The 166265-nt window shown below is 62.4% G+C and carries 157 protein-coding genes, 1 tRNA gene, 10 pseudogenes and 1 riboswitch; of the genes and pseudogenes, 88 read left to right on the top strand and 80 right to left on the bottom strand.

Annotated elements, in window-relative coordinates:
* The first annotated feature begins 132 nt into the window (after positions 1-132).
* The 3 genes from ABIB06_RS20725 to ABIB06_RS20715 all read left to right on the top strand — a co-directional run bounded on the left by ABIB06_RS20725 (position 133) and on the right by ABIB06_RS20715 (position 3935).
* On the top strand, positions 133-1326 hold the full coding sequence (locus ABIB06_RS20725; protein ID WP_354046090.1) for a M20/M25/M40 family metallo-hydrolase: 1194 nt from the start codon (positions 133-135) through the stop codon (positions 1324-1326).
* Between the two features lie 74 nt (positions 1327-1400).
* On the top strand, positions 1401-2489 hold the full coding sequence (locus ABIB06_RS20720; RefSeq protein WP_247448311.1) for a mandelate racemase/muconate lactonizing enzyme family protein: 1089 nt from the start codon (positions 1401-1403) through the stop codon (positions 2487-2489).
* 276 nt (positions 2490-2765) lie between these two features.
* Positions 2766-3935 (top strand): amidohydrolase, encoded by a 1170-nt coding sequence (locus tag ABIB06_RS20715; protein WP_354046088.1) that lies wholly within the window; start codon positions 2766-2768, stop codon positions 3933-3935.
* 6 nt (positions 3936-3941) lie between these two features.
* Here the strand turns inward: ABIB06_RS20715 and ABIB06_RS20710 are convergent, their stop codons facing one another.
* Positions 3942-4157: a hypothetical protein gene (locus tag ABIB06_RS20710; RefSeq protein ID WP_354046086.1), complete on the bottom strand. Its 216-nt coding sequence runs from the start codon at positions 4155-4157 to the stop codon at positions 3942-3944.
* A gap of 128 nt (positions 4158-4285) precedes the next feature.
* Here ABIB06_RS20710 and ABIB06_RS20705 point away from each other — a divergent pair, with 128 nt between their 5' ends.
* Entirely contained in the window at positions 4286-5008 is a 723-nt protein-coding gene (locus ABIB06_RS20705) for a DUF72 domain-containing protein (protein ID WP_354046084.1), read from the top strand.
* A gap of 28 nt (positions 5009-5036) precedes the next feature.
* On the opposite strand, the gene ABIB06_RS20700 is transcribed toward ABIB06_RS20705, so the two are convergent.
* Complete coding sequence (locus ABIB06_RS20700) at positions 5037-5216, bottom strand: hypothetical protein (RefSeq protein ID WP_247348152.1); 180 nt, start codon at positions 5214-5216, stop codon at positions 5037-5039.
* Positions 5213-5437: a hypothetical protein gene (locus ABIB06_RS20695; protein ID WP_354046082.1), complete on the bottom strand. Its 225-nt coding sequence runs from the start codon at positions 5435-5437 to the stop codon at positions 5213-5215. The genes ABIB06_RS20700 and ABIB06_RS20695 overlap by 4 nt, the downstream gene beginning before the upstream one ends.
* 345 nt (positions 5438-5782) lie before the next feature.
* On the opposite strand from ABIB06_RS20695, the gene ABIB06_RS20690 reads away from it, so the two are divergent.
* The gene (locus ABIB06_RS20690; RefSeq protein ID WP_247448305.1) at positions 5783-6238 is read left to right on the top strand and encodes an Hsp20 family protein; all 456 of its coding nucleotides are present in this window, start codon (positions 5783-5785) and stop codon (positions 6236-6238) included.
* 110 nt (positions 6239-6348) lie between these two features.
* Positions 6349-6717: a hypothetical protein gene (locus tag ABIB06_RS20685; RefSeq protein WP_354046079.1), complete on the top strand. Its 369-nt coding sequence runs from the start codon at positions 6349-6351 to the stop codon at positions 6715-6717.
* A 121-nt stretch (positions 6718-6838) separates the two neighbouring features.
* Here ABIB06_RS20685 and ABIB06_RS20680 read toward each other — a convergent pair whose 3' ends face one another.
* Positions 6839-8026, bottom strand: a complete 1188-nt coding sequence (locus tag ABIB06_RS20680; protein WP_354046077.1) for a CaiB/BaiF CoA transferase family protein — start codon at positions 8024-8026, stop codon at positions 6839-6841.
* Between the two features lie 241 nt (positions 8027-8267).
* On the opposite strand from ABIB06_RS20680, the gene ABIB06_RS20675 reads away from it, so the two are divergent.
* On the top strand, positions 8268-9155 hold the full coding sequence (locus ABIB06_RS20675; RefSeq protein ID WP_354046075.1) for a VOC family protein: 888 nt from the start codon (positions 8268-8270) through the stop codon (positions 9153-9155).
* Positions 9156-9278: 123 nt separating this feature from the next.
* Here the strand turns inward: ABIB06_RS20675 and ABIB06_RS20670 are convergent, their stop codons facing one another.
* Positions 9279-10253, bottom strand: coding sequence for a helix-turn-helix transcriptional regulator (locus tag ABIB06_RS20670; RefSeq protein WP_354046073.1), 975 nt, complete (start codon positions 10251-10253; stop codon positions 9279-9281).
* A 160-nt stretch (positions 10254-10413) separates the two neighbouring features.
* On the opposite strand from ABIB06_RS20670, the gene ABIB06_RS20665 reads away from it, so the two are divergent.
* From ABIB06_RS20665 to ABIB06_RS20635, 7 genes are all read left to right on the top strand, one after another.
* Positions 10414-10599 (top strand): hypothetical protein, encoded by a 186-nt coding sequence (locus ABIB06_RS20665; protein ID WP_247448300.1) that lies wholly within the window; start codon positions 10414-10416, stop codon positions 10597-10599.
* A 281-nt stretch (positions 10600-10880) separates the two neighbouring features.
* Entirely contained in the window at positions 10881-13157 is a 2277-nt protein-coding gene (locus ABIB06_RS20660; protein ID WP_354046071.1) for a sensor histidine kinase, read from the top strand.
* A complete protein-coding gene (locus ABIB06_RS20655; RefSeq protein ID WP_354046069.1) occupies positions 13154-13765 on the top strand; it encodes a response regulator transcription factor in 612 nt (203 codons plus the stop codon). Before ABIB06_RS20660 ends, ABIB06_RS20655 begins: the two co-directional genes overlap by 4 nt.
* A 77-nt stretch (positions 13766-13842) precedes the next feature.
* Positions 13843-14220: a response regulator transcription factor gene (locus tag ABIB06_RS20650; RefSeq protein WP_354046067.1), complete on the top strand. Its 378-nt coding sequence runs from the start codon at positions 13843-13845 to the stop codon at positions 14218-14220.
* A gap of 239 nt (positions 14221-14459) precedes the next feature.
* Positions 14460-15653 (top strand): FIST signal transduction protein, encoded by a 1194-nt coding sequence (locus ABIB06_RS20645; protein ID WP_354046065.1) that lies wholly within the window; start codon positions 14460-14462, stop codon positions 15651-15653.
* Positions 15654-15704: 51 nt separating this feature from the next.
* Complete coding sequence (locus ABIB06_RS38920) at positions 15705-17249, top strand: sensor histidine kinase (protein ID WP_502916515.1); 1545 nt, start codon at positions 15705-15707, stop codon at positions 17247-17249.
* The gene (locus ABIB06_RS20635; RefSeq protein WP_354046063.1) at positions 17246-17635 is read left to right on the top strand and encodes a response regulator; all 390 of its coding nucleotides are present in this window, start codon (positions 17246-17248) and stop codon (positions 17633-17635) included. Before ABIB06_RS38920 ends, ABIB06_RS20635 begins: the two co-directional genes overlap by 4 nt.
* 180 nt (positions 17636-17815) lie before the next feature.
* On the opposite strand, the gene ABIB06_RS20630 is transcribed toward ABIB06_RS20635, so the two are convergent.
* The 11 genes from ABIB06_RS20630 to ABIB06_RS20580 all read right to left on the bottom strand — a co-directional run bounded on the left by ABIB06_RS20630 (position 17816) and on the right by ABIB06_RS20580 (position 27272).
* A complete protein-coding gene (locus tag ABIB06_RS20630) occupies positions 17816-18859 on the bottom strand; it encodes a 5-methyltetrahydropteroyltriglutamate--homocysteine methyltransferase (RefSeq protein ID WP_354046061.1) in 1044 nt (347 codons plus the stop codon).
* Positions 18860-18893: 34 nt separating this feature from the next.
* On the bottom strand, positions 18894-19763 hold the full coding sequence (locus ABIB06_RS20625; protein ID WP_354046059.1) for a fumarylacetoacetate hydrolase family protein: 870 nt from the start codon (positions 19761-19763) through the stop codon (positions 18894-18896).
* Between the two features lie 3 nt (positions 19764-19766).
* Entirely contained in the window at positions 19767-20426 is a 660-nt protein-coding gene (locus ABIB06_RS20620) for a polysaccharide deacetylase family protein (RefSeq protein ID WP_354046057.1), read from the bottom strand.
* Positions 20427-20435: 9 nt separating this feature from the next.
* Positions 20436-21257: an ABC transporter permease gene (locus ABIB06_RS20615; protein WP_354046055.1), complete on the bottom strand. Its 822-nt coding sequence runs from the start codon at positions 21255-21257 to the stop codon at positions 20436-20438.
* 8 nt (positions 21258-21265) lie between these two features.
* Positions 21266-22072 carry an ABC transporter ATP-binding protein gene (locus ABIB06_RS20610; protein ID WP_354046053.1) on the bottom strand — a complete coding sequence of 269 codons (807 nt, stop codon included), beginning with the start codon at positions 22070-22072 and terminating at the stop codon, positions 21266-21268.
* Entirely contained in the window at positions 22051-22806 is a 756-nt protein-coding gene (locus ABIB06_RS20605; RefSeq protein ID WP_354046051.1) for an ABC transporter permease, read from the bottom strand. Before ABIB06_RS20605 ends, ABIB06_RS20610 begins: the two co-directional genes overlap by 22 nt.
* A 2-nt stretch (positions 22807-22808) precedes the next feature.
* Positions 22809-23774 carry an ABC transporter substrate-binding protein gene (locus ABIB06_RS20600; protein ID WP_354046049.1) on the bottom strand — a complete coding sequence of 322 codons (966 nt, stop codon included), beginning with the start codon at positions 23772-23774 and terminating at the stop codon, positions 22809-22811.
* A 52-nt stretch (positions 23775-23826) separates the two neighbouring features.
* Positions 23827-24534 (bottom strand): GntR family transcriptional regulator, encoded by a 708-nt coding sequence (locus tag ABIB06_RS20595; protein WP_354046047.1) that lies wholly within the window; start codon positions 24532-24534, stop codon positions 23827-23829.
* Positions 24535-24619: 85 nt separating this feature from the next.
* Positions 24620-25459, bottom strand: coding sequence for an N-acyl homoserine lactonase family protein (locus ABIB06_RS20590; protein WP_354046045.1), 840 nt, complete (start codon positions 25457-25459; stop codon positions 24620-24622).
* Positions 25460-25480: 21 nt separating this feature from the next.
* A complete protein-coding gene (locus ABIB06_RS20585) occupies positions 25481-25867 on the bottom strand; it encodes a carboxymuconolactone decarboxylase family protein (RefSeq protein ID WP_247348113.1) in 387 nt (128 codons plus the stop codon).
* A gap of 28 nt (positions 25868-25895) precedes the next feature.
* Positions 25896-27272, bottom strand: a complete 1377-nt coding sequence (locus ABIB06_RS20580) for an MmgE/PrpD family protein (protein ID WP_354046043.1) — start codon at positions 27270-27272, stop codon at positions 25896-25898.
* Between the two features lie 226 nt (positions 27273-27498).
* Between ABIB06_RS20580 and ABIB06_RS20575 the strand changes: the two genes are divergently transcribed.
* The 12 genes from ABIB06_RS20575 to ABIB06_RS20520 all read left to right on the top strand — a co-directional run bounded on the left by ABIB06_RS20575 (position 27499) and on the right by ABIB06_RS20520 (position 39568).
* Positions 27499-28392, top strand: coding sequence for an NAD(P)-dependent oxidoreductase (locus ABIB06_RS20575; RefSeq protein WP_354046041.1), 894 nt, complete (start codon positions 27499-27501; stop codon positions 28390-28392).
* Between the two features lie 31 nt (positions 28393-28423).
* On the top strand, positions 28424-29818 hold the full coding sequence (locus ABIB06_RS20570) for an MmgE/PrpD family protein (protein WP_354046039.1): 1395 nt from the start codon (positions 28424-28426) through the stop codon (positions 29816-29818).
* Between the two features lie 112 nt (positions 29819-29930).
* On the top strand, positions 29931-30866 hold the full coding sequence (locus tag ABIB06_RS20565; protein ID WP_354046037.1) for a branched-chain amino acid ABC transporter permease: 936 nt from the start codon (positions 29931-29933) through the stop codon (positions 30864-30866).
* 2 nt (positions 30867-30868) lie between these two features.
* Positions 30869-32641 (top strand): branched-chain amino acid ABC transporter ATP-binding protein/permease, encoded by a 1773-nt coding sequence (locus ABIB06_RS20560; RefSeq protein ID WP_354046035.1) that lies wholly within the window; start codon positions 30869-30871, stop codon positions 32639-32641.
* Positions 32628-33335, top strand: a complete 708-nt coding sequence (locus tag ABIB06_RS20555) for an ABC transporter ATP-binding protein (protein WP_247348104.1) — start codon at positions 32628-32630, stop codon at positions 33333-33335. The genes ABIB06_RS20560 and ABIB06_RS20555 overlap by 14 nt, the downstream gene beginning before the upstream one ends.
* Positions 33336-33367: 32 nt before the next feature.
* A complete protein-coding gene (locus tag ABIB06_RS20550; RefSeq protein ID WP_354046032.1) occupies positions 33368-34618 on the top strand; it encodes an ABC transporter substrate-binding protein in 1251 nt (416 codons plus the stop codon).
* Between the two features lie 34 nt (positions 34619-34652).
* Complete coding sequence (locus ABIB06_RS20545; RefSeq protein ID WP_354046030.1) at positions 34653-35888, top strand: ABC transporter substrate-binding protein; 1236 nt, start codon at positions 34653-34655, stop codon at positions 35886-35888.
* 14 nt (positions 35889-35902) lie between these two features.
* Positions 35903-36283, top strand: coding sequence for a carboxymuconolactone decarboxylase family protein (locus tag ABIB06_RS20540; RefSeq protein ID WP_247348098.1), 381 nt, complete (start codon positions 35903-35905; stop codon positions 36281-36283).
* Positions 36284-36298: 15 nt separating this feature from the next.
* Complete coding sequence (locus ABIB06_RS20535; protein ID WP_354046028.1) at positions 36299-37069, top strand: SDR family oxidoreductase; 771 nt, start codon at positions 36299-36301, stop codon at positions 37067-37069.
* Between the two features lie 24 nt (positions 37070-37093).
* Complete coding sequence (locus tag ABIB06_RS20530; protein ID WP_354046026.1) at positions 37094-37834, top strand: SDR family oxidoreductase; 741 nt, start codon at positions 37094-37096, stop codon at positions 37832-37834.
* Between the two features lie 21 nt (positions 37835-37855).
* Entirely contained in the window at positions 37856-38569 is a 714-nt protein-coding gene (locus ABIB06_RS20525; RefSeq protein ID WP_247348092.1) for a GntR family transcriptional regulator, read from the top strand.
* 24 nt (positions 38570-38593) lie between these two features.
* Positions 38594-39568, top strand: coding sequence for a tripartite tricarboxylate transporter substrate-binding protein (locus ABIB06_RS20520; protein ID WP_354046023.1), 975 nt, complete (start codon positions 38594-38596; stop codon positions 39566-39568).
* 310 nt (positions 39569-39878) lie between these two features.
* Here ABIB06_RS20520 and ABIB06_RS20515 read toward each other — a convergent pair whose 3' ends face one another.
* The gene (locus tag ABIB06_RS20515) at positions 39879-40475 is read right to left on the bottom strand and encodes a LysE family translocator (RefSeq protein WP_354046021.1); all 597 of its coding nucleotides are present in this window, start codon (positions 40473-40475) and stop codon (positions 39879-39881) included.
* 98 nt (positions 40476-40573) lie between these two features.
* Here ABIB06_RS20515 and ABIB06_RS20510 point away from each other — a divergent pair, with 98 nt between their 5' ends.
* A complete protein-coding gene (locus tag ABIB06_RS20510; RefSeq protein ID WP_354046019.1) occupies positions 40574-41440 on the top strand; it encodes a LysR family transcriptional regulator in 867 nt (288 codons plus the stop codon).
* A gap of 632 nt (positions 41441-42072) precedes the next feature.
* Here the strand turns inward: ABIB06_RS20510 and ABIB06_RS20505 are convergent.
* Positions 42073-42147, bottom strand: a tRNA-Gln gene (locus ABIB06_RS20505).
* A gap of 274 nt (positions 42148-42421) precedes the next feature.
* Between ABIB06_RS20505 and ABIB06_RS20500 the strand changes: the two genes are divergently transcribed.
* Positions 42422-44200, top strand: coding sequence for an acyl-CoA dehydrogenase family protein (locus ABIB06_RS20500; RefSeq protein ID WP_354046017.1), 1779 nt, complete (start codon positions 42422-42424; stop codon positions 44198-44200).
* A 15-nt stretch (positions 44201-44215) separates the two neighbouring features.
* On the opposite strand, the gene ABIB06_RS20495 is transcribed toward ABIB06_RS20500, so the two are convergent.
* Entirely contained in the window at positions 44216-45454 is a 1239-nt protein-coding gene (locus ABIB06_RS20495; RefSeq protein WP_354046014.1) for an MFS transporter, read from the bottom strand.
* A gap of 302 nt (positions 45455-45756) precedes the next feature.
* Between ABIB06_RS20495 and ABIB06_RS20490 the strand changes: the two genes are divergently transcribed.
* The 8 genes from ABIB06_RS20490 (at position 45757) to ABIB06_RS20455 (ending at position 54726) form a co-directional block, all read left to right on the top strand.
* A complete protein-coding gene (locus ABIB06_RS20490) occupies positions 45757-46515 on the top strand; it encodes an enoyl-CoA hydratase-related protein (RefSeq protein ID WP_247348081.1) in 759 nt (252 codons plus the stop codon).
* A 51-nt stretch (positions 46516-46566) separates the two neighbouring features.
* The gene (locus ABIB06_RS20485) at positions 46567-48225 is read left to right on the top strand and encodes a bifunctional metallophosphatase/5'-nucleotidase (RefSeq protein WP_354046011.1); all 1659 of its coding nucleotides are present in this window, start codon (positions 46567-46569) and stop codon (positions 48223-48225) included.
* A gap of 136 nt (positions 48226-48361) precedes the next feature.
* Complete coding sequence (locus ABIB06_RS20480) at positions 48362-49291, top strand: histone deacetylase family protein (RefSeq protein ID WP_354046009.1); 930 nt, start codon at positions 48362-48364, stop codon at positions 49289-49291.
* A 73-nt stretch (positions 49292-49364) separates the two neighbouring features.
* Positions 49365-49616: an exodeoxyribonuclease VII small subunit gene (locus tag ABIB06_RS20475; protein WP_247441837.1), complete on the top strand. Its 252-nt coding sequence runs from the start codon at positions 49365-49367 to the stop codon at positions 49614-49616.
* 593 nt (positions 49617-50209) lie between these two features.
* Positions 50210-52138: a 1-deoxy-D-xylulose-5-phosphate synthase gene (gene dxs, locus ABIB06_RS20470; RefSeq protein WP_354046007.1), complete on the top strand. Its 1929-nt coding sequence runs from the start codon at positions 50210-50212 to the stop codon at positions 52136-52138.
* A gap of 33 nt (positions 52139-52171) precedes the next feature.
* On the top strand, positions 52172-52726 hold the full coding sequence (locus ABIB06_RS20465; RefSeq protein ID WP_354046005.1) for a nucleoside 2-deoxyribosyltransferase: 555 nt from the start codon (positions 52172-52174) through the stop codon (positions 52724-52726).
* Between the two features lie 25 nt (positions 52727-52751).
* On the top strand, positions 52752-53486 hold the full coding sequence (locus ABIB06_RS20460) for a TlyA family RNA methyltransferase (protein ID WP_354046003.1): 735 nt from the start codon (positions 52752-52754) through the stop codon (positions 53484-53486).
* Positions 53479-54726 carry a class I SAM-dependent RNA methyltransferase gene (locus tag ABIB06_RS20455; protein WP_354046001.1) on the top strand — a complete coding sequence of 416 codons (1248 nt, stop codon included), beginning with the start codon at positions 53479-53481 and terminating at the stop codon, positions 54724-54726. The genes ABIB06_RS20460 and ABIB06_RS20455 overlap by 8 nt, the downstream gene beginning before the upstream one ends.
* Before the next feature lie 43 nt (positions 54727-54769).
* On the opposite strand, the gene ABIB06_RS20450 is transcribed toward ABIB06_RS20455, so the two are convergent.
* The 3 genes from ABIB06_RS20450 to ABIB06_RS20440 all read right to left on the bottom strand — a co-directional run bounded on the left by ABIB06_RS20450 (position 54770) and on the right by ABIB06_RS20440 (position 57427).
* Complete coding sequence (locus ABIB06_RS20450; protein ID WP_354045999.1) at positions 54770-55372, bottom strand: hypothetical protein; 603 nt, start codon at positions 55370-55372, stop codon at positions 54770-54772.
* Between the two features lie 375 nt (positions 55373-55747).
* The gene (locus tag ABIB06_RS20445; RefSeq protein WP_354045997.1) at positions 55748-56380 is read right to left on the bottom strand and encodes a hypothetical protein; all 633 of its coding nucleotides are present in this window, start codon (positions 56378-56380) and stop codon (positions 55748-55750) included.
* Positions 56381-56557: 177 nt separating this feature from the next.
* Positions 56558-57427, bottom strand: a complete 870-nt coding sequence (locus ABIB06_RS20440; RefSeq protein WP_247348061.1) for a DUF1194 domain-containing protein — start codon at positions 57425-57427, stop codon at positions 56558-56560.
* 274 nt (positions 57428-57701) lie between these two features.
* Positions 57702-57779: riboswitch (Fluoride riboswitch) on the top strand.
* 137 nt (positions 57780-57916) lie between these two features.
* Here ABIB06_RS20440 and ABIB06_RS20435 point away from each other — a divergent pair.
* From ABIB06_RS20435 to clpS, 5 genes are read left to right on the top strand one after another with little or no spacing between them, the layout of a single operon-like run.
* On the top strand, positions 57917-59125 hold the full coding sequence (locus ABIB06_RS20435) for an MFS transporter (protein ID WP_354045995.1): 1209 nt from the start codon (positions 57917-57919) through the stop codon (positions 59123-59125).
* Between the two features lie 19 nt (positions 59126-59144).
* Positions 59145-59534: a fluoride efflux transporter CrcB gene (gene crcB, locus ABIB06_RS20430; protein ID WP_456650910.1), complete on the top strand. Its 390-nt coding sequence runs from the start codon at positions 59145-59147 to the stop codon at positions 59532-59534.
* Between the two features lie 6 nt (positions 59535-59540).
* Positions 59541-59969 carry a fluoride efflux transporter CrcB gene (gene crcB, locus ABIB06_RS20425; RefSeq protein WP_354045993.1) on the top strand — a complete coding sequence of 143 codons (429 nt, stop codon included), beginning with the start codon at positions 59541-59543 and terminating at the stop codon, positions 59967-59969.
* A 2-nt stretch (positions 59970-59971) separates the two neighbouring features.
* Positions 59972-60313 (top strand): DUF190 domain-containing protein, encoded by a 342-nt coding sequence (locus ABIB06_RS20420; RefSeq protein WP_247348056.1) that lies wholly within the window; start codon positions 59972-59974, stop codon positions 60311-60313.
* Between the two features lie 43 nt (positions 60314-60356).
* Positions 60357-60662 (top strand): ATP-dependent Clp protease adapter ClpS, encoded by a 306-nt coding sequence (gene clpS, locus ABIB06_RS20415; protein WP_354045991.1) that lies wholly within the window; start codon positions 60357-60359, stop codon positions 60660-60662.
* 3 nt (positions 60663-60665) lie between these two features.
* Here the strand turns inward: clpS and ABIB06_RS20410 are convergent, their stop codons facing one another.
* From ABIB06_RS20410 to fabI, 4 genes are all read right to left on the bottom strand, one after another.
* The gene (locus tag ABIB06_RS20410; protein WP_354045989.1) at positions 60666-61856 is read right to left on the bottom strand and encodes an adenylate/guanylate cyclase domain-containing protein; all 1191 of its coding nucleotides are present in this window, start codon (positions 61854-61856) and stop codon (positions 60666-60668) included.
* Positions 61857-61936: 80 nt separating this feature from the next.
* Positions 61937-63025: a chorismate synthase gene (gene aroC / locus ABIB06_RS20405; RefSeq protein WP_354045987.1), complete on the bottom strand. Its 1089-nt coding sequence runs from the start codon at positions 63023-63025 to the stop codon at positions 61937-61939.
* 89 nt (positions 63026-63114) lie between these two features.
* A complete protein-coding gene (locus ABIB06_RS20400; protein WP_354045986.1) occupies positions 63115-63714 on the bottom strand; it encodes a histidine phosphatase family protein in 600 nt (199 codons plus the stop codon).
* A 12-nt stretch (positions 63715-63726) separates the two neighbouring features.
* Positions 63727-64554, bottom strand: a complete 828-nt coding sequence (gene fabI, locus ABIB06_RS20395; RefSeq protein WP_247348045.1) for an enoyl-ACP reductase FabI — start codon at positions 64552-64554, stop codon at positions 63727-63729.
* A gap of 172 nt (positions 64555-64726) precedes the next feature.
* Here fabI and ABIB06_RS20390 point away from each other — a divergent pair, with 172 nt between their 5' ends.
* Positions 64727-65215, top strand: coding sequence for a sigma-70 family RNA polymerase sigma factor (locus ABIB06_RS20390; RefSeq protein WP_354045984.1), 489 nt, complete (start codon positions 64727-64729; stop codon positions 65213-65215).
* 106 nt (positions 65216-65321) lie between these two features.
* Positions 65322-66092: an anti-sigma factor family protein gene (locus ABIB06_RS20385; RefSeq protein ID WP_354045982.1), complete on the top strand. Its 771-nt coding sequence runs from the start codon at positions 65322-65324 to the stop codon at positions 66090-66092.
* A 326-nt stretch (positions 66093-66418) separates the two neighbouring features.
* Here ABIB06_RS20385 and ABIB06_RS20380 read toward each other — a convergent pair whose 3' ends face one another.
* Complete coding sequence (locus tag ABIB06_RS20380) at positions 66419-67387, bottom strand: DnaJ C-terminal domain-containing protein (RefSeq protein WP_247441863.1); 969 nt, start codon at positions 67385-67387, stop codon at positions 66419-66421.
* Between the two features lie 108 nt (positions 67388-67495).
* Positions 67496-67903, bottom strand: coding sequence for an RT0821/Lpp0805 family surface protein (locus tag ABIB06_RS20375; RefSeq protein ID WP_345946830.1), 408 nt, complete (start codon positions 67901-67903; stop codon positions 67496-67498).
* Between the two features lie 113 nt (positions 67904-68016).
* Here ABIB06_RS20375 and pdxH point away from each other — a divergent pair, with 113 nt between their 5' ends.
* Together pdxH and ABIB06_RS20365 are read left to right on the top strand one after the other, a co-directional pair.
* A complete protein-coding gene (gene pdxH, locus ABIB06_RS20370) occupies positions 68017-68658 on the top strand; it encodes a pyridoxamine 5'-phosphate oxidase (protein ID WP_354045980.1) in 642 nt (213 codons plus the stop codon).
* 76 nt (positions 68659-68734) lie between these two features.
* Positions 68735-69487 carry an SDR family NAD(P)-dependent oxidoreductase gene (locus ABIB06_RS20365; protein ID WP_247348040.1) on the top strand — a complete coding sequence of 251 codons (753 nt, stop codon included), beginning with the start codon at positions 68735-68737 and terminating at the stop codon, positions 69485-69487.
* Between the two features lie 50 nt (positions 69488-69537).
* On the opposite strand, the gene ABIB06_RS20360 is transcribed toward ABIB06_RS20365, so the two are convergent.
* The 3 genes from ABIB06_RS20360 to ABIB06_RS20350 form a co-directional block, all read right to left on the bottom strand.
* The gene (locus tag ABIB06_RS20360; RefSeq protein ID WP_354045978.1) at positions 69538-70125 is read right to left on the bottom strand and encodes a Uma2 family endonuclease; all 588 of its coding nucleotides are present in this window, start codon (positions 70123-70125) and stop codon (positions 69538-69540) included.
* 235 nt (positions 70126-70360) lie between these two features.
* Positions 70361-70579, bottom strand: coding sequence for a hypothetical protein (locus ABIB06_RS20355; protein ID WP_247348039.1), 219 nt, complete (start codon positions 70577-70579; stop codon positions 70361-70363).
* A gap of 244 nt (positions 70580-70823) precedes the next feature.
* On the bottom strand, positions 70824-71801 hold the full coding sequence (locus ABIB06_RS20350; RefSeq protein WP_247348038.1) for a magnesium transporter CorA family protein: 978 nt from the start codon (positions 71799-71801) through the stop codon (positions 70824-70826).
* Positions 71802-72136: 335 nt separating this feature from the next.
* Here ABIB06_RS20350 and ABIB06_RS20345 point away from each other — a divergent pair, with 335 nt between their 5' ends.
* Positions 72137-72823 (top strand): L,D-transpeptidase, encoded by a 687-nt coding sequence (locus ABIB06_RS20345; protein ID WP_247348037.1) that lies wholly within the window; start codon positions 72137-72139, stop codon positions 72821-72823.
* A 38-nt stretch (positions 72824-72861) separates the two neighbouring features.
* Here the strand turns inward: ABIB06_RS20345 and ABIB06_RS20340 are convergent, their stop codons facing one another.
* The gene (locus tag ABIB06_RS20340; protein WP_354045975.1) at positions 72862-73956 is read right to left on the bottom strand and encodes an extensin family protein; all 1095 of its coding nucleotides are present in this window, start codon (positions 73954-73956) and stop codon (positions 72862-72864) included.
* A 65-nt stretch (positions 73957-74021) separates the two neighbouring features.
* On the opposite strand from ABIB06_RS20340, the gene ABIB06_RS20335 reads away from it, so the two are divergent.
* On the top strand, positions 74022-75650 hold the full coding sequence (locus tag ABIB06_RS20335) for a fatty-acid--CoA ligase (RefSeq protein ID WP_354045973.1): 1629 nt from the start codon (positions 74022-74024) through the stop codon (positions 75648-75650).
* Between the two features lie 173 nt (positions 75651-75823).
* A complete protein-coding gene (locus tag ABIB06_RS20330; protein WP_354045971.1) occupies positions 75824-76678 on the top strand; it encodes a DUF1499 domain-containing protein in 855 nt (284 codons plus the stop codon).
* Between the two features lie 7 nt (positions 76679-76685).
* Here ABIB06_RS20330 and ABIB06_RS20325 read toward each other — a convergent pair whose 3' ends face one another.
* The 4 genes from ABIB06_RS20325 to ABIB06_RS20310 all read right to left on the bottom strand — a co-directional run bounded on the left by ABIB06_RS20325 (position 76686) and on the right by ABIB06_RS20310 (position 82096).
* Positions 76686-77609, bottom strand: a complete 924-nt coding sequence (locus tag ABIB06_RS20325) for an MBL fold metallo-hydrolase (RefSeq protein ID WP_354045970.1) — start codon at positions 77607-77609, stop codon at positions 76686-76688.
* 152 nt (positions 77610-77761) lie between these two features.
* Positions 77762-78976 carry an acyl-CoA dehydrogenase gene (locus ABIB06_RS20320; protein ID WP_247441882.1) on the bottom strand — a complete coding sequence of 405 codons (1215 nt, stop codon included), beginning with the start codon at positions 78974-78976 and terminating at the stop codon, positions 77762-77764.
* A 136-nt stretch (positions 78977-79112) separates the two neighbouring features.
* Positions 79113-80189, bottom strand: a complete 1077-nt coding sequence (gene ribB / locus ABIB06_RS20315) for a 3,4-dihydroxy-2-butanone-4-phosphate synthase (protein ID WP_247348021.1) — start codon at positions 80187-80189, stop codon at positions 79113-79115.
* A 176-nt stretch (positions 80190-80365) separates the two neighbouring features.
* Positions 80366-82096, bottom strand: coding sequence for a cation:proton antiporter domain-containing protein (locus ABIB06_RS20310; RefSeq protein ID WP_354045967.1), 1731 nt, complete (start codon positions 82094-82096; stop codon positions 80366-80368).
* 67 nt (positions 82097-82163) lie between these two features.
* Between ABIB06_RS20310 and ABIB06_RS20305 the strand changes: the two genes are divergently transcribed.
* The 4 genes and pseudogenes from ABIB06_RS20305 (at position 82164) to ABIB06_RS20290 (ending at position 84971) form a co-directional block, all read left to right on the top strand.
* Positions 82164-82691: a DUF3124 domain-containing protein gene (locus ABIB06_RS20305; protein WP_354045966.1), complete on the top strand. Its 528-nt coding sequence runs from the start codon at positions 82164-82166 to the stop codon at positions 82689-82691.
* 64 nt (positions 82692-82755) lie between these two features.
* The gene (locus ABIB06_RS20300; RefSeq protein WP_354045964.1) at positions 82756-83988 is read left to right on the top strand and encodes an aminotransferase-like domain-containing protein; all 1233 of its coding nucleotides are present in this window, start codon (positions 82756-82758) and stop codon (positions 83986-83988) included.
* A 167-nt stretch (positions 83989-84155) separates the two neighbouring features.
* Positions 84156-84606, top strand: a pseudogene (locus ABIB06_RS20295) (hypothetical protein).
* 140 nt (positions 84607-84746) lie between these two features.
* Positions 84747-84971: a hypothetical protein gene (locus ABIB06_RS20290; protein WP_354068475.1), complete on the top strand. Its 225-nt coding sequence runs from the start codon at positions 84747-84749 to the stop codon at positions 84969-84971.
* 69 nt (positions 84972-85040) lie between these two features.
* On the opposite strand, the gene ABIB06_RS20285 is transcribed toward ABIB06_RS20290, so the two are convergent.
* The 8 genes and pseudogenes from ABIB06_RS20285 to ABIB06_RS20250 form a co-directional block, all read right to left on the bottom strand.
* Positions 85041-85859, bottom strand: coding sequence for an aldo/keto reductase (locus ABIB06_RS20285; protein WP_354045961.1), 819 nt, complete (start codon positions 85857-85859; stop codon positions 85041-85043).
* Positions 85860-86127: 268 nt separating this feature from the next.
* Positions 86128-86822 (bottom strand): annotated as a pseudogene (locus ABIB06_RS20280) (alkaline phosphatase D family protein); the annotation flags it as partial.
* Between the two features lie 119 nt (positions 86823-86941).
* Positions 86942-87391 (bottom strand): hypothetical protein, encoded by a 450-nt coding sequence (locus tag ABIB06_RS20275; protein ID WP_354045957.1) that lies wholly within the window; start codon positions 87389-87391, stop codon positions 86942-86944.
* 110 nt (positions 87392-87501) lie between these two features.
* Positions 87502-88501 (bottom strand): annotated as a pseudogene (locus tag ABIB06_RS20270) (NAD(P)H-dependent flavin oxidoreductase).
* 92 nt (positions 88502-88593) lie between these two features.
* Positions 88594-90213: a DHA2 family efflux MFS transporter permease subunit gene (locus ABIB06_RS20265; RefSeq protein ID WP_354045955.1), complete on the bottom strand. Its 1620-nt coding sequence runs from the start codon at positions 90211-90213 to the stop codon at positions 88594-88596.
* Positions 90210-91364, bottom strand: coding sequence for an HlyD family secretion protein (locus ABIB06_RS20260; RefSeq protein WP_354045953.1), 1155 nt, complete (start codon positions 91362-91364; stop codon positions 90210-90212). Before ABIB06_RS20260 ends, ABIB06_RS20265 begins: the two co-directional genes overlap by 4 nt.
* A gap of 183 nt (positions 91365-91547) precedes the next feature.
* Positions 91548-91706, bottom strand: coding sequence for a hypothetical protein (locus tag ABIB06_RS20255; protein WP_247348003.1), 159 nt, complete (start codon positions 91704-91706; stop codon positions 91548-91550).
* Between the two features lie 22 nt (positions 91707-91728).
* Positions 91729-92103 carry a PRC-barrel domain-containing protein gene (locus ABIB06_RS20250; protein ID WP_354068477.1) on the bottom strand — a complete coding sequence of 125 codons (375 nt, stop codon included), beginning with the start codon at positions 92101-92103 and terminating at the stop codon, positions 91729-91731.
* A gap of 155 nt (positions 92104-92258) precedes the next feature.
* Between ABIB06_RS20250 and ABIB06_RS20245 the strand changes: the two genes are divergently transcribed.
* The 7 genes from ABIB06_RS20245 (at position 92259) to ABIB06_RS20215 (ending at position 96866) form a co-directional block, all read left to right on the top strand.
* Positions 92259-94046 (top strand): thiamine pyrophosphate-requiring protein, encoded by a 1788-nt coding sequence (locus tag ABIB06_RS20245; RefSeq protein WP_354045951.1) that lies wholly within the window; start codon positions 92259-92261, stop codon positions 94044-94046.
* 8 nt (positions 94047-94054) lie between these two features.
* The gene (locus ABIB06_RS20240) at positions 94055-94282 is read left to right on the top strand and encodes a hypothetical protein (protein ID WP_211397214.1); all 228 of its coding nucleotides are present in this window, start codon (positions 94055-94057) and stop codon (positions 94280-94282) included.
* A gap of 87 nt (positions 94283-94369) precedes the next feature.
* Positions 94370-94921 carry a DUF4142 domain-containing protein gene (locus ABIB06_RS20235; RefSeq protein ID WP_354045949.1) on the top strand — a complete coding sequence of 184 codons (552 nt, stop codon included), beginning with the start codon at positions 94370-94372 and terminating at the stop codon, positions 94919-94921.
* Between the two features lie 110 nt (positions 94922-95031).
* A complete protein-coding gene (locus ABIB06_RS20230; RefSeq protein ID WP_354045947.1) occupies positions 95032-95616 on the top strand; it encodes a phosphatase PAP2 family protein in 585 nt (194 codons plus the stop codon).
* Positions 95613-95960 carry a DUF3147 family protein gene (locus ABIB06_RS20225; RefSeq protein ID WP_247347993.1) on the top strand — a complete coding sequence of 116 codons (348 nt, stop codon included), beginning with the start codon at positions 95613-95615 and terminating at the stop codon, positions 95958-95960. The genes ABIB06_RS20230 and ABIB06_RS20225 overlap by 4 nt, the downstream gene beginning before the upstream one ends.
* Positions 95960-96448, top strand: coding sequence for a DUF3147 family protein (locus tag ABIB06_RS20220; RefSeq protein WP_247441907.1), 489 nt, complete (start codon positions 95960-95962; stop codon positions 96446-96448). Before ABIB06_RS20225 ends, ABIB06_RS20220 begins: the two co-directional genes overlap by 1 nt.
* Positions 96449-96617: 169 nt before the next feature.
* Positions 96618-96866, top strand: coding sequence for a hypothetical protein (locus ABIB06_RS20215; RefSeq protein ID WP_247347989.1), 249 nt, complete (start codon positions 96618-96620; stop codon positions 96864-96866).
* A 137-nt stretch (positions 96867-97003) separates the two neighbouring features.
* Here the strand turns inward: ABIB06_RS20215 and ABIB06_RS20210 are convergent, their stop codons facing one another.
* The gene (locus ABIB06_RS20210) at positions 97004-97210 is read right to left on the bottom strand and encodes a hypothetical protein (protein WP_247441909.1); all 207 of its coding nucleotides are present in this window, start codon (positions 97208-97210) and stop codon (positions 97004-97006) included.
* Between the two features lie 348 nt (positions 97211-97558).
* Positions 97559-97753, bottom strand: a complete 195-nt coding sequence (locus tag ABIB06_RS20205) for a hypothetical protein (RefSeq protein ID WP_247347985.1) — start codon at positions 97751-97753, stop codon at positions 97559-97561.
* Between the two features lie 96 nt (positions 97754-97849).
* Here ABIB06_RS20205 and ABIB06_RS20200 point away from each other — a divergent pair, with 96 nt between their 5' ends.
* Positions 97850-98362, top strand: coding sequence for a DUF4142 domain-containing protein (locus ABIB06_RS20200; RefSeq protein ID WP_354045942.1), 513 nt, complete (start codon positions 97850-97852; stop codon positions 98360-98362).
* Between the two features lie 5 nt (positions 98363-98367).
* Here ABIB06_RS20200 and ABIB06_RS20195 read toward each other — a convergent pair whose 3' ends face one another.
* The gene (locus ABIB06_RS20195; protein WP_354045941.1) at positions 98368-98664 is read right to left on the bottom strand and encodes a hypothetical protein; all 297 of its coding nucleotides are present in this window, start codon (positions 98662-98664) and stop codon (positions 98368-98370) included.
* Between the two features lie 282 nt (positions 98665-98946).
* On the opposite strand from ABIB06_RS20195, the gene ABIB06_RS20190 reads away from it, so the two are divergent.
* Positions 98947-105237 (top strand): HAMP domain-containing protein, encoded by a 6291-nt coding sequence (locus tag ABIB06_RS20190; RefSeq protein WP_247347979.1) that lies wholly within the window; start codon positions 98947-98949, stop codon positions 105235-105237.
* Positions 105238-105250: 13 nt separating this feature from the next.
* Positions 105251-106741 (top strand): HWE histidine kinase domain-containing protein, encoded by a 1491-nt coding sequence (locus ABIB06_RS20185; RefSeq protein WP_247441916.1) that lies wholly within the window; start codon positions 105251-105253, stop codon positions 106739-106741.
* Here the strand turns inward: ABIB06_RS20185 and ABIB06_RS20180 are convergent.
* On the bottom strand, positions 106738-106959 hold the full coding sequence (locus tag ABIB06_RS20180) for a hypothetical protein (protein WP_354045938.1): 222 nt from the start codon (positions 106957-106959) through the stop codon (positions 106738-106740). The genes ABIB06_RS20185 and ABIB06_RS20180 overlap by 4 nt on opposite strands.
* A gap of 141 nt (positions 106960-107100) precedes the next feature.
* Here ABIB06_RS20180 and ABIB06_RS20175 point away from each other — a divergent pair, with 141 nt between their 5' ends.
* On the top strand, positions 107101-107358 hold the full coding sequence (locus ABIB06_RS20175; protein ID WP_247347974.1) for a hypothetical protein: 258 nt from the start codon (positions 107101-107103) through the stop codon (positions 107356-107358).
* Between the two features lie 93 nt (positions 107359-107451).
* Entirely contained in the window at positions 107452-107697 is a 246-nt protein-coding gene (locus tag ABIB06_RS20170; protein WP_247347973.1) for a hypothetical protein, read from the top strand.
* A 135-nt stretch (positions 107698-107832) separates the two neighbouring features.
* On the opposite strand, the gene ABIB06_RS20165 is transcribed toward ABIB06_RS20170, so the two are convergent.
* Both ABIB06_RS20165 and ABIB06_RS20160 read right to left on the bottom strand, forming a co-directional pair.
* On the bottom strand, positions 107833-108039 hold the full coding sequence (locus tag ABIB06_RS20165) for a hypothetical protein (RefSeq protein ID WP_354045936.1): 207 nt from the start codon (positions 108037-108039) through the stop codon (positions 107833-107835).
* Positions 108040-108057: 18 nt separating this feature from the next.
* Positions 108058-108280: pseudogene (locus tag ABIB06_RS20160) on the bottom strand (hypothetical protein).
* A 116-nt stretch (positions 108281-108396) separates the two neighbouring features.
* Here ABIB06_RS20160 and ABIB06_RS20155 point away from each other — a divergent pair.
* Both ABIB06_RS20155 and ABIB06_RS20150 read left to right on the top strand, forming a co-directional pair.
* A complete protein-coding gene (locus tag ABIB06_RS20155; RefSeq protein ID WP_247327823.1) occupies positions 108397-108591 on the top strand; it encodes a DUF3072 domain-containing protein in 195 nt (64 codons plus the stop codon).
* 87 nt (positions 108592-108678) lie between these two features.
* A complete protein-coding gene (locus ABIB06_RS20150; RefSeq protein WP_354045934.1) occupies positions 108679-108996 on the top strand; it encodes a DUF6496 domain-containing protein in 318 nt (105 codons plus the stop codon).
* A 15-nt stretch (positions 108997-109011) separates the two neighbouring features.
* Here ABIB06_RS20150 and ABIB06_RS20145 read toward each other — a convergent pair whose 3' ends face one another.
* The 12 genes from ABIB06_RS20145 to ABIB06_RS20090 all read right to left on the bottom strand — a co-directional run bounded on the left by ABIB06_RS20145 (position 109012) and on the right by ABIB06_RS20090 (position 122563).
* A complete protein-coding gene (locus ABIB06_RS20145) occupies positions 109012-109374 on the bottom strand; it encodes a hypothetical protein (RefSeq protein WP_247441924.1) in 363 nt (120 codons plus the stop codon).
* 272 nt (positions 109375-109646) lie between these two features.
* The gene (locus ABIB06_RS20140) at positions 109647-111182 is read right to left on the bottom strand and encodes a Do family serine endopeptidase (protein WP_354045932.1); all 1536 of its coding nucleotides are present in this window, start codon (positions 111180-111182) and stop codon (positions 109647-109649) included.
* 117 nt (positions 111183-111299) lie between these two features.
* Positions 111300-111512 carry a hypothetical protein gene (locus ABIB06_RS20135; RefSeq protein WP_354045930.1) on the bottom strand — a complete coding sequence of 71 codons (213 nt, stop codon included), beginning with the start codon at positions 111510-111512 and terminating at the stop codon, positions 111300-111302.
* A gap of 182 nt (positions 111513-111694) precedes the next feature.
* Entirely contained in the window at positions 111695-113551 is a 1857-nt protein-coding gene (locus ABIB06_RS20130) for a putative bifunctional diguanylate cyclase/phosphodiesterase (protein ID WP_354068479.1), read from the bottom strand.
* Between the two features lie 266 nt (positions 113552-113817).
* Complete coding sequence (rpe, locus tag ABIB06_RS20125) at positions 113818-114555, bottom strand: ribulose-phosphate 3-epimerase (protein WP_354045926.1); 738 nt, start codon at positions 114553-114555, stop codon at positions 113818-113820.
* Positions 114552-115487 carry a CbbX protein gene (gene cbbX, locus ABIB06_RS20120; RefSeq protein ID WP_354045924.1) on the bottom strand — a complete coding sequence of 312 codons (936 nt, stop codon included), beginning with the start codon at positions 115485-115487 and terminating at the stop codon, positions 114552-114554. Before cbbX ends, rpe begins: the two co-directional genes overlap by 4 nt.
* 99 nt (positions 115488-115586) lie before the next feature.
* Positions 115587-115994 (bottom strand): ribulose bisphosphate carboxylase small subunit, encoded by a 408-nt coding sequence (locus ABIB06_RS20115; RefSeq protein ID WP_354045922.1) that lies wholly within the window; start codon positions 115992-115994, stop codon positions 115587-115589.
* Positions 115995-116005: 11 nt separating this feature from the next.
* Positions 116006-117466, bottom strand: a complete 1461-nt coding sequence (locus ABIB06_RS20110) for a form I ribulose bisphosphate carboxylase large subunit (protein WP_247347957.1) — start codon at positions 117464-117466, stop codon at positions 116006-116008.
* Between the two features lie 33 nt (positions 117467-117499).
* Positions 117500-118585 (bottom strand): class II fructose-bisphosphate aldolase, encoded by a 1086-nt coding sequence (fba, locus tag ABIB06_RS20105; protein ID WP_354045920.1) that lies wholly within the window; start codon positions 118583-118585, stop codon positions 117500-117502.
* Positions 118586-118599: 14 nt separating this feature from the next.
* On the bottom strand, positions 118600-120621 hold the full coding sequence (tkt, locus tag ABIB06_RS20100; RefSeq protein WP_354045918.1) for a transketolase: 2022 nt from the start codon (positions 120619-120621) through the stop codon (positions 118600-118602).
* A 16-nt stretch (positions 120622-120637) separates the two neighbouring features.
* A complete protein-coding gene (locus tag ABIB06_RS20095; protein WP_354045916.1) occupies positions 120638-121513 on the bottom strand; it encodes a phosphoribulokinase in 876 nt (291 codons plus the stop codon).
* 12 nt (positions 121514-121525) lie between these two features.
* Positions 121526-122563, bottom strand: a complete 1038-nt coding sequence (locus ABIB06_RS20090; RefSeq protein ID WP_354068481.1) for a class 1 fructose-bisphosphatase — start codon at positions 122561-122563, stop codon at positions 121526-121528.
* Between the two features lie 119 nt (positions 122564-122682).
* On the opposite strand from ABIB06_RS20090, the gene ABIB06_RS20085 reads away from it, so the two are divergent.
* A complete protein-coding gene (locus tag ABIB06_RS20085) occupies positions 122683-123654 on the top strand; it encodes a LysR family transcriptional regulator (protein ID WP_354045912.1) in 972 nt (323 codons plus the stop codon).
* Between the two features lie 247 nt (positions 123655-123901).
* Here the strand turns inward: ABIB06_RS20085 and ABIB06_RS20080 are convergent, their stop codons facing one another.
* The 4 genes from ABIB06_RS20080 to ABIB06_RS20065 form a co-directional block, all read right to left on the bottom strand.
* Positions 123902-124111, bottom strand: a complete 210-nt coding sequence (locus ABIB06_RS20080) for a hypothetical protein (protein WP_247347946.1) — start codon at positions 124109-124111, stop codon at positions 123902-123904.
* A gap of 138 nt (positions 124112-124249) precedes the next feature.
* Complete coding sequence (locus ABIB06_RS20075) at positions 124250-124669, bottom strand: DUF4118 domain-containing protein (RefSeq protein WP_247441938.1); 420 nt, start codon at positions 124667-124669, stop codon at positions 124250-124252.
* A 151-nt stretch (positions 124670-124820) separates the two neighbouring features.
* Positions 124821-126014, bottom strand: coding sequence for an MFS transporter (locus ABIB06_RS20070; protein ID WP_354045911.1), 1194 nt, complete (start codon positions 126012-126014; stop codon positions 124821-124823).
* 52 nt (positions 126015-126066) lie between these two features.
* Positions 126067-126621: a TetR/AcrR family transcriptional regulator gene (locus ABIB06_RS20065; RefSeq protein ID WP_247347941.1), complete on the bottom strand. Its 555-nt coding sequence runs from the start codon at positions 126619-126621 to the stop codon at positions 126067-126069.
* Between the two features lie 1240 nt (positions 126622-127861).
* On the opposite strand from ABIB06_RS20065, the gene ABIB06_RS20060 reads away from it, so the two are divergent.
* Both ABIB06_RS20060 and ABIB06_RS20055 read left to right on the top strand, forming a co-directional pair.
* A complete protein-coding gene (locus ABIB06_RS20060) occupies positions 127862-128086 on the top strand; it encodes a hypothetical protein (RefSeq protein WP_247347940.1) in 225 nt (74 codons plus the stop codon).
* Between the two features lie 221 nt (positions 128087-128307).
* Entirely contained in the window at positions 128308-128634 is a 327-nt protein-coding gene (locus ABIB06_RS20055; RefSeq protein ID WP_354045910.1) for a hypothetical protein, read from the top strand.
* Positions 128635-128655: 21 nt separating this feature from the next.
* On the opposite strand, the gene ABIB06_RS20050 is transcribed toward ABIB06_RS20055, so the two are convergent.
* A complete protein-coding gene (locus ABIB06_RS20050; protein WP_354045909.1) occupies positions 128656-129630 on the bottom strand; it encodes a tripartite tricarboxylate transporter substrate binding protein in 975 nt (324 codons plus the stop codon).
* Between the two features lie 198 nt (positions 129631-129828).
* Between ABIB06_RS20050 and ABIB06_RS20045 the strand changes: the two genes are divergently transcribed.
* A complete protein-coding gene (locus ABIB06_RS20045) occupies positions 129829-130170 on the top strand; it encodes a hypothetical protein (RefSeq protein WP_354045907.1) in 342 nt (113 codons plus the stop codon).
* A 243-nt stretch (positions 130171-130413) separates the two neighbouring features.
* Here ABIB06_RS20045 and ABIB06_RS20040 read toward each other — a convergent pair whose 3' ends face one another.
* Genes ABIB06_RS20040 through ABIB06_RS20030 form a run of 3 tightly spaced genes read right to left on the bottom strand, consistent with a single transcriptional unit; the run spans position 130414 to position 132205 of the window.
* Entirely contained in the window at positions 130414-131178 is a 765-nt protein-coding gene (locus ABIB06_RS20040) for an ImmA/IrrE family metallo-endopeptidase (RefSeq protein WP_354125629.1), read from the bottom strand.
* Positions 131175-131606: a hypothetical protein gene (locus ABIB06_RS20035; protein WP_354125628.1), complete on the bottom strand. Its 432-nt coding sequence runs from the start codon at positions 131604-131606 to the stop codon at positions 131175-131177. Before ABIB06_RS20035 ends, ABIB06_RS20040 begins: the two co-directional genes overlap by 4 nt.
* Entirely contained in the window at positions 131603-132205 is a 603-nt protein-coding gene (locus tag ABIB06_RS20030) for a sigma-70 family RNA polymerase sigma factor (RefSeq protein WP_354125627.1), read from the bottom strand. The genes ABIB06_RS20035 and ABIB06_RS20030 overlap by 4 nt, the downstream gene beginning before the upstream one ends.
* Positions 132206-132411: 206 nt before the next feature.
* Between ABIB06_RS20030 and ABIB06_RS20025 the strand changes: the two genes are divergently transcribed.
* The 4 genes from ABIB06_RS20025 (at position 132412) to ABIB06_RS20010 (ending at position 137034) form a co-directional block, all read left to right on the top strand.
* Positions 132412-133953: a T6SS phospholipase effector Tle1-like catalytic domain-containing protein gene (locus ABIB06_RS20025; RefSeq protein WP_354125626.1), complete on the top strand. Its 1542-nt coding sequence runs from the start codon at positions 132412-132414 to the stop codon at positions 133951-133953.
* Complete coding sequence (locus ABIB06_RS20020; protein ID WP_354125625.1) at positions 133950-135395, top strand: SMODS domain-containing nucleotidyltransferase; 1446 nt, start codon at positions 133950-133952, stop codon at positions 135393-135395. The genes ABIB06_RS20025 and ABIB06_RS20020 overlap by 4 nt, the downstream gene beginning before the upstream one ends.
* A 13-nt stretch (positions 135396-135408) precedes the next feature.
* Entirely contained in the window at positions 135409-136293 is an 885-nt protein-coding gene (locus ABIB06_RS20015) for an S-4TM family putative pore-forming effector (protein WP_354125624.1), read from the top strand.
* 465 nt (positions 136294-136758) lie between these two features.
* On the top strand, positions 136759-137034 hold the full coding sequence (locus ABIB06_RS20010) for a hypothetical protein (protein WP_354125623.1): 276 nt from the start codon (positions 136759-136761) through the stop codon (positions 137032-137034).
* Between the two features lie 174 nt (positions 137035-137208).
* Here ABIB06_RS20010 and ABIB06_RS20005 read toward each other — a convergent pair whose 3' ends face one another.
* From ABIB06_RS20005 to ABIB06_RS19995, 3 genes and pseudogenes are all read right to left on the bottom strand, one after another.
* Positions 137209-137340, bottom strand: coding sequence for a hypothetical protein (locus ABIB06_RS20005; RefSeq protein ID WP_502918119.1), 132 nt, complete (start codon positions 137338-137340; stop codon positions 137209-137211).
* A gap of 56 nt (positions 137341-137396) precedes the next feature.
* On the bottom strand, positions 137397-137603 hold the full coding sequence (locus ABIB06_RS20000) for a metallophosphoesterase family protein (protein ID WP_354125622.1): 207 nt from the start codon (positions 137601-137603) through the stop codon (positions 137397-137399).
* Positions 137604-137732: 129 nt separating this feature from the next.
* Positions 137733-138022, bottom strand: a pseudogene (locus tag ABIB06_RS19995) (non-homologous end joining protein Ku); the annotation flags it as partial.
* On the opposite strand from ABIB06_RS19995, the pseudogene ABIB06_RS19990 reads away from it, so the two are divergent.
* From ABIB06_RS19990 to ABIB06_RS19980, 3 genes and pseudogenes are all read left to right on the top strand, one after another.
* Positions 138016-138346 (top strand): annotated as a pseudogene (locus ABIB06_RS19990) (hypothetical protein). The pseudogenes ABIB06_RS19995 and ABIB06_RS19990 overlap by 7 nt on opposite strands.
* Positions 138347-138392: 46 nt before the next feature.
* Positions 138393-138842, top strand: coding sequence for a hypothetical protein (locus ABIB06_RS19985; protein ID WP_354125630.1), 450 nt, complete (start codon positions 138393-138395; stop codon positions 138840-138842).
* 3 nt (positions 138843-138845) lie between these two features.
* A pseudogene (locus ABIB06_RS19980) lies at positions 138846-139089 on the top strand (SOS response-associated peptidase); the annotation flags it as partial.
* A 150-nt stretch (positions 139090-139239) separates the two neighbouring features.
* Here the strand turns inward: ABIB06_RS19980 and ABIB06_RS19975 are convergent.
* Positions 139240-140172, bottom strand: coding sequence for a hypothetical protein (locus tag ABIB06_RS19975; protein WP_354125621.1), 933 nt, complete (start codon positions 140170-140172; stop codon positions 139240-139242).
* Positions 140173-140439: 267 nt separating this feature from the next.
* On the opposite strand from ABIB06_RS19975, the gene ABIB06_RS19970 reads away from it, so the two are divergent.
* The 5 genes and pseudogenes from ABIB06_RS19970 (at position 140440) to ABIB06_RS19950 (ending at position 144031) form a co-directional block, all read left to right on the top strand.
* Positions 140440-140787, top strand: coding sequence for a hypothetical protein (locus ABIB06_RS19970; RefSeq protein ID WP_354125620.1), 348 nt, complete (start codon positions 140440-140442; stop codon positions 140785-140787).
* A gap of 59 nt (positions 140788-140846) precedes the next feature.
* On the top strand, positions 140847-141566 hold the full coding sequence (locus tag ABIB06_RS19965; RefSeq protein WP_354125619.1) for a hypothetical protein: 720 nt from the start codon (positions 140847-140849) through the stop codon (positions 141564-141566).
* 274 nt (positions 141567-141840) lie between these two features.
* Positions 141841-142545, top strand: a pseudogene (locus ABIB06_RS19960) (SOS response-associated peptidase); the annotation flags it as partial.
* Positions 142546-142629: 84 nt separating this feature from the next.
* Positions 142630-143231 (top strand): annotated as a pseudogene (locus ABIB06_RS19955) (DinB/UmuC family translesion DNA polymerase).
* 251 nt (positions 143232-143482) lie between these two features.
* Complete coding sequence (locus ABIB06_RS19950; protein ID WP_502918120.1) at positions 143483-144031, top strand: T4SS efffector SepA family protein; 549 nt, start codon at positions 143483-143485, stop codon at positions 144029-144031.
* Between the two features lie 143 nt (positions 144032-144174).
* Here ABIB06_RS19950 and ABIB06_RS19945 read toward each other — a convergent pair whose 3' ends face one another.
* The 4 genes and pseudogenes from ABIB06_RS19945 to ABIB06_RS19930 all read right to left on the bottom strand — a co-directional run bounded on the left by ABIB06_RS19945 (position 144175) and on the right by ABIB06_RS19930 (position 148591).
* Positions 144175-145245: an IS3 family transposase gene (locus ABIB06_RS19945; RefSeq protein WP_354125617.1), complete on the bottom strand. Its 1071-nt coding sequence runs from the start codon at positions 145243-145245 to the stop codon at positions 144175-144177.
* Positions 145212-145364: pseudogene (locus ABIB06_RS19940) on the bottom strand (transposase); the annotation flags it as partial. The gene ABIB06_RS19945 and the pseudogene ABIB06_RS19940, both read right to left, overlap by 34 nt.
* A 163-nt stretch (positions 145365-145527) precedes the next feature.
* On the bottom strand, positions 145528-147135 hold the full coding sequence (locus ABIB06_RS19935; RefSeq protein ID WP_354125616.1) for a hypothetical protein: 1608 nt from the start codon (positions 147133-147135) through the stop codon (positions 145528-145530).
* Position 147136: 1 nt separating this feature from the next.
* The gene (locus ABIB06_RS19930; protein WP_354125614.1) at positions 147137-148591 is read right to left on the bottom strand and encodes a hypothetical protein; all 1455 of its coding nucleotides are present in this window, start codon (positions 148589-148591) and stop codon (positions 147137-147139) included.
* A 305-nt stretch (positions 148592-148896) separates the two neighbouring features.
* On the opposite strand from ABIB06_RS19930, the gene ABIB06_RS19925 reads away from it, so the two are divergent.
* The 6 genes from ABIB06_RS19925 to brxL are packed head-to-tail and all read left to right on the top strand — an operon-like array spanning position 148897 to position 161406.
* Positions 148897-149700, top strand: a complete 804-nt coding sequence (locus tag ABIB06_RS19925; RefSeq protein ID WP_354125613.1) for a hypothetical protein — start codon at positions 148897-148899, stop codon at positions 149698-149700.
* The gene (locus ABIB06_RS19920; protein WP_354125612.1) at positions 149697-150254 is read left to right on the top strand and encodes a BREX protein BrxB domain-containing protein; all 558 of its coding nucleotides are present in this window, start codon (positions 149697-149699) and stop codon (positions 150252-150254) included. The genes ABIB06_RS19925 and ABIB06_RS19920 overlap by 4 nt, the downstream gene beginning before the upstream one ends.
* Positions 150251-153673, top strand: coding sequence for a BREX system P-loop protein BrxC (gene brxC, locus ABIB06_RS19915; RefSeq protein WP_354125611.1), 3423 nt, complete (start codon positions 150251-150253; stop codon positions 153671-153673). The genes ABIB06_RS19920 and brxC overlap by 4 nt, the downstream gene beginning before the upstream one ends.
* Positions 153670-157032: an Eco57I restriction-modification methylase domain-containing protein gene (locus ABIB06_RS19910; RefSeq protein ID WP_354125610.1), complete on the top strand. Its 3363-nt coding sequence runs from the start codon at positions 153670-153672 to the stop codon at positions 157030-157032. Before brxC ends, ABIB06_RS19910 begins: the two co-directional genes overlap by 4 nt.
* Positions 157029-159350, top strand: coding sequence for a BREX-1 system phosphatase PglZ type B (pglZ, locus tag ABIB06_RS19905; RefSeq protein WP_354125609.1), 2322 nt, complete (start codon positions 157029-157031; stop codon positions 159348-159350). Before ABIB06_RS19910 ends, pglZ begins: the two co-directional genes overlap by 4 nt.
* A gap of 4 nt (positions 159351-159354) precedes the next feature.
* Positions 159355-161406, top strand: coding sequence for a BREX system Lon protease-like protein BrxL (gene brxL / locus ABIB06_RS19900; protein ID WP_354125608.1), 2052 nt, complete (start codon positions 159355-159357; stop codon positions 161404-161406).
* 561 nt (positions 161407-161967) lie between these two features.
* Here the strand turns inward: brxL and ABIB06_RS19895 are convergent.
* Together ABIB06_RS19895 and ABIB06_RS19890 are read right to left on the bottom strand one after the other, a co-directional pair.
* The gene (locus ABIB06_RS19895) at positions 161968-162423 is read right to left on the bottom strand and encodes a hypothetical protein (protein WP_354125607.1); all 456 of its coding nucleotides are present in this window, start codon (positions 162421-162423) and stop codon (positions 161968-161970) included.
* A 127-nt stretch (positions 162424-162550) separates the two neighbouring features.
* Positions 162551-165916, bottom strand: a complete 3366-nt coding sequence (locus tag ABIB06_RS19890; protein ID WP_354125606.1) for a phage tail tape measure protein — start codon at positions 165914-165916, stop codon at positions 162551-162553.
* Between the last annotated feature and the right edge of the window lie 349 nt (positions 165917-166265).

Below are 166265 nucleotides of genomic sequence, written 5' to 3'. Positions count from 1 at the left end.
CCTGATCACAATTCCCAAGAAAATGTAGTGCCAACTTTTCGGCTAAGGCATTGATTTGCTTATAGCCGGGGGTCGATTCTGCGCAAGTTGGGCTAGCCCCCAGCATCGCTGGCGATGACGTAAGGACATCTCATGCCTGTCGACACCAAAGCCGCTACCGACCGTCTCATGCGCTTCCTCGCCGTCGAGGGCGTCACCGGACAGGAGGCGGCGATCGGGCGTGAGCTCACGGCCGCGCTGAAGGAGAGCGGCGTGCCGGCAAAGGCGATCCGGCTCGACGACGCCAATACGCGCATTCCGGTGCCGACCGAGACCGGCAACCTCATCGTCGACCTGCCCGGCCGGGGCGCGCTGCACAACCAGCCGCGCATCATGTTCATGACCCACATGGACACCGTGCCGCTGTGCGCCGGCGCCAAGCCGAAGCTCGCGAAGCGCAAGATCGTAAATGATGCCAAGACCGCGCTCGGCGGCGACAACCGCTGCGGCTGCGGCGTGCTGGTGACGCTGGCTGCCGAGCTCGAAAAGCAGAATCTCGATCATCCGCCGATCACGCTTCTGTTCTGCGTGCGCGAGGAGAGCGGGCTCTATGGCGCGCGCCACGTCAAGCTCGACGAGCTCGGCTCGCCGGTGATGGCGTTCAACTATGACGGCGGCTCGGCCTCCAACGTCGTCATCGGCGCCGTGGGTGCCGATCGCTGGACCGTGGAGATCTTCGGCCGCGCCTCGCATGCCGGCGTCGCGCCGGAGCGCGGCATCTCCTCGACCATGATCCTCGCGCTTGCGCTGGCTGATGTGAAGGCCGGCGGCTGGTTCGGCAGGGTGGTCAAGCGCAAGCAGCAAGGCACCAGCAATGTCGGCCCCGTCACCGGCGGCGAGGGGCGGCCTGCGGGCGATGCCACCAACGTCGTCACCGACTACGTGCATGTGCGCGGCGAAAGCCGCAGCCATGACGGAAAGTTCTTCAAGGAGATCACCAAGGCCTACAAGGCCGCGTTCGAGAAGGCGGCCAAGCGCGTCACCAACGCGCAAGGAAAAGCCGGCAAGGTCAAGTTCAAGGCCGAAACCGACTATCATCCGTTCCGCATGAAGGAGAACCTGCCGGTGGTGAAACGCGCGATCGAGGCGGTGTCTGCGGTGGGCGGAACTCCGAACGTGCGCGCCGCCAATGGCGGCCTGGACGCCAACTGGATGGTCCGCCACGGCGTTCCGACGGTGACCTTTGGCGCCGGCCAGAACGAGGCGCACACGATCGACGAATGGATCAATCTCGACGAATACGACCGCGCCTGCGCGCTGGCATTGCAGCTCGCGACGATGCGGTGAGCTGCCTTGCACGGCGCGCGCTTGCCGGGCCGTGCATGCCAGCCTAGCCTGCAAAGAAAACGCAGGGACAAATCATGCCGCGCATTTCGACCATCGAGACCGGGTTCTACCGGATCCCCCTCCCCGTCACGCTCTCCGACTCGACCCATGGCGAGATCGCGGCGTTCGAGCTGATCACCTGCCGCATCCGCGATGCCGATGGCGCCGAGGGCGTCGGCTACACCTACACGGTCGGGCGCAATGGCGGCGCGGTCGCCGACATTCTCAAGCGCGAGATCCCGCCGCTCGTCGAGGGGCGCGAGGCCGATGATACCGAAGCGATCTGGCATCAGGTCTGGTGGGGCCTGCATTATGGCGGGCGCGGCGGGCCGGCGGTGCTGGCACTCTCCGCGCTCGACATCGCGCTGTGGGACTTGAAGGCGCGGCGCGCGAAATTGCCGCTGTTCCGCCTGCTCGGCGGTTTTGATGCGCGTGTGCCGTGTTACGCAGGGGGCATCGACCTCGATCTCTCCGTCGAGGCGCTGCTGAAGCAGACCGACGGCAATCTCGCCAAGGGCTTTCGCGCCATCAAGATGAAGGTCGGCCGGCCTGATCTCAAAACCGACGTCGCGAAGGTCTCCGCGATGCGACAGCATCTCGGCGACGGCTTTCCGCTGATGGCGGACGCCAACATGAAATGGACGGTCGAGGAAGCGATCCGCGCCGCCCGTGCGTTTGTTCCCCATGACCTCACCTGGCTCGAGGAGCCGATCATCCCCGACGATGTCGCGGGACATGCGCGGATCATGCAGGCCGGCGGCGTGCCGATCGCGGCCGGCGAGAATTTGCGCTCGCTGTGGGAGTTCAAGAACTACATCGTCGCAGGCGCGGTGTCCTATCCCGAGCCTGACGTCACCAATTGCGGCGGCGTGAGTGCGTTTATGAAGATCGCGCGGCTGGCGGAAGCGTTCAACCTGCCCGTCACCAGCCACGGCGCGCACGACATCACCGTGCACCTGCTCGCGGCCTGCCCGAACCGATCGTATCTGGAGGCGCACGGCTTTGGGCTCGACAAATATATCGAGCATCCGCTGGTGCTTCAGGACGGGTTGGCGCTCGCGCCGGACCGTATGGGCCACGGCATCAGCTTCGACTGGAGCGGGCTGGCGAAGCTGGCGGCGTAGCGCGGATCCGCGGCCGCCGGTGCGCGCCCTCTCCCGCTTGCGGGAGAGGGTTGGGGAGAGGGTGTCTCCGCAGTGAGACCCCCAATGACGATCGAGCCCTCTCCCGGCCTCTCCCGCAAGCGGGAGAGGTGAAGTGGAGCGCGCGGCGCGGTCGCTCTCCCCCCAGCAACTGCCGAACACGTTGCTGCACGCGAGGCATTCGCTGACGCTTGATGCAAGCTGCGGCTATTCGGTTATGCTGCCCGCAGCCGACACACAATCCGAGAGATGCCTGTCTTGACACCCGAACTGCACCAGAAACTGACCGCGTGGCGCCAGCATTTGCATGCGCATCCCGAACTGTCCCTCCAGGAGAAAGCCACCGCCGCCTTTGTGCAGGACAAGCTCACCGAGCTCGGCATTCCCTTCGTGTCAGGCATCGGCGGCCACGGCATCGTCGCGACCTTGACGCGTGGCCACGCGCAGAGCCGCGTCGGCCTGCGCGCCGACATGGATGCGCTGCCGATCACCGAAGACACGGCCCTGCCCTACGCCTCGAAAAATCCCGGCGTGATGCATGCCTGCGGCCATGACGGGCATACCGCTTCGCTGCTCGGTGCCGCCGCGCTGCTCGCCGCCGACACCAGCTGGAGCGGCACCGTCGACTTCATCTTCCAGCCGGCGGAAGAAGATTTTGGCGGCTCGCGCGCGATGGTCGCGGCCGGGCTGTTCGACCGCTTTCCGATGGAACAGGTGTTCGGCTTTCACAACTGGCCGGGCCTTGCCGCCGGCACCATCGCGGTCCATGACGGCGTCGTCATGGCCTCCGGCGGCCGCGTCAGCATCACGATCGACGGCCATGCCGGACATGCCGGCATGCCGCATCTGACGCGCGACCCGGTGATGGCGGCGGGCCATTTGATCGTGGCGCTGCAATCGATCGTATCGCGCAGCGTCGATCCGCTCGACACTGCAGTGCTCTCGCTGTGCACGATCGAAGGCGGCACGGCGCGCAATCAGATTGCCGGGCGCGTCATGATCGGCGGAACGCTGCGCTATCATCGCGACGCGGTGAAAGACACCATCGTGGCGCGAATCGAAGCGATCTGCGCCGGCATCGCGACGAGTTTTGGCGTCAAGGTGACGCCCGAGATCGTCATGGGTGTCGGCGTCGTGATCAACACGCCGACGGAGGCGGGTCTCGCGCGCCTCGCCGTGGACAAGGTGCAGGCCGAGCTGCGGCGCGATCTCGCACCCAGCATGGCCGGCGAGGATTTCGCCTTCTACCTCCAGCATCGGCCCGGCGCCTTCGTCTGGATCGGCAACGGGGTTTTACGCGACGGCGCCGAGCTGCACGGCCCGCGCTATGATTTCAACGACGCGATCCTGCCGGTGGCATCGAGCTGGATGGCGGAAGTCGCCAAGTCGGCGCTGGTCTCGAACAAGTCGGCGCTGGCGTCAAACTAGGCCCGCTCAAGAGATATCGCGCGGCAGCTTCCAGCCCGGCTTCGGCTCGAACGTCTCCTCGATGCGCGCGACGTGATAACCGGCAGGCAGAAGCCTGCCGCCCTCCTCGTCCGCGACGGGAACGTCGGTCACCAGCCCTTCGATCAATGCGGCTTCCCACACCTCCTTCTCGGAGGGGAATGGGTCGCCGATCTGCTTGCTACCTTCGAACAGTGCGTACATCGGTTCCGGTCCTGCGTTGGTCAAGCTCACGAGCAACGTATCGGCCGCACGGGCGTTCCCTTTCGGCCGGCGCGGCTCCGGCCAATCGAGCGTGCCGCGTCCGAGGTTGGCAAACGGATGGCAGGGAAATGGCGCGCGTCCTGATCGGAACTTCCGGCTGGCATTACGCCTCCTGGCGTGGGCCGTTCTTTCCGGAGGGCGTGACGTTGAAGGAGCAGCTACGCTATTACGCCGGACAGTTCGACACCACCGAGCTGAACGGGGTGTTCTACCGCACCCCGACGCCGGAGGCCGTCGAGGCTTGGCGGGCGCAGACCGGGCGCGATTTCGTGTTCGCCTGGAAGGCGTCGAAATTCATCACCCACTGGAAGCGCCTGTCGGGCCGCTCCGTCAACAGCCTCGAGCTGCTGGAGGATCGTATCTCGCGGCTCGGCGGCAAGGCCGGCCCGATCCTGTTCCAGCTCCCGCCGCAATTCGAGGTCGACGCGGACCGCCTCGCCGCCTTCTTCAAGCTGTTGTCAAGGAAGCGACGGTACAGCTTCGAATTCCGTCATCCGAGCTGGTATCAGCCGCGCATTCTCAGGATGCTGGCCGACGAGAACATCTCGCTATGTTTGTCCGACCATCACGACGCGCCGGCACCATGGAAGCGCACGGCGGATTTCGTCTATGTGCGCGGACACGGACCAAGCGGGCGCTATCACGGGCATTATACGAAAACCACGCTGGCGCAATGGGCGCGGCGCATCAAGTCCTGGAAGCGGCAGGGCTGCGACGTCTTTGTCTACTTCGACAACGACCAGAAGAGCGCGGCGCCGGCCGATGCACAGGCATTGAAGCAATTGCTGTAACGCACGGACAAGGCTCGGCGAAGCGCGGTCATGCCGCCGATCGATCCGGCAACCCGCCCTGCAGCTCGTCGAGCAGGCGCTGCTCGCGCTGGATTCTGCTACGGTAGAACTCGCGTTCGCTCTCGGTTCTGGCGCCGGCCAGCAGCAGCCGATAGTGCCGGATCACCTTCTCGCTGCCGCGGATGAGGAGGTCGCGGACGTCGCTCATCGTTCCGCTCCCCGCGCGGCGGAAGCCGGCGGCTGGTTCGGAAGGGTGAATGCAATGGGGAAGACATCGGCGGCAAGGGCCTCGAGCGCGGTCTGCTCCTCGGCGAGGCGTCGTTCGACAAACCGGCGTTCGATGTCCGACAGCTTGGTCTTCAGCAAGCGCCGGTAGCGGGAGAGATTGTTTCGGTGCGCACGGAGGCGGGCCAGATCTTGATCGAGCATCGTCGTCACTCCAGACGGTCTTTCACGGTCCTTATCGATTTAGCGGTGTCGGAAGAGCAATCTTCCTAGCCAAAAAATATTCAGGCTGCTTTCCTTGTCAAGGCGATTCCTCGCCGCTTGCCGGCGCTTTTGGAGGGATCGGCGGCCGCCGGCGATGTGAGCCGAAAAAAAATTTGCGCACCTCTTGCAATGTCCTTGCGCCGCTCTATTTCGTTTTTCGCCGCGAGAGCGGTGTGCCGGATGCCCGATCGGGTCCGGCGCGGGCGCCGGTCGGGGTGTTCGGACCTGGTCCGATTCCCTGTCTTGCGCTCCTTCGTATCCATCTTGCTCTTTGGAGGACTTGGTATGAGGACCACCTTTGACTTCGCGCCCCTGTGGCGCTCCACCATTGGCTTCGACCACCTGGCCGACCTCGTCGACAGCACGCTGCGCCAGGCGAGCGAGGACAACTATCCCCCCTACAATATTGAGCGGTCCGGCGAAGACCACTACCGCATCACGCTGGCGGTGGCGGGCTTCAGCGTCAACGACATCACGGTGACCGCCGAACAGAACGCCCTTACCATCGAGGGCAGGAAGCCCGACAGCGCTGCACGCGAATACCTCTACCAGGGTATCGCGGCACGCCCGTTCCGCCGCGTGTTCAATCTCGCCGACTACGTCCAGGTCAAGCAGGCTGCCTTTGAGGACGGCCTGTTGATCATCGACCTGGTGCGCGAGATTCCGGACGCGATGAAGCCACGCCGGATCCAGATCGCGGGCGCTTCGTCACCGCAGATCGAGCAGAGGAAGGCGGCTTAGCCTCGTCCCGCTCGTTCGGCACTGCCGCAACCAGCATGGCGGATGGCGACCGGGTCGCCGTCCGCCGATCAAGAACCATCCCTTCGGAAGGAGTGTAGAGGGAGACAACCATGACCAATGCCAATGCGACCACCGGCGGTCTCAACCCGCTGTTTCACCCCGCCGCACATTATGCATCTCCGAGCGCCGTCCTCGACGACCGCGGCCTCTCGACCCCGGAGAAGCGGATCATCCTGTCGTCGTGGGCGTCCGACATGTACGCGGTCGAATCCCATCCCGCGTTGCGCGAGATTCCCGGCCTGGACCAGACCATCCGGCTCGCGGACATCCTCGCCGCGCTGCGCAGGCTGGATGACGACGACGACCCGCCGCCCCCCGGCGGCGCCTCGATGCGGCTGCGGCGTCCCGCATTTGATGCGGGAGCCGACGGTGACGGCCGACCACCTGATGGTCGCGCTGCCATCGATCTCTGCGCGTAGCGCCTCCGGCGTCCGCCGACGTTGTCCTCCAAACAACCCCTTGACCACACCGCAGCCAAGCTCCCGGCAAACGCACATGGCCGATGAGAGATTGCCGGATGTGCTCGGCCTGCCTCCCTCACTAGACGATGCCGCCTTGCCGAAGCGCCGCGATCGCGGCCTTGTCGTAGCCGAGCTCGGTCAGGATAAGATCGGTATGCTCGCCGAGCGTCGGAGCGCGCGTCGCGATTTCACCGGGCGTTTCCGACAGGCGGACGGCGGCGCGTGTCACCGGTGCGGGCTTCGGCAGACCGGGATAATCGACGTCCTGCATAAAGCCGGCGGCGCGGATGTGCGGATGATCCAGCGCCTGCTGCGGGCTCAGCACCGGGCCGGTCGGAATCATGGCATTGCCCAGGGTGTCGACGGCCTCCTGCGTGGTGCGCTCGGCGCACCAGCGCGCCATCCGCTCGCTGATGACGGGACCGTTGTTGCCGCGGCTGATGTCGTCGGCAAAGCGCGGATCGTTCAGCCACAACTCCTCCTCGCCCATCAGCCTGGCCCAGCGTTTGAACAGGGGATGCCCCGTGACCTGGCACAACACCCAGCCGTCGCTGGTGCGATAGATGTCGGCTGGCGCTGCGGTCTGGCCGAGATTGCCTGTCGGCACGCGATTGACGTTGATAACGGCCTGCTCGATCAGCGTGGCATTGGTGAAGGACAAAGCGGTTGCAAGCAGCGCGCCCTCGACGATCTGCCCGCGCCCGGATTTGCCGCGCTCGATCAGCGCAGCGAGCGTCCCGAACGCGCAATGCAGCGCCGTTCCGAAATCGACCCAGTTGACCGCGGCCCGGTAAGGCGGATCGCCGGCGCCCGTCATGTACACCGAGCCCGACATGACCTGCCCGACGCCGTCGAAGCCGACGCGGTCGGACCAGGGCCCCGGCCCGCCGAACGCGGTTGCCGTCGTCAGGATGATGTCCGGCTTGATCGCCTTGAGCGAGCCGTAGTCGAGCTTCATCGCGCGCAGGGTCTGCGGCGGCAGATTGGCGACGACCACGTCCGCGGTCGCCACCAGGCGGCGCATCACCTCCTGCCCTTCCGGCTTCATCGGATCGAGCGTGAGGCCCTTCTTGTTGCGATTGACCTGAAGAAACAGCGCGCCTTCGCCACCCTCTCCCACCGGCGCCACGAAGCGATCCTCGCTGCCGTCGCGCTTCTCCACGCGAATGACCTCGGCGCCGAATTCGGCCAGCAAGGTCGCGCAATAAGGCCCTGCGATATAGCGCCCGAAATCGAGAACGCGTACGCCCGCCAAAACTCCCCGCATCCGTTCCTTCCCGGTGTTCTTGCCTCAGGTTTTGGTCAGAGTACAGGGACTGGCCGCCACGGCAAGGTCGGAACGGACGTCATGCCCTGCCCTCAAGATGTCATCGGTTCGCCGTTTCGGCTGGCGGAAATTGTGCGCTTTAGATTCTTATTTTGACGCGTTTTCTTTGCGCGAACCGGTGTCCACTTCGCTTGAAAACGCTTTAGTATGACCCGTCCGTCCCCCAGCGAGAGCCCCATCCATGCCGCAACAATTCGATCGATCCGCAGAAGATCTCGGCAACGCAATCCATCTCGAACACGTCAATATCCAGGTCCCGGATCAGCGGCTCGCCACCCTGTTCTACGTCACGGGCCTCGGGCTCACCCGCGATCCCTACCTGATGGTGTCCGACACCAACATGTGGATCAACGCCGGGCGGAGCCAATTCCACTTGCCGAGCGGGAGGCCGCAGGTGCTGCGCGGTCATGTCGGACTGGTCATCGCGGGCCGCGAAGCGCTGCTGGCGCGATTGGCGTCGGTCGCCAAAAAGCTCGAGGGCACGGCGTTCGCCTTCACCGAGCACAACGACCATGTCGAAGCGATTTGTCCGTGGGGCAACCGCCTGCGCTGTTACGAGCCCGACGCCGCGCGCTTCGGCCGCATCGCGCTCGGCATTCCCTATGTCGAGTTCGACGTGCCGGTGGGTTCAGCAGCGCCTATCTGCGCCTTCTACCCTGAAATCATGGGCATGCCATCCGCCTTGTGGAACGGCGACGGCACGGTCGCCGCCGTGAAGACGGGCCGCGACCAGCATCTGTTGTTCCGCGAGACCGATCGGCCGCAAGGCGACTACGACGGCCACCATGTGCAGATGTACATCACCGACTTCTCCGGCCCTTACCGCAGGCTGTTGGCGCGCAATTTGATCTCGCGCGAGGACAATCAATATCAGTACCGGTTCTGCGACATCGTCGATCTCGACGGCGGCAAGCCCCTGTTCACGGTCGAGCACGAGGTGCGCAGCGCCACCCACCCGATGTTCATGCGGCCGATGGTCAATCGCAATCCGGCGCTGAACAATCGCAATTACGCATCCGGTCACGATCAATCGCTCTGGGCGATGGGGCCGGACCAATACGAGGGATAGGCGGGCGCTGGTTGGGTTGGAAGCGGCTGAAGGGTCCGTTCAGGGCCAGACCGGAAGCGGACCGACGGCGTAGCTAGAGCGCTAAGTCTGGTGGATTTGGCCGGCTTCAACCCGGCGCTCGCGCTACATCAGGCCATCCGCAGGTCGGTCGTGCGGCGGTCGGAACAATGTAGCCGAAGGCGTTTCCCCAAACATCGCGCGGTAACTCCCTGAGAAGCGCCCCAGCTCCCAGAATCCGTGCTCCATGGCAATTCTCGTCACGGTTGTGGTGGAAGAATCGGCTTGCGAGAGCGCCCGGCGAACAAGGTGCATTCTCCTCAGCGCAAGATAGCGGATAGGACCCATGCCGAGATGTGTTTCGCAGGCGGCGCGAAGGCTGCGTTCCGCCGCTCCGATCGCTCCGCATATGTCTTCCAAATAAAGCGGCACGTTCGGGTTAGCTTCAAGATATTCATGGAATTTTGCGATTATCCGAGCCTGCCGCAGGCCGCAGTTAATGGATCGACTAGATGCGCTCTCCGTCAGACACCTGACCAGTAGATGGATGAACTGGTTCTCCAAGGAGCGCGCTGCCTCGTTCACGACAAGAATCTCAGGCGCGTTTGCTGCGATTTGGCCCACTATCTCATGCAGGTTCAACAGCCGCGACATCATAGCAGCATCCGGCCGAATAAGTTGCTTCTGCGCTGAGTTCGAAAAAAACTCGCAACCGGCTATGGCTTGGCAAGCGGCATCGAGTTGGGCGATCGCGAGAGATATCGATCCCAGACGAAACTCGGCCTCGGTCTGCTGGTGTATCTCGTCGCCGTCATTGGCGATGATGTCTCCAGACAAAACGTCCATTCCGCAGTGCCGCATACTAGCTGGCGACGATGACGTCAGGAACGTAAATACGCTGCGTCCGGGCTTGATAACGCCGGTGTTGAGCGTGGGTAGATTATGGAAGAAGCGTTGCAGCAATAGCTCACCCAAGCGGACCTTGGTCAATTCCGCCTTGAACGAACAGCCTGACGTCGGTAGCACCTCAAGATCCGCAGTGGTGATCGCCGCCTGGTAGCAAAGTGGGTCTTCAAAGCTGAGCGTCGCACTCCGATCCATCTTCTCCTCCGCAGTTTTCGGCACACGTGTTGTGTGTTTCCATCGGACGGTTGGCGGTTGGGGCTCGGCGGCGGGCTCCGAATTAAGTGAATCCGGCCGGGGGCGACGAATAGATTTGCCAGCCCCTGTCGCTTAAGGTCCGAAAGTTCGAGGATGATCGATGGGCACCGAGCCAGAGCAGCCGATCAACATGACAGCGGACGAGTGCGACGAACTCGCCGACGCACTGACCGAAGCGGCTGTCGCTCTGCCGGCCGGACAAAAACGACTTGAGATAACACACTTGGCGCATTGCTATCGCAGGCTCGCAAGGATGAAGCGTTTGGTCGCGCGGAACGTGAATTGATGGGGCTGAGAGTGGGGTTCTGATCTTCGCCCCCGCTCCAGAACGGCTCTGCAGCCGCGCCGCAGCGAAGGTATCCAGCTGAGGAAGGTATTCGGCGAAACCGCCCCGCTAAATTGGACCAAGGTCCCACGTGGCCGTGCGGCGGAGGACGTGGGCGCGCATGAAAACCGATCTGTGGTCCGATGCGGCTTAGTCCCACCACCGCCCAAAGCCGAGTTCACCACTCGACAGCTCCCGAATGAATGCTCTATTCTCGTCCGGGTTTCGAATGGACGAGCTTCGTGAAAGCCTGCGATCGTGTTGGTTGGCCGGCTGCTAGGTACGCGCGTCTTTTGCGTGGTGCATTTCTGCTGATTCTTTTCACGCCTTGGGTTTTCATCGCCCAATCTCACGCTGAAGATGCGTCGCGACGGGTTTTAGTTCTCCACGCATACAATTATACGTTCCCGGCTACCGCCCTGGTTTCGGATGCGGTTCGAAAGCGCTGGCTGGAGCGATCTCCCGAGGGGCTTGAAATCGACGCCGAATATCTGGATCTGGCCCGACGTCCGGATGAGGCGCACGCCTCACGAATGGCCAATTTCCTTCGCGAGAAATACGCCGGCGTCCATTTCGACCTTCTGTTCGTAATCGGCGTCTCGGCGATACCTTTTATCCTCAAGTATCGTGACGTAATCGGCCCGGGTGTTCCCGTCGTATTTTCCGATGTCACCCGGTCGACCTACGAAGCGCTGCAGTTGCCGCCGGACATCACCGGCGTGATCAATAACTCCTACCCTGAAAAGACACTCGAGCTTGCAGAACGGCTTCAGCCCAACGCACGCCGCTTGGTTGTGATTAGCGGGACCGATGTCGTCGATCTCCGCTGGCGTGAAATCGCACGCACTGCGATTGAAAGGCAGAATGCCGGGCTTGAGGTGGTCTACTGGTCTAACCTCACTCATGCGGAATTGCTGCGCGACGTTTCACGGCTGCCAAGTGACAGCATTGTCATGATGCTTACCTTTTTTGCAGATCGCGAAGGCAAACGCTTCATCCCAAGAGACGTGGCTGCGGCGGTGGCGAAAGCTTCCGCCGCCCCAGTCTACGGGATCTTCGATACCTATATCGGCGCCGGCATCGTTGGAGGATACACAGACACATTTGAGTCTCTGGGCATAACTGCCGCTGACATGGCCCTTGAGATACTTTCAGGTACCGAGGTCACGAAGGTTCCTCCCAAATCCAATCCGAAGCCCGCATTCCGGACTGATGCGCGGGCTATGACGCAGTGGGGCCTCAAAGAAAGTGACCTTCCGCTTGGCAGCGTTGTACTCTTCAAGCAGCCGACGCTCTGGAGTGAGCATCGCTACCTCGTACTGAGCACGATCTTGATTGTCGGACTGCAGGCATCCTTCGTCACCGCATTGCTGTTCCAGCGACGCCGGCGCTATCAAGCGGAGATATCGCTCAAGGAAAGCGAGGAGCGAATGAGCTTCACCGCGGCTTCGGTAAATGTCGGTCTATGGCAGTTTGACCGAACAACGAACGGAATGTGGGCCACTGAGCATTGCCGAGCAATGTTCGGGCTCGCGGGTGACCGGCCGCTTACCCGCGATACGTTTTTGGAAATCATACACCCTGACGACCGCGATGTCGCACTCGCCGCGATCCGGCAAATCAGGAATGCCGGCGAACCTGCCGTAACGCAAGTTCGGATACTAATGGAAGGTCAGGTGCGCTGGATCAGCATCCGGACGCGTGTGCGCCCCGACGATCACGGAGCTCCGAACCGATTTAGCGGAATCTTCGTTGATGTCACCGAACAGAAGGCCGTCGAGTCCGAAGCGGAGTTGCAGCGACAGGAAGTTACGCATTTGATGAGGGTTTCCGTTCTGGGTGAGCTCTCCGGTGCGATAGCCCACGAGGTCAACCAGCCACTCACTGCGATCTTGTCGAACGCGCAGGCTGCGCTCTATCTGCTGGCTGACGATCCCCCCAACATCGCGGAGGTTCGAGACGCGCTGCAGGATATTGTGCAAGATGTTAACCGGGCTGGCGAAGTCATTCATCGCCTGCGCAGTCTGCTGAAAAAAGGCGAGACGGTGCTGGAGTCGGTCAGTATGAACGCACTGATCGATCAGACGGTCGCGTTGCTTCGGAGCGAAATGATCGACCGCCGCATTATGGTCAACATGGATCTTGCGGCAGCTTTGCCGCAGCTCTTCGGCGATGCCGTCCAATTGCAACAGGTTCTGCTAAACCTCCTCGTGAACGCGATGGACGCGATGGCTTCGACCGCGGGGACGCGGATGATCACGATCTCCAGCCGAGCAACGCAGGGATGCATTGAGGTTTTTGTCAGAGATCGAGGACCAGGGATCGAGGTTGCCCAGGCAGACCGATTGTTCGAACCGTTCTTCACGACAAAGACCCATGGCCTTGGACTTGGACTGACGATCTGCTCCACCATCATTGAAGCGCATGGAGGCAAGATTGCCGTGGCCAACGACCGTACTGGTGGCGTCGTCGCGACCATATTGTTGCCAACGCAAGAAGTCCTTGCGGAGGCCCAATGAAAGATCCGACGTTCACAATTTTCGTTGTTGATGATGACACGAGGGTGCTGAATGCGTTGTCGCGGCTGTTACGGGCGCGAAACTTCGACGTCAAGGCATTCACGTCTGCGCCGATGTTTCTAGCCGAACACGATGGATCGGTGCCTGGTTGTGCCATACTCGATGTGTCGATGCCGGGGTTGAATGGGCTAGAGTTGCAGCAGACCTTGACTGCTGCAGGTTCGCAAAGGCCAATCATCTTCCTGACTGGAAAGGGTGACATCCCGACCAGCGTCCGCGCCATGCGTGCCGGTGCGATCGACTTCCTGACCAAGCCTGTCAAGGAAACAGAACTGTTGGCTGCGATTGCACGAGCTGAGAAAGAGGATGCGGCGACCCGCGTCGCTATTGCTGAGATCGGCGAGATCAAGGTACGGCTCGCGATGCTGACACCACGGGAGCGCGAAGTTCTGACCCAGGTGGTCGCCGGCCGCCTCAACAAGCAGATCGCGGGGAACCTGGGTACTGCGGAGAAGACGATCAAGGTGCACCGCGGGCGGGTGATGATGAAACTCGGGGTGCGCTCGGTGGCGGACCTCGTAAGGTTGGCGGAAAAAGCGCGGATCTAGTGCCGAGTGGAATTCCAGGCAATGTTGGTCCAAGGGCCAACTCGACAGGCCACAACCCTGACGCCGATAGTGCCACCATGGGAGACAACTCGGGCTGCATCGCGATTGTGGATGACGACCCCTTCGTTCTGAGGGCTCTCGAGCGCTTGTTGAGGGCACGCGCGCTCGAGGTCAGGACATACACCTCGGCCCGGGGCTTTCTGGCCGGGCTGCCGCTCGGACTGCCAGTGTGCCTGATCGTCGACCTGCAGATGCCCGAAATGAGCGGCCTCGAGCTTCAGCACCAACTCACTCGCTCAGGGATCCGGATTCCCACCATCGTCATCACGGCTCACAACGAGACCAGTGCTCGTGAACGCTGCGAAGCGGCCGGCTGCGCGGCCTTCCTTACCAAGCCGCTGCAACCTGCATCGCTGCTGGACGCCATCGAAACTGCGACGAACACCAAGAGGTAAGCTTCTGTCCGGAGCCGGTCGGCGACCATGGCAACAAAAGGTGTACGGTGCTACGTTCTCAAATAAGGCAAGGCGTGCGTTTTGCCGGATTAGCATAGGCAGCCGTTGGTTCCCCGACTAGCCTGAGGGTGCCGTGCTCATCGTTCTTTGCCGCTGTTGTCGTCGCCCTATCGGCAATCTCTCATAGAGCTAAGCAAATCTGCTGGGACAGGCGTCCGGTTCGCTCGCGATGAAAGGTCATGCCGATGGGTACGAATGCCGGTGTTGGGATGAGTCATCATCGAAATCCGAAGGTGGCCGGGCGCGAGGCCGCCGAGAGAGCATTGACGGCGGCCGGGATCGACCGGCCCGACTTCGTCTTTATGTTTGCTTCCGTCGGATATGAACAGCGCGCACTCCTGGACGCCGTTCGCGTGGCCACCGGCGGTGCTCCGCTCGCCGGCGGGTCTGGCGGGGGAGTCATCGCAGGTGTCGAAGCCGACGAGTCGAACTTCTCGGTGGCCGTGATGACCATCAGCTCCGATGAATTGAAATTCAAGAACGCAATCGCCTCCGGCCTCAAGGCGGATTCGGAAGCCGCGGGAAGGACCATCGCTCAGAGCCTGGCTTGCGAGATGCAGCCTGACACGCTTGGGTTGATCATGCTTGGCGACGGGCTGACCCTGAATTTTGACCGATTCGCCGCAGGCCTCAAGAGTGAATTGCAGCTTGATCGTCACCTGCCCCTGTTTGGGGGTACGTCGGCCGACAACATGGAATTCAAACAAACCTATCAATATTGCGACGATCAAATCACATCCGATGGCATCGCCTGCATTCTGCTGTCCGGATCAGCTCGGCTTGCCTGGGCGGTTAACCACGGCTGCCTTCCGATCGGCGGCGAACGCAAGGTGACCCGCTGCTCCGGCAACGTCATTTACGAGATCGACGGCATGCCAGTCCTCGATGTGCTCAAGGAATATCTGGTCGGTGACGAAATCGACAATTGGAGCAAGGCGGTCCTCAGTCTCTGCATGGCATTCAAGGCGCCCGAACAGATCAAGGGTTACGACGACTATTTGATCCGCTTCATGCCGACAAAAGATGACAAGGCGGGGTCAATCACAATTCCGACCGAGGTCGAAGAAGGTACGAGCATCTGGATGAGCCGGCGCGACCACGAGAAGATATCGGCCGGCGTCGACCGCATTGGCGAAGAAATCAAGTCAACATTAGGCAATAACGCACCGAAGATGGTGTTTCAGTTCGACTGCATAGGCCGCGGCAAAGCCGTTTTCCGCGACCAGCAAAAAGGCCAAATACTGGAAAAGCTTCAGCAAAAAATTGGGCCCACGGTGCCATGGATAGGCCTCTACACCTATGGAGAAATTGGGCCGATAGGAGGGCGCGACTATTTCCACAACTACACCGCCGTAGTATTAGCAGTTTACTGAGTTAGCCAATGTCAGCACCGCTACTCCGCGTCCTGTGGAAAGATCGGTAGCATGAGCGAGATCGACCGCCTTCGCGTTGAAAACCAGCGCCTCTCGGATGAGGTCAAGCGCCTGGTGACGACTGAGAGTCAGCTCTACGAAGTCCAAGAGCATCTCGACGGCCGGATGAGCGCGTATCGTCAGCTCTACGAACTTGGTAAGAAATTCAATACAACCGTCGACCTCGCCACGATCCTGCAGCTTGCCTCAGAATTCGCTTTATACGAACTCAACTTCGAGCGCTGCCTCATTCTTTTTAAGCAGCCCGGGGCGAACGTGTTCTCCGTCGAGACGATGGATGGATACTATGACGATGCCGAGAGCCCCAGCATTGCCAGGCTGGCTCTCCCCGCCGCCTCGCTGGCGCTCGCGCCACTTTATGACGGTGTGGAGCGGGTACTGTGTTTGCCCGATTGCCGCCGCAGCGAGCTGACTTCGCTGCGGCGTCTCTTCGGTATGGACGAGTACATCGTCTCGCCTTTGGGCGGGGAACCGAACAACCCCATCCGCCTGCTGGTCGCGGGAAATACAGCGGCGCAGGCGCATTACCAGCGCCGGGTTGTCCAAGACGGCGAGGTCCTGCTCGAGCTGGCCAACTTAGTTAGCCAGACTTCTACCGCGATCAACAACGCGAGCTTCTACCAGGCGCTTGATCAGGAGCGGCAGTCTCTCGAAGAAAAAGTCCGTGAACGAACGCGGGAGCTGTCGCACTCGCTAGACGAACTGCGCGCCGCGCAGGATCGGCTAATCCAAACCGAAAAGCTCGCTTCGCTAGGCCAACTCACCGCCGGCATCGCCCACGAAATCAAGAACCCGCTCAATTTTATCAATAATTTTTCCGCACTCTCGCAGGGGTTGGTCGACGAGCTAGGCGAGGTCCTTAAACCAGCGTCATTGAACGATAGCATGCGCCAGGAAACGGATGAAATCGCAAGGCTTCTTAAAAGTAACCTCGAAAAGGTGGTGCGGCACGGCAAGCGCGCAGACTCGATCGTCAAGAATATGCTGATGCACTCGCGCGATGATTCAGGTGAGCGGCGCGCGGTTGATATCAATACCCTGGTTGAGGAGAGTCTCAACCTTGCCTATCACGGTGCCCGGGCCGAGGAGCAGGGGTTTTATATCAGGCTCGACCAGAAATTCGATCCCGGCGCAGGAGAGGCCGAGCTGGTACCCCAGGAGATCACCCGCGTGCTACTGAACCTGATCAACAACGGATTTTATGCTGCGAGGAAACGTAAGGCAGACGATGGCCGCGATGATTACGAGCCTCAGCTTACTGCAGCAACCAGAAATCTGGGGAACCGCGTCGAAATTCGAATTCGCGACAATGGCTCGGGAATTCCGTCCGAAGTGATGGAGAAAATGTTCAACCCATTCTTCACGACCAAGCCGCCCGGAGAAGGCACCGGTCTCGGGCTTTCGCTAAGCTACGATATCGTTGTCAAGCAACACGCCGGCTCGATTGAGGTCGACACTCAAGCCGGCCAGTTCACTGAATTTCGAGTGGTCCTTCCACGCTCCGCCCATGCCAGCAACGCTGAGACTCATTCGTGACTTGTCTTATACTCGTGGTCGATGATGAACCCGACGTCGAAGACCTGTTTCGCCAGCAATTCAGGCGCGACATCCGTTCCGGCCGCTTTACAATGGAATTCGCTACTTCGGGAGATAGCGCGCTTCAGAAAATCAGTGATGCCAATACCGTGCCTTTGATCCTGATTTTGTCGGACGTCAATATGCCCGGAATGAGCGGCCTTGAACTTCTACCCAAAGCGAAAGCGTCAAGGCCGGATGTCCCGGTGATCATGATCACTGCCTACGGTGATGGCGACACCCGACGAAGAGCCATGGCAGCGGGTGCAGAGGCCTTGTTGACGAAACCAATTGATTTTTCTGCGCTCCGCAGCGAAATAGATTGTCGTTTGACCTCTGGGCGGTAGTTTGATTTCGCTCGGTCGCACTTGCTCCGCCAGTTGGTGGATCAATTGAGTCCGCCCCTCGGCTCGAAAGAGGCGCGAACTGAAGTGTCCCTGACGACGCATTCCAACATTCACATCGTTCTGCCGATTTTTCAAAGTCGCTGCGGTTTGGCGCATTAACTAACTCTGACGCGCGCCCTTTCAGCCTAGCTCTCGCCTGACCATCGCTGCTGCATCGCACATGGCCTTGAGCTTCCCGAACGCAGTTGCGCGCGGCATGTATTTCATGCCGCAATCGGGCGCAGGAACCAGGCGATCCGGCGATACGTATTTCAGGCCGTTGCGAATGCGATCGGCCACGGTATCGACGCTCTCGATCGCGGGATCGGCGAGGTCGAGCACGCCGAGCATGATCTTCTTCGACGAGAGGTCCTTGAGCACACCGAGGTCGAGCTTCGGCTGCGCGGCTTCGATCGAGATCTGGTCGGCGATCGTGTCGTCAAGCTCGGCGAGGAAGGAATAGCCGGCCGGCTTGTTCGAGCCGGGCACGACCGCGGCATAGCCGAAGCAGAGATGCACGACGGTCGGCACCGTGATGCCCTTCAGCGCCCGGTTGATCGCCTTGACCGCGTAGCGTTTGGCGAGATCCGGATTGTTGCGCACCCAGGGCTCGTCGAGCTGGATCACGTCAGCGCCTGCTCTTTGCAGATCCAGCGCCTCGGCATTGACGGCCTCGGCCAAGGCCATCGCGAGCTCTTCCTCGTCCTTGTAAAACTCGTTCCTGGCCTGCTGGCTCATGGTGAACGGACCCGGCAGGGTGATCTTCGCTGCACGATCAGTATTCCTGCGCAGGAACTGCATGTCGTGCAGCTCAACCGGTCCCTTGCGTTTCACCGGCCCGACGACGCGCGGCACCGGGGTCTGAGTGTTGCCAGTGCGTGCCGTGATCATCGCGGGATTATCCCCGTCGATACCGTCGAGCGCCGTGGCGAAGCGGTTGGAGTAGCTCTCGCGGCGGATTTCGCCATCGGTCACGATGTCGATGCCGGCGCGCTCCATGTCGCGGATCGCGACGATGGTCGCATCGTCCTGCGCCTCCTCAAGATGTTCCGCCGGTAGCCGCCACATGTCGTGCAGGCGAGTGCGCGGCACCACCTTCGACAGCATGGCGCGGTTCACCAGCCATTCCGGCTGCGGATAGCTGCCGACCACAGTGGTCGGCAAGATGTGCGTTGGCAAGGGCATGGGGTTCTCCTTCTTATGTTGTCGAGCGCGGCTGTCAGGCCGCGCGCGTCGCCGTGGCCGGCACCTCGTCCTTGACGGGATTGCGCAAGATGCCGATGCCAGAAATCTCGATCTCCACGACGTCGCCGCCCTTCATCCACAGCGGCGGGGTGCGATAGGCGCCGACGCCGCCGGTCGTGCCGGTGACAATGACATCGCCCGGCGCGAGTTCGGTGAAGGTCGAGCAGTAGGCGATCAGGGCGGGAACGTCGAAGACGAGATCGGAGATCGGGGCCTTCTGCACCTCGACACCGTTCAGCCGCGTGATCAGTGTCTGCTTGGTGACATCGGCCAATTCGTCGGTTGTGACCATCCAGGGCCCGAAGCCGCCGGTGCCGGCAAAGTTCTTGCCGGGTGCGAATTGAGAGGTGTGGCGCTGCCAGTCGCGGATGCTGCCGTCATTGTAGCAGGCATAGCCGGCGACATGGCCAAGCGCGGCTTCGCGCGAGATGCGGCGACCGGCCTTGCCGATGACGACCGCCATCTCGCCTTCATAATCAAAACGCTCGGATTCCAGCGGCCGGATCATCGGCTGGCCATGCCCGACCTGGCTGTTGGCGAAGCGGGTGAAGATCATCGGGTGTGGCGGGGTAGGATGGCCGCTCTCGGCCAGATGGGTGGCATAGTTGACGCCGATGCAGAAGATCTTGTCGGGATCGGGAATGGTCGGCAGCAGCGCGACATCCTGCAGCGCGTAGTCGGGCGTCTCGCCGGCAAGCTTTTTCAGTTCGCCGAGCGAGCCCTTCGCAAGCAGCGTCTTCAGCGTCGCAAATGCCGTCAGCCGCCTGCCGGCATCGATGACGCCCTTGTCGGTGACAATGCCGTAGCTGGCGGCGCCGGCGATCGTGAAACTTGCGACTTTCATGGGTCAAACACTCTCTTCGATGGAGGAAACATAATCGTTGATCGGAAGTGCAATCTCGCCGCTGCGGATCGGAACGCATTGCGGCGGGAAATCCTGGCGGAAGCGACCGCCGGCCGCTTCGGCGCGGTCAAGAAAGCGCTCGAGATGGTCCATCGCGCCGGTCGGCAGATCGTGCAGCACCATTAGCGTCCACGGCTGCCGGTTGCATTGGTCAAGTGCGCGCTCGGTCCAACGGTCGGGATCGTCCCAGTCGCGCGGGATCGCATTCCACAGCACGCAGCTGTGCTTGTTGCGGGTGAGATAATCGACGACGGACGGCTTCAAAAGCCGCGTGTCCAGATTGCCGCCGCCACCGAAAGGCCGGAACCAGCGCTGCGGATGCGCGAGATCGCCGATCGCTCCTTGCGTGCGGCCGATTTCGTTCTCCCCAGTGTCCCGGTCCGGCTGCTCACCGAGCGGAATGGTGTGCGTAAACGTGTGATTGCCGATCCAGTGCCCCTCCCCGTGTGCTCGCACCGCAAGGCCGTGCCGCGCGGGGTCGGCGAGTTTCTCACCGATGACGAAGAAGGTGGTCTTGATCCCGCGCTCGCCGAGAATGTCGAGCACGCGCGGCGTCACGTCGGGATCGGGGCCGTTGTCGAATGTCAGGGTCAGATCGTACACGCTAAAACCTCAGGTCGCCGGCTGCATCGCGCCCGACGCGATCTCGTCATTGGCCTGACCTGCGCGCGTGCCGGTCTGCCAGATCGCCGCCTTGCGCTCGATCCACCGGATCGCGGCGTTGAAGGCGATCGCCATGAACAGCACGAGCAGCACACCCGCGAACACGTGCGGACTGTCGAGGATCGTGCGGTAGCGCGAGATCAGATAGCCGATGCCGGCCGAGGAGATCAGCATCTCCGAGACCACGACGCCGACGATCACAAGCGCACCGCCGACGCGCAAGCCCGACAGCACGGTCGGGATTGCCGCAGGGATGATGACGCGAACCAGCCGCTGTGTCAGCGTCGCGCCCATGCTGCGCGCCGCGAGCAGGAGCTGCGGATCGATGGTCTGGATGCCGGCCGCGGTCGCGAGCATCGTCGGCAGGAAACCGTAGATCGAGGCGAACGCGATCTTTGACTCCGAGCCGATGCCGAGCCACACGGTGAAGACGGGATAGAGGATCACGAGCGGCACCGCGTAGAGGCTCGATACCATCGGCATGATCAGGACGCGCGGGCGCGGCAGGCTGCCGACGACGGCGCCGAGCAGGATGCCGCCGCCACAGGCGAACGCCATGGAGACCACGACTTCGTAGAGCGTCACCGCCAGCGCATGACCGTATTCGGCAGCGTCGCTCCATCCAGCGACCAGCGTTGACGACAGGGACGGCAGGAACAGCTCGGGAATAAGACCGGTGCGCGGCAGCAGCTCCCAAAGTGCAATCAGGCCGATCACGATCAGATATCGCAGCGTCTTCGCGCTGATCTTCGCGGTCATCTTGGCGCTCATCTCCCGCCTCACGCCGATTTGCGGATGTGCCGCCAGATGCGGTCGCGCAGCGCGCCGAAAGCGTCGCCGCTCAGCATCTCGTAGGTGCGGGGCCGCGGCAGCTGGACCTGGAGATGGTCGACGATGCGGCCGGGCCGCGCCGACATCACGATCACCTCGTCGGCGAGATAGACGGCTTCGGTGAGGCTGTGCGTGACGAACACGACTGTCTTTCCGGTCGCCGCCCAGATACGCAGCAACTCGTCGCCCATGGTCATGCGCGTCTGCTCGTCGAGCGCGGCGAACGGCTCGTCCATCAGCAGCACCGGCGGGTCCTGCACCAGCCCGCGCGCGATCGAGACGCGCTGCTTCATGCCGCCTGAGAGCTCATGCGGATGGCGCTTTCCGAAGCCGTCGAGGCCAACCAGCTTGAGCGCATCCTGCGCCTTGGTGCGCCGTTCCGCCTTGGGCACGCCGCGCAGTGCCAACGGAAACTCGACATTGTCCTCTGCCGTCAGCCAGGGAAACAGGCTCGCCTCCTGGAACACCACGCCGACCCTGTCGGGGTCCGGCTCCGGGATCGGCGCGCCGCTGATGGTGATCGTGCCCGAGGTCTGCTGGCGCAGCCCAGCCATCATCATCAGAAGGGTGGACTTGCCGCAGCCGCTCGGACCGACCAGCACGACGAAGCGGCCGGGCTTGATCTCCAGCGAGACGTCCTCCAGCGCGACGACGTCCTGCGACCTGGTCTTGAACACCTGGCCGACATTCTTCACCTCGATCGCGCCGGCGCGCGCGGGAGGCTTCAACGGGGTCACGTTCGCCAATGGCTGCATCGCGTTTCCACCCATCTGACTAGTTCGTTGAAGGTCATGGCGATCGCGGCGACCATCACGACGCCGGCGAGGAGCTGCTTCATCTGGAAATTCTCACCCCAGGTCGCGATCTGGTGGCCGATGCCGTCGCGCGAGGCGTACATCTCGGCCAAAATCACGCCGGTCAGGTTGAAGATCATGGAGATCCGCAAGGCCTCCAGCAGCACCGGCAGCATGCTCGGCAGATAGACCCGGAACGCGGTCTGGATCGGCGTGGCGCCATAGGAGCGCGCCACCGTGAGATGCTCGACCTTGACCGACTCCACCGCCGTCGTGGTCGACATGATCACGATGAAGATCGTGGAGAAAAAGCCGAAACCGACCTTCTGCGCGAAGCCGACGCCGAACACCAGGATGAACATCGGCAGGAAGATCGACTTCGGAATGCTGAACGCGAAGAACAGCAGCGGCTTGGCCACGTCGGCAAAGTAGCGGTTCTCCGCGACCAGGAAGCCGATCACTGCGCCGAAGGGCACGGCGAGCGCGAACGCGGCCAGCACCTCGGTCGCGGTCACCATCAGATCCTTCTGCACGGCCGCGCGCTGCAGGAGATCGCCGAGCGTCGCGAACGTGTCGGACGCCGACGGCAGCAGGCGCGGATTGACGATGCCGGTGCGCGGCAGCACCTCCCACAGCGCCAGGATCGCGATGATGATCGCGATCCGCACCAGGTTGATGGCGAGCGTGCTCTGCATCGCTATTGCTTGGTCGGGATCGGCTTGAACTTGGTCGAGATCACGTCCTCGACCGGCACGATATCCTTGAGCCCGCCGAGCTTGGCGAGATCCAGCGACAGCTGCACGGCCGCGTTCACATTGACCGCGCCCATGTCGCCGCTGGTCTCGAGCTTCATGATCGTGTTTTCGTACTCGAGGCTCGCGATCTCCGGCGGCATTTCATAGAGCTCGGCGATCAGCTTGACCGTGACATCGCGATTGGCCCGCATGAACGCGACCGCGCCGTAGAGGGCGTTCACCGCCTTCTGCACCAGCTGCGGCTTTGCGTCGGCGAGCTTGTCGAGCACGATCCAGCCGGCGGTCAGGTTCGGCGGTACGGCGGTCGCATAGTCGAGGATGGCCCTGGCCTCGCCAGATTTCGAGATCTGGAAGCTGAGCGGCGAATAGACCACGGCAGCCTCGACGTTGCCCGCGAGGAGGTTCGGCACGAGGCCGCCGCCGCCGACGGGAACGCGGGTGAAATCGATCTTCTTGTCCTGGATGGTCCACAGCGCGAGCAAATCGGAGCCGGATCCGGCCGCGGTGATCGCCACCTTCTTGCCGTTGAGGTCCTTGACGTCGATGGTCGACTTGGTCGGGACCATCAATTGCCAGCCGAAATTGCCCATCGCGGCATTGGCCACGATCCGTGACATCACCCCCTTCTTGCGCCCGGCGGAAACCAGCGAGGGCGGATCGAGGATGATGTCGGCTGCGCCCGCAGCCATTCCTTCGAACGTCTCCGCACCGCTGCGGTAGATGGTCAGCTCGGCCTGGATGCCTTCCTTCTCGAACAGCTTCTGCCGCACAGCGGTCTCGGCGATCGTCGTCGGCCAGTAGGTTTTCGTCGGCAGGCCAACACGAATGGTGTCGGCGGCGCTCGCAGGGCCGGCAAGAATTGCGGCGGCGACGAGCGACATAAGCGCGTGACGGCGATTGATCTTCATTGTTGGTTTCCTCCCGGTCTCTGTTTTTGTTTGCCGGATTTTCTCCGGATCGTCAGGGCGCGCGGCTTACCTCCGCAATGCGCGAGGCAGCGAGCTCGACAAAATCTTTGGTGGTGCCGAAGTGCTTTGACAATGCGCGAACTGCCGCATCCGCATCGCGCTTCACCACTGCAGCGACAATCGTCTTGTGTTCGGCTTCGACGTTGCGCGGTTTGCCACCGACCTCCCTGCGAATCGAAAGCCGGCGATAGCGCTCGCTCTGCTCATGCAGCACGTCGCGGAAGCCGAGCAGCCATGGCGAGCCGCACGCGTTGACCAGCGCGCGATGGAAGATCCGATGACGGATTACCCATTCCTCGTAGTGCACCGTCGGATCGTCGGGATAGTGATAAGGAACGGCCTTCAGATCCGCCCACGCCGATTTCACCGAGGCGAGCCAGGCCTCATCGCCGCGCTCGATCGAGCGGCGGAGCGCAAGCCCCTCGATATCGATCCGGGTCTGCGTCACGTCGGCGAGATCGGCAAGCGACACCGGACTCACGCGGAAGCCACGCTGGTCGGACGCCTGCACGAGCCCGTCGGCGACCAGACGCGATAGCGCCTCGCGCACGGCGGCGAGGCTCACGAAAAACTGCTTGGCGAGCCCGGCGATATGCAGTTTCTGCCCCGGCAGCAGCCGCGTCGCCAAAATATCGGCGCGCAAGCGCTCATGCAGCGCCGACGTCAGACTGCGCGGACCATCCCCGGGGCTTCCGGACATATGGAACTGAAGCGGACCCATGTTGGGATGATTGCAAGGCGGCGCGCGCGGGTCAATAGAAAATCGAAAATCGATTTTTTCTAGCCTAGGTTACGCCGCCGCCCCGCTGAACGCCCTGGGACTGAATGGCTTGGGATGGCGCCACATCGAGACGGACCGCAACGCCATCCAGATCCGGGCTTGGCGCGGGATAGAGCTTCATCACGAGCGGATCATGACCGGGAACGATGTGGGCCGCGTCGGACGCCGCGACCCGCAGCTTGTCAAAACCCACCAGCATGTCGCCGACGTGAAAAGCCGTCGTGAACGGACGCTCGCTCGTCATGTTCTCGTAGAAATGGCTGACGTCGGAGGCGAGCACGACAGGGCCGCGGCGTGTGTTGACGCGGACGAACTGGAGACCGGCGGAATGCCCGCCGGCCGCATGAACCGTCAGTCCGGGCGCAATCTCGGCGTCGCCATTGTAGAACAGCACCCGGCGCGCATAGTTCAGCCGCACGATCCCGCAGACATCCTCGACCTCGAAGGAATGCGACAGCCTCGGATATTGCATATAGCGCCCGGTGGCGAAGGCGAGTTCGCTCTCCTGAAGATGAAACCGCGCGTTCGGAAACCGGTCGAAATTGCCGGCGTGGTCGTAGTGCAGATGCGTGAGGATCACGTCCTTGACGTCGGCGACGTCGACATCGAACGCGCGAAGCGTCTCTACCGGGCAGCGCAGGAATGTTCGCCCGCGCTGCCTCGCAATTTCAGCGTTGAACCCGGTGTCGATGACGAAGGTGCGATCGCCTCCCCTCGCCAACCACATGAAATAGTCCATCGGCATCGGCCCGTCATGCGGGTCGCCGCCGATGAAGTGCTCGCTCCGTTGCGCATCGCGCGTTGCATAGTGGATGGCGAAGAGCTCGTATTCCGGATCAGCCATGACAACTCACATAGTCCGTGCTCAGGGTTTTGCATCGACCTCGTTGAAGGCCTCGCGCGCATTGCGGAAGGCGTCGATGCCGGCGGGAACGCCGCAATAGACGGCGACCTGCAGCAGGATCTCCTTGATCTCCTCCTTGGTCAGCCCGTTCTTTAGGGCGCCCTTCACATGCAGCTTCAGCTCGTGCGGGCGGTTCAGCGCGCCAAGCATTGCCAGATTGACGATCGAGCGCGTGCGCCGGTCGACGCCGGGCCGCGTCCACAACGCGCCCCAGCAGAACTCGGTCGACCATTCCGCCATCGTGCGCGTGAACTCGTCGGCCCCGGCAATCGACTTGTTGACGTAGTCCTCGCCGAGCACTTCCTTGCGAACTTTGAGGCCTTTTTCGAACAGTTCGGTCTTGCTCATGATCGTCCCTTTCAGGTCTTGAGAGATTCTAGTTGGAAGTTGTCTGGCGCGACGCCGACGGCGGTCGCAGCGATTGCAGGAGATTGCCGACGTTATCCGCCTTATCGAGCAGCCAGACTGCGTCGATAACGCGGTCCGCATCCCAGTCGCTCCGACCAGTGCGCACGCCTTCGCGCAGCTTTTCTTCAATGTCGCTATCTGCAAGCGGCGCGGCCTGGCTGCCGCGCGGCGTGATGACAGTCTCGGTGAGGACCTCGCCGGATGACAGACGCAAGATGACCCGCGCCGCGCCATCGGGCATCTCACTGTCGAGCTCCGCCCTCACCTTTTGTCGCAGCTGCGCGATATCGGGCCGGGCCACAGTTTCACGTGCAAATTCGACAACGCCGGCCGTGCCGAGCAGTAATCCGCAGGCAACGCAATGATGGATACTGACGCGCGCATCACGCTCGTTGTTGACAGGGCGATCGCCCCGCGCAAGCAGCAGCGCCGAGCCCTGCACCGTTACCGACTCGATCTGGTCGATCCGTCGGCCCATTTTCCCGCGCATAAGGAGGCATGCATCGATCACCGAATGGAACACGATGCCGGCCGGATAGGGCTTGTAGGTATTCTTCGCGATCTCCCAGGTCTTGCCGAGACCCTCGAGCAGGCGGGCGAGATCGGGCTCATCTCCCATGGTGCGCGCCCAGCCGAGCGGACCTTCGATCGCGCGCGGCGCGGCCTCATAACCCTGCTGCGCAAGCAATGCGGCGAACAATCCGTTGCGTGCCGCGTTGCCGACGCTGACGTTCTTGGCGGCGCTCGGCAGGTTCTCGACATTGCCGGCCGACTGGCTCGCCGCGAGTCCGATGGCGTTCGCAATCCCTTCCGCCGGCAGCCCCAATAGCTTCGCGCAAGCGGCGGCCGCGCCAAAAATCCCGCAGGTTGAGGTGATGTGCCAGCCGCGCGCGTAGTGGCGCGGCGACACCGAATTGCCGATGCGGCACTCGACATCCACGCCGAGGATGAAGGCCGTCAACACCTCCTGGCCCGACACCTTGCGCGTCTCCGCGAGCGCGAGCACGGGAGCGGCAACCGGCGCGGCCGGATGAATGATCGTCTCGGGATGCGTGTCGTCGAAGTCGAGCAGATTGGCCGAGATGGCATTGAGAAACGACGCGCATAACGCGTCAATCGGCTCCGAATGGCCGATCACCGTCGATGTCGCGGCGCCGCTGAACGGCGACAGCGTGCGCATCGCGGCCATCACGACGGGATCGCGTGCGGAGCCGAGCGTGGTCGCAAAGAAATTGAGGATCGATCGCCGCGCTTCGTGGCTTTGCGCCTCGACGTCCGCCCATGACGCGGACGCGACAAAATCGGCGAGCGTCTTGCTCACACTCGAAGTTGGGACTTGCGGCACGCGGGGCGTCTTCCTCGTTTTCCCGGACCTTATGCCGATCATCGGCAAACTGTCGACCCCAAATGTTATGCTTGACAGCTTGTCTGACAAACATAACAATCCGGCCCGCTGGCGCGGGATCCCGCTGCCACGACGACGGCGGCAGAAAAGGCCGACCGGCGAAAACGTTTGACCAGAATATCAAGAAGGCGCGCCCGTCACGGGATCGCGCGACAGGGAGTAGACGATGGCGGGAGAGATTCTCGGCGTGATCGGCACGGGCCGCATGGGCGACCCCATGGCGGGGCGATTGATCGACGCGGGCTATTCGCTCGTCATCTACGACACGCAAGTCGAGGCGACCCAGCCGCTGGTCAAGCGCGGCGCGCTACTCGCAAAGTCGCCAGCCGACGTCGCCTCGCGCGCCGATATCGTGCTCGCCAGTCTGCCGACACCCGACATCGTCAAGGCCGTCACGCTCGGACAGGACGGCATCAGCAGCGGCAATCGTGCGAAGATCGTGATTGATCTCTCGACCTCCGGTCCCGGCACGGCGAAGTTCGTCGCTGAAGGCCTCAAGGCCAAAGGAATGCAACTCGTCGATGCGCCCGTGAGCGGTGGCATCAAGGGCGCCGTCAACGGCACGCTGGCCGTGATGGTGTCGTGCCCGCAGGTAACCTACGAGACTGTGCAGCCAATCCTGAAGAATTTCGGCAAGCTGTTCTACACCGGCGACAAGCCCGGCGTGGCGCAGACGGCCAAGCTCGCCAACAATCTGATGGCGGCCGCGGCGCTGGTGATCACGTCGGAAGCAGTCGCGATGGGCGTCAAAGGCGGCGTCAACGCAAAGGTGCTGATCGACATCATCAATGCCAGCAGCGGCCGCAACAGCGCCTCCGAAGACAAATTCCCCCGCGCGGTGCTGCCCGGCACCTTCGATTTCGGCTTCACCACCGGCCTCTCCTACAAGGATGTCCGGCTGTGCGTGGACGAAGCCGAGGCCATGGGTGTGCCGATGGTCTGCGGCGCGGTGGTGCGGCAGATGCTCGCGATCACCAACGCCAAATACGGCGCGTCGTCCGATTTCACCTCGATCGCCAAGGTGCTCGAGGAGTGGGCCGGCGTCGAGATGCGTGGCTGATCGCGCAAAACCCTCGGGGAGAGCGACTGCGATGACGATCGGCCCGACCGTATCAGGCAAGATATCGCTCGCGCGCCAGATGGCGCGGCGCGTGATTGCGCTCGACCTCGGAGATTTCGGGTCCGAAGTCGTCGCCAAGGCGAAGATTTGTCTGCTCGACTTCTTGTCCTGCGCCTTCGAGGCGGGCCATCATCCCTGGAGCCGTCAGGCTGTTTCAATCGCGAATGCCGGTGGCAGCGCGACGATCGTCGGACGACCGCAACCCTCCTCGCCGGCCGACGCAGCCTTCGCCAATGCCGTGATGGGACATGGTCTCGTCCGTGAAGACATGCATGCGGCCAGCATCGCGCACCACGGCGTCGTGATCTGGCCGACCCTTCTCGCGCTGTCGGAACAGACGCCGCTGCACGGGGGCCGACTGCTGACAGCGGCCATCATCGGGTACGAGACCGGCGCGCGGATCGGCCGCGCGCTCGTCAGCTCAGATCTCGCGCGCTTGTATCGGCCGACCGGGCTGGTTGCACCGATCGGCGCGGCGCTGGCGGGAAGTTTCGCGCTTGGCCTTTCCGAGGACGCCGCGACCAGCGCCATCGCGATTGCGGCCAATACGTCGAGCGGACTGAACGAGTGGCCGCATGCCGGCAGCTCGGACATGTATTTTCATCCGGGCTTCGCCGCCAGTAACGCAATTAAGGCGATTGGTCTTGCCGCGGCGGGCGCTTTCGGCTCGGAAACGATTCTCGAAGGTGAAGCCGGCTTGTTCGCCGCATATCGCCGCCAGGCCGCGCCCGACAGCGTCGCGCTATTCCCGAATGGCGAGAGCGAAATCATGACCGTCTACAACAAGCCGGTCCCGGCCTGCAATTTCGCGCAGACCGCCGCACAGGCGGCGCTTCGCGTGTCGCGCGAGCTCGCCGGCGCCGACGAGATCGACCGCGTCGTCATTCGCGCGCCCGATGCCGCCGTTCGCTATCCCGGCTGCGACTCCACTGGGCCCTACCGCAACGCGCTTCAGGCCAAGATGAGCATTCCGTTCAGCGTCGCCGCGACGCTGGCGCGGGGCGAGATCGCGGAAGAGAATTATGCCGGGCTCGATGATGCCGACATCATCCGCCTGGTTTCGGTCACGGACCTCAAGGCCGATGCCGGCTTCACCGCTGCCTTCCCCGGCAAGCAGGGTGCGGATGTGACCGTGCATCTGCGCGGCGGCCGGACGATCCGGCACGCGTTGCCCGATGTCATTGCCGCCACACCCTCAGATATTCGCGCGCGTTTTCGCGCCGCCGCCAGCCGCGCCCTCGGCGAGGACCGCGCACACCGGCTGGAGCAACTCATCGACGACTGCGAACAGCTCGGCAATGCCAGTGCCATCGCAGCACAGTGCCGTCTGGACGCACCGGAACGGGTTTTACGATCGGCATCATAAGAAGTGCCGGAGAGTACGGGGGAAACATGGTCGACTTGGAGACCAGTCTATTAGCACCATCGACGCATGATCGTCAGCAGGCCGGCGCAGGCGCCGCGCGGAGGCCGGGTTGATGGAGGGATTCTTTCAAGCGCTCGCCGCAGGCCTTCTGATCGGTGCCGTCTACGGCCTGATGTGCGTCGGGCTCGGCCTGATCTTCGGCGTCATGCGCGTCATCAACTTCGCCCACGGCGATTTCATGATGCTCGGCATGTATGTCGCCTTCTATCTCTTCACCGCCGCCGGGATCCAGACGCTGTTCGGCAATACCGTCGGGCCGTTCGTCGCGATCCTGCTCGCCGGGCCCGTGCTTGCCGTATTCGGCTATTTCGTGCATCTGGCCCTGATCTCGCACGTCTCAGGCACGCGCACCGCCTCGCTCGAGGGCGAAGGCCATTACGCCCAGCTCATCCTCACGCTCGGCATCGCGCTGATCCTGCAGAACGGCGGCCTCATCGTGTTCGGATCCGTGCTGGCCTCGATCCGCACGCCGCTGTCGAGCACGGCCTGGGAGCTCGGCCCCTACCTCGACATGAGCATCTTTCTCAACAAGGCGCGCAGCATCGACGCGATCGTTTCGCTGGCGATCATGACGCTGCTCTCGCTATTGATCGCGCGCACGCGGATCGGCAAGTCACTCCGTGCCGCCGCCGACAATCCGACGGCCGCGACCTATATGGGCATCGACGTCGACCGCGCCCACCGCACCGCCTTTGCACTGGGCTGCGGCATCACGGCGATCGCCGGCGGCCTGCTCGCAACCAACTATCCGTTCCACCCCTTCGTCGGCCTCGAATACGTCATCGTCATGTATGCCGGTGTCGTGCTCGGCGGCATGGGCAGCATCATCGGCGCCTTCTGGGGCGGGATGACGATCGGCCTGGTGCAGCAGATGTCGACGCTCATCCTGCCGACGCAATTGCAGAATGCTGCGATCTTCGCCGTCTTTCTCCTTATCATCTTCTTTCGCCCGCAAGGCTTCTTCGGGCGCATGGTCGAGAGGACGTGACCATGCTCCGGATGCGTTCCTTCCTTCCTCCCCTGCTGTTCACGATCGCCTATGCCGTGGTCTCGCTCGGCGTCACGAACTCCTATTACCAGCTCATCCTGACCCTGGTGCCGGTGTGGGCGGTATTCGGGCTGTCCTGGAACCTGCTCAGCGGCTACACTGGACTGATCTCGTTCGGCCACGCCGCCTTCTTCGGGATCGGCGCCTATGCCACCGCGCTCGGGCAGATCTATTTCGATATTTCGCCGTGGCTGCTGATTCCGGTCGCCGCCATGCTCGGCGGCATCGCCGGGCTCCTGATCGGATTTCCGACCTTCCGCCTGCAGGGCCACTACTTCGCCCTGGCGATGCTCGCTTACCCGCTCGCCATTCTCTACGTGTTCGAATGGCTCGGATTCCAGGAGGTGACGCTCCCGATCAAGCGTGACGCTCCGATCGCCTATATGCAGTTCGCCGATCCTCGCCTCTACACGTTGCTGGGGCTCGCGATCATGCTTGCCACGATCGTGCTGACGCAGGTGATCGAGCGCTCGCGCTTCGGCATGGCGCTGCTCGCGATCAAGCAGAACGAGGCTGCGGCCGAAGCGGCCGGAATCAATACGCTAGCCTGGAAGCTCCGCGCGATCACGCTCAGCGGCGCAATCGCCGCTGCCATCGGCGGGTTCTACGCGCAGGTGCTGCTGGTCGTGACCCCGGCCTCGGTGTTCGGCATGCTGGTGTCCGCGCAGGCGCTCACGGTCGTGATGTTCGGCGGCGTCGGCACGGTCTGGGGTCCGGTCATCGGGTCGGTCATTCTGATCCCGCTCGCCGAAATCCTGCACGCGGAGGCCGGTGCGCGCATCCCCGGCATCCAGGGCGTCATCTTCGGCCTTGCCATTGTCTGCGTGATCCTGTTGGCACCGGAAGGCCTCTTTTGGAAACTGCGCGATCTCTTGCGCAAACGGGATGCGTCCAAAGCAACGGTCAACGACGCTCCGGGAGCGACCGCCGCCAACGTGACGACACTGAAGCCCGGCTCGCAACAGCGCGCCGCGACCGGCGAGGTCGTGCTTGAGGTTCGCAACCTCTCGCGCTCCTTCGGTGGCCTCAAGGCCGTGCAGGATGTCAGCTTCAAGCTGCACAAGAACGAGATCCTCGGCATCATCGGCCCCAACGGTGCCGGCAAGACGACGCTGTTCAATCTCCTCAACGGCTTCCTGAAGCCGAACCAGGGCGAGGTTCTGATCGACGGCCGCAACATGTCCGGCCAGCGGCCGCACACAATCTGCGAGGCCGGCGTCGGCCGCACCTTCCAGGTCATGCGGCCGTTCCTGCGCATGTCGATCCTCGACAATGTCGTGGTGGGCGCCTACGTGCGTGCGCGCTCCGACGGGGAGGCACGCAAGCTTGCCGCCGACGCGGTTGCCCGCGTGGGGCTTTCTGCGGTGGCCGATCGTGTCGCCGGTGAACTTTCGACCAAGGAGCTGCGGCTGATGGAGCTTGCGCGCGCGATTGCGGGCCAGCCACGCATCCTGCTGCTCGACGAGACGCTGGCCGGCCTCGGTCACGGCGAGGCGGACGAGGTTGTCGCCGTGATCCAGCAGCTTGCACGCGACGGCATGACCATCGCCATCATCGAGCACACCATGCAGGCCATGGTCCGGCTGGTCGACAGATTTCTCGTGCTCGACCACGGGGCCGTCATCACCGAGGGCCTGCCGGAGGTGGTGACGCGCGACAGCCGCGTGATCGAAGCCTATCTCGGCAAAAAGTGGGCGGCCCATGCTGCGAATTGAGGGATTGAGCGCGGGCTACTCCGCAAAACCCGTCCTGAACGACGTGTCGATCAATGTCGGTGCAGGTCAGTTCGTTGCGATCGTCGGGCCCAACGGCGCCGGCAAGACCACGCTGTTCAAGACAATTTCCGGTATCGTGAAGCCGAGCGGTGGGGCTATCTCATTCGACGGCGTCGATCTGCTCGCGGTGCCGCCGCCGCAGCGCGCCCATCTCGGCATCGCCCATGTCCCCGAGGGCCGCCAGGTCTTCCCGTCGCTGACCGTGATGGAGAATCTGGAAATGGGCGCGATGACAGAGAGCGGCCGGCGCGACTGGCAGGCCAATATCGAGCGCATTTTCGAATGGCTGCCGGTGCTGAAGGAACGCCGCAATCAATTTGCGGGCACGATGTCCGGTGGCCAGCAGCAGATGCTCGCGATCGGCCGCGGTCTCGCCTCCTCGCCAAAACTCCTGATGCTGGACGAGCCCTCAATGGGGCTCGCGCCGTCGACTGCGGACTTCATCTTCGAGCGCCTGATCGAGATCCGGCGTCAGTCCGGGCTGACCATGCTGCTGGTCGAGCAGCGCGTCGCGGAAGCGCTTGAGTCAGCAGATCACGGCTACGTCCTCGAAGCCGGACACGTCGTGCTCGAAGGCAACAACGACACGCTGCGCGCCGACGACCGCGTACGCAAAGCCTATCTCGGTATGTGACGAACAAAAAACAAAGACCAGGGAGAAACAAAATGAACAAGACTTCGAAAGGCAAGACATCGAAGGGATTGACGCGCCGGACCGTACTGTCGGGCGCCGCCGCCGTCGGCCTCGCCGGCGTGGCACGCGCGCAGACGCCGGCCGAGGTCAAGGTCGGACTGATCGTGCCGCTGTCGGGCATCTACACCCGCCCCGGCCAGGTGATGAAGATGGGCGCCGAGATGGGCATCGAGCACATCAACGCGCAGGGCGGCATCAAGGCGCTCGGCGGTGCCAAGCTGAAGCTTGTCGTGATCGATTGCGGCGACACCACCGAGAAGGCCAAGAACGCGGCGCAGCGCATGGTGGCGCAGGAGCCCGATCTCGTCGCCGCCACCGGCGCCTATCTCTCCTCCTTCACGCTCGCCGTAACCGAGGTGACCGAGCGCGCCGAACTGCCGGTGCTGACGCTGTCCTATTCGGACCTGCTGACCGACCGCGGCTTCAAATACATCTTCCAGACCGCCGCGACCGCAAGCCGCCAGTCCGAGCTCGGCCTGCCGACGCTGATCAAGCTTGCCGAGAATGCATCGGGCAAGAAGCCGAAGACCGTGGCGATGCTGATGGACAACACCGCGACCTCCGTCGCCACCGCCAAAGCGCTGAAGGAAAAGCTGTTCGCGCAGGAAGGTCTCCAACTCGTCGTCGAGGAAGTCTGGACGCCGCCATTGTCGGATGCGACCCCGCTGATCCAGAAAGTTCGCTCTGCAAAGCCGGACCTGCTGCTGTTCATGCCGAACGCGGTCTCCGACGCCAAGCTCGGTCTGGAGAAGATCAGCGAGTTCGGCCTCGGCCAGGGCAAAATTCCGACGGTGTCGTTCAGTATCACCATTGCCGAGCCCGACATGCTCCAGAGCGTGAGTCCGGAGACCGTGCAGGGCATCATGACCATCGTCGCCAACTGGGGATCGAAGGGTCACGAGGCGCTGATCGCGGAGCTCAAGGCCAAGTACAAGGAGCCCTGGATGACGCAGAACGTCATCTCGACCTATGGCGACATGTGGCTGATGAAGGAGGCGCTGGAGAAATCCGGCAAGGCCGACCGCAACTCGGTCGCGCAGGCCTTCCGCACCCTGGATGCCGGCCCCTCGAAATACTATCCAGGCGGTCAACTCAAATTCGACGAGAAGGGCCGTCGCGTCGGCGCCGGCGTCGTCATCGTGCAGTGGCAATCGGGCGTGCCTGTCACCGTTTATCCGCCCGAGCTCGCGCAGTCGCAGCCGTTCTGGCCGAAGAAATCCTAACAGCGTCGCGCTTTTTTCAGGGAGGAGAATTGTCATGACCACGAAGAGCAAGATCACGATCACGCGGCGAACGCTGCTGGCGGGCGCATCCGGTACGCTGATCGCATCCCGCGCCTGGGCGCAACAACCCGCGGAAGTGAAGGTCGGCCTGCTGGTGCCGATCTCCGGGCTTTATGCCCGGCCGGGAATGGTGATGCGTGAAGGCGCCGAGATGGCGGTCGATCACATCAACGCGCAAGGCGGCGTCAAGGCACTCGGCGGCGCCAAGCTGAAGCTCGTCGTGCTCGATTCCGGCGACACCACGGAAAAGGCCAAGAACGCCGCCCAGCGCATGGTTGCGCAGGAGACCGATCTGGTCGCGGCCAGCGGCGCGTATTTGTCCTCGTTCACGCTCGCGGTGACCGAGGTGACCGAGCGCGCCAGCTTGCCCGTCCTCACCCTCTCCTACTCTGACCTCATCACCGAGCGCGGATTCAAGTACGTATTCCAGACCGCAGCCACCGCAGGTTCGCAGGCGCGGCAAGCGTTGCCCCAGATCATCAAGCTGGCGGAGACGGCCTCCGGCAAGCGTCCGAAGACGGTCGCGATCCTGACCGACAACACGGGGGCCTCGATCGCCTCCGCAAAGGCGATGCGCGAAGGCCTTCTGGCGGAGAACCAGTTGCAGCTGATCGTCGACGAGACGTTCACGCCGCCGCTGGCGGATGCGACATCGCTGGTGCAGAAGATCCGTTCGGCGAAACCCGATTTGCTGTTCTTCCTGCCGACGGTGATCTCTGACGCGAAGCTGCTGCTCGAGAAGATGAACGAGTTCGGTCTCGGCCAGGGCAAGATTCCGACCATCTCGTTCGGCATCGCGATCGCCGAGCCGGACATGCTGCAAACCGTCAGCCCCGAACTGCTTCAGGGCGTACTGACCTGCGTCGCAAGCTGGGGCGCCAAGGGCCACGAGGCACTGATCGCCGAATTGAAGACCCGCTACAAGGAGCCGTGGATGACGCAGAACGCGATCTCCACCTACGGCGACATGTGGGTGATCAAGGACGCGCTCGAGAAAGCCGGTAAGGCCGATCGCGTCGCCGTCGGCGAGGCATTGCGCACCATGGATGCCGGCCCCTCGAAATACTATCCGTTGGGCGAGATCAAGTTCGACGAGAAGGGCCGCCGCGTCGGCGCCGGCATGACCATCGTGCAGTGGCAGGCAGGCGTGCCGGTGACGGTGTTCCCTCCAGCGCTCGCACTGGCACAGCCGTTCTGGCCGAAAAACTGACAACGGAGAACAACATGGACAAGGCGACTTACGACCGCGGCCTCGAAATCCGCAAGAGCGTGCTCGGCAACGAGTTCGTCGACAAGGCTATCGCATCCGCGGACGATTTCAACCGCCCGATGCAGGATCTCACCACCGAATATTGCTGGGGCTATGTCTGGGGGCGCGAAGGGCTGGAGCGGAAGACCCGCAGCTTTCTCAATCTCGCAATGCTGTGCGCGCTCAACCGGCCGCATGAGCTGAAGACTCACGTGCGCGGCGCGCTCGCCAACGGCGCAACGCGCGAGGAAATCCGCGAGGTCTTCATGCAGGTTGCGATCTATTGCGGAGTGCCGGCCGGCGTGGATGCATTCCGAAACGCGAAGGACGTCTTCGCCGAACTCGACAACAAATAGCGAAGCGTGGCTACGATGAAGGGCAAATGGGCACTCGTGACTGGTGCGACTGCGGGCCTCGGACTGGCCGTCGCGGAAGGCCTGGCCGGCGCGGGTGCCAACATTGTCCTTCACGATCTCGTCGCGCCGAAGCAGGCCGCGGATGACCTTCGCGCCCGCTTCGGTGTCGAAATCATCGCGGCCGGCGTCGATCTCTCCCAACGCGAGGCGATCGAGGCCATGACGGCGGACCTGCTCGACCGCTGCGGCGCCATCGATATCCTCGTCAACAACGCCGTTATCAGGCATTTCTCCGCGATCGAGCAGTTTCCGCCCGATCGATGGGAGCAGGCGCTGGCCGTGAACCTGTCTGCGCCGTTCCATCTGATCCGCCTGGCGCTGCCGGCGATGAAGCAGCGCGGCTGGGGCCGCATCATCAACATGGGCTCGATCTATTCGAGCCGCGCAGTCGAGGACCGCATCGACTACGTCACCACCAAGACGGCGATTTCCGGCATGACCCGCGCCGTCGCCATTGAGACAGCCCGCAGCGGCATTACCTGCAACACGCTCTGCCCCGGCACGCTGCCGACGCCCGCCATCCTGAACAAGATCGCGGCGATCGCATCGGACAGTGACCGATCGGTAGACGACGTGACCCGTGAGTATCTCGGCGAGCGCCAGCCCACGCAGCGCTTCGTCGAAATGGATGCGGTCGCCGCCATGGTCGTCTTTCTCTGTGGACCCGCCGCAAACGACATTACCGGAGCCAGCCTGCCGATCGACGGCGGCTGGTCGGTCGCATGAGAGCATTGGAACGGGAGTGTTGTTATGACTGAACATTCGGGCCAGACCGTCGTGCTGACAGGCGCCGCCGGCGGCATCGGACGCGCCATCACCAAGGCGCTCTTGGAAAGCGGCCGCCGCGTCGTGCTGGTCGATCGCGACGCCAAGGCGCTTCAGGAGTTGGCGGCGACGGCCGGCAATGCGGTGTTTCCGATCCAGCTCGACATCAGCGACGCAAAGGCGGTGGATGGCCTGCCCGATGCCATTCCCGGTCATTTCAAACCGGTCGATGTCCTCATCAACAACGCCGGCCACGATATCGGCGGACGGACACGCTTCGACATTGGTTCCGCGGACGACTGGTCCAACATCATCCAGACCAACCTGATCGGCCTGATGCGCGTCACGCGCGCGATCCTCCCCGGCATGGTCCAGCGCAATGCCGGCCATGTCGTCAATATCAGCTCGATCAACGCGGTCCGGATCGTGCCTGACATGGCCGCCTACAGCACCAGCAAGGCGGGCGTGCACATGTTTACCGAGACCCTCCGGGGCGAGCTGGCGGAAACTGCGATCAGGGTCACCGAGCTCCAGCCCGGCCTGACCCGGACCAACATCATCCTGACCCGCTACCGGGGCGATCAGCAGAAGGAAAAGGACTATTTCGACCAGTTCAGGATGGCGCTCGAGCCGGCCGATATCGCCCGTTCCATCGTCTTTTCCCTCGACCAGCCCCCGCACGTTCAAATTGCCGAAATGATGATTCTGCCTGTAAACCGGTTTTGAGCCCTCAAACCAAGGCCAGTCATGGACAGACGCACGGAACTGCAGTCGCTTCGCATCGAGGACGTCCCGACCGTCCGGGCGATGGTCGCGCAAAAGCTGCGCGAGGCGATCATGTCCGGAACGCTCAAGCCGGGCCAGCGGCTGGTCGAGCGCGAGCTCTGCGAGATGATGGGCGTCAGCCGTCCCTCGATCCGCGAAGCGCTGCGCGCCCTCGAGGCCGACGGGCTCGTCAATACCGTCCCGCATCGCGGCCCCGTGGTCTCGACGATCAGCCTGGAGGAGGCCCGGCAGCTCTACACGGCACGCGCGGTCCTCGAAGGCTTCGCTGGCCGCGAATGCGCCAGGCTTCACGATCCCGAAGTGGCGCGCCGGATCGGGGACGCCCTGACGCGGCTGAAGGCCGCCGCCGCCAAGCAGGATCTGGTCGGGTGCCTCGAAGCCAAGACCGACTTCTACGGCGCGCTGATCGGCGGCTGCCGCAACGCCTTCATCGAGCGCATGCTCAAGCCGCTCCACGACCGGATCCAACTGTTGCGGATCACGTCGATGTCGCAACCGAAACGGATCAACAAGAGCCTGCGCGAGGTGACCGCGATCTGGCGTGCCATCCAGAACGGCGATGCGGACCTCGCCGAACGTTGCTGCGTCGATCACATCAACGCGGCCGCGGTGGCCGCGCTCGACATGATCGAAAAATCGTCGGCGGCCAAGGAGGCGGCGCCTTCCGACGACTAAAAAAATGCCGCCAGGGAGTGTTCGATGACGTATCTCGTACGATCGCTGATCCTGTTTTTCCTGCTCTGCCCGTGTGGCGCGGCGATCGCAGACGACTACCCCACCCGCCCGGTCACGATGATCGTGCCCTTCTCCGCCGGCGGCCCCGGCGACGTCATCGCGCGGATCCTCGGCAACGCCATGAGCGCGACGCTGAAGCAGTCGATGGTCATCGAGAATGTCGTCGGCGCCGGCGGCACGCTCGGCACCAACCGCGTCGCCAAAGCCGCGCCTGACGGCTACACGCTGCTGTTGATGCATGTCGGCCAGGCCACGGCACCCTCCCTCTATGCCAAGCTGCCGTTCGACCCCGTCGGCGACTTCGCCACGATCGGGCTTGTCACCGACGTGCCGATGATCCTGGTGGCCCGGCCGAATTTTCCGGCCAAGGATCTCGGCGAGATGATCGCGCGCATCCGCAGCGAAGGCGACAAGATGACTTTCGGCAATGTCGGTCTCGGCTCGGCCTCGCAGCTCTGCGGCCTGATGTTCATGAACACCACCGACACAAAGCTTACGCCGATCTACTACAAGGGCGGCGGACCGGCGCTGAACGACGTCATCGCTGGCCACATCGACGTCTATTGCGATCCCGCGACCGGTCCGACGCCGTATATCCAGTCGAACACGATCAAGGGCTACGCGATCACAAGCAAGAAACGCGTCGGGACGCTGCCTGACGTGCCGACCTCGGCCGAAGCCGGCGTTCCCGAGTTCGACGTCACGACCTGGTACGGCCTCTACGCGCCGCGCGGCACGCCGAAGCCGGTGATCGACCATCTCGTGAGCGCGCTGCAGACAGCCCTGAAGGATCCTGCCCTGATCAGCCGCTTTGCCGAACTCAGCATGGCTCCGGTCGAGCCCGAGCGCGCGACGCCGGAGGCGCTCGAGGCTTTCCTGAAGGCCGAGATCGGCAAATGGGGACGGATCATCAAGGCCGCGGGAATCGAACCACAGTAGATCCCACCATCAAAGGCTCGAAGCGAGGCCTTCAGGTAACACTCGACTGGCGATGATCCGCGTCGCGTACCGTCCGGATCGACCACTCTCTTGGGATTAAGAGGCAGTACCTCTTGGATGAACAAGGGCTACAACGACCGCATGAAATGCGGGTCCGTGTTGTCCTTGGCGCATCCGAACCGCAGTTTCTGACGCGGGTTGGGATGCCCATCATTGCCATGTGCTTCTCAGGATTATCGCTGAATACCAGCAACTCCTTGGGGAAAGCCCCGTCATTGGGAGAAGGCAGAGCGACCAGCGGCCCCGATCATTAGAGCCACATCGGAACGATCGAAATGACGAGCAAAACCCCTAAAAGGACATTGAGGACGCGCCACTGTATCTCCGTTTCGAGCAGGCGAGCGAGCAGCAATCCGGCGGCGCACCAGAGCGAGAGAGACAGGATTGCGGCGATACCAAATGCGCACCCGAGCAGCGCACCGAGTTGAAACGGGTTGCCCGCAAGCGCAGCAAAGGAAGCTGCGGCCCCCAGCGTCATCGCCCAGCCTTTCGGGTTGTGCCATAGCAACCACACCCCGCCGAGGAAGCTGGTCGGTTTCGCGAGATTAGCTTGGAGATGGGGAGGTCCGCTGCGACCGATCTTCCAGGCAAGCCACAAGAGATAGAGCGAGCCGATCGCCTTCATAGCGAGTTGCAATGACGGTAGCGCCAGCAAAACGCTCGCCAAGCCCGCAGCGGCCGAGGCCGCCATTGAAGCAAGGCCCACCGCGATGCCGGCCATGAGCGGTATGGAGCGACGATAACCGAAATGAGCGCCCGAGGCTGTGGCTAAGGTCGTTGCGCCTCCTGGCGTGATCGTCGAAACGATAACGAAGAGAATAAGCGGTAAGAACTCAGCGGAAGACACTCTCTGCCCCTGTTTATTGAAGCGAGAATTTACCGCGCCGCAGTCCATTATGGAAACGCATGCTGTGCATGGAATGCATTACGATCCATAATACAAGGATGAGTCGTAATCTCGATATGGGGCTTCTGCGGACCTTCGTAGCCGTCGCCGATCATGCCAGCATGACGGCGGCCGGAAATGCGCTGCACCTGTCTCAAAGCGCCGTTAGTCAGCAGATCGCCCGATTAGAGGATTTGTCTGGCGCTCTCTTTACGCGTGATCGCCGACGCATTCGGCTCACTGCCACAGGAGAGCGGTTGCTGGGGAAAGCCCGTCGTCTGCTGGTCCTGAATGACGAGATTTGGTCAGACATGACTACCGAGGCGATGAGCGGGCAAGTTCGCCTGGGCGCTCCCTACGACCTCGCCGGCACGTGGCTCGCTCCAATCTTGAAAACCTACACTGAGAACCATCCGTTGGTGGACATCATGCTCGTTTGCGCCGCGTCTCCTGATCTTCTGGCGAGCACCCTGGATGGGACGATTGATGTTGCCCTTATCGAAGAACCGCTCGGGCCGTCCCGTGGCGAGTGCCTGATCGTCGATCGCTTGGTGTGGGTTGGTGCAAAGTCCGGCTCGGCACATTTGAAAACGCCGTTCCCTGTTTCGATGGTCGCCGAAACATGCGGATTCCGGCCTGCGGTCCTTCAAGCGCTAAGTGAGCACGGCGTGGCATGGCGCACTGTGTTTGAGAGCGGGAGCATCGATGCCAGCACGGCTACCGTTCGCTCAGACTTGGCGATCACGGCTTTGCTCACCTCGACCGTGCCGGCCGACCTCGAGATCGTACCTACAGAAGCGGGCCTGCCTGAGTTGCCTCCGTTTGCGATCAATCTGCATATGCCTAACGGCCACGCGCCGCCAGCCGCCACCGAACTTGCGCGGCACATCCGTGAAAGCTTGATACGACATCTGCCGGGAACGTAAGCGCCGTCTTCAGCCTCGTTTATCATGGGACAGGACGAGATGAGGATCATTATAGTATGGCTGGCAACGCTCGGCTTGAGCTGCGGCGACAATAGGCTGCATCTCGCATCAGTACCGGTTGCGACCAAATTGGAAGCTGCCGTTCGTTAAGGAAGCCTCGGGCTGTTGGAAGACAGTCTGGTCCATAGAAGCAAGATGATGCGAGTTATCTGGCTTCCGGATTATGCAATTGTGGTGCGACCGCGCGCACCAACTCGGCGACAAGTATCACTGCTGGGTCCATGTCGGTGCGATGGTGCCGGACAAGATGGAGCGAGACTAGCGTCCGATCTCAAAGATAGACTTCGCGTTTCGTTGAACAGTGCTTAGGCGGCGGGACTCTGCAGCTGTCGATCCCGCACGCGACATCAACGCGAGCGGTCGGAAGCTTGCAACGCGGACAGCGTTCATAGGCTCAATTCGTATCTTGATAAGTCGAACGAACGTTCAACGCGCGAGCACTTTCATCTGCCTTCGACCAAAAACGAAACCAGCACAGAATTTCCAAATGCGAGGTAAGCGGAATTTCCAAATGCGCCGGAAAATCCTCCTTCAGCAAGGCCATTCCTCTAACAAAATCAGCATGTTGGATCTGGCTGGGGCGGGAGGGATCGAACCTCCGAATGGCGGAATCAAAATCCGCTGCCTTACCACTTGGCTACGCCCCAACAGGATGACCAAGAACGGGGCGGAAGAACTGGCCACCGCAGATTCCCGTTGGTCGCAGCCGGTCTATAGGGAGCGAAGCGGCATTTCAACCGCCTGGAGGGGCAAAATACCACAGCCGCCGGCTGCGGACGTGCCACACCTTATTATCGGCCTTGTTATTATAGGCCCTGGCAACAGCCCGTTCCGGCCCAGCGCGTTCCCTGGATCCCGACAGTTGAGACCTCCCCCGTTTCATGGGAATACGGCGGCAAGACCTGTCCACGGGAGTGAGCCATGACCTACCGCGCGCCGATCTCTGACATGCTGCTGTCGCTCAACCACGGCGCCGGCCTGAAGGCTGCCGTGGAGGCCGGCCATTACGGCGATTTCGACGGCGACATCGTGAGCGCCGTGCTGGAGGAAGCCGGCAAATTCGCAACCGACGTGCTGGCGCCGCTCAACAGGGTCGGCGACGAGCACGGCATCAAGCTCGATGCCGGCAAGGTCACGACCGCGCCGGGCTGGCCGGATGCCTACAAGCGCTGGACCGAGGGGGGCTGGAACGCAGTCTCCGGCCCCGAGGATTTTGGCGGCCAGGGCCTGCCGATCGCGATCAACGCGGCCTGCACCGAGATCTGGAGCGCCTCGAACGTCGCCTTCGGCCTCTGTCCGCTGCTGACGGCGTCGGCGATGGAGGCGCTGGACGCGCATGGCAGCGACGAGCTGAAAAAAATCTATCTCGAAAAGCTCGTCTCCGGCGAATGGACCGGCACGATGCAGCTGACCGAGCCGCAGGCCGGCTCCGACGTCGGCGCGCTGCGCACCCGCGCGGAGAAGACGGCCGACGGCACCTATCGCATCAAGGGGACGAAGATCTTCATCACCTATGGCGAACACGACATGACCGACAACATCGTGCATTTCGTGCTGGCGCGTCTCCCGGACGCGCCCGCCGGCACCAAGGGGATCTCGCTGTTTCTCGTGCCGAAATTCATGGTCAACGAAGACGGCTCGCTGGGGCAGCGCAACGACATTTTTGCCTCTGGCGTCGAGCACAAGCTCGGCATGCATGCCTCCCCGACCTGCACCATGACCATGGGTGATCATGGCGGCGCGATCGGCTTCCTGGTCGGCGAGGAAAACCAGGGCATGCGCTGCATGTTCACGATGATGAACCAGGCCCGCCTCGGCGTCGGCCTCGAAGGCGTCGGTGTTGCCGACCGCGCCTACCAACAGGCCCTCGCCTACGCGCAAGAGCGCAAGCAGGGCCGCGCCCTCGGCAAAAAGGGTGACGGCTCCGATGCGATCTTCGTGCATCCGGACGTCAAGCGCATGTTGATGCGGATGCGGGCGCAGACCGCGGCGGCACGCACCATCTGCTATGCGACCGCCGTCGCGATCGACGTCTCGACGCGCGCCAGGGATCCGAGGGTCCGCGCGGATGCTGCCGCGCGGGCGGCGCTGCTGACGCCGATGGCCAAGGGCTATTCGACCGATGTCGGCAACGAGGTCGCCTATCTCGGCGTGCAGGTGCATGGCGGCATGGGCTTCATCGAGGAGACCGGCGCGGCCCAGCACTATCGCGATGCCCGCATCACCGCGATTTACGAGGGCACCAACGGCATCCAGGCCATCGACCTCGTCACGCGAAAGCTCGCAGCCAACGGCGGCGCGTCGGTGTGGGCGCTGCTCGACGAGCTCTCCGCAACCGTGAAGCAGGTCGAAGCCTCCAACGATCCTGCCTTCGGCACCACGGGCGTGAAACTGCGCGAGGCATTGGAGGCGCTGACGCGCACCAGCAAATGGCTCCTGGAGCGCGTCGGGTCCGCGCCGAACGAGGCGCTGGCGGGCGCGACGCCGTATCTGCAGCAATTCGGCGCCACGCTCGGGGGATGCATGCTCGCCTCCGAAGCGCTCGCCGCGAAAGCCGACGGCAACACGGACGCAGCGCGCTACGTCTCGCTGGCGCGCTTCTTCGCCGAGAACATCACCGTGCAGGCCGGCGCGCTCGAGCGCACGGTGACGGAGAGCGCGGAGTCGGTCGCGGCGGCGGATGCGGTGCTGCTGGGGTAGCTGGGACGCGTAGGACTACGAGGCTGCGAGCTTTGCGCGCCTCCCCGGCCGCCACAGCACAATCCCCGCCGCCACAAGGTCCAGCACGACGCACATCGCAAACGCCGTCGTGTAATCGCCGGTTACGCTGCGCACGAGACCGACGATGCCGGGGCCGAAGGCGCTGACGATGCCGCTGATCGACGTGCCCAGTCCCATCGCGGCGGCGAAGGCGCTGGCGCCGATCTCGCGCTGGATGATCAGGGGCGGGAACGTGATCATGTTGCCGATCGAGAAGCCGTAGACGGCGCAGCACACGAGCAGCACGGTCGGGCTCGTGCTCTGCACCAGAACGAACAGTGCCGCCGCCTGGCTCGTCATCGAGGCCGCGCAGGCGAGCCGCGGATCGAGCCGGTCCACGAACAGACCGAGCGACAGACGCCCGACCACCGCCATCGCCGCCATGAGGGTGACGGCAAGGCCCGCACTGGCGCGGCCGATCAGCGGTTCGAGAAACGTCACCTGGTGGATAATGAATCCCATCTGCGCCAGCAGCGCGATCGCGATCGGCAGCACCATGGTCCAGAACGCCGCGTTGGCGAGCAGCGCCTTGCGGGACTGCGTCGGCGCGGCCGTGCCACCACCAGACGCAGTTCCACCCGATGCCCGCGACGTCCGGTCGGGCCAGCCGATGAAGATCACGACCACCGGCAGCACCAGCACCACCATCGCGATCGTGGCCGCCAGCATGGCGGAACGGAAGCCGATACTGCCGCTTAGCGTCAGCAGCAGCGGAACGAGGACGATGCCGCCGCAGGTCGCGCCGTTGTAGGCGAGACTGAGCGCCAGCCCGCGGCGCCGTTCGAACCAGGAGTTCAGCACGGTCGCGATCACCACGGTGCCCATGCCGGTCCAGCCGACCGACATCAACGCATAGGCGAGATAGAGCTGCCAGGGCGTCTGCAGCAGCGCCAGCAGCACCGTCGACGCGCCGAGCGCCGACAGGCCGCACAGGATCAGCGACCGCAGCCCGATACGGGCGAGCAGATCGTCGGTGAAGATGACGAGGACGGAGGTCAGGAGAAAGGAGAAGGTGCTGGCCGCGGAGACCAGTGTACCCGGCCAGCCATGGGCGCGTTGGAGCTCAGCGAGATAGACGCCCTGGCCGTACAGGCCGAAGCCGAACATGAAGAAGGCCATCAGGAAGCAGGCCAGCACGACGCGCCAGCCGCGGTAGTGGAACGAAGATTCGTCAACACCAGTGGCGGCAGTCATCAATCGAGCAATCGGCCAAATGGAACGCGACGGGCCCATCGTGCCGCACAACCACCGGTTTTTCAAATGAAACATTGTAGCTAATTGTTGCAACGCGCAACGGCGGATAAAGCGTAAAACGGCGCGTGTGATCCGATGTGATGCGGCGCCATGCAGGGAACGCGAGCCAAGGCTGGACGCCAGGCATCCCGGCACAGGGGGATCGTCGAAAAGCTGGCACGTGCGGATTGGCACGCCTGCAAGATGATGTAGGCTGAGGACTACAAGACTCGTCAGCGTCGCGGCGACCGCAGGGGCCCCTTATGCCGAATGGCAATATCGTCGTCACGGAAGAGCGTGGAACGCGCGTGATCACGCTGCGCCGGCCGAGCAAGAAGAACGCCATCACGCAGGACATGTATCGCGAGATGAGCCGCGCCATCGACACGGCGCAGAACAATCCCGACATTCGCTGCATGATCATCACCGGCGGCTCCGGCGTGTTCACCGCCGGCGACGACATCGACGATTTCATGCACGCCGACACGTCTCGCCCCGAGACGCTGACGGACGGAGCGAGATTCCTCTATTCACTCGCCCTGAACGTCAAGCCAATCATCGCTGCCGTGGATGGCGCGTCGATCGGCATTGGCACGGTGATGTTGTTTCACTGCGACTACGTGCTCGCATCCACGGCAGCTACATTTTCCGCGCCTTACATCCGTCTCGGGCTGGTCCCGGTCGGGGCTTCCAGCCTGCTGATGCCGAACACGATGGGGTACCAGCGCGCTTTTGCGATGTTGGTGATGGGGCGGACTTTCACCGCCGCGGAGGCCCATACCGCAGGCTTCGTCAACGCTGTGGTGTCATCGGGACACACCGAGGTCGAGGCCCGCAAAGTGGCGCGCGAGATTTGCAAGCTTCCGGCCGAGGCGGTCGCGATCTCTCGCAAATTGCTGCGCGCCGCGCCGGAAGAGCTCACCCGCCGTATCGACCAGGAAGCCCATCTGTTCGGCGAGCGGCTGAAGTCGGAAGAAGCCACCGCCGCGTTCAACACGTTTGCGGACAGGAAGAAAAAATAGGGTACCGAGAACTTTGGTGAAATCTTCGTGCGCAACGACTAGTCTGGTTCCATGCGACACGTTCTCCGCCTGACCGCCTTCTCGCTCGCGCTCGCCACCCTGCCCGCGTCCGCGCAAACCGCCCCACCCGTTGAGCTGCGCATTCTCGCCCTCAACGATTTCCACGGCAATCTGCGCCCGCCGCCGGGCGGCATTCGGATCAGTGATCCCGAGGATGGGTCCAGGAAGGTGATGGTGGCGGCCGGCGGTGCGGAATACATGGCGACGCTGGTGAAGCAGCTGCGCGAGGGACACAAGAACACGATCTTCGTCGCCGCCGGCGATCTGATTGGCGCGAGCCCGTTCCTGTCGGCGATGTTCCACGACGAGCCTTCGATCGAGGCGCTCTCGATGATGGGGCTCGCGATCACTTCGGTCGGCAATCACGAATTCGACGAGGGCAAGACCGAGCTGTTGCGGATGCAGAACGGCGGCTGTCATCCAGTCGACGGCTGTCAGGGGCCGCATCCCTTCCACGGCGCCAAATTCCACTATCTCGCGGCGTCCACAATCGAGACGGCGACCGGCAAGAGCGTGCTGCCGCCTTACGAGATCAGGGAGTTCGAGGGCATCCCCGTCGCCTTCATCGGGCTGACCTTGAAAGAGACCGCGGGCATCGTCTCGCCATCAGGCATCACCGGCCTTGAATTCCGCGACGAGGCCGAGACGGTGAATGCGCAGGTCGCGCAGCTGAAGGCGCGTGGGGTCGAGGCGATCGTGGTGCTGATCCACCAGGGCGGCGAGCCGGCCGGCGACTACAATGAATGCCCTGCTATTACGGGACCGATCGTCGACATCGTCAAAAAATTCGATCGCGCCGTCGATGTCGTCGTCAGCGGCCACACTCATCGAGCTTATGTTTGCCAGGTCGACGGGCGGCTCGTCACCAGCGGCGACAAATACGGCACGCTGGTCACTGCGATCGACCTCAAGCTCGATCCGGCGACGCGCGACATCGTCGGCGCCAGGGCCGAGAACGTCATCGTCGCCAATGCCTCGTTGCCAAAGGATCCCGAGCAGACCGCGTTGATCGACGCATACGACAGGCTTTCGGCGCCGATCGCCAACCGGCCGGCCGGATCGGTGACGCAGACGCTGTCACGGATTCCGAACGAGGCGGGCGAAAGCGCGCTCGGCGACGTCATCGCGGACGCGCAGCTCGCCGCGACCAGGGACGCCAAGGACGGCAGCGCTGTCATCGCGCTCACCAATCCCGGCGGCATCCGCACCGACATCGTGCCAAAGGAGAACGGCGCGATATCCTTCGGCGACGTTTTCGCGAGCCAGCCGTTCCGCAACCGGCTCGTCACCATGACGCTCACGGGCGGCCAGCTCAAGGACATGCTGGAGCAGCAATGGCTCGATCCGAAGCGGCCGCGGATTCTCCAGGTCTCGAACGGATTCAACTATGCCTGGGATGCGGCGAAGCCGTTCGGCGAGCGCGTCCTCGCCGACAAGATGACGCTCAATGGCAGGCTGATCGAAGCTGCAAGCGGCTACCGCGTCACTCTCAACGATTACCTCGCACTGGGTGGCGACGGCTTTACAACCGCCAAACAGGGCACGGAGCCGCAATATGGCGGCTACGACGCTGACGCGCTGTTCGCGTTCTTCAGGGCGCACGGACCGATCGGGCCGTTGCCGCTGAGCCGCATCCTGCGCGTGAATTGATCCGGATTAAACGGATCGGTCCAGGACCACCCTTTGCCATTCCCGGGGGAACGCATAGATTGGGTTTTGCATTTGCGTTTTGGCGCCGGATGCGCCAAGCGACGTCGAGAGCCCGCATTTCCATGAGGCCGACCTGATGAGTACGCTTCTCCTCTCCCACAAGGCCTGCCTCGACCACGTCACGCCGCCGGGACACCCTGAAAGGCCGGACCGCCTGCGCGCCGTGGAGGAAGCGCTGTCGCATGAGCGCTTCCAGTTCCTGGTGCGCGACCAGGCGCCGGAGGGCGATCTCGATCTCGTTACGCTCTGCCACAACGAGGACTACGTCACGGAGCTGCGCCACATCGCGCCGACCAGCGGCCAGGTCTATATCGACGGCGACACCTCGATGTCGCCGGGCACGTGGGAAGCGGTGATGCGCGGCGTCGGCGGCGCGGTCGCGGCGACCGATGCGGTGATGGCGGGCGAGCATCGCAACGCCTTCGTCGCGGTACGCCCGCCCGGCCACCACGCAGAGATCGGCAAGCCGATGGGCTTTTGCTTCTTCGACAACGTCGCAATCGCCGCGCGCCACGCGCAGCGCAAATACGGCATCCAACGCGCGGCCATCGTCGATTTCGACGTGCATCACGGCAACGGCACGCAGGACATTTTCTGGTCGGACCCGACCGTGATGTACTGCTCGACGCACCAGATGCCGCTGTTTCCGGGCACCGGCGCGAAAGGCGAGCGCGGCGACCACGACACCATCGTCAACGCGCCGCTCGCCTCCGAGGATGGCGGGCCGGAATTCCGCATTGCGTTCGAGAATTTGATCCTGCCGCAGCTCGAAAAATTCAGCCCGGAGTTGCTCGTCATCTCCGCCGGCTTCGACGCGCATTATCGCGATCCATTGGCGTCGCTGAATTTGCGCGCCGAGGATTATGCATGGGTGACGCGCAAGCTGATGGACCTCGCCGACAAGAGCGCCGGGGGCCGCGTTGTTTCTGTGCTCGAAGGCGGCTACGATCTGCAAGGATTGAAAGAATCTGTTACGGCGCATGTCGGCGCCCTGATGGGCGCCTGACGCACTCGCCACATTGCGCCCGCAAAACTCTGCTTTTTCTGATCTGAAGCGAATCGGGCAATCGGAAACTTATATGGCCGAAAATACCCAAATGGACATCTCCAGGCTGACCTTCGAACGCGCCATCGAGGAGCTCGAAACGATCGTGAAGCGGCTCGAGGACGGCAAGGTGCCGCTCGAGGAATCCGTGACAATCTACGAGCGCGGCGAGGCCCTGAAGCGCCGCTGCGAGGAGTTGCTGCGCCAGGCCGAGGCGCGCGTCGACAAGATCACCACCGATGCCAGCGGCCAGGCCACCGGCACCGCGCCGCTCGACGTCCAGTAAGGGCGCCGCACTTCAAAGCCGCCCGTCTCAAGCATCCGCCGCCCCGCAATTTTTCACGATCGCACGCCGATCTCCCGATCATGAGGCCCGGCAGCCAGGCGGGAACCCCAAGAATTTGCCTGCGCGGAAGCGCTCCGGTTCCCTAAATCCGGTCGAAACGACCTCCCTCTCAGCTGAAATCCTGCCGAGGAACCGGGCAAAACTGGAACTCTTCCGCTCCCGCCACGATTAACCACTCTGGCCCGCCAGTTGCACCGGCATGCCCCGTAAGCAGGCCAGCGGGTTGGCTTTGGCCCAAGCTTTGGTGTAAAGCTGCGCGCAGTGTGGCTTTTTGTAAGCCTTGTGTGGGCACCTATCACCGACAACAAGGGCTTCAAACTGCTGATGAAATTGGTTGGGACGGACGAAGCCGACCTACGTGACATGGATCACAGAGACTGAACCGGAGCGCACTTAGGCTCACCTAAGCTTGAAGACAGGGCATTGCCCCATGCAGGTGGCTCCGACGGTTTAAGGACTCGCGCTGCGCCGATATTGTGCAAACCCATCGCGCACCGGAACGATCTTCCGGCGCTGACAAATTGGAAATCGCCGTGAACGCATACAGTAAGACGCCGCTTCTCGACACCATCCGGACGCCGGATGATTTGCGCAAGCTCAAGATCGAGCAGGTTCGTCAGGTCGCCGACGAGCTGCGGCAGGAGACCATCGATGCTGTTTCGGTCACCGGCGGTCACTTCGGCGCGGGCCTCGGCGTGGTCGAACTCACCACCGCGATCCATTACGTCTTCGACACGCCGCGCGACCGGCTGATCTGGGACGTCGGCCACCAGGCCTATCCGCACAAGATCCTCACCGGCCGGCGTGACCGCATCCGCACGCTGCGCACCGGCGGCGGCCTGTCCGGCTTCACCAAGCGCAGCGAGAGCGATTACGATCCGTTCGGCGCGGCCCACTCTTCGACCTCGATCTCTGCCGGCCTCGGCATGGCGGTCGCGCGCGACCTCTCCGGCGGCACGAACAACGTTATCGCCGTGATCGGTGACGGCGCGATGTCAGCCGGCATGGCTTACGAGGCCATGAACAATGCGGGCGCGATGAATTCGCGCCTGATCGTCATCCTCAACGACAACGACATGTCGATCGCGCCGCCGGTCGGCGCGATGAGTGCCTATCTGTCGCGGCTCTACTCGGGCAAGACCTATCGCACGCTGCGCGATGCGGCCAAGCAGATCAACAAGCGCCTGCCGAAGATCCTTGCCAACCGCGCCAACCGCGTCGAGGAATACTCCCGCGGCTTCATGATGGACGGCGGCACTCTGTTCGAGGAGCTCGGTTTCTATTACGTCGGCCCGATCGACGGCCATAACCTCGACCATCTCCTGCCCGTGCTGAAGAACGTCCGCGACATGGAGACCGGCCCGATCCTGGTCCACGTCGTGACCCAGAAGGGCAAGGGCTACGGCCCGGCGGAAGCTTCCGCCGACAAGTACCACGCCGTCGTCAAGTTCGACGTCGCGACCGGCACCCAGGCCAAGTCCAAGCCGAATGCGCCGGCCTATCAGAACGTATTCGGCGCGAGCCTCGTCAAGGAAGCCGAAAAGGACGACAAGATCGTCGCCATCACCGCGGCGATGCCGTCCGGCACCGGCGTCGACATCTTCAACAAGGCGTTTCCGGACCGCACCTTCGACGTCGGTATCGCCGAGCAGCACGCGGTGACCTTCGCCGCAGGTCTTGCGACCGAAGGCTACAAGCCGTTCTGCGCGATCTACTCGACCTTCCTGCAGCGCGGCTACGACCAGATCGTTCATGACGTCGCGATCCAGAACCTGCCCGTCCGCTTCGCCATCGACCGCGCCGGCCTCGTCGGCGCCGACGGCGCGACCCATGCCGGCTCGTTTGACAACGCCTATCTCGGCTGTCTGCCGAACATGGTCATCATGGCACCGTCCGACGAAGCCGAAATGGTCCACATGGTCGCAACCCAGGTCGCGATCAACGACCACCCGAGCGCGCTGCGCTATCCGCGCGGCGAAGGCCGCGGCGTCGAAATGCCCGACGTCGGCGTTCCCCTCGAAATCGGCAAGGGCCGTGTGGTCCGCGAGGGCAGCAAGATCGCCCTGCTCTCCTTCGGCACGCGCCTCGCCGAATGCGAGAAGGCGGCCGACGAGCTCGCCGCTCACGGCCTCTCCACCACGATCGCCGACGCGCGCTTCATGAAGCCGCTCGACACCGAGCTGGTGCTCAAGCTCGCCCGCGACCACGAGATCCTGATCACGATCGAGGAAGGCTCGGTCGGCGGTTTCGGTTCGCATGTCGCCCAATTCCTGACCGATCAGGGCGCGCTCGACGGTGGCATGGTGCGTTTCCGCTCCCTGGTGCTGCCCGACGTGTTCCAGGACCACGATACGCCGGCCGCGATGTATGGCCGTGCCGGTCTCGATGCCAAGGGCATCGTCGCCAAGGTGTTCGAGGCGCTCGGCAAGGACGTCAAGGCCGAGACGGTCAAGCTCGCCTAACAGCGAGCTTCGACCTTCTGGGAAGCAGCTCTCATGAAAATCTATCTGGCGGGCCCCGACGTGTTCCTGCCAGATGCGGTCGAGATCGGCCGGCAGAAAGCCGCGATCTGCGCCGCTCACGGCCTCACCGGCCTCTGTCCCCTCGACAACGAGATCGACCTCGCCGCGCCTGATGCGTCGCGGCAGATCTTTTGCGGCAACGAGGCGATGATGGACGCGGCCGATGCCATCATCGCAAACCTCACGCCGTTCCGCGGCGCCGGCGCCGATCCCGGCACCGTCTACGAGCTCGGCTACATGGCCGGCCGCCGCAAGTTCTGCCTCGCCTATTCCAACGACGGCGCTGCCTATGCCGACCGTGTCGGGCGCTTCGTGGATGTGACGTCCGAAGAGGGGCGGCTGGTCGACGCGCAGGGGCTGACGGTCGAAGACTTTGGACTCGTCGACAATCTCATGATGATCCACGCGTTGGAACTGCATGGCTGCCCGCTGGTGACGCCGGCGCAGATGCCGATCGACGTCTGGCACGACCTAGCCGCCTTCGGGGCTTGCGTCCGGATGGCAGCCGCGCGATTGATCGCTACATAAGCGCCAATCTTCTTTCGGAGAACCGATGTCCCCTGCCCGCAAGCGCGCGGATGTATTGCTGGTCGAGCGTGGCCTGTTCGAGAGCCGGGCGCGGGCGCGCGCAGCGATCGAGGCTGGGCTCGTCACTGCCGATGACAAGCAGGTCGCAAAACCGTCGGAGACCATCGCCGAGGATGCGGTGATCCGGGCCGAGCCCGCACACCCCTATGTCTCCCGCGGCGGCGTCAAGCTCGCCGGCGCGCTTGAGCGCTACAGGATCGAGATCGAGGACCATGTCTGCCTCGACGTCGGCGCTTCCACTGGCGGATTCACCGAGGTGCTGCTGGCGAACGGCGCGAGCCTCGTCTTTGCCGTCGATGTCGGCACCAACCAGTTGCATCCCTCGCTGCGCGGTCACTCCAAAATCGTGACGATGGAGGAGACCGACATCCGCGCCTATGACGGCAAGCGCTTGCCGGCGCGGCCCGATGTCGTCGTCATCGACGTCAGCTTCATCTCGCTCAAGACGGTGCTGCCCGTGGCGCTATCCCTGGCGGCCGCACCGATGAGCCTGCTGGCGCTGATCAAGCCGCAATTCGAGGCGGAGCGGAAGCACAACAAGAAGGGCATCATCCGCGACGCCGCCGTGCATCAGGATATCTGCAACGACATCGCCGCCTTTGCCGCCTCGCTCGGCTGTACCGATATCGAAGTGTTCCCCTCGGCAATCACCGGCGGCGACGGCAACATCGAATTCTTCCTGGGCGCGCGACGTGGTTGAGCGCGTGAAGATCGATCACGTCGGCCATCGTGGCGACGGCGTCTCGCTGGCTGCGGGCGATGCGGTCTATGTGCCCTACACGCTCGGCGGCGAGACCGTCGAGGTCGGCCACGTCGCCGGCAACCATCCTGACCGCCGCAAGCTGCTGGCGGTGGATGTCGCAAGCCCGGAGCGCATCACACCGTTCTGTCCGCATTTCGGCGTCTGTGGCGGCTGCGCGATCCAGCACTGGGCGACTGAACCGTATCACGTCTGGAAGCGCGGCATCGTGGTCGAGACGCTGGCGCAAGCCGGCATCGATTGCGAGGTGGCGCCACTGCTCGACGCCCACGGCGCGGGCCGCAGGCGCGTCACGCTGCACAGCCGGTTCGGCACGCATGACATCCTCAAGGTGGGTTTTTCTGCTGCTAGCTCACACGATGTCATCCCGATCCATCGCTGCCCGATTCTCGATCCCGGGCTCGAGGGTGCGCTCGATGCGGGTTGGGCACTCTCCGAGCTGCTGACGTCGAAGATGTCGGTGACAAAGCCGCTGGACATCCAGGTCACTGCCAGCGCCAACGGTCTCGATGTCGATTTGCGCGGCTCCGGCCCACTGCCAACGCCACTTGTGACGGCCCTGTCGCGCGTCGCCGAGCAGCACCGCCTGGCGCGGCTGACGCGGCATGGCGAGCTGGTCCTGCAACGCCTGGCGCCGACCCTGCAGATGGGCCGCGCCGAGGTGACGCTGCCGCCGGGCTCGTTCCTGCAAGCAACCGTTGCGGGCGAAGAGACGCTGGCGTCTCTCGTCGCGGAACGCATCGGCAAGGCCAAGAACGTGCTCGACCTCTTCTGCGGCGTCGGCCCGTTTGCGTTGCGGCTCGCCGAAAAGGCCCGCGTCACCGCCCATGACAACGACGCCGGCGCCATTGCAGCGCTCGAAAAAGCCGCGCGTACGCCGGGGCTCAAGCCGATCAAGGCCGAGCCGCGCGACCTGTTCCGCCGCCCCCTGGTGCCGCCGGAGCTGCGCGACTTCGACGCCGTCGTGTTCGACCCGCCGCGCCAGGGCGCGCAGGCGCAGGCCTTGAAGCTCGCCGCGAGCAAGGTGCCCGTGGTGGTCGCGGTCTCCTGCAACGTCGCGACCTTTGCCCGCGACGCGCGGCTGCTCATTGACGGTGGTTACAGGATCGAGAGCATTGTGCCGGTGGACCAGTTCCGGCATACGCCGCATGTGGAATTGGTGGCCCGCTTTACGCGCTAGTTCTTATTTCGGGAAACCGCGGCACACCTTCCCGGGTCATGCTCTACCGCCGAAGGACGCCCAATGCCGGCGACTCGCCGGGCAGCATCGACGAGTTGATGTCGCTGTCCATGTTTCCCGATTGCTGCTGAATGAAACCGGCGCCGAACGACAGACTGAGGTTGGAGGTCGGCTTGAACTCGACACCTGCAAATGCGCCGTAGCCGGGCGAGGCGCTGGAGGTGAGCGGCGCAAGCGAGCTGCCAATGCCGCCACTGTATTTCAGCGTGTCGAAACCGGCAAAGAACGTGACGGGCATGCCGCCCGCGGTCTTGGTGTTGTAACCGAACTGCGTGCCATCATAAGAGAGCGCGCTGAAATTGCCGACGGAGGCGCTCTGGCTGAGACCGTTCAAACCGAGACTGCCGCGTTCGCTCCCGACAAAGAACCCGGGACGAAAATCGTAGCTTCCGTCTGCATCGCCGGCCTTGAAGCTTGGAAAATTACCGTAGGCATCGGCTCTTTGGCTGCTAGTTCCGCCAAAGCCGAAAGCACCGCCCGGTATCCAATACCTCAGAGGCGCCACTTGTGCATGAGCCGTTGCTCCGCCGAGGCAAAGCACGGCGAAGACAGTTGCGAGGGCGCGTGGAGCTGCGAGACTGAGCATTCAGGTGACCGTCAAGGAAGTGCGGAAATTATACGCGACGGTTGCCGCGAATGCCAGTGGAGCTGACACGCCCGGGCGTCGTTCCATTCAACTCCCGCATGCGTTCCCGAGCTCTTGCACGGTTCGCACCGCGCCAAGAAGGGCTCCGACGAATCTACCGCGCGGCGCAACAGAAATTCGACGGGCGCGGCATCATGGATATCATCGGCCTGATTGGCTATTGCGACCTGGTCTCGATGACGCTGATCACCATGCAGACGGAAGCGCCGGACAACAGCGTGCTGCCACTGCGACCGCTCGCCGCCAAGTAGCCGGGGCGTTCGATTGCAGTACCGCGGCGCTGAGATCATGCCGCAAGCAAACGACGGTGAGGCGTTAAGCGGTCTTGTCGACCGAAGACGACGTATCGGACGGCGGATATTTCGTCACGGGAACCATGAACGACTTGTTGCCGACCTGGTAGATGATCTTGCCGTTCTGCCCGTCATCGGTCGCAATCTGCGCTTGCCCGAACATGATGACGTTCTTGTAGACGGTGCCGGTGCCCTGCCGGGTGACGCCGTCAGTGGTGACGCTGACCTGGGCCTCGTTGCCGTTGACCCCGAGCACACGGAAGCTCGCGCTCTTGCCATTGTCACTGGAATAGCCGCCCCAGCTTCCCATCAGACGGCTGTCCGAGGCCGGCGGCGCCTGCTTATCCAGCGTCGCGGTCTGCTTGCCAGCGCCCGCGGAGGACAAGAGCACCAAACTCTTGCCGTCCTTGGTGCCGACCGTGATGTTACCGAAGGTGAGAAGCGCGCCACTGACCTCGCCAAAACCGCGCTCGGTGTGTCCGTTATGGGTGTACTCGACCTGCGCCCGGGCACCGCGGATGTTCACGACCTTGAAGCCGACGGGCTGGTTGTTGCCCGCCCAATTGCCCTTCCAGTCACCGAGCAGGGCGCTCTGGTGATAAACCCGCTCGTTGGCGGGCGAAATCTGGCTGGTGCTCGACGTGACGATGGCCATTTGATTGCTCGGCGGATTTGTCTGACAGGTCCGCTTCGTTCGCGCCCCGACAACAAGGTCAGAACTTTATCCGGAAACAATTGGAAACAGCCAATTAGGGCCACGCGACGGTTAACGCATGGTTAAAATTCCATCAGAAGCAAATAGGGCAAAACGTCTCATTCGGCGGTAGCGCGTTTAGCGCCCCCAGCGGTCCGACCAGATCTTTTCGCCGATCATGCAGTTCACACGCGGCTCCTTGTCCTTGCCCGCAACGCGCATCACCGGACGCTCCGGCATACGGCCCGCAACCTCCATCAAGAGCTTTGTACGGATGGCTTCCTTGAACTTGTCGCGGTCCTTGATCGTAATCACGAAGGAACCGGGGCCGCCGATGACGCAGTCCTCATAGTAGAAGTCGAGATTGTCGATATCCATGGTCGAATAGGACGGCTCCTTGACCATGATCGGCAGGCCGTTGATGACGATGCCCTTCTCGATCGCTGCATCGCGCGCCACCGTGACCGGAGTGCCATTGTTGTTGGGACCGTCGCCGGAAATGTCGATCACGCGCCGCAAGCCCCGATAGGGATCTTCATCGAACAGCGGCATCGCGAAAGTGATCGCGCCGGAGATCGAGGTGCGCGAGGCACGACGGATCGGCGTCTTCAGGATTTCGGCGGCGACGGCATCGGCGGTCTCCGGTCCGTCGATCAGCCGCCAGGGAATGATGATCTTCTGGTCGGTCGAGGCGGCCCACTCGAAATAGGTCACGGCGATCCGGCCGTTCGGACCCAGCTTCAGCGCCTGCAAGAATTCCTTCGACTGGATCGCCTGGGCATAGCCTTCGCGCTGGATCGCGAGTTCGTCCATGTCCATGGAGTAGGATACGTCGACCGCGAGGATCAGCTCGACATCGACCGTCTGCGCGTCCCTGTCGGCTGCTTGCCGCTGCGGCTGATTTTTAGGCGACTCGAATTTGGGTCCTGGTGCCGCGATCCCCGCGACGTCCCCTCCGGCAAACATGCCGGTCACCAGCACAACCCCGATCGAGAACAGCAAGCGCATCGCAGCCTCCCGTCGTATGACGCGATGGTGACATGCAAACGCCTTGCCGCAAAGTCCGAAGATCGCTTGCGCTTCACATTCCAGTTAGGGATTTGCGAGTTGGGATTTGCGTCGCTTTACGCAAAGCTGCCGCCATGTTGCCGCGCTCGCGCCGCTGGAACTGCGCGATCGCCGGCACCGTCATGCCCTCGCTCGCGGTGCGCTCCCGGAATGACGGGCCACTGGACAGAGCGCCCCGCCCATTTGTCCGGCGCGATTTCCATGCTAGGCTGGCCGCACAGATGGGGATGGAGTCCCCCGACAACCGCCCGGCGACCTGTGACCGTAGTGGGCTGATGACTCCTGCTTGAGGAGGGGCAACATGAAGCCTCTGCCTTTTGCGGGAGCATGGACAAACCCGCCGCTGGCGGGTTTTTTGTTGGCTGGACGCGAAGGCCAAGGAGCAGGCCCAAGGGGAGGCCAAGGAGAAGGCAAGGAGAAGTCCTGGACGTGACGACGACGACACCGATTGCTGCGCGTGCGGGGCTGCCCAGGGGAATCTGGGTGCTCGGCTTCGTGTCGATGCTGATGGACGTCTCCTCCGAGATGATCCACGCGCTGCTGCCGGTCTATCTCGTCACCGTGCTCGGCGCCTCCACGCTCACCGTCGGCTTCATCGAGGGCATTGCGGAGGCGACCGCCTCGATCACGAAAATCTTCTCCGGCGCATTGTCGGACTGGCTCGGCCGGCGCAAGCTCCTTGCAGCGCTCGGCTACGGGCTAGCAGCGCTGACAAAACCGCTATTCCCGCTTGCCCCCAGCGTCGGATGGCTGGTTGCCGCGCGCTTCATCGACCGCGTCGGCAAGGGCATTCGCGGCGCGCCGCGCGATGCGCTGATCGCCGATATCGCACCCATCGGCCTGCGCGGCGCGAGCTTCGGCCTGCGGCAGTCGCTCGACACCGTTGGCGCGTTCGTCGGGCCGCTCGTGGCGATCGCCCTGATGTGGTGGACGGCGGACAATTTTACGGCGGTGTTCTGGGTGGCGGTGCTGCCGGCATTCCTGTCGTTCGGACTGATCGCGTTCGCGGTGAGTGAACCGGAGTCAGATCCGAGCCGGAAGCTTGCAAAAAACCCGCTCAATCGCGCCGCGATGCGGCAGCTCGGATCCATCTACTGGCGCGTTGTGGCGGTCGGCGTGGTCTTCACGCTCGCGCGTTTCAGCGAGGCCTTTTTGATCCTGCGCGCACAGCACATCGGGCTCAATGTGATGTGGGTGCCGGCCGTGCTGGTGCTGATGAACATCGCCTATGCGTTGTCGGCCTATCCGGCCGGCGTGCTCTCGGACCGGATCAACCGCACCGGCTTGCTCGCGCTCGGCCTCGTCTTGCTCGCCGGCGCCGATCTCGCGCTCGCGCTGCTGCCAAGCCTTGGGGGCCTCGCACTCGGCGTCGTGCTATGGGGGCTGCATATGGGATTGACGCAAGGCCTGCTCTCGGCCCTCGTCGCCGACGCTGCGCCACCGAGCTTGCGCGGCACCGCGTTCGGCTATTTCAACCTGTTCACCGGCCTTGCCTTGCTGGCCGCAAGCGTGATCGCCGGCGCGCTGTGGGATACTTATGGTCCGGCCGGCACGTTCCTGGCCGGGCTCGGCTTCGCGCTGGTCGCGCTTATGGGGCTGTTCGCCGTCGGCAACGGGCTGGCAACGGAGCAAAAATGATGACGGGGGGCTGTTTGTCGTGCTGAGCGGAGTGCTTGCGATCATCATCGGCAGCGTGCTGGGCGGCTGTGCGCGCTATTTCGTCTCCGGCGCGATCGCGCGACGGATGGGCGAGACGTTTCCATGGGGCACCATGACCATCAACGTCACCGGCGCCTTCCTGATCGGGATTTTTGGCGCACTGGCGACCCATCCCGGCTCGGCCTTCGCCACGCCCAATCCATGGCTGTTCGCGGTGACCGGCTTTCTCGGCTGCTACACCACGGTGTCCTCATTCAGCCTGCAAACGCTGACGCTGGCGCGGAACGGCGAGCCGATGCACGCGTTTGGCAATGTCGTGTGCTCGGTCGGACTGTGCCTTGCGGCCGTCAGTTGCGGCTTCCTCCTCGCGGACACTCTGGGAGTCTAGAGGCAGATGAAGTCCCCCTCCTCCGCCGATCGCCGGCGCACCGCGATGCTCTATGCCTGGGTTGCCGCCGGCAGCATCGTCGGCGGGCTCACGCGCTACCTCGTCGGGCTCGCGCTCGACACCGGCCCCCGCTTCCCCGTCGCGACGCTGTTCATCAACGCCACCGGCTCGCTGATCATCGGCTTCTACGCGACGCTGACCGGGCCCGACGGCCGCGTGCTGGCGCGGCCCGAGCATCGGCAGTTTGTCATGACCGGGTTCTGCGGCGGCTACACGACCTTTTCGACCTTCAGCCTGGAGACCTTCCGCCTGTTCCACGACGGCATGAAATATACGGCGCTCGCCTATATCGCGGCGTCCGTCATCTGCTGGCTGGTATCGGTATGGGCAGGCCATATGATGGCCAGCCGCACCAACCGCTTGACAAGGAGCTGACCATGCAAATTCCCAATCAGGCGGTTTCGCTCCGGATCTTCATTGGCGAGAACGACCATTTCGACGGCAAGCCGCTCTATGAAGCGATCGTGATGACGGCGCGCGAGCGGCATCTGGCCGGCGCCACCGTGCTGCGCGGTCCGATGGGCTTCGGAAAGTCGAGCCGGCTGCACACTTCGAAAATCCTGCGGCTGTCGGAAGACCTGCCGCTGCTGATCGAGATCGTCGACAGCGAGGACAACATCAACGCATTCCTGCCCTTCCTGGATGGCATGATGTCGAGCGGCCTGATCACCTTGGAGAAGGTGCACGTCCTGCAATATGGTGAGAAGGCCGCGCGCTGAGCGCGCCGGCAGGAACCCGAGCCCGCCGTATCCGGGAGGCGGAATGAACGACACCGTCATCAAGCCGAAAACCAGGACGAAGACCAAGGTCGAGCGGCCGAAGCTGCATAAGGTCATCCTGATCAACGACGACTTTACGCCGCGCGAATTCGTCACCTTGATCCTCAAGGCCGAATTCCGGATGACCGAGGATCAGGCCTACAAGGTGATGATCACCGCCCACAAGCTCGGCGCTTGCGTGGTCGCGGTGTTCACCAGGGACGTCGCCGAGACCAAGGCCACCCGCGCAACGGATGCCGCCCGCACCAAGGGCTATCCGCTGCTGTTCACGACGGAGCCGGAGGAATAGCACTCAGTCGACCAGCGCCGGCGCTTCATCCGCGAGCCCGTACACGCGCTGCGCCTTGGAAAATCCCGCGATCGGGAATTCTCCGAGCTCGTGCCAGTCGTGTTGGCAGACATTGGCAAAGCCTTCCGAGGCCACGATGGTCCGCCCTAGCCGACCCGTGATCTTCTCGAGCCTGGCGGCAAGGTTGACGGCGGGTCCGATGCAGGTGAAGTCGAGGCGGTTGCCGCCGCCAATATTGCCGTAGAGGATGTTGCCGACATGGAGCGCGACGCCGAAGCGGAAGCGCTCGACGACGTCGCCGACCGGAAAGGCGAGCGCCTCGACGCTGGCGCGGGATTCGCGCGCCGCCTCCAGCACGCGCGAGCAGACATGGGCGGCATCGCCGACATACTCGTCGATCGGGAACACCGCGAGCAAGCCGTCGCCCATGAATTTCAGGACTTCGCCGCCATGGCCCCGGATCGCGGTGACCTGACAGTCGAAATAGTGATTGAGGATCTCGACCACAGTCTCGGCCGGCAGCCGGTCCGACAGCGCGGTGAAGCCGCGCAGGTCGGAGAGCCAGATCGCAGCCTGCATGGTGTCGTTGTGGCCGCGGCGGATCTGGCCGCCGAGGATACGCGCGCCGGCGCGGTTGCCAACATAGGTATCGAGCAGCATCTCGGCGGTGCGGCGCAGGCTGATGATCTCGCTAACGCGCGCAAGCGGTGCCATGAGGGTGCGGATCGCCGCGATGTCGTCATCGCTGAAGCCGCCGGGATCCCGCGTGACCCAACTCGTTGCGTGGATCGAGCCGTCGAGATACGGCATCGGCACCGCGATATAGTCGGTCACCCCTTCGGCGCGCATGTCATCGAGGAACGGAAAGCGCTTGCTGTCGGGGTCGTCCATGCGGCCCCTGACCTCGATCCCCTCTTCGAACACGATACGAAGCGGGCTCCTGGCGAATTCGGGCGTGTCCAGGATATCGAAATCGACGGTCCCGATCTCGACCTTCTGACCTTCCCGCCAGATAAAATTGCGGCCGAAGATTTCCGGATGCAGCGTACGAATGAAGATGCCGAACCGCCACAGCGGCAAGCCGGCTGCGACCAGATGTTCGCAGACGTCGGCGATCATCTCCGACGGGGTCCCCGATGACCTGGCGCCGTCGATCAACCAGTTGGTGATGCGCTGGAGTTGGGCGTTTTGCATGTCCGCATTTGCGGACGAAGTTGTGGGATCGTCAAGCTGCGCGGTGGGCTGGTGGCGCGACACTAGCGACCCACCCAGCGCTAGCGTCCCACCTGCCCGCGGTCGCGCAGGAAATGATCGGCCAGGACGCAGGCCATCATGGCTTCGCCGACGGGGACGGCGCGGATGCCAACGCAGGGGTCGTGGCGGCCCTTGGTGAATATCTCGGTGTCGGCGCCGTTGCGATCGACCGTCAAACGCGGCTGCAGGATCGACGAGGTTGGCTTCACCGCAAAGCGCACCACCACCGGCTGTCCCGTGGAGATGCCGCCCAGCACGCCGCCGGCGTGGTTGGACAGAAAGCGCGTGCCGTCATTGCCGGTACGCATCTCGTCGGCGTTCTCTTCGCCGGTCAATTCCGCCGCGCCAAAGCCGGCGCCGATCTCGACGCCCTTCACCGCGTTGATCGTCATCATCGCGGCTGCCAACTCGGAATCGAGCTTCGCATAGATCGGCGCACCAAGGCCGGCCGGCACGCCTTCGGCGACGACCTCGATCACCGCGCCGATCGAGGAGCCGCTCTTGCGGATGCCGTCGAGATAGGTCTCGAAGAACGCGGCCTTGTCCTTGTCGGGACAGAAGAACGGGTTTTTCGCAATCTCGTCCCAGTCCCACTTGTCGCGGTCGATCTTGTGCGGACCGATCTGCACCAGCGCGCCGCGCACCCTGACGTCGGGCAGCACTTTTCGTGCGATCGCACCGGCAGCAACGCGCGTCGCCGTCTCGCGCGCCGAAGAACGGCCGCCACCGCGGTAATCGCGCAGGCCGTATTTGGCCTCGTAGGTGAAGTCGGCATGACCCGGGCGAAACTTGTCCTTGATCTCGGAATAATCCTTCGAGCGCTGGTCGGTGTTCTCGATCAGCAGCCCGATCGGCGTGCCCGTCGTCACCTGTACGCCGGTCTCCGGATGCACCATCACGCCGGAGAGGATCTTCACCTGATCCGGCTCCTGGCGCTGGGTCGTGAAGCGCGACTGGCCGGGCCGGCGGCGATCGAGATCGCCCTGGATGTCTGCCTCGACGAGCGGGATCATGGGCGGGCAGCCGTCGACCACACAGCCGATCGCTACCCCGTGGCTCTCGCCGAAGGTGGTGACGCGGAACATGTGGCCGAAGGTGTTGAAGGACATCGCGGCTCGCTAGCTTGGTTCCCGCGTGTGGTAACGCGCGGGGGGCCGGGGGTCAAACCCGCAGCCGCCACGGGAGACGGCCAACCGGCTTAACTAAACTTCTCCAGCCGCCCGTCGCGGAACACATAGACTGCGCCCTGCTCGATATAGAGTTCGGCGGCGCTCGACGGCGTCTCCAGGCCGAGTGAAACCATCAGGGCCCGGCAGGTGCCGCCATGGGCAACCGCGACGGTGTCGGTCCGAAGCTGGTCGTACCAGGCGCGCACGCGGACCTGTACTTCGGCGTAGGTCTCCCCGTCCGCGGGGCCCACCGTCCATTTGTCGGCGAGACGCCGGGCGTAGACATCGGGATCGGAGGCCTCGCTCTCAGCCAGCGTCAGTCCCTCCCAGGCGCCGTAGCCGATCTCGCGCAGGCGATCGTCGAGCGTGTAGTCCGCAGGCGGCAGTTCGAGCTTGCCCCGCGCCAGTTCCATGGTCTGCCGCGCGCGGCCAAGCGGGCTCGACACGTAGGGAAATGCAGCCTTGTCGCGGCCGTCGCGCTTGAACAGATCGGCGAGAATGTCCCCGGCCTGCACAGCCTGACCGCGGCCGCGCGCGTTCAGCGGAATGTCCTTGGTACCCTGAAGCCGCCCGAGCGCATTCCACTCGGTCTCGCCGTGGCGAAGGTAATAGATCGTGGGCACGGGCATTCCAGGTAAAGGTTAGTCCTTGCTACCGAACGAAATGTCAGGCGCGTCGGGGCGCTTCATGCCGAGCACGTGATAGCCGGAATCGACGTGGTGCACCTCGCCAGTGACGCCTCGCGACAGGTCGGAGAGGAAATACAGCGCGCTGCCGCCGACATCTTCAGTGGTCACGTTGCGCCGCATCGGTGCGTTGGCCTCGTTCCACTTCAGGATATAGCGGAAATCGCCGATGCCGGACGCCGCGAGCGTCTTGATCGGACCCGCCGAGATCGCGTTGACGCGGATGTTCTTCTCGCCGAGATCGGCCGCGAGATAGCGCACGCTCGCTTCGAGCGCCGCCTTCGCCACGCCCATCACGTTGTAATGCGGCATCCACTTCTCGGCGCCGTAATAGCTGAGCGTGATCAGCGAGCCGCCGTCGGTCATCAGCTTCTCGGCGCGCTGCGCCACGGCCGTGAACGAATAGCAGGAGATCAGCATGGACTTCGAAAAATTTTCCTGCGTGGTGTCGACGTAGCGACCATCCAGCTGCTCGCCATAGGCGATCGCGTGCACCAGGAAATCGATCTTGCCCCACTTCTCCTTCAGCACCGCGAAGGCCGCGTCGATGGTCGCGGCATCGGTGACGTCGCAATGGCCGAGCACGAGCCCGCCGATCTCGGCGGCGAGCGGCTCGACGCGCTTCTTCAGCGCATCGCCCTGGTAGGTGAAGGCGAGCTCGGCGCCGGCCGCGTGGCATGCCTTGGCGATGCCCCAGGCGATCGAACGGTTGTTGGCAACACCGAGGATGACCCCGCGCTTGCCTTGCATCAGTCCCTGCATCAGACCTGAATTCTGCGCCATTTGCTAACGTCCCGTCGAGCTCTCGGTGAGGTCTGGAGGTACACCAGCCCTCCTTTGCGGTACAGTCCTAATACGCGGCGTTAACGCTGTTTCGAGCGCCGGAATAGCTGTTCCGCTCGGGTGTTATGATCGTTGTGGCACTCGCGCCGGACACCAGGACGTCAAGACCGCAATGAGTGCGTTTCGACAAAGTGTGGAAGCAATGATCCCGGCGTTGCGCCGCTACGCCCGCGCGCTCACGCGCGAGGCGGATGCGGCCGACGATCTGGTGCAGGATACATTGGTGCGGGCGCTGCGTTCAGAGCGCCTGTTCCTCGGGGGCGACGTCAGGAGCTGGCTCTACACGATCCTGACCAACCTCAACAAGAACCGGCGGCGCTCGCTGGCAAGGCGCCCGCAATTCATGCAGCTGACGGAGAACAACCCGGATGCCAGCGGGACCGAAGCCGAAGGGCGCGATATCGAGAAGGCACTGGCGACGCTCGTCGAGGAGCAACGCTCGGTGCTGCTCCTGGTGATGCTGGAGGGCATGAGCTATCGCGAGGTCGCCGACATCCAGGGCGTGCCGATCGGCACCGTGATGTCGCGCCTGGCCCGCGCCCGTGCCCACGTTAAAGCCTCGCTGGAGGGTGAGCGCCCGGCGCTCAAGCGGGTGAAGTAATGGCAGGGTGGATGCATTGCGCATGTCGCTTGCCCTGCGTGGAGTGGGAAGCAGCGCAGTTGAACCGCGTAAGATATTTTGGGCCGCAGAGCCAGAGACGACCGATATGAACGACCGCAATATTCCTCTCACAGAAGACGAACTGCACGCCTATGTCGACGGCGAGCTGCCGGCCGAGCGCAGCACCGACGTCGAGGCCTGGCTAGTCGCCCACCCTGACGATGCCGAGCGCGTGCAGTCCTGGCGCGCCGTGGCCGAGATGCTGCACGCCCGCTACGATTCCGTCGCCCAGGAGCAGGTGCCGGCGCGGCTGGAGCTCGAGCGGCTGGAGCGCCGGCCCCGCCAGTGGCTCTATGGCGCCGCCGCGGCGGTGCTTGTTGCCTTCGTCGCCGGCGGCACCGCCGGCTGGGTCGCGCATGGCGCCGCCAATGCCCCCTCGACCTTCCAGAACTTTACGACCGACGCGCTCGACGCACACCGCCTCTACGTCGTCGAGGTTCGCCACCCCGTCGAGGTCGGCGGCAACGAGCGCGACCACCTTCAGGCCTGGCTGACCCGGCGCTGCGGCTGGACCGTGTTTGCACCGAACCTGGAGGCGAGCGGGCTGAAGCTCGTCGGCGGCCGGCTCCTGCCTGGGCCGAACGGTCCGGCGTCGTTCCTGATGTACGAGGGCGCCTCGGGCGAGCGGTACACGATCTACACCGCCAAGACCGAGAACGGCGCGACGCAGATGCGCTACGCCAGAACGGAAAAGGACGGGGCGCTGTTCTGGGCCGAGCACGGCGTCGGCTACGTCGTCAGCGGTGGCGGCGACCGGGACCGGCTGACCAAAGTGGCGCAGGCGGTCTACGACCAGGCAGAGAAAAAAGGCACCTAGACAACCACGCAAACGCGGTGCCTCGATTCCGACATTGAAAATTTGGAATCAAGACATCGGCGCGTCTCATTATCGCACCGGATGATCACGCGAAAATGAGCAGCGTTCGATCCGCCGATCGACGCGGGCGGCCTCGATTGGGGTTTTTGGTACCGCGCTGGTCCCCCTCTCGAGGCCGCACCTTTTTATCGGCTGCCCCGCCGGGCAGCCGACACGTCGAGCACGTGAGCCAACAGGGGCTACCACGCCTCGGCATATGATGAGCATCATCTCCATGGACGACGCTCTCAGTCTTTAGGAGAACCCCTTCAGCTGCCGATCTCGCCCTAACCGAGCCCGCTACGTGGATTGTAGGGGTGTTGGTCCCGCCACTTTTCCATCAATGCTTCAAGCTCGGCGTCGTTCCCGTCCGGTAGCATAATCCTGATGGTGACGAAGAGATCCCCGGTTCCGCCTGCTTTTGGCAATCCTTTGCCCTTAAGGCGGAAGGTCCGGCCGCTGGATGTGTTTTTCGGGACCGACAGTTCCACTGCATTGCCGAGTGTGGGCACGCGGACCTTACCGCCAAGCACCGCCTCATAGAGCGTGACCGGTAGGTCGATCCTGAGGTCGGCACCCTCGACCTTGAAAAACGAATGCGGTGCAATGGTAATCGTGATCAGGAGATCGCCCGGCGGGTGGCCCTGCGCGGTCTCGCCCTGCCCCTTCAGCCGGATCTGCTGGCCGCTGACCACGCCGACCGGAATTTTGACGTTGAGTTCCTTGCCCGTCGGCAGCCGGACGCGCTTCTCCCCGCCCTGCACCGACTCCTCCAGCGAAACGGTCATGGCGACGTTCAGGTCGAGATCGACCCCGATCCCGCCGGTGTCGAATTCGAACTGCCCGGGCCCGCCGGCCCCGGGCCGCGCCCCGCGCACCCCGCCCCCGAACATGCTGTTGAGGATGTCCTCGAACGCGCCGCCGCCCTGACCAGGGCCCGCGCCGCCACTGCGGAACGTGTAGCTTTCGAACCCGCCGGGACCGGCGCGACCGCGCGGCCCGCCGCTGCCGCCGGGAAAGCCCTGGAACCGCGGCTTGCCGTCGGCGCCGATCTCGCCACGATCAAACTGCTTGCGCTTATCCTCGTCGCCGAGGATCTCGTTGGCCGTGTTGATCTCGGCGAAGTGCTCGGCGGCCCGCGGATCGTTCTGGTTGTTGTCGGGATGGTGCTTCTTGGCAAGCTTGCGATAGGCGCTCTTGATCGCGGCAGCGTTGGCGCTCCGCGGCACCCCCAAGACCTCGTAGGGGTCGCGCATCCGTCACGTCTCCTTCAGGAAATCGATATGTTCAAAGGGCTCCCCGCCCCACCTGGGCTTGATGTGGGGGCGAGTGGCATTTTTGCAACTAGCTCGCGGAGCCGATTTCTAACTCCGCCACGGCTTTAGCGTATGAATCTCCCAACGGCCACGGCTGCTTTGGCAGCCGGCGCCCTGGAGCCAGCTTTCGGTGGTGCCGTTGACATAGCTCGCGAGGAAGTCGCGGCACTTGCGGCCGTCCTCGGCGGCATAGGATTGCGCGATCGGCGTCACCGAACCGCGGGCGCCGGTCTCGGGATTCTCCCAGTGTTGGCTGGAATCCTTGTCGCCCTTGCTCAGGATGTCTGAGGCGGCATTGCGGGCGAAGGCGAGATCGGTCTCGGTCGGAGCCGCCTCCTTCGCCGACATCGTGATCGAGCCGGTGAGATCGCTGTCGTCGGCCTTGGCGTAGGCACTCTTGTCATTGCGGGAAAAGCTGCAACCGCCGGTGCCAAGCCCGATCAGAACGATCGTCATGACGACGCCGGACGGCCGGATCGTCGATAGGCCAACGCGTCCCCATGCCCTATATAGGGCGGTAGCGGACAACAACGCGTTTTGGGCCGCAGGACGCAACTCGGACTCCAGACATGACCGACACGACCCCGATGAAACACCAGACACCCTTAACATCCGGTGATTTCACCGCCGCCGACGAACCTTTTGCGCTGTTCGAGGCTTGGCTGAACGAGGCGATCAAGAGCGAGCCGAACGATCCGAACGCCATGGCGCTCTCGACCGTCGACGCCGACGGCCTGCCGGACGTGCGCATGGTGCTGATGAAAGGCTTCGATACCGAGGGTTTCGTCTTCTACAGCCACATCGCCAGCCAGAAGGGCCGCGAACTCGCCGCAAATCCTAAGGCCGCGTTACTTTTTCACTGGAAGTCGCTGCGCCGGCAGGTCCGCATCCGCGGCAACGTGACGCCGGTAAGCGAGGCCGAAGCCGACGCCTATTTCGCCACCCGTCCGAAGCAGGCGCAGATCGGCGCCTGGGCGAGCAAGCAGTCGCAAGAGCTAGAGAGCCGCTTCGCCTTCGAGCAGGCGATCGCCAAGGTCGCCGCCAAGCACATGATCGGCGAGGTGCCGCGACCGCCGGGCTGGAGCGGCTGGCGCATCACGCCGTCGCGTATCGAGTTCTGGCACGATCGCCCATTCCGCCTGCACGACCGCATCGAATTTCGTCGTGACGCGGCCGGCCAACCATGGTCCAAGGCGCGGATGTATCCTTAGTATTTTGTTTGAGCATGATCTTTTCGGAAAACCGCTGCACAATTTTCCGGATCATGCTCCAACCTGAAAGAGCTTCATGTCGCAGTCTTCCAACGCGCCACGCCGTACGCTGCTCCTGACCGGAGCCAGCCGCGGCATCGGCCACGCGACCGTAATCCGATTTTCCTCGGCCGGCTGGCGCGTCATCACCTGTTCGCGGCATCCGTTCCCGGAGGATTGTCCCTGGGATGCGGGCCCTGAGGACCATATCCAGGTCGACCTCGCCACCCCCACCGATACCACGCGCGCGATCTCCGACATCCGCGACCGCCTCGAAGGCGGCATGCTGCATGCGCTGGTCAACAACGCCGCGATCTCGCCAAAGGGTGTCGGCGGCTCCAGGCTCGGCTCGGTCGACACTGACCTCGAGACCTGGACGCACGTGTTCAACGTCAACTTCTTCGCTCCGATCATGATGGCGCGGGGGCTGATCGAGGAATTGAAGGCGGCCAGGGGATCGGTGGTCAACGTCACTTCGATCGCCGGCTCGCGCGTACATCCCTTCGCGGGCGCCGCCTACGCAACCTCGAAGGCCGCGCTCGCATCCCTGACGCGCGAGATGGCCTCCGACTTCGGCCGCGTCGGCGTTCGCGTCAACGCGATCGCGCCAGGCGAGATCGACACCTCGATCCTGTCGCCGGGCACCGAGAAGATCGTCGACCAGCAGATCCCGATGCACCGCCTCGGCACGCCCGACGAGGTCGCCAAGATCATCTACGTGCTGTGCACGGACACCTCGTCCTATGTCAACGGCGCCGAGATCCACATCAACGGCGGTCAGCACGTGTAACCTCTCGTCGTCATTGAATGAAGGTCAGTTGCGGCGAGTCTGACAGCCCTTCAAGCAGGGCGCTTCCGGCGACGTGGCTGCAACGGCGTCCCCTCATAGAGATCAGCGACGGCGCATTGCAGTCCGAATGCAGGCAGCTTTAATTCCTCGGACCCGCCGAGTGTTTGCGAGTTCCAACCACTCGGCGTTCTGGCGTCGAGACGGACCTCCATTCGGTCCTGCTCGATGATGAGCACCGCTTCGCAGGCCGCATGCGCGAGGTAGATGGTTCGTTTGACGTCGATCCACCTCTTCTCGGTGGCGGGCACCCGCGTGTCGTCAGTGGCGGAGACGATCTCTGCCAACAGATAGGCTCGCTCGACGAACCTCTGGTCCGGCTCGTACTCGGCGTCGATGACGGCAACATCCGGGTCGGGGCGGAATTCGCCCGATCCGAGTTCGATGCCGGGACGCTGCATTGCGATGCGACTCTGATCGTGACTCGCCAGCGCGTCATAGAGCAGACGCTCAAGATTTCCCGCGATGCGGTTGTGCGCAATCGTTGGCGGCGTCATCATCATCGGGACACCTCCGACAAGCTCCCAGCGCTCATGGTCCGGCCGACCTTCCTGGAACAGGCGGAAGCGCTCGCCGGACATCCGCCCGGCCGTGGTGGGTTTTTCGATTCCAACACCCATCGGCGTCTCCGACGTCACCGGGCGCGAGCCTAATCGGCTCCGCCGTGAACGCCAATAGAGATAAGAAGGGCTGGCAGGGGACGCCACCGTCCCCGTCAGACGCTGCGAGCCAAATGTGGGGAAGAGCTACGGGAACGGAAGCAAGGCGATCCAGACAACGCCGCCGCAAGACCTGGATCGCCCTTACCTTCCGTTGTCAATCGGCGCGAAACCGACGCGGCTGTTCGCGCAGCCGGGGAGCTGCGGAAGTGATTGCAGTCGAGCAGTCGTCGTCGTTCTCGCCGTCGAGCAGCGGAGCACCACAGTGCCGGCACATGCGTGCCGACATCGACGACGCCTTGCCGCTCGCCAGGACCTGACGATAATTCGCCAGATCGATGACGTTGCGGGGCGACGTTATGTGTTTTTCAACCATGGCTGTTCCTCGCGGCTAACATGCTGCTTATCGCAGACAAGTTTCGCGCAAACGTTCAGCCCACCGCTCAAATTTTATCGGAGGAATTGGGGCGCTGCGCACACATCACCGCACGGCCTCAATCCCGATCTATTCTGCAACACCCAACGCCATCTCTCTGTGACCGGCGTAAGGTCTCGGTAGGTATCTTTGCTTGAGCATGATCTTTTCGGAAAACCGCTGCACACTTTTCCGGATCATGCTCCTACAGCCACTTCTTCCACTTGAAGATCCAGTAAGGAACGATCGCCGCGATCAGCATTAGAACCAGCGCGTACGGATAGCCGTGCGCCCAATCGAGTTCCGGCATCGACTTGAAGTTCATGCCGTAGATCGAGGCGATCAGCGTTGGTGGCATCAGGACAACGGCCATGACCGAAAACAGCTTGATGATGTTGTTCTGCTCGAGATTGACGACGCCGAGCATGGCGTCGAGCACGAAGGTGATCTTGCTGGAGAGATAGGAGGCGTGGTCGGTCAGCGAGGAGACGTCGCGCTGCATGGTCTTGAGCTGCTCGCGCATGTCCTTCGACCATTTCACGCCTTCGACGATCGCCGAGAGGAAGGTGACGACGCGGCCGATCGACACCAGGCTCTCGCGGACCTTGGAGGTCAGGTCGCCCTTGCGGCCGATCGAGATCAGGATTTGCGAGTATTGCTTGGCGTGGCCGTGACGCTCGCTCTCCGGCTCGAAGATGTCATGGGAGACCTGGTCGATGTCGGCGCCGCAGCGTTCCAGAATGTCGGCGCAGCGGTCGATCACCGCGTCCAGCAGTTCCATCAGCACCATCTCGCCGGTGATCGCAGGCGTGCAGGACCGGGCAAGCTTGGCTTCCACCAGCGCAAAGGGCTTCGGCTGGTCGTAGCGCACTGTCACCAGGCGATGGTCGCCGAGAATGAAGGTGACGGCCGTGGTCCGGGGCATGTCGGTATCGGATTGGCACATCAGCGTCGCCGTCATGTAGCGCGCGCCGTTCTCGATATAGAGGCGGCTGGAGATCTCGATCTCCTGCATGTCCTCCCGGGTGGGGATCGCGATCCCCGACAGCTTCTCCACGGCCTTGTCCTCGGCCGCGGTCGGGTTGACCAGGTCGATCCAGACCGCATGCTCCGGTACTGCCGCCAGATCCTCGACGATGGCCTTCTTGAGGGAGGATTCGGAGGGAACAAATACCGAAAACATGAACAACTCCAGAGAACCTGCGACAGAATGACAGCGTTTAGCGCGATTCTGACAAGTTCATGATGACAAGCACATTAACGGAGCGTTTGCATTTGTGGCGGCGCCGTGGCTCAACTGTGGCACGAAAACACACATGCGCGCGCGTTGCCCAGAAACCGTCGCTGGACCGCAAAACTTGCGGCAGAAAAGCCACAGGTAAGGTCTTGCAGCGCGGGAAAAGCTTCGAAACGCTGGAATTGTGGCAGATTTCAACGATAATGGGGCCAACGGAGTCGTGGTCTTTGGGCTTGGTCCAAGCTCCACGCAAGTTTGTTGTTGTCGATTGGAACCAAATCATGTCGTCGCTGAAAGTTATGCTGGGTATTTTGGCCGCTGGCCTGATGCTGTCGGGCTGCATGCAGGCCACACATTTTGAGGCGACCGACACCAAGGCCTTCAAGCCGAAGGACAAGGAACTGCTTGCCAAGGTTCGGTACGAGAACACCCCGGTCGCAGAGCCATTCCGCCGCGCCATCGTCGACTATCACCGCAAGGAATCACCGGGTTCGATCGTGGTCGATTCCGACAACCACTACCTTTACTGGGTGATGGATGGCGGAAAGGCGATCCGCTACGGCATCACGGTCGGCGAAGAGGCCATGGCCTGGTCGGGCATCGCCAAGGTCGGCAGCATGACCGAGTGGCCGGCATGGCATCCGACCCCGGGCGAGATTTCACGTCTGGGCGTACCGACCTTCGTTGCGCCCGGTCCGGACAATCCGATGGGCTCGCGCGCGATGTATCTCTATTCGGGCGGCAAGGACACGCTGTTCCGCATCCACGGTACCAACCAGCCGGAATATATCGGCGCCTCGATTTCGTCGGGCTGTATCCGCATGACCAACGAGGACGCGATCGACCTCTATACCCGCGTCAAGGTCGGTACGATTGTGGTCGTGCTGGAACCCAAGCATGGCGACTCGCCCTATAATTCGCGGCTGGCGCTCGGCGCCGGCGGAACTGGCCAGGCGGGCAGCTACTGATCCCGTCCTGATCTTTCCGAGCTTCAAAAGCGCCGGTTTCACCGGCGCTTTTTTGTTGCCGGCTTGTGCGGCTGGGCTTTGCTGCCGTCGACCGCCGGCTTGTCCGAAGGGGATTTCTGCGCCGCCTCGTTATCAGCTCCCTGCTTTGGCTCGGGCTTGGCCGCGACCTCGCGCGGCGGCGCCTCCTCGGGCCGTTCCGCCGGCAGGAGCGGGGCAACCTGCGGCAGGGGATCCCAGACATTCCACTGGCAGATCCGGTAATCATTGCGCCGCTGCGCCAGATCGAGATGGATATGGTCCTCGTGGTACCAGTCCGAGCCCGGCCCAAGTACGGTGGAAAAGCGCGAACAGACCGAATGCAGCACGCGCTCGCGGACCTCGCGCGGCATGGTGCGGTCGGTCAGGCCGATCGACTGCCCGTTGACCAGCTTGATGGCGCGGACATCGAGCGCGTTGGCCTTGCCGTGCTCGGACAGCGTGGCGCCGACAACGCGATTGCGGCCGCGGCACTCGAAACTGTCGAAATTGTCGAGATCGCTGATGGTCGAGCCAAGGCTCGCGGCCAGCGGCACCATGTCCTTGCGCACCCAATCGGCCATCGCTGACGCCATGGTGCAGCGGAGGATCGCCGCCGGCTTGACCGCTACCTTGCGCTTGTCCGGTAGCACGATGGCTTCGAGCCGAACCAGATCCTCACCGCCGCAAGCGCCCGGACCGCGGATATCCGGAATGGACGGCGCGATAGCGATCTCCTCGGTCAGCGCGAGGCGGCAGGAAGAGGCCTGCTTCTCGGGCGGCGGCGCGGCCTCGGCGGGCTTGCTGGCGCCAGGTTCGTCCGCGGAAGGCTTGTCGGGCGAAGGCTTGCCGTCAGTCTCTGGAGGGACCGCGTCCGATGCTTTGGGGGCCTCCTCAGGGCGGGGTCTCGGGAGCGGGATCCTGCCAGGGACCTTGGCAGAATGAACCGTCGCGCGCGGCCGTGGTGCAGCAATGCCGAAGATATCCAGCGGGGAGGCATATTTTCGCGCCTCTGCCCGATCCGCAAGCACGAGCGCGACGGTAACCATTGCCGCGCCGGCGGACATATAGCCGCGACAAGACCATTTGCGGCGAAGGGCCGGCAGGCTAAAACTCATGACAATTCTTTGGCCCAACGCTGAGAGCGACAATCCGCCCAGCGGCTTCTCGGAGGAACGACGGAATGCTTGGTTTGATGCAAGACTGGCCCCTGCTCTGCCACCGGATCATCGAACACGCCGCCAGGATTCATGGCAAGCAGGAGGTCGTCACGCGCTCGGTCGAAGGACCGATCCATCGCACCAATTATGCCGAGATCCACAAGCGCGCGCTCAAGGTCTCGCAGATGCTGGAGCGCGGCGGCATCAAGCTCGGCGACCGTGTCGCAACGATCGCCTGGAACACCTGGCGCCATATCGAGGTCTGGTACGGCATCATGGGGATCGGCGCCATCTGCCATACCGTCAATCCCCGGCTTTTCCCCGAGCAGATCGCCTGGATCATCAACCATGCGCAGGACCGCATCGTGATGACCGACATCACTTTCGTTCCGGTCCTGGAGAAGATCGCCGACAAGCTGACAAGCGTGGAACGCTACGTCGTGCTCACCGACAAGGCGCACATGCCACAGACGACGCTGAAGAATGTGGTCGCCTACGAGGACTGGATTGCGGAGGCCGACGGCGAATTTAAATGGAAGGACTTTGACGAGAACACGGCGGCTGCGATGTGCTACACGTCAGGCACCACCGGCGACCCCAAGGGCGTGCTGTATTCGCATCGCTCCAACGTGCTGCATGCGCTGATGGCGAACAATGTCGACGCGCTCGGCACCAGCGCCTCCGAGACCATGCTCCCCGTGGTGCCGCTCTTCCACGCCAACAGCTGGGGCATCGCCTTCTCCGCGCCCTCGCAGGGCACCAAGCTGGTCATGCCCGGCGCCAAGCTCGACGGCGCCTCGGTCTACGAGCTGCTCTCGACCGAGAGAGTGACGCATACCGCCGGCGTGCCCACGGTGTGGCTGATGCTGCTCCAGCACATGGCCGCCAACAATCTCAAGCTGCCGGATCTGAAGATGGTGATCTGCGGCGGCTCGGCGATGCCGCGCTCGATGATCAAGGCCTTCCTCGACATGGGCTCGAACGTCCGCCACGCCTGGGGCATGACCGAGATGAGCCCGATCGGCAGCGTCGCGGCGCTGAAGCCGCCGTTCCAGAATGCGACGGGCGATGCGCGGCTCGACGTGCTCCAGATGCAAGGCTACGCGCCGTTCGCCGTCGAGATGAAGATCACCGACGATGCCGGCAAGGAACTGCCATGGGACGGCACGACCTTCGGCCGTTTGAAAGTCTCCGGCCCCGCCGTCGCCAAAGCCTATTTCCGCATCGACGCCAACATCCTCGACGAGGACGGCTTCTTCGACACAGGCGACGTCGCGACCATCGACGAGGCCGGCTACATGCGGATCACCGACCGCTCCAAGGACGTGATCAAATCCGGCGGCGAGTGGATCTCCTCGATCGACCTGGAAAACCTCGCAATCGGCCATCCCGCGGTGGCGGAAGCCGCCGTGATCGGCGTGTTCCATCCCAAATGGGACGAGCGTCCGCTGCTGATCGTGCAGCTCAAGCAGGGCCAGCAGGCCAGCCGCGAGGACATCCTGAAGTTCATGGACGGCAAGATCGCCAAATGGTGGATGCCCGACGACGTCGCTTTCGTCGACGGCATCCCGCACACGGCGACGGGCAAGATCCTGAAGACCGCGCTGCGTGACCAGTTCAAGGACTATCGCTTCCCGAACGCGGCGGCGTAGGCGGCCGAACCAAACACTGTCATTCCGGGGCGATGCCAACGGCATCGAATCCGGAATGACAGGCCGTAACATCCCGGGAACCCTTGAATTTGCCTCCGGGCCGTGATCTCAACGGCTCATAGTCGCGCCAAATCGGCCGATACCGCCCCAAGACTCCCGGCAGAGCTCACCCGATGGCCCGCAGGTTTTCCGCTCCCTATCAGTCGGAGCCCGTGTCCAGCCTCGCGAGCTGGGCGCGCAATTTGGCCGTGTTCGCAGTGGTGGCGGTGGTGGTCTCGATCATCATCCTCCGGTTCGGCTTCCTGGAGATGAAGCCGGCACTCGCGACTTTCTTCGGCGGGCTCGGGATCGCCGCGCTCTCGATCCTGTTCGGGCTCGCCGGCTTTGCCGCGATCTGGCAGAACGGCTCGCGCGGCATGGCGCGCATCCTGCTTGCCTTCCTGATCGCCGGCGCGATCCTCGCCTATCCCGCTTATCTCGGCCTGCAATACCGCAAGCTGCCGGCGATCCACGACATCACCACCGACCCGATCGATCCGCCGCGCTTCGACGCACTGGCCCGCCTGCGCACCGGCGATGGCGCCAATACCGCTGTTTATGCCGGCCTCTATTCGGCCGAGCAGCAGCGTCAGTTCTATCCTGATATCGAGCCGATCGAGCTTGAGATTTCGGTCGACCGCGCCTATGCGATCGCGCTTCAGCTCGTCAACAAGCGCAAATGGCTGGTCATCGACGAGCGCGCGCCGCAGCCGCCGCGCCGCATCGGCCGCATCGAGGCTGTGGCACGCTCGCCGATCATGGGATTCCGCGAGGACATCGCGATCCGCGTCGTACCCGACGGCGACGATTCCCGCGTCGATATCCGGTCCGCCTCGCGCTATTTCGAGAGCGATCTCGGCAGCAACGCCGCGCGCGTGAAAAAATTCATCGACGACCTCAACACCGCCGCCGATGCCGACGCACTCAAGCCGGTGAAGAAGACCCCGGTGATGCCGCCGAAGGCGCCGGCGAAGACGGTGAAGAAGTGACGGAACGCTAAGCGTTCGCCATCCGATACGTCCCGCCAATCACGGGATCACCGTCCGTCGCCACCACGCCGCGGGCGACCAGATCTTCCAGATGCGCCAGCACGGAATAGCCGGCAGCTGTCGTCAGCCTGGGATCGATGCCGATATAGATCGCGCGGACCATGGTCGGGATGTCGGTCTCACCCTTGGTGAGCCGATGCAGGATCGAGGACTCGCGCGCCTTGCGGTGACGGATCAGGAAGCGCACGAAACGCGGGCCGTCCGGGATCTCGGGACCGTGGCCGGAGAAATACAGATCCTCCTCGCGTGCGGCCAGGCGGTCGAGTGACTCCATGTAGTCGATCATCGAGCCGTCGGGCGGCGCCACGATCGAGGTCGACCAGCCCATCACATGATCGCCGACGAAGTTGAATTTTCGCTCGGGCCAGGCGAACGCGAGATGATTAGCGGTGTGGCCGGGCGTCGCCACCGCCTCGAGCCGCCAGCCGTCGCCTTCGACGACGTCGCCATGGGCGATCCTGATATCGGGCGCGAAGTCGCGGTCCGCGCCGGATTCCGGATTGTGCTTCTCGCTCTCGAAACGCGGGCGCGAGGCGCGGTGCGGGCCTTCGGCATAGACCGGCGCGCCGGTCGCCTGCTTGATCCGCGCGGTGTTCGGCGAATGGTCGCGGTGGGTGTGGGTGACGAAGATATGGCTCACCGTCTCGCCGCTGACAGCATCGAGCAGCGCCGCCGCGTGCGCCTCGTGGTCCGGACCGGGATCGATGATCGCGACGTTGCCTTGGCCGACGATGTAACTGACCGTGCCGGTGAAAGTGAACGGGCTCGGATTGTTACAGAGCACGCGCCGCACACCGGGGCGGACTTCCTCGACGACGCCGGGCTTCAGCGGAAAGTTGCGGTTGAACGGGACGTCGTCGTTGTCGGACATGGCTCATACCTTGCTGACTTCGTCTTGCCCGGGCTTGTGCCGGGCATCCACGTTCTTCGTGCGGCTAGAACGGGATGGCCGGGAGGTCTAGCGCGAAGACGCACTTCGCGCTTCTGCCCGGCCATGACGCAATTCCACGCCGAGACCTCTGCTCAGAAAAACGCCTGAATGCCCGTGATCGCGCGGCCCAGGATCAGGGCGTGGACGTCGTGGGTGCCCTCGTAGGTGTTGACCGTCTCGAGGTTATGGACATGACGCATCACGTGGTACTCGGCTGAGATGCCGTTGCCGCCGTGCATGTCGCGCGCGACGCGGGCGATGTCGAGCGCCTTGCCGCAATTGTTGCGCTTCATGATCGAGATCATCTCGGGGGCGAACTTGCCCTCGTCCATCAGACGGCCGACGCGAAGCGAGCCCTGGAGGCCCAGCGCGATCTCGGTCTCCATGTCGGCGAGCTTCTTCTGCACGAGCTGGGTCGCGGCGAGCGGCTTGCCGAACTGCTTGCGGTCGAGCGTGTACTGGCGGGCGCGGTGCATGCAATCCTCGGCCGCGCCGAGCGCGCCCCAGGAAATGCCGTAGCGGGCGCGGTTGAGGCAGCCGAACGGGCCCTTCAGGCCGGAGACGTTGGGCAGCAGCGCGTCTTCCGGCACCACGACGCCATCCATCACGACCTCGCCGGTGATGGAGGCGCGAAGCGACAGCTTGCCGCCGATTTTCGGTGCGGAGAGGCCTTTCATGCCCTTCTCCAGCACGAAGCCGCGGATCTGGTTGTCGTGCGCGGCCGACTTGGCCCAGACCACGAACACGTCGGCGATCGGCGCGTTCGAGATCCACATCTTGCTGCCGGTGAGGCGATAGCCGTCCGAGACCTTCTCCGCCCGGGTCTTCATGCCGGCCGGATCGGAGCCGGCGTCGGGCTCGGTCAGGCCGAAGCAGCCGACCCACTCGCCGCTGGCGAGCTTCGGCAGGTATTTCTTGCGCTGGTTCTCGTCGCCATAGGCGTAGATCGGGTACATCACCAGCGAGGACTGCACCGAGTTCATCGAGCGGTAGCCGGAATCGACCCGCTCGATCTCGCGGGCGACGAGGCCGTAGGCGACATAGCCTGCATTGGCGCAGCCATATTCCTCCGGCAGCGTGATGCCGATCAGACCGAGCTCGCCCATCTCGTTGAAGATCTCGCGGTCGGTCGTCTCTTCGAGATAGGCTTTGGTGACACGCGGCAGCAGCTTGTCCTGGGCGTAGGCGCGCGCGGTGTCGCGCACCATGCGCTCGTCTTCGGTAAGCTGCTCGTCGAGCAGGAACGGATCGTCCCACTGGAAAGAAGCCGAGATCGGCTTGTCCTTGGCCTGAGGGCGCGCGGTCATGAAACGTCCTTTCGTCTGGTTCCGTCAAAATTTGCCCGACAAAGTAAAGCGCCGCGGCAACAAGTGCAATTGCGTTGCAGATGTATGGGTCTGCGTGGATCCCGGGGACGCGCGTCGCGCGCCCGGAATGACAGCGCTAGCTTTCGAGCTGCTCGTTGGCGACGATCTCGATACCGAAGCCCGACAGGCCCTTGTAGTCGTGCACCGAAGAGGTGAGATGCCGGATCGAGGTGACGCCGAGATCGCGCAGGATCTGCGCGCCGACGCCGACTTCGCGCCACTGGCGGTTGCGGTCAGCCTCGGTCGCGCTCTCATCGGGCAGCGGCGCCACGGGGACACCGGCCGCGCCGTCGCGCAGATAGACTAGCACGCCACGGCCGGATTTCTTGAAGTGCTCGAGCACCACCGCCATGCGTTTGTGTCCGGTGAAGATGTCCTTGACGATGTTCGGCTTGTGGAAGCGCGTCAGGACGTTCTTGCCGTCGCCGACGCCGTTGTAGACGAAGGCGACGTGGGCGATGGAATCGAACGGCGAGCGGTAGGCATAGCCCTGAAGCGGCCCGATCGGGCTCTCGGTGACGAAGGTCGAGACCCGCTCGATCAGCTTCTCGCGCACCTGGCGGTAGGCGATCATGTCGGCGATGGTGACGTGCTTGAGCTTGTGCTCGGCGGCAAAGCGGGCGACCTGCTCGCCCTTCATCACGCTGCCGTCGTCGTTCATCAACTCGCTGATGACGCCGACCGGCGGCAGGCCGGAGAGCTTGCACAGATCGACTGCGGCCTCGGTATGGCCGGAGCGCAGGAGCACGCCGCCGTCCTTGGCAATCAGCGGGAAGATGTGGCCGGGACGGGCGAAGTCGTTGGCGCCGGCGTTGGGATTGGACAGCGCGCGGCAGCACGAGGCGCGCTCTTCGGCCGAGATGCCGGTGCCCCCGTCGGGCTTGTAGTCGATCGAGACCGTGAATGCGGTGGTGTGCGCGGAATCGTTGTGGGCCACCATCGGATCGAGCCGCAGGCGGCGCGCATCTTCGGTGGTGATCGGCGCGCAAACGATGCCGGACGTGTGGCGGATGATGAACGCCATCTTCTCGGAGGTGCAGAGCGAGGCGGCGACGATCAGATCGCCCTCGCCCTCGCGGTCATCGTCGTCGGTGACGACCACGAGCTCACCGCGGGCAAAGGCCTGCAAGACTTCCTGAACGTTATCGGGCATTTCCCAATCTCTATCGGTTATGGCCCGGAGGCTTAGCCGGACTTGGGCCGGGGCGCTAGTGTCCTGGACGCAACCGCATATTCCGGGTGGCGGGCCGGCCAAAGGGTTTCAGGCTTGCACCGAAGATACCGGGAATTTAGCAAGAAATGGTCCAGGAAGAAGGCCGCCAGGCACTGTCAGGGCAGCACTTCGCGCCGCTCGCCGAGGCGCTGATCGAGCTCGGCACGTTTGTCGGCCAGAAGCCCGGCCTGGGCGGCCTCGATCACGGTGAACAGCTCGTGGGCATCGCTGAGCCGGGTCACGGTGACGTAGCTGGCGCCGGCCTCGTAGAGCTCGCCGACATCGGCCAGCAGATCGGCGCTCGCCACGATCAGGGCGGTCGGGTTGAGCGCACGGACGTGGCGGACCAGCTTCTCGTTGGTAGCGCCCTTGAGCAGCGAATCCGGCACACTGAGGATGATCATCTCGGACTTGCCGATCCCGGCATGGAGCAGCGTATCGGCGCTGCTGATGTCGCCATAGATCACGTGCAGGCCGCGCGAAAGCAGGGTCTGGTACACATTGGGGTTGAAGTCGACCACGGTGATCTGCTCCAGCAGCACCGGCGTCTGCCGCTCGATCTCGGCCAGCAGCGCGCTCGCCGCACGGAAAAAGCCGAGGATGACGATGCGGCGGGCTTCGCCATGACCGCCCTCGTGGCCCTCCTCGCCGTGGCCGTTGCCATGGTCGAGGTCGCGCAGGCCGATCCGCTTCAGGGGCCCGATCGCCCAGCGCGTGATCTCGTCGCTGCGGGTCATCGCGAAGGTCGAGACCACGGCCAGCACCACGAAGGCGAAAGAGGCCGCATTCGCCGTCTCGGCTGCGATGTGGTGGTCGGCGACGCCGGTCTGGATCACCACCAGCGAGAACTCGGAGATTTGCGCGAGGTTCAGGGCCGGCAACAGGCTGGCGCGCAAGCCCTGCTTCATCAGATACAGCGGGGCGAAAGTGGTGACGAGGCGGCTCGCCACCGTGAACACCGCGATCAGCAAGGCAAGGCCGATCACGGAGAGGCCGGGCACGGGAATGGTCATGCCGAGAGCGACGAAGAACAGCGTGATGAAGAAGTCCCGCAGCGTGGTGACCTTGGCCGTGACGTCGAGCGCATAAGGAAAGGTCGAGAGCGAGACGCCGGCGATCAGGGCGCCCATCTCGCGCGACAGCGACAGCCGCTCGGCGGTCTCGGCGACCAGGAAGCACCAGGCGAGCGCGCCGAGCAGGATCAACTCGGGGCGGCGGGCGATCTGGTGAAACAGGCGCGGCAGCACGTAGCGGCTGACCAGCAGCGCGGCGGCGACCAGCACAGCGACGCGGCCGATCGAGAGCAGGATGACGCTGACTTCCAGATTGGCAAGGCTCGGCTGCACCGCCAGGAACAGGATGGCGAAGATGTCCTGGAGCACCAGCACGCCGAGCGTGATGCGGCCGGGCAGCGTGTCGAGCTCGCGCTTCTCGTAGAGCACCTTGACGATGATGACGGTGCTCGACAGCGCGCAGGCGACGCAGAGATAAACCGCATCGAACTGCCCCCCGCCGAGCGACAGGCCGATGCCGGCGAAGAACAGCACCCCGAGCAGGCAGCCGCCGATGAGCTGGCCGCCCGCCGCGAACAGGATCACCTTTCCCGCCCGCACGATCTTCTTCAGGTCGATCTCCAGGCCGATCATGAACAGCATGAAGATCAGGCCGAGCTCGGAGATGACGCTGATCGATTCCTGCGACTTGACCCAGCCGGCGCCGAATGGACCTATGCAGAAGCCGGCGATAAGGTAGGCCAGGATCAGCGGCTGCCTGGAGAAGTGGGCAAGCAGGCCCAGCATCCAGGCAAACAGGATACAGAGAGTAATGTCGCGAATGAGCTCGTGCATGCCAGATTGGTCCGTTCTGCCGCACCCTAATGATCGAGTGCGGCGCGGCAAGCGAGCAATTCGTCACATGCGGATGAGGCTCGCCGTTGCAATGCTGTTATGTCCGCTCGCGTTCGCCCTGCCCGCGCTTGCCCAGCCCAAAGTCAATATCGAGCAGAGTTCTGCCGATTCGCTCACCGCCACGCCGAAGGAGGAACCCGCCGTCTCCGGCGGCTTCTACGTGCCGGCCTATTCCAGCGTGGCAATGAGCCAGGGCAAGCTGCGCGTTGATTTTTCGGTAACGCTGAGCATCCACAACGCCTCGGAGACCCAGGCGCTGGTGATCAAGCGCATTGCCTATTTCGACACCGCAGGCAAGCAGGTCGAGAGTTATCTGAAGGCGCCGGTCGCGCTAAAACCGCTCGCCACCGTCTCGATCTTCGTTCCGACCGACGACGTGCGCGGCGGGACCGGAGCCAATTTCCTCGTCGACTGGGCCGCAACAAGCGAGATCGCCGAGCCTGTTGTGGAGGCCTTGATGGTTGGCGGCGTCGCCAATGCGCATTACGCCTTCATTAGCCAGGGCCGGCCAACCCGGACCGTCGGCAAGAAGTAAGCAAGAAACACGACTGACCGGCGCAAAGCCGGCAGCCTGACAAGAATAGAACGAGGAACGCCCCATGACGTCCAGCTTCGATTTCGCGCCCCTGTTTCCCGCAGGGCTGCCGGCCCCTTCCGCGCGCTGGAAGGGCCTTGCCAAATACAGCTTCGTCGGAGGCAATAACGATTCCGAGCAAGTGCCGCTCGACGATTTGGTCGAGGCTGCCAACACTGTACTTCGGAGCGAGGGCCGATCCCTTTCCACTTATGGCCTGGCGCATGGCCCGCAGGGTTATTTGCCCCTGCGCGAATTTCTCGTCGCAAAACTCAAGCGCGATGCCGGCATCAGCTGCACGGTCGACGATCTCATGATCGTCTCCGGCTCGCTGCAGGCGCTCGACCTCGTCAACGCGACCCTGCTGACGCGCGGCGACACCGTGATCTTTGAGCAGGACAGCTATCAGGGCTCGCTGACCCGCCTGGCACGGCTCGGGGTCAAAGTAACAGGCATCCCCCTCGACAAGGACGGCATGCGCATGGACGTGCTGGCCACGACGCTGGCAGACCTCAAGAGCCGCGGCATCCGGCCAAAATACATCTACACCATTCCGACGGTACAGAACCCGACCGGCAGCATCATGCCGGAAGGCCGCCGCGCGGAGTTGTTGCGGCTATCGGCAGAATACGGTGTGCCTGTATTCGAGGACGATTGCTACGCCGATCTGGTCTGGTCAGGACAGCGGCCGCCGGCGATCTATGCGATGAGCCCGAACGGCGGCGTGATCCATATCGGCTCGTTCTCGAAGTCGATCGCGCCTGCGCTGCGCGTTGGCTTCATCGTTGCGCCATGGGATGTGATGTCGCGGATGCTGGCGCTGAAGACGGACGCCGGCTCCGGCGCACTGGAGCAGATGGTGCTCGCCGCCTACTGCAAGCCGCATTTTTCGACCCACGTCCCGGCGCTGACAAAGGCGCTGCGCACCAAGCTCGATACGCTGATGGAAGCCCTCAACGAGCAATTCGGGACGACAGCCGAATTCGAGGAGCCGAAGGGCGGCATCTTCCTGTGGGTGAAGCTGCCCCATCAGGTCGATACGCTAAAACTGTATCAGGCCGCACTCGCGGCCGGCGTATCGATCAATCCAGGGCCGGAATGGTCGACCGACAAAAGCCATTCCAGCTCGCGGCTGCGGCTGTGCTTCGCGAGCCCTTCGCATCAGCAGATCCGCGAAGGCGTCGCCGTGCTGGCCGAAGTGTGCCGCAAGGAGTTCGGCGTGCCGGCCCGCAGCGCCAATGTGGAGAAGCGGCCCTAAGCCACCTGGGGCTGGCTGCCGTGGATCGCGGAGGCCGCGCCATCCTACCTCGGAAGCAGCCGGCCTCATCGACGCGGATCAAATTCGCGCGCGAATGGCGGCTGCCGTGGACCGATGCGAGCAGGATGCTAAACTTTGGCATTATTAGAAGTGGGGCTTTTCAGGACATGACGCGTTGTCCGAGCCGCTGGATCACGGCGGCGCTGCTGTGGCTTGCATTCACGCCAGCGGCCGGCGCCGAGACGCTTGCGGCGACGGTCGAGCAATGGGGCCTGCTCGGCTCCTGGGCGGTCGATTGCGCGGCTCGCCCTGACCGCGAAAAGGGCGCGGCGCTGACTTACGAGATCCGGAAGGACGGAAGGGTGATGTACCGGCGCAATTTCGGCGAGGCCAAGGACGAGAACGAAGTGGTGTCCGCCACGGTCGGTGCCGAGGGCCTGCTCAATGTGATGGTGTACTTCCCCTCACTGCAAGACGCGCGAGTTCGGTCTGCTACTCTCAAAGCAAGATAGCTTGCGCGCGATCTACAATCGCAGTGAGCACGGCGAGTACACGATCAGGGACGGCAAATACGTCGCGACAGGCGCGCCAACACCGGCACAGCAACGCTGCGATTGACTATTACCCTCGAGCTTGATCTCTCGAAAACTGCTCCACACTTTTCTGTCTGAACAGCTGTTCAGAATTCTCTGGTGATTCCTCCGGAACGTTCACGCGAATGCGCCGTTTAGATTTGCATTCTATTGGAGGAGGACATCTTGAAGAAACTTGGTTATGTGATTGCTGCTATCGGCGCGCTCGCGGTGGCATTGCCGACGCTCGCCAGCGCGGAGACGGTGGTGATCAAGCGCGGTCATCATCACGGCCCGTACGGCGCCCGCGCCGAATACGGCATGCATCGCGATCACGGCTGGCATCGCGGCTGGCACCATCGCGACAAGGTCGTCGTGATCAAGCGTGGCGGTCATCGCCACTGGGACTAATGCGCAACGCAATACGGAAATGGCCCCTCACGGGGCCATTTCTTTGCGTGTTCGAAACGTTCGGCGAGGTTAGTCCCACGCCGGCGCGAAGCCGGGATTGACGCAGCGGCTGTCTTTCGGCAGCGCGGCGATCTTGTTGCGGTCGGCATCGTCGAGCGTGATCTTCAGCGCGTCGAGATTGGCCTGTTGGCTCTCGAGGCGTGAGGCCTTCGGAATCGCGGCGACGCCATCCTGGTCGAGCAGCCATTTCAGCGCGACCTGCGCGGCGGTCGCGTCGTGCTTGGCGCCGATCTCGGCCAGCACCGGATCGGATGCGACACGCCCCTGCGCCAGCGGACAATAGGCGACCAGCGGGATCGACTTGGCGTTGAGATAGGCCAGCACCTTCGATTGATCGAGCATGGCGTGATATTCGATCTGATTGCAGGCGATCGGCGCTCTGATGTCCTCGACGGCGATCTTGAGCAGCGCGGTGGTGAAGTTGGCGACGCCAATCGCCCGGGTGCGCCCCTCCTCCTTCAGCTTCATCAAAATCTCGAACACAGCACCCCAGTTCGCGGCCTTGGACGGCCAGTGCACGAGATAAAGGTCGACATGGTCGAGCCGGAGTTTTTTCAGGCTGGCGTCGAAGGCGCGGCGGATCGCTTCGGGTGCGAGGTTCTCGTGCCAGACCTTGGTCGTGATATGCAGCTCGCCACGCTGCACGCCGGCCGCTGCGAGCGCCGCGCCGATCGGCTCTTCGTTGCCGTACATCTCGGCGGTGTCGATATGGCGATAGCCGATCGACAGCGCGCTCTCGACCGCCGCGCGGCAGGCATCGCCCTGCATGCGGAAGGTGCCGAGGCCGAGCTTGGGCATGCTGATGCCCTGTGTCTTCAGATTGTCCATGAAAAGGCTCCTAAGGTATTTCAGCCCACCGGATGCGCGCGGCGATGCCGCGTGAGCAAACTCTTCGGTGATGGAAAAGAGGTGGCGGGAAGGTACAGCATAGCGTGGGAGCCGCAGGAGCGCCAATCAAGATCGGGTTAGCGACCTACGAATGCTGCGCCATCACGGCCGGGCGCGCCTGCGGCTGCGGCACGATGTCGACCGACCAGAGGTCCCGGTTGTCGACGTCCTTCAGCGTCACGGTCATGACGCCGGTTCCAGCCGCGATAAAGGCCCGGCGTGCGCGCGCGACCAGCCGTGGGGTGCCGTCAACATCGGCACCTCGGCGTGGAAGGCGCGAAAATTTTCGTCGAGATGGTTGTATTTGTAATTGCCGCGGAACTGCGCCAGCGTGTGCGCGATCTCGGATTTCTCCTCGGTCACGGCATTCCGCCAGGTCTCGCCGTTTGGCAGCTTCTGCTCCGAGGGAATCGTGCAGTCCGCGTAAATGTGATCGCCGGAATGGATGAAGAAGTCCGGGCGATTGTCGAGCATGGTGCGATAGCTGCGATAGCCGCCGCGCGATGTGTCGATGCCCCAGCCCTGCCCCGCGGTATCGCCGGACCACAGGAACGAGATCGACCGGCCGGCAGCCGGCGCGGTGTGGAAATGACCGATGCGGCTTTCGCCGGCGATGCCGGTCGCGACGTCGTCGAAGCGCACACGATAGAAGATGTCCTGCCCGAGGGGCAGATCGTTCAGCAGCAGCTTTGTCGAGCACTCCACCTGCATCCGCGCCGGCCGGTCGGCGCGCGCCCAGATCACGGCGGAGCCATCCGAGACGTCGCCGGACTGGATGCCGCCTGCGATCTGCGGACGGGCGGCGGCGCGGCTGAGATGTGGCTTTGCGAGCGTCGCGACGGCCAGGCTGGACGTGGAGCGGACCAGGAATTGCCGCCGGGTCCAGGCGCGGAGCGATGCCATTCAGGAAACCTTCGTCGAATCGCGACGGAAGGTGCCTGCGTCGTTTGACTCCCGGCTTACGGTTTCTTGACGCCGGGCCTACGGTTTTGCGACGTACGGATGACGGCTCGGAACTGACCTTAGCGCTGCCAGTTGCAGATGCCGCCGGAGCGGCAGGGCCAGGTCTGGATGCGGGTATCCCTCGCCTGCGCGTCGAGCGGATTGCCGTGGCGATGCGCGAGCTTGGTGCGCGCCGCGCCGCGTGGCTGCGCAGACTTGGCGCGTGCAACCTTGGATCGCGCTACCTTGGCGTGCGCGACCTTCGGCTCCGACACATGCACGCGTTCGGCCGCGACTTTCTTCGGCACGTCGAACGGCCCGGAGCGCGCCTGCGCCTCGTTGCCGCCGCGCGCCTCCAGCGCGAGCGGCGCGAATTGGGTTTCGGGCCCGAGCCGCTTCGGCGACAACACAGCCTTCGAAAGATCGAGTCCTAGATACTCACTCGGCTTGTACTCGTCAGCGCGCGCGATGCCGCCCCATGCGAGCACGAGGGCAACGGCAACTGCAAAATGAACGCTCTTCAGGACCACAGACGCCTCCTGAAATTGATTGTTAAGAGGTAATTTACCTCTATTTATTTAGGAGGCGTCGCGCACAATTCCAGCGGTCAACTGCCGCCGTGGTTAAGAAGTTGGCGGTGTCAGGCGACCCTTTGCGGTGCACCGGTCCCTTCAAGGAACCCCATCAGACGGTTGCGAATGATGGTTTCCGCCTCAGCCATGATCCTGTCGACGAGTTCCTTGCAGGTGGGGATGTCGTGGATGAGCCCTGCGACCATGCCGCAGCTCCAGGCGCCTGCATCCATCTTCCCGTCCAGCATGATCCTGGGATAGACGCCCGCGACCTGATCGTGGATGTCGTCGATCTTGAGCTTGTCGCCCTTCTCGCGTTCGATCTCGAGCAGGCGGTCGACATTGGCGTTCTTCAGCACGCGCTCGGTGTTGCGCAGGCTCCGCATGATCAGGCGGGTGTCGAGTTCGGTCGCCGCGACCAGCGCGTTCTTCACGTTCTGATGCACCGGCGCTTCCTTGGTGGCGATGAAGCGCGTGCCCATGTTCATGCCGGCCGCACCCAGCGACAGCGCCGCGACGAGGCTGCGTCCGTCGGCCATGCCGCCGGAAGCGACGAACGGGATCTTCAATTCCTCCGCCGCGCGGCAGCAGGATCATGTTGGGAATGTCGTCCTCGCCGGGATGGCCGCCGCACTCAAAACCGTCAACGCTGACGGCGTCGCAGCCGATGCGCTCCGCCTTCAGGGAGTGGCGCACCGAAGTGCATTTGTGGATGACCTTGATGCCGGCCGCCTTCAGCGCCGGCATGTAGGCTTCCGGGCTGCGGCCCGCGGTCTCCACGGATTTGACCCCGCCCTCGACGATCGCGGCGATATATTCAGGATAAGGCGGCGCGGCGAAGGCCGGCAGGAAGGTGAGGTTCACACCGAACGGCTTGTCGGTCATGTCGCGGCAGCGCGCGATCTCTTTTGCCAGCAGCTCCGGCGTCTTCTGCGTGAGACCGGTGATGATGCCGAGCCCGCCGGCATTGGAGACGGCGGCCGCCAGCTGTGCAAAGCCGACGAAATGCATGCCGCCCTGGATGATGGGGTGCTCGATGCCGAACAGTTCGGTGATCGCGGTCTTCACTTAAGTTACCTCCCGGACTTTGCTTGGTGTTCGGACCAGTCTAGCCGGACTTTTGCGCCGCGGTCACCCTTTCTGTCCCAACGGTCGTTGGCTCAATGTCCCTTTGCCGGCGCGTTCAGATTGATTGGCCGCAGCACGGCGGCAGTGGGGATCATCAGCACGGCAACAACCGCGAGGGTCCAGAACACGTCGATATAGGCGAGCAAATCGACCTGCTGCTGCAAGATGCGGCCGACCCAGGCGACGGCCTGCGAGGCCGCATCGCTCGCGCTCGAGCCCTGAGCCTGGAAGAAGCGGGTCATCGTCTCGATGGTCTGCTGGTAGCCGAGATCGGATGGCGCGGCGTGCTCGATCAGCCGGCTCTGGTGGAATTGCTGGCGCTGCGCCAGGACCGTCTGTGCCAACGCGACGCCCATGGAGCCGCCGATGTTGCGAGCGACGTTGATCAGCGCGGAGGCTTGGTTGGTCTTTTCAGGCGGCACGCCGTCGTAGGACGCTGTCGTGACCGGCAGGAACAGGAAGGGCAGACCGAGGGCGAGGAAGATGCGCGACATCGCGGCGTAGCCGTAGGTGATGTCGCCGGTGAGCCCCGTGAGATGCCACATCGAGAACGCGACGATGGCAGCGCCGAGCATGATGAGATATTTCGGCTGCACGATGCCGGTGAGGCGGCCGACCACGGGCATCAGCACCAGCGTCGCAATGCCTCCGGGTGACAATGCGAGACCGGCGAGCAGCGCAGTGTAATTCAATTCGGTCTGGAGCAGTTGCGGCAAAAGCTGCGTTGTGGAGATCAGCACCGCACCGGTAGCAAGCATGACCAGGAAGCAGGCGGCGAACTGGCGGCGGCCGAGCAGGCGGAGATCGACGATGGGATCCTCGCGTGTCAGCTCCCAGGGGATCAGCGCAAGCAGTGACACGGCCGAAAGCAAGGCGAAGAACACGATCATGTTCGAGCCGAACCAGTCGCTGCGCTGGCCTTCGTCGAGCACGTATTCGAGCGAGCCGAGCCCGGTCGCGACCAGCAGGAAGCCGACATAGTCGACCCGCAGCCCCTTGCTCAGCAGCTTCTTCCTCTCCTCCTCCGCGCCCGACGGCTCCTTGACCAGCGTGCCGACCAGGAACAGCGACAGCACCCCCATGGGGACGTTGATCAAGAACACCCAGTGCCAGGTGTAGGTGTCGGTGATCCAGCCGCCGAGCGTCGGTCCTATCACCGGCGCCACCACGACGGCGATGCCATAGATCGCAAAGGCCTGGCCCCGCTTGTGCGGCGGGAAGGAGTCGGCGAGGATCGCCTGCTCACTGGTCGCCATGCCGCCGCCGCCAAGGCCCTGAAGGATGCGGAACAGCACCAGCGCCTGCAAATTCCATGCGAAGCCACACAAAAGCGAAGAGACCGTGAAGGTCGCAACGCAGATCATGTAGAAACGTTTGCGGCCGATCACGGTCGACAGCCAGCCCGAGATCGACAGCACGATGGCGTTGGCGACGAGATAGCTGGTGATGACGTAGGTGCTCTCGTCGATACCGACCGCGAGGCTGCCCGCGATGTGTCGCAGCGCGACATTGGCGATGGTGGTGTCGAGCACCTCCATGAAGGTCGCGATCGAGACGACGAAGGCGATCAGATAAGGATTATGACCACCCGCCGCGGAGCGCTCCGGCGACCAGCCGCCCGTGGATGCGCCGCTGTCGACGGCGTCCGTCATCGCACCCTGATCCAGGGCACGACCGACATGCCGGGACCGACAGGCAGATCCGCCGGCCAATTGTCGACTACGATCTTCACCGGCACGCGCTGCACCACCTTGACGTAATTGCCGGTGGCGTTCTCCGCCGGCAGCAGGCTGAACGCGGTGCCGGAGCCCGGCTGCACGGACTCGACATGGCCGGTCAGCTTACGGCCGGGATAGGCGTCGATGCGGATCTCGACCGGCTGGCCCGGTCGCATGTCATTGAGCTGCGTCTCCCTGTAGTTGGCGACGATCCAGACCTCGTCGGGCACGAACATCATCAGGCTTTGTCCCGCAGTGACAAAAGTACCCTTGGCACCACTGAGCTTGACGACGCGGCCAGACTGCGCAGCAACGACGCTGGTATATTGCAGGTTCAACTTGGCCTGATCGAGCTGCGCCTGCGACTGCGCGAGCTGCGCGCGGGCGCCCTCGAGCTGCGCTTGCAGCGTCTTGATGCCGACTTGCGCGGCGGTCACCGCGGTCTTCGCACGTTCAGTGTTGGCCTGCTGCGCCTGAAGATCGGAGCGGGTCTGTTGCTGGCGCTGCACGGTGCCGGCGCCCTTCTCGACGAGATCTTCCGCGCGCTTGAACTCCTCCTGCGAGAACTGGAGCTGCGCCTGCGCTTGTTCGAGCTGCGCCTGGGCCTGCTTGATCTGTTCCTGTTGTGAAACGATCTGGGCCTCGACGTTGGCGATGTTCGCCGTTGAGACCGCAACTTGAGCCGCGGCTTGGTCTATGGCGATGCGATAGTCGCGCTCATCGATCTTGGCAAGGAGATCGCCGGCGTTGACATGCTGGTTGTCCGTGACCGGAATATCGGTCACGTAGCCGCCGACCTTCGCGGCCACCGAAAAGCTGCGCGCGGCGACGAAGGCATCGTCGGTGGATTCATAGTGACGCACCTGGAGCCAGTAGAGCAGGCCAGCGATCAGGGCCGCGAGCAACACAATGGCACCGACGATGGCGAGCAGCCAATGCTCGCGCATCCGATCTCGCAGCGATGGCGTCTTCGCCGGCTTCTGATCTTTGGCATCGCGGGCCTGATCAGGAGATGTCTCCGGAGCTTCCTTCGCCCTCTGCGGCTGCTCCGCGGACGGCCCATGCTCCCGGGTTTGAGCATCCACGGTGAACACCTCTGTCGGTACTAAGCCGCCTCAGTCCGGCTCGCACCGGAGGCCTAACCGCAGTGCGAAGGCATGGTTCCGGCCTGCGCAAGCGACGGTGTCATACGTCAATGTGACTGCTCAAAGAGCAAGCGCGGCATCGTGCACGCCGCGCTTGCTGCGAATTCATTATTAACACCTTGCTCAGTGCGTATTGGTCTCATGCCATTTTTCAAGATCGGGTTTCACCTCGCCCGATCCCTGCTCCTTTTCCGGATTGCCTTTCCAGGGCTTGTCCGTTTGCTTGTGCGAACCCCAGTCGCTCTGCTGCCGGGGATCGTCGTTCGGCCGTTCCTTGCTCATCAAACTCCCTTTCCGTGAAACCCTAAGCGAAGGGGACGCCGTAGTAGGAGTTGATACCGCGAACTGCGGCGTCATCACCCCAGTTCCAATCACTCCGTTCGCCGTATTTCGGCGCGCCTTCCAGCTCCTTGGTGGTAATGCCGGTGACGTAGCCGCCAAGCTCCGTGTCGTATTTCAACGACTGCCACGGCAGCGGATAGTGGTCGTTGCCGAGGCCCAGGAAACCGCCGAAGCCGAGCACGGCGTAGGATACCTTGCCGCTGACCTTGTCGATCATCACGCGTTCGATCGAGCCGATCTTGTTGCGATCGGCGCCATAGACCGATGTTCCCTCGACCTTGTCGCTGCCGATCAAGCGGCCCATCTCGTTTTGGTCCAGTTCGCTTTGATTCAACATCTCAATTCTCCACTCAGCCAGTATCGAGACAACCCGAATGAGTGAGCGATCGTTCCAGCTTGTTCCGCGTGAGTTGAGGAACATCGCCTGAAACAGGCGGTTCTCTCGACTTCAAGTCCCCGAATCAAAGTTCCTGGAATGAAGAGCCGCCCACGATGTCCCAGACCGTCTCCGACTTCATCGTTCAGCGTCTGCATCAATGGGGAGTGCGCCACCTCTTTGGCTATCCCGGCGACGGAATCAACGGCGTGTTCGGTGCCCTTCAGCGTGCTGAGGGCAAGATCGGCTTTGTCCAAGCCCGGCATGAGGAGATGGCCGCCTTCATGGCGACCGCCTATGCGAAGTTCTCCGACCGGCTCGGCGTCTGCATCGCAACTTCGGGCCCCGGCGCCTCGCATTTGATTACCGGTCTCTACGATGCCCTGCTCGATCACCAGCCGGTGCTTGCGATCGTCGGTCAGCAGGCACGCAATGCGCTGGGCGGACATTATCAGCAGGAACTTGATCTCGTCTCGATGTTCAAGGATGTGGCTGGCGCCTACGTCATGCAGGCATCCTCGCCGGCGCAGATTCGGCATCTGATTGATCGATCGATCCGGATCGCGCTGGCCCGGCGGACGCCAACCGTGATCATCTTGCCCAAGGATATCCAGGAGGAGCCGTACGAGGATCCGCCGCGCGCTCACGGCACCCTGCATTCTGGCATCGGCTATAGCGCTCCAAGCATCAAGCCTCGTGACGCTGATCTCGACCGTGCCGCCGAAGTGCTCAACGCCGGCAAGAAGGTCGCGATGCTCGTCGGCGCCGGCGCGCTGCATGCCACCGAGGAGGTGATCGCGGTCGCCGACCGGCTGTCGGCCGGCTGTGCCAAAGCGCTGCTCGGCAAGGCTGTGCTGCCCGACGACCTAACCTGGGTCACCGGCTCGATCGGCCTGCTCGGCACCGAGCCCAGCTACAACATGATGATGGAATGCGACACACTGCTGATGGTCGGCTCCGCCTTTCCCTATGCCGAATTCCTGCCGAAGGAAGGCGCGGCGCGCGGCGTGCAGATCGACATCGACGCCAGCATGTTGTCGATCCGCTTTCCCATGGAGGTCGGCCTCGTCGGCGATGCCGCCGAGACGCTGCGCGCACTGCTGCCGCGACTGAAACCCAAGAGCGACGGCGCCTGGCGCCAGGGTATCGAAGCCGACGTCGCGAAATGGTGGAAGACGCTGGATGACCGCGCACATCAGCCCGCAGCACCGGTCAATCCGCAGCTCGTCGCCTGGGAATTGTCGCCGCGCCTGCCGGACCTGGCCATCATCACCAGTGATTCCGGCTCCTGCGCCAACTGGTTCGCGCGCGACCTGAAGATGCGCCGCGGCATGACGGCCTCGCTCTCCGGCGGCCTCGCCTCCATGGGTGCCGCGGTGCCCTATGCGCTCGCCGCGAAATACGCCCATCCCGACCGCCCCGTGATTGCACTCGTCGGCGACGGCGCGATGCAGATGAACAACATGGCCGAGCTGATCACCGCCGCGAAGTATTGGCGCGACTGGAAGGATCCGCGCTTCATCGTCTGCGTCTTCAACAACGAAGACCTCAACCAGGTAACCTGGGAGCAGCGCATCATCAACGGCGATCCAAAATTCGAGGCACCGCAGCGCATCCCAAACGTGTCCTATTCGCGCTTTGCCGAGTTGATCGGCTTGCGCGGCATCTACGTCGACAGCCCGCAGTTGCTGGGCTCGGCCTGGGAGCAGGCGCTGGCGAGCGAGATGCCGGTGGTGCTGGAGGTGAAGACCGACCCCGAAGTGCCGCCGCTGCCGCCGCACGTCACCTTGCAGCAGGCGAAGAATTTCTCGCTCGCCCTGATGAAGGGCGATCCCAACGAGAGCGGAGTGATCAAGGGAGCGGCGCGGCAGATGTTGGAAAAGATCCTGCCTGGAAAGGAATGAGGTGAAGCATGAGCGATTTCCGCGATATCCAGCACGGCGTCAACGATCCCGTCGATGGCCTCGACGTGAAGCGGCAGATCAACGACAACCGGACGCCGCATGAACGAGCACAACGCCATGCAGACGTACGTGCCGAGGCCACCGCCACGCCGACCGAGCCGTTTCTGCCCGAACGGCTTCGGCGCAAGCCGACCGACCCCATCAATCCGCGCACCGGGCGGCATCCCACGGATTAACCGTTAGGAACCTCGGCCCCTGCGGCGTGTTGGTCGGCGCCACGTCGCGCGGCGAGAGGCTGCGCGCTCAATCGGAGGGACCGGACCATGAAACGTACCATCATCGCCCTTGCTTGCGTGCTTTTCGCAGGCCCCGCGCTCGCCCAGTCGCTCGGTGAGAAGACCGGCGTCAATTCGGCGCTCGGCATCGCGCCTGCGACCGCCGACTTCGTCAAGGAGGTTGCCATCAGCGACATGTTCGAGATCGAATCGAGCAAGCTCGCCGAGCAGAAGGGCAACGCGCAGGAGAAGAGTTTTGCGCAACAGATGGTGACCGACCACACCAAGACCAGCGGCGAACTCAAGGGCCTGGTCAGCGGCGGCAAGGTGCAGGCAACCCTGCCGACAGCGGTCGACAGCTCGCACCAGAGCAAGCTCGACAAGCTCAAGAGCGCGAATGGCAAGGACTTCAGCTCGGATTACAATTCGTACCAGGTCAGCGCCCATGAGGACGCGGTCTCGCTGTTCGAGCGTTACGCCAAAGGCGGGGACAATTCCGACCTGAAGGATTGGGCCGGCAAGACGCTGCCGGCGCTCAAGCACCACCTCGACATGGCCAAGGAGCTCGGCAAGGCACCGAGCGTCGGCCAGTCCAAGTAACGAGTTTCCGAGGACGCCGGCTTGCATATGCCACGAGGCAGAGCTCAGGAACCTTCTTTGCCTCCGGGCTTTGCAAGACCGTCATGGGGAGACATCACGCTTGCAGACCGATGGCCTTAGTCAACGTCAAACCTACCCGGATCGACGTCGCGATCGCGAACGAGATCGCTGATCACACCAATTCAGGCGTCGAGCACACCGCGCAGACATTAACCTGGGCGGCCGACGAGCACGTGCTGCTCGCGCTGGCCGCAGCGGGGTGGCTCTATGCTCATATTTGGCAGCCGCAACAGCGGCCCGTGGCAAATCACGTTCTGGCTGTGTCGCTAGCGACGGCCGTTCTGCCTCATGTCCTGAAATCCGTGTTCGATCAGATCAGGCCAGACCGGCTGACCATACGCGGACACCGACATGGAGTACCCGTCTCAGGACAGGCGCGCGACGCCTTCCCGTCCGGTCACGCGGTCCATATGGGCGCACTTGCGTCGGCTGCGGGCTTGCTGCCCGAAGCGCCGCGTCGATTGGTGCGCACGGTTGCGGTCGCGCTTTCGCTGACACGGATCGCGGTGCTCGCGCATTGGGCAAGCGACGTCGTCGCAGGATTTGCGCTTGGCGCGGCCGTAGAGAGACTTTTGCGGCCATGGACACTGACGCGATCGTTCCGCGAGCAGGTCAATCGGCGGGAACGGCCGTGACCGAATATGTCCTGCGATTCATTGCCGGTGGCGTCATCGTCTCCGCCTTTGCGATCTTCGGCGATATGCTCAAACCCAAAAGCTTTGCGGGGCTGCTCGGCGCAGCGCCGTCAGTCGCACTGGCGACGCTCGGCATCGCCGTCGTCCAGCACGGCCCGCAATATGCTGCGGCCGAAAGCTGGACGATGATCTATGGCGCGGTCGCGCTCGGCTGCTACAGCGTTGTCGTCTGCCATCTGCTGATCGGATACCGTGTGTCCGCGCTGCCCGCGACCGTCCTCGCTGTTGTCGTGTGGCTTGCGGTCGCCTTCGGCCTGCTCGCCGGCTTCGGAGGTGCGGCCTGATGCCGGTCAAGCTGTCACTCTCCGCGCTAAAGCAGACACGCTGGTACGAATACGGCATTCGTTTCCTGCTCGGTGGCCTGGCGACCGTGCTCACGGGGATACTGGGAGCGCGCTTCGGTGTGTCCGTCGGCGGACTATTCCTTGCGCTTCCCGCCATCTTCTGCGCGAGCGCCACGCTGGTCGAAAGCCATGAGCGCCGCACCAAGGAGAAGGCCGGCCTCAGCGGCACGCGCCGCGGGCAAGAGGCCGCCGCGCTCGACGCGGCTGGCGCCGCTTGGGGAAGTGTCGGTCTCCTGGCATTCGCCGCCGTCTTCCATCTCACCGTGACTTCGAGCGTTCCGGGCGCTTTCGCTGCAGCGTTGATAGTCTGGGCCGTCGTTTCGGTATTGGCCTGGTGGCTCAGGCGCAAGCTTCGCATCGTCTCCCGCAAACCGCACCGATCAGCCCATTCGCTGTCGGCAAAGAGCCCTCCCCTCGCGAAGCGTTAGCTCGCTTTCGCTTGCGTCGAAGGCTGCAATCTCGGCGGTTGAAGGCCCAGGCTGTTGGCCCAGCGCTCTACCTGCTCGATGACCATCTGGTGGCTCGGATTTTGTGGAACCCTCGTGGAATGAGTTTGTTGAGTGGATTACTCAACATACTCATTTTGGGTGATTGACCATGAACGACCTTCGCGCCGAGCGGCTCCAGGTCATGCTGTCACCAGAAGAACTGGCCGCGGTGGACGACTTCCGGTTCAAACATCGCATGCCGACGCGAGCCGCGGCGGTACGCGAGCTCCTCAAGCTCGGACTGGCCGCCGCCGGGGTCGATGCAGGGGCTAATGTCAAATCGAGCAGGTTCGGGGTTTTCGGGCGCGGACCGGACGGCCACACGCACCCGCATCCGCAGCGCGAGTCCGAAGATTAGCCCGGCCTGATGCTCAAGCAAACGGCCCCGGCGCGGGGTGCCAGGGCCGTCCTTGGAGATTGCTTCCGGATCACCGGGGGCATGACAACCGGAAGCAATCCCTCGACTCTTCGCGCAGGGATTCGTTCCTCGTGGAATTAGCCGCTCGGCGCGTCGCCGGAATCATCCGGCACCATGCCGGAGCCGGGTGTCTTGCTGTTGTCGTTCAACTTGGGATCGCGCGTGGCCTCGCGAGAGGGCGAGCCCTCTCGCTTCGACTTGTGCACCGTTTGCGCGCGCTGCTTGTCCCGCGGCTGCTGTTCACCGCGCTGATCTCTGATCATGCCTTGGTCGGAATGGGCCATGATATGCTCTCGCCTCTCTCGTGTCGTCTCGAAGCGCTTACGCGCCTGAGCCTCGAAGGTTCCGAGAGCAAGAGAGGCTGCGGCTAGCTGTGGGCCGCGTGGACTGCGGCCGATGCATTTTCATGATGCACCTGCCGCACCGTCGTCACCGTCGCAAATGCGACCGAGACGCCAAAGGCGAAAATGAGAGAAAGAAGAGCCAGACGTGGGCGTGTAGCCATCGCAAACCTCCTTCTGGAATTAAATTCCTGGAATCAAAAAATAACGCGATCGACTGCTCCCGAATAATGAATTGGTGGCTTGCGTTCCGTGAGCCGTCTCACACGCAGATTCACGGAAACGAGAGCGTCACGCCTCCTGCCTTTGACGGCTGCGGGCCGCAACGGGCGGCACCTCGCCGTCGAGCCAGTCCTGCTCGTTCGCGAGTGCCGTCCACGCCTCCGCCATGCGCAAGAAGCGGTTGTGAGCCGGCTGTCCTTGGGACCGTTCAGCGAGCTGAAGGCAGTTGTCGGCGTTGTCTCTGAAAGTGTCGGATCGTTTCATGAAGGTAAAATTGGGGACGGAACCTGGGCGCTGCAACAGCCCTTACGAGATCGTAACATTTGCGGAACTTTGGTCACCATCCGCTATTGGCTATCCATGCGGATTCTTGTCGCGATAGTCCTCGCCTCCATCAGCACTGCAGCGCTTGCCGATAGCACCGCCGAGCACAGTCCGGCCGGCCGCGCGCCGACCGCAACCGAGGTCATCAGCGACCTCTACACGTTCAGCCGCTTCCAGCAGGGTCTGCTGGAGAGCACCGACCTGAAGGGCAATGCCGAGGTCAAGAACCTCGCCGCCCTGCGTGCCGAAGAAGCAGCCCAGCGCGACAAGGCCCTGAAGCCGATCCAGGAGGCGATCGGCACTGAACCGCGCGTCGCCAAGACGACCCCCGCGGGCGCGAGCCTGGTCGAGCCCGAAACCTCGGACGGGCCAACTTTCGTCAAAAGCTTCTATGCCGCGCAGATTCCCGAATATGAATCGGTGATCGACCTGCTCGAACGCTATCTCAAGGCACCCGATGATGCCGCGCTTGCGGCGTTCGCGCGCGAGCAGCTCCCGATGTTGCGCTCGCAGGTCAAGGACGCCGAGCGCACCATGGCGGACAAATAGCCCCTTTACTTGTCGTTCGGATGATGTTGCTGGCTCTCCGGCCGCACCGTACGGTCGCTCTCCGGCATTCTGTCCCGGCCGGCATCCCCATTGTCATCCTTGCCGCCCGAGCTCGAGGTGCCGCTACCGCTGGGGTTCGACCGGGTCGACGTGCCCGTGGTCGGCGTATCCGCCCGTGGCGTGGCGGAGCTTGCGGCGGGATCGCCGGTCACGGCGCCGCGACCGCTGGGCGCACCGCTCTGCGCCAAAGCCGATCCGGCAAACACCATCACAGTCACGACGACGGCAAATCCGGCTTTCATATGCGCTCTCCCTGCATTTGCGGGCTAACGGGAGGGCCGCCACTCCGTTCCTGAAGCCAACTGTCCCTTGCAATGGCGCGTTGAAGGGGGACCTTCGGCCCGAAAATTTTGGAACCCGATGGAACCATTTCGGTCCGTCGCGATTGTTTCCGTTGGGCTGAGCAAAGCAGGTTCCATTTCCTGGTGCCGTACGTTGGCGCTTGATTTCGAATTGAGCTGAAGCTCTATTTTGATCAATCGCGTCTTGCCTGGGATTCGGCCGGCGCCTGCGGGGGAATGAGTATGAGCGACGTCGAAACCGGAACTGCATCACGCTCCGGTCGTCGCGGCCCAAAGCCAAAGAACAACGGTATGTCGGAGCCGGATTCCCGGGCAGAATTGCTGCTTGCCCTCCAGGCCATGCGCAACGGCGATTTCTCGGTGCGCATGAGCGGCGACTATCTCGGCATTGACGGCAAGCTCGCCGACACTTTCAACGAAATCATCGCCGCCAATCAGCGCATGGCGCAGCAGCTCGAGCTGGTCGGCCAGGTGGTGGGCCGCGAGGGCAAGACGCGGCAGCGCGTGAAGTTCGGCCTCGCCTCCGGCTCCTGGGCCGACATGGAAGGCTCGGTCAACACATTGATCGACGATTTGTTGTGGCCAACCCGCGAGGTGACGCGCGCGGTCGCAGCCGTGGCGCAAGGCGACCTGATCCAGACCGTCAAGCTCGACGTCGACGGCCGTCCGCTCCGCGGCGAATTCCTGCAGTCCGCGACCATCGTCAACACCATGATCAAGCAGCTCGGCGTGTTCACCTCCGAGGTGACGCGCGTCGCGCGTGAGGTCGGCACCGAGGGCAAGCTCGGCGGCCAGGCCCAGGTGCCGGAAATGACTGGCGTCTGGAAGGATTTGACCGAGAGCGTCAACTCGATGGCGAACAACCTGACCAACCAGGTTCGCAACATTGCCGAGGTGACGATCGCTGTGGCCAACGGCGACTTGTCCAAGAAGATCACGGTGGACGTCCGCGGCGAGATCCTTCAGCTCAAGGAAGCCATCAACACGATGGTGGACCAGCTCCGCTCCTTCGCTTCCGAAGTGACGCGCGTGGCGCGCGAGGTCGGCACCGACGGCAAGCTCGGCGGCCAGGCCATCGTGCCCGGCGTCGCCGGTACCTGGAAGGACCTGACCGATTCCGTGAACGCGATGTGCGGCAACCTCACCGCCCAGGTCCGCAACATCGCCAACGTCACCACCGCCGTTGCGCGCGGCGACTTGTCGCGCAAGATCACGGTGGACGTGCGCGGCGAGATCCTGGAGCTGAAGGACACCATCAACACCATGGTGGACCAGCTCAACTCCTTCGCCTCCGAAGTGACGCGCGTGGCGCGCGAGGTCGGCACCGAGGGCAAGCTCGGCGGCCAGGCCCAGGTGCCTGGTGTCGCCGGCACCTGGAAGGACCTCACCGACAACGTCAACTTCATGGCGTCGAACCTGACGGCCCAGGTCCGCAACATCGCCGACGTCGCGACCGCCATCGCGGGCGGCGACCTCTCGAAGAAGATCACGGTGAACGTGTCGGGCGAGATCCTTCAGCTGAAGGAAACGCTGAACACCTGCGTGGACCAGCTCAACGCCTTCGCCGGCGAAGTGACGCGTGTGGCGCGCGAGGTCGGCACCGAAGGCCGCCTCGGCGGCCAGGCCAATGTGCTCGGCGTCGCCGGCACCTGGAAGGATCTCACCGAGAGCGTCAACTCGATGGCGTCGAACCTGACCGCGCAGGTCCGCAACATCGCCGAGGTGACGACGGCGGTTGCCGGCGGCGACTTGTCGAAGAAGATCACCGTGGACGTGCGCGGCGAAATCCTGGAGCTGAAGGACACCATCAACACCATGGTGGACCAGCTCAACGCCTTTGCCGGTGAAGTGACGCGCGTCGCGCGCGAAGTCGGCACCGAAGGCAAACTCGGCGGCCAGGCCCAGGTGCGCGGCGTCGCCGGCACCTGGAAGGACCTCACCGACAGCGTCAACTCGATGGCGTCGAACCTGACCGGGCAGGTCCGCAACATCGCCGAAGTCGCGACCGCTGTGGCCAAGGGCGATTTGTCGAAGAAGATCACCGTCAACGTGTCCGGCGAAATCCTTCAGTTGAAGGAAACGCTCAACACCATGGTGGACCAGCTCAACGCCTTCGCCGGCGAAGTCACGCGCGTTGCGCGCGAAGTCGGCACCGAAGGCAAGCTCGGTGGACAAGCCGAAGTGCCCGGCGTCGCCGGCACCTGGAAGGACCTCACCGACAGCGTCAACTCGATGGCTGGCAACCTCACCGCGCAGGTCCGTAACATCGCCGAAGTGGCGACCGCGATCGCCGGCGGCGACTTGTCCCGCAAGATCACGGTGGACGTGCGCGGCGAGATCCTTCAGCTCAAGGACACCTTGAACACGATGGTCGACCAGCTCAACCGCTTCGCGGGCGAGGTGACGCGCGTGGCGCGCGAGGTCGGCACCGAAGGCCGCCTCGGCGGCCAGGCCAACGTGCCCGGCGTCGCCGGCACCTGGAAGGACCTCACCGACAGCGTCAACTCGATGGCGGGCAACCTCACCGCCCAGGTCCGCAACATCGCCGAGGTGACCACCGCCGTGGCGCGCGGCGATCTCTCGCGCAAGATCACCGTCGACGTGCGCGGCGAGATCCTCGAGCTGAAGAACACCATCAACACCATGGTGGACCAGCTCAACGCCTTTGCCGGCGAAGTCACGCGCGTTGCGCGCGAGGTCGGCACCGAAGGCAAGCTCGGCGGCCAGGCCGAGGTGCCCGGGGTTGCCGGCACCTGGAAGGACCTCACCGACAACGTCAACTTCATGGCCTCGAACCTGACGGCCCAGGTCCGCAACATCGCCGAGGTCGCAACCGCGATCGCGGGCGGCGACCTGTCGAAAAAGATCACGGTGGACGTGCGCGGCGAGATCTTGCTGCTCAAGGACACCTTGAACACCATGGTCGAGCAGCTCCGCTCCTTCGCGGCCGAAGTGACGCGCGTCGCGCGCGAGGTCGGCACCGAAGGCCGGCTCGGCGGCCAGGCCGTGGTCCCCGGCGTCGGCGGCACCTGGAAGGACCTCACCGACAACGTCAACCTTTTGGCCGCGAACCTCACCACGCAGGTCCGCAATATCGCCGAGGTCACCACTGCGGTGGCGCGCGGCGACTTGTCGCGCAAGATCACCGTGGACGTGAAGGGCGAAATCCTCGAGCTGAAAAACACCATCAACACCATGGTGGACCAGCTCAATGCCTTCGCCGGCGAAGTGACCCGCGTCGCGCGCGAGGTCGGCACCGAAGGCGAACTCGGCGGCCAGGCCCAGGTGCCCGGCGTCGCCGGCACCTGGAAGGATCTCACCGACACCGTCAACTTCATGGCGGCGAACCTGACCGAGCAGGTCCGCGGCATCGTCAAGGTGGTGACCGCGGTCGCCAACGGCGACCTCAAGCAGAACCTGACGGTGAAATCGAAGGGCGAGGTCGCGGCGCTCGCCGACACCATCAACAACATGACCGAGACGCTCGCGACCTTCGCCGACCAGGTGACGTCGGTGGCGCGCGAGGTCGGCGTCGAGGGGCGGCTGGGCGGTCAGGCCGACGTGCCCGGCGCCGCCGGCACCTGGAAGGATCTCACCGGTAACGTCAACCTCCTGGCGGCCAATCTCACCTCGCAGGTGCGCGCGATCGCGGAGGTCGCAACCGCGGTGACCAAGGGCGACCTGACGCGGTCGATCCAGGTCGACGCCCGCGGAGAGGTCTCGGAGCTCAAAGACAACATCAACACGATGATCACGAACCTCCGTCTGACGACGGACGTGAACACCGAGCAGGACTGGCTGAAGACCAATCTTGCGAAATTCACCAACATGCTCCAGGGCCAGCGCGACCTCACCACCGTCGGCCGGCTGCTGCTCACCGAATTGTCGCCGCTGGTGAACGCGCATACCGGCGTGATCTATCAGGTCGAAAACGAGGATAGCCCGCAGCTTCTGCTGCTCGCTTCCTATGCCGGCGACGGCATCTATCCGTATCAGCGCGTGCTGCCGCTCGGCGACGGCCTGATCGGCCAATGCGCGATCGACAAGCGTCCGCGCGTGATCGCGGACATTCCGGCCGACGTGGTGCCGATCAATTCGGCACTGCTCCGGGTCGCCCCGAAGAACCTCGTGGTGCTGCCGGTGCTGTTCGAAGGCCAGGTCAAGGCGGTGATCGAGCTGGCCTCGCTCACCTCGTTCACGACTTCGCAGATGACGTTCCTGGAGCAGCTCACCGACTCGATCGGCATCGTGCTCAACTCGATCGAAGCGACGATGCAGACCGAAGGTTTGCTCAAGCAGTCGCAACAGCTCGCCGGCGAACTCCAGACCCAGCAGCGCGAGTTGCAGCAGACCAACGACCAGCTCGAACAGAAGGCGCAGCAGCTCGCCGAGCGCAACGTCGAGGTCGAGCGCAAGAATCAGGAGATCGAGCAGGCCCGCCGCGCACTGGAGGAAAAGGCGACCGAGCTGGCACTCACCTCGAAGTACAAGTCCGAATTCCTCGCCAATATGAGTCACGAGCTGCGCACGCCGCTGAACTCGATCCTGATCCTCGGACAGCAGCTCACCGACAATCCGGACGGCAATCTCACCGGCAAACAAGTCGAATTCGCCCGTACCATCCACGGTGCCGGCACCGACCTGCTCAATCTCATCAGCGACATTCTCGATCTCTCCAAGATCGAATCCGGCACCGTGACGGTCGACGCCGAGGAAATCCTGACCGCGAACCTGCTCGATACCGTCGGGCGGCCGTTCCGTCACGAGGCGGAAAACCGCAACCTTTCGTTCAAGATCGACCTCGATCCGAATCTCGCGCGCAGCCTCGTCACCGACTCCAAGCGTCTGCAGCAGGTTTTGAAGAACCTGCTCTCCAACGCCTTCAAGTTCACCGCCGAGGGCGAAGTGCGCCTGAAGGTCGCCGCCGCGGTCGGCGGCTGGGGGACGGATCATCCCGTGCTGAACTCGGCGCCGGCCGTGATCGCATTCGAAGTGTCCGACACCGGCATCGGCATTCCCCTGGAGAAGCAGAAGCTGATCTTCGAGGCGTTCCAGCAAGCCGATGCGGGCACCAGCCGCAAATATGGCGGCACCGGCCTCGGCCTTGCGATTAGCCGCGAGCTCGCAAGCCTGCTCGGCGGCGAAATCCATCTGCGCAGCTTGCCGGGCAAGGGGTCGTGCTTCACGCTATACCTGCCGCTGAAATATTCCGGTCCGACGCTCGCACCGCGCCCTGCGCCCCAGCAACACAGCCAGCCGCCGGCGCTGCAGCCCGCCACGCCCGAACAGCAGCGCGTCATCGAGCAGCTCGCCGACGACCGGCTCAACCTCGAACCCGGCGACAGCATCCTGCTGATCGTCGAGGACGATCCGCATTATGCGCGTATTCTGATTGACCTTGCCCGGGACAAGGGTTTCAAGGTGCTGGTCGCCGCACGCGGCGCGGAGGCGCTGGAGCTTGCAAAGCAGTACCAGCCGCGCGCCGTCTCGCTCGACGTGTTCCTGCCTGATATGCTCGGCTGGACAGTGCTGAGCCAGCTCAAGCACAATCCGCTGACCCGCCACATCCCCGTGCAGGTCATCACGCTCGACGAGGATCGCCAGCATGCGCTGGCGCGCGGCGCCTTCTCCTTCGTCAACAAGCCGACGACGACCGAGGGCGTCTCGGCCGCGCTGACGCAGATCAAGGAATATGCGCGGCCGCGGCGCAAGCGGCTGCTGATCGTCGAGGACAACGAAGCCGAGCAGCTCTCGATCCGGGAGCTCCTGCATCACGACGATATCGAGATCGTGACGGCCGGCACCGGCGCCGACGCGCTCTCGATGCTGCGTGAGTCCCCCTGCGATTGCGTCGTGCTCGACCTGCGGCTGCCCGACATGAGCGGCTTCGAGGTGCTGGACCAGATCCGCAACGACGAGGCGCTGTCGAACGTCCCGGTCGTCGTCTTCACCGGCCGCGAGCTGTCCGCCGAGGAAGATGCGGAACTCCACACCATGGCGCGCAGCATCGTGGTCAAGGGCGTGGAATCACCGGAGCGCCTGCTCGACGAGACCGCGCTGTTCCTGCACCGCGTGATCACGGAATTGCCGGTCGAGAAACAGCGCATGCTCGAGAAGCTGAACAGTTCCGACGACGACCTGATCGGCAAGACCGCCCTCCTCGTCGACGACGACGCCCGCAACATTTTCGCGCTGTCGAGCGTGCTGGAACGGCGCGGCATGAAGGTGCTGACGGCGACCACCGGCAAGGAGGCGGTGACGCTGGTCGAATCCAATCCGGAGATCGCCATCGTGCTGATGGACATCATGATGCCGCAGATGGATGGCTATCAGACCATCGGCGTTATTCGTGAAGATCCGGCCTTCGCCCGTGTTCCGATCATCGCGTTGACGGCCAAGGCCATGAAGGGCGACCGCGAGAAATGCCTCGAAGCCGGCGCGTCCGACTACCTGGCCAAACCCGTCAACACCGATCAATTGCTGCTTGCAATCCGCATGTGGCTGCACCGCTGAGTTGGATGCCCGTATGGACCACCAAAAGGTCAACATCCTCCTCGTCGACGATCAGCCGGCCAAGCTGCTCGCCTATGAGGTGATCCTGAAGGATCTGGGCGAGAATCTCGTGATTGCCTCGTCGGGTCGCGAGGCTCTGGAGGTGCTGCTCAAGACCGAGATCGCGGTGATCCTGGTCGACGTCTGCATGCCCGAACTCGACGGCTTCGAACTTGCCGCGATGATCCGCGAGCATCCGCGCTTCCAGAAGACCGCGATGATTTTCATCTCGGCCATTCAAGTCAGCGACATCGACCGCCTGCGCGGCTACGAGATGGGCGCGGTCGACTACGTCCCGGTGCCGGTCGTGCCGGAGGTGCTGCGCGCCAAGGTCAAGGTGTTTGCCGAACTCTACCGCAAGACGCGCGAGCTCGAACGGCTGAATCAGGATCTCGAGGACCGCGTGCGTGCACGTACCGCCGAGCTTGAGAATTCCACCGCAAAGCTGCGCGAGAGCGAAGAGCGGCGTAGCATGGCGATCGCCGCCGGCAAGATGGGCTCCTGGGACTGGGACTGGATTACCGGCGACTGGATCTGGGACGAGGGGCAGTACCGCATCTTTGGCGTTGGCCCGGAGAGCTTCGAGGTGAACCCGGCCAACGTTCAGGCGCTGTTGCATCCCGATGAGGTCGATCAGTTGCGCAAGGCGATCGGCGAGTTCAACAAGGGCACGCGCGCCTATGAAACGGAGTTCCGCATCGTGCGGCCTGACGGCGATGTGCGCTGGTGTGTCGGCACGGCCGCCGCCACGGCCGACGATAGCGGTCGGGTTCTGCGCGTCAGCGGCGTGACGGTGGACATCACTGAACGCAAGCGCGCCGAGGAGCGGCAGAATCTCCTGGCGCGGGAAGTCGATCATCGCGCCAAGAACGCGCTGGCACTGGCGCAATCGATCGTGCGCCTCACCCGCGCGGACGAGGTCAAGGCCTATGTCAACGCCGTCGAGGGGCGCATCAATGCACTGGCGCGCGTGCATACGATACTGTCGCTGTCGAGTTGGCAGGGCGCCGAACTCTCGAAGCTGATCGACGAGGAGCTTGCGCCCTATTCCCTCGGCGGCCAGATCAAATTGGCAGGCCCCGAAGTTCAGTTGCTGCCGGCGACCGCCCAGACGCTGGCACTGGCGCTGCATGAGCTTTTCACCAACTCGGCAAAGTATGGCGCGCTCTCGACGCGGTCGGGACGGCTCGCGATCGGCTGGCAGGCCGAGGACGAGTTGCTCACGCTGACCTGGGAGGAGACCGGCGGCCCGCTTGTCAGGCCCCCGAAGTCCCGCGGCTTCGGCACGCGGAGCCTGCTTGCGAGCGTCGAGTCCCAGCTCGGTGGACAAGCGCATTTCGATTGGCGCGCCGAGGGCCTGCTGTGCCGCCTGGAGGTGCCGTTGATTCGCAAGACTGCCGCGACAACGACACCAGGCAAATTCGAAGACGCCAGCTCCGCCGAATTGCAGCGCGCATCCGGCTAGCCGGAGGACGCATTCGTCATGCCCTGCGCCGGACGCGGTTCGCGCGCGACGCGTCCTTCGAGCCAGGCTTCCGTTCGGGCGAGCTCGCGCAGCGCTTTTGCATAGCGGCGAGCAGCACTTCGCTCCGCGCCGCGGGGCAGCTTGCGCGCTTTGCCCAGGATGTCCGCGGCGGCGTTGCGATAGGCCAGCGAACGGTAAAGAAAGACCACCTTACCCATATCGAATGTTCCCGTGCTGTGACGTGTTCATCCTCGCAAAGCCGGCATGAACGTCGGATGAAGCGGGCAATGACAATTCGTTCATCCGGATGGAACCGGCGAGCGTCGCAGGCGTTGCATGCGAGATCGGGATAGAGTTCCATGCGCACGAAAAAGTCGTCGGACCTGATCTCTCCCAGCGGCCTCGTCAAGCTGATGACGCATGCGATGATGGGCGCAGCCCTCGGCCTCGCTTTCAGCCTCGTGCTCGTTCTGACCAATCCAGCCGTCGCCAACCTGCTCAGCCACGGCGGAAGCCAGGCCGCTGTCGCTTTCGCCCTCACATTGGCGACGACATTCGCGATCGGCGCGACACTCACCGGCGTCGTCTTCATCCTCGCAGAGGACAAGGAATCTTGAAAGGTGCGTGATGCAGCGGAGCTCCTGTGTTCGGAACTCCTGTGACCGAGCGCGGTTGGCTGCCTGCGTCAATTCAACTCAGGGAGTTCCCCCATGAAGACAACCAAGCTCGCTCTCGCCGTGATGTTGGCAACCGGCCTCGCCGCCGCGCCGTTCGCCGTGCAGGCAAAGTCGCACAAGGCGAAACATGGATCCTCCATGTCGTCGTCGCAGACCACGGGCGCCAACACCAAATCCTCCAAGGGCGCCGATCCCTCCGGTCAGGGCGGCTCCGGCCCCGGCTCCGACCAGGGCGGCACCATGACGCACAACAAGGGCGGCATGAGCAACACCAAGTAGCTGCTCGCCGACATTCAAGGAGGCCCCGCCATCGCGGGGCCTTTTTGCTTTGCGGGTTCGGCTGAACCCTTTCTCAGGCCGCTTCGCCAACCTCCGGCATCGACAAGCCCGCATGTCGCCCTGCGCGCATACGCTTCAACGACGGCCGCCGGTGAGGTCGGGATGACAGCCCGCACGATCTGATTTCACGAGATGAGCGAGCTGTCCGCTCTTGCGCACGATCAGGAGCTGGGCCGCGGCGTCGTCGAGCCCCTCGCGTTGCAGCTGCCGGATGGCCGAGCCCAGTTCGAGAATCTCGGCGCGCAGTCTCAAGATCCGGTACGTCGCCGGGTCTTCTTCCACGGCACACTCCCAAAGCTCTCAATGGCGCGCGATAGCACGCACGGGATTGCCGGCTTTCTTCGCGGAACGAAGGCGCATCCTGTCGCGGACATCCGGCAGGACATCGCCGCCACCTGCAGCCTTCCATTCGCCGATCAGAAGATTGATTTTCCAGCGCAGATCCATTTGCGGCCAGGGCCTTCTCCGTGCAGTCGCGATCGCGGTCGACGAGCTCGCGCACGGACGCCTCGACATCGGCCATTTCCAGCCTCAACGCACTGATTTTACGTCGAATTTCATTAATTCTGTTGTCCATGACTTGTTAGAACAAAATAAGAACATATAGTCAAGTCACGATTTCAGGTCCGGAGAAGCGACATGCAGGTTCAGGGTAAATACGATGCCAGGGCTTTCCTCACAGAGCAGATGACCCGGACACAGGGCCTCAGGCTGAAACGGCTCAGCGAAGAGGCCTATCAACCCGCGCAATATGCGCGGGACCTGTCCTCCAGTGAGGCAGCACGGCGCATCCAGGTGCTGGAAGCGGAGATCGAGCTGGCGAATTCGTTCTAGGCTACCCACTCAATCCAGGTCGCTGCGTGCCCGCTTTCGGAACCATGCCTGTCGCGGATGGTTCTCCCCGGCCAAGGGAGAACATGCATGGCACGCAAGGCAAAGAAGCGCCGCTACTCGCGCAGCTCCGGCAGCGATGTCGAAAGCGAGATGAAACGCTACAAGAAGGGCAGCGCGAAGAGCGGACCTGGCGGTCGAGGCGGACGCGTGAAGAGCCGCAAGCAGGCAATCGCGATCGGCCTGTCGAAGGCACGCAAGAAGGGCAAGAAGGTCCCGAAGAAGGCCGCGAAAAAGACCTCCAAGAAGAAGACCTCCAAGAAGACGAAGAAGATTTCGAAGAAAACGTCCAGGAAAACTTCGAAGAAAACGTCGAAGAAAACATCGAAGCGCAAATCCTCCAGATAGTCGCGCTGAACTCTGTCAGGTCATGCTGCCCGGCATGAAGCAGCGGATCGAAACGCCAAACGCGGTCTTCACCGGCCACACCATGGTTCGGCCGGCCCGGTTCGGCTCGGTGATCACGGCTTCGTCCGGGACCTCCACCCACTCCCCGTCGAGCCGCACCCGATAATGCCCGTTGTGCGAGTCCCAGTCGGGATCGGCGACGGCAAACCCATCCGCATCCGAGCAGCACGGACCGAGATGGCTGCGCAGGCCGTCGAACCACGGCTTGAGGGGTGAGTCCGCGTAGCGGCCGTCGTCGCGCCCGAGAGCGTTTCCACCCCACAGCACGAATGGCGCCACGAGCAGCGCAGTCCTCAGCGAGAGCTTCAATCGATCCATGTCGGCACCGATCAAATGCGAACTGCCGGCCAGCTAGCTCAGCGGCGGCAAGTTCGAAGTTCCACGCTTGCAATCGTCCCGGCGGCTTCATTGCCGCCGACTCCATACGAGATCCGCAATTGTGATGAGCGAACACGGCTTTTTCGGACGAACCGGGTCATCCTCTCTGCCGTTAACGAGAATGTTATCGGCGGCCATCCGGAATCCTGAAGGCAAACAGGAAAGGCGGCCCGTGGGCCGCCTTTTTGGATTTGCGCGGATCGACGTTCGACTTATGCGAGCGGCACCGCGACGAATCGGGTCGCCTGCGCGTTTCTGATCTGCAGCAGCACGCTGCGCTTGCCGGACGATTTCGCCTGCGCCAGCTCCGAACGGACATCACCGATATTGGCGACGGCCTTGCCGCCGACGTTGAGGATGACGTCGCCGGTCTGAATGCCGCGCTGCGCGGCCGGCCCTTGCGGATCGACTTCAGTGACGACGACGCCCTTCTGGCCGGCCCCCTGGACGTCGCCGGCCGGAGCCAGGCTGAGCCCGAGACGCGGCGTGCCGGCATCCGGCTGCGCCTTGCCCTCGTCGGCCTTAGCCTGCCGCTCGTTCGGCAATTCGCCGAGCGCCAGCGTCACCGTCTTGCTGTCGCCCTTGTGGACGACATCGAGCTTCACGGACGTGCCCGGTGCAAGCGTAGCGATAGTGCGGGCGAGATCGCGGGAGTCCTTGATCGCGGTGCCGTTGACGGCGGTGATGACGTCGCCCGCCTCGATGCCCGCCTTCGCTGCCGGGCTAGCGTCCTGCGGATTGTCCACGATCGCGCCGCGCGCCTCCTTGAGGCCGAGGCTGTCGGCGATATCCGATGTCACCGGCTGCACCTGCACGCCGAGCCAGCCGCGTGTCACCGCACCCTTGTCCTTCAACTGTGCGACGACGAGCTTTGCGGTCGAAGCCGGAATGTCGAAGCCGATGCCGACCGAGCCGCCGGAGGGCGAGAAGATCGCGGTGTTCACGCCAATCACGTTGCCGTTCATGTCGAACGCCGGACCGCCGGAATTGCCCTTGTTGATCGGTGCATCGATCTGGATGAAATCGTCATAGGGACCGTTGCCGATGTCGCGGCCGCTGGCCGAGACGATGCCGGCGGTCACGGTGCCGCCGAGGCCGAAGGGATTGCCGACCGCGACCACCCAGTCGCCGATGCGCGGCTTCTGGTCGGAGAATTTGACGAACGGAAAATCCTTCTTGCCCTCGACCTTGATCAGCGCGAGATCGGTCTTCGGATCGGTGCCGACCACCTTCGCGGTATAGGTCTGGCCGTCATCCATCGTCACCTGCACCGACTCAGCGTGGTCGACGACGTGGTTGTTGGTCACGGCATAGCCGTCGGCGGAGATGAAGAAGCCGGAGCCCTCACCCGTGATAGTCTGGTGGCGCTGGCGCGGCATGCCGTTCATGCCACCCGGACCACCGAAGCCGAATTGCCGTGAGAATTGGTCGAACGGCGTCGCCTCGTCCGAATCCATCCGGTTCTGTTGCAGCATCGCGCTCTTCTCGCTGTCCTGGTCGATTTTGACCCGCACCGAGATGACGGCGGATTTGACCTTGCTGACGAGATCGCCGAAGCCCTGCGGTGTCGTGGCGGTCTCCGCGGCCTGGGCGGGCGCAATGAAGGAGGTCGCGCTGAACGGCGAAGAGCCGGGAGCAGTCGCCAGCACGGCCAGGCCGAGCGCGGCCACGGTGCCGAGCAGCGCGAGCCGGCGCGGCCTCAGGATCTTGCGGGACGTGGTGGTGTCGGAATTGACGCGATCGTTCATGTCGATATGTCCATGTTGGGTAAGTCGCCTTGCACCCAACATGGTGGTCGCCACCTTACGGCGTCCCGTCCACGCGATTAAATCTTGGCAAAGAAGACACGGAGGCCGGACGAAATGTCACGCCGCGGCAGGCCTCTCCCACGCCGTGGCCGCGACAGCGTCCTCGTCATGTTGCGCATTGCACGCATCGTAATGTGCTTTGAGCTCAACTTCGGCGAGATATTCAAAATGTTCGGCCTGGCCGAGCAATTCCCAGTTCTGGAGCGGCCGGTAGGCGGCCTGCTGACGACAGAGGGACGCCAGCGCGCGATAACGACGTACGTTCTCCATGAGAGCCTCCCTCGCGTTCACAGGGGTTATGGCCCTTATTTGCGTCAGGGCGATGGCGGTCGTGCAAAAGATTCGCTGCGCCCGCAGCGCGCCCGGCTCGGTTGCGTCTAGGAAATGCGTATTCGAGCGAAAGTTCCAATCAGCGCGGACTTGACGCTCGAAATCCTGTCGCAGGCCAACGGCTAGGCGTAGAGGCGCCGCTCCACGGTCACGCCGACGACGTCGAGATAGCGCTCGATCAATTCGGGCCGGCCGATGAGATAGCCCTGCATCTCCTCGCAGGCCTCGCGCGCCAGGAAGGCGCGCTGCGCTTCCGTTTCCACCCCCTCGGCGACGACCGGGATATGCAGGGCGTGCGCGAGGCTCAAAACCGCGCGGACGATCTCGGCCGATTGCGGGCTCGCCTCGAGATTGGAGATGAAGCTGCGATCGATCTTGATCTTGTCGAACGGGAACGACTGGAGATAGGACAGTGAGGAGTAGCCGGTGCCGAAATCGTCCATCGCGATGCGGATGCCGAGCGCCTTCAACCGCCGCAGCAGATTGAGCGCGCGGGTGAAATCGCCGATCAGCACGCCCTCGGTAATCTCGACCTCGAGCCGCGTCGGGCTAAGCCCCGTCTCCAGCAGGATCTGATGGATCGAGCCTTCGAGGTCGCCGGCCTGGAACTGGACCGGCGACAGATTGACCGCCACCTGCAACGGCCGCGGCCACGACGCCGCCTCGCGGCACGCTTCGCGCAAGACCCACTCGCCGATCTGGATGATCAGACCATTCTCCTCGGCAAGTGGAATGAACTGGTCGCGCGGCACAAAGCCCCGCGTCGGGTGGTTCCAGCGCAGCAGCGCCTCGAAGCCGATGACCTCGCCGTTGATCCGCGCCTGCGGCTGGAAGTAGACGAATAGCTGGTTCTGCTCCACCGCCTGGCGCAGGTCATGCAACAGCAACCTGCGGTCGCGCAGCTCCCGGTCCATCTCGGACTCGAAGAAGCGGACCGTACCCCTGCCCTCGCGCTTGGCGCGATAGAGCGCGGAATCGGCATTTGCGAGCAGCGTGGCCGCATCCACGCCGTCATCCGGGTAGAGCGCGATGCCGACGCTTAAGCCGACATGGGAGAGATAGTCGTCGACCTCGAGCTCGTTACCGATCGCCTCGACGAGGCGCTCGCCGAGCGTCAGCACCTCTTCGCGGCAGACATCGTCCGGCACCAGGATCATGAATTCGTCGCCGCCAATGCGGGCGACGAAGGCGCCATCGGCTTCCGCTGCAAGACGCTCGGCCGCCGCGCGCATCAACATGTCGCCGACGGGATGGCCGAACACGTCGTTGACTTCCTTGAAGCGGTCGAGATCGAGGCTGAGCACCGCAAAACTGGTCGACGCCTCCTGCGCCCGTTCCAGCCGCTCGCTCAGCGCCGCATTGAACGCGCTGCGGTTCGGCAGATCGGTCAAGGCATCGTGGCGCGCGAGGTGGCTGATCCGTTCTTGAGTGGTGATGCGCTCGGTGACGTCCTCGATGACGCCAACCAGATATTGCGGGTCGCCGGCGCCGTCCGTGATCAGCATCTTGCGCGAATTGACGACGCGATCGTGGCCCTTGACGCCGACTTCGAGCAGATGCTCCTCGAGGAACATCGGCATGCCGCTGGCGACGACGCGACGATCCTGCTCGTTGACCATTCGGGCGACGTCGGCCCGAAAAATCTCCTCAGGTGTCCGGCCCAACATCTGTTCGCGCGGCACGCCGTAATAGTCCTCGCCAGCGCGGTTGAGCAGGATATAGCGCGAATCCCTGGCGCACTTCGCAAACACGGCGATCGGGATATTCTCGACGATGGTGTCGAGGAACTCCTGGGTCCGCAACAAATCCTGCTCGACCTCGTCATGCGTGTGTGCTCGCGCGTCGGTCATTCGCTGGCGTTCGCGGTCGCTCGCCTCATAGGCAGCGCTGACGAGCTCGCCCAGCTTGGCAAGATCGACTTGTCCGGTCGCGTCGGTGGCGCAGCGGAGCTGTTCGGCGAACAAGCGATGCATGCTCATGCCATCGCTCTCCGCCGCGTGCAGGCCTCATGCCCGCAGATATCTTCGATCCGCATCCCCGCGCTCTCTCAGCGTTCCTAAACCGCAGATTGAGACGCATAGCATTGCGCGGGCGTTAATCGAATTTTCGTCTCGATGCGTTGGTTACCCCGGCCTGAAACGAGCTGATCATTTTGTGCGTCATCCTCCGTATTTCTCCGGAGGAAAGTGGCACGCCTTGGCACAACCAGACCGGCGCCGGATCGGCCCCGCCTGTATACCGTATTTTACCGGATGAGCGCGGTCTCGCCGAGACGCGCCGGCCTTCCGGAGACATCCTGCAACTTCGGAACTCTGCCGGCCTCCGCCGCGCCGCGAATGGCCGCGATGTTCGCGGCATAGTCCGCGCTGCTCTTGCCGCGAAACACAGCGGAACCCGCCACAAGCGTATCGGCGCCCGCAGCGGTCACGGCAGCGGCATTGTCGCGCGTGATGCCGCCGTCAACCTCGAGCCGGATTGGACGGTCGCCGATCAAGCTTCGAATGCGCCTGATCTTCTCGAACTGGGACTCGAGGAAGGACTGGCCGCCAAAGCCCGGATTGACCGTCATCACCAGCACGAGATCGACACGATCGATCACGTATTCGATCACGGCTTCCGGCGTCGCTGGACAGAGGCTGACGCCGGCCTTCTTGCCGAGCGCGCGGATGGCCTGGAGCGAGCGGTCGAGATGGACGCCGGCTTCGGCATGCACCGTGATGACATCCGCACCGGCCTTCGCGAACGCTTCGAGATAGGGATCGGCCGGCGCGATCATCAGATGAACGTCAAAAATCTTCGCCGTCAGCGGCCGGATCGCCTTGATGACGTCGGCGCCGTAACTGATGTTCGGGACGAAATGCCCGTCCATGACGTCGCAATGAATCCAGTCGGCGCCCGCCGCGTCGATCGCAGCGATCTCCTCGCCGAGGCGCGCGAAATCCGCGGCCAGGATCGAAGGCGCGATGAGGATTTCTTTCGTCATGGCTTCGCACTCCTCTGCGCGTCCGCACCGCCGCTGAAAACGCGGCTCGCCAGGACGTCCATGGGATCGATCGTTTCGAGGTCGGCGATATCGAGCATGCGGTCGAGATCCGACACCAGGCGATCCGCCTGCCGCAGCCGGATGCGGTCGACGGCGTTGCGGATCGAGCGCGCATTGGAGAAGAACGGCTGGGTCCGGCGCAGCGCGATGTACTTCTCGAAAGCTTCACGCGCCGCCGCCGAGAGGCGATAGCCGCGCTCCCTCAGCATCAACTCGGCAATGACGAGAAGCTCTTCCTCCGCATAGTCCGGGAAATCGATGTGGTGCGCAATGCGCGAGCGGAAGCCCGGGTTAGAGGCGAAGAAGTTCGTCATCCGCTCGCCATAGCCGGCAAGGATGACGACGAGGTCCTCGCGCTGGTTCTCCATCACCTGGAGCAGAATCTCGATCGCCTCCTGGCCGTAGTCGCGCTCGTTGTCCGGCCGGTGCAGATAATAGGCCTCGTCGATGAACAGCACGCCGCCCATCGCCTTCTTCAGGATCTCCTTGGTCTTCGGCGCGGTGTGGCCGATATACTGGCCAACGAGATCGTCGCGCGTCACCGAGATCACCTGCCCGCGCCGCACGAAGCCGAGGCCGTGCAGGATCTTGGCCATGCGCAGCGCGACGGTCGTCTTGCCGGTGCCGGGATTGCCGGTGAACGACATGTGCAGTGTCGTCGGCGACGAAGCCAGTCCCGCGCGCTGCCGGATGCGTTCGATCAGCAAGAGCGACGCGATCTGGCGCACGCGGTTCTTCACCGGCTTCAATCCGATAAGCTCCTGCTCGAGCTGTTGCAGCGTGCCGGTGATGCCGGCAGCTTCGGCCTCCTTGCGGAGATCGAAATTGGTCTCGCCGGGCTCAGTGGTCATTGCGTGGGGAACATCCAGCATCGGCACCTCGAAGAAAAGGGCTTCGCCGCGGGGGGAGCGGCGAAGCAGTGGTCCGCCAAGGAAACGGAGCAGGGAGTGCTCCGCGCGGAGGAGAATGATTTAGGTTTGCGCGTGCGCGGCCGGCCGGCGCACGGTGGTGTAGCGGATCGCGCGTCCCCCCACCTCCTGCCGCACCAGCTCGAACTCGGCCTCCTGCGGCGGGCGGTTGACGAGGAACGAGGTCCGCACCGATTCCCAACCAGGGCTGGAGTCGAAGCCGCTGAGGCGGATGTAACGGTCGCCATACACTCTGCGGCATTCGGCGAGCTCCATCATCACGCCGGCGGCGTCCTGAAGATCGAACATGGGCAGACCCCACATCTCCCAATAGGTGTTGCGGGGATGCGGATCGTCGGTGAACTCGATGTTCACCGCCCAGCCTTTGGTGAGGCAATACTGCACCTGCTTGGTGATCTGATCGTCGGTCAGATCGGGCAGGAACGAGAAGCAGCCTTGGGTCAGCTTCATGTCAAATCTCCTCAAACGGTTTCGAGCGCGGTCGGCACGAAGTCCGGCGTGTCGGTGGATTGATAATTGAAGGAGACGTCCTTCCAGACCTCGAGCGCAGCTTTCAGCGGCGTGCAAGTCTCGGCCGCCCTGGCCAGGATCTCCGGACCTTCATGGACGTAGTCGCGGCCCTCGTTGCGGGCGAGGATCATCGCTTCCAGCGCCACGCGGTTAGCGATCGCGCCGGCCGCGATGCCCATGGGATGGCCGATGGTACCGCCGCCGAATTGCAGCACGACATCCTCGCCAAGGAGATCGAGCAGCTGGTGCATCTGGCCGGCATGGATGCCGCCGGAGGCGACCGGCATCATCTTGTTCAGGCTCGCCCAGGACTGGTCGAAGAACAGGCCATGTTCGAGCTTGGTCGGGTTGAAGTCTTCGCGGCAGACATCGTAATAGCCACGCGTGGTGTTGGGATCGCCTTCGAGCTTGCCGACCACGGTGCCGGCATGGATGTGGTCGACGCCGGCAAGGCGCATCCACTTGGCGATGACGCGGAACGACACGCCATGGCTCTTCTGCCGCGTATAGGTCGAGTGACCGGCGCGGTGCAGATGCAGGATCATGTCGTTGCGCCGCGCCCATTTCGCCATGGACTGGATCGCGGTGTAGCCGATCACGAGATCGATCATGACGATGCACGACCCGAGCTCTTTCGCGAACTCGGCGCGCTCGTACATGTCCTCCATCGTTCCCGCCGTGATATTCAGGTAGGTGCCCTTCGCCTCACCGGAGGCCGCCTGCGCCCGGTTCACCGCTTCCATGCAGTAGAGGAAACGGTCGCGCCAGTGCATGAAGGGTTGCGAGTTGATGTTCTCGTCATCCTTGGTGAAGTCGAGCCCGCCCTTCAGTGCCTCATAGACGACGCGGCCGTAATTGCGACCGGAAAGCCCGAGCTTCGGCTTCACCGTGGCGCCGAGCAGCGGCCTGCCGAACTTGTCGAGCCGCTCGCGCTCGACCACGATGCCGGTGGCCGGTCCCTGGAACGTCTTCACATAAGCGACCGGGAAACGCATGTCCTCCAGCCGCAACGCCTTCAGCGGCTTGAAGCCGAACACATTGCCGATGATCGAGGCCGAGAGGTTGGCGATCGAGCCCGGCTCGAACAGGTCGAGGTCATAGGCGATGTAGGCGAAATACGAGCCCGGCGTGCCCGGCACCGGATCGACGCGGTAACATTTTGCGCGATACTTTTCGGCGGCGGTCAGGCGATCGGTCCACACCACCGTCCAGGTCGCGGTCGAGGATTCACCGGCGACTGCGGCCGAAGCCTCGATCGGGTCGACGCCCTCCTGCGGCGTGACGCGGAACAGCGCGATGACATCGGTGTCCTTCGGCACATAGTCGGGCTCCCAATAGCCCATGCGCTTGTATTCCATCACGCCAGAGCGATATCTTTCCTTGCCGCGGACGGTTCCTGCGTGTGCATTCATGGCTCTCTCCTGCTCTTCTCTCTCTCTGAATGATTAGGCCGCGACGGGCTCGCGGGCGTCGACGCGCGGATCGAGTTCGCCGGCGCGGTAGCGCCGCGCCATCACGCTCAAGGGAATGACCTTGATCTGGCTCGCGTGTCCCGCGGTGCCGAACTGCTCGAAGCGGTCGCGGCAGAGCTCGCGCATCGCGTCCATCGCGGGCTTGAGGAATTTGCGTGGATCGAACTCGGATCGTGTTTGCGCTGCAACTTTGCGAAACACCGCGGTCATCGCCAGCCGGCAGTCGGTGTCGATATTGACCTTGCGCACGCCGCTCTTGATGCCGCGGACGATCTCCTCAACCGGCACGCCCCAGGTCTGCGGCATCTCGCCGCCGAACTCGTTGAACATGTCCTGGAGCGGCTGCGGCACCGAGGAAGAGCCGTGCATCACGAGATGCGTGTTCGGCAGCCGGCGATGAATCTCCTCGACCACCCGCATCGCCAGGATGTCACCGTCCGGCTTGCGGCTGAACTTGTAGGCGCCGTGCGAGGTGCCCATCGCGATCGCGAGCGCATCGACCTTGGTGGCGCGGACGAAGTCGACCGCCTGGTCGGGATCGGTCAACAGCTGGTCGTGGCTGACTTTGCCCTCGACGCCGTGACCATCCTCCTGCTCGCCGCCGCCATGCTCGAGCGAGCCGAGCACGCCGAGCTCGCCTTCGACGGAGGCACCGACCCAATGCGCGAGATCGACGACGCGGCGGGTGATCGCAACGTTGTAGTCGTAATCGGCCGCGGTCTTGGCGTCGGCCTCAAGCGAGCCGTCCATCATCACCGAGGTGAAACCATGGGCGATCGCGGATGCACAGGTCGCCTCGTCGTTGCCATGGTCCTGGTGCATGCAGAGCGGGATGTCTGGATAGGTTCGCTCCAGCGCGTCGATCATGTGCGAGAGCATGATGTCGCCGGCATAGCTGCGCGCGCCGCGCGAAGCCTGGATGATGACCGGCGCATCGACCTCGGCCGCCGCCTGCATGATCGCGATGCCCTGCTCCATGTTGTTGATGTTGAACGCCGGCACCGCGTAGCCGTGACCGGCGGCGTGATCGAGCAGTTGGCGAAGGGTGATACGGGCCACGACAGTTCCTCCTGTTATTGCTTGCCTGTGCGGGCAATCGCCCGCCGGGCGGCTTCCGCAATGCTTTGCGGCGTGATGCCGAACTCGCGGTAGAGCACCGGGGCCGGCGCCGAAGCACCGAAGCCGCGCATGCCGACGAATTCGCCGTCAGTGCCGATCCATCGATGCCAATCGCCGGCGACTGCCGCCTCGATGCCCACCCGTGGCACAGTGCCGAGCACGGCAGCGCGGTAGTCCTCCGGCTGCTCCTCGAACAACGCGAAGCAGGGAGCGGAGACCACGGCCGCGCGGACGTGCTCGGTGGCCAGCAGGCGAGCCGCTTCCAGCGCGATGGACACTTCCGAACCTGTTGCGATGAGCGTCACGTCGCGGCCGCCGTCGGGCGAAACGATGAGATAGGCGCCCCGTGCGACGCGGTTTCTACCGCGGACATCGCTGCGGAAGGTCGGCAGCGCCTGACGCGACAGGCACAGCACGGAGGGGCGATTTTCGGATTCGAGCGCGCAATCCCATGCTTCCAGCGTCTCCACCGCGTCGGCCGGACGGAACACGAGCAAGTTCGGAATGACGCGGAGCGCTGCGAGATGCTCGACCGGTTGGTGCGTGGGGCCGTCCTCACCCAGGCCGATGGAATCGTGGGTCATCACATGAATGACGCGGATCCGCATCAAGGCCGCAAGGCGGATCGCCGGACGGCTGTAGTCGGAGAAGGCGAGGAAGGTGCCGCCATAGGGAATGAAGCCGCCGTGCAGCGCGAGGCCGTTCATTGCGGCCGCCATGCCATGCTCGCGAATGCCGTAATGGATGTAATCGCCGGCGAACGCATCGCGCTTCACCGGAGCCTGCGCCTTGGCATGCGTCAGGTTCGAATGCGTCAGGTCTGCGGAGCCGCCGACCAGCCCGGGGATCGTCCCAGCGATGCCGTCGAGCACTTGTTGCGAGGCCTGCCGCGTCGCGAGCTTGGGACGCTCGGTGGCAAAGCGTTCGCGTAATTTCGCCAAGGCCTGGGCATAGGCGTTCGGCAGGGCAACCGCCTTGCCCTCGACAAACAGGTCGCGCTGCTCGGGCGTCGCGCATTCATAGCGATCGAGCCAGGCGAGACGCTCGACCTGCCCGCGCTGGCCGATCATCCGCCATGCTTTCATGATCGTGACAGGCACCACGAAGGGCTGATAGTCCCAGCCGAGCGTTCGCCGCGCCGCCGCCGTCTGCTCGGTGCCGAGCGGCGCGCCATGCGCCTTCTCGGTGCCCTGACGATCCGGTGCGCCATAGCCGATGATGGTGCGGCAGGCGATCAGCGACGGGTTTGCGCTCTCACGCTCCTCGGCAATCGCCTGCGCAACTGCTTCGGGATCGTGCCCGTCGACACGGCGCACCGACCAGCCGGAGGCGGCGAAGCGCGCGAGTTGGTCGTCGGAGGTCGCAAGCGAGGTCGGGCCGTCAATGGATATGCCGTTGTCGTCGAACAGCACGATCAGGCGGGACAATTGCAGATGGCCGGCAAGCGAGATCGCTTCCTGGCTGATGCCCTCCATCAGACAGCCATCGCCGGCGATCACATATGTGAAGTGATCGACGAGGCCCTCGCCATGTCGCGCATTGGCCATGCGCTCGGCGAGCGCCATGCCGACCGCGGTCGCAATCCCCTGGCCCAGCGGACCGGTCGTCGTCTCGACGCCCGGCGTGTGGCCATATTCGGGATGGCCCGGCGTCTTGGAGCCCCATTGCCGGAACGCCTTGATGTCGTCGAGGCTGACATCGCCGCCGGTAAGATGGAGCAGTGCATAGAGCAGCATCGAGCCATGGCCCGCCGACAGCACGAAGCGATCGCGGTCCGGCCAATTGGGGTGAGCCGAGTCGAATTTCAGGAAGCGCGAGAACAGCACGGTCGCGACATCGGCCATGCCCATGGGCAGGCCGGGATGACCGGACTGCGAGGTCTCGATGGCGTCGACCGCGAGAAAGCGGACGGCATTGGCGAGATCGTTGTGCGCGACCGCCGAGAGGTCGGCTTCGGCGTGGACGGAGATGTTCATCGGATTCTCCCCTTGTTCACTTCAGGTTTCGTTTGCGCTCGATGAGCTGCATGATCAGCGGCGTCAGGATCAGCTGCATCGCGAGGTCGAGCTTCGCGCCGGGGCACACGATCGAATTGGCGCGAGACATCCAGCTTTGCGGCAGCATCGAGAGCAGATAGGGGAAGTCGATGCCGCGCGGGTTCTTGAAGCGGATCACGACCATCGATTCGTCCGGTGTCGGGATCCAGCGCGCGATGAACGGATTGGAGGTGTCCACCGTCGGCACGCGCTGGAAGTTGATGTCGGTCTCGGAAAATTGCGGGCAGATATAGTGGATGTAGTCAGGCATCCGCCGCAGAACGGTGTCGGTGACGGCCTCGGTCGAATAGCCTCGCGCACTACGGTCGCGGTGCAGCTTCTGGATCCATTCGAGATTGATGACGGGCACGACACCGATCTTGAGGTCGGCATAACGCGCGACATTGACCTTGTCGGTGACGACGGCGCCATGCAGGCCCTCGTAGAACAGCAGATCGGAGCTCTCCGGTAGCCGTTTCCATTCGGTGAAGGCGCCCGGTGCGGCGCCATGCAGCGCGGATTCCTCGGCGTCGTGGACATAGTGCCGCGTCGTCGCCGTGCCGGTCTCGCCATAGTCGCGGAACGCCCGCTCCAGCTCCTCGAACAGATTGGTCTCGGGACTGAAATGGCTGAAATGCCTGTTGCCGCGATCGGCCTCCTTGGCCATCTGCGTGCGCATCTCCGCGCGATCGTAGCGATGGAAGGCGTCGCCTTCGATGTAGGCGGCGTTGACCTTCTCGCGGAAGAATATCTGTTCGAAGGTCTTCTTGACCGAGGTTGTGCCGGCGCCGGAGGAGCCGGTGATGGAGATGATCGGATGCTTCCTGGACATGGGATGCCTCGCTCACAGTCGGAAGAAGCCGCGCCGCGCGAACAGCGGTGCGGAGACGCTGGCGACCAGCAACGGATCGCAATGCAGTTCCTCGACGCGCTGCACCTCGTTGCTCGAGCCCATGATCAGCGGCACGCGCTGGTGCAGGCTCTGCGCCGAGAGATCGAGGATGCGCTCGCGCCCGGTCGTGGCCGAGCCGCCGGCCTGCTCGATGATGTAAGCCATCGGGTGCGCTTCGTAGGTGAGGCGCAGGCGGCCGTCGCCATAGCCGGGCCGTGCATCGGAGGGATAGAGGAACACGCCGCCGCGGGTGAGGATACGGTAGGCCTCGGCGACCAGCGAACCGATCCAGCGCATGTTGAAATTGTGGTTGGCCGGCCCTTCCACACCGGCGAGGCATTCGTCGACGAAGGCGCGCACCGGCTGTTCCCAATGCCGGCGGTTCGAGGCGTTGATCGCGAACTCCTCGCACGTCTCGGAAATCTGCACGGCGCTGCGCGCGAGACGGAAGCAACCGGATTTGCGGTCGAGCGTGAAGATCTCGACGCCGTCGCCGAGTGTCAGCACCAGCGAGGTCTGCGGACCGTAAGTGACGAATCCCGCCGCAAGCTGCGCCGAGCCGCGCTGATGGAAGGCGAGCGCGAGATCGTCGGGCGCGGGCAGGATCGAGAAGATCGTGCCGACGGTCATGTTGACGTCGATATTGGAGGAGCCGTCGAGCGGATCGATCGCGACGCAGATCTTGGCCTCGCGATCGCCGATCTGCGGCTCACGCATCTCCTCCGACGCCAGTGCCGCAATCGGCAGCTTGCCGAGGCAGCGGCGCAGGATCGCGTCGGCCTGGACGTCGAGATCGCGCTGGACATCACCGTCGCTGTTGCGCCCGGTCGTCAGGCCGGAGGCGTCCGCGAGATCTCCGGTGGCGATCAGATCGGCGATCTCGATCGCGGCCGCGGCAATGGCATCGACTGCGGCCGCCACGGCCAGCGCATAGGGTGCGGTCTCGAAGTACCGTTGAAGGTGGTCGTCCAGCCTGAGTTGCCCTGTCATCTGCGTTCATCCCTTTGCTGGTGCCGCATCCAGTCCCTCCCCGCTGGAGGTCGGTGCGGTCAGTCCCAACAATGAGGAGATTGACAGGGGCGGCTTAATAAGGAAAATTTCTATTCATAATGAGTGCCAAAGAATTATCTTATAATGCCCACTCGGCAGCGCAGCTCCGGCATCTGACGATCCGGCAGCTCCGCTCGGTTGCGGCGCTCTCGGCCAAGGGCAGCGTGACGGCAGCCTCGAGCCAGCTCGGACTGACGCAGCCGGCGGTGACCCAGCAGCTGCGCCAGCTTCAGGATCTCGCCGGCCTGCCGCTGGTGCAGCGGACCGGCGACGGCATGCTGCTGACGGAGGCGGGCAAGGAGGTGCTGACGCTCGCCGAGCGCGTCGAAGCCGCGATCGCCGATTGCCAGGGCGCGCTCGACCTGCTCGCGGGGCGAACCGGCGGCACCGTCCACCTCGGCGCTGTCTCGACCGCCAAATATTTCGTGCCGCATGCGATCGCGGCGTTCTCGAAACGGTATCCGAAGATCGAGATCAAGCTGACCGTCGGCAACCGCGAGGAGATCCGCGAGGCCATGCACGGCTACGACCTCGACTTCGCGGTGATGGGTCGGCCACCGGCCGACGTCAGCGTCGACGTGCGTCAGCTCGGGCGCAATCCGCACATCATCGTCGCGCGCAAGGGACACTGGCTGGAGAGGGATTCCGGCCTCAACCTGACGGACCTCGTGCACGAGACCTTCCTCACCCGCGAGCCCGGCTCGGGCACGCGGACGCTGATGGAAGGCATGTTCCAGAGGTCGGATCTCGAGCCGGTCATCGGCATGGAGATGAGCAGCAACGAGACAATCAAGCAGGCCGTCATCGCCGGGCTCGGCATCGCCTTTATCTCGGCGCACACCGTGGCGCACGAGCTCACCGAGGGCCGGCTCATCGTGCTCGACGTCGCGGGCCTGCCGATCGTGCGGCAATGGTACGTGATACGACGCAGCGACAAGGTGCTGTTGCCGCCGGCGCAGGCGATGTTCGATTTTCTGGGCTCGGAGGGGTCGAACTATCTGCCCGACGTGCCCGAACTCGGCGCGCGATAGCCCGCCGAAATTCAGCCCATCAGCTTCATTGCGACCGTCGCGGCCAGAATGACGATAATCTGGAGCAGGCGCTCGGTCGTGAAGATGCGGTTGAAGGTGGTCATCGCTTGCCCCGGAATATCTCTGTACGGACGTTGCTAGCACATGCGGGCATCGAGATAACTCCGTAGTCGCCACGCGTCCTGTCGCCACCAGTCCTGTCGGCGCGCCACAGACGTCAGCGCCGGAACTTCCAGGACGTTAACGATCAGGCCGCGAGCTGCGTAGCGTAGTCCATCCGCGCGGCGAAATAGGTTTCCAGCTCCGTCAGCGCCCGCGCTTCCCAATCCCTCGCCTGCTCGAGCAGCGACCAGCTCTGGCCCGGGCGAAATGCAGCGGTCTGGCGATAGAGCGATGCGATCCCGCGGTAGCGGCGCACGTTCTCCAAGATGGCGTGACCGGTTATTTGGCCGTTCATGTCCGAAAACTCCGTCGTCATTCCCGGGGGAGAAGTTGTCGCCAAATCTTTTTCGAAAAGTTAGCGCCGCGCGGCAAGCGCGCGAATGGTTTCCGGACTGTTGCGCGCGCGCAACGCCCGCGGCCGTGCAATGCCGACCTATTGCGAATTCGTTGCCGCGCTCTCGCCCCGCGGCTTCAACCCGCCGCGGCTGATGATCGCCATCGTCTCGCGGCAGAGGTCGGCAAGGCCGATCACCAGCACTGCGAGCAGGCAGAACAGATTGATGGAATCGGCATGCGCGCCGGTCAGCGAATTGAACTTGAAGAAGGGCGGCATGAACGCCCACCACACCACCGGAATGGTGAGCAGCGCGGCGAACCCCGCCGCCGGCGCGCCCGCGACAATGCCGAGCACGAACAGGCTGGGCAGGAACGTCGCGAAATAGAGTTTTGCGCCGAGCGCGACACAGATGCCCTGGAGCGCAGCCGACATTGCGACAACGACGAATCCAAGCAGAAACGCCTGCCACGACCATGGCCGTACTCGCGGTACGCCAAACAGCCCCGCACTCCTCATCAGCCTCCCCCTGCCGCCCGTTAACCAGGCCCGCTTGCGACCAAAGTACTACAGCGGCAGGGACACCGCGAGGTGGAAATTGCCATCCAGGTTGCTTGCAGGCGGCTTTGGTAAACGGCCCGCATCGCACCATTTATGGCCACGCCGGCGGCTACTCGGTGGCCGCATAGGCCAGGCCCGCGACGGGAAGCGCGAGGCCAATGGCCGATGCCAGCGTCCAGCCGCCTTGCGCAAAGGCCCAGGCGCCAAGTGCCGAGCCTGCGGCAGCCGCGCTGAAGAACGTTGCCATATAGAGGCCGTTGAGGCGGCTGCGATGCTCATGCCCCAGCACGAAGATGGCGCGGAAGCCGAGCACGACGTTGCCCTGCACGCCGAAATCGATCGCGATGGCGGCGACGACAAGGCAGGCCAGATTGAGCGTCGAACCGGCCGCGCCGATCTGCGTGATCAGGAAGCCCACGGCAACCAGCAGCATCGCCACCAGGGTCGCGACGCGGCTATGGCCGCGATCGGCAAGCCGTCCCGCGATCGGGGCCGCGAACACGCCGGCGACGCCGGCGAGCGCGAACAGCGCGATGCCCCGCTGGCTGAAGCCGAACTCGTTCGCGAGCAGCAGCGGCGTCACGGTCCAGAACAGGCTGAACGCGCCGAACAGGCTGGCCTGGTAGAGCGCGCGGCGCCGCAGCAGCGGCGTGGTCCGCACCAGATGCGGCATCGACAGCAGCAATTCGCCATAGTGCATGCGCGCGACCGGCTTGCGCTTCGGCAGCGTCATCCAGAGCACGGCTGCGAGCACGATCATCAGCGCGGCGGACAAGAAGAACACCGCGTGCCACGACAGCACTGCCGTGACGAAGCTCGACACCGGGCGCGCCAGCATGATGCCCAGCATCAGGCCGGTCGAGACATTGCCGACGACGCGGCCGCGGATGGCTTCCGGCGCCAGATGCGCCGCATAGGGAATGATGATCTGCACCGCGACCGAGCCGAGCCCGATGAACAATGCGGCGATCAGGAACGGCAGCGCGTGGGACGCGAACCCTGCGGCGAGCAGCGCTGCGGCGCCGAGCGTAATGACGGAGCAGATCAGCGTGCGGTTCTCGACGAGATCGCCGAGCGGCACGATGAAGAGAAGCCCCACGCCGTATCCGATCTGCGTCATGGTGACGATCAGCCCCGCCGCTTCATGCGACAGGCCGAGCGCGGCGCTGATCGGGGCGATCAGCGGCTGGGCGTAATAGATGTTGGCGGCGACCATGCCACAAGCCGCGGCAAGCACGAAGGTCAGTCGTTGAGACACCGCATCCGGTCCGGGCGCGGTCTCGATCGTGGCATTCATCGTCATTCACGCGGTCTCCAGATATAGGAAACGTTCGTTTCCCAATATGACAAAAACTTCAGGCGAGCAGTTTCATCGCGACGGCGACCAGGCGCTTGCCGTCGAGCGAAAGGCGCGCCTTGCCGACGACGCGCAGGCCCTGCGTGATGCAGATCATCAGCCGCGCGGTGTCGTCGGCGGCGACATGGCGGGGAATCGAGCCGTCGGCCTGCCCCTCGCGAATGAGGCCGGCGATGAAGTTTTCGTTGGTCTCGAGCCGCGCGCTGACGAGGGCGGCGACCACCGGATCGACCGCCGACAATTCGACCGCGCTGCCGACCACGAGGCAGCCGCGCCGCCCCTCGCTGCCCTGGGAGTGCTCTACATATGAGAGAAGCATGTTGCGCAACCGCTCGCGGCCATTGGCGCCTTGCGCCGCGGCGCTGCGCGTCTGCTCCTGACGCAGCGCCGCGTATCGCTCGAAGGCGGCGAGAAACACCGCATGCTTGTCGCGAAACGCCTTGTAGACGCTCCCCGTCGCCAGCCGCATCGCCGCGGTGAGATCGCCGATCGAGGTCGCATGATAACCGCGCTCGCAAAACACGCGCACAGCGCGGTCAAGCGCAGTGTCCATGTCGAACTCCCGGGGACGGCCGGGCGGGCGAGCAATGGACTGGGATTTGCGGGCTGCTTTTTGCATTGCGGGATAATAGGGAATGATTGTTCCCGAATAAAGACACTTGGTTGTGATGGGGGGCGGACTTGTGACGGGGAGCAACGGTACCGCTCACGTCCGTGTCCCGGACGCGCTGCAACGCGCAGCGTTGCTGCGCAGAGCCGGGACCCGGAAGGTGACACGGTACAATGCGGCGGCGTGGGCCCCGGCTCTGCAGCGCACCGCAAGGGCGCTGCGCAGCGTCCGGGGCACGAGAGCGAAGTCTGCCGCACTCTCTCCGCATCGTCATTGCGAGCGCAACGAAGCAATCCAGAATCCCTCCGCTGAACGGCTCTGGATTGCTTCGCTACGCTCGCAATGACGGAGCAAGAGGCGGCAGCGCCACTCTTCCAGCTCGCATCTTGATTGCAGACACGCCTTCTCATCCTCGCGGCGCGTTTCGCCCGAGCTTTGCTTCGTCCACCCTCTTTGTCCAGGAGGGCGCAGGGAAGGCCGGGTGCCGGCTGGCACCCGCGGTCCGCTGCGCGAAAGTGTAGCGCAAGGAAACCGCACAGCAGCATACAGGTGTAGCCAAATCACTCGGCCTTCCCTGCGCAGTGGCTTTACGGCTTATGCCGTGCTCTCCCGGGAGCCGAGTTCCTGTTGGCCTCCCTCGCCTTCACGAAAGTCGCGGACACCGCGCCGGTTGACGCAAGTGCCGCATCCGCAAAGGCTTGACCGTAGCAACGACGGCCAGGACCACACGGTTTTGCCGTACGCACGGCTCGCCATTTCGCCACAGGGTCCGACGGCGTTGTGCACGTTGCCATCGAAATACTGGCGAGACGAACCTGACAGCGCCGCTCGTCGACACGAAGCCTCGGGCTCACGGAGAGCAATCCGCCCTGCCCGCACTTTCGCGCCCGACGCTGTCGCGTCCACCGCAAGCCCGGCTCTACGACCATCACGACACATGGTCGCCCCTCAAGGGTGAGCCGGGATGGGCGACACATACGTCAAAACCGAATTTCGGTAAAGTGGAATATTTTCGCGCGGGCGGATTGACAGGGAAGCGAAACAGGCGCGGTCGCTGCTGAAATCCAGGAACTTCCGTGGCTAATCTGCAACGGTTCCCCGCGATCTAAAGCCGGCCAAAACAAATTCCCATTCCGGCCACGAACCGCTCTCACAACGCCGTGAGATTAGCAGGGGAACTACGATGCGTGCACAACGCGTTTGGAAAGTGAACGGGGCCGCCAGCGCCGGGCAGCTCCAATCGAGACTGGACGATCTCAACAAGCGTCTCGGTCATCTCGAAAACCAGCATCCGGACAGCTGGAAGGTCGAAGAACTGAAATCGAGCGCACTCAGCCTGTCGCGCGAGATCGACGACATCCGCTGCGCCGAGGCGACGGCAGCGCTGAGCGAGTTGCTGCGGAAGTAGCGGGAGTTCGCGATTGGCCGGTCGCGCAAGGAACCAACGCCGCCTCCCCGCCATTGCCATACCGAGCATGGAGCAAGATCATGACCAGGCACCTGACGCGAGCCCATCTCGCACGCGGCGTGGCCGGCGCGATATCCACGCTGGTCCTGTGCGCGACGGCGGCATTCACCATCGCGCGCCACTTTGCGATGTGAGGAATTTGGCGCTGTGAGGGTTTTCGCATGACGTCCGATCCCGAAGAATCGGTAAGGCTGCAAGGCTACGGAGAGATGACGTTGCGCACGGCCATCACGACGATGATGTTGCTTGCGCCACGAGAGCGAACCGACGCCGCCATCTTCCGCGTTCGTGATGGTGTGCGGCTGGCCTCGAGCGAGATCGCCGAACTCGCGTCGAATTGGGGGATCGAGCCGACCGGTGATTTGCGATCGCCGAGACTCGCCCCGGATCAGCACTGGCCGGAGATCGTCCGCGGCATGGTGCGCGACGCGCCGTTGCCGTCGCTGATGGTAGCGTTCATGCTCGGTGTGCTGGTGGCGAGGCGGTAGGCTTGGCTACAGCAGGATAGATCACTTCTGCTCGTTCGCTCGCATGTCCTCCGCATAAGGACGCAAAGCATCGGACATGGTGTCGAGGCGTTTCTGCCACTCAGCACCAGACATGAAGGAGATCACCGGCTCGTCGCCGGGCGAACTCGCCACGAACTCAGGATTACGCAGGCCTTCGGCAATCCCCGCTTCCAGCTTCTTGACGATGTCGTCCGGAACCCCCTTCGGGACCGCGAAGCCGCGTTCCGCCGTCGTCATGACCGGAAAGCCCACCTCCTCTGCCGTCGGAACTTCGGGCAGCGTTGGAAAGCGCTTCTTCGACAGCATCGCGATGACGCGTAGTTGCCCCTTGTTGGTGCCATGCAATTCGGGAATTTCACTGAGACTGACCATCCCCACTTCCAGATGCCCGCCCAACAGATCGGTCCTCTGTGCGGCCGTTCCTCGGTAGGAGATTTCGTTGGGCTCCACCTTCGCGGCCGCTGCGAGCATGCGAATGGCCAAATGACCGTTCGTGCCGGCCCCATTGTGACCAAACGTCACCGAGCCCGGCTTGCTGCGAAGTGCGGCAATGACATCCGGCAGATCCTTGAATCTGCTGTCGGCGGGCACCACGATCACGTTCGGATCTTCGACGACCCGTGCGACCAGCCGGATTTCGTCCATGGTATATTGGGTTTTGCGAGTCATCGGCAAAAAGTTGTAGCCCGGCACGTTAACGACGCCGATCGAATAGGCGTCGGGCGCCGCGCGCGCGATCGAAGCAAACGCGATCTCTCCGCCGGCGCCGGGCTTGTTCAAGACGACAAACTTCGCCTTACCGCCCAGCGCACGCTCCACGAAGGGAAGAAGTTTGCGAGCCATGACATCGGTACCGCCTCCGGGTGCAAAGCCAACGACGACTTCGATTGGCTTGTCGTCCGGCCACGCGGCCCATGCCGACCCGCAGCCAGCGAAGCCGAAAGCGGCAACGAGCGCGACGATCTTCTTGTTCATGATTTCCAGCCCTGTTTTTTGCTATTGGCCGATCGCGCTGCCGAACGTGCGACCGACTGTGGGGTCATCTAGCCGTCGGCTTGATGGCTGGCAACCACGATGCGACGTTGCGGAGCTGGAGCTTCGCCATGGCGCGCCAAGCCGGCTGGTCGCCCACGCCTTCCAGATGACGTCCGAGGTCGATGCACACGGCTATTCGTGCTGACGAAGCATGTGGACGTCATGTCTAGCATTTTCGAGCTGATCGAGGTCCAGCCGTTCGACTTTACGGAAGCCGGTATCAACTTCGTGCTCAGCATCGAGATCGATCCCGACGATACGACGCTGAGCTTCGAGTCCAGCTATGGCGTGCACGGCCGGATCAAGGCCACCGCATCGTCGTCTCATTCCAGACCCACCCGACCGGTTTGTCCTGAATCCGGCAAGCCATGCCGCCGCAACAAGCCGCCCTGCCCGGCCAAATCGGCCGTGGACCCGCCCCGAAAATCGTTGCAGAAAGGCGCTCCCGAGGCGCTGGCGGCCGGTCCGCCAAGCCTTTAGGAAAACGTCGACTTTTGGAAGAATGGTCGGAGTGGCAGGATTCGAACCTGCGACCCCTGCGTCCCGAACGCAGTGCTCTACCGGCGCCCCTTTGATTTTGCAGGGCTTTTCGTGCACCTTGGAGCGCGATCTTCGGCTTTTGTTCACGGTCATTCTTGGGCTTTCTTGGCTCAGGAACATCCGTTCTTCCTACAGGTTCAGCTCGCATTGTTTCCGCGCGAGGACCGCCGAGAGTCCCAATATTCAGGCCGCGGCTTGGTCGGGAAGCTTCAGAACAGTAAGTATCTCGTCGTCAGGCAATCGGAAGGACTGCTCCTCAACCTCGAAGCGATCGCATCCCTTGAACCCGAACCACGCATCCGCCGGCATTTTCCTCGGAAAGTTTTCCTCGGCGGCCTCGTTGAACAGCATGTCCGCAGCGAATGTTGCACGATCGAGCGAGTCCAGGGGGAACCACCACGGCTGAACCATTGGAGCTCTCTCGAACCAGCGCCGCTTCTTCTTGTTGTAGCAGGCGATGATCATGGGAAAACGGTTCAAGACCGTCATCTTGAAGAGTGTCGCCGTCAAGCTCGCTGAATATTCCTCGGCGATCTCCCGCGCAGCGGCCAGCGTCGGGCGTTTTACGCGGCGCACACGGGGACCCAGCAGATAATTCGGCAGGATGAGGTCCGACGCGAAGGTATCCGCCTGGCGCTCCGGGTCGAGCGGGCCGTTGGCGAAATTACAGACGTCTCGCCCACCGCAGAAGAGTATCCTGCCTTTATGATGGTGCCAGTGTCCGAGTTCATGAGCGAGCGAAAACCGGCGGCGTTCAAGAGGGCTTCGACCGTTGACGGTGATCACCGCCCTTCTCTTCGACCCGACGATGGTCGCCTCGCAGCGATCGAGCGGCCGGTAATTCACGACCGCGCCGCGCGTCCACGCGATGGCATCCAGGTCTATCTCGCCGGGAGAATCGATCCCCAGGCTATGGAGTATGCGCTCGGCGGGACTGAGCGCGATCATCCTTCCTCCTGCCGATCCTCTGCCTCGAGCGCAGCGAGCTGGGCAAGGTCGTCCAGCATGCCCTGTTCGTCGCCATCAGACAGACCTTTGCCTTTCCGCGCCGCCATCATGTCGAACGCACCCGTCGCTTCGCCGGCGCGCATCGCTTCCAGCTTTCTCCGGGAGGAGTCCCTGTCTTCCGGCGAGGACTTGGTCGGCCGGGCTTTGAAGGCCAAAACTGCTCGCTTGGCCTGCTCCAAGCTCTTCTTCGCGGCCGCGGTCTTGGCACGCGCCGTGACCGCGTCCATTTCCGACACTACGGCGTCGGGGTCCATGCCCATCACCGCGAGCTCCTCACGCAGCTCCTCCGAAGAAGCGGCCAGAATGCTCTCGTCGATCGCATCGTCCAGCTTGCGGAGCTCGTCCTGCGAGGTGCGCTTACTAGTCATGATCGAAATCCGTCCGGGAACTTCTTGGCCAAGGTCCGTCTGATCCGCTTCATGATGTAGTCATAGCCAGCTTGATCGACTCCGATCTCATCGCGCAATGCCTTTCCTCGATTCTGCCCCGAAATGGCGATGACGGCCAATTGGGCCTCTTCATCGCCTTCGAGGGCTTCGTAAATGACCTTGGTCACGTCTTCGGCCTGCTTCTCGATCAGGAGCGCCTCCTGATCGAGCTGATCCGCCGCGATCTGCTGCGCGCCGCCCCCGGGCCTGTGGTCGTCCGAGGTCAGCGGAACCGTGCGGCCGAGCGCCTTCCTGCGGTGCGATGCAATGCTCCGCATCGATTGCGCTAGGAATGCCACGAAGGATTCGCCTCGCGGGCATTGACGTTCGCCGACGATCGCCTGGCAGACAGCCTCTGAATAGAGCTCGTTATCTGGGAAGTCGGTGCCGCCCCGCCGACGCCGCTCTATGAGCCGGAGCTTCCGCTTGTCGTCGGCGGACATGGAATCGAGCTTCTCCAGCACCTCCTCGAGAGCAAGGTGCTTCGTCTCCGGGGCGGCGGTCACGCCGCCTGTCGGGGATCCGCTCTCGTCGTCCATGGTCTCGCAACCCTATGCCGCGCTCGGCGAGGGAATCGGACAAAAAATCCGCCCCTGGCGAAAAAAATCTTTGTCCGAATGCGCGCCCCTCGCCGGCATATCCGGGGAGAAGCCGAAGTCGGATGAAAAAGACCAACCTAGGCCTGATACAACCCGGAAGTCGGCGATGCAACTTGAGCGGTCGTCCGAGCAGGAGGCGAACGCTTATGCCCAAGAATATCGTCGTCTTCTCGGACGGCACGGGTCAGGACGGCGGCGCTCGTCCCGAGCAGCGGATCAGCAACATCTACAAGATGTACCGCATTTCGCGCGACCACGCGGACACCGGCATCGATCCGTCCCGCCAGGTGGTCTTCTACGACGCCGGGCTCGGCACAGATATCGGCACCACGGCGCTGACCGCGCCCGTCCGCTTCGTCCAGAAGCTGCTTGGGTCCGTGACCGGCGCGGGCATCAAGCGCAACATCGCCGACTGCTACGAATTCATCGTCAACCACTACGAAGAGGGCGACAGGATCTTCCTGTTCGGCTTCAGCCGTGGCGCCTACACAGTCCGCAGCCTCGCCAACCTCATCATGCTCTGCGGCGTGCCGACGAAGGCTCCCGATGGCCCGCTCATGCGCTACCGGAAGGCCGTGAAGGACATCGCCTGGGAGGCGGTCGACACCGTGCTCGAGCACGGCGCCGGTCATCGGAGAGCCGAATTCGAGGACGAGCGTCTCGAGCTGGCAAGGCGCTTCCAGCTCAAGTACGGCTCCGGCGACGGTTCCGATTCGAACGTGGCGCCCTACTTCATGGGCGTGTTCGACACCGTCGCCGCCTTGGGCGCCAGCGGGTTGCGCTACCTCGTCATCCAGGCGGGCCTCGCCGCCGGAGTGGCGGCCGCCGCCTTCGCAGCCGGGTTTCTTCCGTCCGTGCTGGTCGCGCTTCTGTGGTCATGGTGGTTCGGTGCCGGCTTCATGTTGACCGGCTTCGTCGCTCAGGTCGTCATCATCGCCGGCGCGCTGGGCGCGTTCTGGTATTGGCAGACCAAGTCGACGACCAAGACGATCGTCGACTACCCCAAGCCGGGTGAATCGAGGTCCCACAAGGCCGTGTGGAAGGGCGCCAACTTCGATCGGCTGCTGAGCCGTCACGTCGCCTTCGCGCGCTCGGCCAACGCGATCGACGAGACGCGGAAGGATTTCGACCGCGTCGGCTGGGGGGGCGGCGACGAAGGCGCGCCGCATTTCACCGGACACGAACGGCTCCGCCAGTGGTGGTTCGCCGGCAATCACTCCGACGTCGGCGGTTCCTATCCCGAGCCGGAGTCCAGGTTGTCGGACGTCGCGCTCGACTGGATGTGCCGCGAAGCCGTGTCCGTCCCGAACGGCCTGCTAACGGGCCCGATCTTCGTGAACGGCGAGAAGCTGCAGGGCAGCGGCGACATCGGCCAGGCGCTCTACGTCTATCCGGACGCCAGCGGCGTGCAGCACTGCGAGGTCGTCGGCATGCGGGACACGCTGGACGCCTTCGCGGACAAGCTGCCGAACTGGCGCTGGCTCCGTAGCCGCATCAGTGGTCAGAACTGGGAGATCAAGCTCCGCGACGTCGACGCCGCAGCCAAGGTCCACCCGACAATCGGGCAGCGCTTCGAGCTTCCGACCGTTGTGCAGTGCGCGACCGGAGCAGCCCCCTACCGTCCCGGCGCACTCGCCGGGCACAATGATTTCAAGCGGTACTACCCGGCGAAGGCTGACGCGTCATGAAACTGGTCTCGCTGTTCGACGACTTCCTGAAGGAGACCGTCAATCTCAATAAGACTAGGATTGATCTCCTGGAAGCCAGTATCCCTGCGCTCAAGTCCTTCGTCCGCGAGTCCGATTGGAACCCCAAGGTCCGCACCTTTGTAGAACAAGGTTCGTGGGCTCACGAAACGATCATCCGCCCTGTTGACGGCGGAGAATTCGACGCCGACCTTCTGGTGATGGTGGATCCGGTCGACGGATGGACCGCGGCCGAATACGTCGAGAGCCTCGGCCGCGTGTTCTCCGGCAGCAAGACCTACGAAGATAAAACCAAGACGTGGGACTACTGCGTCACGATTACTTATGCCAGCGACCGCAAGATCGACCTCGCCCCCTGCGTCGTCGGTCGGCTGTGGGAGGACAGCACGGAGGTCTGCAACCGGAAAGGTAGCTTCGAACTGACGGCGCCGATCGAATACACCGAATGGATGAAGGAGAGGAATGCGTATTCGGGCAACAATTCCTTCCGAAAAGTGACGCGCCTCGTCAAATATCTGCGCGACATCAAGGCGACCTTCACTTGCCCGTCCGTTCTGCTCACGACCCTGCTCGGCAACGAGATCGAGTGGTTCGAGAAGGACAACGACGAGTTCGCCGACGTGCCGACTACTCTCAAGACGCTGATGGGTCGCCTCGATGATCGACTCCGGATGTATCCGACCAGGCCTTCGGTGACGAATCCGAAGCTTCCGAGCGAAGATTTTTCGCCGCTCTTCGGCAGCGATGAGCAATATGCGAACTTCCGCACGGTGATCGCCCGCTACCGGAAATGGATCGACGAAGCTCACGCGACGGAGGGCAGGCAGCAAAGTATCAAGGCCTGGCAGAAGGTGTTTGGCGAAGAGTTCGGCAAGGCCAGCGTCGTCAAGGTCGCCGCCGACGCCGCGACCGAGGGGCTCGCGAGGGTTCGCGGCCTGCTCTCCTCGACTGCGGCCCATCTCAGCGAACTGGTGGACGTGGTCAAGAACTACGGGATATCCGTTCTGCCGCTCGACTTCTCCCGCCCACCCCACATCCGGCAGCCTTCATGGCGACAAGTGCCGAATCTTGCGATGGTCCGGGCGACTGCCGAATGGCGTGAGCGGCGCGCCTCCACCGTCGGGCGTGCAATACGCGCCGGCGAGATCCTGCACCGAGGAGGCGGCTTGCACTTCAAAGCCACCACCGCCGACGGCGCTCCGCTCCCCCCAGACTATGAAGTGCAGTGGAGGATCACCAACACTGGCGCTGTAGCCATGGCCAAGGGCGCGGGTCGTGGCGGCTTCTATATCGAGAATTCGTCTCACGGGCGCTGGGAAACACTCGATTATCGCGGAGTCCATATGTCCGAAGCCTTCGTCATCCGCCGCAGCGACAATATGCTTGTCGCCAAGAGCGATCCCTTCTACGTCGTCATCGAGTGAACGGGGCTAGCGGATGAACACAATCGCGCGGGATCAAGATACCCCCGAATTCCGGCGGCTGCTCATGGCTCGTCAGCGCATCTATTCTGACGCGACGCGCTATCAGATTTTCCAGATAGCTTTAACGGTTGCGCTGCCGGTCGTCGGCGCGGTCCTGGCGCTGGCGTATCCCCAGGCCAGGCCTTATGTGGCGCTATACGGACTGATCGCGACTGCCCTGGACGTGATGTGGGTCGATCGCATGCAGCGCCGGCTATTAAAGGTTGCGGCAAAAACCAGCGAGGAATTCGACTGCACTCTTCTGAAGATGCCGTGGAATTCCTTCGTGGCCGGCAAGCGCGAGGACGCGGAAACCATCGATGCAGCTGCGCGTCGATGGAGCGACGACACATCGAGCATCGCGGGCTGGTATGTCGGGATCACGGCGACCGCGAGGCACCCGATGGCGCGTCTGGTCTGCCAACGGATGAACCTTCAATACGACGCTTCGCTGCGGAAGAAATACGGAACCTACCTCATCTGGGGCGCCGGGAGCTTGTCGATCGCCTTGATGATCGTCGCCGTAGCGAACGACCTCAAACTGATCGATTTCGCGGCAATCGCGGCCACGATATCGCCCGCAATCTTTTGGGCCATCCGTGAGCATTTCAGGCAGTCCGACTCCGCGGCAACAAACGAGATTTTGAAGGGCGAGGCCGAGAAATTCCTGGATTCGGTTCGGGCAAACGGTTGCGACGATGACGAATGCGACAAGCGTTCCCGAGAACTTCAGGATGCCCTCTTCCAACGCAGAGTGGCCAATCCGTTAGTGCTCCCGCTTGTCTACTGGCTCATGCGCAAAGAACTGGAGAAGCAGGCGCATGCCGGCGCCGACGCACTGCTGAAGCAGAGCGAATGAAGGAATTCGGCCAAGTAGGAGAGATTTCGATATGGCTAGATGCACAGCACCAAGATTTGGCCATCGCCCGGCGAGCGGTCGAGCCGCCCGCCCTGCATGCAGTGGTGGCGGCTATCGCGGCTACGGCGAATATAGTGGCGGCCATGCGTCGAATTCGCCCCCGACCTACACCTCGTCGAGGAGCAGCGGGGGCGGTCGGAGCAGCGGCGGCGAGTCCAGCAGCAGCGCAAGGCCGAGATGGTCGCGAGCCGGTTCTCCCGTCGGGTACGCGCCTGCCGAGGTGCGGGCCCTCACGTCGGTCCGCGAAAATGTCGAGAAGCGAGCGTCCCTGCCTGACCTTCGCGACGTGTTTCTCTGCCACGCCTGGACGACCGGCAAGGGGCCGCCAAGGAGCTACACGATCTACTCGAGTCACGTGGTGTCTCGGTCTGATTTAGCGAGAAGGACGTCGCCTTCGGCACATCCTTGCTCCGCGAAATTGACAAGGGACTGGCGAAATCGCGGGTCGGGATCGTGCTGGTGACACCTGCTCTGCTGCGCCGCCTCACACAAGAGAGCATCGCCGACAAAGAGCTTTCGGTACTCCTAGCGCGTGAACAGCTCGTTCCGATCGTGCACAATACGACGTATGAAGCCCTCCGCGAAGTCAGCCCTATGCTCGCCTCGCGAAGCGGCCTGAGTACTATTGAAGAGCCTATGGCCAACGTCGCGGCCAAGCTCACCGAATTGGTCACCATCTAACTCTATTGCCGGGGTGGCCAGCCCCATGTCGCACAAGCGGTCCGTTCGCCGACGAGGCTGCCCTCACCGTCTCGCCGCGCCAGTGTTCTTCCACACATCACGGGGCAATGGCTACGCAATAAGGTGTTTACGGCCTAGCTTCGATTTCGGTGGGCTCGAGCCTAGCGTCGTGACCTATACCACTCCGAGATCGTGGATGATCGGTTTCAGTCCGTCGGCCGTCGCTTCGAGGCTTGCAAGCGTAATCGGCAGCTTGAGGCGCCGGCGCCCCGCACTGCCTGGATTCACGTAGAGTAAGCCGTTCACGGCGTTAATTCTCGGCAGATGGAAATGACCGGAAACAATGACATCGACACCCTCAGTTACGGGATCGATCTGCAGGGTATTGAGGCGTGCAGAACGTAGAAAAGCCGTCCGGCTAGTCGCACGAAAACGGTCTCGGCAAATTCAGTGGCCCACTCGCCCGTAACCACGTTTCCTCTTATCGCCGTGACGGGGGCAACTCTCCCCAGCGCGGTGATGATCTCGGGATCGCCGATGTCGCCGCAGTGAACGAATGTGATCGACATGGGCCAGCACACGCAGCGCCTCTGGCCTGAGCAGGCCGTGCGTATCTGAAGATGATGCCAATGGTGAAGGCACCGGAAGCGTCCGGTTGAAGCACCTTATCGCGCGCTGATGCTGCGGACATCAATTGCCTAAGCCGACTTCCGCGGCTGGCCCGCCGCGGGCTTCTTCGCCGCTGCTTCCTTCGCTGGCTTCTTGCCTTGAATCGGCATCAGCAGCATCTTCTGGCCGCACCGCCGTTGCGCGGCTTCTTGGCCGCCTTCGCCGGTGCGGCCTCGCGACCGACGCTCTGCCGGAGCGCCTCCATCAGATCGACCACGTTCTCGCCTTTGGGCCGTTCCTCGGGGCGGATGGTCTTGCCCGCGCGCTTCTGGTTGATCAATTCGACGAGCGCGGTTTCATAATGATCCTCGAATTTCCGCCCGCCGGTCGGGCCCCTCCGCTGCGGCTCCGGATGGCCCCTCCCGGCCGAATATTGGGAATCGGTACTCAAAGACCCTCGCGCCGACGCGACCGGGGCGCACCTGCGGCAGCGACGTCTTTCGGAAATTCAGCGTCATGTGCTGCGCGCCTACTGCCGCCCCTGCGAGCGGACCGTGAAATCCAGACCGCCGATGCAGTCCGATTATGTGGCGGCAACGCGGTCTGGAAGGATGTCGCGCAGCGGCTGCTCGACAATACCTGCCAGCAGCGCACCGGCAGGCACGAAGAAGACGGGTGCTGGCCAGCGTTCGAGACGCCGTAGCCCGCTCCGGATCGCCGATCCGATCTCTCTGCGCGTGGACGTCCGGATGGCCCCGAAGTATCACCCAACGCCCCTGTCGGGCGGCGATCGCAAGGTTCTGGCGAAAGAGCTGGGCAAGGTACGCGCAATGGCCAACATCCTGGCCACCCGATCGGCGGAGATGCGGACCAAGGGCGAAGCGCTCATCCAGCAGGCGGACAAGCTGCTAAGCGAGAGTTGGAACGAACGCATGTGGTCAGACGGCGAGCCGATCGATACGTCCCCGACGGTCGACCAAGCCGTGAACAGGGGCTTCCCTTGGCTGGAGATCAGGTGCGCGCGCTGCAAGACGCCGAGCGACGTCGACCTCGCGGCGATGAAGCACCCGCCGACCACTTTCGTGCACGATCTCGCCAGCCGGCTGCGTTGCCGCAAATGCGCCAAGGCGGGCCGGCGTCCATCCGCGACTCTGCTACAATGGGCCTGGCAGCCGCGTTCCCCCCGGACCGAAGCCTGATCGATGTGCAATCTCTATTCGATCACGACAAACCAGGCCGCCATCGTCGCGCTGTTTCGTGTCGTGAACCGGTACATTGGCAATCTGGCGCCGGTGCCGGGGGTTTTTCCCAACCACAAGGCACCGATCGTGCGCAACGGGGCGGCGAGCTGGCGACGGCGCGGTGAGGAATGCCGTCGTCGTCAAAGGCGCTGATGGATGCCACGAAGAAACGGTCGAAAGGCTTCAGACCAGGGGCAGCCTTATTTTATAGGGTGTTGGCCCAAGTCGCGAAAATGACGTGTTTTCGAAATCAGTTCCGATTTGATCCGGTTACATCCGGTCGATATTAATGCGTTTAGAAAGCTTTAGACAGGCCGCGCGACTTCCTTTCACGCTTCCCGAAACGGATTCGGTCCTATCTCTGGACCGATAATGCGCGTGGTACTGTGTCGGCAGAAATTATGTTGCTGATCTTTGGCAGAATATCTGTCTCGACCGCGGCGAGCACTTCCGGCCTAACGACTTCACTCTCTTGCAGATCACGCAAATATCCGCCTACCCGTTTTTGCAACAAATCGCGCGGATCCCCCTCAACCTCGCTAAGATCGACGAGCGAATGGCGCATCGCTTCGCTCGGTGTCGCACCAAGAAAGCGAAGCACCCCCTTTGCGGCGACCGGATAGTCAAATCTGTCGTCACCTGAGATCGACAGGAAAATTCCGTAGAGTTCAAAGCCGGGGTATTTCTCCACCGCAGGATGATAGCAGTAGCCGTGAAATCCGGCTTGCTCCGCTTCGTGCCGTAGCTCCCAATATAAAAAGCCGCCCAATTTCGCGACGAATCCTTTCAAATGAAAGTACTGCCTTCGTTTATTGCCATCGTATAGTTCGCATTTGAGGACGGAGCGCTCAGCGTCAATCCCCTCAACTTGAATCAAGGACACGCTAATCTCCGAAGCCCAGCGCTTCGAAGTGGATTGGTGGTAGAGCTCCCAATACCCACAGAAACGCTTATGCAGGACGTCGATCGGTCGTTCGAGATCTTCCGGGATTGATTTTTCTCGCGCTTTGCGCTGCAAGTCCCATCGCGCATACTCGTCCGGATCGGCCTTGAAATCCTCCCACGTGAGCCCACGCCCACACACCTTCGCAAACTTTTCAACAGCTCCCCGTCTCACTCTCGCAAAGTCTTCGACAACACCCTTTTGCTCCTTGCCTGTGATCCGAAGCCTCTGATTGGAACGGCCCAAGCTTTCCAGCTTCGGATTTTTCGTAGTGCGCTTCCATTCCTCCTCGGCCGCTCTGGTCTTTCGGCAGTCGACCTCCATCATTTCAAGATCGTTATCCAACTCGTCCCCCCTTCGCCGCGGTTGTGACGCCTCACTGTACACCGAAATCCGCGGATATCCGAACGATCCGCGGACCATTCGGACAGGCCATCTGCTCTTCCAAATCGGAGCAGGTCGACTAAATTCGCAACAGGATGTTCGAACAGCATCCGACGACGGCGAAACTAGCTTGCAGCTTCATTCGCCATCGGCGTTCAAACAGTCCAGGAGGACCGTACGATGATTAGATCGAATAGGGTTGCAGGCGTCCTAGTCGGTTGCCTCGCATTGCTGGCTACGGGCGGTTCGGCGCGCGCCGGCGAAGTAGTAGCCGGCGTGGCGGCGACTTGCCCGGCGACCGGACCGGGATTCGTGATCTGCGGCACGGCCGGCGTACTCCTGCACGAGCTTGTGCAACTCGCGAACGGCAACGAGGGCTTCGGCCCGAATGGCGAAGTGATGAAGATCCTAGCCGCACCCGTGAAGATCGTCGACGGCAACATCAAGGCTGCTTCAGGCGAGAGCGGTGAGCTGGACAAGCTGATCCGCGCAACAACCGGGATCAGCGTCCGTGACATTAACCGCTACGGCATTTTTGGCGGAAATAACAGCGTTTTTCGAAAACCGTTCGGCTGAATATCAGGGTGGCGGCCTCGCGGCCGCCACAACATTCCCCGAGCAACAGAGGTAAAGTCATGAAATTCGTCACGAAGCTTTTTGTCGCTACCGCCGCCCTTGCATCCACCTCGGCCCTAACGCCCGCGATGGCGGGTGGTGGCTTTTTTGACAAGTTTGATCCCTGCATCGAGCAGACCGACAACTTCCGGGCCGAACGTGCGTCCTACTTGCGAGATCTGGACATAAAAGTTGTCGACGCGGACAGCGCCGCGGTCACCCCAAGGTACCGCGAGGCTTGGATGAAGGCCAAGCGGCTCCAGCTCAGGACGACCTTCGATACTCTCGTCGCCCCAACTTTGAAGGAGATGGGTGTGCAGGACATGGAGGCCGAATACGGCCGTTGGTTCGACAAGCGGCTAGATGCCATCGGCGCAGCGAACGTTGACAAGCTCGTCGCCGTCAATTTCCATCAGGAGTTGAAGCAGGTCCGGATCGAACAACGCGCGTCTGGTGAGGCTGATGTACAATCTAAAAAGCAGGATCTCGATCGTTCCTGCAAAATGGATGTCGGCAACCAGGTGCTTCGTGGTGTTTTGACTACCGCGCTCGCCCCCATTGAGCTGATGTCGAGAAACTGGGAAATCGCCAAGCGCGAGAGTGGTGAAGGTGCAAAAGTCATCGCCGCGGGTACCGGCATCAGTGTAGACGCGATCAACAACAATGGCGGCGTCTTTGGAGGCGGTCTCTCAGGTGGAGAAAATAGCTTTTTCCGCAAGAACCTCGGGATTCGATTCTGACGGCAGGCGCTGATCTAGATGCAAGCTGGAAAGGCCCGGGGAAATCCGGGCCTTTTCGTTGTTATGCGCGTGCAACGCTTTCCCTTTTGCTGACAACCGGCGAGCTGGTCTGGACCGACGCGGGGCAGCGGCTGCTCGACAACACCTGCCAGCAGCGCATTCGCGACATGAGGAAGACGGGTGCTGGCCGACGTTCGAAACGCCGTAGCCCGCTCCGAACTCTCTGCTACAATTGGCCGGACAGCCGCGCCACCTCGGGACCGAAGCTTGACCGATGTATAATCTCTATTCGATCACGACAAACCAGGCCGCGATCATCGCGCTTTTTCGTGTCGTGAACGGATACGTCGGCAAGCTGGCGCCGATGCCGGGGGTTTTCCGGACTACAAGGCACCGATCGTGCGCAATGGGACCGAGGGCCGCGAACTCGCTATGGCGCGGTGGGGAATGCCATCGTCGTCAAAGGCGCTGATGGATGCCACGAAGAAACGGGCCGAGAAGCTTCAAGCAAAGGGCAACGCGATCGATTTTAAGGAGCTGCTACGGATGGAGCCGGACGGCGGCACCACCAACATCCGCAACGTGAAACTGGACGAGATGGCTGGGAGCCGAAAGCCGCTGCGTGGTGCCGTTCACCTCATTCAGCGAGTTCAACAAGGCCGAGGGCGGTGATATCTGGTTCGCGCTCGATGAGACCCGTCCCCTCGCCTGCTTCGCCGGCATCTGGACCAACTGGACGTCCGTTCGGAACGGTCAACGAAGGTGAGACGACTAACAACCTCTCCGCGTTCCTCACGACCGAGCCGAACGCCGAGGTCGGCGCGATCCACCCAAGGCGATGCCGGTGATCCTGACGACGCCGGACGAATTCGAGACCTGGATGATGGCCCCACCGGACGAGGCACTGAAGCTGCAGCGACCGCTTCCAGACGGGGCGCCCCGGATCGTCGCCCGCGGCGTCAAGGAAGATCCGGCCGGGCCGAACGACGTGACCGATCAGAGCGTCGAGAGCGACTTCCGGGCGAAGCCCTCGCCCCGTCAACGCAAGATCATCCACGTCGACATGGACGTCTTCTACGCATCCGTGGAGCAACGGGACAATCCGGAGGTCCGCGGCAGACCGGTCGCCGTGGGCTGATCCCGCGAGCGCGGCGTCGTGGCGGCGGCAAGCTACGAAGCCCGAAATACGGAGTCCGGTCCGCCATGACATGCGCAACCAGTCCCTCGAATTCACAGGCAAACTTCGGGAAGGCCGGAAGCTACTACTGGATCTCGCGCTGCGTCGATAACCGCGAAGTTCGGGCCGACCGGATCCGGAAGTCCGTTGGCGCCGAAAACACCTTCGTCACCGACCTCACGGAGTTCGAGGCGATGGTGTCGGAACTGCAGCCGCTGATCGAGAAGGTCTGGCGACATTGCGAGGACAAGGGCACGCGAGGCCAAACCGTGACGCTCAAGGTCAAATTCGCCGCCTTCGAATTGATCTCGCGCAGCCGAACGGTCGCTGGTTCGGTCGAGCGCCGCAGCGATTTAGCAAACGTGACGGCCGCATTATTGAGAGCACTCTTCCCGATGAAGAAAGCCGTCAGATTGCTCGGCGTGTCACTCGCCGGATTTGCGAGCGAAAAAACCGATGATCCAGAGCAAATAGTTCTGAAATTGTAATCGACTCCATTGCCAACGTCCCTCCCTGCGCTTGAAGGTCGACTTCATACCATCGCGGTTTCCGAACGCGCAGCGCGCGGCGATGCGCCAGCCCAGTTGCCACGCCTCCCAAACGTTCTCGACCGTCGTTAGAACATAACAAGAACAATAGCAATTCGCCTGCACCGAAACTTCCCGCTTGCGTGCCCAGGCCTATAGGCCTATAACTCTGTACGGCAACAACGCCGCCTAAAAAGAGGTTTTAAGTGCCTATGATTACAGTTTCACAACAGCTCTTCGCCCGCATTCAGCGCCACGCGGTCCCTCTCGTCGACGACGCGGAAAGCACGCTTTCTAAAATCCTCGATGGTTACGAAAAGTCTCTGGGGTCCATGCCCGCACCAGCGACAGCATCAGACGAAGCGGATTCGACGGTCAAAATCTTCCCGACCGACAATCCGCCTCTGCTGACCTACACCAGCCTCAGCAACGTCCTCATCGATCGGAAAGGCTTTTCCAAAAAGTTCTGGAACCCGGTCCTGTTCGAGATGATCCGCCAAGCGGCCAGCAAGATGGGGGTCGCGAATCTGAAACCCCATCTCGACGTGAACTTCCAGGAAGGGGACCACCCTGCGTTCGGCGAGTACATCAAGGAGGCCAACATCACGGTGCAGGGCCGCGACGCAAACCTCTGCTATCGCTCCATCATGAAGATTGCCAAGGCGGCGAAAATTCCGGTCGTCATTGACTTCTATTGGCAAGATACGCCCAAGGCCGCGCACCCCAATCGTACGGGTCGCTTCGATTACGACGGCAAATAGTCCAAATCGCCGCTCAACCAAAAAAGGCCTCGATTTTTCCGAGGCCTTTTTCTTTTGTGCGACTCGGATTCGTTACCACTGCTCAATGAAATCAGAAGTGGCCGATGCTATTGAGCGGGCGCTCGTGACCTTGCCCCCAGGTTTTATCCAGTCCTGAGTTCGCCCGTGCCGTTGGATTTGCCCGGGTGGGTGGTGGCAGCGACGGGAGCTGGCGCGGAGCCTTCGGCATAGCGCAGCGCCAGATCCCGGCGCGGGTGGCAGGTCATCGCGAACTCGGACGGGGTTCTCCATCCGAGCTGCGAGTGTGGTCTTGTGTCGTTGTAATCGGCCCGCCAACTTCCAAGTGTGACGCGGGCTTGTGCCAGTGACGTGAACAACGTCTCGTTCAACAGCTCATCCCGCAGCCGGCCGTTGAAGCTCTCGATGGAGGCGTTCTGCATGGGTTCGCCCGGCGCGATGTAGTGCCATTCGACACGGCTTTGGTCGGCCCACACCAGGATGGCGTTGCTGGTGAGTTCGCTGCCGTTATCGCTAACCACCATCCTGGGCTTGCCGCGCTCGATCATCAGCCGGTCCAGTTCCCGCGCCACGCGGATGCCGGAGAGCGAGGTATCGGCCACCAGCGCCAGGCACTCACGGGTACAATCATCGACGACAGTCAGGATGCGGAAGCGGCGGCCGTCGGACAGCTGATCCGACACAAAGTCGAGCGACCACCGGTCGTTCGGCGTCATCGGAACCAGCATCGGCGCCCTGGTCCCGATCGCCCGCTTGCGGCCACCACGGCGGCGCACCGTCAGCTTCTCTTCCCGATAGAGCCGGAAGAGCTTTGTGTGGTTGATCAGATAGCCCTCCCGCCTGAGCAGAACATGCAGCCGCCGATAGCCGAAGCGGCGGCGCTCCTGGGCGATCGCCCTCATGCGTTGGCGAAGGCTGGTATCGTCAGCCTGGGTCGTCCGGTATCTCATGGTCATGCGGCAGCAGCCGATGGCTTTACACGCCCACCGTTCGCTCATCCCATGGGCATCCACCAGATGAGCGACAGCTTTCCGCTTCCCCGCGGGCGTCACCACTTCTTTCCCACGAGATCCTTCAGCGCCGCATTGTCCAACATGGCGTCTGCCAGAAGCCGCTTCAGCTTCGTGTTCTCGTCTTCCAGCGACCGCAGTCGCTTGGCCTCCGAGACGTCCATCCCGCCGAACCTGGCCTTCCATTTGTAGATGCTGGCGTCGCTTACACCATGCTTGCGGCAGAGATCGGCGACCGGAATCCCCGCTTCGTGCTCCTTCAAAATCCCGATGATCTGTTCTTCCGTAAACCGCTTGCGCTTCATGCTCTGGTCCTCGGCTTGGGCCAGAACCTTCAAACTGGATTAAGCCCGAGGGGCAAGGTCACGTGGGAAATGAGAATATGGAAAATGCCGCCAGATCGATACGCTCGCGGGGATGCTCTGCGCACTAAATCGAGATCGACCGACCTCATTTCCTTGCTCAGACTCACGATTTGTAGGAAGGCATCAGCACAGTTTTTGCTGCCCCCGATATTCCATGGGCTATGCTCGCGCGCTGCTCAGGCAAAACCGGCAGGCAACCTCCTAACGCGACAGCGATCTGTGAATACGGGGCGACAAGGTCTGGGTATTCTTCGGCCACGCCATCGGGAATGGAATCTCGCCAGATGATGGAAACGTGCTTGCCCTCATAATTGGCTCCCTCTTCGGCGAGATTCCTGATCATCGGCAGGTTTGCTCCTCCTCCGGTCGCGACCAGGTTCACCTGATTGTAGTCTCCTGCCACGGCAATCGCCGCCTTGCCTACCAACACGCGGATTCTTTGGGTGAAATCCACAACTGGCGGATAGTCGAGAAATTCCTGCAATTCTATGGTTACAGTATCACCAGTCGGCATTTCGATGACGACTGATCCATTATCGAACAATTGTTCTTTGTAGAGACGTTTGTCGCGGCGGACCGAGATTGCTGCGGCTTGGTATTCTGTTGAACCGCCAAACAAGCCACACTTATTCAACGCCAGCTTCAGGAGGGCGTCGTCCAGAATATTTCCAGCACTCTTGATCGCATCCGCTGCTTTTGTGACCTCCCAAACTCGCGGGCGCTCCCATTCGTCGTTTGTCCGGCAAATGCAACCAGCTACGTCGGTGGTTCCAGCTCCAACGTCAATGATCAGATACGATTCCCTTGAATTTGGCCTGCCGCCAAACAATGCCCCTGCTCCAGCTGCGGTTGCCTCTCTCACCGGTCTATCCATGAGGTTGAGAGGAAGCTCTGAGAACTCAAGCTTCTGCAATTGATCAAGCGCAGCTCTCGCTTCTGCAATACTGATGCTCACCAGCAACTTGTCCTTCAGCGAGCGAGCCAGCACGATGGCCTGCGCCATCATGGTCTTCATCGCGGCCTCGTTTCCCTCTCTGTGTGTATCGTTCCAGGCAGGATGTGCAAAGCGCCGGAGTGCGTTTGGGGAAATCCCTTTTGATATGAGGGCTTGTTCTGTGAGATACATCAAATGGGCCAGATACAGGATGAGAATGTCACTTTGGAAGAAGCTTTGCGATGGATCTTGGATAGCTTGCAGTTTGATCTTCGCCAGGTGCGAGACTTCCTTTCCCAGTGTCATGTACTGCTTGATCGAATCGATCAAACGGTCAGGTGACGCTTGAGAGTCATCGAACTGTTTCCGAGCATTTGTTCCGAAATAGATCCTTCCTTGATCGAACAGAAGTTCGGACGGACTAACTAAGGAAGACTTCCCAGACCCAGCTCCCCCGAGCGGCAGATCAATTAAACGAGGAAGCAAGTCCCCAGAATCGACGCTGGCGAACGATTTGGAAAATGACGTTCCGAAGTCGATGCAAAGAAGCGTGTCCTTTGGGATTTCTGAATCTTCGATTTGAACAGGAACAACAACGGAAGGCGATTGGACCGAAGCCTGTTCGTTACCAATGGAAGTTGCCGGCTCAACTCGAGATTCCTGAACCAACACATCCAACGCATCGATTTCGCGGGATGTTAGTATCGTGGTCTCTGATTTTCTCTTTGCACGTTCCAGTAGGTTTTCAAGCATCTCGATCGCAAATTGCCTGTTCATTTTACCCCCCAATCTTCTCGACTATCGCTTTGACGACAATTTCTGCGGGCCTTCCCGGCAACTGTTTGATGACGGCCGGCGCTGTTATTCGTACGCTTTCTAATCTGGCGATCTGTTCGTTTGCTTGGTGAAGCGCGGGATCGAACCGAACTAGTTTCCCTCGCTCACCCGAAGTAGCGATGTATCGTCGCTCGCCGAGCGCTTTACTCCACTGTTCGATTAGCCGCATTCTTGAAGCTCCCTGCCGGAGCGTTGTGGCGTTCAGTGGTTCTATGATCTCGATGTTATCCGCGACGGAATCTAACGCTTGAGGACCGGTATCCTGATTGTCGACAGCGATCAGCAGTTTCGCCAATATCTCATCGGTTAATCGCTCGTTGTCCTCTCGAACGCTTTCGTTTGCTTTTTTCTCGGAAAGCGCTTGCCCGGTAGCCATCCATCTTGAAATGCTGGGATCCAGACTTGGATCCGTTGCCGCAACAGCCCGGCCGGTTTCGTTTACCCGTTGCGCCCCCAAGCTCGACGACAAAGCCTGGCGAAAATGATCGTCCGTCACGCCCTGCCGTGCCAAGATGTGAAGACCCGTCACTGCTAACTGAGCGATGCGATCACATTTTGCCTCGATTGATGAGGGCGGAGTTCCTGGTCTCCACCAACCGCGAACGATGCCCGCAGCTCTATAAAAATCAGCGTCTAATAATACCTCGAACCGCAATCTTGCTAGGTGGACCATCAGCTCCAAGACAGTGACCGCAGCATCTTCGCGTAAACGCGCGACGGTACCGCCTTTTTGTCCACCGGCTTGTATAACAAGATTGACGAACGATCTTCCAAACCCCTCACCGCTTGTAACATCCGCGGTTGCTAATGGAGCGCTGAGCGCCTCGCAAATCCGAACCAGCTTGCGATAAGCGGTATCCACAGGATCGCTTATTGCTCTCATCTGCTCCGAGAAGGCTTCAGAAACGTTCCCAATTACTTCGGCAAGCGTAGACGCGCGGCTGACAGCAATTTCCGCCCATATTGCGCGCGACGATCTCTCTGCGACCTCCGCCTGGGCAAGTTCTGTTGCCGCATAGTTCATGGTCCAGGGAGAGGTGCTCAGGGAGACACCTTTCGCCAGATAATATCGATCATCAGCCGAGCCCCATGTTCCCACTCGCGGCAGTGGGACTTGCAAGCCTGCCGTGAGTATCGGACGGACCAGAGCCGCAACCGGCTTGGACACCTCCGAGGCTTTGCCTAGGATGGATACAGTTCGAAGTCGATCCGTCGCCTCGCCCCCTTCGATTGTTTGCCCGAATATGCGCAGGGCCGTCGTAATGGGCGCTTCTGCCAAGATCTCTTTGCGGAGCTTTCTCGTCTCGATCAGTGATTCGACAAGGATTGCCGCTTCCGCAAACGCTTGGGGAATGGTGCGCTGCGATGGGCTGGTGGTATTGTAGTTCGAAGGCATCAATGATCCTGATAACGCGACGGCTATTCCGTCAAAAAAGTCGGCAATCTGAAAGGATAAAGCCCCCGATCGATCGGCGACACTACGAAATGCGCACAACCGACACCATTGCGGATCTATCCAAAATAGCCAACATTGAACATCCCAACGTAAGGTGCAAATGGCCACAGCGCCTCTTGATTCTAAGGGCAGCTCAGGAAAGTAGACCTGATCCGTGCCAACCAAGCCGCTTGACAGCTGAATTCGCCTAACGTCTGAAACTCTTTGATAAGCGTCTTGGCGTCTCCCAAACAGAATGAATCGTTATGTCTAGTGGCCTCGTCTTATCATCTAAATTTCCACTGCCTTCGCCTGAAATGGAAGGATTCGGTTTCAAATTCTCTGCCGGCGGCGCACACATCAGCCGCACCATGATGCTGACAGAACTTAACTCGGTTTTGGCAAGTATCCCTCTAGGCTCGGCTACGGCTGACTACCGGGACGCGATCGTCGACCGAAACATTCTGGGTAAGACGACCGATAGCACCCGGCAGAAGTCCTTGCGGCACCTTCGGGAGCTTTACGGGCTCGACGAATCATTGCCGATCTTCGGCGCACTACGTAAACTCTATAGTGTCCATTCAGAGAGCATAGGCTTGTTGGCCATTCTGGTAGCCTGGGGTCGTGATCCGCTATTGCGGGCCACGAGCCAGCCAGTCTTCAAAGCCTCAGTCGGCGAGCGGGTCGAGGTGGCTAGCCTAGCCGAAGCGTTGGAGGTCGCCTTTCCGAACCAATACTCCGAACTGAACCGGAACAAGATTGCGCGGAATGCCGCGTCGTCCTGGACCCAAAGCGGGCATCTTGCCGGCCGTTCGACTAAAGTTCGTCAGCAGATCAAGCCTACAATCGTGGCCGTCACCTTGGCCCTCTTCCTTGGGCATATCGCCGGTTATCACGGTGCCGCTGTTTTCTTGAACCCGTGGTGTCAGCTTCTCGACCTCAATCCTGACCGCGCACGCACAATGGGCATTGAAGCTCATCGGGCTGGCCTGCTCAACCTCCGGGCCCTCAGCGAAGTCGTTGAATTGAGTTTCCCAAGCCTCGCAGAATTTGAAGATTACGCAGCATGAGCGCCATTGAACGCCTTCTTTCTAATTATTCGCGCCAAGTAAAGCTACCTTGGCCCACTAACATGGCGGGAAAGCAGCGCGTTTGGTTCGCAGTTTATCCACCGGTCGAAGAGCGGCGGGTACGAGCACGTCAGCCGCAGTTTGAAGCCCTCACACTTGAGGCAGGCCACAACTGGATCAACGTCGACCTTACACCCCTACTTCCTGAATGGATTGCGGCCCATGAATACCGCGAGGCGATCTTCGCGCAACCAGAATTTTTCAGTACCGACAGCGACCTGGAAGCCTTGGCGGCTGAACGGGTGCGTGCAGCCTTATCTCGCGACGATGCGGATCCCAGCAGCGTCGTGGCCATTTCCGGACTCGCTTCGCTATTCGACTTCATGCGCGTTTCCAGCTTAATCGAGCGCGTCGAAGACTTCATCCCAGGTCGCTTGCTCATTTTCTTTCCTGGTGAATACGCAGGAAACGTTTACCGCTTTATGGATGCCCGAGACGGCTTCAACTACATGGCTGTTCCCATCACTTCAACCGAAAGCTTTCTGAGCCCATGATCAACCGCGAACTCTATTTCCGCGATCCGGCAACGATTGAATTACTCAACAACGGCGTCTCGAAAGTCGCTGAAATCGGCCAAGATGATCGCCAGATCAAAACCCTCCGCTTCGAGCTAGAGACGTTCGTCTGCGATGGGGAGTACGCGCGCGGACTTGAGCGGATTCTCAAATCCTACCTCGACGGCCTTGGGCGCGAGGAGCAAAAGGCTGTTTGGGTCAGTGGTTTCTTCGGCAGTGGCAAATCCCACCTTGTTAAGGTGCTCCGTTATCTGTGGGAGGACTATCGGTTTACTGACGGAGCTACCGCCCGCTCTATTGTTAGGCTCCCTTCAGAAATTGAAGATCTGCTCAAGGAACTTACTACTCGTAGCAAACCACTGGGTGGCTTGCGAGCGGCCGCCGGCACGCTGGGGGCCGGCGCCATGGACAACGTTCGTCTCGCATTCATTCAACTGGTACTTCGAGCTGCCAACCTCCCAGAAAATCTGGCTCAGGCCAAATTCGTCCTCTGGCTCCGTTCGTCCGGGCTGGAGGCAAAAGTCATCGACGCTCTGAAGCAACAGAAGCGCGAACTTGGTCGTGAGGTTCGTAGTCTGAAACTATCGATTCCACTTGCTGAGGCTCTTGTCAGTGCCGATCCCAAATATTCCAACCCTGCGAACGCACAGGCTGCCATTCGCGATGAATTTCCGGACATTACCTCGCCTACCATAAGTCAGGCACTTGAATTCGTCCGACAGGTCTTGGGTGAAAAAGGCAGCTTGCCATGCACCCTTCTCGTTGTTGACGAGATTCAACAGTTTATCGACCAGAAAGTGGCGAGAGCAAATGACGTCCAGGAAATTGTTGAGCATTGCTGCACTGATTTGAACCAGCGCCTTGTCTTTGTGGGCACCGGTCAATCAGCACTCACATCGATGCCGGCCTTGCAAAAGATCCAGGCGAGGTTTGGAGTCCGGGTTCAACTATCAGACTCCGATGTTGAGAGTGTCATTCGCAAAACGGTACTCAGAAAGAAGCCAGAACAAGAACCCGCAATCTCAAAATGCTTGGACACCAATCGAGGCGAAATTGCTCGCCACCTTCAGAATACACGCTTCGCGGCCAACCATGACGACGACCAATTCTTCGTGGCGGACTATCCCCTGCTCCCGACCCGGCGCCGCTTCTGGGAGAAAGTTCTGCGTAACACTGACCATTCCGGCGCCAAGGCTCAACTCCGCTCGCAGCTACAGATTGTTTTTGAGGCTACGCGGCAAACAGCCTCAGCTCCAGTGGGGTCCGTTGTCCCGGCGGACTTCATTTACGACCAGATTTCGACAGACCTCATCAACACCGGCGAACTGGAACCGGAATATGATGAGATCATCCGCAAGCAACGCGACGGCACCAAAGACGGCGATCTCCGCTCCAGGCTTTGTGCCTTGATTTTCCTGATAGGCAAGCTGCCCCGAACCCCAGGTGCCGACGACGGCGTTCGGGCTACCGCAGAAACATTAGTAGACTTGCTCGTTTCCGACCTGAACATTGATCGCCCGAAGCTGGAGCAGCAAGTTCCCAAGCTTCTAAAGCAACTCAGCGATACCGGCCACGTAATGGTGGTGGAGACTGAATACCGTCTTCAAACTCGTGAGGGTGCGCGTTGGACCCATGATTTTAACCGCCGCCGCGCGGCGGCCCTCAACGATGACCAACGTATCAATTCTAGGCGCGGGGAGCTTTTGCGCGACGGTACGAAGCAGGCGCTCAAGCCAGTATCGTTGCAGCAGGGCACCTCGCACCAAGCGCGAAAACTCGTCTTTGAACTCTCCTCAAGTCGACCGGCGTCAAGTAATGACGAAGTGACCCTGTGGGTGCGGGATGGGTGGAGCGACGACGAAAAATCGGTCGTCAACGATGCTCGTGCAGCGGGCGTAACCAGCCCCTTGCTATTCGGTTATCTGCCGCGGGTTCACCATGAGGAACTACGACAGGCTATCGCATCTAATCTTGCCGCTCAGGAAACGTTGGACGCCCATGGCCCGGCTAGCGGACCGGAGGCGATCGAGGCAAGGAAGGCCATCGAGACTCATTTGGAGATAGCCCGTCATCGCATCCAGGAATTGCTTGGTCATGTAGTTGGTGGCGCGAAAGTCTTCCTCGGGGGTGGACAAGAGGCTAACGGCATTGAACTGGCCGACAAGGTGCAAGATTCGGCGGATAGTGCCCTGGCAAGGCTGTTCCCGCAGTTCTCCGAGGCCGATCACGCAAACTGGGGACAAGTCGTCAATCGCGCTCGTGCCGGTGACGTTGGTGCACTGTCACAAATAGGCTACCCCGGCAACGTGACCAATCACGCCGTATGCCGTCGTGTGCTTGAACTCATCGGTGCCGGCAAGAAGGGCAAGGACGTCCGAGAAAACTTTCGATCCGCGCCATTCGGTTGGCCTCAGGATGCCGTCGATGGCGCACTTTTTGTTATGCTGGTCGCAGGCAACCTTCGTGCCACCGTCAACGGCCAGCCGGCGCAAGCGCAGACGCTTCCACAGAATCAGATCGGCGTTGCTAGCTTCTATGTGGATGTGCCGCCGCTAGATGTTAAACAACGACTCGATCTCAAGGCGCTTTTTCAAAAAGCTGGTATCACAACCCAGAACGGCAAAGAATCCGAAGCTGCCGCGCAATTCCTGCAAAAACTCCTAACTCTCGCTCAATCGGCTGGCGGTAGCGAGCCTCGACCGGAGCCCCCCGACACCCAGAACGTTGTTGCTCTGCAACTGTTGAGCGGCAACGCCCAGCTGCTGAAAATTCACGCGAAGAAAGACGAGCTCACTACCAAACTTGCCGACTGGAAGAAGAATACCGAAGTGATCGTCAAACGCTGGCCCGCGTGGGAGCGCTTACTGGAAATGCAAGCCTTTGCTAACGGCCTGCCGGAGGCGGAAGTCTGTTCCAAATCCATCGCCGCCATTTCTGACAGCCGCGCCTTGCTAGCAGATCCCGATCCAATTCCAGAGCTCATTAAACGGCTCACCACTGCCCTCCGTGCGGCTCTCAGTCAATTACAGGATGATCTGAGCGCCGCGTTCAAGGCAGGTGATGAAAAGCTGGCTACCTCGCAAGTATGGGGACTCCTGAACGAAGAACAGCGTTCTTATCAACCTGCGCCGCTGGTGAAGGAGATGTTCGGCTCTGAAGATGAGATTCTAGCCGCTCTGCGCACAAGCACATTGGCGAACCGACGGAACTTAATCGACGCCGTACCGCAGCGATTTTCCCGCGCGCTCGATGAGGCGAGCAAGCTAATTCAACCCAAGGCTCAGCGTGTGGATCTACCTTCCGCGACGATCCAAAACGAGGCGGAATTGGAACAATGGCTTAAGAATGTTCGTAAGCAGGTTGAGGCGAAGCTCAAGGACGGTCCGGTTCTCCTATGAGTGTCCTCCCAGTAACTCTTCGCCGTGCTCTGGAAAGTGCGATCAAAGAGGCCCGGACGATTGCTGAGCGCGGCGCTCGCAAGGCGATCGAAGCCCTAGCGGTGCATGAGGCCGACCCCTACAAGCATATGGATGAGGCGCAGCGCGACTTGCGACGCAAGCTTCGGGCCCAGGCCAGACAATTGGGAGATGGGGAGAGCCTGACCCGACGTGGCGCATACGAGACCAAGCACCTTACTGAGAAGCTCGCCTACGATCAATGGCACCGTGTGCTCTTCGCCCGCTTTTTGCTGGAGAATGGTCTTCTCATTTCGCCAGAGCACGGAGTATCCGTGTCGCTGGAGGATTGCGAGGAGCTTGCGCCGTCAATTGGCCTCAAGGATGCATGGGCTGTTGCGGCTCGCTTCGCTGCCAAGGAATTACCGGAGATCTTTCGCGCCGACGATCCGGCTGGCGCGATGGAATTGCCGATAGAGGATCGCAATCCGCTTATCCAGCTGGTCACCGGCTTGCCGGTAGAGGTGTTCACCGCCAGCGACAGCCTTGGCTGGTGCTACCAGTTCTGGCAGGCCGAGCGGAAGGATGAAGTCAACGCCGCCGGCAACAAGATCGGCGCGGACGAACTGCCCGCGGTTACGCAGTTGTTCACTGAAGACTACATGGTGGACTTTCTGCTCGATAACACGCTGGGTGCCTGGCATGCCGGCAAGGTTCTCGCCGCGAAGCCCGAGCTGGCCGCAACTGCGCAGAGTGAAGAAGAACTCCGTCATGTTGCGGCGCTGCCGGGATGCCCGTGGAAGTATCTGCGCTTCATCAAATCGACGAACGGCCAGTGGACTCCCGCGGCCGGCACGTTCGACGGTTGGCCGACGACGGCGAAGGAACTCAGGTGTCTCGACCCGTGCATGGGCAGCGGGCATTTTGTGGTGGCGATGTTCGAGCGACTCGTCGCGCTGCGGATGGCGAAGGAAGGATTGGACGAAGCTGACGCCATTGCTGCGGTTATCCGCGACAACCTGTTCGGTCTGGAGATTGACCCACGTTGCACGCAGATCGGTGCGTTCAACTTGGCTTTAGCCGCATGGCGCCGCGTCGGTCACCGCCCCCTGCCCGCTATGAACCTCGCCTGTTCCGGTCTTGCACCGAACGCCAAACAAAGCGATTGGTTAAAATTGGCCGGCGATAACGACCGGCTCCAGCGCGGTATGGCTCGTCTCCATGCCCTGTTCAAGGACGCGCCGGTACTGGGCAGCCTCACCGATCCTCGCGCTGTGGGCGGCGATCTGGTTGAGTCTGATTACCACGAACTCCAGCCCCTGCTGGAGAAGGCACTAGCACAGGAAACCAATGACGATACCGCACATGAAATGGCCGTGACCGCCCATGGATTGGCGAAGGCTGCCGAACTTCTCGCTGGCGAATTTACACTCGTCGTAACCAACGTGCCTTACCTAGGACGGGGTAAACAAGATGAGATTTTGCAAGACTACTGCGAACGCATTCATCCAACTTCGAAAGCTGATCTTGCCACGTGCTTTGTTGAGCGCTGTTTGGCGCTCTGTTCAACGGGCGCAACCGCCTCGCTGGTCACGCCACAAAACTGGTTATTCTTAGCTAGTTACAAGTCTCTTCGTAGAGAGCTATTGACCAGTTCGTCGTGGTCGTTCGCCGCTAGACTCGGATCGGGAGCCTTTGAGACTATCGGCGGTGAAGTAGTCAAGGTCAGCCTCGTGTCATTAACTCGTCGCAAGCCCGAACCCTCGAGTCACTTTATGGCTCAAGACGTCTCAAGCAAACTTTCTGTTCAAAGCAAAGCAGCTGCGCTTCAGACCGAAGAATGTCAGCTTTTGATCCAGCGTGATCAGCTTTCAAATCCTGATCACGTCGTTACCGCGGAGCCCCTAAGCCAAGGGTTGTTGCTGGCTGACTTTGCGGTAAGCGTGGAGGGAATGTCTACCGGTGATAAGGATAGATATCTCGCATGTTTTTGGGAAGTGGGTCATGATTCGGCGACGTGGCAACCGTTCCAGAATTCGCCCACCGGTTTAACGCACTACGATGGCTTCCAATTGGTGGTCAGATGGCAGGATGGGCGCGGTGACTTGGCAAGTTCGGAGGGAGCTCGCGTCCAAGGTCATGCAGCCTGGGGGAAGCGTGGCATCATAATTGGTCAAATGACTGCCCTCACCGCCTCCCTGACTTGCGGCTTCCGACATGACAAAATGACGGCAGTGCTGATTCCGAGGAATGCCGAGAATCTAGAGGCAATTTGGGCGTTCTGTTCTTCTCCGAAATACAACGCCGAAGTCCGCAAGATAAACCAGAAGTTAAATGTTGCTACGTCAACTCTGGCTAAAGTCCCCTTTGACCTAGCACTTTGGCAGAAGGTGGCTGCGGAGAAATATCCGAATGGTTTGCCGAAGGCATTTTCCAGTGATCCGACGCAGTGGTTGTTTGACGGGCATCCCAAAGGATCGGATCAACCGCTACAGGTAGCCGTCGCGCGATTGCTGGGCTTTCGCTGGCCAAGGCAGATCGGTTCAAGTTTCCCCGACTGCCCAGGACTGGCTTCGGACGGTCTGGAAGAAAGCGCGGACAGTGATGGGATTGTTTGTCTTTCCGCGACCATGGGCAAAGCGCCGGCCACCGAACGTCTGCGCGAGCTACTTGTTCTCGCCTATGGCAAGGACTGGAACGCCGCAATGTTGGAGGGCCTGCTCGCTCAGGTAGATTTTGCCGGCAAGACGCTGGACGACTGGTTGCGTGACGCCTTCTTCGACCAACACTGCACATTGTTCCATCAACGACCATTCATTTGGCACATCTGGGACGGTCATAAGAGCGGCTTCGGTGCGTTGGTGAACTACCACCAGCTTACCCACGCCAATCTGGAAAAACTCACCTACGCTTATCTCGGCGATTGGATCCGCCGCCAGCAAGCGGCGGTGAACGCCGGCGAGGCCGGCAGCGATGCTCGCTTGCAAGCTGCCAAACAATTGCAGTCCCGGCTCAAGCTCATCCTCGACGGCGAACCACCCTACGACCTCTTCGTCCGCTGGAAGCCTCTCCCGAAACAAGCCATTGGATGGTTTCCCGACATCAATGACGGCGTTCGAATGAACATCCGTCCATTTGTCGTCGCTGACGTTCTCCGTAAGCGCGTCAAGGTCAAATGGGAGAAGGATCGCGGTAAAGAACCCGGTCGGGACAAAAAGGACTTTCCGTGGTTCTGGAGCTGGGATCAAGACAAGCAGGACTTCGCTGGAGCCGGCAAAGAGCCGGACGGCAACCGGTGGAACGATTGTCACTACACCAAAGAGTTCAAGAAGCGAGCGAGAGAGGCGAATAAACCGCGATGAGCTCACTCGCAGATGAGATGGCTACAGTTCTTAGAGCGCAAGCTTTTTCCTATGCTGCCGGCGACCAAATTGCGCCTTGCGCGATCCTCTGGACAGACCCAGAGCGACTGTGGGAAGGCGCGATTCCGGAATTACAGGCGATGGTTCCGGAGCTGTTTCTCTTAGGCAACTACGTACCAGGAAAACGCTCGGGGCCGGCTGTTTGGCTACGCTGCATTGAGGCACGCGCCGTTGAATTTGCTCCGCCGGTGGGGACCACACCGATATTCTACCTGCCTGGCATAGGCCGCGAGTGGTTGCGCGCCGCTGAGGAATGTCCGCAGGATCTCGCTGCCCTCGTGGAATTACAGTATCGAGGCGTAGTGTGGTTGCATGTGAACGGCAAGGAGTGGACACCCTACGCTTTTCTGGTTTCCAAGCACGGTGGCCTGGGACTCGACGTGGCGAGGGATCAAGCGACGCTCGACGCATTAGCTGGCGCTCTGCCAACGTTGATGACGGAATCAGTCTCCCTATTCCAAGATCGACGACTGGACGCAGACTTCTTCAACAGCCTCTTGGCACCCGACGCGGTGGGCTCCATGCTCCGTTGGTTGAGCGATCCGGAGGAGTTTAAACAGCGTCGAACAGATGCCGAATGGAAGGCGTTCTCGCAGCAGTGCAAGGCAGACTTCAATTTTGATCCGGTGAAGGACGGTCCTCTCAAAGCAGCGCAACTCCTGGCCGCGCGGGGTAGCCAATGGGACCAAACATGGCGGCGCTTTGCCGAAGCACCAGCCAACTATCGGGGCATTTTGGAATGGCTGAAGCGGGCTGTTCCGAAAGCATCGAGCATGTTCGATACCGCCGAGGTTTGGCCACACGTCAACGAGAGAGAAGAAAAGAAGCTTAAGCAAGCCCTGGAAGGTTTAGTGGATCGGCCACAGGATGAGGTAATTCTTCGTATCGCCGAACTGGAGGCCGAACACGGGGAACGGCGTGATTACCCGTGGCAGAAGCTGGGCTTCAGCCCCTTGGCGACCGCCCTCGAACCGCTCTCGCTACTTGCAAGTTTGTGCAAGAGCGCTCCCGGAGCTCCAACTCCTGAAACTTACGCAGAATATTATGCCAACGACGGTTGGCACATAGACGCTGCGGCGGTAGCTACGATGGCCGCCTGCGGGTCGCCAGAGCAGCATGGAGAGGTTCTAGGTACCTTGCGCGCCGTATATCTTCCGTGGCTCGAAAACACCGCTCGACACCTGCAACAGCTTATTCTCCAGAACGGAAGCTCGGTTGCGAAACGCGCCAAGCCAATCGCCCCTGCTGCAGGCCGACTCGTCTTGTTTGCGGATGGACTTCGCATGGACGTTGCCCGTCAATTGGCGGGAAAGCTGGCGGCGGACAGCGTTGAACTCACAGAAGATTGGGAATGGTCAACCATCCCTTCGGTAACGGCCACGGCAAAACCGGCAGCGTCGCCTGTGACAGACGCTGTTCAGGGAGGTGAAGCTGGCGATCAATTTTCCACGAGGCTCGTTTCGTCCGGCCAACTATTAACTCAAGACCGTTTCACCGCTACCTTGAAAGAACGTGGTTGGCAGTTTCTCACTTCTGGTGAAACTGGAAATCCATCCGGCTCTGCCTGGACGGAAGCCGGCGCGCTCGACAAGCGCGGTCACAACGAAGGATGGAAGCTGGCTCGAAGTGTTGACGCGGAGGTTCGTGATCTCGTTAGCCGCATTACTACCCTCGTGAAGGCTGGCTGGACCGAAGTAATCGTAGTGACGGATCACGGCTGGCTACTCCTACCGGGCGGACTGCCGAAGGTCGAATTCAAGTCATTCTTGGCCGAACATCGCTGGGGTCGTTGCGCCGCGTTAAAGTCCGATGTTCAAACCGACGCCATGGCTTTCAATTGGTTTTGGAATCCGGCAGTCAGAATAGCAAGCCCGCCAGGTGTCGGGTGCTTCCGTGCATCGATGGAATATTCCCACGGGGGCGTGTCACTCCAGGAGATGGTGACACCCGTGCTCCGCGTGAAGGCCGCCCTTCAGAGTGGCGGTTCAGCCCGACTGATTGAGGCCAAGTGGACCGGCGCAAAGTGCAGAGTAACGGTCGGCGGCAATTGTGCAGGCGTCCGCGTTGATGTCCGTACCAGCCAAACTGACCCGACCACCTCCCTATTAACCGATAAGCAGGCGCGGGAAACTACATCCGACGGCAAGGTTACGGTATTCCTCGAAGAGGACGCCGATATCGGCAAAGAAGCAGTAATCGTTTTGCTGGACAATTCGTCACAGGTAATCGATTCTTTATCCACGATACTTGGAAATTGACCTTATGAGCCAACAATTGGATTCCGTCGATAAGATCGCCACCAAAGCCTTCGAGGGCTACGTGGTGCGCAAGGATCTTGTGCGCAAATTTAAGGGGCAATATCCGGTTCCAACCTACGTCGCTGAGTTTCTTTTGGGTCGCTATTGTGCCTCGGTTGATGACGATGAAATCGCCGAAGGTCTCAAGATTGTCGAGCGTCAGCTCGGAGAAAAAACGGTTCGTGCAGGAGAACATGAACTGTTCAAGGCCCGTGCTAAAGACAAGGGACACGTCAAGCTGATCGATATCATCACGGCTCGCTTGGACGCCGGCACCGACTCTTTTGTTGCGACATTGCCAAGCCTGCAACTGAAGGACGTGCGCATTGCGCCTGAGACAGTTCATAGCAATGAGAGGATGCTCACGGGCGGGTTTTATGCCGAGGTAGAGCTCGGCTACGATCCGACGATAGCTCAAGAAAAAAATGGTCGGCCATTTGGACTGGATTCCCTCCGCGAAATTCAATTGTCAAAGCGCGAGGTACTTCCGACGCTGTACAAAGGTCGGGAGGCTTTCGCCACTGAAGAATGGAAAGACTTCCTGATCCGAAGCATTGGTATGGAGCCCGAGAAGCTTACGGCGCGAGCGCGAGACATGATGCTTCTCCGAATGGTCCCGTTCGTCGAGCGAAACTACAATTTGGTGGAGCTGGGTCCGCGCGGAACTGGCAAGAGCCATCTGTTCCAGCAGGTGTCACCCTATGCTCACCTGATTTCCGGAGGCAAAGCGACGGTCGCGCGCATGTTTGTGAACAATGCAAACGGCCAGCGTGGATTGGTGTGTCAGTACGACGTTGTCTGCTTCGATGAGATTTCCGGTGTCTCGTTCGACCAGAAAGATGGCGTTAACATCATGAAAGGCTACATGGAATCCGGCGAGTTTAGCCGCGGCAAAGAAAGCATCCGTGCCGATGGTGGCGTCGTCATGGTCGGCAACTTCGACGTGGACGTGCAGCATCAGCAGCGTGTCGGTCACCTTTTCGGCCCTCTCCCGCCCGAGATGCGAGACGATACCGCGTTCATGGATCGCATCCACGCCTACCTGCCCGGCTGGGATCTTCCGAAAGTAAACCGCGAACTGCTGACCGATCACTTTGGGCTTGTAAGTGACTTTCTGTCCGAGTGCTGGAACCAGTTGCGGCGACAGAGCCGACAGAACCTCTTCCAGGGACGCATTCATTTGGGAGGCGCTCTGAGTGGACGTGACACGACAGGCGTCCAGAAAACAGTTAGCGGGCTTATCAAGCTGATATCGCCAAACCCGGAAATTCCGGTTTCCGATGAGACCCTTGAGTGGGCATTGAGGGTCGCGTTGGAATGCCGCCGACGGGTCAAGGAACAGCAAAAGCGCATCGGTTCCGCAGAGTTTCGTAACACCCAGTTCAGCTATTCGATGGGCGAAGACGGTGTAGAGAAGTTTGTTTCTACTCCAGAGCTTTACAGCGAAAGCAGCATTGGCGGAGATCCCCTCCCGCCGGGACAGGTTTGGGTCATTTCAGCCGGCGGGGGTGGAGAAAACCCCGGACTATACAAGGTAGATATCACCGAAGGTCCGGGCGGCGGCGTGAAGATCTTAAATCAACCTGCCCCCCCTCCTTTCAAAGAAAGTGTCCGGTGCGCCGAACAGAACTTGTATGTCCGCTCGAAGGAACTCGTGGGCGACCGCGATCCCCGCCAGCGTGAATTTTCCATTCAACTGAGGGCCTTTGATAGCGCTAAGACGGGATCCTCTGTGGGTGTCGCCGTACTCATGGCCCTTTGCTCATCGCTCCTTCAGAAAAGTATAAGGGGTGGCCTCGCCATTACCGGAGGTCTTAATTTAGGCGGTTCAATCGAGACAATTTTCAATCCTGTTGCCGTCGTTGAAACGGCCATCGAGAAAGGTGCCGCGAGCATTTTGATGCCGATTAGCAGCAGGCGCCAATTGAACGACCTACCCGATGACCTCGCGGCCAAGGTCACGATCCACTACTATCTCGATGCCCGAGATGCGTTGCTGAAAGCGTTAGCGATTTAGTTGGATCAGCTACGCATTGTCCGCGGATAACTTGAAACTGGTCAGACGCTTTGCGAAGAAACGCTCAGCTCCTCAGGGCTATCCCTCTTACCTTTGCAAGAGATGACAAAGTCGTCGATATACGCCCTTAAGGTCGGTCGGCCTTTCCCGTTCGATAAGTTGCGAGTCTCGTCAGATGATGAGACAGTACTAGCGTCGCTTGGAAATTTCTGAGCGCGCTCTCCGCTGCGTGCGGTAGCTTCTCGCGGGTATTCAGGGGAGCACGATGGATCGTCCCTGACCGGCCCTGTGGCCATAATAAGTTCGTCTGACGCCTCGTGGCCATTGCCGGAAAGCTTGCGGTCAACATATTCCCAACGCCAGCGTGATGGCCCATTAGCGAAAACGTCACAAGGAGGTGGAAGGATCTTCTCCATCACCGAATCGTCCCATGTGGTGTTGTCGTTCCGCAAGACTTTTGCAAGATCAATGGCGCTGAAACGGTTTTGCAACAGCACTAACCGTGCCCTTGCCGCCGACGACCTCGATGGCCTTATTGGCGAAGCGAGCGCACCGGCCCCTTTATGACATTTTACCTCGATAAGAAATGGTTCTTCGCGGCTTGCGATTAGCCTTAGCTTTTTCTCCATCAGGCGGGCCATTCCGCAACTCTTGCAACAGCCTGTTCGCAGTCGCATTCATAGCAGCAAGTGCTATTCCCGCATCTTCCGCCGATCCTTCACCGAACTGTTCGGCCCTCTCAGGCTTCCGGGTCGGCTGATGCGCCCCTATTGCTCGAATGCGGCTTGCCTCTCGAAACTCATCGATTGCTGCCAATGTCACAAAATACTTCCCGGCAAAAAATTCATGTGTGAGCTTTCCAGCAACCACTAGTCTCCGCAACGCGCTGACGGACATCGATCCATCGGGGAAGGCAAGATGAGCCGCGATATCTAAGCGAAGAGGAGTACTCGGCTGAATAGCGCCCATTTCGGCAATGATCGCAGCCACGTTCCTTTTTCTCTTCTCCGCAACCATCAAGGCCCTCCACGATACGATTTTGGACGACGATACCTCTGTTTTGCTGGTTTCTCCACTAATGGTGTCGCCGGTTCCTTTGCAGTCGTGCAAATTGGGGAGTCCGAAGTTCGTCCGCGCCCTCCTCTCATGTGTACTCCGACGCGGTATCGTGAACTCTCCAGTTCATCGACTCATCGATCCGCCGTTGCACAAGCGTGGCCAGTGCCTCCGGATCATGCGAGCTGCCGTTGATGTGGATAGCGACTGGCCCCATGGAACGAGCGTCGCCCGCTCCAACACCAACACCAGATGTTGCCGGAGGTGGAACATCCTGGATCACGCTCGCAGGCGGCACCAGGGAGGTGACACCCTGAGGCGCGTTGATGCCAAGGCCGGCGCTGCCGCGTCGGACCATGAGATTGTGATCCGCGTCAATCCAATGCTCTCGCACCGAGTCGTTGTCGTTGCCGGCAAGCATCTTCACCTGGAGACGACCATTGTGCATGCGGGTCTCGCCGGTAGCGAGGCCAACATGACCACCGGGCTGGTTGTAGCCCCCACCGGTCGGCTGAAGCAGAACGTCATTCCGCATGACCTTCGCAGGATCGATGGCACTCCCATAGCGCTGAAACGAATTTGCGACAGCGCTCCCCGTGCCCTTGCCTCCAGCGGCCTCGATCGCCTTGTTGACGAAGCGAGCGCACCAGGCGTTGCTTTTGCCGCGAACGTCACCGCCGAGGGCTGCCGCCAACACTCGGTTGTCGGTGTACTCGTTCATGCCCTTGTACTTCTCTGCCCAGGCAACAGCGTCGCCCGTGCCGGCATATCCAGCGCCCGCATTGGACAATGCGTTCATCTGTTTACGGACACCTGCTGTCCAGCCGCCGTTCAATCCACGGGGATCATTCGCGGCGCCTGGTGGAGCGTAGAGGCGGCCCATCTTGTCGAGATCAGCACCGGCTCGTCGGTAGTTCTTTGCCACGACCTGGCCGGTCTTCCTGATCCCTGCGTCGAGATCGGCAAAGCGCATCTTGCGGGTCATGCCGGTTGCTGGGTCCATGATGCCCCCCGGATTGTTTCCAGAAAGCACGTTGCCGTTTCCGGTTTCGTGGGCAATGACACCGGCCAGCAAATCAGGCGAAATGCCATTGGCTCTCGCTGCCGCGACCACTTGATCGTACTTGCCGGCGAGTGCGGTGCCAGCGAATTTGCGCTCGAAAGCGGACCGGCTCAATGTACCAGTGCCAAATGACGGGACTTTGTCTCGACCGATGATGCTGCCGCTGCGGCCGACTCCGAAGTCAGGCAATGCGACGCCCGGAACGCTCTTCAGCAAGCTGGGAACGCCACCAACGAGACCGCCGCCAAATCTGCCACCGGAGCTGCTGAGGCCGGAGCCGCCAACGGCAGCATATTGCAAACCGCCACCGGGACCGCTGTTGAATGCGGCGCGCTCGACCTTGCCACCGAACTTGCCAAGCTGGTCAGCAAGGTCATCGACTCCGTTGCCGAGCATGCCGGAGAAGTCAGTCGAGCCGGTGTAGCTCGACTTTTTGTACAGGTTACTCCGATGATTTCGCTGACGCTCACGCCACTGGCTGGTGGTTTCCCCAAGTTGCTTCACGTTGGCGTCGGGAACACCATCATTCTGGTGACGTACAGCGAACGCGCTCAGCAATGCGACTGCGGCCGGTATGCCGCCGATGAATGCGAGAGCATTGCCCAAACCGCCGAGTCCCAACGTGAGAGCGGCCAGAACAGACAGGAGCGGCGACAGTGCGGCCAAGGCGACGGTCAGTCCGGTCAACTGCGCGACTAGGTTACCCATTTCCCGCGCGTCGGCCGGATTCTTCCCGGCGAGGAATCCAAGCGCCGAGAATGCTGTCTTCAGTCCGCTGGCAAACTCTCGAATACCCTCAGCAAAACCGGTCCCGAAGGCGCGCCACTTCGCGACGGTGCCGGCATCGAAGTTGTTGGCGACGACCTTCACCGCCTCGCCCCAGTCCCTCAACCCAAAGCCCTCGCGAGCGCCGTCAACTAGCGCCGCAAAGTGTTCCTTGATCGAGTCGAAGTTGAAGCTGTCCGCTAGGTTGATGACGGCGTCGGAGATTTGGTCGAACCAGACCTCAAGACCAGCGCCGACCTTTTCCCAGACTAGACCCAGCGCCGCACTGATTGACGCCCATCGCCCTTGCATCGAACGGATCTTCTGCAACGCCGTCCTATCGAGGAAGCCGGGCTTATTTTCGATATCCCGTACAACATCCTTCAGCTTGTCGCGACCGAGGACCAAGGTCAAAAGTTCGTCCATCCACTCGCGCCCGCCGATCTGCTTTGCGACCTTCGTTCGCATTCGTTCTGGAAGTTTCGCGAGATTGTCGAGAATCTGCTGAATGGCTTCCATTGGCCGTTCTCGCATCGTCTTGGCCATGCCAGTACGGCCACCAAAACCAAGGGCATTCGCGGCGGCATTAAGGTCGCTGGCCTGTTGACCCCTGGCGGAATCCGCACCAGCGATCTGGCTAGTCAAAAAGCTTACGAATGTGCCCATCTTGTGCGGCTGCACGCCAAGCGAAATGCCGGTCGCGTCGAAGGCCGCAAGTTGCTCCGGCGTCATTCGGGTGGTCGCGAGCGCAGACAGACTGCGGCGCATCGCCTCGATGATCTCGCTTCCATCGGCGGCGGTCGAGTTGTTCGCGACCGCGACCGCGTTCAAGATTTTGCTGAAGCGGCCCGTGTTCCACGGCATCTGAGTCGAGAGACGACCGAGCAACTTGCCGACTGCTTCCGGGTTTACATCGAGACCTGCTTGCGCCTTCAAGGCCAAGTCTGCGAACTCGCCTGCAAACTGCTTGGCAACACCGGCCTTCAGTCCTTCAACTGCGGTGTCAATGACCTTGCTACTGCCGATGCCGTATCGGATGCCGTCCTTGTCCGCGAATTCCTGGCGAAGCTTTGCGACCTCACCCTTAGTTAGGTCACCGAACATCTCGGCACGGACTTCCGCTGCCTGGGTCTCTATGCGCTTGCGGAGGGCGGACGCAATACCGGCTCCTGTGATGGCGGCGCCGGCCGCGATGGTGCGGATGCGAGGGGCGGGCAGTCGGCCGCCTCCACCGCCGTATGATCGGCCGGAACTGGCACGACGTTCCACGGCAGCGCGGCGTTCGATCTGGCGAAGGTAGCCGGATTCGAGACGTTCGAGAGCGGCATAGGTTCGCCTTGCGTCATTCAGGCGCTGAGCGTTCGCCTTGCTCCAATCGGAGGTGTAGTTGCGGGCCGCGGACCGGCTGACATTGGCCATGCCTCGCATGTGGTCGGTTGCTGTCTTCGCTGCGCGGCTGAGCCCACCGAACGATTGCAAGCCAGCGCGACCGATGTTGCTGAACGAGGCGTTGAAGCTCTTTGCGGCGGACTCCAGCTTTTTGATATCCGCGATGACCTTGCGGAGTGCCGGAGACATTTCGTTGACGGCACTGAGTCTGGCGCGGATGTCGAGATTTTCGGACATTAAGTGGGTCTCTTTGGTTAGGGCGAATAAATCGCCTTTTGCGAAAATGCGCTCATGCGGCGCATGGAATGGTGCCCGTCAAATATCTGGGCCGGGTGGGGTCGTGCGGACGAACCTCCCGAAAGGCGGGGGTACTTGAAGCCCGGGGGGCGGGTCCAGAAACAGGTCCCTTTTGTTGACGGCTGCGGAGAATGGCTCAGCCGCACGAGTGGCATATTCGGATAAAAAGTATCGACTGCCACCCGTCGCTCGACCGCTGGGAAACCTCCGCTGCCCGTGCCGACGGCGACTATGGAGAGTGATCGCGATCCAACTACGTGAGCCGGATGCAGGCGCACCGGCCGGCCGC

The sequence above is a fragment of the Bradyrhizobium sp. LB8.2 genome, from assembly GCF_040548035.1.
Taxonomy (GTDB): Bacteria; Pseudomonadota; Alphaproteobacteria; order Rhizobiales; family Xanthobacteraceae; genus Bradyrhizobium.
Note: the sequence above shows the minus strand (reverse complement) of the source record. Positions and strands in the feature narration are given on the sequence as shown.

Excerpts from the sequence above, each read along its gene's own strand:
- ABIB06_RS20135 (WP_354045930.1), bottom strand. The coding sequence starts at position 111,512 with ATGGAGAACGTACGTCGTTATCGCGCGCTGGCGTCCCTCTGTCGTCAG.
- ABIB06_RS20690 (WP_247448305.1), top strand. The coding sequence starts at position 5,783 with ATGAGGACCACCTTTGACTTCGCGCCCCTGTGGCGCTCCACCATTGGC.
- ABIB06_RS20035 (WP_354125628.1), bottom strand. The coding sequence starts at position 131,606 with ATGACTAGTAAGCGCACCTCGCAGGACGAGCTCCGCAAGCTGGACGAT.
- ABIB06_RS20645 (WP_354046065.1), top strand. The coding sequence starts at position 14,460 with ATGCCGATGGGTACGAATGCCGGTGTTGGGATGAGTCATCATCGAAAT.
- ABIB06_RS20190 (WP_247347979.1), top strand. The coding sequence starts at position 98,947 with ATGAGCGACGTCGAAACCGGAACTGCATCACGCTCCGGTCGTCGCGGC.
- ABIB06_RS20595 (WP_354046047.1), bottom strand. The coding sequence starts at position 24,534 with ATGTCCGGAAGCCCCGGGGATGGTCCGCGCAGTCTGACGTCGGCGCTG.
- ABIB06_RS20090 (WP_354068481.1), bottom strand. The coding sequence starts at position 122,563 with ATGACAGGGCAACTCAGGCTGGACGACCACCTTCAACGGTACTTCGAG.
- ABIB06_RS20205 (WP_247347985.1), bottom strand. The coding sequence starts at position 97,753 with ATGAAACGATCCGACACTTTCAGAGACAACGCCGACAACTGCCTTCAG.
- ABIB06_RS19985 (WP_354125630.1), top strand. The coding sequence starts at position 138,393 with ATGGCCCCGAAGTATCACCCAACGCCCCTGTCGGGCGGCGATCGCAAG.
- ABIB06_RS20445 (WP_354045997.1), bottom strand. The coding sequence starts at position 56,380 with ATGGCCATCGTCACGTCGAGCACCAGCCAGATTTCGCCCGCCAACGAG.
- ABIB06_RS20720 (WP_247448311.1), top strand. The coding sequence starts at position 1,401 with ATGCCGCGCATTTCGACCATCGAGACCGGGTTCTACCGGATCCCCCTC.
- ABIB06_RS20335 (WP_354045973.1), top strand. The coding sequence starts at position 74,022 with ATGCTTGGTTTGATGCAAGACTGGCCCCTGCTCTGCCACCGGATCATC.
- ABIB06_RS20325 (WP_354045970.1), bottom strand. The coding sequence starts at position 77,609 with ATGTCCGACAACGACGACGTCCCGTTCAACCGCAACTTTCCGCTGAAG.
- ABIB06_RS20130 (WP_354068479.1), bottom strand. The coding sequence starts at position 113,551 with ATGAGCATGCATCGCTTGTTCGCCGAACAGCTCCGCTGCGCCACCGAC.
- ABIB06_RS20230 (WP_354045947.1), top strand. The coding sequence starts at position 95,032 with ATGGCCTTAGTCAACGTCAAACCTACCCGGATCGACGTCGCGATCGCG.
- ABIB06_RS20655 (WP_354046069.1), top strand. The coding sequence starts at position 13,154 with ATGAAAGATCCGACGTTCACAATTTTCGTTGTTGATGATGACACGAGG.
- ABIB06_RS20080 (WP_247347946.1), bottom strand. The coding sequence starts at position 124,111 with ATGAACGGCCAAATAACCGGTCACGCCATCTTGGAGAACGTGCGCCGC.
- ABIB06_RS20495 (WP_354046014.1), bottom strand. The coding sequence starts at position 45,454 with ATGACTGCCGCCACTGGTGTTGACGAATCTTCGTTCCACTACCGCGGC.
- ABIB06_RS20265 (WP_354045955.1), bottom strand. The coding sequence starts at position 90,213 with ATGACGGACGCCGTCGACAGCGGCGCATCCACGGGCGGCTGGTCGCCG.
- crcB (WP_354045993.1), top strand. The coding sequence starts at position 59,541 with ATGAAGTCCCCCTCCTCCGCCGATCGCCGGCGCACCGCGATGCTCTAT.
- ABIB06_RS20200 (WP_354045942.1), top strand. The coding sequence starts at position 97,850 with ATGCGGATTCTTGTCGCGATAGTCCTCGCCTCCATCAGCACTGCAGCG.
- ABIB06_RS20170 (WP_247347973.1), top strand. The coding sequence starts at position 107,452 with ATGAAGACAACCAAGCTCGCTCTCGCCGTGATGTTGGCAACCGGCCTC.
- ABIB06_RS20625 (WP_354046059.1), bottom strand. The coding sequence starts at position 19,763 with ATGAAAGTCGCAAGTTTCACGATCGCCGGCGCCGCCAGCTACGGCATT.
- ABIB06_RS20050 (WP_354045909.1), bottom strand. The coding sequence starts at position 129,630 with ATGAACAAGAAGATCGTCGCGCTCGTTGCCGCTTTCGGCTTCGCTGGC.
- ABIB06_RS20220 (WP_247441907.1), top strand. The coding sequence starts at position 95,960 with ATGCCGGTCAAGCTGTCACTCTCCGCGCTAAAGCAGACACGCTGGTAC.
- ABIB06_RS20375 (WP_345946830.1), bottom strand. The coding sequence starts at position 67,903 with ATGACGATCGTTCTGATCGGGCTTGGCACCGGCGGTTGCAGCTTTTCC.
- ABIB06_RS20665 (WP_247448300.1), top strand. The coding sequence starts at position 10,414 with ATGGGCACCGAGCCAGAGCAGCCGATCAACATGACAGCGGACGAGTGC.
- ABIB06_RS20575 (WP_354046041.1), top strand. The coding sequence starts at position 27,499 with ATGGCGGGAGAGATTCTCGGCGTGATCGGCACGGGCCGCATGGGCGAC.
- ABIB06_RS20650 (WP_354046067.1), top strand. The coding sequence starts at position 13,843 with ATGGGAGACAACTCGGGCTGCATCGCGATTGTGGATGACGACCCCTTC.
- ABIB06_RS20310 (WP_354045967.1), bottom strand. The coding sequence starts at position 82,096 with ATGCACGAGCTCATTCGCGACATTACTCTCTGTATCCTGTTTGCCTGG.
- brxC (WP_354125611.1), top strand. The coding sequence starts at position 150,251 with ATGATCAACCGCGAACTCTATTTCCGCGATCCGGCAACGATTGAATTA.
- ABIB06_RS20340 (WP_354045975.1), bottom strand. The coding sequence starts at position 73,956 with ATGAGTTTTAGCCTGCCGGCCCTTCGCCGCAAATGGTCTTGTCGCGGC.
- ABIB06_RS20705 (WP_354046084.1), top strand. The coding sequence starts at position 4,286 with ATGGCGCGCGTCCTGATCGGAACTTCCGGCTGGCATTACGCCTCCTGG.
- ABIB06_RS20700 (WP_247348152.1), bottom strand. The coding sequence starts at position 5,216 with ATGAGCGACGTCCGCGACCTCCTCATCCGCGGCAGCGAGAAGGTGATC.
- ABIB06_RS20480 (WP_354046009.1), top strand. The coding sequence starts at position 48,362 with ATGAGTACGCTTCTCCTCTCCCACAAGGCCTGCCTCGACCACGTCACG.
- ABIB06_RS20680 (WP_354046077.1), bottom strand. The coding sequence starts at position 8,026 with ATGCGGGGAGTTTTGGCGGGCGTACGCGTTCTCGATTTCGGGCGCTAT.
- ABIB06_RS20725 (WP_354046090.1), top strand. The coding sequence starts at position 133 with ATGCCTGTCGACACCAAAGCCGCTACCGACCGTCTCATGCGCTTCCTC.
- ABIB06_RS20390 (WP_354045984.1), top strand. The coding sequence starts at position 64,727 with ATGAGTGCGTTTCGACAAAGTGTGGAAGCAATGATCCCGGCGTTGCGC.
- ABIB06_RS20400 (WP_354045986.1), bottom strand. The coding sequence starts at position 63,714 with ATGCCCGTGCCCACGATCTATTACCTTCGCCACGGCGAGACCGAGTGG.
- ABIB06_RS20320 (WP_247441882.1), bottom strand. The coding sequence starts at position 78,976 with ATGACCGCGCGCCCTCAGGCCAAGGACAAGCCGATCTCGGCTTCTTTC.
- ABIB06_RS20095 (WP_354045916.1), bottom strand. The coding sequence starts at position 121,513 with ATGTCCAGGAAGCATCCGATCATCTCCATCACCGGCTCCTCCGGCGCC.
- ABIB06_RS20110 (WP_247347957.1), bottom strand. The coding sequence starts at position 117,466 with ATGAATGCACACGCAGGAACCGTCCGCGGCAAGGAAAGATATCGCTCT.
- ABIB06_RS20040 (WP_354125629.1), bottom strand. The coding sequence starts at position 131,178 with ATGATCGCGCTCAGTCCCGCCGAGCGCATACTCCATAGCCTGGGGATC.
- ABIB06_RS20020 (WP_354125625.1), top strand. The coding sequence starts at position 133,950 with ATGAAACTGGTCTCGCTGTTCGACGACTTCCTGAAGGAGACCGTCAAT.
- ABIB06_RS20560 (WP_354046035.1), top strand. The coding sequence starts at position 30,869 with ATGCTCCGGATGCGTTCCTTCCTTCCTCCCCTGCTGTTCACGATCGCC.
- ABIB06_RS20355 (WP_247348039.1), bottom strand. The coding sequence starts at position 70,579 with ATGGTTGAAAAACACATAACGTCGCCCCGCAACGTCATCGATCTGGCG.
- ABIB06_RS20215 (WP_247347989.1), top strand. The coding sequence starts at position 96,618 with ATGAACGACCTTCGCGCCGAGCGGCTCCAGGTCATGCTGTCACCAGAA.
- ribB (WP_247348021.1), bottom strand. The coding sequence starts at position 80,189 with ATGCCCGATAACGTTCAGGAAGTCTTGCAGGCCTTTGCCCGCGGTGAG.
- ABIB06_RS19890 (WP_354125606.1), bottom strand. The coding sequence starts at position 165,916 with ATGTCCGAAAATCTCGACATCCGCGCCAGACTCAGTGCCGTCAACGAA.
- ABIB06_RS20140 (WP_354045932.1), bottom strand. The coding sequence starts at position 111,182 with ATGAACGATCGCGTCAATTCCGACACCACCACGTCCCGCAAGATCCTG.
- ABIB06_RS20065 (WP_247347941.1), bottom strand. The coding sequence starts at position 126,621 with ATGGACACTGCGCTTGACCGCGCTGTGCGCGTGTTTTGCGAGCGCGGT.
- ABIB06_RS20380 (WP_247441863.1), bottom strand. The coding sequence starts at position 67,387 with ATGCGCGACCCCTACGAGGTCTTGGGGGTGCCGCGGAGCGCCAACGCT.
- ABIB06_RS20115 (WP_354045922.1), bottom strand. The coding sequence starts at position 115,994 with ATGAAGCTGACCCAAGGCTGCTTCTCGTTCCTGCCCGATCTGACCGAC.
- ABIB06_RS20550 (WP_354046032.1), top strand. The coding sequence starts at position 33,368 with ATGAACAAGACTTCGAAAGGCAAGACATCGAAGGGATTGACGCGCCGG.
- ABIB06_RS20585 (WP_247348113.1), bottom strand. The coding sequence starts at position 25,867 with ATGAGCAAGACCGAACTGTTCGAAAAAGGCCTCAAAGTTCGCAAGGAA.
- ABIB06_RS20150 (WP_354045934.1), top strand. The coding sequence starts at position 108,679 with ATGGCACGCAAGGCAAAGAAGCGCCGCTACTCGCGCAGCTCCGGCAGC.
- ABIB06_RS20385 (WP_354045982.1), top strand. The coding sequence starts at position 65,322 with ATGAACGACCGCAATATTCCTCTCACAGAAGACGAACTGCACGCCTAT.
- ABIB06_RS20350 (WP_247348038.1), bottom strand. The coding sequence starts at position 71,801 with ATGTTTTCGGTATTTGTTCCCTCCGAATCCTCCCTCAAGAAGGCCATC.
- ABIB06_RS20000 (WP_354125622.1), bottom strand. The coding sequence starts at position 137,603 with ATGTCGATCACATTCGTTCACTGCGGCGACATCGGCGATCCCGAGATC.
- aroC (WP_354045987.1), bottom strand. The coding sequence starts at position 63,025 with ATGTCCTTCAACACCTTCGGCCACATGTTCCGCGTCACCACCTTCGGC.
- ABIB06_RS20490 (WP_247348081.1), top strand. The coding sequence starts at position 45,757 with ATGCCGAATGGCAATATCGTCGTCACGGAAGAGCGTGGAACGCGCGTG.
- ABIB06_RS19910 (WP_354125610.1), top strand. The coding sequence starts at position 153,670 with ATGAGTGTCCTCCCAGTAACTCTTCGCCGTGCTCTGGAAAGTGCGATC.
- ABIB06_RS20055 (WP_354045910.1), top strand. The coding sequence starts at position 128,308 with ATGACGTCCGATCCCGAAGAATCGGTAAGGCTGCAAGGCTACGGAGAG.
- ABIB06_RS19935 (WP_354125616.1), bottom strand. The coding sequence starts at position 147,135 with ATGAACAGGCAATTTGCGATCGAGATGCTTGAAAACCTACTGGAACGT.
- ABIB06_RS20210 (WP_247441909.1), bottom strand. The coding sequence starts at position 97,210 with ATGGCCCATTCCGACCAAGGCATGATCAGAGATCAGCGCGGTGAACAG.
- ABIB06_RS20330 (WP_354045971.1), top strand. The coding sequence starts at position 75,824 with ATGGCCCGCAGGTTTTCCGCTCCCTATCAGTCGGAGCCCGTGTCCAGC.
- ABIB06_RS20085 (WP_354045912.1), top strand. The coding sequence starts at position 122,683 with ATGAGTGCCAAAGAATTATCTTATAATGCCCACTCGGCAGCGCAGCTC.
- ABIB06_RS20235 (WP_354045949.1), top strand. The coding sequence starts at position 94,370 with ATGAAACGTACCATCATCGCCCTTGCTTGCGTGCTTTTCGCAGGCCCC.
- clpS (WP_354045991.1), top strand. The coding sequence starts at position 60,357 with ATGAACGACACCGTCATCAAGCCGAAAACCAGGACGAAGACCAAGGTC.
- ABIB06_RS20485 (WP_354046011.1), top strand. The coding sequence starts at position 46,567 with ATGCGACACGTTCTCCGCCTGACCGCCTTCTCGCTCGCGCTCGCCACC.
- ABIB06_RS20570 (WP_354046039.1), top strand. The coding sequence starts at position 28,424 with ATGACGATCGGCCCGACCGTATCAGGCAAGATATCGCTCGCGCGCCAG.
- ABIB06_RS20540 (WP_247348098.1), top strand. The coding sequence starts at position 35,903 with ATGGACAAGGCGACTTACGACCGCGGCCTCGAAATCCGCAAGAGCGTG.
- fabI (WP_247348045.1), bottom strand. The coding sequence starts at position 64,554 with ATGGCGCAGAATTCAGGTCTGATGCAGGGACTGATGCAAGGCAAGCGC.
- ABIB06_RS20530 (WP_354046026.1), top strand. The coding sequence starts at position 37,094 with ATGACTGAACATTCGGGCCAGACCGTCGTGCTGACAGGCGCCGCCGGC.
- ABIB06_RS20520 (WP_354046023.1), top strand. The coding sequence starts at position 38,594 with ATGACGTATCTCGTACGATCGCTGATCCTGTTTTTCCTGCTCTGCCCG.
- ABIB06_RS20450 (WP_354045999.1), bottom strand. The coding sequence starts at position 55,372 with ATGCTCAGTCTCGCAGCTCCACGCGCCCTCGCAACTGTCTTCGCCGTG.
- ABIB06_RS20440 (WP_247348061.1), bottom strand. The coding sequence starts at position 57,427 with ATGCGCTTGCTGTTCTCGATCGGGGTTGTGCTGGTGACCGGCATGTTT.
- ABIB06_RS19965 (WP_354125619.1), top strand. The coding sequence starts at position 140,847 with ATGAAATTCGTCACGAAGCTTTTTGTCGCTACCGCCGCCCTTGCATCC.
- ABIB06_RS20710 (WP_354046086.1), bottom strand. The coding sequence starts at position 4,157 with ATGTACGCACTGTTCGAAGGTAGCAAGCAGATCGGCGACCCATTCCCC.
- ABIB06_RS20600 (WP_354046049.1), bottom strand. The coding sequence starts at position 23,774 with ATGAAGATCAATCGCCGTCACGCGCTTATGTCGCTCGTCGCCGCCGCA.
- pdxH (WP_354045980.1), top strand. The coding sequence starts at position 68,017 with ATGACCGACACGACCCCGATGAAACACCAGACACCCTTAACATCCGGT.
- ABIB06_RS20610 (WP_354046053.1), bottom strand. The coding sequence starts at position 22,072 with ATGCAGCCATTGGCGAACGTGACCCCGTTGAAGCCTCCCGCGCGCGCC.
- ABIB06_RS20535 (WP_354046028.1), top strand. The coding sequence starts at position 36,299 with ATGAAGGGCAAATGGGCACTCGTGACTGGTGCGACTGCGGGCCTCGGA.
- ABIB06_RS19895 (WP_354125607.1), bottom strand. The coding sequence starts at position 162,423 with ATGGTTGCGGAGAAGAGAAAAAGGAACGTGGCTGCGATCATTGCCGAA.
- ABIB06_RS20360 (WP_354045978.1), bottom strand. The coding sequence starts at position 70,125 with ATGTCCGGCGAGCGCTTCCGCCTGTTCCAGGAAGGTCGGCCGGACCAT.
- rpe (WP_354045926.1), bottom strand. The coding sequence starts at position 114,555 with ATGACGAAAGAAATCCTCATCGCGCCTTCGATCCTGGCCGCGGATTTC.
- ABIB06_RS20025 (WP_354125626.1), top strand. The coding sequence starts at position 132,412 with ATGCCCAAGAATATCGTCGTCTTCTCGGACGGCACGGGTCAGGACGGC.
- pglZ (WP_354125609.1), top strand. The coding sequence starts at position 157,029 with ATGAGCTCACTCGCAGATGAGATGGCTACAGTTCTTAGAGCGCAAGCT.
- ABIB06_RS20420 (WP_247348056.1), top strand. The coding sequence starts at position 59,972 with ATGCAAATTCCCAATCAGGCGGTTTCGCTCCGGATCTTCATTGGCGAG.
- ABIB06_RS20285 (WP_354045961.1), bottom strand. The coding sequence starts at position 85,859 with ATGGACAATCTGAAGACACAGGGCATCAGCATGCCCAAGCTCGGCCTC.
- ABIB06_RS20185 (WP_247441916.1), top strand. The coding sequence starts at position 105,251 with ATGGACCACCAAAAGGTCAACATCCTCCTCGTCGACGATCAGCCGGCC.
- brxL (WP_354125608.1), top strand. The coding sequence starts at position 159,355 with ATGAGCCAACAATTGGATTCCGTCGATAAGATCGCCACCAAAGCCTTC.
- ABIB06_RS20060 (WP_247347940.1), top strand. The coding sequence starts at position 127,862 with ATGCGTGCACAACGCGTTTGGAAAGTGAACGGGGCCGCCAGCGCCGGG.
- ABIB06_RS20180 (WP_354045938.1), bottom strand. The coding sequence starts at position 106,959 with ATGGGTAAGGTGGTCTTTCTTTACCGTTCGCTGGCCTATCGCAACGCC.
- ABIB06_RS20460 (WP_354046003.1), top strand. The coding sequence starts at position 52,752 with ATGTCCCCTGCCCGCAAGCGCGCGGATGTATTGCTGGTCGAGCGTGGC.
- ABIB06_RS20240 (WP_211397214.1), top strand. The coding sequence starts at position 94,055 with ATGAGCGATTTCCGCGATATCCAGCACGGCGTCAACGATCCCGTCGAT.
- ABIB06_RS20250 (WP_354068477.1), bottom strand. The coding sequence starts at position 92,103 with ATGTTGAATCAAAGCGAACTGGACCAAAACGAGATGGGCCGCTTGATC.
- ABIB06_RS19930 (WP_354125614.1), bottom strand. The coding sequence starts at position 148,591 with ATGCCTTCGAACTACAATACCACCAGCCCATCGCAGCGCACCATTCCC.
- ABIB06_RS19945 (WP_354125617.1), bottom strand. The coding sequence starts at position 145,245 with ATGGAAGGCCAGGTTCGGCGGGATGGACGTCTCGGAGGCCAAGCGACT.
- ABIB06_RS20195 (WP_354045941.1), bottom strand. The coding sequence starts at position 98,664 with ATGAAAGCCGGATTTGCCGTCGTCGTGACTGTGATGGTGTTTGCCGGA.
- ABIB06_RS19920 (WP_354125612.1), top strand. The coding sequence starts at position 149,697 with ATGAGCGCCATTGAACGCCTTCTTTCTAATTATTCGCGCCAAGTAAAG.
- ABIB06_RS20605 (WP_354046051.1), bottom strand. The coding sequence starts at position 22,806 with ATGCAGAGCACGCTCGCCATCAACCTGGTGCGGATCGCGATCATCATC.
- ABIB06_RS20500 (WP_354046017.1), top strand. The coding sequence starts at position 42,422 with ATGACCTACCGCGCGCCGATCTCTGACATGCTGCTGTCGCTCAACCAC.
- ABIB06_RS20465 (WP_354046005.1), top strand. The coding sequence starts at position 52,172 with ATGAAAATCTATCTGGCGGGCCCCGACGTGTTCCTGCCAGATGCGGTC.
- ABIB06_RS20255 (WP_247348003.1), bottom strand. The coding sequence starts at position 91,706 with ATGAGCAAGGAACGGCCGAACGACGATCCCCGGCAGCAGAGCGACTGG.
- ABIB06_RS20030 (WP_354125627.1), bottom strand. The coding sequence starts at position 132,205 with ATGGACGACGAGAGCGGATCCCCGACAGGCGGCGTGACCGCCGCCCCG.
- ABIB06_RS20015 (WP_354125624.1), top strand. The coding sequence starts at position 135,409 with ATGAACACAATCGCGCGGGATCAAGATACCCCCGAATTCCGGCGGCTG.
- ABIB06_RS20345 (WP_247348037.1), top strand. The coding sequence starts at position 72,137 with ATGTCGTCGCTGAAAGTTATGCTGGGTATTTTGGCCGCTGGCCTGATG.
- ABIB06_RS20685 (WP_354046079.1), top strand. The coding sequence starts at position 6,349 with ATGACCAATGCCAATGCGACCACCGGCGGTCTCAACCCGCTGTTTCAC.
- ABIB06_RS20300 (WP_354045964.1), top strand. The coding sequence starts at position 82,756 with ATGACGTCCAGCTTCGATTTCGCGCCCCTGTTTCCCGCAGGGCTGCCG.
- ABIB06_RS20070 (WP_354045911.1), bottom strand. The coding sequence starts at position 126,014 with ATGACGATGAATGCCACGATCGAGACCGCGCCCGGACCGGATGCGGTG.
- ABIB06_RS19925 (WP_354125613.1), top strand. The coding sequence starts at position 148,897 with ATGTCTAGTGGCCTCGTCTTATCATCTAAATTTCCACTGCCTTCGCCT.
- ABIB06_RS20305 (WP_354045966.1), top strand. The coding sequence starts at position 82,164 with ATGCGGATGAGGCTCGCCGTTGCAATGCTGTTATGTCCGCTCGCGTTC.
- tkt (WP_354045918.1), bottom strand. The coding sequence starts at position 120,621 with ATGAACATCTCCGTCCACGCCGAAGCCGACCTCTCGGCGGTCGCGCAC.
- ABIB06_RS20695 (WP_354046082.1), bottom strand. The coding sequence starts at position 5,437 with ATGCTCGATCAAGATCTGGCCCGCCTCCGTGCGCACCGAAACAATCTC.
- ABIB06_RS20510 (WP_354046019.1), top strand. The coding sequence starts at position 40,574 with ATGAGTCGTAATCTCGATATGGGGCTTCTGCGGACCTTCGTAGCCGTC.
- ABIB06_RS20475 (WP_247441837.1), top strand. The coding sequence starts at position 49,365 with ATGGCCGAAAATACCCAAATGGACATCTCCAGGCTGACCTTCGAACGC.
- ABIB06_RS20615 (WP_354046055.1), bottom strand. The coding sequence starts at position 21,257 with ATGAGCGCCAAGATGACCGCGAAGATCAGCGCGAAGACGCTGCGATAT.
- cbbX (WP_354045924.1), bottom strand. The coding sequence starts at position 115,487 with ATGCTGGATGTTCCCCACGCAATGACCACTGAGCCCGGCGAGACCAAT.
- ABIB06_RS20175 (WP_247347974.1), top strand. The coding sequence starts at position 107,101 with ATGCGCACGAAAAAGTCGTCGGACCTGATCTCTCCCAGCGGCCTCGTC.
- ABIB06_RS20145 (WP_247441924.1), bottom strand. The coding sequence starts at position 109,374 with ATGGATCGATTGAAGCTCTCGCTGAGGACTGCGCTGCTCGTGGCGCCA.
- ABIB06_RS20525 (WP_247348092.1), top strand. The coding sequence starts at position 37,856 with ATGGACAGACGCACGGAACTGCAGTCGCTTCGCATCGAGGACGTCCCG.
- ABIB06_RS20565 (WP_354046037.1), top strand. The coding sequence starts at position 29,931 with ATGGAGGGATTCTTTCAAGCGCTCGCCGCAGGCCTTCTGATCGGTGCC.
- ABIB06_RS20245 (WP_354045951.1), top strand. The coding sequence starts at position 92,259 with ATGTCCCAGACCGTCTCCGACTTCATCGTTCAGCGTCTGCATCAATGG.
- ABIB06_RS20675 (WP_354046075.1), top strand. The coding sequence starts at position 8,268 with ATGCCGCAACAATTCGATCGATCCGCAGAAGATCTCGGCAACGCAATC.
- ABIB06_RS20630 (WP_354046061.1), bottom strand. The coding sequence starts at position 18,859 with ATGCCCTTGCCAACGCACATCTTGCCGACCACTGTGGTCGGCAGCTAT.
- ABIB06_RS38920 (WP_502916515.1), top strand. The coding sequence starts at position 15,705 with ATGAGCGAGATCGACCGCCTTCGCGTTGAAAACCAGCGCCTCTCGGAT.
- ABIB06_RS20670 (WP_354046073.1), bottom strand. The coding sequence starts at position 10,253 with ATGGATCGGAGTGCGACGCTCAGCTTTGAAGACCCACTTTGCTACCAG.
- ABIB06_RS20075 (WP_247441938.1), bottom strand. The coding sequence starts at position 124,669 with ATGAGGAGTGCGGGGCTGTTTGGCGTACCGCGAGTACGGCCATGGTCG.
- ABIB06_RS20365 (WP_247348040.1), top strand. The coding sequence starts at position 68,735 with ATGTCGCAGTCTTCCAACGCGCCACGCCGTACGCTGCTCCTGACCGGA.
- ABIB06_RS19950 (WP_502918120.1), top strand. The coding sequence starts at position 143,483 with ATGATTACAGTTTCACAACAGCTCTTCGCCCGCATTCAGCGCCACGCG.
- ABIB06_RS20155 (WP_247327823.1), top strand. The coding sequence starts at position 108,397 with ATGCAGGTTCAGGGTAAATACGATGCCAGGGCTTTCCTCACAGAGCAG.
- ABIB06_RS20555 (WP_247348104.1), top strand. The coding sequence starts at position 32,628 with ATGCTGCGAATTGAGGGATTGAGCGCGGGCTACTCCGCAAAACCCGTC.
- ABIB06_RS20545 (WP_354046030.1), top strand. The coding sequence starts at position 34,653 with ATGACCACGAAGAGCAAGATCACGATCACGCGGCGAACGCTGCTGGCG.
- ABIB06_RS20590 (WP_354046045.1), bottom strand. The coding sequence starts at position 25,459 with ATGGCTGATCCGGAATACGAGCTCTTCGCCATCCACTATGCAACGCGC.
- ABIB06_RS20410 (WP_354045989.1), bottom strand. The coding sequence starts at position 61,856 with ATGCAAAACGCCCAACTCCAGCGCATCACCAACTGGTTGATCGACGGC.